Genomic DNA, 230,686 nt, shown 5'->3' on the forward strand with positions numbered 1-230,686 from the left:
CAGAAGCTCTAGAAGAAGTGGAAGTAGTTGCAGAAACAGAAGCTCTAGAAGAAGTGGAAGTAATTGCAGAAACAGAAGCTCTAGAAGAAGTGGAAGTAGTTGCGGAAACAGAAGAGCTAGAGGAAGCGGAACCTGTAGCACTTGAGGAAACGCAGCAAGAAATGTTGTTAAATGAACAAATTGAACAAAAGAATGAGTTCATACATGTTACTGAGGCTGATGAACAAATGAAAAAAGATGTTCAAAGCTTTGCAAATGTTTTAATTGCAGAAGAAGCACCAGTTGCAGAAGAACAACGAGCTGTAGAAGAAGCGTCAGTTGTAGAAGAACAACGAGCTGTAGAAGAAGCGCCAGTTGTAGAAGAAGCACCAGTTGCAGAAGAGCAACGAGTTGTAGAAGAAGCGCCAATTGTAGAAGAAGCACCGATTGCAGAAGAGCAACGAGTTATAGAGGAAACACCGGTCGCAGAAGAGCAACCAGTTGTACAAAAAGAAGAACCAAAACGTGAGAAAAAGCGTCATGTACCATTTAATGTTGTTATGTTGAAACAAGACAGAACGCGATTAATGGAAAGACATGCGGCTAGAGCAAATGCAATGCAATCTTCTATGAGTGAACGAGTAGAGAATAAGCCTGTACAACAAGTGGAAGAACAACCAGTGCAACAAGAAGTAGTGGAACCACAAGTGGAAGAAAAGCCAGTGCAGCAAGTAGTAGTAGAGCCACAAGTGGAAGAGAAACCAGTGCAGCAAGTAGTGGTAGAGCCACAAGTGGAAGAAAAGCCAATGCAGCAAGTAGTGGTAGAGCCACAAGTGGAAGAAAAGCCAGTGCAGCAAGTAGTGGTAGAGCCACAAGTGGAAGAGCCACAAGTGGAAGAGAGACCAATGCAGCAAGTAGTGGCAGAGCAAGTACAAAAGCCAATTTCAAGTACGGAAGTACAAGAGAAAGCATATGTTGTAAATCAAAGAGAGAACGATATACGAAATGTATTGCAAACACCACCGACATATGCAATTCCGCCATTAACATTGCTATCAATTCCACAGCAAGCAGCGTTAGATAATACGGAATGGTTGAATGAACAGAAAGAATTATTAGATACAACATTTAATAATTTCCACGTTGGTGCACATGTTATTAACGTATCGCAAGGTCCAGCGGTAACTCGTTTTGAAGTACAGCCAGACCCAGGTGTGAAAGTAAATAAAATTACAAATTTAAGTGATGATATTAAGTTGAGTTTGGCTGCGAAAGATATTCGTATTGAAGCGCCGATTCCGGGGAAGAGTGCGATTGGAATCGAAGTTCCAAATAAAGAAAGTAAGCCAGTATTCCTTCGTGAAATTTTAAGAAGTCCTGTGTTTACAAAGAGCGAATCACCGCTTACAGTTGCGCTAGGGCTTGATATTTCAGGCGATCCAATTGTAACGGATATTCGGAAAATGCCACACGGACTTATTGCGGGTGCAACAGGTTCTGGTAAAAGTGTGTGTATTAACGCAATTTTAACGAGCATTTTATATAAAGCGAAACCGCATGAAGTGAAGTTAATGTTAATTGATCCGAAGATGGTTGAGCTTGCACCATACAATTCTGTTCCACATCTTGTAGCACCTGTTATTACGGATGTAAAAGCTGCTACAGCTGCATTAAAGTGGGCAGTTGAAGAAATGGAGCGTCGTTATGAATTGTTTGCGCACGCGGGTGCTCGTGATTTAACTCGTTACAATACGATTGTAAGTGGGCGAGAAATTCCAGGAGAGACATTACCTTATATCGTTATTGTCATTGACGAGTTAGCCGATTTAATGATGGTAGCACCTGGTGATGTGGAGGAAGCGATTTGTCGTATTGCGCAAAAAGCACGTGCTTGTGGTATTCATTTATTAGTAGCAACGCAGCGTCCGTCTGTAGATGTTATTACAGGTTTAATTAAGTCAAACATTCCAACGCGTATTGCGTTTACTGTATCATCTCAAGTTGATTCGCGTACGATTATTGATATTGGGGGCGCGGAGAAATTACTTGGCCGTGGTGATATGCTATTTTTAGGAAACGGTACGTCTAAACCAGTTCGTGTACAAGGTGTATATGTATCGGATGATGAGATTGAGAAAACAGTTGATCATGTGAGAAAGCAAATGAAGCCGAATTACTTATTTAAGCAAGAGGATTTATTAGCGAAAACAGAACAAGCTGAGTCGGAAGACGAATTGTTCTTTGATGCATGTCAATTTGTTGTAGAACAAGGGGGAGCGTCCACATCTTCTGTACAGCGAAAATTCCGCATCGGTTATAATCGCGCGGCACGTCTCATTGAAGAGATGGAATCGCAAGGGATTATTTCTGAGGGAAGAGGAACGAAACCGAGAGATGTCCTTATTTCTGAGGATGAATTCGCTGCTATGCAGGAAACAAATGTATAGTAAACGGTTTTGCTGTATACTAATAGAAAATGTTGGATAGTAAAGTAGGGAGTAAAGCGACATGAAAGAAATTGAATTAAAATTAAAAGGTGAAATAAATAGACTAACAAATAGAACATTTAAATTTGACGAACGTGTTGGAGAAGGATGGTTCTCTGCCGTTTACTTTTTAAAGACTAGAGAAATCATTGAAGAATTTCGCCCGAGAAGTGTTGTGACGATGCAATTTTTCCAAAAGGAAAATGCAGTTCTTTGCGGAACAGATGAAGTGATTGCGTTGCTACAAACATTCGCCAAAAATCCTGAGGAACTTGAAATTAACTCTTTAAAAGATGGCGATAATATTAGTCCGTTTGAAACAGTGTTAACAATTCATGGTCCTTATGAAAATTTTGGTTTTTTAGAAGGTGTCATTGATGGAATTTTAGCACGTCGTACATCAGTTGCGACAAACGTATATAACGTTGTCCAAGCTGCACGTAGCGTAGATAAAGAAAAACCAGTTATTTTCATGGGAGATCGTGACGATCATTATACACAACAAGCTGGTGACGGTTATGCAGCATACATCGGAGGTATGAGCGCACAAGCGACGCATGCGATGAATGAATGGTGGGGCAAGAGTGGTATGGGGACAATGCCTCACGCATTAATTCAAATGTTTAATGGTGATGTTGTGGAAGCGGCAAAAGCATATCATAAGAAATTCCCAGAAGATGAATTAGTTGTATTAATTGATTACAACAATGATGTCATTACAGATGCACTTCGCGTAGCGCGTGAATTTGGATCAACATTAAAAGGTGTACGTGTAGATACGTCGCGCACGATGATTGATCAATACTTCATTCGCCACCCAGAAGTACTTGGAACATTCGATCCACGTGGTGTAAACCCATCGCTTGTATTCGCACTTCGTAAAGCACTTGATGAAGAAGGATTCCAGCATGTAGACATCGTTGTAACTGGTGGATTTGATGAGAAGCGTATTCGTGAATTTGAAGCTCAAAACGTACCTGTTGATATATACGGAGTAGGAAGTAGTTTATTAAAAATGAATATTGGCTTTACTGGTGATAACGTAGAATTAAATGGAAAACCAGAAGCGAAAGCTGGTCGTAAATATCGTCCAAACCCACGTTTAGAGCGTGTTCAATTAGAAAAAAGAGAAGATATGTAAAAGAGAGAAAAACTGATAGGTGATTGACCCTATCAGTTTTTCTGTTATCATAGTATAGCGGCTTCTTTTTTGCTATAATGGATTTGTTATGGACATAAAAAGAAGTACGTACGAGTTTATCCTGATAAGTGAAGGGAAAGAAAAACTTCACTACATCAAAAATGTATGATGATTACCAAAATAAGAAAAGATTCATATACTGTCTTATAGATAGGCCGTTGTATTAGTTCGAAATGTTGGAGGTTCTTTAAGATGACAGTTTACCATTTTGTAGGAATTAAAGGAACAGGAATGAGTTCATTAGCTCAAATTCTTCATGACATGAAGCATACTGTTCAAGGGTCTGATTATGAAAAGCGTTTCTTTACACAAACAGCGTTGGAAAAGCGTAATATCTCGATCCTTCCTTTTGATAAAAATAATGTAAAAGAAGGACAAGTGATTATTGCAGGAAATGCGTTTCCTGATACGCATGAAGAAATTGTAGCAGCAAAAGAATTAAACATCCCGGTACATCGTTACCATCACTTCTTAGGTGACCTTATGAACCAATACACAAGTGTTGCTGTAACTGGTGCACATGGAAAAACATCAACAACTGGTTTGTTAGCCCATGTAATGCAAGGTGCACACCCTACATCTTACCTTATTGGAGATGGAACAGGGCATGGGGTAGAAAATAGTAAGTATTTTGTATTTGAAGCTTGTGAGTATCGTCGTCATTTCTTGTCTTACAATCCAGACTATGCGATTATGACAAACATTGATTTTGATCATCCAGATTATTTCTCAGATATCAATGATGTATTCAATGCATTCCAAGAGATGGCATTGCAAGTGAAAAAGGGCATTATTGCATGTGGAGATGATGAAGAACTTCAAAAAATTCAAGCGAAAGTACCTGTTATTTTCTATGGATTTGGAGAAGATAATGATTTCCAAGCACGTAACATTCAAAAGAGAACAGATGGTACTATTTTCGATGTATTCGTTCGTAATACGTACTATGACACGTTCAAAATTACAGGATACGGCAATCATAGCGTATTAAATGCATTAGCAGTAATCGCGCTTTGCCATTATGAAAACGTTGATGTAGAAGCAGTTAAGCATCAGCTAACAACTTTTGAAGGCGTAAAACGTCGCTTTAATGAAAAGCCAATGGGAGAGCAAGTTATTATCGATGACTACGCACACCATCCGACAGAAATTAATGCAACGATTGAAGCAGCTCGTCAAAAACACCCAGAGCGTGAAGTTGTCGCTGTATTCCAGCCACATACATTCTCACGTACAGAAAAATTCTTAGATGAGTTCGCTGAAAGTCTAAGCAAAGCTGACCAAGTATACTTATGTGATATTTTCGGATCAGCACGCGAAAACAAAGGTGAATTAACAATCGAAGATCTGCAAAAGCGTATTGACGGTGCAGAACTAATTACAGATACAACAACGGATGTATTAAAGAAACACAAAAACGGCGTTCTAATTTTCATGGGCGCAGGAGACATCCAAAAATTCGAAGCAGCTTACGTAAAAGAAGTTCAAGTTGCAGAGAAATAATAGAAAAGACGCATAGCTTGGCTGTGCGTCTTTTTTTTGTTGTGTTCGATATATTTAAAAAGCATTGATAGGTTGGTATTGTTTATTCTTTTTGTAGAGTTGTTTTAACAAAACGATATAAATTGAACTAAAAAGTACATATCCAATTAAATAATAGAATGAAAACATATCGAATTGTTTTGTTATCATAATTCGAATTGCGAAAAAAGTAAACGGAAGAGCGATTAAAAGCCTTGAGCTAATGGAAATTATTGTTTTAAAGTATTTTAATAAGTCTGTATTCCAATGGTTTTCTCTACAGATAAACCAAATGTTACTTGCTATAAAAGCTAGTACAAATGGCAAATTAGCTGAAATGTTGATGAAGCCTAGTACAATAGGCACTGATAGAGCGCCAAGTGGACCGATAGATAGGCCGGAATAATATTTAATAAATGTATTTGTAGATTGCTGTGCATTTTGAATAACATCTGTATATTCTACTGCAATTTCCTGTGCTAATTCTTTTGGAGGAAGAAATTCTTCAATCACTTGTGAAGGGATGATTTCTAATGGTATCCCTTCGCTTTCTTTACTTAATGCATTTTCATATAAATCCGATTTGATCTCTAGCACATGTTGTTCTCTTGCTGACGCAGGTAAGTTCATTAAACCTTTATGAAGATCGTGTAAGAAAGAAGTAATGAGTTCATTTGAAAAGAATTGTTTTTTGTTCATTTTTTATCCTCTCCTTTAGCTAGTAACATTAGAGCATGATACACTGCATCATAATCATGTAAGCGACTATTTAAAATTTCTCTCCCTTCGTCTGTAATTCGATAGTATTTTCTTTTTGGGCCATCACCGGACTCTTCCCAATAGGAAACAGCCCAATTGTTTTTCGTGATTCGATTTAATATAGGGTAAATCGAACCGTTTGGGATATGAAACACAGGGATATCTTGTAATGCACTTGTAATTTCGTATCCGTACATAGGTTGTTTACGTATTAAAGATAAAATAGCGAGATCAAAAACACCTTTACGTAATTGAATTATAAAATTATCATTTTTTTCCATACTTTAACTATGTATGATTCATATCTAGATATCAATCATACATAGTAGTTGTTCGTATATAAAATTAAAAAAAGTGTGAATATTTAACATTTTCCATTTAGAAATGTTAGAATAATAAGAAAAAAGGGGTTAAAAAACATGTTCACACTTCGAGTAGACGACGAAATCGAATTACAGTTATTAGAGAAACATCATAAAGAGGAACTATATCAATTAATAGACCAAAACCGTAATCATTTACGAAGATGGCTTCCTTGGGTAGATGGAGTGAAATCTGCTGGTGCGTATGATGAAATTTGTCCGATGTGGTTAAAGAAGTTTGCAGAGGGAGACGGTTTTGAAAGTGGTATACGTTACAAAGGAAAGCTCGTTGGGATGGTAGGTATTCATCCAGTAAGTTGGGGGAAGAAAGCGGCAAGTCTCGGATATTATCTGGCAGAAGATGCTGGTGGGACAGGTATTATGACGCGTAGCGTGAAAGCTGTACTTCACTATGCATTTGAGAATTTAAAATTAAATAAAATAGAAATTAGATGCGGTGTTGAAAACGTGAAAAGCCGCGCTATTCCAGAGCGTTTAGGTTTTAAGTTAGATGGTATTTTAAGAGATGATGAATGGCTATACGATCATTTTCACGATATCGCTGTATATAGTTTACTAGCTTCAGAGTGGAAGGAGATCCGATGAACGAGAAGATACGCATTATTCCGTATGAAAGTACGTTTCAAGATGAAGTAGTAGATCTTATCGTTCATATTCAGCAAAAAGAGTACAATGTTCCTATTACGAAAGAAGAACAGCCCGACCTACTTGAAATAGAAACGTTCTATCAAAGGGATCATGGAAACTTTTGGATAGCAACTTATGATGATAAAGTAGTTGGAACAGTAGCTTTATTAGATATTGAGAATCAGCAAGTAGCGCTAAGAAAAATGTTCGTAAAAAAAGAATTTCGCGGAAAAGGGTGGGGCGCATCACATAAGTTGCTCCAAACAGCAATTTCGTGGGCTGAGAATAAAAAGCTGAAAGATATTTACTTAGGAACGACAGTGAAGTTTTTAGCAGCGCATCGCTTTTATGAAAAGAATGATTTCCAAAGTGTGAGTATAGATGAGCTGCCAAAAAGTTTTCCAGTGTTACAGGTAGATAAGAAATTCTATAGGTATATCGTTTAAGAAGGTCATTCAGAAATGGCCTTTTTTCATGACTAAAATGGAAAAAGTGGTATAATTTAGGTTAGGGGGTGTAGGTATGGACTTTCCGATTCAAAGAAGTAAGTCAGTAGTAATTTTCGTTTGTCTCACGTTAGTTTTTATGTTCGTATATCCACTTGTCATGATTATCTCAAATAAAGAGCAGTGGATGTCAGCGTTAATTGGAATGGGTTTATGCTTCCTTGTAAATGTGCCACTCGTTTGGGAAGTATTTATTAAAAAGCATAAAGTAGAAAATGGTGTATTAAAGTACGGCATTTTAAATGACGATATCGTATTGAAAGAGATAAGAATCATTCGTCAAGTTGGGAAATACCTTGAAATTACGACGAATGCATACAAAGTACATATGGTTACGATGCCGCAACATATGAATGAATTTTTGGCGCTTATCGAGAAAGATAACCCAAATGTGAAAATAGAAATGGTAGGTAAGAAATGAAATATGTAAAACCTTTATTCTGTTTAGAAATTTTGTTTGTGGTTGTTGGTTGCACTAGAGTATATATGAAATGGGATCTGCCTCTATATGTACCAATATTAATAGGTACTATTGCAGTGGCGCTTTTATATTATTTTCATTTTCAGCAAACAAAAAGCGAGAAAAGTAGTTCTATATAGTTAGGAGGATTAGAAATGAAAAAAGTCCTTACGTTATTTTTACTTCTGCTAACCGCATCCGTTCTTTTAATAGGATGTAGTACGAAGAAGGAAAAGGCAGATATGAACTTAGAAAAGGCACAAAAAGTTGAAATTGAATCACTTACGGATTCAAGTGAGAAAAAAGTAATTACTGATAAAGAAGAAATTGAAAAGCTGTTTGAAGTCATGAAAATGGATAAGTGGGAAATGCGGTCGGCTCCTTTAGATACTCCGCAAGGGAAAACATTTAAAATGTATCAAGAGGATACAAAAAAATTATCGGATTCGAGTAATGATAAAAAAGAGTTACATGAAATTGGTACTATGACAGTATATAAAGATGTCCCTTATGTCGAAGTTGAAATGAAAAATAAGAAAATGAGTTTTAAAGTGCCAGAAGATGTGGCGAAAGATTTATTACAATATTAATAAAAAAACGCTCGGAGAAAATTCCGAGCGTTTTTCATTATTTTAAGTTCTCTGGGTTTAAAGCTTCTAGTTCGGATACAACGAAGCGTCCGTCTTTACGGATCAGTACGTCGTCGAAGTAAATTTCGCCGCCGCCGTATTCAGGGCGCTGGATGCATACTAAATCCCAGTGGATGTTCGAGTTGTTGCCGTTCCATGCATCGTCGTAAGCTTGTCCAGGAGTGAAGTGGAAGCTACCATCGATTTTTTCATCGAATAGGATATCTCCCATTGGATGTAAGATGTATGGGTTTACGCCGATTGCGAACTCACCAACGTAGCGTGCGCCTTCGTCTGTATCGAAGATTTTGTTAATGCGCTCTGTATCGTTTGCAGTTGCTTCAACGATTTGGCCATTCTCAAACTTAAGTTGTACATTCTCAAATGTATAACCGTTGTAAGGAGATGGTGTATTGTAAGAAACTGTACCGTTAACAGAATCGCGAACTGGTGCAGAGTATACTTCACCATCTGGAATATTTAAATGACCTGAGCATTTAATAGCTGGAATGTCTTTAATAGAGAATGTTAAGTCAGTTCCAGGACCAGTTAAGCGAACTTTATCTGTTTTATTCATTAATGTAACAAGGCTATCCATCGCCTTATCCATTTTACCGTAGTCTAAGTTACAAACTTCGAAGTAGAAGTCTTCGAAAGCTTCTGTGCTCATTTTAGCAAGCTGCGCCATAGAAGCATTTGGGTAGCGAAGAACAACCCAGCGCGTTTTCGGAACGCGGATGTCTCTATGAACTTTTTTACCAACTGTTTGACCGTGAATTTGCATTCTTTCACTTGGCACGTCAGCTTGTTCGTTAATGTTATCGCCAGAGCGAAGACCGATATAAGCGTCCATATCTTTCATTATGCTTGCTTCATATGCAGCGATTTGTTCGAAATGTTCTTCAGTAGCACCCATTAATAAAGAGCGATCTACTTGATGATCTTTTAAAGAAACGAATGGGAAACCACCAGCTGCATATGCTTCTTTTACAAGTGCAGTTACAAGTTCTTTTTGTAAGCCAAAGTTTTCAATTAATACTTTTTCGCCTTTTTGTAAGCGAATAGAGTAGTTAATTAAATTGTATGCTAACTTTTCAATGCGTGGATCTTTCATATGTAAAGCCTCCCTACTAATTATGTATCCTCTCCTATTGTAACCTACTTAGTGGAATTTGTTGAATCATTTATGTTAAAGTTAACGAATAAGTATGAAAATTCTAATGAAAAGATAGGGATTAGAACGAAACGGAAAATGATTGTATAATAGGAGAAAGTATGAAAAAGATAAAGGAAGTGATGAAATGCAAGTTCTTTTATATGTAAGTGCGGCTATTATCGCGGTTGCTTTCGCTGTATTAGTTGTGTATGTATGCAGAACGTTGTTATCGGTTCAGAAGACGTTAGAAAACGTTGCAAGCACATTGGAAGGTTTGGAAAAGCAAATGCAAGGGATTAGCGTAGAGACGGAGCAATTATTACATAAAACAAATGCGTTAGCTGATGACATTCAACAGAAATCACAATCATTAAATAAAGTAGTATCGGGTGTAGATGGGATTGGAACGACAATCCATTCTTTAAATACGAAACTTCGTAATGTATCAGATTCTGTTACGGACGAAATTGAAAATAATGCAGATAAAGTAGCGCAAGTTGTACAGTGGAGTAGCGCAGCAATTGAAGTATACAATCATTATCGTGCGACAAGACAAGAGAAAAAGGTTGAAAAAGAAGAGCGTAAATTAGAGAGACTTGAGAAAAAAGCTGAAAAGAAAGAAAAGCGCTCTAGACTTCGTATGAGAGGTGAATCGTGATGAATATGACAAAAGTTGAAACAATTGAAGAGCTTGAAGTATTAGTAGAAAAAAACGAGCCTTATGTTCTTTTTAAACATAGTACGACATGCCCGATTAGTCATGGTGCATACACAGAATTTCAAGCGTATTGTAGTGAAGAAAGAGCGGTACCAGCGTATTACTTATACGTACAAGATGCGAGAGATGTTTCGAATCGTGTTGCAGAACAGTACAGCATTAAACATGAATCTCCGCAAGTGTTATACATAAAAGATGGGATGGTAGTATGGAATACGTCTCATTGGAACATTAAAAAAGACGCTTTAGAAGAGAATATTAAGTAAAAAGAAGCAAGCTAAAGGTGCTTGCTTCTTTTTTTTGTTTTTGTTGAAATATATTTAATGGTACACTGTTAATAGTTCAAATTAAATAACTAGATTGTTGAAAGTAGGTTTTAAGTAATGAAGAAAATGGCATTATCCTTCGCGGTCGTAAGTTTATTACTAGGAGCTTGTAGTAATAATACGATTAGTAAGAAGGATGAAGTTATACAGAAGGATACGAAAGAAAAAAGTATGATTCCGAGAACTGCTGTTTCTAAAGATTATTATAGAACTGTAATTCCTTTAAAGGAACAAAAGGTTATAAATACAGCTAATATAAAAACAAATTCTAAATTAGATTTAGCAGAGTATGAAAATGGTTTAATGAATATTGCAAAAGAGCAATTTGATACAGAAAATCATGTACTACAATTAAATCAATATATTCCGGAGAAGTTAGTTGATGAGTTAGTTGCAAAAGTAGAAGCACCCGTTTTGACAAATATTATAGAACAAGACTATTTCGGGAAGCAGCATTCAAATGAATTAAGTTTATCTGGTGTAGTGATTGGGTTAGCAATGTCTTCAAGTGTATCGAATGAAGAAGCAATGTCTAAAGGTGCTGAAGTTGCTAAGCAACTTACTGAGGCTATTAATAAAAATGACAAGTATAATAAATCTCCAATTACGTTTGCTATCTTTAAGCAAGAAAGTACAAGTTCTTTAAAAAATGGTACATATATTGCTAGTGCTACTGTTCAAAAGAATGATACGAACCTTGGAAATTGGAGCACGATCGATGAACAAGCGTTTTCATATCCTTCTGATGAATTTACAAAAGCACATGGAGAAGATAATACAAAAATAACTAACTTTGCTGATGCAATGAAAGGTTTTTCTACTGGAGATTTTATCCCAGTAAATGCTAAGGTTTCTTATAAGAAAAATCAAATGGATACATTAAATATGAATATTGTTATTAAATATAACGGTAAAACAGAATTAATGGCTCTTACCCAACTGGCTGCTCAAAGTATGTTAGAAAAACTACCTAAAGATGCAAAAGTACAATTGCAGATCAAGTCCGAGAGTAAAATCGAGGCAATTATTATAAAAGAGAAAAACAGCGATAAACCGTTTGTTTCCTTCTTATAAAAAAGACAGTGTTTACACTGTCTTTTTTATTGTAAGTGAAAAGGTGTGATGGGAAGGAGCGACGCGTAATACGCTTCCTATATCCGCTGCGCCGATTTTAAAGAAAGAAACACATTTACCTGTCGTTGCCGATGTAACGCATTCTACAGGGCGCCGTGCACCTCCAAATTCAGCGCATCAAATGACTACCATTGTCGGTTTCTGTCGGTAAGTCGATATATTAAAAAAATCGCTGATATAATTGGAGTTGTGATCGATATAATTGAAAAATCGCTCATATATTTCGAGTTGCAGTCAATATATTTGAAAATCGCCGATATAAATTTCATTTACTATCGTATTGCTTAAAATAAGGTTTCTACGTATTGAATATCTATATTTTTACAAAAAATGCCCTTTTTTTCATAAAAAATACGAAAATACGAGAAAAGAAGCGAATTTTTTCGAAACTTTTGCGGGAAAATATTGTATGAGCCTGCGTTTTTATCGTATCATTAGTAAAAGGAAGAACTCGGGACGATTGGTGGCATCTGCAAATAGAGTTGATGTCTTTTTTTCATTCAAGTAACCGATACATAAAAATAGATAACAAAAATAGAAGGAGTGTGCGATGAGATGAACGTAACAATCTATGATGTAGCGCGCGAAGCGAACGTTTCAATGGCTACCGTATCACGCGTTGTGAACGGTAACCCAAATGTAAAGCCTACAACAAGAAAGAAAGTATTAGAAGCAATTGATCGTTTAGGATACCGCCCAAATGCGGTAGCACGTGGACTAGCAAGTAAGAAGACAACTACAGTAGGTGTTATTATTCCTGATATCTCAAATACGTTTTATGCAGAACTTGCTCGTGGAATTGAAGATATCGCAACAATGTACAAATATAACATCATTTTAAGTAACTCTGACCAAAACAAAGAGAAAGAGTTCCATTTATTAAATACGATGCTTGGAAAACAAGTGGACGGAATTGTTTTCATGGGTGAAGATATTACAGATATTCACATTGAAGAATTCAAAAAGTCTCCAGTACCAATCGTATTAGCAGCGTCATTTGATGAGCAAAATGAAACGCCATCAGTAAATATTGATTATACACAAGCAGCTTACGACGCAATGAAGCATTTTATTGAGCAAGGACATAAGCGTATCGGTTTCGTCTCTGGTCCTTTCATTGATAAAGCGGGCAGCGCGAAGAAGTTACAAGGTTATAAAAAGGCTTTAGAAGAAGCAGGTATTTCATATGATGAAAATCTTATAATCGATGGAGATTACACATATGATTCAGGTATCGAAGCATTCGAAAAGCTTTGGAGCAGTGATGAAAAGCCAACAGCAATCTTCGTATCTTCTGACGAAATGGCACTAGGTGTAATCCATGCAGCACAAGACGCTGGATTAAACGTACCAACTGATGTAGAAGTACTTGGTTTCGATAATACACGCCTTGCATTAATGGTTCGTCCACAACTTTCAACAGTTGTACAACCAATGTATGATATCGGTGCAGTAGCAATGCGTCTATTAACAAAGTATATGAACAAAGAAAAAGTGGAAGATCACACTGTTATCTTACCTCACCGTATCCAATTTAGAGATTCAACGAAGTAAGTATAAAAAAGCTCACAGCATTCGCTGTGAGCTTTTATTCGTATTCAGGATAGTATGTTTTAACTACTGTATCTACCGTTTCATTTTTCTTAACGTGTAAAAATCTGGCGTACAATTCTTTTCCAGTTTCGAATGGTGTATCGTCTAATTCAAACACATGCAATACTTTTCGAAACGTCCACGTTACTTGCTCAACGTACATATTATCGTATGATTCTTCAGAGTGTATAGCTATCTTTTCACCTAATTCATGAGCTTCCTCTATACTGTTTGCTTTAACAAGAATAATACTTTCTTCAAAAAGTGTATCGTGATTTTCTTCATAATGCTCATCCATTTTCGTAGGATCAGGCTCACCAGAATGAACAGATTCAAACAATAATTTTACAGCGTACATATTATGCTGCATGTTTCACTCTATAAATAATACTTGCGACAAGCGAAGCAGGTATTGTAAATACGTTACTTTGATAGTGATAATGTATTTGGGATTCTTCATAAGACATGTTGTCGTATAGTTCGTTTTGTGACCTGTTCATTTTTTTCTGTTTTGTCTTGAGCATCTTAATATAGTTATACTGTATTGGGACGAGAATGATGAAATAGGCTAATACGATTAGTGAAATCCAAATCATTATGAACACTCCCTTGTAAAGAATAGTTGTATATGGTAATTATATCAATTTATATGAATGATATCCATTTTTATAGTGGTCAATTTCCTTTCCAAAATGCAAAAAGTTCTTCAGGACTTCGTAAATTATGTTCAAGACATGTTTGTGCAGTCCGTTTAAAACTTTGTATGAAATGTTCTAATCTAGAAGGATCATATTGTTTCACATTTCCAGCAATAATGGTTTCATCTTTGTCTAAGTTAAGTGATACTTTTAGTAAAGTTATATTTGTTTCTCGTTGTACAACTTCGATATAAAAAAACTTTTTGTCTAAGTCGATTGTAATATAATCGAATCGTTCTATTTGTTTAAAATATCCTACAATATCATCTCCCAATTGAAATCCTCCCGAGTACATGGTCTATTGGTGACTTCGTTGCAAAATGGTATTATTCCTTGTTATATGTCACATAAGTGCAAATTTAACTATTATAGGGCAATGTCATGTATAATAGAAAGAAAAGGCTTGTGAGGGGGGAAAAGAGATGATCGTTCTTTGGATAATTACGCTTTGTATGACTGCTATTTTTGCATATATGACGTTAAAACAAAATGGCTTAAAGCGATTTGTTCCAGGAAGTATTCTTGCAGGAATTGCCCTTATCACGTATGTAATTTCTATTTTTATTGAAAGTGTATCAGTGGACATGAGCACGAGTTTAATGTTCATGGGCATTACACTATTTGCAGGTAGTATTATGGTACTTATGGTTGCGGGTATTATTTTATTTATTCATATGAATTCGGAAACGTTATAGCATATAGAAAAGGCATGTCCCGAGGGGCATGCCTTTTTATCCGTTCAATTATGCTCTATCTTTAGAAGAGTTTTGTTGTTTTAATAAGTCGCGAATTTCGCCAAGAAGTTCTTCTTCTTTTGTTGGTTCTGGAATTTCTTCCTCTTTTTCTTCTTCTCTTTTAGAGGTTAGTTTGTTGAATACTTTAATAAACATAAAGATAGCAGCTGCAATAATTAAGAAATCAAAAATAGTTTGGATGAAGTTACCATACATAATAGATGATTTACCAAATGTAATTTTTAAATCTGTAAAGTTAACGCCACCTAATACCATACCAAGTAATGGTGTGATGATATCTTTTACTAAAGAACTAACGATTTTACCGAATGCAGCACCGATTACAACCCCGACAGCTAAATCGATTACATTTCCTTTGAATGCGAATTTTTTAAACTCGTTCCACATGTGTTAATCCCATCCTTTCCACGATTCATTATGAAATTTATAATTCCTATCAACATATTCTATAGAAATTTGCGCCAGAAATAAAGGGGAAATGGGAATGAAAGTAAATTCTGAAAAATGTATCCGTTTTACTTTTTGTTTACATCGTCAAGTAGAGATTGCAACAGCTGCTGCGTTTTTAATGCTTCTAATCCATCTACAACAGGCTTTGTATCACCGTATACACATTCAATAAAATGATGAACAGCATCTTCAAAACCACGCTGTTTCAACGTCGTATCCCATGATGGTGAACCGCTTTGCGAAACTGTATTATCCTGCTCAACTTCAAATGTGTTCATATTTTTTACGCGAATGATTTTCCCCTTCGTTACAAGTTCAATTTGTTCTAAATTTGTACCGGCATGGCGATGCATCGCGGTAGAAAGTAACAGTCCACTTGGCGTTGTATATGTATGATGTCCGTAAAGAAGTTCATTCTTTTCATTCGTTTGCATCATATTATGAACGACGTTAAGATCACCGTTAGCTAACCAGCGAGCAGTATCTACAATATGTAAGTAATCATCTAACATAGTAAAGTCGTACGTGTATGGCCCAACTTTATTTGTGCGGTGTTTTTCAATTCGAATCCATGAAATATCATGAGCTTGCTCTTTTGCAGCGACATACATAGGAACGAATCTGCGATTAAATCCGACCATTAACTTTCGATTATACTTTTCGCTCAACTCGACTAGTTTCTCAGCCTGTTCTACTGTAGCTGCTAGCGGCTTATCAACATAAACGTCGATTCCTTTTTTCAAAAGTTCAGAAACGATTTCATAATGTGTAGCAGTTGAACTATGAACGAAGATTGCATTACATTCCGAAGCTAACGTTTCAATAGAATGAAAGTCTTGCATGCGGTATTGTTGGCAAACTTGTTTCCTTTTCTCCGCGTTAGGTGTAAACGCCCCTACAAAATTCCAATCGATTTCTTTTGTAAGTGTTGGAAGATAGGCTTTTTGTGCAATACTTCCAAGTCCAATCATCCCAATTTTAGGTTTGTTCATGTTTATTCCCACCCTATTAATATTGATGTAACGGGTTAAATGTAGCATAGGGCGGGGGAGGAAGGCAAAAATTAGCTTTTTACTTATGTCCTTCTAACAAAATCTTCTCTATCTCTTTAAAGTTATGAGCGCGAGCATGCTCTAGCGGAGTAACACCATCGTTGTCTGGAATATTTACATCTGCATCGTGCTCAATAAGAAGCTGAATGACTTGTTGCTGTGTTTCGTTTCCGTTACTTAGTACGATGGCTTCCATTAAAGCGGTCCATCCGAGATTATTTACATGGTTAACATCAATAGTTGTTCGCGTAAGGAGTTCTTTAATAACATCAATATAGCCATGTTCTGAGGCGGGGATAAGAGCTGTTCCGCCGTAACGATTCGTAAGCGATGGATCTGCACCGGCATCAATCGTTAGTTTTAAAATATCCAAGTAACCTTCCGCACCGGCGTATAGAAAGGGATTGTTTTTTATATCATCCTGGATATTTACGTCAGCACCAGCTTCGATCAGCGCTTTTGCGGTTTTTATATCATTTTTGTATGTAGCAATCATAAGAGGGGTACGTCCTTTATTATCCGTTATATTTATGGCAGCCCCTTTTTTGAGTAACGATATAACAGTACTCGTTTCTTGTTTCTCAGTAGCTGCTAGTAGTGCTGTCGCCATGTTTGTCATCTCCTTTTTAACTTCTTGTTCTTGTGAGCATCCTTGCAAAAAAATTACGCAACAGATCATGCTTAATGTTTTTTTGAACATGGAATTTCAACCTCCTCATTTCAACTGTAAAAGAATAACATTAAATTTTTATAAACTGACGCTAAAATTACTATAAAATCGCTTGAGTATTTGAACATATATTTCTATGCTTATAAATAATAAGGTTTGATAAAGTGAAACTTTAATCAGTGGGGGTTTTGTTCATCCCCCACTGATTATTAGTTGAACCAATCGGGCTTTTATGGGCAGTTGATCCTCTACTTAACTTCTTTGCTTTCTCTGAATTTTGAGGTGGGGATCTTACTGCCCGTTAATGCGGGGTAAAGTGAGGATGTAAATGATGTCTATTAAAATAAGATTTTTATTCTCCTATATTGCTGTTATTCTCGTTTCCATCACGCTCATATTAGTCGCGGGATTTTTAATTGTTTTTTCCATAACAGGAGACTTGGAATCAGTGAAAAATTTCTATAAAAGTTCCTATATTCAAAAGCCGCTTACGCCAGAAGAAGAGAATGCGTATATTGAATTGAAATTAGCGGCAAAGAAAAATCAATCACAACTATTAGATGAATCGTTCGTTTCATCACTTGAAAAAGAAGGTGTGAAAATAGTTGTAAGAAAGGGAGAAACCATTTCTTATGCTACAAAAATATTTGAAAGTGTATCTTTAAAAGAAGCTCTTCCAAAATTTGAATCAGCAAATATTAATAGTCGTGGTACAACGGAATTAGGCGATACATTTTATCGATATGTAAAATTTGATTTTTATTTTCCTGGGGATGAAGAAGGGAGTATATTTGTATTAAAAAGGCAAAGTTCATTTGTCGATCTTATACAAAAGTTATTTCCGATTTTGTTCGTATCACTTTTACTGTTAGCCATTTTACTTATTGGATTATTAAGTTATCTCGTTTCAAGAAGTGTGATAAAACCAATCTTGGTATTGAAAGATGCGACTGAGAAAATTAAAGAAGGAAATTTAGATTTTCAAATAACAGTTACATCGCACGATGAAATCGGACAATTAAATCAAGGGTTTGAGGAAATGAGGAAGAGATTAAAAGATTCGATAGAGATGCAAACACAGTATGAAGAAAATCGAAAAGAGCTCATTTCAAACATATCTCATGATTTGAAAACACCGATTACATCTATTATTGGATATGTAGAAGGCATAAAAGACGGGATAGCAAATACACCAGAAAAAATGGATAAGTACTTAACGACTATTCATACGAAAGCAAGACATATGGATACACTGATTGACGAACTATTTTTATTTTCGAAGCTCGATTTGAATAGGGTTCCCTTTCAGTTTGAAACGGTTGAATTAAATATGTTTATGCAAGAATTAATAGAAGAGATGCAGATGGATTTAAGTAAGGAAGGTATAGAAATTAACTTACAATTACATGCATCACCACTATATGTAACGGCTGATTGCGAAAAGATAAATAGAGTGATATCAAATTTAATTCATAATAGTGTGAAATACATGGATAAAGAAGAGAAGAAAATTAGTGTAACAGTATTGAGTGATAATAATAAAGTGATTGTGAAAGTGATGGACAACGGATCAGGTATTGAATCGGATACACTTCCCTACATTTTTGAACGTTTTTATCGTGCAGAGCAATCGCGAAATTCTAGTACAGGTGGAAGTGGACTTGGCTTAGCGATCGCGAAGCAAATTGTTGAAGAGCATGGCGGGAATATTTGGGCGGAAAGCGAGCTTGGGAAAGGCACGAGCATTTTCTTCTCATTGAAAAAAGTACAGGAATGTGGTGAGTAGAATGAAGAGAATTTTACTAGTAGAAGATGAAATAAGTATTGCAGAATTACAGCGAGATTATTTAGAAATTAGTGATTTTCAAGTCGATGTAGAGCATTCAGGAGAAATAGGTCTACAAATGGCTCTTCAGGAAGACTATGACTTAATTATTTTAGATATTATGCTTCCGAAAATGAACGGATTTGAAATTTGTAAACAAATACGTGCTATAAAAGATATTCCGATTTTACTTGTTTCAGCAAAGAAGGAAGATATAGATAAAATCCGCGGACTCGGTTTAGGAGCGGATGATTATATAACGAAACCATTTAGTCCAAGTGAATTAGTTGCAAGGGTAAAAGCACATATTTCTCGTTATGAAAGATTATCAGGAAATGTAAGTAAGCAACGCGATATTTTATATATTCACGGAATTTCTATTGATCAGCGAGCGAGAAAAGTTTTTATAAACAATGAAGAAATCGCGTTCACAACGAAGGAATTTGATTTATTAACATTCTTTGTAACGCATCCAAACCAAGTATTAAATAAAGAACAGTTATTTGAACGTATTTGGGGACTAGACTCAGCTGGTGATTTAGCCACTGTCGTTGTTCACATTAGAAAGTTACGTGAAAAAATTGAAAGAGATCCTGCTCACCCGCAATATATTGAAACAGTATGGGGAGCTGGTTATCGCTTTAACGTGTAATGTACCTGCCGAGTAATTGGCAGGTTTTTTATGTTATTCGAACAAAAAGGGAATAATAGGTAATTTGTGTTAAAATATAAAGAGAGATAAAACATAGGAGAGCATGAGAGGGCGTGCTACATTTTGGGAGATACATTAAAAGATAATAAATCAAACAAGGCTTTAAAGATTGGAACCAATATCGTACTTATTTTATTAATTATTGGTGCAATACAAATGTTTTATGATGAAGATTCTACGAATGATCATTTCGGTGGGTTATTTATGATGGTCTTTTTTGGAATTAAAATAATTTCTAATTTTATGATGAGTATAAAAGAAGGAGATAAAAAGGCAGTATTACTTGATGTAGGTTTAATGATTTTTTTGTTCTTCTTTTTGTTGTTTCTAGTGTGAAATATTTCTTTTGAAAAGTAAGCTCATAGTCATATAGAGACTTTGAGCTTTTTGTCATTGTATAGATTTTCTTAATAATAACGGTACTGGCGTAATGATTTATAAAATGTTTGAGTAGTAGAAGTAAACTGAGCAGATTCTTCTAAAAAAGGATAGTGGTTACTCTCCTCAAATATCACAAAGATAGAATTATGTATGCCATCATGCATCTCAATAGAATACTGAATTGGGCACTGTACATCATGTCTTCCGCATATAATAAGTGTCTTTGTTTGGATGGAAGGTAAATGCTCTCTTACATCAAATGAAGGATATTCATTGGCGAAAGCATTCATCCGGCTAGCGGACATTGTTTTTTGGATTGGTTTATTAAAGTAAGAGTTATAGTTTTCGGGTTTATACAATGATAATTTTGATCTCTTAGTAGATAATTCTTTTCTCTCTTTATTTGTAAGGTGAGGGCTTTTTAAGTTTTCGATGAGTTGTTGCATATAATGAAACTGTGGATGTACTGGGTGATAAATGCAAAATGGTGTTTCGGTATAGTTACTTGCTGCAGCTCCGGCCAAGGCTAATGATTGTAAGGAATTTGGATATGTAATTGCATATAAAAGTCCAAGCATACCACCTGTTGAATGGCCAGCGAAGTGCCATGTTGGAAGTTGTAGAGCTTCTCGTATTGCTTCTAAGTCGTGAACTGTTTCAATCATACTTAATTCTTTTTCTGAATTGGCTTTTGCTGAGTTACCAGCGTTTCGTAAATTAATGAGGAATACACGATGCGTAGCAGTGAAAACATCCGCAAAGTAATCACCAGTTTCATTAAATTGTGAATAGTGATGTGTAATACAAAGTGGTTCGCCATTTCCTTTTGTAAAGAGTTCAAATGTGCCACGTTTTGTGGGGAGCATTTGTTGCTTCCACATAATATCACGACCTTTTCTCATAAAAATTGGATCAGTTAATGATTAAATAAAATATATCAGCGATTATCAAAATATATCGACTTACCGACAGAAACCGACAACAAATAAAAGGAGGCTATTAAAAAACGAGCCTCCTTTTCGTTTAGTACAAAGATTTTGTCATATTATTCCGAATAATTTCAAGAGATTTCGTTACAGTTAATGCATTCTTTTCTTCAATTTCTGGTTTACGGGGGATCGGTTTATACATGTTGTCTGGATCTTCCCATGTGAGGGGAAGTTCTGTTTCAGCTTGTCCTTTCCAAGCGTCAATCCATTCTGGAGGGAGATAACCTGAGATGTTTTGGATGTTGTTCATTTCGAGCCAAATGAGTGCCCAAGCTCTTGGGACGACGCGCCAGTGGTCGTAGCCACCGCCGCCGACAGCAATCCAGCGACCTTCGCAATATTCGTTAGCGATTTCGCGAGCGAGCTTCGGTATTTCACGATAAATATTCATCGTTGCGCAAAGGTGTGTAAGTGGGTCGTAATAATGTGCGTCAGCGCCATTTTGCGTTAAAATAATATCTGGTTTAAAGTAGGCGGCAACTTCTTTTACGACGGTTCGATAGGAATCTAAAAACGATTCGTCTTCTGTAAAAGCATCGAGTGGAACGTTAAAAGAATAACTATAGCCATTACCTTGTCCGCGTTCATTTACAGCGCCAGTTCCAGGGAATAAATAACGCCCAGTTTCATGTAGTGAAATGGTGCATACGTTAGGATCGTCGTAAAAAGACCACTGTACACCATCACCGTGATGAGCATCTGTATCAATATATAAAACACGTAAACCATATTTCTTCTGAATATATTTCATTGCGATGGAACTATCGTTATAAATACAAAAGCCAGATGCCTTGCCACGGAAGCCGTGATGTAAGCCACCGCCTAAATTAAGCGCGTGTTTTACTTTCCCGGAAAGAACAGCATCGACAGCAGTTAACGTACCGCCAACGAGTAATGCACTTGCTTCGTGCATATTTGGAAACATCGGTGTATCTTCTGTTCCAAGCCCATATGTCATCGCAATTGATGTTTCTAACCTACCTTCTCCAGCACGTTTGACCGCATTTATGTATTCCTCTGTATGAACGTAGGCAATCTCTTCATCTGTAGCCATCCGTGGTGAGATAATTTGGGAGGGAGAGATAAAACCGCCCTTTTGTAATAAATCATACGTAAGTGTGACGCGCAGTTGGTTAAAAGGATGATCAGGGCTAAACGAATAGCCCCGAAAGTCATCCGAATAAATAAACGCGCTACTCATGCTTGCATCCCCATAATATTTGGCCATAAGACGCGGTATCCTTCTGCTTCAAGTGCATCAATCACTTTTAGAGGATTCATCGTTTGAATGCGGAAAACGAGTACTTTATCATTCTCATCTTTTGCTGGATAGACGAGAACACTTACGATATTTATTTGTAAATCACTAAAAATAGCAACTACTTTTCCGAGAATACCAGGTTCGTTTTTTACTTGAATTTCAATTTGTGAACTCGGTTGATGTGCTCCTGTTAATTTCACTAACGTGTGCAGTACTGTAGATTCAGAAATGATGCCAATTAACTTTCCAGCCTTTGTAACAGGAAGGCAGCCAATTTTATTTTCAAAAAATAAAGTAGCAATTTCCTCAACGAAATCGAGAGGATGACAAGTCATAACAGGATGTTTCATAATGAGTTCGAGCGGTTGCTTCAGCATATCGAGTGAAACTTGTTCATCTAAAATAGACGGACTTGCATCTCTTACATCCCGATCAGAAATAATGCCTACAACGTGATTATTTTGATCGACAATTGGAATGTGCCGAATGCCTTTTGTACGTATTGTTCGGATTGCTGTTTCAATTGTATCGTTTGGATGTAGTGTCACTACATTTTGATTCATAATTTCTTCTACAATCATTCCAGTTGCCCCCTTTATTAGTACATAAAACGATTGTGAAAACGTAGACGATCAAACGCTTGAATAGAATCCGTATCAATGCGTTTTCCGATGCGAACCATTAAACAGTTGGCAGGATGTGAACAAATTTCAGGATCATCTGTAGCCATCCATTGTAAACCACCGGCATTCATCATCTTTTCCATTACTTTTCGGTATTCCCAAACATTTAAGCCTGTTTGTTTTAAATCCCAGTGCCAATAATATTCGGTCGTCAATATAATGTAATCTTCCATATGGTCGTCCATCATTGAAACTTCTAATAAGTTTTTTCCGACAGAGCACCCGCGAAAGGCTGGGACAACTTCGATTGCCCCGAGTTCAATTAAGTTTTCAATCTTTCCTTCTGACCATCGCTCGAGCGGATCAGGATATAAGTATGTAACATATCCAACGATCGTTTGGTCATGTCTAGCAATAATGAGACGAGCTTCTGGTAATTTAGAAATTTCGACAATTGCTTTATATTGCTGCTCGGCAGGACGAAACGCAACTAAATCTGGATGGAATTCATACATTTCAAGATTATGTGTAGAGACAGGACCTTCAATAATTAAAGTTCCTTTCGCCGTTTTTAAATTTCTAGCATTATATATTTTTTTATGGATCAATGTATTGCTCACCACCTTGAGGGTTTGTGAATCTATTAATATCGTACTTTATAATATATGCGATGTGAATCGAATTTTGTCATTAAAAATTTGTCTAAAAATCAACAAATATACTGAAAATTTTAAATAATATCATTATAATAGATAATAGAATACATAGGAGGGGGATGTAAAGTATGAAAGTAGAAACGCTTCCTGTCATTAAAGGAGAAAATAATTTGCCGAATTATGATGAGGCATACGCGAATTTTAACTGGGAAGAGGTTAATAAAAATTTTACTTGGAATGAGACAGGCCGAGTAAATATGGCGTATGAAGCAATTGATAAGCATGCGAAATCCGATCGTAAAAATAAAGTAGCCCTTTATTATCAAGATGGATCGCGAAAAGAGAAATATACATTTAAGGAAATGAAGGATTTTTCTAATAAAGCAGGAAATGTCCTGAAAAATTATGGCGATGTTGAAAAAGGCGATCGCGTTTTTATTTTTATGCCGCGTTCTCCAGAATTATATTTTGCACTTCTTGGTGCAGTGAAATTAGGAGCAATTGTTGGACCGCTATTTGAAGCATTTATGGAAGGTGCAGTTCGCGATCGTTTAGAAGATAGCGAAGCAAAGGTGTTAATTACAACGCCTGAATTGTTAGAGCGCATACCATTAAATGATTTACCAGCTTTAAAAACAGTCTTTCTTGTTGGAGACAATGCAGAAGAGGGCGGTAAACTGGTAGCGTTCAATCCTTTATTTGAACAAGCTTCAAAAGAATTACATATCGAATGGTTAGGCCGTGAAGATGGTTTAATCCTTCATTACACATCTGGCTCTACTGGTAAGCCAAAAGGTGTCCTTCATGCACAAAACGCAATGGTTCAGCATTATCAAACAGCGAAATGGGTATTAGATTTAAAAGAAGATGATGTATATTGGTGTACAGCTGACCCAGGCTGGGTAACGGGAACGGCTTACGGTATTTTCGCACCGTGGTTAGTCGGAGCATCAAATGTTATTTTAGGTGGCCGCTTTAGTCCAGAAGCGTGGTATGAAGCACTGCAAGATTACGGTGTAACAGTTTGGTATAGTGCACCGACAGCGTTCCGTATGTTAATGGGAGCTGGACAAGACGCAATTAAAAAATATGATTTATCACAAGTTCGTCACGTATTAAGTGTTGGTGAACCGTTAAATCCAGAAGTAATTCGCTGGGGTATGAACGCATTTGGACTTCGTATTCATGATACATGGTGGATGACAGAAACAGGTGGACAAGTTATTTGTAACTACCCTTGTATGGAAATCCGTCCAGGTTCAATGGGGAAACCAATTCCAGGCGTGAAAGCAGCGATTGTTGATAATGAAGGAAATGAAGTGCCTCCATACACAATGGGTAACTTAGCAATCGGTAAAGGGTGGCCAGCAATGATGCGCGGAATCTGGAATAACAAGCAAAAATATGAGTCTTACTTTATGCCAGGAGATTGGTACGTATCAGGTGACTCTGCATACATGGACGAAGATGGATACTTCTGGTTCCAAGGACGTATTGATGATGTAATTATGACATCAGGTGAGCGAGTTGGTCCGTTTGAAGTAGAAAGCAAATTAATTGAGCACGCTGCTGTTGCGGAAGCTGGTGTAATTGGTATTCCGGATCCAGTGCGCGGCGAAATCATTAAAGCATTTATTGCGCTTCGTGCAGGGTACGAGCAATCAGAAGAATTAAAAGAAGAAATTCGTCAATTTGTAAAGAAAGGCCTAGCAGCTCATGCAGCGCCAAGACAAATTGAATTTAGAGACAAATTACCGAAAACGAGAAGTGGTAAAATTATGCGCCGCGTATTAAAAGCGTGGGAACTGAATTTACCAACAGGCGATTTATCAACGATGGAAGATTAAGAGAGGAAGGTCTGAACGAGAAACGTTCAGACCTTTTTTTATGGTATTATAAACTCCTATGTATAAGTTAAAGGGGGCAGTAAAGTGAAAACAGAAAAAGAAAAGATGATATTAGGAGAAATGTACATACCAGCTGATCCAGTTTTAGTACAAGAGAGGGAGCAGGCTCGTATATTAACGAGAAAATTAAATGAAACACCAGAAGTACAATTAAAAGAGCGTAGCGAAATCGTAAAAGAACTATTCGGAACGACTGGAGATAACATTCATCTTGAATCTTCTTTCAGATGTGATTATGGCTATAACATTCACGTTGGCGAAAATTTTTACGCGAACTTTGACTGTACAATTTTGGACGTATGCCCAGTAACAATTGGAGTGAATTGTATGTTAGCTCCAGGTGTTCACATTTATACAGCAACGCACCCGCTTGATCCAGTAGAACGCATAAGCGGATCAGAATACGGAAAACCAGTTACAATTGGCGATAACGTATGGATTGGCGGAAGAGCAATTATTAATCCAGGTGTAACAATTGGACACAACGCGGTTATCGCATCTGGCGCCGTTGTAACGAAAGATGTGCCTGATAATGTAGTAGTTGGCGGGAATCCTGCAAAAATTATTAAAAAAATAAAATAATATTTGAACGCATTGCCTTCCTCGTCTGTATACATTTATGAAAGAATAGATGAGGGAGGCTTTTTATATGTCTAATAAGTTACTTCTTACTTTTGCTTTAATTGGAATTATCGTTGTATTTTCTTGTGGTCTGTTATTACCGATGCCAATTGGCTTTAAAGTTTCAATGATTACAGTTGGGATTATAATGATTGTTATTTTTTCAATCATTATTCCGTTGGATAAGAAGTATATTGTACGAAAAAATGGAAATAAAATTGATTTTACAAAAACAAAAATATATTTTCGTTGGAATGTATTTGATACAATTTCGGTCTGTCTTGCAGTGTATGCATGTATATGTGTGCTGGCGTTAAATATTTTCGTTTTTAGTGGATTTACGATTCAAAACCCATATGTTCAATTTTTTACGCATCAGTCACAAGCATGGGTCATTGTCGCAAGTGCATATTTAATTTCCCGTATTTCATTAACGTTAAAAGGAATAAAGGAGATCAAAAAAAATGGCGCAGATTGGGATTGAGGAGGAGCTCATGCTTGCGTACCAAAGTGGGGATAAGGAGGCTGGGGAAAAACTATATGTTTTAATTAAACCAGCGCTATATACATTTTTGTATCGCTTTAACCGAGATGAACAGTTAAGTATCGACCTTGTGCAAGATACATTTTTGACGTTAGAGCGTAAGAAACATATGTATGAACTTGAGAAAGGAAAAATAAAAACGTATTTATTTCAAATTGGTTATCGTCTTATGATTAATAAATTAAATAGAAGAAAAAAGTGGCGTACGCTTTTGCCATTTTTAGTGCCGATTCAGGAAAAAGAATTTTCTCACGAAGATCGGCTCACAGTAAGAGAAGCAATTTTGAAAGTTCCTGAAGAACAGCGAGCGGTCTTGATTCTTTCTTATTATCATGACATGCAGCAAAAAGAGATTGCGGAGATATTAAACATTCCGATTGGAACCGTGAAATCGAGACTCCATAACGGGATAAAGAAATTGAAACAATTGCTGGAGGTGGATGAAATTGAACGAAAATCCCTTTAAAAATGAATATAAATTACAGCAGCATTTAGATAGTGACCATATAGAAATACCGGATTTTCCAAAAACGGTAAGTCGCTTCGATCGATTAATCGGATTTCTTGGTTCTCCGGCGAAGGATCCTGTGGAGGCTACGATTGGAAATGATTTATCCGTTGTGTTTCATGTATCGTTATTAGTTGGGGTTCCAATTCTTTCTCTTATTACGATACTCTTTGCAACGTTGTAAAGGATTGGCAAGGAGAGAAATCCTACCTCTATTTGACACGCCTATATAAATGATGGTATAAAGAAAAGTATATGAATAATTGAGCGTGGAAAGGGAGAAGTAGTGATCATTTCCCTGTTTTAGAGAGCTGATGGTCGGTGAAAATCAGCACATAGATGATCGCGAATTACGCCCCTAGAGCATCTTTTTTCGATTGAATTGTATTCAAAAGGGAAAAGACGGTGCTAAGCCGTTATGTAAATAAGGTGGTAGGCTTTTTTTTGCCTGCAACTAGGGTGGTAACGCGATAATCAAAATCGTCCCTTATTTGAAGGGGCGATTTTTTTATGTTTTCAACCTTCACGCCAGTAATGAACTTAAAGGAGAGTATGTAGGATATGGGTATTTTACAAGATCTTGAATTTCGCGGTCTAATTAATCAGCAAACAGATGCTGAGGGACTTGAGCAATTATTAGAAAAAGAAAGCGTTAAATTATACTGTGGTTTCGACCCGACAGCGGATAGCTTACACATCGGTCATATGTTACCAGTATTAATGTTACGTCGTTTCCAATTAGCTGGTCACCAACCAATCGCACTTGTTGGCGGAGGTACTGGTATGATCGGTGACCCAAGTGGTAAAAAAGCAGAACGTACATTAAACACAAAAGATACAGTTGCTTACTACACAGAAAGCATTAAAAACCAACTTTCAAACTTCTTAGAGTTTGAAAATGTAGACAACCCAGCAACAATGGCTAACAACTATGACTGGCTTGGTAACTTAGATGTAATTACATTCTTACGCGATATCGGTAAAAACTTCGGTTTAAACTATATGTTAGCAAAAGATACAGTAGCATCTCGTTTAGAAACTGGTATTTCATTCACTGAGTTTAGTTACATGATTTTACAATCATACGACTTCTTAAACTTATACCAACAACATAACTGCCGTCTGCAAATTGGTGGTAGTGACCAATGGGGTAACATTACAGCTGGTCTTGAATTAATCCGTAAATCAGAAGAAGATGCGAAAGCATTCGGTTTAACAATTCCACTTGTTACAAAATCTGACGGTACGAAATTTGGTAAAACAGAAGGCGGCGCAATTTGGTTAGACCCAGAGAAAACAACTCCTTATGAGTTCTACCAATTCTGGATTAACACAGATGACCGCGACGTTGTTAAATACTTAAAATACTTCACATTCTTATCTCATGAAGAAATTATTGAGCTTGAGAAGCAAGTAGCTGAAGCGCCAGAAAAACGTGCAGCACAAAAAGCATTAGGTTCTGAAATGACAAAACTTGTTCACGGCGAAGAAGCGTTAGAGCAAGCAATCAAAATTTCAGCTGCACTATTCAGCGGTTCTGTAGCAGAACTTACTGCAAACGAAATCGAACAAGGCTTCAAAGACGTACCATCTGTAGAACGTACTGCAGAAGATACAGTATTAATCGACTTACTTGTAGAAAGCAAAATCTCTCCATCAAAACGTCAAGCACGTGAAGATGTAACGAACGGTGCAATCTACGTAAACGGTGAGCGTACACAAGCATTAGACTACGTTGTAACAGAAAACGACCGCATCGAAGGTAAATTCACAATCATTCGCCGCGGTAAAAAGAAATATTTCTTAATTCGTTACTAATCAGAAACGAATATAAAACAAATAGTACCCCGAATTGTAGGCTGAAAAGTCTATGATTCGGGGTTTTTTATGTATGGATTTAAATCGCCGGATCTTTTCTTTTAAATAGAATATAAAGAATTAATATGAGCATATAAAGTAAACTAATTAGCATAACGATAAATGCCGCGGGATAAAATTTTGCTGCATATATAAAGAAATCGATTTGATAAATATCTTGGTAACTTGAAACGGTGCCTTTAAAATAATTCGTAAACTTAGCGCTATATTTCCATTCATCAGGATAATCGATTAAATTACTCCCCTGATACCAACTCATAAGTGCTGAAGTAATAAACAGCATACATGCACTACCTAATTGAACCATTTGATTTATTGTCAAAATGAATCGACCTCCTATTTAATGGTTATTATAGCGTGCATTCATATTCCTGTAATCTTTTTGTTGTAATCTCCTTTTCGAGTTCATACGGAAATCACATGTAAGCGGTATGATAAATGTATAACAACTAGAAAGGAGTGGTAAAACAAAATGTCACTAGAAGCGCTCATTATTTTTTCTTTGCTAAATGCGGGTCAGCTTGCAGAGAATTCGAAGGTGGATGTACATAAAGAGCAGAAAGATGCTTATGTATACGTTCAAAAAGAGGAAAATAAATAATTTTAATATATATAAATAAAAGCTACTCGAAGTAACTGTTTTGGTGTCTTCGGTAGCTTTTTACATTATGAATAGATAGGAATCAATTCTCGCTTGAAATCTTCGTACATTTCAAAGGCAATTTTCATGATTTCTTTGAGTTCATCGTAACTGTGGAAGCATACTGCTGGCAATCTTTCAGAACCATTGGATAATACTTTTACAAACATATCCCATGAATTCCCAACTCTAACTTCACCATTATACCTTGCAGACCAAATGAACTCAACAAGCCCATATTTTAAGCTGATATTGAATCTGAAAGTATAGAAATCCTTGTTCTTTACTTCACCAACAATAAAAAAGTTTTCCTTTTTCATAAAACGAGCTTTATAGCCAAGAGACTCAAATACTTCAATTGCTTTTTCATTTTCATAGTTTTCAAATGTGTTTTCTCTATCTGGAAATTGTTTTGATAATGCTTTATATCTCTGAATAAAATCAATTTTCTCAAGTACCTCTTTAATTTCGGGTTCTAAATCATACGCCATCAATTATTCCTCCCTAAATCTAATATCAATATCATATTTTTCTTTTGCTAGCTTGATATATCCATCTATTTTTTTTGAATTTTTTATTAGATGTTGGAATCTCTAAAATATATCTTCCTTCTAGTAACTTTCCCTCCCTTTACAAGAAAATAATACCAATTTAAGGAAGGGATTGTAAATTGAATATTCTAATAATTCTACGGTTAAAGAGATACTAGTTCATTAAGTTTTTTTAATCTTATTCAGATGCTCGGGTGATGAAGAGGTTTTTAAGGTTGAATGTAAATAGAAAAAGGGAAGGTATAGAGAATGTACACATAAATACGTTGTAAAAATCATGTTAACAAAAAGAAAGTATAGCAAAGAAAAATGAGTTATGGGGTAGAATGTATTGTTTTTAAGTGTTAGAAGAAGGTACACTGGCTAAATTCAGAAATGATAATTCTAATGTTGTATTAGCATTGAAAAGAAATACTAACATTAGAACAAATAGGACAGTATAAAATGAATTAGATAATGAAGAAAGCCGCTCGTTTTTTCGGGGCGGCTTATTCTTTACATGTTTTAGTTTTCTTCTTCTTTGTAATTCAATGCAATCTCTACTATTTCTTCCGGTGTTAAATCCCTAAAATCCCAAAAGATTATATCACTTGGAGCGGGATGAGGTACACCGCTATTATTAAATTGGTTTACGTATTCATTAAGTTCTTCTTCAGGTAATTTAGGATTACAAATCTTTGTTACAAGTTCAATAAGTTCTTCTTTTGTCATTTTGAGTGTCATACTAACCATCCTTTCATAATCATTAACCTTTTTTACCGAAATGATATGAACGATCTAAAACATTTTGATGCATTTTAGGAGAAACAATTATTAAGTTATCGAGATTGTACACATCTCCACCCTGGTGAATTGGTTGTTTATGGTGCAAAATATATTGATTGTGCTGACCATACTTCTCAGATAATGGAGCGAATGGAGCTTTACCCTCTTTCATAAGGTTTATATTTCTTTGGTTAAATTCTGTCGCATAGTCTGAATCAGCAACTGTTTTCCAAAACTCTTTTCTAAAATCATCAAATGAGTTGAAATTTTTTCCAATTAGCTTATTTCGAATTTCTTGTGGAATAACACCAATTGAACCTTTATTATACATTAGTTTCTTTTGAGTCCCTAAACTTCGTTCAAGATTAAAACTTGAAGTTACTGTTCCTGGAGAATTTCTTTTTTGTGCACTTGAAATCGTAGTCTTTGCAAAATTATAGTAGGCTTGATTCAATTCGCTTTGAGGTATCTTGGTTATGATAGTTCCACCAGAGAAAGATAAGAAACATCTTTCTTAAAAGATTGTAAAATCTCAGATGCGTGCCTCATTTCTTTTATTAGTGTTACTCCTTTTGTTAATGTACTTGCTCCACTTGATGCTTTTACTCCTTTTATAACAAGTCCTGCTCTACCTAATCCCTTGTCGGTGATTAGACCAATACCTATTTGGGTTAATGCATAAGTAATCCATTGCGTACGGCTCTCTGCATCTCCATTTATCATATCTCGTTTCACGGTACTTGAAAATGTATGCCACATATTTTTCGCCGTTTCATCCAAATGTAAAATCGCATATGTAACATTAATAAAAGTTTCTATATCCATATTCCTTATATTCATATTACTTAAAGTTTCCATGGACTTGATTGTATCTTCAACAGCTTTCCCTGTTCCGATTACAGTACCATTCCATATCTTTTTTACTGTTTCGAACATTTTAACTACACTGTCTACCTTATCGCCCCACGCTTTTTTAATCGCAGATGTTTCTTCTAGCCTACCGCACATTTCTCCATCTTTAATTAAATAATCAGCTTTTCGTTTTTTTTCTTCTGTAATTGCTTGAATAGGACCCGTCCATTCCATATTCAACCCTTGTGTACTAAATGTACCACTGGCGGGACTAAAACCTTTTCCGCTTTGTACTTCCGCCAAACCTGTCGCAATGCTAGCGGCTAGTTGGAGTGCAGTATCATAATTATTACTAGAAGTATAATTAAATTCATATAGATGTTCTAATTTTTCTTGCAGTTTTTGCCTCATGACAGTAAAAAGATTTACCATAGCGTCCATACCTGGGATCGACATAGTTTGGTTGAGCGCTTCTGTACTTGCTATCATTCGATCGATTTCTCGAATTTGTTCTATTATCTCCTGTTCGATAACATCTGTAGAAGCTACCTGTGATTGAAAGTCTCTTGGAAAGGCATCATTTTGAAGGATTAATTCTTCGCATAAGTAAATGATTCCTTGTGCTAACGGACGAAAGGTTTGTAAGAAATATGCTTTTGCACTGCTATATGTTTGTCCTTGTAGAACAGTATCAATTGCAAAAGCATCAATCGACTGAATAGCTTGTTCCATACCTTGAATGGTAGCGGTACATACAGCATTCATACTTTGTGTTTGGGTATGTACTTCCCCTAGATACATATTTAAACTCAAAAATCTCCCCCTTTTAATAAGTAAATGATACCAATTTAAGGAGAGAACTGTAAATGTTACATTGCAATGAGTTTATTAGAGGTAGTAATATACCTCAAAGCGAACTTATCCATATTCAAAATGACAGGTGACATAAAAAAATAAACTCATATTTCTATAGCATATAATGTGAGTTTGAAAGTTGGAAATGAAAAATAGTAGGATTAAAAATAGTTTGAACTTTTATTAATCAGATAAAATTACAAGCTGGTTTTTGTGATATAAATGGGCATTTGTATTCATAAATTGTCTAACTTTTCCGCCTGTCATTCGATATGTACATACTGCGCATACAGCAATATGCTGTCCGGGGTTTATATCTTCTGGCGAAAGTGTTTCAGAATCGAAGTAAATAGAGGGTGAAGGAATTTGCTCTATACCATTACTACTAATTCCTTTTTTTCCCCAACGAAGGTTTATAGCGTATTTCCCTGACATTTCTATATATCGCACGCTGTCTACAATGCCTTCTATACAAATGGGATGTCTGTTTTCCCATTTTAGTTGTTTGACGTAATTGCACGATTGTATATAACGGTCAGGTTCATAATAAAAATCACTCCACTTTATTCTTTTTCCATGCATTTCAATTTCAATAATAGAGTGTAGTTCGGTTTGTTTTTCTAGAATATTCCGTAACTCAATTATCTTTTTCATGGCTGATAAGTATGAGTTTAAGCTCCCGCTAGAATGATAAGTTCTATCTTTTTTATTCAGTGCCTTGTTTTGATCATTCTTTGGCTTTGTAGTTTGATTTTTCAATTCTTCTAAAGGCTCATGGATCATATTTAAGCGAAATAAAAAAGTTTTATCCTCTACACTTTTTAAAATGTCATCATCGGAATCACGTGCGATAACTTTAATCTGACCGAGTGTATTGTATGAACAGAATTCCTCGTGGTTTATGCCGCCTTTTCGGTAAAAAAGCGCTGGAATTTCTACTTCATTTCTCATATGTCTTGTGCGATGCGCCACAGGTATTCTACAAACTCTACATTCTAATTCTTGTTTTAAATGCTTATTTACAGGTTCATCTATTTCTTGCGCTGAAACCTTTTCATTCAAAATTGTCGAGTAAGCTTCTTTCATTGTTACTGCCATTTTCCTCTCCTCCTAATAAAGAAAATTTACCACCATCATAAATTGTATTTATATAGGATATTTTACCATTATCAGCATTCGAAGTGGCTAAGTTTGGAATTTAATATTTGACGTATGAAAGAAATTTGGTATCTGAAGATAATCTGATTTTTATTACGTTATTTTGAAAAGAGGGGGGATTTAATTATAAGTAGATTCTTTTTGCGCTTTTTTTAGGGGGATTAATATAACTTCAAACAAATTCACCAATATTTTAAATAAAAGGGTGATTTAGATAAATATCATGAAAATTATCGTGATAATGCATAGTCCTTGTATATCGTAATAATCTTATGTAATAATGGTGATTTAGAGCATAAAGAGGGACCAAAGTGAATATAGCACTAATTATTACATCAATTCTTTCATTAGCTACATTAATTGTATCAATTTATAACGCTAGAACCTTAAATGAAAACAAAGAAAAAGATCGTAGGATAGCTGTAGAATTATCTGAGAAAAGAAGAATGCAAAATGATTTATTCGAACACATTACAAAAGTTCTTGATTTGGGTAGAAGGTGTAGTGTGGAAACTGATGAAAAAGAAAAGCAAAAAATAAAATTTGAATTGTTAAATCATAAAATATTTATTTGGATTAACTTAGATAGAAAAAATAAGTTTACAAAAGATTTAAGGATAAACTGTAATGAATATATTACCTGGTGGGCTTCTTTTTTAGAGTCATCGAATGATGAAGAAAAATCAAATTTCGAGAGAGCATCTTATAAAAATATGAAGTCAATATGGATTCTGATTGATAAATATATTGAAGAAGAAAATAAATTAATTGAAGAATTAATGTAGTCACATTCAATCGAGTGTGCTCTTTATTATGTATTAGATGTATATGCGATTGAACGTGGAAAGAACCGAACACATTAAATAATTAGCCAAGTAAAAAAGTGAACGCCTACGGAAAATATTCGTTCACTTTTTAATTTTTATAAATGTAGTTCATAATTTCCGTCAGTACTATTGGGCTTTCTAAATATTTCCTCGAAAGGATTAAGCTTTTTTGAGAAACCATTTTTTAATGCAAAGTGGTAACCTTCTTCAGTTATAACTTCTTGTAATACTAATCGTTCAAATCCTTTTTCTTTAGCGAATGTTTTAAACCATTCAAGAACAATACTTCCCTTACCTTGATTACTTGGTGTAATGTTTATAGCAGTAATCGCCAAGTATGGATCGGGGGAAAATTCGCTTCTAAGGTTAATGGTGACTTTAGATTTTTTAGAAGAAATATCTAAAGAATACTTAGAAAGACCTTCTATGAACATTATTTCATCTTGTACCAATTCGTCTAATAACATTTTTAATTTTTGAAAGTCTTGTACATGAAGAGGGATCTTGGTGAATTTTTCTTTCAAAACAATTAACTCCTTTTATCATCTGTTTTTTGCACTTATCCATTTCTATACACACGCCAGCCATTATATTTTTTGTCCCAAACTAGCCCCACTTAGCCCCAGGTGCATACTTTTTAATGCTTTATTTTGCATTATTAGTGACAAATAAAAAAAGCCCAGACCCCTTGATAAACAAGGTTTCTAAGGCTTTTAATAATACTCTTTGCAGAGTACCGAGATTAACGAGAGTAGAACTCTACGATTAATGCTTCGTTGATTTCAGCCGCTAACTCAGAACGCTCAGCGTGACGAGTGTAAGTAGCTTCTAATTTATCAGCATCGAAAGTTAAGTATTCTGGTACGAAGTTGTTAACTTCGATCGCTTCTTTAACAACAACAAGGCTGTTAGATTTTTCGCGAACGCTGATAGTTTGACCAGGTTTTACACGGTAAGATGGGATATCTACGCGAGATCCATCAACTGTGATGTGACCGTGGTTTACTAATTGGCGAGCTGCACGACGAGTGCGAGCTAAGCCCATACGGTAAACTAAGTTGTCAAGACGAGCTTCAAGAAGGATCATGAAGTTTTCGCCGTGCTTACCAGGCATTTTACCTGCTTGGTCAAATGTGCGACGGAATTGACGCTCAGTCATGCCGTACATGTGACGAAGTTTTTGTTTCTCTTGTAATTGTAAACCGTATTCTGAAAGTTTCTTACGTTGGTTAGGACCGTGAGGACCTGGTGCGTAAGGGCGTTTTTCTAATTCTTTTCCTGTGCCGCTTAGAGAGATTCCAAGACGACGAGACAGTTTCCATGCTGGACCTGTATAACGAGCCATAGTTGACTCCTCCTTTAAAAATGTTTTTATTTTCGTAAAATAAAAACAGACGTAATCGATATTTACGGGCATTTTGTTTTCATGTACCTTCGCTCCAGCAGCAGGGAGTTACGAGATACACCTCCGTAGAGGAACAAAATACAAACGATAAACTCACATTACAAGGCTGCCTTTTTATTTTACACAAACGCTATTATATCTTTTACCCAGAGTTTCGTCAAGTGATCCCCTTTTTGTTTTATGCATATAAATTTTGGAAATTAACAAGAAGGAATTTAAAACGATATAAAAGAAGAGATAGAAACACAAATAAAACGCTTACATAAAATGAAGTAAAACGTTCATCAAATTTTTGTTGATGAATATGCGGGATAAAAACATAAAAGGGGATGTTTTTATGAAAAAGAAGCATATGGAGACAGCGTTAATTCATCACGGGTATAAATCTGAAGAACATAAAGGAAGTTTAACACCACCGTTATTTCAAACATCTACATTTACATTTGAGACTGCGCAGCAAGGAGAGGCGAGTTTTGCGGGAGTGGATCCGTCTTATATTTACTCAAGACTTGGAAATCCAACTGTAAAATTATTTGAAGAACGTATGGCGGTGTTAGAAGGAGGAGAAGAAGCACTTGCTTTCGGATCCGGTATGGCAGCTATTTCAGCAACGTTAATTGGCTTTCTAAAAGCTGGAGATCATATTATTTGTTCAAATGGATTATACGGGTGCACGTACGGATTTTTAGAAGTATTAGAAGAGAAATTTATGATTACACATTCGTTTTGTGATATGGAGACAGAAGCTGATGTTGAAAATAAAATCCGTCCAAATACAAAGGTTATTTTCGTTGAAACACCGATTAATCCAACGATGAAATTAATCGATTTAAAACAAGTGATTCGGGTTGCGAAGCGAAATGGCTTACTTGTCGTTGTTGATAATACGTTTTGTTCACCTTATTTACAAAGACCGCTTGAGCTTGGTTGTGACGCAGTTGTTCATAGTGCGACAAAATATATTGGCGGTCATGGCGATGTTGTGGCGGGTGTAACGATTTGTAAAACGACAGCATTAGCTGAAAAAATTCGCCCGATGCGAAAAGATATCGGCGGTATTATGGCGCCGTTTGATGCATGGTTATTGTTACGCGGATTAAAGACATTAGCGGTAAGAATGGACCGCCATTGTGATAATGCCGAAAAAATTGTATCGTTCCTGAAAAATCATGATGCGGTAGAAGGTGTTTGGTATCCAGAAGGTGAGTTAGCATCTCGCCAAATGAAACGAGGCGGCGGTGTGATTTCTTTTTCAGTAAAAGGCGGAAAAGAAGAGACGCAAGCGTTTATCAATGACCTTCACTTTATTACAATTGCCGTAAGTTTAGGAGATACAGAAACGTTAATTCAGCATCCGGCAACGATGACGCACGCTGCGATTCCAGCTGAGTTAAGACAAGAAATGGGTATTTACGATAATTTAATACGTTTATCTGTCGGTTTAGAATCATGGGAAGATATCGTTTCTGATTTAGAGCAGGCACTAAAGAAAATATCTACTGTTAGTAATCAATAAAAAAGAGTGAGCTATCGGTTTCGTACGTGATGTACGCAATCGATAACTCACTCTTTTCTTTTTTAAATATGTTTTAGGAGTGTTTCCACAAACTTTTCTAAATAGCGCTGATCTACTTCATCAAAACGATTTTTTTCAGGGCTATCAATATCAAGTACACCAATGACAGTTCCTTCTTTCACGATCGGTACAACGATTTCTGAATTCGAAGCACTGTCGCAAGCGATATGTCCTGGGAATTGGTGAACGTCTGCTACAAGCTGCGTTGTTTTCGTTTCAGCTGCAACGCCGCAAACGCCTCGTCCAAATGGAATGCGCACGCAAGCAGGCATTCCTTGGAAAGGTCCAAGAACAAGCTGATTTCCTTCTGTTACATAAAAGCCAACCCAATTCACACGATCTAAAAATTGATTTAATAATGCGGACGCATTTGATAAGTTTGCGACTACGTTTGGTTCGCCAGTTAATAATGCATCCAGTTGTTTAATTACTGTCTCGTATTGCTGCACACGAGAACCTGCATAACTTTCTTTTGTAAACATGGAAACAACTCCCTTTTTATCGAGATGTGTAAAATATTAGCAAAATACGATGTATTTCACATGACTTTGTCGATAGAAAATTAAAGGAATTTGTCTTAAAAGTCAAGAAATTTAAACTATAGCTGTTCAGTGAGAGGAAGTGAGCGCATGAAACAGACGAAACAAAAAGTAATTGATGCGGCAATATCGTTGTTTAACACGAAAGGTTATGATGGAACGTCGGTGCGAGAAATTGCAAAGCGAGCGGATGTGAATGTAGCGAATATTTCATATTATTTTGCTGGAAAGCAAGGTTTATTAGAACAGCTTATTACTGACTTTTTAGAAGGATATATTCATGTGATTGAAATGTCGTTCGAACAGAGAGAATATTTGTCGGCTAAAGATGTGATGGTGCAAATGGTGCGCGGGATTTTACGATATCAATTTGAAAATAGGGAACTGACACGTTTCTTCTACCGAGAGCTTTCACTTGATACGACATTAATTCGCGAAGTGATGACCATTTACTTTTCTAAAGAAAGATATTATATAGAGCAAATGATTAGACAGGGACAAATGAAGCAGGAATTTAAAAAGGTATCTTTTACAATGTTTATGACGCAATTAAAAGGCATGATGAATATGCCGTTTTTATATCCGCAATATATATCAGAAGTGCTGCATTCTTTTCCGTCTGAGACATTTTTCATAGAAATGTACACGAAAGAAATTGAACAATGGATGGAGCAAACATTATGTATAACGAATATGTACTACGAATTGCCAAGAGCTGTTCACATGTGAAAAATCCCCACCTATCGAACTGAGGTGGGGATTTTTGTGCTTTCTTTCCTTTGCCATACATTGTTGCATAATAGCGCGATAATTGTTAAGGAGGCTCCGGCAACTTCAACTTTGTCGACTGTATAACCTCGACAGATGGAACCGATAAGTGCAAGTACAGGAACTAAATTCATAAATAATATGCCGTTAATAGATGAAATATAGCGATTTCCTGTGTTCCAGCAAAATACAGCGATAACACCTGCAATAATTGACATATACAAGAGTTCAAAACGAACGCTCATAATTGTACGAAGTGACGGCATAGTAACGATGTTTGTGTAAGTGAAGAAAGTGACGATAACGATGAGTGAAATCGAGCCGAATAAACAAGTTAACGTCGTATACCTGAGTGGTGACCAAGATTGAAAACGAGCACCGCCGTTCGTATAAATGACCCAGCAAGTAACGCCGCATAGCATAAGTATATTTGTTGAGAGGTGACTGGCAGCTCCAAATAATAAGTGAATATTTCCTTTTGAAATGACAAGCATAACACCGAGCAATGCAACGAACATACAAAGGAATGTGTAGTTTTGTGGGCGTTTGTTTTTTGTTATCCACTGCAATAATAAAGCGATGAGCGGCATAAGAGACTGAATCATCGCAGCATGGATGGCTCCAGAAGGCCCAGCAAGTTGTTGGCCGTAAAAGATGAGAAAACCATATCCAGCGAAACCGACTGTTCCGTAAAAGAATAACGAAAATGTTCTTTTTTCTAAGCGGAGTGAAGTTTTTCCTTCAGTAATGAGTAGCAAAATAAGAAAAATTACAGCTGCGGATCCGTACCGGATAGTTGTGAAGAAGAACGGATCGATAAACTGCAGGGCATTTGCCATGACAGGAAACATAAATCCCCAAGCGGTTACGGCAAGTAGGCATAGGAAGGATCCGAGTAGCATTTGTTTTTTGTTCAAGAGTTTCATTCCCCTTTGTATTTCGTTATAGTAAGTTGATGAAATAAGTATAAAGAGTAATTGTTTATAGAAGGAAATATCGATTTTTTATGACAGTTATAACTTTTTGTTAGAGGTGTGTACGATGGATTTGGAGGCAGTAAGATCGTTTATTGAAGTAAAGAATACGCGAAGTTTATCAAAGGCGAGTAAGCTGTTACATATTTCTCAGCCGGCGCTTAGTAAGCAAATTCAAAGGTTAGAAGCGGATTTAGAGGTTACTTTACTCAAGCGTTCCGCGCAAGGAGTGGAGTTAACAGAGGCTGGAGAGTTATTTATAACAAGGATGTTACCGATTTTGGAACACATACATGAAGTGAAAGCCGAAATGAAGAATTTTCAAGAGAAGCGGAAAATTTCTATAGGCATATTGCCAAGTTTAGCAGCGCATTATATATCAAAATGTAAAGATGTATTAGGTGATGGATTCGAAGTAGAATGGAAAATTGAGCATACGAAAGTACTAATGGGACTCTTTAAAGAACGGAAGATTGAAGCGATGTTCGTCGATTCAGTAGTAGAAGACGCTACGTGTATAAAAGAAATGCGAGAAGAAAAAATTGTTTGTGTAGTTTCAAGTGATCATCTTTATAAAGAGAAAATAGTAATCCGAATGGAAGATTTGCAAAATGAAAAGTTAATCGTATATCCAGAAATTTGTGATGTAAGGAAAATGATTACGAATATGTTTCAAGGGATAGGTGCGAAACCAATCATTGCATTTGAAACTTCTTATGCAGAACCGATGCTTGCAATGGTTGGAGCTGGACTTGGTATTACGTTACTTCCAGAAATGGCAATAGAGCAGGCGGTAAAGCAAGGGAATGTGTATGCGATTCCTATTGAACCACCACTTGTGCGCAAAATTTATTTCGTATCTCATATGAAAGAGAACCTGTTATTACAATCATTTGATGATGGAAGATAATCCAAACAGAAGATTGAGAAAGATTACAATTGCATTGAAAGAAACATGAAATTTTAAAAAAAACTAGGTCAAAAACAAGCCATTACATGGTATGATTAGTACATTGTTAGTTGTTAAATATAGGGGAATTCCCTTTTTATACATAATGCCTTCCATTTCATAAACGGAACGGACAAAAAAAGAGATATAACTAGGAGGCTTTTTTGCATGGATTCTATCCTGACGATCGTTATCATTGTAGTAAGCTCTATTCTAGTGCTGCTCATGATAGAGCTTGTGATAAGAAATCGTTCATATAAAGATATTGAAGCACTGGAGCAGTGGAAACAAGAGATAAAAGATAAACCTGTGGCAGATGAACTAAAACGGGTGAAAGATTTAAACATGACAGGTCAAACAGAAGAACTGTTTGGTAAATGGCGTGAAGAATGGGATGAGATTGTATCAACAACCCTTCCGAAAGCAGATAAAGATTTAGCGCAAGCGCGAAAATTCGCCTCGCAATTCTCCTTCCGAAAAGCAAAGCATGCGATGAATGAATCCATAAGTGGTTTAGATGACGCTGATAATCGTATTACAGACATTTTAAATGAATTACAGCAATTGTTAGAAAGCCATGAAAAAAATAGCTCGGAAATTGAAGGGTTACGTGATACATATCGTAGTATGAAGAAGAGTGTTCTTGCTCATAGACATATGTATGGAGCAGCAGAGCAGAAAATTGAAGAGATGCTAGACGCTGAATCTAATAAGTTTAAAAGCTTTGAAGAGGCAACAGATAATGGCGACTACTTAAAAGCGCGAGAAATTGTTATTAGTTTAGAAGAAGGTTTAGCAAACTTAGAAATCATTATTCACCAAATTCCAGATTTACTGGTAGAGTGTCAAGCGACGTTACCAGTTCAGCTGGAAGATTTATTACACGGACATAATGATATGGTAAGACAAGGTTATGTATTAGAGTATTTGGAAATCCCTAAAGAAGTTCGCGATATGACGACACAACTACACACATGTTTAATGGATATACAGGAGCTTCATATAACGGAAGCGGCTGAAAAAGTAGAAGACTTAAAAACGCGTTTAGATGGCTTCTATGATCAACTGGAACAAGAAGTGCATGCGAGACATTATGTGGAGCAAAAAACACTTTCTGTTTATGAAGACTTAGAAGAAATCCGCACTGAAACGCTTGAAACAAAAGCAGAAACACAACTTGTGAAACAAAGTTATCAGTTACAAGATAAGGACATTGAGTCTCAAAAAGTAATTGAAAAGCAAATGCACATTTTAACGAAACGTTTTGAAATGCTACAATTACGCGTTGCGGAACAAGATATTGCCTTCTCTATTATTCGTGAGGAACTAGAAGAGGTTTATGAGCAATGTGAAACGTTAAAAGTACTTCATGCAGAGTATAAAGAAATGCTGCAAACGATGCGTAAAGAGGAATTTGAAGCGCGTGAGAAGTTGCAAGAAATGCGAAATATCATTTTTGAAACGAAACGTTTTATGCAAAAGTCGAATTTGCCAGGTCTTCCAGAAAGCATTATGGAAGATTTAAAAAGAGGACAAATGGCAATGCAAGCTGTATATGAACAGTTAGAAGTGAAACCGTTAAATATGAACGCTGTAAATAGCAGTTTAGAAGAAGCGTACACAACTGTTAATGGTGTAGCTGAAATGACAGAAGAGTTAATTGGACAAGCGTATTTAGTTGAAAAATTAATTCAATACGGTAATCGTTATCGCAGTCACGATGAGAACCTTGCAGAGAGCTTAAATTATGCGGAGAAATTATTCCGTGAATATCAATACGATGCAGCTTTAGAACAAGCGGCTTCTGTACTAGAGCAGCTTGAACCCGGCGTTGTTCAAAAAATAGCTGAATATGTAGACAATGAACAAACCCTTTCATAAGGGTTTGTTTTTTTGTGTAATTTTGAGGGCGATGTTGCTATAATGAATAGCGGAATACAGTAAGGTTATTCATTTTAAGATAAAGTGAAACTGTAATCAGTAAGGGCATCTTCACTAATTATCGCCCTTCACAATCGGGATAAAATGGAACCTTTGAGTAGTCTTAGCGTAATTACACGTATTTGTGATATGATTATATGATGTGATAGCGCTGAAAGGGGAAGAACGATGATCTATTTTGATAATAGTGCGACGACGAAGCCATATCCAGAAGCCCTTCAATCGTACGTAACGGTTGCTGGAAAATATTTTGGAAACCCTTCTTCTATTCATTCGCTTGGGGGAGAGGCAGAGCGTCTATTAACACAATCAAGAACGATTGCAGCGCAGCTTCTTCACGTTAAACCTTCTGAGATTATTTTCACATCAGGTGGAACAGAAGGGAATAACCTTGCGATTAAAGGAATAGCGATGAGGAATCGTTCGCGCGGTAAACATATCATTACAACAAATATTGAACACGCGTCTGTGTTTGAAGCATATAAACAATTAGAAGATCTCGGTTTTGATGTAACATATTTACCGGTTAATGAGCATGGTGTTGTTTCGGTAGAGGATGTAAAACGAGCACTTCGTGAAGATACGATTCTTGTGTCAATTATTCACGTGAACAACGAGACTGGAGCAATTCAGCCTGTTGCTGAAATTGGAACGTTATTATCGAACTATCCGAAAATAAGATTCCATGTGGACCATGTACAAGGGATAGGAAAAGTACCGCTTGATTTATATGCTTCTCATATTGATCTTTGCTCAATATCTGGACATAAATTCCACAGTGTAAAAGGAACGGGTCTTCTTTATGTACGTGATGGCGTGAGGTTAGATCCGATTTTATCAGGCGGTCAACAAGAGCTTAAGTATCGCTCTGGTACAGAAAATTTACCTGGCATTGTAGCGATGGTGAAAGCACTTCGCATGACAATGGAACAAGTGAAAGAAAAGATAGCTCATTTGCACAATTTACAAACAGAGCTTGTCCGTTTCTTTAAAGAGATGGAAGATGTAACGATCAATACGTCGCTTGCATATGCAGCACCGCACATTTTAAATGTATCATTTGTTGGTTTAAAACCAGAAGTGGTCGTTCATGCTTTAGAAGAGCACGGTGTGTATGTATCGACGAAGTCTGCTTGTTCTTCAAAAGCAAATGAAGTGAGCAGAGTGTTAGTGTCAATGGGGGTACCGCATGCCGCTGCTGCAAGTGCTATTCGCATTAGTTTGGCACCAGAAAACACGATGGAAGAAGTAAAACAATTTGAAGGTATTGTGAAAGAGACGATGCCAAAATTACATGAAGTGATGAGGTAAAGGAATATGATGACATATGAATATATTTTAGTTCGTTATGGAGAGATGACGACTAAAGGTAAGAACCGCTCTAAATTTGTAAGCACATTAAAAGATAACGTAAAGTTTAAACTGAAAAAGTTCCCAAATATTAAAATCGATGCAACGCATGATCGTATGTACATCCAATTAAATGGCGAAGACCACGAAGCAATTTCTGAAAGATTGAAAGATGTATTTGGTATTCATAAATTTAATTTAGCGATGAAAGTACCATCAGAATTAGAAGATATTAAAAAAGGTGCATTAGCAGCTTTCTTACAAGTAAAAGGCGATGTGAAAACATTTAAAATTACAGTGCACCGTTCTGATAAGCGCTTCCCAATGAAGACGATGGAGTTACTTCCAGAAATCGGTGGGCACATTTTAGAAAATACAGAGGATATCACAGTAGATGTTCATAATCCAGATGTGAATGTACGTATAGAAATTCGCAGTGGTTACAGCTATATTATGTGTGGTGAGCATATGGGAGCTGGTGGTTTACCAGTTGGCGTTGGCGGAAAAGTAATGGTACTTCTTTCTGGTGGTATCGATAGCCCAGTAGCAACGTACTTAACGATGAAACGCGGCGTGTCTGTGGAAGCAGTTCATTTCCATAGCCCACCTTTCACAAGCGAGCGTGCAAAACAAAAAGTAATTGATTTAGCACAAGAGTTAACGAAGTATTGTAAACGTGTAACGCTTCACCTTGTTCCATTTACAGAAGTGCAAAAAACGATTAATAAAGAAATTCCATCTAGCTATTCAATGACAGTTATGCGCCGTATGATGATGCGTATTACAGAGCGTATCGCAGAGGAGCGTAATGCACTTGCAATCACGACTGGTGAAAGTCTTGGACAAGTAGCAAGCCAAACATTAGATAGTATGCATACAATTAACGAAGTAACAAACTATCCAGTTATTCGTCCACTTATTACGATGGATAAATTAGAAATTATTAAAATCGCTGAAGAAATCGGAACATATGATATTTCAATTCGTCCGTACGAAGATTGCTGTACAGTATTCACACCAGCAAGCCCAGCGACGAAGCCGAAGCGTGAAAAAGCAAATCGTTTTGAAGCGAAATACGATTTCACACCATTAATCGATGAAGCTGTAGCGAACAAAGAAACAATGGTATTACAAACGGTAGAAGTAGTGGCGGAAGAAGAAAAATTCGAAGAACTTTTCTAAAACCATAAATTACCATATCTAAAATATGTATGAAGTCATGTTGTTTATCACACTCTATACTCACAAGGAGGTGATACAACATGGCAAGCAACAATAAATTAGCAGTATCTGGTGCTCAAGCAGCATTAGATCAAATGAAATACGAAATCGCTCAAGAGTTTGGTGTTCAACTTGGAGCTGATGCAACATCTCGCGCTAACGGTTCTGTTGGTGGCGAAATTACGAAACGTCTAGTTTCACTAGCTGAGCAACAATTAGGCGGTTTCCAAAAATAATCCCATATATGATGGCTTAGAAAGAGCGGGTTCTCCCGCTCTTTCTTTTTGTTGTTTGCATCGTTATACATTCATTTCGACATAGACATAAAAAATTTGTCAAAAGAAGAGGGTTCAAAATTAACTGAAAATTCTTTATTATATAAGGGAGGCATAAAGAAAAGGGAGGATGTTTATGAAGAGAGAAGAATTGTTGGCGCCGCAGTCTTATAATTTAGTTTCTGAAATAGAGAAATATACAGGTGATAAAGAGAAGCTTGCTTTAATTTGGCAAGATGATAAAGGGAATAGACGAGAAGTTACATATGCTGAGTTAATGCAAGGTGCGAATAAAATTGGAAACGCTTTTATAAAGAGTGGGCTGCAGAAAGGGGACAAGCTCCTCATTATGATGCCACGTTTAATTGAAGCGTACATGACGTATATCGCTGCGATTAAAGCAGGATTTGTCGTAATTCCGAGTTCGGAAATGTTGCGCAAAAAGGATATCGAATATCGCATTGGGCACGGGGAAGTAAAAGCGATTGTAAGTTATGAGCCGTACATTGGGCAGTTTGATGATATAGAAGCGATGGAATCTCTTCAAAAATTCGTTCTGAGCGAGCAGTCAGTAGATGGATGGATTAATTTAAAAACAGCGTTAGAAACAGAAAGTGACCTGTTAGAAATGGCGAAGACAGATAAAGAAGATATGGTCTTTTTATCTTACACGTCAGGGACGACAGGAAATCCAAAAGGTGTTGTTCATACGCATGCGTGGGCGTACGCTCATTTACGTACGAGCGCTCCAAACTGGCTCGGAATTGAAGAGAATGATGTTGTATGGGCGACAGCTAGTCCAGGTTGGCAAAAGTGGATTTGGAGCCCGTTTGTAGCAACTCTCGGTTCAGGTGCAACAGGATTTGTATACCACGGTAAGTTTGAACCAAAAACGTATTTAAACTTATTAGGTGATAATAAGGTGAATGTGCTTTGTTGTACGCCGACTGAGTATAGATTAATGGCAAAGGTAGAAGACCTAAGTGAGTATAGTTTAGAAGCATTACATAGCGCTGTATCCGCAGGTGAGCCGTTAAATAGAGAAGTTATTGAAACGTTCCAAAAGCACTTTAATACTACAGTAAGAGACGGCTATGGGCAAACGGAAAACACATTGCTTGTTGGTGTAATGAAAGGAATGGATATTAGACCAGGATCAATGGGAAAACCAACGCCAGGCAACCACGTTGATATTGTAGATGAGGAAGGTATGCCAGTAAAGGTAGGAGAAGTGGGTGATATTGCAGTTCACATTGAAACACCAGCCCTCTTTAAACAATATTATAAAGACGATGAGCGCACAGCGATGCAATTCCGCGGTGATTATTATATTACCGGTGATAAAGCGAAGAAAGATGAAGACGGCTATTTCTGGTTTGAAGGGCGCGGTGATGATATTATTATTAGCTCTGGTTATACAATCGGACCGTTTGAAGTAGAAGATGCGCTCGTAAAACATCCTTACGTAAGAGAGTGCGCAGTTGTCGCAAGTCCTGATGAAATTCGCGGAAGTGTCGTGAAGGCATTTATCGTATTAAGAGAGAATATAGAAAAGAACGAAGAAACATTAATTCCAATACTCCAACAACACGTCAAAGAACTTACTGCACCATATAAATACCCTCGTAAAATTGAATTTGTAGATGAACTACCAAAAACGATTTCTGGAAAAATTCGCCGTATTGAACTTAGAAAACAAGAGATGGAGATTCCTTCAAAATAATTTTGAAAATAGTTGAATGAACTGTAAACCATATGATATTATAAAAACGAACGTAAGTTCTGTTTTATAAATTTAAAAAAGAGGTGTCCGTATGATTTTAGGTATTAATCCGTACTTAGTTTTAGATGGTAGTGGGCAAGAAGCTGTACAGTTTTATAAAGAGGCGTTAGATGCAAAAGTAGAAGTCATGCAAACTTTTGGTGACATGCCTGAAAATCCTGAATATCCAATTCCAGCTGAAGCAAAAGAGCGCGTTTTACATGCTACTTTAAAAGTTGGTAATACGGATCTTATGATTTCTGATACATTCCCAGGTCAAGGGCATGCAATCGGATCTCAAGTAACAATCGCAATTCAAATTAGTGATGCAGAAAAAGCGAAAGAAGTATTCGAAAAGTTACAAGAGGGTGGAGAAGTTATTATGCCACTTCAAGAAACGTTCTGGAGCCCAGCATACGGACAACTAAAAGATAAATTTAGCATTGAATGGCAAATCACAACGTCTACTACTGAGCAAAAGTAATTTTTAGAAAAGCACCATGTTTTGAAATGGTGCTTTTTTTTATACAATAAAAACAAAGGAGATGGGATATATGGGAGAAATTTGGTATGGCGGCACCATTTACACAATGCGAGAAGAGAATGAAAAAGTAGACGCTGTTTATGTTGAAAACGGTATGATCGTTGATGTCGGGAGTAAAGAAGAATTAGAAGACCGATATGCTACGGTTAAATTGCACGATTTAGAAGGGAAAACGATGATTCCAGGTCTCGTTGATAGTCATATGCATCTTATTGGGCATGGAGAGAGGTTACTCCGTCTAGATTTATCAAACTGCACATCTTATAGCGAAGTGCTGACTCTCGTGCGGAAGCGAGTGGAAGAAGCTCCAAAGGGCTCTTGGGTTATTGGAGAAGGATGGAATGAAAATAACTTTATAGATACGAAAGATGTTCATGTGAAAGATTTAGATGAAATCTCGAAAGAACACCCCATTTTATTAAAGCGTGTTTGTCGTCACGTGACATGGGTGAATTCATACATACTGCAAGAAGCGAACATAACAGAAGCGACGCAAGACCCGAAAGGCGGAAAAATTGGCCGTGATGTATCAAATAATTTAACAGGACTTTTATATGAACAAGGGCAAGAGTTAATTAAACATGTTCAGCCAGAAATTGATGAAGCTTATTTACAAAGCGCTTTGCAAACAGCGATTAAAGACTGCTGGCAATATGGTCTCGTTGGTGGGCATACGGAAGATTTAAATTATTACGGTGGCTTTAGAAAAACGCACAATGCGTTTTCTCATGTTATAAAGGAAATGCCATTTAAAGCACATTTACTCGTTCACCATGAAGTAGCACATGAACGAAAAGAATATGAAAATGAGCATTATATTGAATTTGGGGCGATGAAAATTTTTTCTGATGGCTCTTTTGGCGGAAGAACAGCTTTATTAAGTGAACCGTATGAAGATGCGCAGGAAACAAATGGAGTGGCGATCTTCTCACGCAAAGAGCTTGCGGAGTTAGTGAAAAAAGCACGAGATTTACATATGCCAGTAGCGATTCATACAATCGGTGATTTATCGCTTGAATATGTCATTGATGCACTTGAATTATATCCACCAGCAGAAGGATTACGTGACCGCATTATTCATTGTCAGCTCGCTCGTGAAGAATTAATTGAAAGAATGAAGAGTTTGCAAGCAATTATTGATATTCAGCCTGTCTTTGTTTCATCGGATTTTCCATCAGTCATTGAAAAACTAGGAGAGCATCGTCTTCGTTATGCGTACGCTTGGAAGACGTTACTGGAAGCGGGATTACACTGCAACGGTGGATCTGACGCGCCAATTGAACAAGTGAATCCATTTTTAGGTATATATAGCGCAGTTACACGCAGAAGTTTTATTGACGGTGTATGTTATATGCCGGAAGAAAGATTAACGGTATATGAGGCTGTCTCTTTATTTACGACAGGAAGTGCCTATGCAATCGGAAAAGAAGCGAAGCGAGGACAAATCGCAAAAGGATATGAAGCGGACTTTACTATATTAGATCGCAATATTTTTGAAATAGAGGCAGAAGAAATAAAAGAAGTACAAGCAGCGATGACCGTAATTGATGGACGGGTTGTCTATAAAAAAGTATGTGAAAATATATCAGAGATTATTGAAATATATCGACCGTGACTCGAAATATATCAGCGATTATTAAAAATATCGACTTACCGACAAAAAATAACAAGAATAGTGGCCGGTAGCGAGAGAAATAAAAACCGCCGAATTATGGAATCCCATAATTCGGCGGTTATTTTCATGCTATAAAAATGTTCTCTGTACTTTTTCCCAGAAGGAATTGTTTTTTAATTTAACAGTTTTAATTTGTTTATCGCTTAAACGAACAACGGCTTTTTCCACTTGTTTAATGCTAAGTGCTTCGTTATCCATTCCGATAACAGGATAATCATTTCCGTCTGGTTTAAGTGTTAAAGTTAACGTACGCTCGTGATTTAAAAGGAATGGTGATCCGAGTGTACGGTATGTGTTGTTATTTAAAGATGCTAGTTCGCTTACTTGGAAACATGGGATAAGTGGATCGACAACTGCACCATGTAATGATTTATTGTAAGCGGTACTTCCTGTAGGCGTGGAGATAACTAATCCATCACCTCTAAATGTTTCAAAATGTAAATTGTCGACGTGTACGTCTACAACAAATGTTTTAATGATACTAGAGCGTAATGTGAATTCATTTAAACAATGGAAAGATGTACCGTGATCTACATCTACTTTAATTGTTGGATATTTTCGCACTTCAATTTCGTTTTTTGTAATTTCTTGAAGGGCTGTATCAATGTGATCGATATGGAAATCGCAGTAGAAAGAAATTTCATCTTTCGTAGAAATACCTGCGTATAAGCAATCTTCTCTAAAACCAGTTTTACGAACGGCTTGTAAGAAAGTTCCATCATCTCCAACGCTGACGATAGCGTTTGCATTTTTTGGATGATCTAATATGGTAAATCCATTCTCCTCTAAAATACGATATATTGGTTTCATTTTTTCAACGAGTGTTATTTTGTCATCACCATAAAAGAAAAATAAATTGCGACGATCTGCCATTATGTATCCCTCCACTGCAGTTAAATTTTCTAGTCTTAGTGCTACATATCGTCAGAGCATGTTTCTGGATGATATGTTCAAATAGTATATTTCGATATAAATTGTCAAAATCCCTTTTTATTTTTAGAAAAATTTTTATATTCAATTTTATAAAAGTCTGTTTAATGATGAATAAACTTGTCGACAATGGGTATGGAGTGAAAGGATGGTACGAATGAAGTGGCTCGTAATTGGAATGATAATTCTTCTACTTTTTATTTTGCTAATACTATTATCGAAAATATCGCTTAAGGTGACGTTTTTATATTCAGAAATGGAAAAACAATGTTTATTTCAAGTGAAAATATGGATGATTCGATATACGTTTGATGTATTGGAAAGAATTGAAAAACAGCAGAAAAAGACAGGACAGAAAATCGAAAAAGCTGAAAAAGACGGTGGAATAGATAATAAAATTATGGCGCAACTTGATAGCATTGGAGAGCTGATAAAAAAGCTTCAAGACGTTCATACTATTGTTAAAGATTTTCTCAAACGAGTGAAAATCAATGGTTGGAAATGGCATACGCAAATTGGAGCAGGCGACGCAGCTAGTACTGGAATTGTCACTGGATATGCATGGGGGACAAAAGGAATGGCTGCTGGAGTTGTAGGACAATATATGCATATTGTCGACGTACCAGAATTTGAAATTACACCTGTTTTTCAAGGGAAGGGATTTGCATCAAGATGTGAGTTAACAGCATCTTTTCGTATATTCCGTACTGTAAAAACAGCGGTGAAATTACTCATGTTTATGAGAAAGCAAAGATCTGGTATGACAGAAAAATCTGTTCAAGCATAGGGGGGATATAGAATGGACCATCCAATTCAAGGTTTAATGACAACCGCAATGCAGCATTTAAAACAAATGACTGATGTAAATACAATTGTTGGTGACCCAATTAAAGCGGCAGATGGAAGTGTAATTCTTACCGTTTCGAAAGTCAGTTTTGGATTTGCTGCTGGTGGAAGTGAATTTGGTAAAGTAGAACATTCAGGCCGTCATCCATTTGGCGGGGGAAGTGGTGGAGGAGTTTCTATTAATCCTGTTGCCTTCCTTGTTATAAATGGAGAAGGTGTGAAAGTATTACACTTAGATAAGCAAACACACGTCATCGATAAAATAATTGAATTAGCGCCACAAGCTGTTGATAAAGTGAAAGAAATGATGGATAAACGAAAAGAAGATGATCCTGAATTTCAAATTTAACGAATAAAGAAGCTGATCAATGGATTGGCTTCTTTAATTTTTTTGTAAATAAAGCGATTTTATTTGCATTATCGATAGGGACAAACTATCATTTACATTGTACATATTTTGTTTAAATAAGGGAGGATTTTCAAGTGGCAAACGTAACTTTTAAAGGTAATCCAATGACTTTAGTTGGAACAGAAGTTAAAGTTGGCGATCAAGCGCCAAACTTCCAAGTATTAGCAAACGACTTATCTCCAGTAAGTTTAGAGACATACAAAGGTGAAGTAAAATTAATTAGTGTTGTACCTTCAATCGACACAGGTGTGTGTGATGCACAAACACGTCGTTTTAACCAAGATGCAGCAGGTATTGAAAACGCGAAAGTATTAACAATTAGCGCTGACTTACCATTCGCTCAAAAACGCTGGTGTGCAGCAAACGGTTTAGAAAATGTTGTAACACTTTCTGACCACCGCGACCTTTCATTCGGTGAAGCTTACGGCTTAGTAATGAAAGAGCTTCGTTTACTTGCTCGTGCAGTATTCGTAGTAGATAGCAACGACAAAGTAGTTTACGCAGAATACGTAAGCGAAGGTACAAGCCATCCAAACTATGAAGCAGCATTAGAAGCAGCTAAATCGGCAAAATAATGTGAAGGAAATGACCTCTTATAAAGAGGTCGTTTTTTCTCATATATTGCTGCGTAATGGTACCAATATATGAGAAAAAGCGTTATATCATATATAACTTAAGGGGAGCTCTTTGCTGGAGGTCGCTTTTTCTTTTTGGAAAAAATCACTTTGTGGTATGATATAAGTTATGTGTAAAAGAGAGAAGGAGGAATGTACGTGAGTCAGACAGTGGAAACATTATTTTCTATTTTTGATTCTTCTGCGGTAGTTTTACGTAAAGAATTAGATGTAACATATTTAGAGGCGCTTGTAGAAACAGGTGATAACTTGTTTGAGGGAGCGATTTCACAAGAGGAATTATCCGAATCAGCAATTGAAAGGCTGAATCGTGAATATAGTACGTTTAATGAAGAAACATATAAAGGTGAAGAAATTCGTAAAGCATTTCAGTTAGCCATCTTAAAAGGAATGAAAGAAGGCGTACAAGCGAATCATGAAATGACGCCTGATGCAGTTGGAATGTTCATGAGTTACTTATTCCATAAATTTATGCAAGGTCAAAACGAGATCACAGTTTTAGATCCTGCAATTGGAACAGGAAATTTAATGACTACAGTGTTTAATAGCGCCAAAGAAGGGCTAATAATGAGTGGATTTGGTGTAGAAGTGGATGAAGTGCTAATTAAACTTGCTTTAGTAAATGCAAATTTACAAAAGCATGCAATCGAATTCTTCCATCAAGATGGACTAGCACCACTTTATATCGATCCAGTTGATGCAGTCGTTTCAGACTTACCGATTGGTTACTATCCAAACGAAATCGGTGCAAGTGAATATAAATTAAAAGCAGATGAAGGAATGTCGTATGCCCATCACTTATTTATTGAGCAAAGTGTGAAACATACGAAAGAGGGCGGGTACTTATTCTTCTTAGTACCGAACTTCATTTTTGAAAGTGATCAGGCACCAAAATTACATGCATTTATTAAAGAAACATGCTTTATTCAAGGATTACTACAGCTTCCTGTTTCCATGTTTAAAAACGAGAAAAATGCAAAAAGTATATTTGTTCTCCAAAAGAAAGGCTCTAATGTAACAATGCCAAAACAGGCGTTATTAGTGGAGTTGCCTAAATTCTCTAACATGAAGGCGATGGAGAACATTATGGATCAATTAAATACTTGGTTTGCAACACATAAATAAAGTCGGGTATATGTAACAGGGTTAGTAATTCATGTAGTACAGTTTTATATAATATGTCATATTTTTAAATATATACTAGATTTAACTGAATTTTTTTGAAATCTGTAATATATATTTTTTCTTGGTGTTACAATTTTTTCACTTGAAATATATGTCGGACGATGTTTAAATTAAAATCGTGAGTATAAAATTTGCTAATGATGAAACGTTTTCATATTTAGTAAATTTGATTAGATAAAATCGAGCGGTTTGTGGAAACATCCACACAACTACCAAGAGAAAAAGGGGCGAAAGACTAGATGTCAAAAATCATCGCGATTAACGCAGGAAGCTCTTCCTTAAAATTCCAATTATTTGAAATGCCAAGTGAAACAGTATTAACAAAAGGTTTAGTAGAACGTATCGGTTTAGAAGATAGTATCTTCACTATTACTGTAGATGGCGAAAAACAAAAAGAAATTACAAACATTCCAGATCACGCAGTAGCAGTTAATATGCTTCTTAAAAAATTAACTGAAAACGGAATCGTTAAATCTCTAGATGAGATTGGCGGTATCGGTCACCGTGTTGTTCACGGCGGCGAAAAATTTGCTGACTCTGTTTTAATTACTGATGAAGTATTAGCTGATATCGAAGAATTAAGCGATTTAGCACCACTTCATAACCCAGCAAACCTTGTTGGTATTAAAGCATTCCAAGAAGTATTACCAAACGTACCAGCAGTAGCAGTATTCGATACAGCATTCCACCAAACAATGCCGGAATCTGCATTCCTATACAGCTTACCATATGAGTACTATGAAAAATTCGGCATCCGTAAATACGGTTTCCACGGAACTTCTCATAAATATGTAACGGAGCGTGCGGCTGAATTATTAGGTCGTCCAATTGAAAGCTTAAGCTTACTTTCTTGTCACTTAGGTAACGGTGCAAGTATCGCAGCAGTAGAAGGCGGTAAATCTATCGATACTTCTATGGGCTTCACTCCACTTGCTGGTGTAACAATGGGTACACGTTCTGGTAACCTTGACCCTGCGTTAATTCCATACATCATGGAAAAAACAGGCCAAACAGTAGAAGAAGTAGTTAACGTATTAAACAAGAAGAGTGGTATGTTAGGTCTTACTGGTTATTCTAGTGACCTACGTGACATCATTGCGAAAGAAGAAGAAGGCGATCACCGTGCGAAAGTAGCACTTGATGTATTCGTAAGCCGTATCCACAAATACATCGGTTCTTACACAGCTCGTATGAAAGGTGTAGACGCAATCATCTTTACAGCTGGTGTAGGTGAAAACAGTGCGATTATTCGTGAGCGCGTATTAGAAGGCCTTGAGTACATGGGCGTATACTTCGACGTAAAACGTAATAACGTATTCGGTGAAGAAGCATTCATCAGCTTCCCACACTCTCCAGTAAAAATTATCGTAATTCCAACTGACGAAGAAGTTATGATCGCTCGTGACGTACTACGTCTTGGAGATATTGGTTAATATACTATATGAAAAAAAGACGAGATCCTATAGGGTTTCGTCTTTTTTCTTTTGGATATATTTCAAGAGCCCATTTGGATATAGTGCTTTCTCTTTTTGAATGAATGCTGTCATGGGAATCCATTTTGCATATGATGCTGTTTGTTCATCTTGTATATTCAGTATTTCCATTTCATATAGTGACATATCTAATAAGTGTAAAGAATATAGCTGAATGATTTCATGACCAATTTCTCCATCAAGGTGAAAGATGTTTTCTAAGCAACCTAAATAATTGGTGATTTCCACTTCGGTATGAAGCTCTTCTTGAAATTCACGAATAACGGTATGTGCTGATTTTTCACCAAGTTCAATTGAACCACCAAGAGGTCGGTAATATGTTTCATCGCCTGTATGATATTCTTGTACGAGAAGGCGATCGTGATATATAGCAATGCCAAAAGCTTTTGCACGTGGATACATATATAATCACTCCTTATTTCTTCTGTATAAGGATGATTATAAGACAATGTGTAATAAAAAGTATCGTGTATTTAAGCCTGCGGTCTAATCGTGATTCCATCAAATAAGTCATTCCAAAATGCTTCATTGTACTGATATACATCCATAATAGGGCATTTTATAACGCAAATATTTTGCAATCGCCAATCTTCTTGGACAATAGTTGGTACATCTGCAGGAATGAGTAACAGGACAGAAAAATTATGTTTGACTATTTGAGATAAAATTTGTTCCAAGGAACGTGCTTCTTCGTATGTTCCTCCCGTTCGAATAAACAATGTGGATTCTGCCGTTTCGATTGTAGTTAGAAAACGATTAATTCGATGCTCATAGTTTAACTTAATTTCTGTATAAGAAGGCCAGGAAGTTGGTGTGTTTACATCTGTTTTAAAGTCGTGACAGGAGTCGATTTCATATAGGTTGTCACGGAGTCTTAATTTCGCATCATCATCCCAAAATGAGATGAAGGATAAGTTTTCGAACTGTAAAAAACGGTCAAATCGATTTTGTAATAATACATTCACTTTTTCTAATGAAGGGCTTAGCATAAAATCGATAACACCAAAAAATGGTGATAATCCGAATTGATATAAAGCCCAAGCAGGCCAGCAGTTTTGTCCTAAGCTGAATACTGCATTATATTCTTTTTTTATATTGGATAGATTCATGTGATTCATCTCATCCTTTTTGCTAATATTTTATGTCATTAAAAAATGGTATGTGAATAAAGATAGACAAGCATATTTGCAAAGAAGAAGCAGAAATATGTTACAATAGAAAAAAATCGAACGAGGTGGTTGTTACGATGCGATCGAAGCGAGAACAAGCCATTTTAGACAATATAAAAGAATGGGAATCGCAATTAGTTGAGCAAGAAGCGACTGACTTTCAAAAAATGTTTGATAAATGGGTACATACTACAATTGCGAAATTACCTGAGAAAAAACGAAAAGATTTCTTTACGAAAGCAGATGGATGGCTCTTTCATTTGCATGCATTGATTCAAAGTTCACAAACACAGTTAGATGCGCGTAATCGTATTTTAGGAACGTCGAGATTATTTGATGAATCGATTGAGCAACTAGAGGATTTGAAAGCATTATCTATTGATCAATTAACATACATAGCAGAGCAGCAAACAGCGAGACATCGCCTATATTCATTCGTACAAGGCGGAGCAACGGGTGCTGGAGGTTTATTATTATTAACGGCTGATTTTCCAGTTATGATTGCGTTAAATGTGAAGGCTGTCCAACTTATTGCCACATCATTTGGACATGATGTGAACAAGCCTTATGAAATGATGCTTGCGTTAAAGGTATTTCATGCGTCATTACTACCAGGAAGGCTTCAGCAATACGCATGGTACAATTTACTGCAAGAGCTAGAGCAAGAAGATTCGTTCTTCTACGAAGGAGACGAAGCGGTGTTACAACCAGCTTCTACTGAAGTTGTGTTAAAACAAATTTTGAAAACATTTTCGATTTATGCTCTTCGTCGTAAACTATTCCAAGGTATTCCGGTAATTGGAATGGCAATCGGGTCTACAGTGAATTATCGTTTAACAAGAAACGTTACTGAATTTGCAAATAGATTTTATCAAGTGCGCCACATAATCGAGAAGGAAAAAAGAGCGTAAAAAAAAAGCGAGAGGCCGAGGCCTTTCGCTTTTTTAATTTGTTGCATGCTTTTTGGACATTGGAATAGATACTGGTTGCTTTTCTGCTTTCTTCTCTGCTTTTGGATAATAAATTAAATCCAATGTTTTTGCCTGTACAGCAATTGAAAGAATAGTAAAAGCAATTTCTGTCCAATTTAAATAATATAATGAAAGCGCAAGAACAATCGCGTCAAAGACGAAGAAAATTTGCCCAATTGTAAAGCGAGTTCGTTTACTTAATACAATTGTTAAAATATCGTCTCCGCCGGTTGCACCGCCAAATCGCAATATAAAACCGAGTCCAATACCAGCTAACGCACCGCCAACTACTGCAGCTATAAATAAATTATTTGATAAATCGACCGTAAATGGAGAATAATTTTCCATAAGAGAATAAAATACTCCGAATGAAATCGAACCTAGGAATGAATAGCCAACCATTTTTTTACCTAAAAATGAAGCACATAGTAAAATAATTGGGATATCCATAATTACAGTTGAAATAGATGGTGAAATATCATAAAAATTTTGGATGAATAGTGCAATTCCTACAAAGCCACCTTCTGTTAAGTGGTTTTGGAAGTGAATGTGATATAGCGCTGCTGCTAAAATAAATGAACCGATTAAAACCATAAAAATTTCTTTAATAATTTGCCGACTTTGGATGTTCCTCATCGTTATTCCTTCTTTCCGTAGTTAGTAGTCCTTTTTGTGTTGTAAACTAACTACGAGCTCACATGTAGCTTTCAGTTAGTTTACGAAAAAACTAACTACGCTATATGTCGCTGAAGAAATAACGAATAATCCTCTCGTCCATCAATTCTCCCTACCTTCGTTTTAGTTTAAGTCTTAAAACGACTAAACAAAACGTGGAGTAGGATTCGTCATTTAGCAATCCTGCTCTTCTTTGTTTTGTTTAGTTAGTAACAATTAAGTCCTAAACAAAACGCTATGTGTAAGAAGAGTCTTTTTTTTGCCAAATTATCCTTCGGGCAATCATAATTTCCCCACTCTCGTATTTTTTTCGCTAGACTAAAGTATCTGAGCTAAAAAATACGCTACGTGTATGATTCGTCAATACGATGCCACATGCTCCTTCGAGCGATCATGATATCAAAATCCCTTCCTTCAAGATTTATACTATTATATCATACTTTTAAAAAATGTATGCGGATGGAAACCGACAATAAACGGAGGGAATCTACAAAAAATGTTATGTTTAAATATTTTTGTAGAAAAGCCTAATTTATTTCGGAGGATTGGCCAGTTTGTAACGGTTTGTCCAATAAGTAAGAAAAAAAGGGTTTTATTCAGTTGTATTCTTTTCATCATTTTTATCTTTAAAAAACGCATCCCAACTAATCACACTTAAAAAAGTTAAAGCGATAATAACGAAAGCTCGCATAGGTTTGAGACCTCCTTTTGTACATAGTATATGAATCATTCGATTCGGAATGTGTCATTTTTTTACAAGTCTTAATTATTATGAGAGTATATTAATATAGATAGATGAAGGGGAGAGTAAAGATATGCTAAAAGACATGTTCAAAAGAAAAGAATTAATATGCGTTTCATGCCAGAAAAAAATTCAATATGAGGAAGAGCTTGTTGCTTTTGTAAAGTTGCCGAAAGAAAGAAGTATATTAGTTGGTCCATTTGATGTATGTTTGGCGAAAACAGCACAAGAGATATATTGTAAATCGTGTTACGACAAAAAAGCATGACCCAAAGTAATTTAGGGGCATGCTTTTTTCATTGGTGTGCTTTCCCCTCAGAAACATTTTGAGTGAGTCGATACCAAAGCCAAAGGTCATTAATGATGGAAGCGAGATCGGCGATTTCTGAATTAAGTTTGCAAGAAATTTCGAAGTCTTCTTCGTGATTTAAATGATGTTGTTTTGTATTAATATAGTGCTCAAGTTCTTTTATACGATCAGGGATTCTCCCGCGAACTTGTTCCCATTTTAATAAAATCGCATGTTGTATTTTTTCGGGGATATCTTCCCAATCTTCTTGTAAATGCGGAATTTCAATTCCTAGATGTTCATCGTATAAGAAATACTTTTCCATAAGTTCACCCCCGTTTTCCTGCTTATATTGTACAGAAAAACAGAAAGAAGTTCGACGAAATTGTTTGAAAAAATTTGAAAATGACTCTTGATACATTTTATAAAAGGTGTTAAAGTGTGTATTATTATAAAAGAAAATGAATATTTATTCTTTAGGGGGATGCAAAATGGAGAAGAAAAAAGTTGTATTAGCATATTCCGGAGGTCTTGATACTTCCGTTGCAATTAAATGGTTACAAGAGAAGAATTATGATATTATCGCGCTTTGTTTAGACTTAGGGGAAGGTAAAGACTTAGCATTTGTAAAAGAAAAGGCACTTTCAGTAGGTGCAATTAAATCATATATGATTGATGTTCAAGAAGAATTTGCAAATGAATATGCATTGATGGCGATGCAAGCGCACACCTTATACGAAGGGAAATACCCTCTCGTTTCTGCTTTATCACGCCCGCTTATCGCGAAAAAATTAGTAGAGATTGCAGAACAAGAAGGAGCGACTGCAGTTGCGCATGGATGTACAGGGAAAGGGAATGATCAAGTTCGTTTTGAAGTTTCTATTCAAGCATTAAATCCTTACTTAGAAGTGATTGCGCCTGTACGTGAATGGAAATGGTCACGTGAAGAAGAAATTGCCTATGCAAAAGAAAACAATGTACCAATTCCGATTAATTTAGATAGCCCGTTTTCAATCGATCAAAATTTATGGGGACGCAGTAACGAATGTGGCATTTTAGAAGATCCATGGGCAGCGCCGCCAGAAGATGCATATGAGATGACATTAGCTTTAGAAGATACACCGAATAAACCAGAGTTTGTAGAAATCGGTTTTGAAGCAGGCGTACCGACGACTTTAAATGGTACTGCATATTCACTTTCAGAATTAATTAAAACGTTAAATGCACTTGCTGGAAAGCATGGGGTTGGACGTATCGATCACGTAGAAAATCGTCTTGTTGGTATTAAATCGCGTGAAGTGTACGAATGTCCAGCTGCAATGACGTTAATCACAGCACATAAAGAGCTGGAAGATCTAACGCACGTAAAAGAAGTAGCGCATTTTAAACCGGTGATTGAGCAGAAAATAACAGAACTTATTTATAACGGTTTATGGTTCTCTCCTTTAAAACAAGCACTTCATGCTTTCTTACAAGAAACGCAAAAGAATGTAACAGGTACAGTGCGTGTGAAATTATTTAAAGGCCATGCGATTGTAGAAGGACGTAAATCTGAGTACTCTTTATATGATGAGAAACTAGCAACATATACTGCCCAGGACGAATTTAACCATGATGCAGCAGTTGGATTCATTTCATTATTCGGTTTACCGACGAAAGTATACAGCCAAGTGAATCAAAAGAAGGTGGAAGCGTGAGCAAACTTTGGGGCGGACGTTTTACAGAAGAAGCGGAAGCATGGGTTGAAGAGTTCGGAGCATCCATCTCCTTCGATCAACAATTAGTAAATCAAGATATAAACGGAAGTATTGCGCACGTAACGATGCTAGCAAAGCAAGGCATCGTTACGAAAGAAGAAGCAGGGAAAATAAAGGTAGGGCTTCAGTATTTATTAAAAGAAGCAAAAGAGAATAAGCTTCAGTTCTCAGTAGAAGCAGAAGATATTCACTTAAACATTGAAAAAATGTTAATTGAACAAATTGGAGAAGTCGGAGGGAAACTTCATACAGGCCGAAGTCGTAATGATCAAGTAGCGACTGATATGCATTTATATTTAAAAGAAAAAGTAGAACATATTATTAAAGCTACAAAACAATTGCAAACGGTTCTTGTTCATCAAGCAGAAAATAATATTGAAACCATTATGCCTGGTTATACGCATTTGCAACGCGCCCAACCAATTTCATTTGCACATCATATTCTCGCTTACTTTTGGATGTTAGAGCGTGATGTGAATCGCTATGAAGACTCATTAAAGCGCATTAACATTTCGCCATTAGGAGCAGGAGCGTTAGCTGGTACAACATTCCCGATTGATAGAGAATATAGTGCGGAGCTTCTTGGGTTTAATGGAATCTATGAAAATAGTTTAGACGCAGTAAGCGATCGTGATTTCATACTGGAGTTCCTAAGTAACTCATCTATGCTTATGATGCACTTATCACGCTTTTGCGAAGAACTTATTTTATGGAGTAGCCAAGAGTTTCAATTTATTGAAATGAGCGATCAATACGCAACGGGAAGCAGCATTATGCCGCAAAAGAAAAATCCAGATATGGCGGAACTTATTCGTGGTAAAACAGGCAGAGTGTACGGTAATTTATTTAGTTTACTTACAGTCATGAAAGGATTACCGCTCGCTTACAATAAAGACTTACAAGAAGATAAAGAAGGAATGTTTGATACAGTAAAAACAGTAGAAGGGTGCCTTCATATTATGGCAGGTATGCTAGAAACGATGACTGTCAACAAAGAAAAGATGGGGCAAGCTGTAACCAAAGATTTCTCAAACGCAACAGAAATTGCTGACTACTTAGCAAGTAAAGGACTGCCATTCCGTCAAGCTCATGAAATTGTTGGGAAGCTAGTGCTACACTGCACACAAAAAGGAATTTATTTAGTAGATGTACCACTTGCAACGTATAAAGAAATGAGTTCGTTATTTGAAGAAGATTTGTATGAAGTTCTTTCACCGTATGCAGCTGTGAAACGTCGTAACAGTGCTGGCGGGACAGGATTTGAGCAAATTGAAAAAGCTTTGGAGAAGGCGAAGGGATTAGCCATAGAGTTCGTTGGAATTAAGTGATGCATAGTATAGAAGGTAAGGTGCTTTTTTTGAAAGTGCCTTACCTTTTGTATTTAGATTTTTACAGGAGTATTTATCATTTCATAATTATTTTTCATAATCATAAAATGATGTTTTTCATGTATCGCTAATAGTTGAATAGATTGGATCAGGTTAGGATAGTGAGCAATCGGATCTAAAAATACGATATGTCCTGCAATATTTTCTTCTATATTTTGAACTAGCTTTTTTATGTCATCTGTTTCACTTGCAAGTAATTCTTCTAATTCAGTTACATTCATAGATTGATAGATTTTTTTTGAAGGGATTAAAATCCGAGGTGCTTTCATTCCTTTGCCGTGCTTTTCTTTATATTCGGCATAAATGTCGTGTATGTCAGTTGCAAATGGGGCATTTCTTCGTAGTTTTGCATAAGGGATAAGAGTGAAAGAGAATTTAATCGCGACTTTTAGCATCTTTGTAATTAAATATAAATGATAAAAATGCTCCCCAATAGACCATTTTCCATTCTTCGGGCGATACCATAGTTGTTCTTGTGATAGTGAATGGAGCTGAGGAAGGAACTTGTTTCTTTGTACATGTAATGTATGAAAATGTTTTGAGATATTTTCAGATTTCATATTTTCGTATCCTTCCACACTTTTTCCTAATTATAACATTTTTCGTATGGATGTAAGTAAGCCTAGAGCAATCTGCTCTAGGCTTACAATGTATCGATTAATCGTACTTATGTCGATCTTCCGTAATTCGAATATACTCAATATCCATCAAATCTCGCAGCAATGCACCATTACTTAGTTCCACGCCATGTTTCTCTTTAAAATGAGTACGAATCATATCTAACATTTCGAGTTCTTTCCCATTCACGTCTAAAATAATACGCTCAGAATCATTCATATAGCATCCTCCTTTTTTAACATATATATTTTGTCCGTCTATTTCTAAAAAATGTATGTTAACCTAAAGTTAGGAAATAAGAAAGGAATGGAAAATGAGACGTATTTATTATATAGGGATAATTTTGTACACGCTAATTGTATTACACGTTGCATTCCCAAATATCTTTTCATTTGAGGATGTAGAAACAGTACACGTTGGGATATTTATCTTTATTCTATTTATAGTAGATTGCTTTATTTCGATATGGCTTTCGAAAAGAAAACATGTACAAAATAAAAAAGAAATGGAACGGAAAAAGAGAAAACGTTCATTTTGGATGACGACGTACTGTTTGTCTTTAGTGCTTATTGCTGTCTTTTTTAGTGAACATATTCCATTAGAAAGATTAGATATTGGATTTGGAGCGTTCGTATTTGCATACTATTTTTTCATGCACTTTCTTCCTTATATGAAAGAAAAGCGAGGAGAAGAGGAAGATCAGCTTGTAGAAGAAGCGAGAGAACAAGAACATAAGAGAATAGAAGAAGGTATACAGAAACTCGGAGAACAAAAATGGTATTTAAAATCTAAAATCATATATGTTCTTTGCTTCATTACGCCGCCAATCGGTTATTTGTATGTTTTCTTTCTTCGTAAAAAAATGACAGAGGATGCAAGGCAATCTTATTTAACGGTAGCTACGATCATGATGGTATTGTGGTCTTTGAAGTTCTTACCGCCATATGTGCTGGCAGTAGCTGTTGTAGTGGTTGTTTGTCTTGTATTTATAGTGAAGTATGTGAAGTGAAGAAAAACAAGAGCCTGTATTATTAAGCTAATATATAGATTAAAGTAAGAAATGTTATACTATGATTTGATTGTTCAGTAATAATAGGAGGGATAATAATGATTCAATCCATAGTTCATATCGCATTAGTAGTAAAAGACTACGATGAGGCAATAGAGTTCTATACAAAGAAACTAAATTTCACATTAGTCCAAGATATATATCAGCCAGAACAAAACAAAAGATGGGTAGTGGTATCTCCTCCTGGTTCAGTCGGCACCACAATATTACTGGCTAGAGCATCTAAACCTGAGCAAGACTCCTTTATCGGTAACCAGTCAGGCGGCAGAGTTTTTCTTTTCTTAAATACTGACGATTTTTGGAGAGATTATAATGAAATGATTTCAAGAGGAATAGAATTTGTGAGAGAGCCGAAAGAGCAAGAATATGGAATAGTTGCAGTATTCAAGGATTTGTACGGGAATTTATGGGATTTATTACAACTAAAAGACGACCATCCAATTACTCAAAGAATTAAGTAGAATACAGTTTAAACTTGATTAGAAAATCAATTAAAAAATGATGATTTTAAAATCCATGTAAGAGTGGAGAAAAACAGAGAAGATTTATTTTTATGAGTAACATTAAACATCTTTATTCTTTTTACACAGTCGTGAAAAAAAGGAGTGGATTACCCACTCCTTTTTTATCGTTGTTTAACAACATGTATTTATTGTTCATTCAAGCCTAAAGCTTCATTTCCCTTATCCACCAGTAAAACATGTGGACTTGGTGTTTTATTTATGAATTAAAGATCACCTTGCTCCTCATCACCACGAACAACAAGGACATCGCATTTCGCATAGCGAATAATATGTTCAGAGACGCTACCAATTAGGAAACGCTCAACAGCATTTAAACCAGTTGCACCACACATAATTAAATCTACTTTATGGTTTGGAGCGATTTCTTTTGAAATTTTAGATTTAGGATTACCGAATTCTAATACAGCTTCAATTTTTTCAAGGCCAGCTTCAAGCGCAGTTTTTTTGTAGTCTTCTAATAAGTCTTCTGCAAATAGATTTGCACGTTCAGCAATTGCGCGGCTATAAGCTTCTACTGCTGAATATGCTTTTACATCAACGATATGAGCAATTGTTAATGTTGCATTGTTACGTTTTGCGACTTGAATTGCTTTTTTAAAGGCTCTTTCTGCTTCTTTAGAACCGTCCACCGCGATTAAAATATTTGTATATGTATTATTCATAGTAAATTCCTCCCAATCATTTTTATTACTGTTTACAACTTTATTATAAAACAAATTTTGGTAATGTGCTTACCGAAAACGTTACAGAATTTTGAAAACTTTGCTTTAATTCATTTTAGTTGTAATTGGAGCGAGAACTTGTTACATATGAAGTATAGCAATTAAAAAGGAGGCATGTTTGTGAGACACGCGCTCATTACAGCCGGTACGAAAGGTTTAGGAAAGCAAGTAACAGAAAAGTTATTGGCTAAAGGATATTCAGTAACAGTAACGTATCATAGCGATATAGTGGCTATGGAAAAGATGAAAGAAACATATAAAAATATGGAAGAGCGTCTACAATTCGTGCAAGCGGATGTCACGAAAAAGGAAGATTTACATAAAATAGTAGAAGAAGCGATGAGTCGTTTTGGTAAAATTGACTTTTTAATTAATAATGCTGGTCCATATGTATTTGAAAGAAAAAAGTTAGTTGATTACGAAGAAGACGAATGGAATGAAATGATTCAGGGAAATTTAACAGCGGTATTTCATTTGTTGAAACTTGTCGTTCCAGTTATGAGAAAACAGAAATTTGGCCGTATTATTAATTACGGATTCCAAGGGGCAGATAGCGCACCGGGATGGATTTATCGTTCAGCATTTGCAGCAGCGAAAGTAGGACTTGTTTCATTAACGAAAACAGTTGCTTACGAAGAAGCAGAATATGGTATTACTGCAAACATGGTATGTCCTGGTGATATTATTGGTGAAATGAAAGAAGCGACAATTCAAGAAGCACGTCAGTTGAAAGAACGTAACACACCAATTGGTAGATCCGGAACAGGTGAAGATATCGCAAGAACGATTTCGTTTTTATGTGAGGAAGATTCCGATATGATTACCGGTACAATAATTGAAGTGACTGGTGCAGTCGATGTTATCCATAGACATCGATAGAATAAAATAAAATGAAGTTTCGAATAATTGGACAGTTTATCCATTGTGCTGAGAGTTGCGGATAATACTGTCCTTTCATGTAAGATTAAATCTATCGGAAAACTTGTATTATTTTTTGTCAAATATTGAGATATTATGTTAAAATATAAGAGCGTAGAAAGCGCTTTAAAAAATGATTCAGGGGTCATTTCATAACTCAAGGGGGAACTAATAATGCGTATCGGTATTCCAACAGAAATTAAAAACAATGAAAACCGCGTGGCAATGACGCCAGCGGGAGCAGTACATTTAGTACAAAATGGTCATGAAGTTTTTGTTCAAAAAGGAGCAGGTTTAGGATCTGGCTTTACAGATGAAGAATACGTACAAGCTGGTGCAAAACTTGTTGAAACTGCTGAAGAAGCATGGAATCAAGATATGGTTATGAAGGTAAAAGAGCCAGTTGCAAGTGAATACGGCTATTTCCGCGAAGGTTTAATTTTATTCACATACTTACACTTAGCTCCAGAACCAGAATTAACGAAAGCATTAATTGATAACAAAGTTGCATCAATTGCATACGAAACAGTACAATTAGAAAATCGTTCTTTACCATTACTTGCACCTATGAGTGAAGTAGCTGGTCGTATGTCTGCACAAATCGGTGCACAATTCCTTGAGAAAAACAAAGGTGGTAAAGGTATTTTACTTGCAGGCGTTCCAGGGGTAAAACGCGGCAAAGTAACAATTATCGGCGGTGGTCAAGCTGGTACAAATGCAGCGAAGATTGCAGTAGGTTTAGGTGCAGATGTAACAATCATCGACTTAAGTGCAGAACGTCTTCGTCAATTAGATGACATTTTCGGTAATCAAGTAAAAACGTTAATGTCTAATCCATACAACATTGCAGAAGCTGTAAAAGAATCTGACCTTGTTATTGGTGCAGTATTAATTCCAGGTGCAAAAGCGCCAAAACTTGTAACAGAAGAAATGATTCAATCAATGGAACCAGGTTCTGTCGTTGTAGACATCGCGATTGACCAAGGTGGTATTTTCGAAACAACTGACCGTATTACAACTCATGACAACCCAACTTACGAAAAACACGGCGTTGTTCATTATGCAGTTGCGAATATGCCAGGCGCGGTGCCACGTACATCAACTCTTGCATTAACAAACGTAACAGTACCATATGCAGTACAAATTGCGAACAAAGGCTACAAAGACGCATGCTTAGGTAACACTGCATTACTAAAAGGTATTAACACATTAGATGGTTATGTAACATTCGAAGCAGTTGCAGAAGCTCACGGCTTACAATACGCTGATGCGAAAGAGCTACTTGAAAAAGCTCCTGCTTTATCATAATAGAAATACATGTAAGCCCCTCCTTTTGTAAGGAGGGGCTTTTTATTTGAGTTAATTGTCTAGTTTCTTTACGATTCTCAATCCGAACATCATTGTAAAGAAAAGAATGCCGAACAAGTAATATAAGGCATACTCAACTCGTATCATCGAATTTTTGTCAGTGATATATAAAATAAATAGTATCGCAGAGCCGACTAAATGAGAGAGACCGAAAATTTGTGCCATAAGTTTTAAACTCATCTTCTCGATTCTTTCATCCATCTCAGGTAATGGATATTTTTCGGGAGCGTTCTTTTTTTTCTTAAAGAATAATCGTTTCACTACGAATAGTATTAAGGATAAGAGTATGTAGACGCCAGCGAATAGAAGGACAGAACTAATCTTTTCTTCATCATTACTATTGAAATAAAGAAAAGTTGAACCTAACAACAAAATGGTAAGATGCGAAATGAACTCTTGATTAAAAGTATTTTTCATTCGTTTTCCTCCCCAGTTTTATCTAATTGAAATAAATCTTCTACTTTACAGTTGAAAAACTCACATAATTTCAATGCTAATTCTAAACTTGGGTTGTATTTGTTTTTTTCGATAGCGATGAGGGATTGTCTAGTGATTTGAACAGAGGAAGCTAATTGTTCTTGGGTGATGTCTCTAACGACGCGGAATTGTTTCACCTTATTTTTAATCAAATATACAAAGTCTCCTTTTTGTAAATTTGTTACATTTATTATATCCATTTTTAGGTAATAAGTAAATAAAACTATACAAAAAGTAAACAAAACTTTACGTGAAATATAGCTTGTTATGATATTGTTTTTTGTGATAATTTGGAATTAAATGAAAAACGGAAGTCGAAAGAGGGGAATTGGATGGGAAGAACTATGGAAACAGTAAATCTATTAGAGTTAACAAAAGACATTCAAGATCAACATAAAAACTTCATCGTTTCAAATATAAATAGTCATTGTTTACGAATCGCTGTATTTACTGGTGAATATGATTGGCACTATCATTCTAATTCGGATGAATTATTTATTGTGTTAGAGGGAGAATTACTTATTGATTTTGAAGATGGAGAAACAGCGGTTTTAAAGCCAAATGATTCTATCTTAATTCCAGCGTGCACAATCCATAGAACGAGAGCATTAAAGAGAACAGTAAATCTTTGTTTTGAAAATATAGAGGCTGATACGATTAAAGTGGAGCGGTTATGAAAAAATTATCTGTAGCCGAGTATAGAAAAATCATTCCGATTTTAGAAAGTCATACAAGAACGACGACGTTTGCTTATGCGGTATGTGACCAAATGATAGATGGTGAGATTTTTGCCAACGAGAAGTTAACAGCAGGACTAATTCGTACAGCGAACGGTATCTATTATTTATTTGGTGATACGGATGATCAAAATTATAACGAAGATTTATTTGCGTATTTAAAAATGGCTATTGAAAAAACAGAGAAGAGATTTACACTCTTCACTTCAAGTGAAGAGTGGGAAATGATGATTGAAGTGCGTTTTAGTAATGCACTTCGGAACATGCCTCGAATGAAGTTCCAACGAGAAATTTCTGAAGAGAGAAAACGAGATTCAAACAAAAATACATATGAAGTGAAGCGTATTGATAAAAGTGGTATAGAACGAAGCAGTGAATTTACAGAGGAGTATTACAAAGAATATTGGGGATCAAAAGAAACATTTTTGAACGGTGGATTTGGATTTTGTATAGAACAAGATGGGATAATTGTAGCTGAATGTGTTTCGATATTTAACGGAAATGGATTTGCTGAAATTGATATTGTGACGCATCAAGCATACCAAGGGAAAGGATTAGCCCAAGCTGTTGCAACACGGTTTATTGAACATTGCACAAAAAATGATATTACACCGTGCTGGGATTGTTATGTAGACAATATTCCTTCGCAACGATTAGCTAGTAAATTAAGTTTTAATCATCCAATAGAATATAGTTTGTTTGTACGTAAGAAAACGGGGGAATAAAAATGAATGTAGAGTTAACGAGATTTAAAGTGAAACAAGGTAAAGGTCATCGTGTAGATGAATGGATGCAGCTTCTTAATGACAATATGAAAGAAGTACTTTTGACACTAAACGACGAAAAGATGTACGTTGAGACAATTTTCCGGGAAATAAGAGGTGGAGAAGAGTACTTATATTGGTATTCTGTGCAAGGAGAAGGCGGGGCTCTTGTCGAAAATTCTCATCATGAAATTGATAAAAAGCACTTAGCATTTTGGTATGAATGTATTGATGAAGAAGTACAGTCTGTTGATATGAAAACAGAAGTCGTTATGATTCAAGATGTTGTGAAGGAAGCGATGAAATAATAGATTGGTATTTTATAACCGTAAAATGGTCATCTTTTTGGTTGGAATATATATTATTGGAGATGCTGTAGGATGATAATTAGTAATAAATATATCACTCTCGATGAAATAGAAATAATAAGAGAATCCTTAAATAAATTGCATGAATATCATAATGATAAATCAAAACATTTTTCTGGTGATTATCCAAGAATGACATTTGAGGAACGTATTGAAAATTATAAACAGAATTCAAAGTATGGAGAATATAGAATTGAATTATTAGTTGAGGCGGAAACAGATGATATATTAGGGTTTTGTATAGCGTATAGTAAAAGCGTAAGCGGAAAGATTGAAGTTTTATTCGTTGATGAAAAATACCGAAGAAACGGATTTGGTTTGAAATTAATGAATAGTGCAGTGGAATGGTTTAAAGAGAAGAAGATAGATGAAATTGAATTAACGGTAGTGTACGGAAATGAAGCTGTATCGTTTTATGAAAAACTGGGGTTTTATCCTCGTTCAATTATTATGGCAACTAAGTCATAACGATAGTATGGGGAGAGATGAGTGAGAGTTTTTGTTTCAAAAAATGATTCATATGTTACTAAAGTATATGTGTAGAGCGCATCAAAATAGATGTGCTTTTTATTTTGAAAAAAATTTAAAAGAAAAATTTTATTTAAGTATCTTTAAGTGAAAATAAAGGGGGATTTCAAGAGTATTTTAGGACAAACTATAATGAAATAAAAAATACCGAACCAAAAGACCTACCAATATACGGTGTAGTTGTAACAGGCAAAACAGAGGATTTACAAAGTTTACAAGGAGCACCATATATTAAGGCAGCTGTTAGAGGTGTAACAGTTGAGAAATATTGATTACAAACGATTAATGTGAATAATCAGAAAATTTATGTTATAATATGGGAAAAGGAGGTTCATATGAGGCAAATACATGGAGCAATTTATATTTACATAACAATGTTTTTCGTGGCGATATCCTATGGATTAGGGCACGTGTATTCGCATCCTATACTAACTTTTTTAAGCGGAGCATGTATGGCGTTTGCGCTTCTTGTCCACCTTTTCTCAGTTTGGATCGTGAAATTTCAATTAAATATTAGTGAAATAGAAGAAGGCACTTTTTGAGTAGCCTTCTTTTTTTAATAATATTTTGGAAGCTCTTGGAGCAATTTTTCAATTTCGCATTCGGTTTCTTTACATATAGACAGTGTACGTAGTCTGAAAAATAAGCTACGTAAGAAAGATTTTATATTTCCGTATAGGTACTCGTACGATTTAATATGTAATGTTTGTTTTTGGGCGGGTAATTGAGCTACCAGGTCATGAAGGGCTAATATGAGTACTTCTTCCTTTAGACCATTTTGCAGCATTGCGACAATAGGATAAACGAGACGCTCATCTTCTTCGTATTTGTAATAGATGGAATGGACACAAACTTTGTTTAATAAAGTTTGTAGTATCTCTTCGTAATATAAAGCTTCCAGTTTAGGACTATTCACAAGCGCCTCGAATGTATCGGAAGCATGAGCGATACTATGTGCCCAACCGTGGTCTTGCACATATCCACGGAAATCATGTTCATTGTTCATATATAGAATTAATTGATCTTTTACAGCTAAAATATCATGCTGTGATAAGAAATTATGATTTGTATCAGCATCAATAATGAGCGCAATTAATAATGTTGTAAATGCACGGGTAAATACAGCATCTTCGTCATTTGAATGAATCTTATACAATAAATATTTGTCACTGATGCTTTCTAATAATAGTTTCTGTAAGTGTGTGTGTGAAATATAGTCCTTCTTGATTAGGTGATAAAAAGTAGAGTAGATAATTTTATCCCTTAAATAGCTATCAGTATCCCCAATATGCTCAAGCATACTGGAACTTAAAGAATCGATATTGAGGGCATCATTGATTATGTAATTATTATTACGAATTTCTTCTAACTGTTGTTGTAACATATAAACCTCCTATTTTAGAAAATTCTGTATTTTTATAATATAATAAGAGGAAGAAATAGACAATAAATAAGTGCTTTTGAATGGAGGGCCATTTATGAAGAGAGCATTATTCTTTTTCATTTGTATTTTCTTATTAGGAAGCTGCTCGATTTCGTATGTTACTTTTTCTAGTGAGAGCAAGAGTTGGACGGGGCAATATAAAGGATATATTAAGGATGATAGTGAAGATGGAGTGTTTACGTTTCAGTATAAGGGCGGAGATGGGAATACAGAATTTAAAAATTTGGAGATTGCTATTAATGAAACCCTTAGTACAATGACACAAACGTCAGAAAGTCATAGAGGAGCAAGGGTTGAAATGAAGTCTTCTTGTGTAAGTTGCGCACCCCCATCTAAAGATGAACCGATAGAGATTGTGATTAAATGGGATGATAAGTATGAGGAGAAGATGGTTTTAAAGCGGAAATAGCATAGAGTAAGGGGATAAAAATGAATAGGCATATAAAATTTTCTATGTTTATGTTTTTAGGTGCATTTCTAGTCATATTATCAGCGTGTACTACAAAACAAGTAGAGCAAGTAGCAGTAAAAAAAGTACCTGAAGAAGGGTATATCATAGTAAGAAATGACACGGTATTTTTTGTCGGTGATAAAACGTTTAATACAAAAGTAGAGTTGCGGCATTATATAGAACAACAAATGAAGAAAGAACATCCATCAGATATAGTGTTGAGCTTTAAGGATAAAGACGCATATAATCAATTAAAAACAGGGTATAAAGTAAAAATATGGTCTTCTCAAATGCTTGAAAGCTATCCAGCAAAAATGATTGTAGAGAAATTTGAAATAGTAGAGAAATAGAAAAAGGCAGCAATCACGCTGCCTTTTTTCTTATTTCACAAATTGTAATTCTTTCGGGAATTTCGTTAAAATTTCTGATCCATCTTTTGTGATGTAAATATCATCTTCAATACGAACGCCACCTACGTTTGGTACGTAAATACCTGGCTCGATTGTGAAGACCATACCTTCTCTTAATGGTGACTCGTTACCAGCTTTTACATCTGGATATTCGTGTACGCTAATTCCAAGTCCGTGACCAAGGCGGTGCGGGAAGAAGTCGCCGTAACCTGCATCTGCAATAACAGAACGAGCAGCGTTGTCGATTGCGCCAAGTGTAACACCTGGTTTACATGCTTCAACTGCTTGTAATTGTCCAGCAAGTACAGTGTTGTAAATGCGAGTTTGTTCTTCAGAAAGTTCGCCGAATGCTACTGTACGTGTAATGTCAGAGCAATAACCTTCAATGATTACGCCTAAATCAAATAGTACGAAATCGCCGCGTTTCATTTTGTTTGCACCTGGAATACCGTGTGGAAGAGCAGAGTTTGCACCTGCTAATACCATCGTATCAAATGACATTTTATGTATGCCCTTTGTTTTTAATTCGTGTTCGATAATTGCTAATACTTCTAGCTCGCTACGATTTTCTTTAATTGCATTTACACCAACTTCAACAGCGTAGTCCGCCATTTTAGCTGCTTCGCGTAAAATAGAAAGTTCTTTTTCATCTTTAATTAAGCGAAGTTCACGAACTTTTTCCTCAGCTGATTTGAAAGCTGCATTTGGGAATAACTTTGTTAATTCTTCGTAGCGCTCTACGTTTAAATGTTCTTTTTCAATTGCAACTGCATTTGCATTGATGCCGCGGTCTTTAATTGCTTTTGCAATCATATCCCATGGTCTGTCAGTATCAGTAAATCCGATAATTTCATGTGCCCAGCCAGCGTTACGCGCTTGACCTTCTTCCATTTTAGGGCAAATTAAAATAGGTTCTTTTTCTTGGAATACAAACATACCAAGAAGTCTTTCGTGTGGTTCGCAGTGGAAGTTTGTCATGTAGAAAACGTTTGGTGTAGAAGTTAAGAACGCAGCTTCTACGTTTTTTTCTTTTAGCCATTGCATTAAATTTTCTAATCTAGCATTCATCGATTGGCACCCCCGAGATATTTAATTACAAATATAACTTTACATCGGAAGAAAGCGTTATGACAAGTAAATAGATGTTAGAAAAGACAGGGAATTGAAAAATCATGTAGAATAAAAAATGAGAATGTGAATAGGGGAGGAATGTAGTAATGAAAGTATCTTATCACGGGCATTCAGTTGTAAAGATTGAAACGAATGGAAAAGTGATTTTAATTGATCCATTTTTAACTGGAAATCCGACAACGGATTTAAAGGCTGAAGATGTCAAAGTAGATGCAATTCTTTTATCGCATGGACATGGTGATCATGTTGGAGATACAGTAGAGCTTGCGAAGAAAAATAATGCAGTTGTTGTGGCACCATTTGAACTAGCGACATTTTTAAGTTGGCAAGGTGTAAATACACATCCGATGCATATTGGTGGTTCGCATGAATTTGACTTCGGAAAAGTGAAGTTTACACAAGCATTCCACGGTTCTAGTTATATTGATGAAGAAAATAAGACGATTACATATACAGGTATGCCAGCGGGTATTTTATTTACAGCAGAAGAGAAAACTGTATACCATGCGGGAGATACCGCTCTATTCTCTGATATGAAATTAATAGGGGAACTGAATAACATTGATATAGCGTTTTTACCAATTGGTGATAATTTCACAATGGGACCAGAAGATGCTGTTTTAGCAGCGAAATGGACTCAGGCGAAAATTGTTGTACCGATGCATTACAATACGTTCCCAGTAATTGAACAAGACCCATATCAATTTGTAGAAAAGCTACACAATTGTACAGGAAAAGTATTAGAAGCTGGAGAAAGTATTACACTATAGAAAAGAAACCCTTCATTTGAAAAGACAAGTGAAGGGTTTTTTACGTGTGTAGGACAGCTTTTAAAGGTTGTACTTGTTTTGATGATTTTTTTCTTTTTGGAAGTGGCTGTTCAGGTGTTTCATTCAATTCCATTGCAACTTTTTTTCCGTCTACGAAAGCTAAAAATACAGCACCTACAACTTCTAATAATTTTTTCATCATATATCCGCTCCTTTGTTTCATTTCTTGTCTTCATTGTATATGGAAGCGGCTGGACAAACTATCGAACGAGATGACAATACCATTACATTGTTGTAATAGAAGAAGTAGTGTAATGTAAGGCGTATTTTGTTATAAAAAAAATAGTACAGATATATAAAGAGAGAGTGTAACAGTTTTGAAAATATAGTATACTGAAAATACAACACATGAAGAATTTAGGGAAAAGAAAGTATGGTGAAACCATTTGGCTACCAAGCATAACCAAATTTTAGAACATATTAATGGCCTGCCAGTAGGGCATAAAATTTCTGTAAGGCAAATTGCGAAAGATTTGAGTGTAAGTGAAGGGACAGCTTACCGTGCAATTAAAGATGCAGAAAATAAAGGATATGTTAGTACGATTGAACGTGTCGGAACAATTCGAATTGAACAAAAGAAGAAAGAGAATATTGAAAAGCTGACATATGCAGAAGTCGTTAACATTGTCGATGGTCAAGTACTTGGGGGCAGAGAAGGACTACATAAAACGTTAAATAAATTCGTAATCGGGGCAATGAAGTTAGAAGCGATGATGCGCTATACAGAAGCAGGAAACTTACTTATTATTGGTAACCGTACGAATGCACATCAATTAGCGTTGGAAGCCGGAGCTGCGGTGTTAATTACGGGCGGATTTGATACGGAAGATCATGTGAAGAAATTAGCAGATGAATTAAAACTACCGATTATTTCAAGTAGTTACGATACATTTACAGTTGCGACGTTAATTAACCGCGCAATTTACGATCAGCTTATTAAGAAAGAAATTGTACTTGTTGAAGATATTTTAACGCCGATTGAAGAAACGTTATATTTAAAGCCAAATGATACGGTACAGCAATGGCATGCGTATAATGAAGAGACGATGCACGGAAGATATCCGATTATTGATGAAAATAAAAAGGTTCTAGGTATCGTAACTTCAAAAGATATGATCGGTGTAGCGAAAGAAACACCGATTGATAAAGTGATGACAAAACATCCGATTACAGTGAATGGTAAAATGTCTGTCGCAGCTGCGGCGCGTATGATGGTGTGGGAAGGTATTGAGTTACTTCCTGTTGTTGATGAAGGAAATAAACTGCAAGGTATTATTAGCCGTCAAGATGTACTTCAGGCATTGCAAATGATTCAGCGTCAACCACAAGTTGGGGAAACAATCGATGATATTGTAACGAATCAATTCATGACGCCGAAAGAAGCGAAGAATGAGCATTTATATCAATTTTCAGTGACGCCGCAAATGACGAATTCGATCGGAACGTTATCTTACGGTGTATTCGCAACGATTGTGACGGAAGCAACGAATCGTGTTATTCGTGCGCAAAAGAAGAGCGATTTAATTGTTGAGAACTTAACAATTTATTTCGTAAAACCAGTTCAAATTGACAATGTTGTATCAGTTCATCCGAAAGTATTAGAAATTGGACGTAAATTTGGTAAGGTGGATGTAGAAGTACATCATGAAGGTAATGTTGTCGGGAAAGCATTACTTATGGTGCAGTTGATCGATAAATAAAAAGATGGAGCAGACCGCTTTGGTTTGTTCCATTTTTTTTAGAACGCTATATTAGAGAATTTTAAAATTTAGTTATCAAATGAATCTATTATGTTTTGAATTGCAAAAGAGAAAGTTAAATCACGTTCTGTTTCATATTTATAAGTAGGGCACGCAATCATTTGAATATGCTTGAACAATAATTGTGGAGGTGTCGAATGGGAGTAATATTTTTCTTTTTAGGTTTAGTATTTGTAATTACTGTTCATGTGATAACTCATAGAATAATGGATTCAAATAAAAAGAAATTGTATGTAATAAGTTTGATTTTCGCTATTATTTGTTCCTTTATCCCTACAACTGGAGAAAATAATAGCGATTTTCTTTACTTCGGTATACCAGCAGAAAATTTCATTTATTATGGCGGATGGGAAATTTCGTTTAATCCACTAGCCTTTTTCTTTAACTTTATTTTGTTTTATTGGATTTTGAAGCTATTACTTAAGCTCGGGGAGGGTTTTGGTAGAGAAGTGAAAAAATAGCAGGATATGTTGGAGATTTTAGCTAATCTATCTCCAGTTAGAGAATTGGTTATTAGTCGATAGAAAAGTTTGCGTTACTATATGAACTAGGGGGAGAAGGATGGATTTTCACACTAAAAAGCAGTTATGTAAGCAATATAATTTAAATAGTCTTACGAAAGTTTCATTGTTGCATGGGGGAGAAAATCAAACATATATATTCGAATCGGACAAAAATAAATTTGTAGTGAGGCAGTATAGAGAAGGACGTTATACATGCGAGCAAATAGAGGCTGAAATACATTGGTTAATAGCGATACAAAAGCAAATGTTAGTACCAGAAGTAGTTGTAAATAAAAATGGCGATTGGATCACACCTGTTATGAAAGATGAGGGAAGTATCCAATATTTTGTTATCTTTAGCTTTATAAACGGAAGTGAAATTGTAGAACCAAAGGCTAAAGACTATGAAAAGCTTGGATCATTAATGCGAATGTTTCATGAAAAAACAAATGAAGTGTTCAAAAGAGTACCGCAAACTTGGAGAGGTTATGAAAGGTCTATATATAGCGAGCAAAAGACAATTCTCGAGCCTTTACAACGATTACTAAATACTTCATTTCTATCCCATGCGGATAAGCATAAGTGCATGATAACTGCAGAAAGAATACAAGAGCTCACAAATTCAACTCAATTAGGAGAAAAACAATTTGTTCATGGTGATATGCATTTTGGCAATGTTCTTGTAGACAAAGAGGATTGGTATTTACTCGATTTTGATGAATGTGGATTTGGGTATAAAGAGTTTGATATTGGTGTTCCAAGATTGCATTTAATTGCTTCGGGACAGTTAGAAGAAGTATGGGGGGACTTCATGGTGGGATATGGAGAAAATATTTCGGAAGCAGCCATTCGACTTGGGACCGCTTCAAGAATCTTTTATATGGCTGGGAAAATACCATTAAGGCTTGATATTGAGCCGATTAGAAAAGATCCTGGCGCTTTTATTCGCCGATATATTCAGTATGTCGAAGAAGAATTATGCGGAGGGACAATTGTTTAATAAAAAAACAGAATATTAATTCATTTAGATTCTAGCCTATGTTATAATTGAATTGTAAGAAAATGGATTTCTGGAAGGTGGTATGCATTATGTCATCAACAGTACTCTTTTTTGGTAGTATCGCACTATTTTACTTCCTTGTGATGATACCGATTCAATATTTATACTTACAAGGTTTACATGAAAAAAAGAAAAAAACAGGATTATCTCAGCGAGAGCTATATGAAAAAATGTCTTTTGGGGAAGAACAATTACATCTTCATGTGCAAGGCAATCCATTCAATATCCCTTCTGCGTTTGTCGCATACATGATTTTAAAAGTTAGAGGACGTAAAAAAGCATCACAATATTGATGCTTTTTTACGTTGCTTCATAAGAGTCAGCTTCTTCAACTGCTAATGGTAAGAAATGTTTATATTGGCGAAATCCATTAAATACACTTGCACTACCAAATAGAATAAATAAAACACCAACGATAATACGAGCGGTTGAAAGTTCTAAAAAGAATTGGTTTATCCCGAAGAATAGGACGAATGAACCGAGTGCCATTGCAGATTTTCCAGAGAGCCAACCTTTCTCCATTGGGCGGTTTGTACGAAAGTATTTTGTTTTGTAGAAGAGGTACAACATAAATGAAACGATAATACAGAAGACTAATATTGGCATAATGCACACTCCCATCGTTTTGTGAAAAATAATAGTGGAGAAAAGAGAAATATCTAAACTTTCTAACTTTTATTATAAAGCAATTGTTCGCATGTATGAAATACTTTCCGTTATAATGAAGGATAAAGTGAAACTTTAATTAGTGTGAGAATGTTTCCACGCGCTAATGATTAGCCCGCACAAATTGGGCTTTTACTGCACGTTAATGCGGAATAAAGTGAAGAAGTTGAATAAAAAGGAGATTATACATATGCATGAGCAAATTTTAGGAGCAATTAAAGAGTTTGATACGATTATTATTCATCGTCACGTACGTCCAGATCCAGATGCACTAGGTTCACAGGGCGGTCTTAGTACAATCCTACAAGAATCGTTTCCAGAGAAAAATATTTATACGGTTGGGTATAATGAACCGTCACTAGCATACTTACGAGTAATGGATGATATTGAAGATAGTGTATATGAAAATGCACTGGTTATCGTTTGTGATACTGCGAACCAAGAGCGTGTTGACGATCAACGCTATACAAAAGGGAAGATGTTAATCAAAATTGATCATCACCCAAATGAAGATCCGTACGGAGATATTACGTGGGTCGATACGACAGCAAGTTCTACAAGTGAAATGATTTATGAGCTTTACAGTTATGGAAAAGATAAAGGGTTACAGATAACAAAAGAAGCAGCTCGTCTTATTTTAGCGGGTATTGTTGGGGATACAGGTCGTTTCTTATTCCCGAATACAACAGCGAAAACACTTCGTTATGTAAGTGAGCTTGTTGATATGGATGTGAAATTCACAGATTTATACAATGAAATGTATAAGACGAAAGAAAAGATTGCTCGTTTAAACGGCTATATTTTACAAAACTTTACGATGGTAGAAGAAGGAGCAGCTTACATTAAATTAACGAAAGAAGTATTAGAAAAGTTTGATGTACTTCCTTCTGAGGCATCCGGTGTTGTTGGAGCACTTGGTAATATTGATGGATTAAAGTCGTGGGTTCTATTTTTAGAGGAAGACGATGTGATTCGTGTTCGTCTTCGTTCAAAAGGACCAGTAATAAATAAATTAGCAATGCAATATAATGGTGGAGGGCATCCGATGGCTTCTGGTGCAAAAGCATCTTCTTGGGAAGAAGCGGATCGTCTGTTTGCGGATTTACGTGAGATTTGTAAATAAGAGATTATATATTAAAACGAAAAGAAGGAGTGGCGCTAAAGCCCTCCTTCTTTATTTTTCTTTCTCTATAGCAATGCTAATTTCAAGCACGGTATCAAAAGATATTGTATCGACTTTAAAGCGGTATAGACGATCGTAATGTTTATACGTTTTATTTTCGATTGCTTTTTTGAGTAGGTCTTTATTTTTTGCGATACTTTGTATGTTTTTCGTTAAAAGATGCTGGAGGTCATTATGAATAGAAGTGGTCATATTTTCGAGTGTAAGATTGTCTAAATCGTATTTTTCTCGATTGATTATTTTTATTTTAATCTCTTGAATAGTTAAGAGTCGTTTATTTTCTGTATTCAATTTTTCTTGATCTTCGAGAAGGACGTGGAGCTTTGCTTCTTGTTTTTCTATAATTTCTCGTTGCTCTGCTATTTTACTAGCTTGTTCTTCTTGAAAAACACCGTATATGTACAAAAAAATAAACCAGCTCAACACGCCTCCAACAGCAGCACCAGCTAAAACTAAATACCATTTTTTTGCTGTATTGGCACTTGGTACTCTCATACATGTTCCTGCGTTAGCCATTTAATAATAGTAAGGCCTGTTTGCATACCACCCGTTGCGAAAAAAATAAGGAGAATTTGTTTTACGATATCTTTCATATCTCCGCCAAAGAAACTTCTTTCAAAGCTATAAAAAGTATCAAATGTTCCGCCAATTGCTGCAACGAGTGCCCAAATCTTTAAATTTTGGGCGAATTGATTAATGTAAGTTAGAGTTGGTTTTCCGATAAGAAATGCACCAAAGCCGCCAATTAATGAACCACCGAGTATAACCCCAAAGGCAATAAAATAACTAATAATAAGCAGAGAGAAAAAAGTGTGTTCTCTTACATCCATCGTCATTCCCCTTTCTTCTTCATATATATGGACAAAGTATAAGAAGTATGTTTTGATTTCCGCTTTCCTCATCACCTATAATAAAAGTAGTCAAATTGGTAAAGAGAGGGTACAACAGTGAAGTTTGTGCATTTACAATGTCAAACCGTTTTTAGTTTGTTAAAAAGTGCTTGTAAAATTGATGAGCTTGTAATCAGGGCGAAAGAACTTGGTTTTTCATCACTCGCTATTACGGATGAAAATGTTATGTATGGCGTTATTCCGTTTTATAAAGCATGTAAGAAACATGGTATACAGCCTATTATCGGCTTAACAGCTTCTATTTTTAGTGAAGAAGACGAAAAATCTTATCCGCTTGTTTTACTTGCTGAAAATGAAATAGGCTATCAAAATTTATTAAAGATTTCTAGTAGCATTATGACGAAGTCAAAAGAAGGTATTCCGAAAAAGTGGCTTGCCCATTATGCGAAAGGATTAATTGCTATTTCACCAGGTAAAGATGGGGAAATTGAACAATTATTATTAGAAGATAAAGAGAGTGAAGCTGAAGAAGTAGCTCGCATGTACCAAAATATGTTCGGCAATTTTTATATGAGTTTGCAGCATCATGCGATTCAAGATGAACTGCTTCTGCAAGAGACATTACCTGCATTTATGAGTAGGATAAATGTTCCAGTTGTTGCAACAAACGATGTACGCTACATCAATCAAAGTGACGCACTTGTTCATGAGTGCTTATTATCTGTTGAAAGTGGATCGAAAATGACGGATCCAGATAGGCCGAGGCTGAAAACAGATCAATATTATTTAAAATCATCAGATGAAATGGAAGCACTATTTTCTCACGTAGAAGAGGCGATTAACAATACAGTAGAAATTGCAGAACGTTGCAGAGTAGAAATACCGTTTCATGTAAATCAATTACCGAAATTTCCTGTTCCAGCTAACGAGACGAATGATATGTATTTACGCCGCGTTTGTGAAGAAGGGTTGCAGAAACGTTATGGTACGCCGAAAGAAGTACATATCCAGCGTTTAAATCATGAATTAAACGTTATTTCTAGTATGGGGTTTAGTGATTATTTCCTCATCGTATGGGATTTTATGAAGTATGCGCATGAAAATCATATTTTAACAGGACCAGGACGTGGATCGGCAGCTGGTTCACTCGTTTCTTACGTATTAGAAATTACAGATATTGATCCAATTGAATACGATTTATTATTTGAAAGATTTTTAAACCCTGAACGTGTGACGCTTCCAGATATTGATATCGATTTTCCAGATATAAGACGTGATGAGATGATTCGATATGTGAAAGATAAATATGGTCAACTTCGTGTTGCACAAATTGTAACGTTCGGGACGCTTGCAGCGAAGGCGGCAATTAGAGACATTGCGCGTGTAATGGGGGTTCCGCCGCGAGATATTGACATATTCTCAAAACTTATCCCATCAAAGCTTGGTATAACGTTAAAGGATGCATATGAGGAATCGCAATCACTCCGTGAGTTTATACAAGGGAATCTGTTACATGAGCGTGTGTTTGAAATTGCAAAACGTGTAGAAGGCTTACCACGTCATACGTCTATTCATGCAGCTGGCGTTATTATGAGCCAAGAGCCGTTAACAGGAAGTGTTGCAATTCAAGAAGGGCATAACGATGTGTATGTTACGCAATATCCAGCTGATGCATTAGAAGAACTTGGTTTGTTAAAGATGGACTTTTTAGGATTACGTAATTTAACGTTACTTGAAAATATTATAAAGTTTATCGTGAAAAAAACGGGGACACAAATTGATATAAGAAATTTACCACTTCAAGATGAAAAGACGTTCCAATTGTTAGGTAGAGGGGATACAACAGGTGTATTCCAGCTTGAATCAGGTGGTATGCGAAATGTGCTTCGCGGGTTAAAACCGAATGAATTTGAAGATATCGTCGCTGTTAACTCGTTATATAGACCTGGACCGATGGAACAAATTCCGACCTTTATTGAATCAAAGCATGGAAAAAGAAAAATTGAATATTTACATCCGGACTTAAAGCCAATTTTAGAAAGAACGTACGGTGTAATTGTGTACCAAGAACAAATTATGCAAATTGCGTCGAAATTAGCAGGATTCTCGCTCGGAGAAGCAGATTTATTACGCCGTGCAGTGAGTAAAAAAAATCGTGATATTTTAGATCAGGAACGTAAGCATTTTGTACAAGGTTGTTTACAAAATGGTTATGACGAGACATCCGCAGAGAAAATTTACGATTTAATTGTAAGATTTGCGAATTACGGTTTTAACCGAAGTCACGCTGTAGCCTACAGTATGATTGGATATCAGCTTGCTTACTTAAAAGCGAATTATACGCTGGAATTTATGACAGCATTATTATCAAGTGCAATTGGAAATGAAGATAAGATTGTGCAGTATATACGAGAAACGAAGCGGAAAGGTTTTCACGTTTTGCCACCGTCTCTTCAGAGAAGTGGTTACAATTTCCAAATAGAAGGTAATGCGATACGTTACAGCTTACTTTCCATTCGAAACATCGGAATGGCTACAGTGACAGCATTACTCGAAGAACGTGAGAAAAAAATGTTTGAAGATTTATTTGAATTTTGTCTTCGTATGCCATCAAAGTTTGTAACAGAGCGAAATTTAGAGGCGTTCGTCTGGTCTGGGTGTTTTGATGATTTTGGTGTTTCGAGAACGAATTTATGGAAAAGCCTTAAAGGAGCGTTAGAGTACGCAAATCTTGCACGTGATTTAGGGGATGCTGTTCCAAAATCAAAATACGTACAAGGAGAAGAGCTCTCTTTTATTGAACAGTTAAATAAAGAGAAGGAAGCACTAGGTTTTTATTTATCAAGCTATCCGACAGCGCAGTATGTGAAGTTAGCGAAAGAATTAGAAATTCCCTCTCTCGCTCAGGCAATGCGACATAAGAAAAAAGTACAAAGGGCTATCGTGTATATAACAAGCGTGAGAGTGATTCGCACGAAAAAGTTGCAAAAGATGGCGTTTATTACATTTTGTGATCAAAATGATGAAATGGAAGCGGTTCTCTTCCCAGAAACGTATATACATTTCTCAGATAAGTTACAAGAAGGAGCAATTGTTTTAGTTGACGGCATGATTGAGCTAAGAAATCATAAGTTACAATGGATTGTAAATGGACTCTATCCATTAGAAGAAATGGATGTGTATGAAGAAAAGAAAGATGCATCTGTTTACGTGAAATTGCCGTCTCAGTATGAGAAAAAGCTTTTAAATCAGGTTACTAAAATGTTGTTTGATTATTCAGGTTTTGCGAAAGTACTAATTTATTATGAAAAGGAACATAAAATGGTACAATTATCTCGAAGTTTATCGATTCATCCAAGTGAAGAATGTTTAGGAGCACTTCGTGAAATTGTCGGGGAAGAAAATGTAGTTGTGAAAATATAATGGACAATTTCCCTACACTTCGATTATTATAGTAGTAGTGTTCGTGGTCAGACCACTTGGAGAAATTGATATCAGCTAGAATAATTTGAGGAGAGTGGATAGTTTGTCAACACTTCGTGAAGAAGCACTTCACATGCATAAAGTGCATCAAGGAAAATTAGAAACTGTATCAAAAGTAAAAGTAGAAAATGCAAAAGATTTAAGTCTTGCATATTCTCCAGGGGTTGCAGAACCTTGTAAAGAAATTTATGACGATAAAAGTAAGGTATATGAATATACGATGAAGGGAAATATGGTAGCAGTTGTGACAGATGGCACGGCTGTACTTGGTCTTGGTAACATTGGACCTGAAGCATCTCTTCCAGTAATGGAAGGTAAAGCTGTATTATTCAAGAGCTTTGCTGGTGTAGATGCATTCCCAATCGCCTTAAATACAAACGATGTAGACAAAATTGTTGAAACTGTAAAATTAATGGAGCCAACTTTTGGCGGCGTTAACTTAGAGGATATCGCAGCACCAAACTGCTTCATTATTGAAGAACGTTTGAAAAAAGAAACAAATATTCCTATCTTCCATGATGATCAACACGGAACAGCTATCGTAACAGTAGCAGGTCTTGTGAACGCGCTAAAATTAGTTGGAAAGAAAATGTCTGACATTAAAGTTGTCGCAAATGGCGCAGGTGCAGCAGGTATTGCAATTATTAAACTTTTATATCGCTATGGTGTACGCGACATTATTATGTGTGACCGTAAAGGTGCGATCTACGAGGGTCGTCCTACAGGTATGAATCCTGTGAAGGATGAAGTTGCAAAATATACAAATAAGAATCGTATCGAAGGTTCTTTAGCTGATGTTGTACAAGGTGCGGACGTATTCATTGGTGTATCTGCAGAAGGTGCATTAACAGAAGAGATGGTTCGTACAATGAATGACAATGCAATTATTTTTGCAATGGCGAATCCAGTTCCAGAAATTATGCCAGAATTGGCAAAAGCAGCGGGCGCAGCTGTTGTTGGGACGGGTCGTTCTGACTTCGCAAACCAAGTAAATAATGTACTAGCGTTCCCTGGTATTTTCCGTGGTGCACTTGACGTACATGCGACACAGATTAACGAAGAAATGAAGATGGCAGCTGTACAGGCTATTGCTGAGCTTGTAGCAGAAGATGAGTTGAATGCAGACTATATCATTCCGGCACCGTTTGACGCGCGTGTAGCGCCTCAAGTGGCGGCTTACGTTGCGAAAGCTGCAATGGAGACAGGAGTAGCTCGCCGTCAAGTAGACCCAAATGAGATTGCTGAGAAAACAAAACAATTAGCGCTGATTGGTAAAGAATAAGCGAGGAATTTCCATTGACATCATCAAATACAAAAGTATATCTCGAAATTGTAAAAAAAATCCGTTCCATTATGGAAGAAGATGGATTGGTGGCGGGGGATCGTTTGCCGTCTGAGCGTGAGTTAAGTTCACGTTTAAACGTAGGGCGTTCCTCTGTAAGAGAAGCATTGCGTGCTTTAGAACTGGTAGGATTGATTGAAACGAGGCGTGGTGAAGGGACGTTTATTCGAAACTTTTACGATAACGGTCTTGTACAATTGATTGCGCCGTTCTTGCTGCAAGATGAGAAAACAATTCGTGATTTATTACAAACAAAACGATTACTTGAGAAAGATATGATTCGAATTGTATGTAATTTACCGAAAGAAACGTTTTCTAAAGTGCTAAGAAAATTACATCAAGTGCTTGAAGAAAATGAAAACTCAATTCCGATGCTTCATCAAACGTTCTTTAAAACACTTATTGAACAAGTGGATAATTATTTATTATATCGCATTTGGATGATCGTAAATGATTACGTATCAACTCTTTCTTGTAAAGTTTCAGGAGATTCTATCAATATGTATAGAAAGCTTTATGCTACTTTGGAAGAAAAACAAGAAAATGATGCACTAAAAATTTACGATGAATTAGTAGAGAATATACAGTTTCACTCGTAATGTATAAAATTTGTCGAAATGACCATGACACGTTATGACAAACATTCTATCGCGTAGCGGTTAAAGTTAAACGTAAAGAGTGAGGTTATTAGACAGATTGAGAAGATAAGGCTAACATCAAACTTTGGTGTTAGCCCAATTTTCTTCTTGCGCTAACCTTAGCTCTCAACGAAGGGGGTCAAATTGTGCTAAGAGATTTATTCGTGAAAAAGAAAAAGTACGCTGCAATACCTTCAGAACAAGTACGAAAAGATGTACCGGATGGCGTTATGACAAAATGTCCGAAATGTAAAAAAATCATGTATACGAAAGAGGTTCTAAAAAATTTAAAAGTATGTGTGAATTGTGGATATCATCATCCTATGAATGCATGGGAACGTCTTGATAGTATATTGGACGAAGGGTCATTCCGTGAGTATGACAAAGAAATGGTTTCATTAAATCCACTCGAGTTTCCAGGATACGAAGAGAAACTAGAGAGCGATCGTAAGAAGACTGAATTGAACGAAGCGGTTGTAACTGGTGAAGGAACAATTGATGACATGCTTGTTGTTGTTGCAGTAATGGATTCTCGTTTTCGAATGGGCAGCATGGGCTCTGTTGTAGGAGAGAAAATTGCCCGTGCAGTTGAAAAAGCATACGACTTACAAGTTCCATTTATTATCTTTACTGCGTCGGGTGGTGCCCGTATGCAAGAAGGGATATTAAGTTTAATGCAAATGGCAAAAACAAGCGTAGCTTTGAAAAAGCATAGTAATGCAGGAGGGTTATTTATTTCTGTTATGACTCACCCAACGACGGGCGGGGTTTCAGCAAGTTTCGCTTCACTTGGTGATTACAATCTTGCAGAGCCAGGTGCACTTATCGGATTTGCTGGTAGACGTGTAATTGAACAAACAGTGCGTGAGAAACTACCGGAAGATTTCCAAACGGCAGAATTTTTATTAGAGCACGGTCAATTAGATGCGGTGGTGCATCGTGATGATATGAGAGAATCGCTCCGTAAGATTTTAGAAGTTCATCAAGGAGGGGAAATGGCTGTATGGCAGAGCTAGAATTTGAAAAACCAGTTGTTGAGCTAAGAAATAAGATTCGTGAACTGAAAGACTATACGAAAAACAGCCAGATGGACTTCAGTGAGGAGATTCGTATTTTGGAAGACAAGTTAGAAAAATTAGAGGAAGATATATACGGCAATATGAAAGTATGGGACCGTGTTCAAATTGCTCGTCATGCAGAACGACCGACAACGCTCGATTATATTGAGCACTTATTTACTAATTTTTTTGAATGTCATGGAGATCGTCTATTTGGCGACGATGCAGCGATTGTCGGCGGCATTGCGAAATATAAGGGGATGCCAGTAACTGTAATTGGACATCAACGCGGAAAAGATACGAAAGAAAATATTCGTCGTAATTTTGGGATGCCTCATCCAGAAGGATATCGAAAAGCACTGCGTCTAATGAAACAAGCGGAAAAGTTTAATCGTCCTATTATTTGTTTCATCGATACGAAGGGAGCTTATCCTGGTAAAGCAGCTGAAGAACGTGGACAAAGTGAGGCAATTGCCCGCAATTTATTTGAAATGGCGGGTTTAACTGTACCTGTTATTTGTATTGTTATCGGTGAAGGCGGTAGTGGTGGTGCGTTAGGTCTTGGAGTAGGAGATTACATTCATATGCTAGAAAATTCCACGTATTCTGTTATTACACCAGAGGGTGCGGCGGCAATTCTTTGGAAAGACGCTGGTAAAGCAAAAGAAGCTGCAGAAGCGATGAAAATTACAGCATTAGATTTGAAAGAATTAGGTGTAATTGACGAAATCATTCCAGAAGCAAAAGGCGGAGCGCATCGTAATATTTTAAAACAATCAGAAAATATAGATTTAATGCTTAAGAAAACTTTTGAACAATTAAGCGGAATTTCAAAAGATGAATTAATCGAAAAACGTTATGAAAAATATATGAAAATTGGGCAAGTTTCGTTTTCAAACGCTTCCATTGGGATAAAATAATAAAAGCGTGCGTTCCTCTTCGCGAATGCACGTTTTTATTATGAAAAGACACATCTTCTCCATTGTGTTTTTATATTTTTTCGTGTTATTTTATTATAAGGCAAATAATCTTTATGAGGTGAGTACAAATGAAACGTATTGGTGTATTAACAAGTGGTGGAGATTCACCTGGTATGAATGCTGCCATTCGTGCAGTTGTTCGTAAAGCGATTTTCCATGATATTGAAGTATATGGTATTTACCATGGATACGCTGGTTTAATTTCTGGTCATATTGAAAAATTAGAACTTGGTTCTGTTGGCGATATTATCCACCGTGGTGGTACAAAATTATATACAGCAAGATGTCCTGAGTTTAAAGATCCAGAAGTACGACTAAAAGGTATCGAGCAATTAAAGAAACACGGTATCGAAGGACTTGTTGTTATTGGTGGAGATGGTTCTTACCAAGGTGCTAAAAAATTAACTGAACAAGGATTCCCATGTGTTGGTGTACCAGGTACAATCGACAATGATATTCCTGGAACAGACTTCACAATTGGTTTCGATACAGCTTTAAATACTGTTATTGATGCAATTGATAAAATTCGTGACACAGCTACATCTCATGAACGTACATATGTTATCGAAGTAATGGGACGTCATGCTGGAGATATCGCATTATGGGCTGGTTTAGCTGATGGTGCTGAAACAATTTTAATTCCAGAAGAAGAGTATGACATGGAAGATGTTATTGCTCGTCTGAAGCGCGGTAGTGAACGTGGTAAAAAACACAGTATTATCATTGTAGCTGAAGGTGTTGGAAGTGCAATTGACATCGGTAAGCATATTGAAGAAGCAACAAACTTTGATACTCGTGTAACTGTATTAGGTCACGTACAACGTGGTGGATCACCAAGTGCACAAGACCGTGTATTAGCAAGTCGTCTTGGCGCAAGAGCAGTTGAATTGTTAATTGCTGGTAGAGGTGGACGTTGTGTAGGTATTCAAGATAATAAACTTGTTGATCATGATATTATCGAAGCGTTAGCTCAAAAGCATACAATCGATAAAGATATGTATCAATTATCTAAAGAATTATCCATCTAATCGGCTTAATGTCGGATATTTGGGAACGGTTTCATAATTTTCGGAGGTGCAATATGCGTAAAACTAAAATTGTATGTACTATAGGTCCTGCTAGTGAAAGTATTGAGAAATTAGAACAATTAATCGAAGCGGGTATGAACGTTGCTCGTTTAAACTTCTCTCATGGTAGCCATGAAGAGCACGGCGCTCGTATTAAAAACATTCGTGAAGCTTCAAAGAAAACTGGTAAAACAGTTGGTATCTTACTTGATACAAAAGGTCCAGAAATCCGTACTCACGACTTCGTAGACGGACAAGCTGAGCTTGTAACAGGTGCAGAAGTAGTTCTTTCTACTGAGCAAGTATTAGGTACTGCAGAGAAGTTCTCTGTATCTTATGCTGGTCTTTATGACGATGTAGACCCAGGTTCTCGTATTCTAATCGATGACGGTCTTATCGAACTAGAAGTAATCGAAAAAGCTGACGGAAACATCCGTACAAAAGTTTTAAACAGCGGAACTGTAAAAAATAAAAAAGGTGTTAACGTACCAAACGTAAGCATTAAGCTTCCTGGTATCACTGAAAAAGACGTAAAAGATATCGTTTTCGGTATCGAGCAAAAAGTTGATTTCATCGCAGCTTCATTCGTACGTAAAGCATCTGACGTATTAGAGATCCGTGAATTATTAGAAGGGCATAACGCTCAATACATTCAAATCGTACCAAAAATCGAAAACCAAGAGGGTATCGATAACATCGATTCAATCTTAGAAGTTTCTGACGGTTTAATGGTAGCTCGTGGTGATATGGGTGTAGAAATTCCACCAGAAGAAGTACCATTAGTACAAAAACGTCTAATCAAAAAATGTAACGTGTTAGGTAAACCGGTTATTACTGCGACACAAATGTTAGATTCTATGCAACGTAACCCACGTCCAACTCGCGCGGAAGCAAGTGACGTAGCTAACGCAATCTTCGATGGTACAGATGCAATCATGCTTTCAGGTGAAACAGCTGCTGGTCAATACCCAGTAGAAGCAGTAACAATGATGGCTAACATTGCAGTACGTGTTGAAAAATCATTACAATATGAAGATATGTTCAAAAAACGTATTAAAGAGTTCACTCCAACAATTACAGATGCAATTAGCCAATCTGTTGCGCATACAGCACTTGCTCTTGATGTAGCTGCAATCGTAGCTCCAACAGAAAGTGGACATACTGCAAAAATGATCTCTAAATACCGTCCAAAATCTCCAATCGTAGCTGTAACATCTGACGAGCAAGTAGGACGTCGTCTTGCACTTGTTTGGGGTGTACAAGCATTTATGGCTGGAAAACGTGCAGCGTCTACTGACGAAATGTTAGATACTGCAATTCAAACAGGTATGGATGCAGGTCTAATTGGACTTGGAGACACTGTAGTAATCACTGCTGGTGTACCGGTTGCTGAAACTGGTACAACAAACTTAATGAAAATCCATGTTGTTGGTGAAGAAGTTGCGAAAGGACAAGGAATCGGTCGCAAAGCTGCAAAAGGTAAAGTAGTTGTAGCGAAAACAGCTGCTGAAGCTGTAGCGAACGTAAACGAAGGTGATATCCTTGTTACAACAAGTACTGATAAAGATATGATTCCTGCAATCGAAAAAGCTGCTGCTCTAGTTGTAGAAGAAGGCGGTCTAACAAGCCACGCGGCTGTTGTAGGTGTATCAATTGGTATTCCTGTTATCGTTGGTGTAAACGGCGTAACAGCAACTTTAAAAAATGGCCAAGAAGTAACAGTTGATGCAGCACGCGGAATTGTTTATAATGGACATGCGGAAGTGCTATAAGTAATACGGAGAGAAGGATCGGAGTCCTTCTCTTTTTTTTTACACAAAAATGAGGCGGAACTGGCTTGAGACGTCTGAAATTGCTTTTATAAGCTGTTTATTATGAAGTTTGATATTGGAATGTATTAGACTTTTATATGGTGTATATGGGCGTTGTAAGGGCGTTTAAAGTGATGGTATGTGAAAGGAGTGTAGAACTATGAAGTGGTTACTATTCTTGTTTATTTTAATACCGGCGATTGAGATTACGGTCTTAATTGGATCGAGTCATGTAATAGGTTTATGGTCTACGTTCGCTATGATTGTATTTACGGGTGTTGTAGGTGTCTATTTGGCGAAAAGGCAAGGATTTAAAGTGCTGGGAGAGATTCAATCTAAGTTGAATAGAGGGGAAATGCCAGGAGCGGCAGTGCTAGATGGTATTTTTATCTTTGTAGGAGGTATTCTTTTGGTACTTCCCGGATATGTAACGGATATAATAGGGTTTATCTTTGTTCTCCCTATGACGAGGGCTTTGTTGAAGCCATTTGTTATGAAGTGGATGGAATGGAAGTTTAGAAAGAATTCTACTATTATTGTGCAGAAATAGTGCTTAGATTATAGCGATCTAAGCACTATTTTTTTTGCCCGCAAAAGGATGGGGATGGATGAAGCTCTGTTAATTAAAGTTTGGTGAGTGTGAAGGGGTTAAGTGGAAATCAGACTGCCTATACAAGTCCGATTATTGAAAGTTAATAATCGGTGGTGGACAAAATTCTTACTAATCGTAGTTTTACTTTATTATATATTTGCTGTGTATTTTTCGATTGGATATTGATTGGAGGGGGAGGTAGTTCTTACTGAGTGTGCTGTAAGAAAATTTTTGTGAACGCAAGCTTGTTTTTGTATATAAACGGATTCGATTAGTGTGGAAAAGTTAGATACGAGCAGAGAAATTGTTAGTTTAAGCCTCATTCTGTGCTATTTTGTATATTTATTCATTTACATAAAAAGTAATAAATGTAAGTAATAATTATAAAAACAAAAGAATAAATATGTAAAAAGACCTCGAGATATGCGTTTTTTATACAAAAAACAAGAGAATGATCCTTTTTGGGTGCAATTCTCTTGTTGGATGTAATGAGTATGAAAAATAAGTACAAGGAATAATCAGTGGGAAATTCCCACTGATTACATGTAAGTTTTTTGTTGTATATGAATTAGAAACTATTATTTTGAAGGTGAGCCTTTAATATATTTCCACAAATCATGGAATACACGAGCTTTGTGCAATGTATTAAGTAGTACTAAGGTGACTGGACCGATGATTAATCCTAAAAAGCCAAAAAGCTTAAAGCCGACAAATAGAGCGATCAGTGTTGCTAATGGATCGAGGCCGATATTAGATGAAAGTACTTTAGGCTCCATAATTTGTCTTTGGACAATCACGACGATGTATAAGATGAGAAGACCGATGGCGAAAGCAGTGTCGCCAGTGAAAAATACGTATATAACCCAAGGAACGAAGACGGCGCCTGTTCCTAGGTACGGGAGTAAATCTACAACCCCTGTAATAATCGCGATAGTAATGGCGTATGGTACACGTAATATTAACAGTCCGATTAGTACAATAACAGTTGTCATAGATACGAGTGTAAGTTGCGCTTTAACAAAACCAAATAAAGCTTTTCTTAAATCGACAAAAATAGTTTTTCCATAGCCATGAACACGATTGGGCAAAAATTTTCTTACTTTCTGAGCAAGACGGTGCCAATCGTAACTAATGAAGAAAGTGGCTAATAAAACGAATACAAGAACAGTTAAAGTTGTTGGTAATGCACTAATGAAATTTGTTAACCCGCTTATAATAGCAGTTAAAAGTTCTTTCATTTGTGTCGTTGCTTCGGTTCCTAAGTTTTGAATGTTTTGTGTAATCGTATAGCGCTGTGGTTCCCCAAGATGATTAAATTTAGAAATTAAATCATCATAGAGAGGCATAATATGATTAAGTGCAAATTGCTCTGCGAATTTAACGATATCCGGAAACTTTACTGTAACAAGTTGAAGTAAGTATGTTGTGGCCGATATTGCTTCTGTTACAAGGTATGTAACGAGCCCGACGATAGCTCCGAATACGAGAATTAAGCTAACGAGCACGGCTAGTGCGCGAGGAAATTGTAGTTTTTGATTAAGGAAATTGACGACGGGATTAATCAAATAAGCAAATGCGAAAGCGATAATAAAAGGGTAGATAAGTCCTGACATATATAGTAATGCATAGAACCCGGCTACCGTTGCTACAATGACAAATATGAGTCGCAATATCATATATAGTAAGTTTCGGTTCAAAGATGTATACCTCCCATTCCAATTTGGATTATCCTAATTCGTTCAACTTATAACGAGTGTGCCGCCACTGATTAAAGTTTCACTTTACCCCGCATTAACGGGCAGTAAATCTCCTACCCAAAGTGCGGCTGGATCAAAGGAGTTAGATGGAGATAAACTGCCCGTAAAAGCCCGATTGGTTCAACTAATAATCAGTGAAAAATGCCCCACTGATTAAAGTTTCACTTTATGTTATAGTGGAATGATGGATTTTTCCTGCTTTTTCAGTATATGAGTGACCGGAAAAGCTTGGTGTTGATGCTTCTACTATATGGTAAAAACTTCATTTTCTCTTCTTTTTATTTTACCTGTTTCTTATTAGAAAAGAAAGGAGAGACGACCGTTTTTAAAAATGTATACATGCTTAAATTTTTGATGATGAAAGTCTCAGTTTGTCATTTTAAAATATGTAAAAAATGAAGTGATTATTGTGGAATATACATCGATATAGCATGTATAACGATAGGTTTAAAGGTATTTTTGTTTGGAAATGAGTTCATTATTTTCAGAAAGGAAGTGCAAACATGATTAGTCAGTCAACGTTATTTTTATTCATACTACTTATTATAGGACTTATTGCGAAAAACCAATCGCTTACTGTAGCTATTGGTGTGTTATTTTTATTGAAATTTACGTTTCTAGGAGATAAAGTCTTTCCTTATCTACAAACGAAAGGGATTAACCTTGGTGTTACGGTTATTACAATAGCAGTACTCGTACCGATTGCGACGGGGGAAATAGGTTTTAAACAACTTGGAGAAGCAGCGAAATCGTATTATGCATGGATTGCTTTAGCTTCAGGTGTAGCGGTTGCTTTGCTAGCGAAAGGCGGCGTACAATTATTGACGACGGATCCTCATATTACAACTGCGCTCGTTTTCGGGACAATTATAGCGGTTGCTTTATTTAATGGAGTTGCTGTAGGTCCATTAATTGGGGCTGGAATTGCCTATGCAGTTATGAGTATTATACAGATGTTTAAATAAGAAATTTTATAGTAATATAAAATTTTTGAATTCTTTCTGTTCACAAAAGTCAGATAATTGTTTATAATAGGATTAGAAACTTTGAAAAGTTACATAACAGCAGAGACTTTACACCAGATAAAATAAAAACAACATAAAACAATTTTATAATGATATTGTTTTATGTTGTTTTTATCATAAAACTCTTCGGAATTATTTTTCCTCACTAACTTGTTGTTTTGAGCGTGAGGATTCGGGGAGACATTCACGCTCATGCTTTCCATGTAGACAATGGACATAAGAGGGGAACATCGCAACAAATTTGCATGATCGTGCATTTTGCTTGCCTAAAGAGTGAACGGGCGTTCATAATTCAAAAGGGGAGCAAATAGATATAAGGAGCAAGGTTGGGAGAATTTTCAGGAAAAGGAGAGAATGTCATGACTGTTATTCGAGGTTTAGAAGGGGTAGTAGCAACAACATCATCTGTGAGCTCTATTATTGATGATACATTAACTTATGTTGGGTATAATATTGATGATTTAGCTGAGAATGCTACATTTGAAGAAGTAGTGTACTTATTATGGCATCGCAAGCTTCCTAATGAACAAGAACTAGCGAAATTTAAAGAAACTGTATCGGAATACTATAAAGTTCCAGGTGAGATTTTAACATATTTGAAACAAGTAGATTTAAAAATCGCACATCCGATGTCTGTTTTACGAACTGCAATTTCCATGCTATCATTATACGATGAGAGCGCTGAAAATATGGATGAAAACTCCAATTATTTGAAAGCGGTTAAATTGCAGGCTCAAGTGGGAACTTTAGTTGCTGCTTATGCAAGAATTCGTAAAGGTTTAGATGTTGTTGAGCCTAGAAACGATTTATCATTAGCTGCAAACTTCTTGTACATGTTAAATGATCGCGAGCCAAATGAAGTTGAAATTGAAGCTTTTGATAAGGCGCTTGTACTTCACGCAGATCATGAGTTAAACGCTTCTACATTTACTGCACGCGTTTGTGTAGCTACACTTTCAGATGTATATTCTGGTATTACAGCAGCAATCGGTGCGTTAAAAGGTCCTCTTCACGGCGGGGCAAATGAAAATGTAATGAAGATGTTAACTGAAATTGGCGAAGAAGAAAATGTAGAATCATATATTCATAATGCTCTTCAAAATAAAGTGAAAATCATGGGCTTTGGCCACCGTGTATATGAGCAGGGTGATCCGCGTGCAAAACATTTACGCGAAATGTCTAAGAGATTATGCGTGCTTTTAGGAGAAGACAAATGGTATAATATGTCTATCAAAATTGAAGACATTGTAACAAAAGAAAAAGGTCTTCCACCAAATGTTGATTTCTATTCAGCTTCTGTATACCATTGCTTAGGAATTGACCATGACTTATTTACACCTATTTTTGCAATTAGCCGTATGTCAGGCTGGTTAGCTCATATTCTAGAACAATATGAAAACAACCGTTTAATCCGTCCGCGTGCTGATTATAATGGACCAACACATCAAGTGTACGTTCCAATTGCACAACGATAAGCGAAAAACACTATTTTGATAGTGAAAATACGCTTTCAAAAGTCTGATTTTTTCGGGAAGACGTAATGATTAGAATATTTTAATTTGAATAACGGTTTGAACTGAGGGGTTATTCCCTCAGTTTCATACATATGAAATTTCAAACATGGGGGTTATCACATTGACGACAGGTGAAAAAATTACTGTAACTAATGGTGTTATGAATGTACCAAACAATCCGATTATTCCATTTATCGAAGGAGATGGAATTGGTCCTGATATTTGGGCAGCTGCATCTCGTGTACTAGAAGCAGCAGTTGAAAAAGCTTATGATGGTGAGAAGAAAATCGTTTGGAAAGAAGTGCTTGCAGGGGAAAAAGCATTCAACCAAACAGGTGAGTGGTTACCAGAAGAAACTTTAAATTTAATCCGTGAATATTTAATCGCGATTAAAGGTCCACTTACAACTCCAGTTGGCGGTGGTATTCGTTCTCTAAACGTAGCACTTCGTCAAGAATTAGATTTATATGTATGTCTACGTCCAGTGCGTTATTTTGATGGTGTTCCATCACCTGTAAAACGTCCGGAAGATACTGATATGGTTATTTTCCGTGAGAATACAGAAGACATTTATGCTGGAATTGAATATGCACAAGGATCTCCAGAAGCAGAAAAAGTTCTTGCTTTCTTAAAAGAAGCAATGGGTGTTAATAAAATCCGCTTCCCAGAAACTTCTGGTATTGGTATTAAACCAATCTCAGAAGAAGGGACAAAGCGTCTTGTTCGTGCTGCAATTCAATATGCAATTAACGAAAAACGTTCTTCTGTTACATTAGTTCATAAAGGAAACATTATGAAATTTACAGAAGGTGCTTTCAAAAACTGGGGTTACGAAGTAGCGGAACAAGAATTCGGCGACAAAGTATTTACTTGGGCTGAATATGACCGTATCGTTGAGAAAGATGGTAAAGATGCAGCGAATAAAGCGATGGCAGACGCTGAAGTGGCTGGAAAAATCATCGTAAAAGATTCTATTGCAGACATCTTCTTACAACAAATTTTAACTCGTCCACGTGAGTTCGATGTTGTTGCAACAATGAACTTAAACGGAGACTACATCTCTGATGCACTTGCTGCACAAGTAGGTGGAATTGGTATTGCACCAGGTGCAAACATTAACTATGTGACTGGACATGCTATCTTTGAAGCTACACACGGTACAGCTCCAAAATATGCAGGTTTAGATAAAGTAAACCCATCTTCAGTTCTTCTTTCTGGTGTATTATTATTAGAGCACCTAGGATGGAACGAAGCTGCGAAATTAGTAACTGCTTCAGTTGAGAACACAATTGCTTCAAAAGTAGTAACTTATGATTTCGCACGCTTAATGGAAGGTGCAACAGAAGTGAAATGTTCTGAGTTCGCTAATGAACTTATTAAAAACATGGATGTAGCGATAATCAAAAACGCATAATTAAAGCGGGGGGTAAATTATGACAATCAAACGCAAGAAAGTCTCAGTCATCGGTGCAGGATTTACAGGAGCAACAACAGCATTCTTATTAGCACAAAAAGAACTTGCAGATGTTGTATTAGTGGACATTCCACAACTGGAAAATCCAACAAAAGGGAAAGCGTTAGATATGTTAGAAGCGAGCCCAGTACAAGGTTTTGATGCTAACATTATTGGAACATCTGATTACGCAGATACTGCTGATTCTGACGTTGTCGTTATTACAGCAGGTATTGCGCGTAAGCCTGGTATGAGCCGTGATGACTTAGTAGCAACAAACTCTAAAATTATGAAAAGTATTACGCGCGACATTGCAAAACATTCACCAAATGCGATTATTGTTGTATTAACAAATCCAGTTGATGCAATGACATATTCTGTATTTAAAGAAGCAGGATTCCCGAAAGAGCGTGTTATCGGTCAATCGGGCGTATTAGATACAGCTCGTTTCCGTACATTCATCGCGCAAGAATTAAACTTTTCTGTGAAAGATATTACAGGATTTGTTCTTGGTGGACACGGTGACGATATGGTACCTCTTGTACGTTATTCTTATGCAGGTGGCATTCCGTTAGAGACGTTAATTCCGAAAGAGCGTTTAGAAGCAATCGTAGAACGTACCCGTAAAGGTGGCGGCGAGATTGTAGGCTTATTAGGAAACGGTAGTGCATATTACGCACCAGCAGCTTCTTTAGTTGAAATGACAGAAGCAATCTTAAAAGATCAACGCCGTGTATTACCGGCTATTGCGTACCTTGAAGGTGAATACGGTTATAGTGACCTTTACTTAGGGGTACCAGTAATTCTAGGTGGTAACGGAATTGAAAAAATTATTGAATTAGAACTTCTTGCAGATGAAAAAGAAGCGTTAGATCGCTCTGTAGAATCTGTACGTAATGTTATGAAAGTTCTTGTTTAATAATTAAATATAAGCGGAAAAAGATTCGGGGCCCCGAATCTTTTTCTACTATTTATTGAAATGTTTTTTTGAAATAACATGAAAACGCTATCATTTGGTGTATCCTATAATGAAACTATAGAATTATACTATACATTGCCCTCATCATAGTAAATTTCGGATAAGGTATCCCTTTTAGTAGGATAATAAGGTGAAAAAATCGGAGGGGGTTGTAACATGTTAAAGAAAAAAGTTCAAATTGGTCGTAAAATGGATGAAATTACAGTAGGAGAGAAACTATCTATCACTGAAAAAATTGAGGATAAAGATTTGTTATTGTATTTAGGGTTAACGAATGATGCCAATCCATTATATATTCAGCATGATTACGCATCCCAAACTCCGTATGAAAAGCCGATTGTACCAAGCATTATGCTAACTGGAATGATTACAACGGCAGTTACGAAATATTTACCAGGTCCAGGTAGTCATATTACTAGGAAGGACCTTACGTTCGTGAAGCATGTTCACCATTATGAAACGTTACAAATCCACTTTGAAGTTGTGGCTGTTTCTGAGGAGGAGCATACAATTGATATGCTTGTATCTGCTCATGATGAAAAAGGAGAAACGGTTGTAAAAGGTTCTTTAACAGTAACGCCGCCTTTTAAATCAGTTTCTATTATGGAAAAAGCATTAGATAATTTTTAAAAAGTAAAAATATGAATAGCGCTAGCATACCTTTCTATAAGGGGGCTAGCGCTATTTTTAGTTGAAGAATCCCTCTTTAAACCCTTCAGCAAATTCTGAACAACCTGTTGTAATCGTATCCCAGCTCGGTACATTAAAAGTAAGGAAACATGTTGCTAATAAAGTTAAAATAGGTAGTAATATCCGCATAATAGCCTCCGAATTTCATTTATTTGTATATTTAAATTAATAATATATTTATTGGTGATTGAAGTCAATGAAAGGGGTGGTTTTTTAAGATGAAGTGGAAGCGAGAAGACATTATTTTTGAAACGATAAGAGAATCTGAAGTGTGGGCAGATTCAATCGCGAATGAAATGTACGGGAGAGTATTTGATGGATATGAAACACCAGATTATAAAATAGCGTATGCTCTTTCGTTTTTCCTAGCGCAAAATCAAAATTTTACAGTTCATACGGAAGTGAGCTTTAAAAAAGAGAGAGCAATCTATAAAGTTTGGCAAAATCCTGTGTAGCTGAAGGTGAGCTGTAATTACTTCTATTTTCCGCAGTTTGATACAAATGAGCTCCATGTATAGACAATTATATTGAGAGGGACCTTGTTTTCTAGTATGATGAGAATAACGGGGAAAATACTAGGATGAAGAAGGTTTCAAGTCTATAACTTGGAGGAAAAGAATGAACAATCGTATTTTAGTAGTTGATGATGAGGAATTTATCTTAACTTTAATTGAATTTAATCTACAACAAGCTGGGTTTGAAGTGATAACAGCGATGGATGGAGAAATGGCGCTTCAAAAAGCGACAACAGAACGCCCAGATTTAATTATATTAGATTTAATGCTTCCGAAAATGGATGGTATGGAAGTGTGTAAAGAATTACGATTGCAGCGCGTTATGACGCCGATTTTAATGTTAACAGCAAAAGATGATGAATTTGATAAGGTGCTAGGTCTTGAACTTGGGGCAGATGATTATATGACGAAGCCGTTTAGCCCAAGGGAAGTTGTTGCGCGTGTGAAGGCAATTTTACGCCGCACGAAACTACAACAAGAAGAACAAGTTAAAGAAGCTTCAGATGAAGAGAGTATCACAATTGCTGAACTTAAAATTTTGCCGGAATTTTATGAGGCTTATTTCCAAGGAAGAAAGCTTGAATTAACACCAAAAGAATTTGAACTACTTGTTTATCTTGCGAAAAATAAAAGTCGCGTGTTGACACGTGATCAATTATTAAGTGCTGTATGGAACTATGATTTTGCTGGTGATACACGAATTGTTGACGTTCATATTAGCCATTTGCGCGATAAAATTGAACAAAATACGAAAAAACCGACGTACATTAAAACGATACGTGGTTTAGGATATAAATTAGAGGAGCCAAAAGGGGATGAATAAATTTCGTTCCAGGCTTCTTTTTACATTTGTTTCTCTTATTGTTTTTATTTTAGTTGGACTAGGTTTATTACTGGAAACCGTGTTTGAAAACTACTATATAGATCATGCCAAAGAGAGAATGGTAAAAGAGACAGAGTATGTTGCAGTATTAGCAGAAGAACAAGGTTTTGATGATGTTTTAAAAAATCCATATGTATTTGAAAAGTTAGAAGAAAAAATACAGGCTTCTATTGCATTTGTAGATGAAAAAAAGAAAGTTCTATATAGCGGCGGAGAACAGTCTGCATTTAGCCAAGGGATAATTAAAGAACTTACTTCTGAAACAACGAAACAAAGAAATAAAGTCATTACGAAAGAAACAGATCAGAATAATGAATTTTACCATGCGGTGTTCGTTCAAGATGTGGCAGGGAAACAAGGGTACATTTTGGTGAAAAGTACAATTGAGCCTTTGAAATCTGTTCATCAAAAAACGTGGGGATTATTAATTATCGGATTTGTTATCGCTTGTCTCGTAGTCGTATTTTTAGGTATGAAAATTACAGGGCAATACATTAGGCCGATTGAATCCGTTACGAAAGTTGCTATCGAATTAGCGAAGGGAAATTATAAAGCACGCGCTTATGAAAGTCATTCAGATGAGACGGGAATGCTGAGTAAAGCGATTAATATTTTAGCCCGTAATTTACAAGAGATGACACTTGAGCAAGAAATGCAACAAGATCGTCTGCATACGTTAATTGAAAATATGGGAAGCGGAATGATTTTAATTGATAGCCGCGGTTATATAAATCTTGTAAACCGTTCTTATAAGGAGACTTTCCACGTAACAGATGAAGAATATTTAGATCGTTTATATTATGAGTCGTTTCATCATACAGAAATTATAGAGCTCGTGGAAGAAATCTTTATGACAGAAGTGAAAGTGCGTAAACAAATGTTATTGCCGCTTGGAATTGAGCGAAAGCATTTCGAAGTATATGGAGCACCGATTATCGGGACGAACCATGAATGGAAAGGGATTGTCCTTGTATTCCATGACATTACTGAGCTAAAGAAATTAGAACAAATGAGGAAAGACTTTTTAGCGAATGTTTCTCATGAACTAAAGACACCGATTACTTCTATTAAAGGTTTTTCAGAAACGCTCTTGGACGGAGCGATGGATAATAAAAAATTCTGCGAACATTTCTTGCACATTATTTTAAAAGAAAGCGAACGCATGCAAGGGTTAATTGAAGATTTATTAGATTTATCAAAGATTGAGCAACAAGGATTTAAATTGAGTATGGGGACCGTTGATATGAAGGGACTTCTTGAAGACATTCATATGGTGCTTGATAACAAAGCAGGAGAAAAAGAAATTTCTTTACAAGTAAATGCGCTAAAAGGAGTCTCGGTCATTGGAGATCCAAGTCGTTTGAAGCAAATCTTTATTAATTTAATGAATAACGCAATCGTATATACGCCGGCTGGAGGCGTTGTTTCTGTAGAATTAGCAGAAGATAAATATAATGCTTATATAAAAGTATCGGATACGGGAATTGGTATTAGTAAAGATGAAATTCCGCGTATTTTTGAACGCTTTTACCGAGTGGATAAAGCGAGAAGTAGAAATACTGGTGGTACAGGCCTTGGATTGTCGATTGTAAAGCATTTAGTTGAGGCACATCACGGTACGATTACAGTGGATAGTGAAGTTGGGGAAGGGACAACATTTACAGTTGTTTTACCAAAATCAGCAACTGAAAAATAGGATGAAGGATGTTTACAATATATTAACAATGGCTTAATTAAATATTAATAAAGGTCTGTTAATATAATACATGAAAACCCCTTCATCCAAGGAGTAATTTTGGACGAGAATAGTTATGCTGTTCTCGTCACTTCCCTTTTATGTTAGTAAACGTTTGTATATATGATAGAAAATAGCCGTTATTTTTCTTCTCTCTATTAGTCATGTTAATATAGAGAGAGGAAAGGAACGGTTTTTTTTCTGTGAAAAAAATCATTTCAAATTTGTATGGGGAGGTTTCTGGTTTGGAAAAAAAGGTCGTATTAGTAGATGGTAATAATATCGCGTATCGTGCTTTCTTTGCACTACCGCTTTTAAATAACGACAAAGGTATACATACGAACGCAATTTACGGTTTTACAATGATGTTAATGAGAATATTAGAGGAAGAAAAACCAACGCATATGTTAGTAGCGTTTGATGCGGGTAAAACGACATTCCGTCATAAAACGTATAGTGAGTATAAAGGAGGACGTCAAAAGACTCCACCTGAATTATCAGAGCAATTCCCGTTTATTCGTGAGATGCTTGATGCATTCAACGTACCGCGTTATGAATTAGAAAATTATGAAGCGGATGACATTATGGGGACGTTAGCGAAAGAAGCGAGTGAACAAGGGTTTCATGTAAAAGTTATTTCAGGAGATAAAGACTTACTGCAACTTGTTTCAGACAATACACTCGTATGTATTCCTCGCAAAGGGATTACAGAAGTGGATGAATATACGAAAGAAGCTTTATTTGAGAAATATAGCTTATCACCAAAGCAAATTATCGATATGAAAGGTTTAATGGGAGACCAGTCAGATAATATTCCAGGTGTACCAGGAGTTGGTGAAAAAACTGCGATTAAATTGTTAACACAGTTTGAAACGGTCGAGGCAGTGTATGAAAATATCGATCAAGTAAGCGGGAAGAAATTAAAAGAAAAGTTAGAAGCAAATAAAGACCAAGCTCTTATGAGTAAAGACCTTGCAACTATTATTACAGATGCGCCGATTACAGTGCACGTGGATGATATGGAGTATAAAGGGTATGAAGCAAGTGATGTCATTCCAATGTTCGAGAATTTAGGATTTACATCGCTTTTAAATAAATTAGGTGTTACGCCAGAAGAAACGGCTCCAGCTGAATTAGATGATATTACATTTGATATTGTGGAAGAAGTTACAGAAGAAATGCTAGGGCAAGATAGTGCGCTTATTGTTGAAGTACAAGAAGATAACTATCATAAAGCGGACATTCAAGGTTTTGGTATTCAAAATGAAAATGGCTGTTACTTTATTCAGACAGACATTGCTCTTAAGTCAGACGCCTTTAAAGAGTGGCTTGCAGATGGCGAAATGAGAAAGCATACATTTGATGCGAAGCGTGCGATCGTTGCACTTAAATGGAATGGGATAGATATGCAAGGGATTGACTTTGATCTATTAATCGCTGCTTATTTACTTGACCCAGCTGATACGGATAAAGATTTCCGTACTGTAGCGAAAATGAAAGAAACGCATGCTGTGAAATCCGATGAAGAAGTTTATGGAAAAGGTGCGAAGCGTGCTGTTCCAGAGCTAGAAATAGTAGCGGAGCATGTAGCTCGTAAAGTGCACGTATTATATGATGTAAAGCAAACGTTCGTAGAAGAGTTACAAAAGAATGAGCAATATGAACTGTTTACAGATTTAGAATTACCACTTGCGCGTGTATTAGCTGATATGGAAGTAAAAGGTGTAAAAGTTGATACAGAGCGTCTTCGTAATATGGGAGAAGAACTTGCAGGTAGATTAAAGGAAATGGAACAGGAAATTTATAAGCTTGCGGGAACAGAATTTAATATTAATTCACCGAAGCAGCTTGGTGTTATTCTGTTTGAGAACTTAAACTTACCAGTTATTAAAAAGACGAAAACAGGTTATTCTACGTCAGCTGATGTACTAGAAAAGCTTATGGATCGCCATGAAATCATTCCAAACATTTTACATTATCGTCAATTAGGGAAACTAAATTCAACTTATATTGAAGGTTTATTAAAAGTTGTACATGAAGATTCGTCTAAAATCCATACTCGTTTCAATCAAGTATTAACGCAAACAGGTCGATTAAGTTCAACGGATCCGAACTTGCAAAATATCCCGATTCGATTAGAAGAAGGAAGAAAGATTCGTCAGGCATTTGTTCCATCAGTAGAAGGATGGATTATGTACGCGGCAGATTATTCACAAATTGAACTTCGCGTATTAGCTCATATTGCAAATGATAAAGGGCTAGTTGACGCGTTCCAACATGACATGGATATTCATACGAAAACAGCTATGGATGTATTTGGCGTTGAAAAAGATGAAGTAACTTCAAATATGAGACGACAAGCGAAAGCTGTTAACTTCGGAATTGTGTATGGTATTAGTGACTACGGTCTTTCACAAAACTTAGGAATTACAAGAAAAGCAGCAGCGGAATTTATTGAAAAGTATTTAGAAAGCTTCCCTGGTGTACAAGATTACATGAGTGACATCGTAAAAGATGCGAAACAAAAAGGGTATGTGGCTACATTATTAAATCGCCGCCGTTATATTCCGGAAATTACGAGTCGTAATTTCAATTTACGTAGCTTTGCTGAGCGTACAGCTATGAATACACCAATTCAAGGTACTGCAGCAGATATTATTAAAAAAGCGATGATTATTATGGCAGATCGTTTAGAAGAAGAAGGATTACAAGCTCGTCTTCTTCTGCAAGTACACGATGAATTGATATTTGAAGCACCACAAGAGGAAATTGAAAAATTAGAGAAGCTTGTACCAGAAGTAATGGAGCATGCAATTGAACTCGCAGTTCCGCTGAAAGTTGATTATTCTTACGGTCCAACTTGGTACGACGCAAAATAAGGAAGTGATGAAATGCCTGAATTACCAGAGGTTGAAAACGTCAGACGGACACTTGAAAATCTTGTGACAGGAAAAACAATTGAAGATGTCATTGTTACTTATCCGAAAATAGTAAAACGACCGGATGATGCAGAAATTTTTAAAGAAATGCTAAGAGGCGAAAAGATTGAAAATATAAAGCGAAGAGGGAAGTTTTTGCTTTTATATGTAACGAATTATGTTATTGTTTCACATTTGCGTATGGAAGGTAAGTTTTTACTGCATCAAGAGGGTGAACCGATTGATAAGCATACCCACGTCCGTTTCTTATTTACAGATGGAACTGAATTACATTATAAAGATGTGAGAAAGTTTGGTACGATGCATCTCTTTAAGAAAGGTGAAGAGTTGAATCAAATGCCTCTTGCTGACTTAGGTCCGGAGCCGTTTGATGCTGAATTGACACCGCAGTATTTACAAGAAAGATTGCAAAAGACCAATCGTAAAATAAAAGTTGTATTATTAGACCAGCGTCTTTTAGTAGGGCTTGGAAATATATATGTAGATGAAGTTTTATTCCGTTCTCAAATTCATCCGGAACGAGAAGCGTCGTCTTTAACAGCAGAAGAAATTGAACGAATTTACGAGGCGACTGTTACAACGTTAGGCGAAGCAGTGAAGCGTGGCGGAAGTACAATTCGAACGTATATCAACTCGCAAGGGCAAATTGGTTCGTTCCAAGAACTTCTAAATGTATACGGAAAAAAAGGAGAACCGTGTGTAACTTGCGGTACGATATTAGAAAAAACAGTTGTTGGCGGAAGAGGAACGCATTACTGCCCAATTTGTCAGCCGAGAATATAGAAAAGAGATAACATCGGATAGGCATTTGTCATATACATACAGCAGAGCTATGTATAAGGGAGGCGCTTACCGATGTACCTTTATTTATCTCTTATTTTATTAGCTTTTACATTAAGCTTAGATAGCTGTAGTGTAGGGCTAACATATGGTTTAAGAAGCGTAAGAATTCCACTAAGATCAATTATAATTATCGGAATGTGTTCAGCGGCTGTTATGCTTGCTTCAATGGGAATTGGGCATATGATCGCGAAAGTATTTTCACCTGTTATCGCAACGCGTATCGGTGGGCTTGTTCTTATTGGAATAGGAATTTGGGTATTATACCAATTTTTTCGAAGTGAGAAGAAAGAAGAACCGAAGCAAGAGGAGAAGGTATGGAAATTAGAAATTGCTTCGCTCGGGCTAGTGATTCAAATTTTACGGAAACCGACTGTTGCAGATTTTGATAAATCAGGCACCATTTCTGCAGGAGAAGCGTTACTTCTTGGTATCGCTCTTTCTATAGATTCGTTCGGTGCTGGAATTGGTGCATCTTTGTTAGGGTATGCACCTGCTATGATGGCGATATTAGTTGCAGTGATGAGTTCTTTGTTTTTATTTATTGGAATGAAACTTGGAACGGTTTTATCAAATATGAAATGGTTACAAAAATTTACATTCCTGCCTGGGGTATTACTCATTATTATTGGAATTTGGAAAATGTAAGTACGGGCGTGGAACTTTAGTTTCGCGCCTTTTATTATGAGGAGGGGAGGATGGTAAGTATATATTTATAGATAAAAAACCATTGTCAGGGTAAAGTAGCCTCATGGGGTGAAAAATCTTAAATTATATTCAATAATTGGTGATTTTGTAAAAGAGGTAGGACAGAGTAAACTAGTTGCCATCTTCAAGGAGAAGGAGCAAATATAGCTAAGAAGATGGTTAAGGAGTTGTTGGAAAGTGATGCTTGCGAAGAAAGTGAGAATCAAGCCAAATAAAGAACAAGAATTGCAACTTTGGAAATCTGTTGGCACGGCAAGATGGGCTTATAATTGGACACTGGCGAAGCAAGAGGAGAATTATAAGAATGGCGGAAAGTTCATATCAGACTGTTTTTTAAGGAAAGAATTAACTGTATTGAAGCAGACTGAAGAATATGCCTGGTTGTATGATGTTTCGAATAATATAGCCAAACAAGCAATCAAAGATGCTTGTGAAGCATATAAACGATTTTTTAAGGGGCTGGCTGATAAACCACGATTCAAAAGCAGAAGGAAATCAAAACCCTCTTTCTACAACGATAACATCAAGTTAAAAGTAAAAGAAAAACAAGTTTTGATTGAGAAAGTTGGTTGGGTAAAAATATCCGAAAAGTTACCTGAAGAGGTGAAGTACTCTAATCCACGCGTTAGCTTTTATGGTAAGTATTGGTATTTGTCTGTCAGTATCGAACAGGAGTTTACAAAAGAGAAGTTAACGGCTGTTTCGTTAGGAATAGATGTTGGAATCAAAGAATTAGCATATTGTTCTGATGGTCAGAAAAAGAAAAATATCAACAAAACAAAGGTGGTAAGAAAGGCAGAGAAACGCCTTCGTAGGTTGCAACGTCAAGTTTCTCGTAAATATGAAATGAACAGGGAGGGAAACCGTTTTGTCAAAACAAGCAACATTATAAAAATCGAACAAGAGATACGACAACTACATAGAAGGTTATCAAATATCAGAAAGAATCATCTTCATCAGTCAACGAGCGAAATTGTGAAAACCAAGCCATTTCGTATTGTGATGGAGACGTTGCATATGAAAGGTCTGATGAAGAATAGACACCTAGCTAAAGCGATTGCGAAGCAGTGTTTATATGAGTTCAAAAGACAAATTCAATACAAGTGTGAAAAATATGGTATTGAATTTGTAGAAGCTGATACATGGTATCCTTCTTCAAAAATGTGTTCCAATTGTGGAAGCATCAACAAAGAACTAAAACTTTCTGACCGTGTATACAAATGCACTTGTGGTCACGAAATGGATAGGGATTTAAATGCGGCTATCAATTTGTCACGGTATGAATTAGCCAGTTAATATCTAAAAAAGTTACGGCTAATATGTAGGATTCGTTGTATCCGAATTTACGCCCTCGGAGTGTTAGGTCAAACGAAAGTAGCTTTCTGCAAAATCGGACACGTAGAACAGGGAAATAAACAAAATTTATAGATTTTTATAAGTTTATGGCAACGGATTATGATGACAGTAGTAATTGGATTAACAGGAGGCATTGCAAGCGGGAAAAGTACGGTATCAGACATGTTTCGTGAACTGAGTATACCAGTTATTGATGCGGATATTATTGCAAGGGAAGTTGTAGAGCGAGGAAAACCAGCATATAACAAAATAGTAGAAGTGTTTGGAACGGAAGTATTACAAGAAGATGGAGAATTGGATCGACCGAAATTAGGAAGTGTCGTTTTCTATAATGAAGAAAAACGATTGCAGTTAAATAAAATTGTTCACCCTGCAGTGCGTGAGGAAATGAATAGGCAAAAGGAAAAGTACATAAAGGAAGGTATGCAAGCGGTTGTGTTAGATATACCTCTCTTATTTGAAAGTAAATTAACAAGTCTCGTTGACCGCGTTTTAGTTGTAGCAGTTAAGCCACATACGCAATTAGAACGTTTAATGAAACGAAATAATTTTTCAGAAGAAGAAGCAACAGTTCGTATTCAATCTCAAATGCCGTTAGAAGAAAAAGTGAAGAATGCAGATGAAGTGATAAATAATGATGGCACAATTATGGGAACGAAAACACAATTACAGGTGATTTTAAAGAATTGGAACATTATTGACTAAAAAATTGTGAAATTAATGAAAATGCTTAGTGACATATCTCCTTTTTGTGTTATACTATTATTGGGATTGGAGATAAATAGTATAACGCATTCAAGGGGGATAACATATTATGACTCGTGTGGCAATTAATGGATTTGGACGTATTGGGAGAATGGTATTTCGTCAGGCAATAAAAGAAAGCGCATTCGAAATTGTAGCAATCAATGCAAGCTATCCATCTGAAACGTTAGCACATTTAATTAAATATGATACAGTTCACGGCAAGTTTGACGGAACAGTAGAAGCATTTGAAGATCACTTATTAGTTGATGGAAAAATGATTCGCCTTTTAAACAACCGCGATCCAAAGGAATTGCCTTGGACAGATCTAGGTGTTGAAGTTGTAATTGAAGCAACTGGTAAATTTAATTCAAAAGAAAAAGCAATTCTTCATGTTGAAGCTGGAGCGAAAAAAGTTATTTTAACAGCGCCTGGTAAAAATGAAGATGTAACAATTGTAGTTGGTGTGAACGAAGACCAATTAGATATCACAAAACATACTGTTATTTCAAATGCATCTTGCACAACAAACTGTTTAGCGCCTGTTGTTAAGGTGTTAGATGAGCAATTTGGAATTGAAAACGGTTTAATGACAACTGTTCATGCTTATACAAATGACCAAAAAAATATTGATAACCCACATAAAGATTTAAGAAGAGCACGTGCTTGCGGACAATCAATCATTCCGACAACGACAGGTGCGGCGAAAGCGCTTGCAAAAGTTCTTCCGCACTTAAACGGAAAACTTCATGGTATGGCACTTCGTGTACCAACGCCAAACGTGTCTCTTGTTGACTTAGTAGTAGATGTAAAACGTGATGTGACAGTTGAAGCTATTAACGATGCGTTTAAAACTGTTGCAAACGGTGCGTTAAAAGGCATTGTAGAATTCAGCGAAGAGCCTTTAGTATCTATTGACTTTAATACAAATACACACTCAGCTATTATTGATGGTTTATCTACAATGGTAATGGGTGATCGTAAAGTGAAAGTACTTGCTTGGTATGATAACGAGTGGGGCTACTCTCGTCGTGTTGTAGATCTTGTAACGTTAGTTGTTGACGAATTAGCGAAACAAAAAAATGTGCAACATATTTAAGTGAATAAGGGAGAGGGCAAGTGAATATTTGCTCTCTTTTTTTTATTTTTTTCTGAAAAGGGAAAAAATTATATAAGTATATTTTTGAAAGTGGACATACCACGAAACGTTGTGATTACTGTATTTGTGAATCGTTTATTTTTTTTAGGGAAAAGTAAAGAGGAAAATATGACAGAAAATCGAAAAAACTGTTGTTGCAAAATGAAAATAAACAAAGTATACTAACACTCGTAAACTTAAGAGCTGAGGTACGTAGTCACTACTTAAAGGGTTAGGACCTCTCTGGACTAACTTTCCCCCGTGGTAGTGGAGCAAGCCAAATTGCAAATTAGTTTTCAATTCGAACAGTTAGAATAAATTTACAAGGGGGAACTGTAGAATGGATACTATGGATACGATGGGTCGTCACGTAATCGCTGAACTTTGGGATTGCGATTTCGACAAGCTTAATGACATGCCGTATATTGAACAATTATTTGTGGATGCAGCACTGAGAGCTGGTGCTGAAGTGCGTGAGGTTGCTTTCCATAAATTTGCACCACAAGGTGTAAGTGGAGTAGTAATTATCTCGGAATCACATTTAACAATTCATAGCTTTCCGGAGCACGGTTACGCAAGTATTGATGTTTATACTTGTGGGGATCGTATTGATCCAAATGTTGCTGCAGAATATATTGCAGAAGGTTTAAACGCAAAAACGCGTGAGAGCATCGAGCTTCCTCGAGGCACTGGTAGCTTCGAAATTAAGCAGAGAGAAACAAAAGCTCTTTAAAAAAGAACATAATTGATTTAAAATGTAAAGAGGTGTATAATGCACCTCTTTTTTAGTTTATAAAAAAGGAAAAATATAACGTACTCGTTAGTTAATAAATTAAGCTCTTATGAATAAGTTAGCACCCCATCTACCATCTTATTTTTGAAAACGAGATGATAAAATAATGTGCTTAAACTTAAAGTGGTAAGAGAGTTAGAATGAGTTATATAATATTGTATATATATTGTCAGATGAAGTAAGTAGAGAAAAAATAAAGAGTATAGTGTAAAGGAGTGAATATATTGCGTTGTCCATCCTGTTCTCATAATGGTACAAGAGTGTTAGATTCGCGTCCGGTAGACGAGGGGCGCTCTATTCGAAGAAGGAGAGAGTGTGAAAGTTGTTTAAGTCGCTTTACGACATTTGAAAGAGTAGAAGAGTCACCTCTTATCGTTGTAAAAAAAGAAGGCACACGAGAAGAGTTTAATAAAGAAAAGATTTTGCGCGGCTTGATTAAAGCGTGCGAAAAAAGACCAGTATCTTTAAGACAATTAGAAGAAGTAACTCAAAGTGTGGAACGTGAACTTCGTAATTTAGGTATATCAGAAGTGAAAAGTGATATGATTGGTGAAATTGTTATGGAAGAACTGCGTGATATTGATGATGTTGCTTACGTGCGTTTTGCTTCTGTATATCGCCAATTTAAAGATTTAAATGTATTTATTGAAGAATTAAAAGATATACTGCAAAAAGAAAGAGAGTAGAAGTTGTATTTTATTCTCTTTACATACCGTAAGTAATGAGATAAGAGAGCTAAAAGCGAAAGCTAATAGCTCTTTTTCGCTAAGAAATTATATAATGAAGATAGAATGAATGAAGTAGAGGATAGATTGGATGAGAGAAAGGACAAGCAAGAATGGAAAAACAGTCATGGATGGAGCTATTGCCAATTGATCGTTATAAAGTAAGTGCGAAAGGGTTACTGCATAATTACGACCGAAAAGTGTTAACGATGTTGTATCAGCCATTAATAGGTAGTAGAGCTTTTAGCTTATATATGACGCTATGGGGGGAGCTTGAGCAAGATCGTGTGTTTGGAAAAGAGAATACACATCATTCCCTTATGGTGACCATGCAAATGCAGCTTCCCGAAATATATGAGGAACGAGTAAAGTTAGAGGCAATTGGGCTTTTGAAGGTATATATTAAGAAAGAAAAAGATATTCGAATGTTCATATACGAATTGCAACCACCTTTATCTCCGAAGCAGTTTTTTGATGATATTGTGTTAAGCATCTTTTTATACAATCGATTGAGTCGGACAAAATATAATCAAGTAAAGCAATATTTCTTAGAAGAAGAATTTGATTTTGCTTCTTATGAAAATGTTACGCGTTCTTTCAATGATGTGTTTGGTTCGTTTAATCCAGGACAGCTTGAGCATGCGCAAGAAGATCTTCGTATTCCAAAAACGACAGCCATGCCAAGTAACGAGAAGGGAGATGCTCCGAAAGTTTGGAATGATTTCTTTGATTTCTCCTTATTTGTAGATGGCTTGTCCGCTCTTGTCCCTAAAAAGGCAATTACAGATCAAGTGCGAGAGTGTGTCATTACACTTGCTTACGTGTACGATGTAGATGTGTTATCGATGCAAAATATCGTTCTTGGTACGGTGACAGAGATGCAGACAATTGATATCGAAAGGCTTAGAAAAGGAGCGCGTGATTGGTATCAGTTCGAAAACGGTCAAGCGTTACCTGTATTAAGTGAAAGGGTACAGCCTCACGCTGCACGTATGATGAAAGGGAAAGAGCCTTCTACGCAAGAAGAGATGTTAATCAAACAGTTAGAGGAAATCTCACCAAAACAACTATTGAAAGAAATCTCTGGTGGTGCAGAGGCGACAAAGGCTGACTTACAAATAGTTGAAGATGTAATGATCAATCAAAAATTAACGCCAGGTGTTGTGAATGTACTTATTTATTACGTTATGCTACGCTCAGATATGAAACTTGCGAAAACGTATGTGGAGAAAATTGCTGGGCATTGGGCACGTAAAAAGGTCGGTACAGTAGCTGAAGCAATGGCGTTAGCGAAAGAAGAAAATCGTCAATATCAAGAATGGGCTGAGACGAAGAAAAAAGGTCGTACGTCGAAGAAAACAGTGCGAACAGAAATGGTACCAGATTGGCTGAAAGAAGAGCCGAAAGAACAAGAGAAAGAAACAGAAACAGTGAAGAAAGATATAAGTAAGAAAAAAGATGCGAGTACGTTAGACGATGAACGAAAACGACTAGAAGAAGTGTTAAAAAAATATAAGCGTGATTAATAGAAGAGAATGAACGCTCTTTGAGGTGAGAAAATGGAGCATATTCAAAATTCATTTGCAAAGTTAATGGAAAATAAAAATTTTAAAAATAGATATGAAGTATTAAAGGCGGAAGTAATGGCACATCCGCGTGTGAAAGAATTTATAGACGAACATCAAGGTGAAGTAACAACTTCTATGATTGAGCGCAGCCTTGTGAAGTTATACGAATATATTGGGCAAAGTGTAGGTTGCGCGGATTGTCCGGATCTAGGTTCGTGTAAAAACATGCTGCAAGGATATGAGCCAAAGCTTGTTATCCAAGGGAAGATGATTGATATTCAATACGATCGTTGCGTTAGAAAAGTAGCGTATGACGAGAGAAAGAAATATGAAAAACTCGTTCAAAGTGTATATATGCCAACTGACATTTTACAGGCAACGATGGAAAACTTAGATCCTTCAGATTTAGATGCGCGTATTGATGCAATTGGTGCTGCCAATGAATTTTTAAGTACATATGAACCTGGTAAAAAAGTACAAGGTTTGTATTTGTACGGTAAATTTGGTGTAGGGAAAACGTATTTGTTAGGAGCAATGGCGAATGAGCTTGCTCAAAAGAAAATAAGTTCGATGCTCGTATACTTCCCTGAATTTCTACGTGAAATTAAAAGTTCGATTCAAGATAATTCGATTGGGGAAAAGATTGATGCGGTGAAACGCGTACAAGTTTTAATGCTAGATGATATCGGAGCAGAAGCGATGTCAAGCTTTGTGCGTGACGATGTACTTGGCGCAATTTTGCAATTCCGTATGTTAGAAAACTTACCGACGTTCTTTACGTCTAACTTTGATTTCAAGGAATTGGAACATCATTTAACGTATACACAACGTGGTGAAGCAGAACAAATGAAAGCAGCGCGTATTATGGAACGAATTAAATATTTAGCGAAGCCAATTCCAATTGGCGGGAAAAACCGACGTCATAAGTAAAGAGTAAGCTGAAAAGCTTGCTCTTTTTTTGTTTTGAACACTTTTCAGACTAGGTGAATTGTAAAACGAAAAGGTCTTATGGAAAATTCATTGTAGCTTGTATCATTTTTTTCTCCCTCCCTTAATATATATAAAATTAGCAAGCCATATCGAGTGGATTTTCTAACGATAGGAAATGTAATTCTACTAAGAGTGAACTTCACGCGGGACGGACTCTTATAGGATTTGTAACGTATAGATACAATCCTTTAGAGCAGGGATAAAAGGGGGGACAAAAGTGATTGAAATTTGCTTCGAAGAAAAAAATGATGCTATGCATGTATATAGACAACTATTGAAAAGAGCGGAACTGTTATATAAGGAAACGAGTGTATATTTACAGGAACAAAAGGTGGTGATTCACATACCAGTATGTGAATCGAATTATATTGAAAAGATTTTATTGCCAGTAATGGTATATTTCATTGTGAATGTAAAGCAAAATGAGTGGATTTATACAATCTTAAAAGAAAAGTTTTTTTATGAAGAAGAGGAAGAGTGTCATCAAATATTGCATATGGCACAAGAAATTTTAAAAGGAAGAAGAAAAGGGATTGCTCGTGAATTAACACGCCATACATTTGAATCATATATTAAATCCTCTTTAAATAACTGGCTTTGTGATCCGCTTTCGTTCTCGTTTTCATCATATGTTCGTTTTCGCCTTCGTACATATAGGGAAATGGTAACTAAGCTTGCTGAAGTGTCGATTGATGAGTATAAGTTGGAACAAGAATATCAAATGTTTATTGAGACGCTAAGGCAACAAGTGCGCAGCAGAAAATCACGTTTGTCCTGTGTGCATCTTATTTTTGATGAAAGTTTTATTTTCTATGATGATAAAGGTAGACGTTTAAAACAGGAGAAATTAGTCCAATATATAGACGAGGAATTATTACAGCAAAAGGATGTATATATTGATACGAAAGTAATTGCACCACTTCTTTCTATTTCGCCGAAAAAAATTTATTTATATACGAAAGAACAAGACCATAATATGATTATTACTTTGCGAAATGTATTTCAAGAACGGGTCCAATTACATGGATTACATGAGTTTGAGCGCAATGTGAAAAATTTAAAAAATAAAGGTAACGCCCTTGATTTTCTAAGTTTTTGAGCATATAATTACCTACATAAATGAAATATATTGAAATGTCATGATGAGGACATGAGTAGTTTTCTACGATTTTCAGAGAGGGAAGCCTTAGGGTGTGAGCTTCCTAGTACGAGATTATTACTTACCACCTCTAAACTTTAGCAGTGAACGGTTTTTTCTAGTAATTGCTAACGGACAACACCGTTATGTTGAACTTGAGCAATTAACAATAAGGTTAATTGGAACAAGGGTGGAACCACGAATTCAACACTCGTCCCTTTTTACGGGATGAGTGTTTTTTATTTTGAAAAAAAGAGGAGTGACCAGTGATGGCAGATGTAGTTAAAATTACTTTCCCTGATGGAGCTGTGAAGGAGTTTCCAAAAGGCGTAACAACTGAAGAAATCGCAGCTTCTATTAGCCCAGGCTTAAAGAAAAAAGCTGTGGCTGGAAAATTAAACGATGAGATGATCGATCTTGTTACACCAATCGAAGAAGATGGTGCAGTTTCTATTATTACATTAGATTCTGAAGATGGCTTATACATTTTACGCCATTCAACAGCCCACCTTTTAGCACAAGCGTTAAAACGTTTATATAAAGATGCTAAGCTTGAGCTTGGCATTGGTCCAGTAATCGAAAATGGCTTCTACTACGATATTGATATGGAAGAAGCAATTACAGTTGAAGACTTCAAGAAAATCGAAAAAGAAATGCAAAAAATTGTGAACGAGAACTTAGAAATCGTTCGTCATGAAGTACCACGTGCAGAAGCACTTCGTCGCTTTGAAGAAATCGGCGATGAGTTAAAATTAGATTTAATTAACGATCTTCCAGAAGATGCAGTTATTTCAATCTATGAGCAAGGCGAATTCTTCGACCTTTGCCGTGGTGTTCACCTTCCATCTACAGGGAAAATTAAAGTATTTAAATTATTAAGCGTTGCGGGTGCTTACTGGCGCGGTGATAGCAATAATAAAATGCTACAACGTATTTACGGTACTGCATTCGTTAAGAAAGCAGAATTAGATGAGCACTTACGTATGCTTGAAGAAGCGAAAGAGCGCGATCACCGTAAATTAGGTAAAGAATTAAAACTATTTACTAATAGCCAAAAAGTAGGACAAGGTTTACCACTTTGGTTACCAAAAGGTGCAACAATCCGCCGCATTATTGAGCGTTACATCGTTGATAAAGAAGCAAGCTTAGGCTATGATCACGTATACACTCCAGTACTAGGAAGCAGAGAGCTTTATGAAACTTCTGGTCACTGGAATCACTACCGTGATGGTATGTTCCCATCAATGGAAATGGATAATGAAGAGTTAGTTCTTCGTCCAATGAACTGCCCTCACCACATGATGGTTTATAAAAATGATATTCACAGCTACCGTGAATTACCAATCCGTATTGCGGAACTTGGAACAATGCACCGCTATGAAATGTCAGGTGCGTTATCTGGATTACAACGTGTACGCGGAATGACTTTAAACGATGCGCACATTTTCGTTCGCCCAGATCAAATTAAAGAAGAGTTAAAACGTGTTGTAAACTTAACGCTAGAAGTGTACAAAGATTTCGGTTTGGAGAACTATTCATTCCGTCTATCTTATCGTGACCCAGCTGATACTAAAAAGTACTATGCTGATGACGAGATGTGGGAAAAAGCACAAGGTATGTTAAAAGAAGCTATGGATGAAATGGGTCTTGATTACTATGAAGCTGAAGGTGAAGCGGCATTCTACGGTCCAAAACTTGACGTTCAAGTTCGTACTGCTCTTGGAAAAGACGAAACACTTTCAACTGTACAATTAGACTTCTTACTTCCAGAACGATTTGAATTAGCTTACGTTGGTGAAGACGGTAAACAACATCGTCCAGTTGTAATTCACCGTGGTGTTGTATCAACTATGGAACGTTTCGTAGCCTTCTTAATTGAAGAATACAAAGGTGCATTCCCAACTTGGTTAGCTCCAGTTCAAGCACAAGTAATTCCAGTTTCTCCGCAAGTACATTTAGACTATGCGAAGAAAGTACAAGACGAATTACGTCGTGCTGGTATCCGTGTTGAATTAGATACTCGTGAAGAGAAGATCGGTTACAAAATCCGTGAAGCGCAAATGCAAAAAATTCCGTACATGCTTGTAGTAGGTGACAATGAAGTGACTGAAAACGGCGTAAACGTACGTAAATATGGTGAACAAAAATCAGAAACAATTGCACTAGATGCTTTTGTTGATATGATTAAAGTAGAAGGAAAACGATAAGACAGAGCCGCGGTATACCGCGGCTTTTATATGTATTATAAAAGAGAAAAACTAGAAAAAATAACCAAACCATACTTATCATAAAAAAGTATTGCAAGTATGTTAGTTGTTTGTTACAATATTTCTTGTTGTTAGTAAAACACATCGCGTCTTCTTGACAGACGTCATGTCCTATGATAAACTCATCAAGGATAATAGAATATTGTTTTGTGGAACAAGTAGAAGCACCCGCTTCTCACCTGATGGACGCATTCGCAGTTTACAGGTAAATGTATTTCTTACTTAAGAATTTACAAGTGTGGGTGTCGTATGCCCGCACTTTTTTTGTCGGGTTCTATGACTACAAAATATGTTCTGAGAAAACCTTGGAGGTGGCTTACTATTAGCAAGGATATGATGATTAACGAGCAAATTCGTGCACGTGAAGTACGTTTAGTTGGTGCAAATGGCGATCAACTTGGAATCAAGTCTCGTAATGACGCTTTAGACTTAGCTGCAAATCTTAATCTTGATTTAGTATTAGTTGCTCCAAATGCGAAACCGCCAGTATGCCGCATTATGGACTACGGTAAATTCCGCTTTGAGCAACAGAAGAAAGAAAAAGAACAGCGCAAAAATCAAAAAGTAATTAGCATGAAAGAAGTTCGTTTAAGTCCAACAATTGATGAACACGACTTTAACACAAAACTTCGTAATGCTATCAAGTTTTTAGAGAAAGGCGACAAGGTTAAAGCGTCAATTCGCTTTAAAGGACGTGCCATTACTCATAAAGAAATCGGTCAACGTGTTTTAGATCGCTTCTCAGAAGCTTGTGCTGAAGTTAGTACAATTGAATCTAAGCCTAAAATGGAAGGACGTAGTATGTTCTTAGTTTTAGCACCGAAAAACGATAAGTAATAGATAGAGGAGGAAATACCTATGCCTAAACAAAAAACTCATCGCGGCTCTGCAAAGCGTTTCAAAAAGACTGGATCAGGTAAACTGAAACGTTCTCACGCTTACACAAGCCATTTATTCGCTAACAAATCTACAAAAGCTAAACGTAAACTACGTAAAGCTGGTGTAGTAAGCGCTGGTGACTTCAAACGCATTCGTCAAATGCTTGACAACTTAAAATAAGTTCGGCTGATATATAGAACAATTAGGAGGTAATATTATGCCAAGAGTAAAAGGTGGTACAGTTACTCGTCAACGTCGTAAAAAAGTTATAAAATTAGCAAAAGGTTACTACGGTTCTAAGAGTACATTATTCAAGGTTGCTAACCAACAGGTTATGAAATCTCTAATGTATGCATTCCGTGACCGTCGTCAAAAGAAACGTGACTTCCGTAAATTATGGATTACACGTATCAACGCAGCAGCTCGTATGAATGGTCTTTCTTACAGCCGCTTAATGCACGGTCTTAAAAATGCTGGCATCGAAGTTAACCGCAAGATGCTTGCTGACTTAGCTGTTCATGACGAAAAAGCTTTCGCTGAATTAGCAACAGTTGCAAAAAACAACATTAACTAATTAATTAGTTGAAACCTTAGAAGATTTTTCTTCTAAGGTTTTTTGTTTGTATGTAAAGAGAAATTCTAAATGATATGACAAAAACAATATAAAAGCTATAGCAATATAGAAGAATATACATATGAAGCCAGGAGAATCCTCCTGGCTTTTTTCAATTATACTCCTTTGGAAAGAAGAGTATCTTTCCTACCTGAAACGACACTGCTATAATGGAAAGATGATATGGAACTTTCATCAGATAAAATAAAATTTTTATCAGTGGGCAATCCCTGAATAATTATTAGTTATCACCAATCAGAGTGTACAATCTAAAAGTGATGATTGAAACGTATTTGTAAATTAAGGACAAGCTATTTTGTAAAGAGGTAAATGGCTGACTTATTAATAAGAAACGAAAAATAATAATGAACTTTGAGATGAAACAACATTGTTGCGTAAAATGCGATGTTGGAGGAGGACAATAGAATGGACTTACTACAACTATTTAAATTACAAAAAGAATTAGATGACCGTATTGCGAAAGAGCATGACTTACAACCGAAAAAGTTGTTAAAAGAAAAAATGTTAGCTCTTCTTGTAGAAATTGGAGAACTTGCAAATGAAACACGTTGCTTTAAATATTGGAGCAACAAACCAGCATCAGAACGTGAAGTAATATTAGAAGAATACGTAGATGGTTTGCATTTTATTTTATCAATCGGAATTGATTTAGGTATTGATAAAAACTTCCTATTCTATAAATGTGCACAAACGAATAAAACACAAGTAGAAATTTTCTTAGACACATATGCGAAGGTAATTCGTTTTACAGATCAACCATCTATTACGAACTATATTGAATTATTTACAAGCTATCTTCGACTTGGACAAGCGCTTGAGTTTGAGCAAGAAGAGATTGAAAAGGCGTATTTAGACAAAAATGAAGTAAATCATCAGCGTCAAACACAAGGATACTAATTTAATTTTTGAATATTTCAATTTCCTTTTGTATAATGAAGTGACTGAAGAAAAAGGAGGGTGTTGGCAATGACAAAATTAGACGCGACATTGACAATGCTAAAAGAATTAACAGATGCACGTGGTATCGCGGGTAACGAACGTGAACCACGTGAAGTAATGAAGAAATACATTGAGCCGTTTGCGGACGAACTTTCTACTGATAATTTAGGAAGTTTAGTTGCGAAAAAAGTAGGGGAAGAAAATGGCCCGAAAATTATGGTTGCTGGTCATTTAGATGAAGTTGGCTTTATGATTACGCAAATTGATGACAAAGGCTTCCTTCGTTTCCAAACAGTTGGTGGCTGGTGGTCACAAGTTATGCTTGCGCAGCGTGTGACAATTGTAACGCGTAAAGGAGATATAACAGGTGTAATTGGTTCAAAACCACCGCACATCTTACCTCCAGAAGCGCGTAAAAAGCCAGTCGAAATTAAAGACATGTTCATCGATATTGGTGCTTCTAGCCAAGAAGAAGCGATGGAGTGGGGCGTACGACCAGGAGATCAAGTTGTACCTTACTTTGAATTCCAAGTGATGAAGAATGAAAAAATGTTACTTGCAAAAGCATGGGATAACCGAATTGGCTGTGCAATTGCAATTGACGTATTAAAACAGTTAAAAGATGAAAAGCATCCAAACGTTGTATATGGCGTAGGGACTGTACAAGAAGAAGTCGGTCTTCGTGGTGCGAAAACATCTGCAAACTATATTAAACCAGATATCGCATTCGCAGTAGATGTTGGTATCGCTGGTGACACACCTGGTGTAACAGCAAAAGAAGCACAAAGTAAAATGGGTGATGGACCACAAATCATTTTATATGATGCTTCTGTAATTGGACATACAGGGTTACGTGACTTTGTAGTTGATGTTGCTGATGAATTACAAATTCCGTACCAATATGATTCAGTAGCGGGCGGAGGAACGGATGCAGGCGCAATTCACATTGCTGTAAATGGTATTCCGTCTATGGCAATTACGATTGCAACGCGCTACATTCATTCTCATGCGGCAATGTTACACCGTGATGACTATGAAAATGCAGTGAAGTTAATTGTAGAAGTTATTAAACGTCTTGATAAAGAGGCTGTACATAACATTACATTTAATTAATAGAAAAAGCGAAGGAGGTTCTCCTTCGCTTTTTTATGTTTTAAAAAGGTCTTTCTAATCCAGCTGCAGTATGAGCACCTAAAATAATTAAACGAGTTAATTGCATGGCCATAAAATGTGGGGTATAAATCATCCCTCTTTTTAACCATGACATAATCATCCCGATATGAGCTCCTGTCACATAACTAATTAAAATATCACGAGGAACCATAAGGTCTTTATCATCTGGCTGTGAAATAGATAGGCTTAATGTTAAATGAGTTTGTATTGTTTTCATCATTTTATAAGAGTAGTTTCCGGCAGCTTTATCACCGAGCATAACGTTATAGAAGTTCACATTTTCTGCGATATGTTCGAACAAAGCCAAAAATGTCGGATGTGGTGAATCAAATGTAAGTTGAAACTCTTCTTTATTTCTATTTTTGGGTTTAATAACTTCTGCTAATTTCTCTAACATTTCTTCGATGCTTTTGTCTAATAGGTCATATTTATCATGGTAATGGCTATAAAACGTAGCGCGATTTACAGGAGCACGTTCTGCGATATGTTGAACAGTTACATCGTCAAATCCCTTTTCGCCTACTAAAGCGACAAAAGCATCCTGTATGAGTTGTCTCGTCCGCTTTACACGTGGATCATTTGTATTTTTAATAGACATTTTTACTTCTCCTCGTTTAATTTTCTATACTTAAACAACATATTGATATTATATTGTTGTTTAAGCAACATTTCATACGTAAATTGTCGGTTGTAGATTCGAAATAATTATTTATAATTATAAACGATAGTCCTTCAGAAATCAGCACCGCTCGCAGGTAGATAAATTTCGATTTACACCGCAGATGGTGTGATTTTTTTGTTTAAAAGTTAATATAATTAACAATTAAACAATCTAAACAATAAGGACGTAAATAGTTTAGAAAAAAATTATATGCGATATAAGGAGAGGAATGCAATGAATCAGTTTCGAAGAATGGTAATTATCAACATTATCACATTAATTGTACTAGTTGGTGGCGGTATTGGCGGTTACTACTATTACAACCAAACGGAAAATTACTTAAAAACAGACAATGCAAAAATTGATGGAAAGGTAATTCCGATTGCTTCACCAGTAGCTGGTAAATTAACGGACTGGAAAGCTGAAGTAGGTAAGAACTACAATGAGAACGACAAATTAGGTGCTGTTACTGTAGCAGCAGCAAATGGGGAACAAACAGTAGATGTAACAATTCCGCAAAATGCAACAGTTGTACAATCAAACGCAACGACAAATGCTTTCGTTGGAGCGGGTAGCCCAATTGCTTATGCATTTGATATGAACAATTTATGGGTAACAGCAAATATTGAAGAAACAGTGATTGACGATGTTCAAAAAGGTCAAACAGTAGATGTGTATGTAGATGCATATCCAGATACAACGTTAACAGGTAAAGTAGAACAAGTTGGATTAACAACAGCAAATACATTTTCAATGTTACCATCAAGTAACGCGACAGCGAACTATACAAAAGTAAAGCAAGTTGTGCCAGTTAAAGTTTCTTTAGACCATAGTAAATCAGTAAATATTGTTCCTGGAATGAATGTGTCAGTTCGTATTCATAAGTAAGGGGGAGATGAGATGTCCTCAATTGCAATTGTAGGATATGCACTATTTTGTATAATCGTCTTCTTCCTTGTAAATCGTCTTTTACGAAAGAAAAAAACGAACGTGGGAGAAGAACAAGTCCCAGCCGTAAGTAAAATAGAAGTAAGTAAGTTAGAAGTAGAAGAGCAAGAAAAAGAACCAAAGCAAGAAGTAGAAATTTCTAATGTAGTTGAATTAGAAACAGGCAAGCAAGAAGAAGTAAAACAAGAAAAAGAAATGCCGAAAAAACAAAAGTCTATGCCTATAGAGAATGTAAATGTAAAAGCAGTTGTAACAGTATTAATTCTCGGTATGTTCGTTTCTATTTTAAACCAAACAATCATTAACGTTGCATTGCCTCCGTTAATGAATGAATTTAACGTATCAACTTCAACAGCACAATGGTTAATTACAGGATTTATGCTTGTAAATGGTATTTTAGTACCGATTAGTGCCTTTTTAGTTTCACGATTTACGTATCGTAAATTATTTGTAGCAGCAATGTTATTCTTTACAGTAGGATCGATCATTTGTGCTACATCAGGAAACTTCACAATGATGATGACAGGTCGTATTATTCAAGCGGTCGGTGCAGGTATTTTAATGCCGGTTGGTATGAATATCTTTATGACATTATTCCCGCCTCATAAGCGCGGAGCAGCGATGGGATTACTAGGCGTTGCAATGATTTTAGCACCAGCTATCGGACCAACTGTAACGGGCTGGGTTATTGAAAACTATAGCTGGAACTTAATGTTCTACGGAATGTTTGTAATAGGTTTAATTATTACGTTCCTATCTTTAAAATTCTTTACACTAGCTCAGCCAGTGTCTAATACGAAATTAGATGTATTTGGTGTGATTAGTTCAAGTATTGGATTAGGTAGCTTACTATATGGATTTAGTGAAGCTGGAAATAATAGTTGGACTAGTGCCGAAGTTGTTATTTCACTTATTATCGGTGTAATTGGTTTAGCGTTATTTATTTGGAGAGAGTTAACGACAGACAATAAAATGCTGGATTTACAAGTGTTTAAATATCCAGTATTTACTTTTACTTTAGTAATTAACGCAATCGTTACGATGGCATTATTCGGAGGTATGTTATTACTTCCAGTATATCTGCAAAACATTCGCGGCTTTACGCCGATTGAATCAGGTTTATTATTACTACCAGGATCATTAATTATGGGTATCATGGGACCTATTGCAGGTAAACTATTTGATAAATATGGTATTCGTCCGTTAGCGATTGTTGGATTAGCCATTACAACGTTTGCGACATATGAATTCACAACGTTATCGATGGATACACCGTATAGCGTTATTATGACGGATTATATTATACGTTCAATTGGTATGTCATTCATTATGATGCCAATTATGACAGCTGGTATGAATGCACTGCCGATGAAATTAATTTCTCACGGTACAGCAACGCAAAATACGTCAAGACAAGTAGCTGGTTCAATTGGAACAGCGATATTAATTACACTTATGACGCAACAAACGACTGCTCACGTAGCGGATTACGGCAACATGTTAACGACGTCAAATCCAATTTTAGTTGATAAAGTACACGGTATGGGCCAAAGTTTAGCAGCGATTGCTGGATCGGCTCAAGCAGGAGATGCGATGAGCACGCAGCTATTATTTGGACAAATTTCGAAGTTATCTGCAATTAACGGTATTAACGATGCCTTCTTAATTGCAACGATACTCGCAGGTATTGCTTGGGTATTATCGTTCTTCTTACCATCAGGCAATAAACCAAATAGAAAAGCAGGGAATTAATTTCCCTGCTTTTTGTCTTTTTAAAGAGTTAAATATAAAAAATGATAACCAGTTACGGAGCATAGACCTGTTATAAACAAAATTGTTCCCATAGCACGAATACTGGATATTTGTCTTCCGCTTATAATAGCTAATAGTCCGGCTAAAGAGAAAAAACTCCAATATAAAGTTCCTGAAATAGGAACCATCCCCTCTAAATCTATTCCAGAACCTATACAAATGATAGGAACAACGATAAGAGATATGCTGATTAAACCAGCTATAATAGTGAGTGATTTAAGACATTTAATACCAGCAATAATTAAAAAAATGCCAACGATGAATTGGCATAACATCAAAGTAAGGGCTACAATCATCCAAGTTAATATTCCAAACACTTCTGTATTACCTCCGATTTATTGGTTTCTAAAAAATATTATATAGAGTATGAATCACCTACAGGCATGAGTAACCAGAAGATAATCTCTAATATTCCAGCGATAAAAATAATGAATCTCATATTACGTATACTTTTAATTTTGTCTTGGACTCCACTCACATGTCCCAAAAAACAAATGGAAGTTCTATAACAATGCAATGGTATTATTCAGTATGTGTAATAACATTGCTGGAATAATGGAATTTGTTTTTTTACATAAAATAGCCATAAATAGACCTAGTATGAACATACTAAACATCACACCAGTTGAGTACATATGACCTATTCCGAAGAGAAAGCTAGACCCAAGTGCTGCAATCCAAAAAGGGAAGCGCTGTTGTAGGAAGTGAAGAATAATGCCACGGAATATAAGTTCTTCAAAAATAGGTACAAATATAGCGGTACCTAGTAGCAATACTAGTTTGTATTGTTTTAACATTTCTAGGTTTAAAGTGGATGACTGCTCTTTTACCGCATCAGGGAAAAGATTACTAATTATAAATATATCATTAACAATATATAGTCCGTAAAAAAGAATGATATAGATGTATGTGCTTACTTTTTTTAATGCTGTAAAGTTTAGCGTTGGGACAATTAAATTTCTTAATGGTTTATATGCATAAATTAAAATTAATAAAATGCACAATACAAATAAATGCCTCCCAAAAGTAGTAAGTGATTTTGCTAAAGCAATTTGTTTTGGATCGGTTAAACCTTCTGTATAAATAACGGTAGGAAGGCCTATAAAGAGATCGGCTAGAAATCCTGTTCCCCAAATCGCGAAAACAAGCGAAAATAGAAACTGTGAGAGTGACATAGGATGCTTTTGTGGGTAAGTTAGTTGCGTGGCTTGTATAATAGTGAATCACCTATCCTTTTGTATTTAATAATTATATATAAAGATTATAGAATGTTTATAAAAAAAAGTCATCATTGCAGTAAAAATGATATTTTGAAGCTAATATTTACAGACCGTAATAATTTTACATTGATGTTCTGTGCAAACGGAAGACTTTTAAGTTGTTATAAAAGAGTAAGAAGAGGTATCGTGATGATACCTCTTTTTAACTCAAGAATGCTAACATATTATTCATAATATGAAATAACATAGCTGGAATAATGGATTTTGTTTTTTTACATAAAATGGCCATTAATAATCCTGTGAAGAAAGTAATTATCATTACTCCGAGTGAGTATGTATGAGCGATACCAAAGAAGAGACTGGTTAAAACTGCTGCAATCCAAAATGGAAAGCGCTCTGAGAAGAAGCGAAGTATAAAACCACGGAAAATAAGCTCTTCAAAAATTGGTGTAAGTATTGCGAAGCTGAGAAGTAATAATATTTGATACTGCTTAAAGACGTCTAAGCTTAGTGCGGAAGATTGCTGCTTTGTTGCGTCTTGGAACACATAATGTAACAAGATGTAATTGAGTATGATGTTTATAACGAAGAAAAGAAGAAAGTATACGTATGTACGCCATTCTTTAAGTACTTTAAAGTTAAATGATTTTAGTAGTAATTTTTTTGCGGGTTCGAATTTAAAAATGAAGAATAACAACACGGCTAGTTGTAATACGATACTTGCAGTGTTTACGATAGATTCATATAAGGCAATTTGTTTTTTATCTGTAAGACCTGCTGTATAAATTGTTAATGGCATTGCGAGGAACACAGTAATAAGTCCGGTTCCGAAAAAAGCGAATAAAACGGAGCTAATAAATTGTCCCCATGACATGGAGTATTTCTGTTCATTAGAAAGTTGTGTAGCGGGTTGCATGTATAAAATCACCTCTTTATATTTGTATATTTAATTATATAGTATTTTGTTTTTATATGTAATATTTAAATATTACATATAAAGGTGTATTTTCCATAAAATAATAAAAGAGGTATCACTCTGTAGTGATGCCTCTTTCTCATTGATAACTATGTTCTGCCTTATTGTTCGATTTTGATTGCTCTATTTGTAATTCACGTTCTACCAATCGGTCTAACTGCTGAATAGCTTTAAGTGCTTTTTCATAAGAAATCGTTCTATAATGGTGCGCTCCGCCCGGTTCTTCATCTGCTTCGTCTGCCCATTTAATAATGTTTTGAAGAGATGTCCTTTCAATTTCTTGCTGTACTAAGAAAGAATCTGTATGAAGAAGAATCGCGATAGAAATTTCTTTTGCTAGTTTCGGATGTTCTCCTAATCTAATAAGCAATTTATGAGCTCTTTCTGCTCCTTTAATTGCATGTATATCATTCTTTTTATACAAGTCATAGTCCCATTCTCCCTCACTGTACCATGTATGATGTCCGATATCATGAAGGAAACCAGCTTTTGTTGCAGCATCGACTGAGGTATGATGCTTTTTCGCTAAGTGAAACGCATGGTAAGCGACAGCAATCGCGTGGACCATTCCAGAACGGTTTACATATTTTTGTGTAATGTGATGTTTAAAAACTTGTTCAAGCGTAATACGTTGCATAAAACATTCACTCCTTTTATCTAATGGTGTATATGAAGAAAAATCGATCGGTTTAAATGTATTTTGAACATTGTACTCCATCGGGGTAGCGTTAGTAAAGTAGAAATGTTTAGGAGAAGAAAAAATTTTTTTCGTAAAAAAAATCACCTTGGCTTATGCGAAGGTGATTTTCAAATTGCTTATTTTTTTAATCCTTGCTCTAACGTTTCTAACATTTCATGCTTTTCATTTTCATCAGCGTTTTTCCAAATGACTTCGAATAAAACACCAAGACCTGGAAGCATTTTTTCTTCACCGCTTTGAATTGCATCGACAATTGTTTCTTGTAATTGGTCTTGTGAATTTCCAGATACATTTGCTAATACAGCACCGCGTAAATTAAAACTCATTGCTTTCACCTCTTCTTCAGAATTGAAACTGACGTTAGTTTTTGTTCTTTTTTATGTAAATATGTATGAAAAATAGGCTATAATGATAAGACAAGAAGAGAGGGAAATACATATTATGAAAAACATTGATTCAATACAAAACCCGCGTGTGAAGCAGTGGAAAAAGCTGCAGACGAAAAAAGAGCGCGATAAAAAAGGTTTATTTTTTGTAGAAGGATTCCACTTAGTTGAGGAAGCTTTAAAAGCAGGAGTTGTAACAGAACTTATCGTTTCTGATCAGACAGATCTTCCGAAAGATTGGACAGTTAATGATGTGGAAATGTATATCGTACCTGAAGCAATCGTAAAAGTACTTCGTGAAACAGAAACGACGCAAGGTGTATTTGCTGTTTGTGAGAAACACGAGAGTGAAGTAGCTCTTGCAGATGGAAAATTTCTGTTATTAGATGGTCTTCAAGACCCAGGCAACTTAGGGACAATTATTCGTACAGCTGATGCAGCTGGTATTCATGCCGTTGTGCTTGGAGAAGGATGCGTTGATGCATATAATAGTAAAGTGCTTCGCTCTACACAAGGTTCTATTTTTCATTTACCAGTTGTAAAAGGTAACTTAGAAGAATGGGTAGACAAGCTAAAAGAACAACACGTTCCTGTATATGGAACAGCTCTTGAAAATGGAGTTCCGTATGGTGAAGTAACACCGGTCGGTAGTTTTGCATTAATTGTAGGAAATGAAGGAAGCGGCGTAAGCCAAGAAATTCTTGCGAAAACGGATCAAAACTTGTATATTCCGATTTACGGCGGGGCAGAATCATTAAATGTTGCGGTTGCAGCAGGGATTTTAACGTATTATTTGCAAAGCCCAGTTGCGAACAAATAAAAAACTTCTTATAATAAGTTGAAGTATATTATATTAAAAGTTAAATAACGAAAAACGTTGATAGAGAAGAGTAACTTACAAAATCGCCATATAGGGAGAGAATGCCTTAGACTGAAAGCATTCTTATGGTAGACGGAAGTGAATTCACCTCTGGAGTTGACGCCAGGACCATATATATGTAAAGGCGTTCCGGTCAGAATTGATCGTTATAACTAATGAGTGGGCAGACTTGTTCTGTCAATTTAGGGTGGTACCGCGAATTTACCTCGTCCCTTTTTGGGAGCGAGGTTTTTTTATTTTTAAAATTAGGAGGGTTCCAAAATGGAAGCACGTTTAAAAGAGCTAAAGCAAAAAGCGTTAGAGCTTATTGAAGAAGCGAAAGAGCTAAAAGGCTTAAACGACGTACGCGTAGCGTATTTAGGTAAAAAAGGTCCAATTACAGAAGTATTACGCGGCATGGGAAAATTATCAGCAGAAGAGCGTCCACGTATGGGAGCATTAGTAAATGAAGTACGTGAGGCGATTCAAACGCGTCTAGAAGACAAAATTGGTAACTTAGAAAAAGCAGTAATTGAAGCGAAATTAGCTACTGAAACAATTGATGTTACACTGCCAGGTCGTCCTGTTGAAACAGGTTGTCACCATCCGTTAACAGCTGTTGTTGAGCAAATTGAAGATGTATTTATCGGTATGGGTTATGAAGTAGCTGAAGGAACAGAAGTAGAAAAAGACTACTACAACTTCGAAGCATTAAACTTACCGAAAGATCACCCAGCGCGTGATATGCAAGATACATTCTACATTACAGAAGAAACGTTATTACGTACACATACATCTTCTGTGCAAGCACGTACGATGGAAAATAATAAAGAAAAAGGCCCAATCAAAATTATTTGTCCTGGTAAAGTATATCGCCGCGATGACGATGATGCGACGCATTCACACCAGTTCATGCAAATTGAAGGTCTTGTAATCGATAAAAACATTCGCATGAGTGATTTAAAAGGTACACTACAAGTATTCGTGAAAAAGATGTTCGGTGAAGATCGTGAAATCCGCCTTCGTCCAAGTTTCTTCCCATTCACAGAGCCATCTGTAGAGATGGATATTTCTTGTATGATGTGTCACGGCAAAGGTTGCGGCACTTGTAAAGGAACTGGCTGGATCGAGATTTTAGGCGCAGGTATGGTTCACCCGAACGTACTTGAAATGGCTGGTTATGATTCAAAAGAATATCAAGGTTTCGCATTCGGTATGGGCGCAGAGCGTATCGCAATGTTGAAATACGGCGTAGATGACATTCGTCATTTCTATACAAATGATGTACGTTTCTTACAACAATTCAAACGAGCGTAAGGGAAGGAGAGGATAAGTATGTTCGTATCATATCGTTGGTTACAAGAGTATGTAGATATTAAAGATGTAACAGCACAAGAACTAGCAGACAAAATCACGAAAAGTGGTATTGAAGTAGAAGGTGTTGAAGTATTAAATAAAGGTGTAAAAGGTGTTGTAGTTGGTCACGTATTAGAATGTGAAAAACATCCAGAAGCTGATAAATTAAGCAAATGCTTAATCGATATCGGTGAAGAAGAACCAGTTCAAATTATTTGTGGAGCTGCTAACATTGCAAAAGGTTTAAAAGTACCAGTTGCAAAAGTTGGCGCTGTACTTCCTGGTAATTTCAAAATCAAAAAAGCAAAACTACGTGGTGAAGCTTCTCACGGTATGGTTTGTGCTCTTCAAGAGCTTGGCATTGATGGAAAGTTAGTTTCAAAAGAATATGCAGATGGTATCTTCATCTTCCCAAGTGACGCTGAAGTTGGTGCAGATGCACTTGAAATTTTAAACTTACATGATGAAGTACTTGAGCTTGGTTTAACACCAAACCGTGCAGATTGCTTAAATATGTTAGGTGTTGCATATGAAGTAGCTGCTATTTACGGCCGTGAAGTAAAACTTCCAGCTATTGACTTACAAGAAACAGCAGAAAAAACTTCTGATTACATTTCTGTAAGTGTAGAAGCGAAAGAAGAAAATCCATTATACATTGCAAAAATGGTTAAAAACGTAAAGATTGGTCCATCACCAATTTGGATGCAAACTCGCCTTATGGCAGCTGGCATTCGTCCAATTAGCAACGTAGTTGATATTACAAACTACATTTTAATGGAATACGGTCAACCGTTACATGCATTCGATTACGATAAATTAGGTTCAAAAGAAATCGTTGTTCGTCTTGCAAAAGAGGGCGAAAAAATTGAAACGTTAGATGATCAAGAACGTACATTACAAAGCCACCACCTTGTAATTACAAACGGCACAAAAGCTTTAGCTGTTGCTGGTGTAATGGGTGGAGCGGATTCTGAAGTTACAAATGAGACAGTAAACGTTTTAATTGAATCTGCATACTTTGCAGGTCAAACAGTGCGCCGTACATCAAAAGACTTAGGTCTTCGCAGTGAATCAAGTGCACGTTTCGAAAAAGGAATTGATCCAACACGTACATTTGAAGCAATTCAACACGCAGCTGCTTTAATGGCGAAATACGCTGGCGGAGAAGCACTTGAAGGTGTAGTAGAAGCTGATAACTTACAAGTACAAGAGCGTACAGTATCTGTTACTGCTGAAAAAGTAAATCGTGTATTAGGTACAGATATTTCTGCAAGTGAAATGGGTACAATGTTCACAAACTTGAAATTCCCATTCACAGAAGTAGAAGGAACATTCCATGTGAATGTACCAGCACGTCGTCCTGATATTACAATTTCAGAAGACTTAGTAGAAGAAGTGGGGCGCCTATACGGTTATGACCACATTCCAGTTACATTACCTTCTGGAACAATGACTCGTGGTAAATTAACATCAGCACAAACGAAACGTCGTAAAGTACGTCGCTTCTTAGAAGGTGCTGGTTTATATGAAGCAATCACGTATTCATTAACAAGCGCTGACAAAGCGAAACAATATATGGTTGAGCCAAACGAAAAGTCGCCTGTAAATCTTGCACTTCCAATGAGTGAAGAGCGCAGCCAACTTCGTTTAAGCTTAGTGCCACAATTGTTAGAAGCAGTTTCATACAACGTTGCACGTAAAAACGATAGCGTTGCTTTATACGAAGTAGGTTCTATCTTCTTACCAACAGAAGCAGGAGAACTTCCGAAAGAAGAACAACATCTTGCAGGTGTTATGACAGGTCTTGCTCTTCACCATGCATGGCAAGGTGAGAAAAAAGTAGTAGACTTCTTCGTTGTGAAAGGTGTACTAGAAGGATTATTCGATGTACTTGGCGTTTCAAACCAAATCACTTATGCACCAGCAAAACGTGAAGGTATGCACCCAGGTCGTACAGCTGATATCGTATTAGATGGCGAAGTAATTGGTTTCATCGGTCAATTGCACCCTGAAGCAGAAAAACAATTAGATGTGAAAAACACATTCGTATTCGAACTATCTCTTGTAAAAGTATTCGGTGCAGACGCAGAAGAAACTTACTACGCAGCAATTCCACGTTTCCCATCTATGACACGTGATATGGCTGTTGTCGTAACAAAAGAAACAAAAGCTGGCGAAATGAAGCAAGTCATTGCTGAAGCTGGTGGAGAACTTCTGAAAGACGTAGCGCTATTCGACTTATACGAAGGTGAAAAAATGGAAGAAGGCAAGAAATCACTTGCATTCTCTATGACCTACTTCGATGCAGAACGTACGTTAACAGACGAAGAAGTAACAGAAGCACATAACCGTGTATTAACAACGGTAGAAGAGAAATTTGGTGCGGAGTTACGTAAGTAATAAAGGATTGCCGGATTAAGTCCGGCAATTTTTTTTATGGCACGATTGTCGGAAAATGTCGGTAAGTCGATATATTATAAAAATCGCCGATATATTTGGAGTTACGGTCGATAGATTGCGAAAATCGCTGATATATTTTTTGGTATCTTGCATCTTTCTCTCGAATGTAGTACATTAATTTTAGTTTAACAAAACGAAAGACGATGATAAGGAAAAGTAGTATATACTATAATCCAAAGCGAGTCAGGGGCGGTGAGAGCCTGATGAGGCGGTATATGTGAAGAACACCTTGGAGTTGCTAACCGAAATTGAATCTTGTATTCAAGAGTAGACTTAGACGGGAATCCGGCCTGTTACAAACCGGGAAGTATGTATTACATACGAGTTAAAGTTGGTCTTTATGACAAATTGGGTGGTACCGCGAAGTTTAACCTTTCGTCCCTTTATGGATGAAAGGTTTTTTTGTATTTAAATATATGTGCAAAGGAGAATTTCACTATGGAAAACACATTAGTAAAAAGTCTGTATAGAGATACAGATAAATACGCAGGTCAAACAGTACAAGTATCAGGGTGGATTCGTAACTTACGTGATTCAAAAGCATTTGGTTTCATCGAATTAAACGACGGTAGCTTCTTCAAAAGCGTTCAAATCGTTTTCGATACAGAGTTAGAAAACTTCAAAGAAATTGCAAAACTTCCACTTAGCTCTTCAGTTAAAGTAGAAGGTAAAGTAATTGCAACGCCTGGAGCGAAGCAACCATTTGAAATTAAAGCAGAAAAAATTGATATCGAGGGCTTATCAGATTCTGATTACCCACTTCAAAAGAAACGTCACACGTTTGAATACTTACGTACAATTGCTCACTTACGTCCAAGAACAAATGCATTCTCTGCAACGTTCCGTGTACGTTCTGTCGCAGCATTTGCGATTCACCAGTTCTTCCAAGAGCGTGGATTCGTACATGTTCACACACCAATCATCACTGGTAGTGATACAGAAGGTGCAGGCGAAATGTTCCGCGTAACAACGCAAGATTTAAACAACGTACCAAAAGGTGAAGACGGACAAGTTGATGAATCAAAAGACTTCTTCGGAAAAGAAACAAACTTAACAGTAAGTGGACAGCTAAACGCTGAAGCTTATGCATTAGCATTCCGTGACGTATACACATTCGGACCTACATTCCGTGCAGAAAACTCAAACACAACTCGCCACGCTGCTGAGTTCTGGATGGTTGAGCCGGAGATTGCATTCGCTGAATTAGGCGATGTAATGGATCTTACAGAAGATATGCTGAAATATGCAATGAAATACGTACTAGAACATGCACCAGAAGAAATGGAATTCTTCAACAGCTTCGTTGATAAAACAGTTCTAGAGCGCATGAACAACGTAATCAACTCTGACTTCGGTCGTATCACATATACAGAAGCAATTAAAGTGCTTCAAGAGTCAGGTGCTGACTTCAAATATCCAGTAGAATGGGGTATTGACTTACAAACAGAGCACGAAAGATACTTATCAGAAGAAATTTTCAAACGCCCTGTATTCGTAACTGACTATCCAAAAGACATTAAAGCGTTCTACATGCGTATGAATGAAGATGGAAAAACAGTAGCTGCTACTGACCTTCTAGTTCCTGGCATCGGCGAATTAATCGGCGGAAGTCAACGTGAAGAAAGAATGGACGTTTTAGTAGACAGAATTAAAGAATTAGGTATGAACGAAGAGGACTACTGGTGGTACTTAGAACTTAGAAAATACGGCGGTACAAAACACGCTGGATTCGGTCTAGGTTTCGAGCGCTTCCTAATGTACATCACTGGCATGGCTAACATCCGTGACGTAATTCCATTCCCAAGAACTCCAGGTTCTTCTGAGTTCTAAAATATGAAAAAAGCGAGAGGATTTCCTCTCGCTTTTTTGTTTGCATAGTTTATGACCCTGTAGCAAAAAGTAACGCGAAGGGGTGAATATAAATGAGTAAAAAGGTGAAAAAAGATCATTCAAGGTCAAGCCTTGGTTCTCCAGAAGTAGAAGGACAAGGAACGACGACACATGAAACAGGGTCTCATAAAGTATCTTCATCAAATAAGAAGCAGAAACGAAGCTAACATAAAAAGGAGAGTCTTGGCGGCTCTCCTTTTTATATGTATTACATCTTATTATCATTAATCTCTTTTGTAATGCTATCTACATCTTTGTCTAATCGATCTAAATAGAAAAACCATAGTAAGCTCATGAACACGTAATAGATGGCCATCACACCAAGATTATCAGATATATTTTCGAATATGGATTTAGTAGTGAAAAAAGCTCCCCAAATGGTAGAAATAGTGAGGTAAGAAAGTGGGCCCACGAGGTGTACGAAAACATATAATAACTTTTTAACTTTTACAGCGTTCATATGAATTCCCTCCTTATGTAAACAATCTTTTTCTTCTAATCATAAACTCAATTTCCTCACAGAAGAGTTGTAGTTTTGCTGGATTATGTATTAACAAGCGAGCATCGTGTTTCCCATTAAAGCGGGATAAATCTTCGAATCCGAAAGTTTAATAAGAAAGATCGGCCGTAGCGCTCTATTAAATCGTTGAACTCTCGTTGCTCACTTAGTAGCTGAATGTTTTCTCTAATTTCAAACTGTCTTTCGTGTGGATCACCTAGTAAGATATTTAGAATCATTTGTAGAAGTAGCAATGGGAATCCTCCCTTTTAATTTGAATAATCTGTATATTTATATTGTAACAAAGTTACAAGGACAATAGTAGAGTGAAACAAAAAACAGGAGTTTGTAGTCTCCTGTTTTTGTCGATACTATTTTAATAAGCGAAACGCCTTCTCCCTATTAGCGAAATGCATTTTCACAAACTCAGGTAAGCGTTCTTTACCAAGCTTTTGAATTAATTTAGCAGCAGCGATATCAACTTGTTTACCGGCACCTTTTGGAAGTGGCATGCCAGCTTTTTTACTTAGTTCGTCAAACTGTTTTACGAATGAGTAACGAGCTAAAATAGAAGCAGCGGCTACTGCTAAATGGACGCTTTCTCCTTTTGTCGCGAAGTAAACATTTTCACGCTGTACCTGCTTTTGTTTTGCTAAATATTTGTAGTATGTATCAGGTTGTGTGAATTGGTCGATTAAGACGCCTTCAGGTTTTGTAGGTGCAATTTTAGTTAATAAGTTTGTAATAGCTTTATTATGTAGTAAAGCTTTTAATTTACCTTGGTTGTTTCCTTTATCAAATAGCTCGTTATATTTTTCATTATGAAGGACAAGAGAGCTATAAGGAACAACGTGTAGAAGTTGTTTCGCAATGGCAGTAATTTGATCGTCATTTAAGTTTTTAGAGTCTTTTACACCAAGTTCTTTTAGTAGTGGAATTTGCTTTGCATCCACATATACAGCAACTACTGTCATCGGTCCGAAGAAATCACCAGTACCAACTTCATCTGACCCTACGATAGACATTGTGCTGATGGAAGCAGGCGGTGCATAACGGTGTGAATCGACAGATTTTTTTACAGCTGTTTTCGGTGTTTGAGAGACAGTTTGCCAACGAGAAGCTTCTGCTTCAGCGCGGCCTCCTTGGAACATTACTTTTCCAGATTTATACGCTGTAATTGTGCAAGATGGCACCTTTGCCATGAAGATTCCGCCTTGTGGAATTTTCGGGCTAAGAGCTTGTTTATATTGTTGTTTCATGTCTTCAATTACTGTAGAATTTGTTTGAATTACGATAGAATTTGACATAATGGTCACCCCTTTTTTTATATTGTTATTTTTATCATATCGGATTGTTCTTTCTGTTTCCATATTATGAAGGTTCATGGTATGATAAACTTTAGGATTCTGTACGTGATTGGAGGCCGGTGAGTTGTCACAACAAAAGGGAAAGAAAAGTCGAATTAATGTAGAAATCTATGGTCAACAATATTCAGTTGTTGGCGATGAAAGTACAAGTCATATCCGCATGGTAGCAGCGATTGTGGATGATAAAATGCGCGAACTCAATGCCAAGAATCCTTCGCTTGACACGAGTAGACTAGCGGTATTGACGGCGGTAAACGTCATACACGATTACATAAAATTAAAAGAAGAACATGAGAAATTGAAAGAAAGTATGACAAAAAAAGGAATGGAATAACATGATTGATATTATTATCATTTTACTGCTTGTTATGGGATTTTTCCTCGGCTTACGCAGAGGGTTTATTCTGCAACTTGTAAAGTTAACAAGCTTTATTATCGCATACCTTGTTGCATACTGGTACTGTAAAGATTTAGCGCCAGCACTTGCGAAATTTATTCCGTATCCATTTGATAAAAACGTATCTGTTCCAGAATGGATTGATGCAAATAATATTGAAACAGTATTTTATCAAGCACTTGCGTTTATCATATTGTTTATTATTACAAAAATTGCACTTTCATTACTTGGTAATTTGTTAAATATGTTTGCAGAAATACCGGTTTTAAAGCAAGTTAATGCGTTTGCGGGGGCAATCCTCGGATTTTTAGAAGTATATATTATTTTGTTTGTTTTAATTATCGTTGGAAACATTCTTCCAATTGAACAAATACAAACACCACTACAAAAATCATCAATTAGCAAAATAATTGTAGACGATACACCGATTCTTTCTGAAAAGGTGAAGGAACTATGGCAGACAGGTAGCAAAGTATAACTTCTCTTTTTTCGGAAAGAGGAGTTTTTTTCTATGAAAGAAAGGCGGGGCAATGATGAAGGTAAATAAAAAACAAGTTATTAAATTATTAGAGACAATCGGCCTGTTTATGGAACTAAAGGGCGCGAATCCATTTAAAATATCTGCATTTCGTAAAGCGGCAGCAGCGTTAGAAAGTGACGATCGTAGTCTTTCTGAGATTGAAGATTTCACGAAGATTCCGGGCATTGGAAAAGGAACAGCAGCAGTTATTCAAGAATATATAGAATCGGGAACATCTGAAGTATTACAAGAGCTTGAGAAAGAAGTGCCAAGTAGCTTATTACCGTTATTAAAATTACCAGGCCTTGGTGGTAAAAAGGTAGCTAAGTTATATAAAGAACTTGGTGTTGTTGATATGGAATCGCTAAAAGCGGTTTGTGAGGAAAATAAAGTACAAGCTTTAGCAGGTTTCGGTAAGAAGACAGAAGAGAAAATATTAGAAGCGATCGATCAAGTAGGATCTCGTCCAGAGCGTTTACCAATCGCAATGGTATTGCCTATTGCCGGGGAAATAGAGGAGAAATTGTCGAATGTTGCTGAAGTAATTCGTTTCTCTCGCGCTGGTAGTTTGCGCCGTGTTCGTGAAACAGTGAAAGATTTAGACTTTATCATTGCAACGACAGAACCAGCTGCAGTACGTGAGCATTTACTGCAATTTGATAATATGATTGAAGTAATCGCGAGCGGGGATACGAAAGTTTCTGTTCGTCTTCAATACGAATATGATATTTCAATCGATTTCCGTTTAGTAAAACCAGAAGAATTTATTACAACTCTTCACCATTTCACAGGATCAAAAGACCATAACGTAAAAATGCGTCAAATCGCGAAAGATAGAGGCGAGAAAATTAGTGAGTACGGTGTAGAAAACTTAGAAACAGGTGAAGTGAGAACATTTGAAACAGAAGAGGAGTTCTTCGCTCATTTCGGTCTTCCATTTATCCCGCCAGAAGTGCGTGAAGATGGAAAAGAAATTGAATTAATTAAAGAGTATCCAAACTTAATTCAATTCTCTGATATACAAGGTGATTTACATATGCATACAACATGGAGTGATGGTGCTTTTTCAATTGAGGAAATGGTACAGGCATGTCGTGCTCGTGGTTATAAATTTATGGCAATTACCGACCACTCTCAATACTTAAAAGTAGCGAATGGTTTAACGAAAGAGCGCCTTCGTGAACAAGCGAAAGAAATTGAACGCATGAACGAAAAGTATCCAGACATTACAATTTTACGCGGAATTGAAATGGATATTTTACCGGATGCCTCGCTTGATTTTGATGATGAAGTATTAGCAGAATTAGATTATGTAATTGGAGCGATTCACTCTAGCTTCTCACAAGACCGTGAAACGATTATGAAACGTCTTCGCGCTGCGCTAGAGAATAAACATGTCACAATGATTGCCCATCCGACAGGACGTCTTCTTGGGCGTCGTGAGGGTTATGATGTAGATACAGATTTATTAATCGAACTCGCAAAAGAGACAAATACAGTTTTAGAATTAAATGCGAATCCAAACCGTCTAGATTTAAGCGCGAAATTATTAAAACAAGCACAAGATGCTGGTGTAAAAGTAGCGATTAATACGGATGCTCATACACTTGAAATGTTAGAAGATATGGAAACAGGTGTAGCAGCAGCACGTAAAGGTTGGATTCAAAAAGATAACGTGATTAACACGTGGGATATTGAACGTTTATTAGACTATATTAAACGTAATAAGTAACACAAGGGGGACCTGCAACATGTTAGAAAGAACGTTGCGTGTATTAGAATACAATAAAGTAAAAGAACAATTACTTGAACATACAGCCTCTTCACTTGGTCGTGACAAAGTGAAGAATTTAGTGCCAAGCACTGATTTTGAAGAAATTGTAGAAATGCAAGATACAACGGATGAAGCAGCGAAAGTCATTCGTTTAAAAGGTAGTGCACCATTAGGTGGTATTACAGATATTCGCTCAAATGTGAAGCGTGCAAAGATTGGAAGTATGTTAAGCCCGAATGAACTACTTGATATTGCCAATACGATGTATGGTAGTCGCAATATGAAACGTTTCATTGAAGATATGGTTGATAATGGTGTTGAGCTTCCCATTTTAGAAACTCATGTTGCTCAAATTGTATCTTTATATGATTTAGAAAAGAAAATTACAAATTGTATCGGTGATGGCGGTGAAGTAGTCGATAGCGCAAGTGATAAACTGCGTGGTATTCGTACTCAAATTCGTACTGCGGAGAGCCGTATTCGTGAAAAGTTAGAAAACATGACGCGTTCTTCAAACGCGCAAAAAATGCTGTCTGACTCGATTGTAACGATTCGTAACGAACGTTACGTAATCCCGGTAAAACAAGAATACCGCGGCGTATATGGCGGTATTGTGCACGATCAATCAGCTTCTGGGCAAACGTTATTTATTGAACCACAAGTCATTGTAGAATTAAATAACGCACTTCAAGAAGCACGTGTGAAAGAAAAACAAGAAATTGAACGCATTTTATTGATGTTAACAGAAGAAGTGGCAGTAGAAGCCGATATCGTTTTATCAAACGTAGAAGTAGTTGCAAATCTTGATTTCATCTTTGCGAAAGCTTTCTATGCGAAGCGTATTAAAGCAACGAAACCAATCGTAAATAACGAGCGTTATATGGATTTAAGACAAGCACGTCATCCGCTTATCGATCCAGAAATTATCGTGCCAAATAATATTATGCTCGGTAAAGATTTCACGACAATTGTTATTACAGGACCGAATACAGGTGGTAAAACAGTTACGTTGAAAACAGTTGGTATTTGTGTATTAATGGCGCAGTCTGGTCTTCACATTCCAGTAATGGATGAGTCAGAGATTTGTGTATTCAAAAATATCTTTGCTGATATCGGTGATGAGCAATCGATTGAACAAAGTTTAAGTACGTTCTCCTCACATATGGTGAACATTGTTGATATTTTAGAAAAAGCTGATTTTGAAAGCTTAGTTTTATTCGATGAATTAGGTGCTGGAACAGACCCGCAAGAAGGGGCTGCACTAGCAATTTCAATTTTAGATGAAGTATGTAATCGTGGTGCTCGCGTTGTTGCTACAACGCATTACCCAGAATTAAAAGCATACGGATATAATCGTGAGCAAGTTATTAATGCGAGCGTTGAGTTCGACGTGAATACATTAAGCCCAACGTATAAATTATTAATCGGTGTACCAGGGCGTAGTAATGCCTTTGAAATTTCGAAACGTCTTGGATTATCTGATCGCGTGATTGATCAAGCTCGTAACCACATTAGTACAGATACAAACAAAATTGAAAATATGATTGCGAAGTTAGAAGAAAGTCAAAAGAATGCAGAACGTGACTGGAACGAAGCAGAAGCACTTCGTAAGCAATCTGAAAAACTGCATCGCGAATTACAGCGTCAAATTATTGAATTTAATGATGAGCGCGATGAAAAATTATTAAAAGTGCAAAAAGAAGGGGAAGAAAAAGTCGAAGCTGCAAAGAAAGAAGCAGAAGGAATTATTCAAGAACTTCGTCAATTGCGTAAAGCACAGCTTATAAACGTGAAAGACCATGAGCTTATTGAAGCAAAGAGCCGTCTAGAAGGTGCGGCGCCAGAGCTTGTGAAGAAACAAAAAGTAAACGTGAAAAACACAGCGCCAAAACAACAATTACGCGCAGGTGATGAAGTAAAAGTGTTAACGTTCGGTCAAAAAGGTCAATTGCTTGAAAAAGTAAGTGATACAGAGTGGAACGTACAAATTGGTATTCTGAAGATGAAAGTGAAAGAATCCAATATGGAATACATTAATACACCGAAGCAAACTGAGAAAAAAGCAGTCGCAAGTGTGAAGGGTAGAGATTATCACGTTTCGTTAGAGCTTGATCTTCGTGGTGAACGTTATGAAGATGCAATGATGCGCGTTGAAAAATATTTAGACGATGCACAGCTTGCAAGCTATCCTCGTGTATCAATCATTCACGGTAAAGGAACAGGAGCACTTCGCCAAGGTGTACAAGATTACTTGAAGAAGCATCGCGGTGTGAAAAACTACCGCTACGGTGACATGGGCGAGGGAGGCCTAGGCGTAACAGTTGTCGAATTAAAATAGCAAACAACCAAACAAAGGGGAAACCATTATATGTTTATGGACAAACTTGCAAAAGTATTGTTAGCTTGTTGCGGAATATTTTTGGTGATTGGGGTTATTTATTTAGTTGTTTTTGCGAAGTAAACGAGCGTCAATCGTGGCATAATTATATTGTCATAGATTGACGCTTTTAATATATATGAAAAGGAATATGCTATGAAAATCAACCAATACATAAGCGAAGCAAAATCCTGCTCAAGACGCGAAACAGACCGCCTTATTAAAGCTGGATGCGTAACTATTAACGGTGAAATATGTACGCACGGTGCACTTGTGAGCGATGGTGATGTTGTAACGATTGATGGACAGGTTATTGCAAAAGAAGAGAAAGAAAAGGTGTATATCGCCTTTCATAAACCAGTTGGTATTACTTGCACAGCAGCTGATCATATTGAAGATAACATTATTGATTATATCAATTATCCAGAGAGAATCTTTCCAGTTGGACGATTAGATAAAGCATCGGAAGGACTTATTTTATTAACGAATGATGGCGCGATTGCGAATCAAATTTTACACGGAGATCATGAGCATGAGAAAGAATATGTTGTTACTGTTGATAAGCCGTTTACAGATTGGTTTATTGATGAGATGTCTAGCGGTGTAAAGATTAAAGATGGCATGACGAAGCCATGTAAAGTGACGAGAGTGGATCAGTCTACATTCCGTATCGTTTTAACGCAAGGGATGAACAGACAAATTCGTAGAATGAGCCGTGCTTTCGGGTTTACTGTGACAAAACTAAAGCGAGAACGCATTATGAATATAGAGCTAAATGATCTTGAAGTAGGAAAGTGGCGAGACATTACAGCTGAAGAATTAGAATTATTAATAGGACAGCTATAGGGAGGAAAAATTTTCTCCCTATATTTTTTTGTCAGAAAAAATAAAACTATTGATTTTTTAAAAAATAGCCCATATAATAAAAAACAACAAGTTTCGACAAGATATTTTATAAAAGTAATGATGAGGACATGAGTTGTTTTCTACGATTCTCAGAGAGGGAAGCCTTAGGCTGTGAGCTTCCTAATACGAAAAGACAATCTTACCACCTCTAAACTTCAAGAGTGAACTGCATGCATGATGCATTGTAATTCTTGGCGGATAAAACCGTTATCAATTTACACGAGCTATAAAATGAGCTTATTTCGTTATAAATTCATTTTATTAGAATAAGGGTGGAACCACGATTTCAACACTCGTCCCTTTGTTAGGGACGGGTGTTTTTTGCGTTCTTTTACGGGGAAGTATGCTTGAAAGAGGATATGTGACGGATTTTAATTCAGAATATTTTGTTAATATAAAAATATTTAGGAGGTTAGTAGAAATGAAATCATCTTTAAAGTTTTCTGAGATGTTTGCAATAAGTTTAATGTTATTTGCACTATTTTTTGGTGCAGGTAATATGATTTTCCCACCAGCGTTAGGACAAGGTGCTGGAACAGATGTGTGGATTGCGTTGTTTGGTTTTATCGTAACAGGCGTTGGATTGCCTTTATTAGGAGTAATTGTTATAGCTCTAAAGGGAGATATAAATGAGTTAGCAGGGCGTGTACATCCTATATTTGCACTTGTTTTTATCACTGCAATTTATTTATGTTTAGGCGTATTCGTAAGTGTGCCGCGTACAGGAACTGTTGCTTATGAAATGAGTGTTGCACCGTTTTTACCAAGTGAGATAGCTGGTCAATCGTATCCACTTGTTATCTTTACATTTATTTTCTTTGCAGTAACTTTCTATTTAGCTTTAAACCCATCGAAATTAGTGGGCCGCATCGGTAAAGTGTTAACTCCAATTTTATTAGCTGTTATTGCAATTATCGTAGTAAAAGCACTTATTACACCAATTGGAGAATTTGGTGCACCGACAGAAGCATATAGTGCTCCGCTCTTTAAAGGTTTTATTGATGGATATTTAACTTTAGATGGACTTGCAGCACTTGTTTTCGGAAATGTTGTTATTAATGCTTTAAAAGCAAAAGGTGTTACAAATAAGAACAGCATTGCAAAAGTAACAATCTTTGCAGGATTTATTGCAGCACTAGGTTTGCTACTTGTTTATTTAGCACTTGCTTATCTGGGAGCTTCTAGTGTGTCTCTTGGAATGGGAGCAAACGGAGGTATTATTTTAACAAACGTTGTAAATCATTTATTTGGTAGTTACGGAACTTTATTATTAGGAATTGCAATTTCAGCAGCATGTTTAACAACTTCTGTAGGTATTGTTGCTGCTTGTGGAGAATATTTCTCTTCTTTATTACCGAAGCTTTCTTATCAAAAAGTTATTTTCATTTTCTGTGTGTTAGCATTTATGGTAGCAAATCTTGGCTTAACTCAGTTGAACGCATTAGCATTACCGATTCTAATTGCAATTTATCCAATTGGTATCGTGCTGATCGTATTATCACTCGTTGAAAATTACGTTCGCCTTCCATTAGCGATGTATGTAGGCGGTATTATAGGAGCGTTCGCAATTAGCTTCTTTGATGGATTGCACAATGCGAATCTGCAAATTGCAGCATTAGCACCTATTTTAGATAAGATTCCATTATATAGTGTAGGCATTGGTTGGTTAGTTCCAGGCATAATCGGTATAGGATTTGGTTATATAGTTTCTAAGTTTCAAAAGCAGGAAATTGCTGTAGAAAAATAGAGTAAAGAGGCTTTCTATGAAAGAAAGCCTCTTTTTTTGTAGAAAAAGCCGCATATAGAGAGATTTAGATATTTAAAATTTTATACGTAATATAGTTGACAAAAAATTTATGAGTAGGCTAAGATTGACTTAGTTGTGGAAATATTGGAAGGAAAGTGAGGAGTGAAAGGTATAAAGTTTTCTATAACGATATCATTTTTGTAAATAGAGGTGATAGAGTAGGAAAATGGATAGTTTTATTTTTTTTGAGATTCATTGAGAATGATAATCAACAAAAAAAGATAGGGACTTATGTTAAAATGTGAATCGCTCTTTATACGGAATAGAGAGGGATATTATTTTTAACATCAAGTGAGAATGATAATCAATAATATCTACAGTACATAAATAAATTACAATTACATAATGGTAGAGGATTATTATTTTTTTCTTATAAATTGAGAATAATTATCATTTTCAAAAAAGTATGGATGAAAGATAAACAAGGAGGAAGTAAGCCAAATGAGAAAGATTTCTGTATTACCCGCTTTTATTATAACGTTCGTATGTATGCTAGCTTTTCTTGTCATGCCATATGGGAAAGTTTCAGCACAACTAGCTGACGGTACTTATGATATTAACTATGTCATTCAAAAAGCGGAAAATGATTCAGCTTCAATGGCAAATGATTATTTTGAAAAACCAGCTAAGTTAGTTGTAAAAAATGGTGAGATGAGAGTACAAATTCCGATGAATCATAGTGCTTGGATTACAGAATTTAAAGCACCTGAGAACGGAAATTTTATTGATGCAAAAGTTGTTAGTAAAGATGAATCAGCAGATAAAAGAACTGTAGAGTTTAAAATAGACGATTTATCTAAACCAGCAGCTGCAAAAATTCACGTTGTTGTACCAAACGTAAATTATGACCATAACTACACAATTCGCTTTGCGTTTGATGCAAATGTAAAAGCGGTAGGTGGAGAAAATAAAACAACTGCTGCAACAAAGAATAATGATCAAACAAAAACAGAGACAAAAGTAAAGGAAGAAGTGAAGAAAGAAGAGAGTAAAGAAGCAAATAAAGAGGCGAATAAAGGAACAAATGAAAGTGGAAAAGCTGAAAAAACAGATAATCCAAAAACAGGTGATGAAGCACGCATCGGATTATTTGCAGCGTTAATTCTTATTTCAGGTATCTTCTTAATTCGTAAAGTGAAGTTAAATAAATAAATCTTTTGAAGGGCGATGAATATATGTTTAAACAATTTAAAATGATTATTGCCGTATTTGCTGTTTTATTTACGTTTCTAGCAACACTAGGTTTACAAGATGCAAAGGCTGCAACAAAATTGGCTGATGGAAAATATAATATTGCTTTTACTGTATGGAAAGGCGATAAAGATGAATCTTCTAGAATGAATAGTTATTTTGAAAGTCCGGCAACATTAACAGTTAAAGATGGAAAACAATATGTTTCATTCAAAGTGAAAGATAGTACTTCTATTAAAAGTTTACAAGTAGAAAAAAATGGTCAATTCGTAGAAGCTACTGTGTTAAGTGAAAATACAAAAGAGAATACTAGAGTTGTAGAATTTGAAGTTGCTGACTTGTCAAAAAAACTAAATGGCAAGGTGAAAATTAATATCCCAATTATTAATTATAATGCTTCATATGATATTCGTTTTGTATTTGATGGGAACAGTATTAAATAATTAAAAAATTTTCAAAAGGGAGAGTCGTTCCATTGAACAGGTATGTAAAAATTATTGTTGCTATGTTTTTAATGGTATTTACATTCGTATCAACATTACAACCACTTGCAGTTCAAGCAGCTACCCAGTTGGCTGACGGTGAATATTCAATTGGGTTCAAAGTTCTTAAGGACACATCAGATGAAGAATCTATGATGAATCAATACTCTGTAAGTCCAGGAACTTTAAAAGTGAAGGATGGGAAGAAGAAGGTATCCTTTACGTTAGAACATAGTTCATGGATTACAAAGTTTGAAACAGAAAAAGCAGGTCAGTTTGTTGCGACAAATGTAATTAGTGAAGATAAAGAAAAAGATACAAGAGTAGTAGAATTTGAAGTGGACGATGTAGAGAAGGTATTAAATGCGAAAGTAAAAGTAGACATAGACTTTTTAAATTATCATCATGACTATGATGTGCGCATTGCATTTGATCAAAATAGCATTACACCAATTCATGTAGAACAACCGAATGAAAAAGAGGACCCAGCTAATAAGCCAGATCCAAATGAAAAACCAGATCCAAGTCAGAAGCCCGACCAAAAGCCTGACCCAGATCAACAACCAAATTCTAACACAATTAAAGATGGAGAGTACAGCATTCCATTTAAAGTGTTAAAAGATCAAACAGATGAAGAATCTAAGATGAATACTTACATGGTAAATCCAGGAGTATTAAAAGTAGAGAACGGTAAGAAAAAAGCGCTTGTAACATTAACAAGTAGCTCATTAATTAAAAATTTCCAAACGGAAAAAGATGGCGCATTTGCTGATGCAAAAGTAGTGAGTGAAGATAAAGAAAAAGATACAAGAGTAGTAGAATTTGAAGTGAATGATGTATCTAAAAAGCTAAATGCAAAAGTGTTTATTGAAATGGCATCAAGAAATTACAAACAAACACATGAGGTACAGCTTTTATTTAACCAAGAAAAACTTGAGCCAATTAAGAATGAAGAGAAACAACCGGATGAAGATAAAAAGCCGGAAGTAGAAAAACCAAATGTTGAAACAATTACAGATGGAGAGTACAGCATTCCATTTAAAGTGTTAAAAGATAAGACAGATGAAGAATCTAGAATGAAAGACAAGGTAATAAGTCCAGCAGTATTAAAAGTAGAAAACGGTAAGAAAAAAGCGACTGTAACATTAACAGATAACGCATCAATTAAAAATTTCCAAACAGAAAAAGATGGTTCATTTGTTGATGCAAAAGTAGTAAGTGAAGATAAAGAGAAAAATACAAGAGTAGTAGAATTTGAAGTAGACAGTTTATCTAAAAAGTTAAATACAAAAGTATTTATTGAAGTGGCATCACAAAATTATAAACAAACGCATGAATTACAACTTCAATTTAATCAAGAAAAACTTGAGCCAATTAAGGACGAAGAAAAGCAACCAGACGGTGATAAAAAGCCAGAAGTAGAAAAGCCAGATGGAAACAAGAATCCAGATGCTGAAACAATTAAAGACGGCGAATACAGCATCAATTTCAAAGCTTTAAAAGATCAAACAGAAGAAATTTCAATGATGAACACGTATACGAAGAGTCCGGGCGTGTTAAAGGTGAAAGATGGTAAAAAATATGTATCATTCACATTAACGAATAGTGCATGGATTACAAAGTTTGAATTTGAGAAAAATGGTTCGTTCGTTGATGCGAGTGTATTAAGTGAAGATAAAAAAGCTGATACACGCGTAGTGGAAGTAGAAGTAGATGATGTATCTAAAAAGTTAAATGCAAAAGTAAAAGTAGATATCGATTCAATGAATTATCATCATTTCTATGACATTCAATTTGCATTTGATAAAGGTAGCATTAAACCGTTAGACAACCAAGGCGGAAATGACAATCAAGGTGGAAACAATAACCAAGGCGGAAACAATAACCAAGGCGGAAACAATAACCAAGGCGGAAACAATAACCAAGGCGGAAACGATAACCAAGGCGGAAACGATAACCAAGGCGGAAACAATAACCAAGGTGGAAACGATAACCAAGGCGGAAACAATAACCAAGGTGGAAACGATAACCAAGGCGGGAACAATAACCAAGGTGGAAACAATAACCAAGATAATAACACAATCATTGATCCAAAAGCTCTTAAAGATGGTGAATACAGTATTGGTTTTAAAGTTTTAAAAGATAAAACAGAAGAAATTTCAATGATGAACACATATACAAAGAGTCCAGCTGTACTAAAAGTGAAAGATGGTAAGAAGTATGTATCATTTACATTAACGAACAGTACATGGATTACAAAATTTGAGTTTGAAAAGAATGGTTCTTTTGTTAACGCAAAAGTGTTAAGTGAGAATAAAGAGCAAAATACAAGAGTAGTAGAGTTAGAAGTAGATGATTTATCGAAAAAATTAAATGCAAAAGTAAAAGTAGATATTGATGCGATGAATTATCACCATTTCTACGATGTTCAATTTGTATTTGATCAAGATAGTATTAAAGTTTTAGGTAACCAAGGCGGAAACGGTAACCAAGGCGGAAACGGTAACCAAGGCGGAAACGGTAACCAAGGCGGAAACGGTAACCAAGGCGGAAATAATCAACCAAAAGTAATAGTTGATCCGAAAAATTTAGTGGATGGTCAATATGACATTCCATTTAAAGTGTTAAAAGATAAAACAAATGAGCTTTCAAAGATGCATGACTATACTGTACATCCAGCAAAATTAATCGTTAAAGATGGTAAAAAATACATTGAGATGACGTTGAAAAATAGTGCATGGATTACAAAATTCCAAACGGAAAATAACAGTCTTTTTGCTGACGCGAAAGTAGTAAGCGAAGATAAAAATGCAAATACGAGAGTAGTGCAATTTGAAGTAAGTGATTTATTTGCAAAATTAAATGCAAAAGTAAAAGTTGATATCAACGAAATGAACTACCATCATTTCTACGATGTCCAAATTCAATTTGATACAAATAACATTGGTGCGTTAGGAACGATTAAAGAGGATCCAAAAAAAGATCCGAACAATCCAGTGATTACACCGAAATTAGATAATGTAAAAAAAGTAGATAATCCTGACTTTAACCGAAATGCAGATGATAAGAAGAAAAAAGAAGATCAAAAAAATGATTCAAAAAAAGAGAAAAACTCAAAAACAGCAGATACAGCACAACTAGGTTTATACATGGTGCTACTACTTGGATCACTTGTTTTACTCGTTCGTAAATATAGAGCAGGTAGATTGTAATTTTTGAAGTCTTGATGCATGCTCGCATGCATCAAGACTTGTTTCATATTGTTTGGAAAGGAGTGGTGATTGAGAGTGAAGAAAATTGCAAGTGTACTAATGGCTATCATTTTATTAGTGAGTATAGCTGGATGCTCGGCACCCAAAAAAGAAGTAGCAAAACAGGTAAAAAGTGAAAGTAAAGAGAGAATTGTTGCAACGACAGTTGCTGTTACTGAAATTATGGATGCGTTAGAAGTAGATTTAATTGGTGTTCCAACCAGTACGAAAGATTTACCAAAGAGATATAAAGGTTTACCTGAAGTCGGGAATCCGATGAGTCCTGATATGGAAAAGGTAAAATCATTAAAGCCGTCAGAAGTATTATCCGTGACAACACTTGAATATGAATTAAAGCCAGTTTTTGATGGCGTGGGCACGAAAGCAAACTTTTTAGACTTAACAAGCTTGAAAAATATGCAAAATTCCATTAGCGATTTAGGTAAGCAATATGGACGCGAAAAGCAGGCTGAAGCAGTTGTAACGAAGTTAGATAACAAGGTTGCAGAGATTAAAAAAGCAGTAAAAGGAAAGAAAGAACCGACAGTACTTATTTTATTAGGTGTGCCGGGGAGTTATTTAGTGGCAACAGAGCATTCTTATATTGGAGATTTAGTGAAACAATTAGGTGGTAAAAATATTGTGCAAGGTGAACAAGTAGAATATTTAGCTTCTAATACAGAGTATTTAAAGAAAGCTGATCCAGATATTATTTTACGAGCAGCTCATGGCATGCCTGATGAAGTTGTAAAAATGTTTGATAAAGAATTTAAAACAAATGACATTTGGAAGCACTTCGCTGCGGTTAAAAATAACCGTGTTTACGATTTAGAAGAGCGCTTATTTGGAACGACAGGAAATTTAGCAGCAATTGAAGCGTTAGATGAATTGAAAAAAATGATGTATCCGTGATGCATTTTAATATAAAGGAAGAGTGGAATGAATAAAAAAACTTGGAGTTTCCTCATTGTTACTGCATTGCTTATTGTTATGACATCATTGTCAGCGATGAAAGGGAGTTTAGAAATAGGGATAGTGGACCTTGTACAAGGGATATTTACAGGGGCCAATGAAGATGTTGAAGTAATTAAAGATTTACGTTTCCCGCGCATTATTATTGCACTATTTACTGGAGCAGCTCTTGCTGTTTCAGGTGTGCTCTTCCAAGCTGTCATGAAAAATCCACTTGCTGACGCTGGTGTAATCGGGATATCTTCTGGAGCAAGTTTTATGACACTTGTTATTATTACGTTATTCCCGCAATTCTTTTTCTGGACACCAGTATTCGCCTTTTTAGGTGGTGCGTTCGCATGTTATCTCGTTTATGCATTTTCGTGGAAGTCAGGGTTAAGTCCGCTTCGTATTATTTTAGTTGGTATAGCTATTAATGCAATGTTCACTGGATTAAATGAATCGTTCATTACGATTTGTGGATATTTCATTAAGAGTATTAAGCAAACGACGACTTCTAACATAGCGATGAAGACGTGGGGCGATGTAGAAATAATGGTTACGTATGGAACAATTGGTCTTATTCTTTCTCTATTTGTAGGAGCTTGGTGTAATTTATTATCGTTACAAGATAAGACTGCGAAAAACTTAGGTTTGCATGTGACGAGAGTTCGTCTTATTATCTCTGCTATTGCGGTACTTTTAGCGGCAGTATCAACAGCGATTGCAGGAGTTATTGCTTTCGTAGGATTACTTGTTCCGCACATTTCAAGACAATTAGTCGGTTCAGATCATAAAGTATTAATTCCATTTTCTGCTCTTGCAGGAGCGTTATTAATTTTGACGGCGGATACGATTGGAAGGTTAATCGTGCCACCTAACGAAATTCCAGCGGCGACGATTATGGCGGTTATTGGTGGCCCATTCTTAATATTCTTGCTTAGAAAGAGTGATAAAGTTCATGGAAATTAAAAATGTAACCTTTTCGTATGATAATGTAACGGATCGATTAAAATCGGTTAGTAGTGAAATAGAACTTGGTAAAATTACAACAATTATTGGTCCAAACGGTTGTGGGAAATCGACATTACTTGGCGTGATGTCAAGAAATCACGATCCTCGTAGCGGAGAGGTAATACTGGATGGAAAGGCGATTAGTCAATATAAACCGAAAGAGTTTGCTAGAAAGTTAGCCGTTGTCCACCAGCAAAATGAAGCGCCGGCAGATATGACGGTGGAGAAATTAACAAGTTTTGGTCGTATGCCTCATAAAAATATCTTTTCCTCGCAAACTGATGAAGATAGAGAAGCAATCGAAAGGGCTTTAGCATGTACGAATTTGTTAAGTAAACGTGATAAAGAGATTCATGCTTTATCTGGTGGAGAAAGACAACGTGTTTGGATTGCTATGACGTTAGCTCAGAAAACACCAATGCTCTTTTTAGATGAACCGACAACCTATTTAGATATTTATTATCAACTTGAAATATTAGAGTTAGTAAAAGAGTTAAATGAAGTACATGGATTGACGATCGTTATGGTATTACACGATATTAATCAGGCGATTCGCTATAGTGATCATATCATCGTTATGAAAGACGGCGAGATTGTTACGAAAGGTAAGCCGAATGATGTTGTGACAGAAAGTATGATAAAAACGATATACGGTGTAGATGTCGTTGTAAAGCAAGACGAAGATACAGGATTGTATATGGTCCCAATGGGTATTTAAATATGTGAACAATCCGTTTTGAGGTGATAATTTGAGTAGTAAAAAAGAACGGAAGAAGAATTCTTTTTTTCAACGAATACTTACAGTTGTTTTTTTAGGTACCTTTTTCTATTCAGTATATGAATTAGGTGATATTTTCATGGATTACTATGAAAATCGTAAAGTAATGGCCGAAGCACAAAACATTTATGAAAAAAGTCCGATGGAAGAGCAATCACAAGACGGGGAAGTACGTAAACAGTTCAAAGCTCTGCAGCAAATTAACCAAGAAATAGTTGGATGGGTTACGATGGACGATACACAAATTAATTATCCAATCGTTCAAGCGAAAGACAATGATTACTATTTATTTCGTAATTATAAAGGTGAAGATATGAGAGCAGGAAGCATTTTTATGGACTATCGTAATGATGTGAAATCTCAAAATCGAAATACTATTTTATATGGTCACCGTATGAAAGACGGTTCTATGTTTGGAAGTTTAAAGAAAATGTTAGATGAAGATTTCTTCATGTCGCATCGTAAATTATATTACGATACATTATTTGAAGGATATGATCTTGAAGTGTTCTCGGTGTATACAACAACAACTGATTTTTATTACATTGAAACGGATTTTAGCAGTGATATGGAATACACATCATTTTTGGAGAAAATTCAAGGGAAATCGCTGTACAAAACGGATACAAAATTGACAGCAAGTGATCAAATCGTAACACTTTCGACGTGCGACTATGTACTCGACCCGGAAGCAGGAAGGTTAGTCGTGCATGCGAAACTAGTAAAAAGACAGTAAATAAAAAAGTATAGAGTATGAGAAGTGGTAACGCTTCTCATACTCTATACTTTAAAAAAGAACTATGTTTACTGTGCTGCAGCCATTGGCATACGTACAACTTCAACATTGTAGTAAGTGATTTTATTATCAAGAATATAATCTGGCATCCCGCCTTGATGTGAGTGAGCATCTTTAAATGCTGAGCTCTTCGTCCAACCTTGGAAATCTTCTTTTGCATTCCAGCGTGTGCTAATTGTTACTTCATCATAATCAACTGTATTTTGCGTTAGAAGAACTTCTAATCCTAAAAAGCCTGGCATTGTTTCGACTTGACCTACTTTATTAAAACGATCAATTAATTTATGTCCATTTCCCTTTGTAATTTTAGCTGTATTTGTAACAATAATCATGTTTTATTCCTCCTATAAATGTATCCTTTATTTTCGAGAACTCATATACATTAAATGATAATGAAAATCATTATCAATGTCAATGGTAATTTAAAATTATGATAATATTTTTTTGTGGAAGTACGGTTTCCTCCTGTTGAATGTGTTGACCATGTATTTAACTTGATTATATATTATGTAAATAGAATTAATTGAAAATATGTAGAAGTAGAGAATGTTTATACTTTGCTGTCGCAATACTATAAACAAGGAGGATATTATGGTCGAATCACTTTTACTTAGTATCGTTATTATTATTACGTTAGGTATTGCTTCACAATGGACCGCATGGCGCTTCCAGCTCCCTGCTATTGTTGTTATGGCGGTTGCTGGATTATTAATTGGTCCAGTTTTCGGTATTATTAATCCAAAAGAGGTGCTTGGAGATGTTTTTAGTCCGCTCGTATCACTCTCTGTTGCGATTATATTGTTTGAGGGTAGTTTAAGTTTAGATATACGTGAGCTGAGGGGACTATCAAAACCAGTATTTCGTATCGTTACGTTAGGTGCGTTTATTGCGTGGATTGCTGGCTCACTTGCAGCTCATTACGTCGCTGGATTAGATTGGGCGGTTGCATTTATTATTGGAGGCCTCTTTATTGTGACAGGCCCAACGGTGATTATTCCGTTGTTACGCCAAGCAAGATTAAAGCCAAGAACAGCTGCAATTTTAAAATGGGAAGGAATTATTGTTGATCCATTTGGAGCTTTGCTTGCTGTATTTGCCTTTCAAATTGTAAATTTTTTAACGAAAGAAAATGTACAATTACATACGTTACTGTATTTCTTTGCTGGTTCATTATTCGCAATGGTGCTTGGATATGCTTTTAGTATTTTTATGAGCTATATGATTTTAAAAGGGAAAGTGCCAGAATATTTAAAGGCACCGATTTTGCTCGTTACGGTATTGTTATGCTTCGGCATTGCGGATGAAGTGATGCATGAAACAGGTATGCTAGCTGTAACAGTAATGGGGATTACGCTTGCACGGATGAAGAAATATATTTCCTCTATCGGTGATATTCGTCATTTTAACGAAAATATTTCAGTGCTACTAACGTCGACCGTTTTTATTATATTAACAGCATCGCTCCCAAGGACGACTATTATGGAGATTTTCAGCTGGCCTATTATAAGCTTTGTACTTATGATGCTATTTGTTGTACGACCTTTATCGATTTGGGTATCGACAATTGGTACAGAGTTAACAAAATCAGAACGGGCGCTAGTTGGCTGGATTGCGCCGCGTGGTATTGTTGCATTAACTGTCTCTAGTTATTTTGCGACGGAGTTATTACAAGAAGGCTATAAAGATGCTTCTATATTAACGGCACTTACATTTGCACTTGTTATTACGACAGTTTGTGCTCATGGATTCTCTATCGGATTTTTAGCGAAGAAATTAGGATTGGCGAATACAGAGCCACCAGGAATCTTGATTTCAGGAGCGAGTACATTCTCATCTGCCTTTGCATCACACTGTAAAGAGATGGGGATTCCAACCTTGATCGTAGATGTATCAGAAGAACATTTACAATGTGCAAAAGTGAAAGGGGTTAAGACCTATAATGGTCAAATTCTCTCAGAACAGTTACAATTTGAAGTAGACATGAATCAGTATGAATATTTAATTGCAGTAACTGATACAGATTCTTATAACGTCTTAGTCGCAAATACGTATGTTCCGCAGTTCGGACATCATAATACATTCTTACTCCCAATTCATGATGTGGGGAAAATTGAGCAAGAGCGTATTTCTCTTTCGAAAAAAGCGCATTTACTGTTTGGTCAAAATGAAATTTACGAAGAGTTAAATCGGAAAATTGAAGATGGGTATAACTTTAAAACGATACAAGTTACAGAAGAAGAAAAGATAAACAAGGAAGTAAGGGATTCGAAAGATATACTTTTATTTATTCGTCATAGTGACGGTAGTCTCACTTTTTCAACATTGTATAAATATATAACCGTCATGCCAGGAGATGAGCTAGTTGTACTAGCAAAGCAATAATATGGTATAGTGAAACGAGGCTGTTTTTTAGCCTCTTTTTTATATGCTTCCTACTAATAGAAAGCATTCAAATGGAAAGGAAGACATTACATGCGATCTGAAGTAACTATAAAAATAAAACCGAAATTTATAAAAGAAATTAAAAGTGGATACCCGCTTATTTTAAAAGATGCAATTCAAAATTTAAATGATGTCCGAGAAGAAGGAACTATTATTAAAGTAGTAGATGAAAAGAACCAATTCATCGGAAAAGGCTATTATGGAAAGCAAAATAAAGGATACGGTTGGATTTTAACGAGAAAAGAGAAAGAGCAAATTAATCAGGATTTCTTTGAAAGTAAAATCAAATCTGCTTTACATAAACGAAAACATTTTTATAAGTCAAATGATACGACGGCATTCCGTGTCCTAAATGGTGAGGGAGACGGTCTTGGCGGTTTAATTATCGATTATTATGATGGTTATTACGTAGTAAGTTGGTATAGTGAAGGGATTTATACTTTCAGAGATGAGATTATAGCAGCTCTTCAAAAAGTAGCAAACTTTAAAGGGATTTATGAGAAAAAACGTTTTGATACGAAAGGGAAATACATTGAAGGCGATGATTTCGTAGCAGGAGAGCGCGGTGAGTTCCCACTTATCGTAAAAGAAAATGGTGTGAACTTTGCGGTGTATTTAAACGACGGAGCGATGGTTGGTGTATTTTTAGATCAGCGTAACGTTCGAAAACAAATTCGTGATAAATATGCGACAGGGAGAACAGTGTTGAATATGTTCTCTTATACAGGTGCTTTCTCTGTATTTGCAGCGCTTGGCGGAGCGAGCAAAACGACGAGTGTCGACCTTGCAAATCGTAGTTTAAGCAAAACGATTGAGCAGTTTAGTGTAAATGAAGTTGATTATGAAGCGCAAGATATTATTGTAGAAGATGTCTTTCTTTACTTCAAATATGCAGCGAAGAAAAAGATGAAATTTGATATGGTTGTACTTGATCCTCCAAGCTTTGCACGATCAAAAAAATATACATTTAGTGCAGCGAAAGATTATAAAAACTTATTAAAAGAAACAATTGCGATTACAGAAAATAACGGGATTATCGTTGCTTCTACAAACTGTAGCGCATTTGATATGAAAAAGTTTAAAGGATTTATCGATACGGCATTTAAAGAAATGAATGGCAAATATAAAATATTAGAAGAACATTCTTTACCAGAAGATTTTCGTACCATTGATCAATTCAAAGAAGGAGACTATTTAAAAGTAGTTTTCATCGAGAAAATTAAAGGATAATAAAGAAAAAGGAGCTCGGGTTTACTTGAGCTCCTTTTCTTATTGAACGATATTTTGTACTCTACCGACTTGCCCGTCCTGCAATCGTACTTTAATGCCATGTGGATGAGAAGGAGAGTTTGTTAAAATATCTTTTACAATTCCACGTGTTAATTTACCCGTGCGTTGATCTTGTTTTAATACAATATCAACTTCAAGACCGGGTGCGATATTAGACCGTTTTTGTCCGTTCATTTATACACCTGTACGTCTACGTTGGTTGTTTGTTTTCTTCGTTTGTTGGTTTTGTAATTTTTTCGTTGCTTGGCTTTGATTTGTATTATTTGAACCATTTCCATTTCCTTGCTTTTTCTTTGCAAGTTGTTCACGCATTAAATCAGCTAAGCTTACTTTTTTGTTTTCTGACATGATAAGTCTCCTTTATATAAAGTTAATTATGAACAATAGTAGTGAATTTCATCATATCATTGTTAAGGAAGGAAGGGAAGTTGGTTTGAAAATTCATATAATTCTTCACAGTGTTCATTCGTTACGATACAATTAAAATGTTAATGTTTGTAAAAAAGGGGATAGACATATGTCACATCATATTTTATTAGTTGAAGATGATATTTCAATTCAAGAGATGGTGGAAAAGTATTTAATAAAAGAAGGCTTTCAAGTAACAATTGCGTCTGATGGAGAAGAGGGCGTGAACACATATTTAAAAGGTTCATTTGATTTAATTATCCTCGACATTATGATGCCAAAGCTAGATGGCTTAGAGGTTGTGCGAATCATTCGAGAAAAAAGTGCTGTTCCGATTTTAATGATGTCGGCAAAAGATACAGATGTTGATAAAGCTGTTGGATTAGGACTTGGAGCGGATGATTACATTTGTAAGCCGTTTTCTATGATTGAATTAGCTGCACGTGTAAAGGCAGGTATTCGGAGATCTACGAAATATTCGGCTACAGAAGAAACAGAAAAGATGATTCAAATTGGTGATTTAGCAATTGATCCAATTAATTTTACAGTTGAAAAAAACGGAAAGCCACTCAAACTTACTTTAAAAGAATTTGAGATTTTAAAGCTGTTCGTAAAGAATCAAAATCGTGTATTTACGAAAGCGCAAATATATACGTTAGTTTGGAACGAAGAGTATTACGGAGATGATAACGTTATTAATGTTCATATGAGGAGATTGCGTGAGAAAATCGAAAGTGATCCATCTAATCCAGAATATATTAAAACGTTATGGGGCATCGGCTATAAGTTGGAAGTGATGTAATATGGTCAATTTGTTAATAGGTATTATTTTTATATTGTTATGTGTCATTTACATACAATATAAAATGAGAAAAAATAGTAGTAAAAATTTACGATACACATATGAAAAGTTAGAAAGTATTGTAAATGGACAAACAGGCGAGAAGTTACTCGTTATGACAGATGATCTAGAATTGCAAAAATTATTAGTGGCAATTAATCAATTATTAGATGCAAAACAGAAAACGAATGCAGATCATGCAAAAGTAGAAATTTCGATGAGAAAAATGCTTTCAAATATTTCACATGATTTAAAGACGCCACTAACAGTTATTCTTGGATATACAGAAATGTTAAATAAGGATAAAACGATGAATAAAGAAGAACAGCAAATATTACTTGAAAAGGTGCATGTGAAAACACTAGAAGTAATGGAACTGATTCATAAGTTTTTTGATTTAGCAAAACTAGAATCTGGTGACAAGGCAATCGAGATGACAAAAGTAAATATGAATGAAGTTTGTCGTGAGAAGATTTTATCTTTTTATGATTTAGTGACGGCGAAAGGGTTTCAAGTTCATATTGATATACCAGAAAGAAATATATATGCACTTGGAAATATAGAAGTATTAGGTAGAGTATTGAATAATTTAATATCAAATGCAATTACATATGGAGACGATGGAAAGACACTTGGTGTGACGTTAAGAGATGATGGAACGAGTGTGTATATAGATGTATGGGATACAGGAAAAGGAATTGATGAATCTCATATTGATAAAGTGTTTGAGCGTATGTACACACTTGAAGATTCCAGAAATAGATTGTACCAAGGAAGCGGTTTAGGGTTAACGATTACGAAAAGACTTGTGGAAGCGATGGATGGAAAAATACATCTTTCTAGTAAGCCGTATGAAAAAACGATTTTTACAGTCGTATTAAAAAAGATGCTGTTTTAGCTTGTAGAGAAGTAGATTCTACAAGCTTTTTTTCAGCGTAAGGAATTTGTAAGGAACGGGTAAGAAAAAAGAGATTTCCGTTGTCTATTATAGAAGTATAAGGTAGTGCGAAAGGAGACAGTGACATGACATATATATTAAAAACGAATCAGTTAACGAAAGTGTTTAAAGGGAAAGAAGTTATTTCTAGCGTTAACATGCATGTGAAAAAAGGAGAGATTTACGGTTTCTTAGGACCGAATGGTGCAGGTAAAACAACGATTATGAAAATGATCACAAATTTAATAAAACCGACGAGCGGTGATATTGAAATTTTTGGTGAAAAGTTAACGGATACATCTTATGAATTGTTAAAGCGCATGGGGACAATTATCGAATATCCAATCTTTTATGATAAATTAACGGCGAAGGAAAACCTAGAATTACATTGTGAATATATGGGTTATTACGATAAAAACGCAATTGATCATGCTTTACATTTAGTAAAACTGCACGGTATAGATGATAAAAAAGTAAAAGATTTTTCATTAGGGATGAAGCAACGACTTGGTATTGCAAGGGCGATTATGACGAAGCCAGAATTACTCATTTTAGATGAGCCAATTAACGGTTTAGATCCAATTGGTATTAAAGAATTAAGAGAATTATTTAAAATGCTCTGCAAAGAATATGGTATTACGTTATTAGTCTCTAGTCATATTTTAGGCGAGATGGAACTAATGGCAGATACAATCGGTATGATTCAAAATGGAAAACTAATAAAAGAAGTTTCAATGAAGAGTATTAACGGAAAACAAACAGAGTACATTGAAATTACTGTTCCTGATGTGAAGCGTGCAGCTTATATTTTAGAAGATAAACTCGGTATAAAAAATTACAAAATAATGAGTGGAAACATGATTCGTGTGTATGAATTGAAGGCGACGCAGCAAGCTATTTCAAAAGCGCTTATTATGAACGATGTAGAAATTGAAAGTATTAATAAAAAACATAGTTCCTTAGAAGAATATTTCTTAAATGTAATGGATGGAGAGGGCATTCATGCTTAATGGATTGTTAGTGAATCTAGTAAGTGGATTGATTGTAATGTTCATAAGTGGGATTTTATATTATAGAAAACCAGAGCGGAAATGGGCGTTAATTTTACTAGTGATAGGGATATTAAGCGTAAGTACAGCTGGAATTAGAATGTTAGTAGCGTAGAGATAATTATATAAGGGATGGAGGCGTGGCTTATATGTTTAAATTAATGAAACTTGAATGGAAGAAACATCAATTATCTAGTTACTGTAAAGGGGTAGCCATTTGTATTATAGCAATCTTCGTTGTAGTAAACCTTATGGGGTTGGGAGTGAAAGACGAGGTAGATGGGCTATTCTCTAACTTCACGCAACAAATGGTTTTAATAAACACTTTTATTAGGATAACATTTATTATTTTTAGTTCGGTCATTTTATCACGTTTAGTAATTGATGAGTATAAGAACAAAACGATACAACTTTTGTTTATGTATCCACTGCAAAGGAAAATGTTAATGAGGGCGAAATTAACAATTGTTTTTTGTTTTTGTTTTGTAAGCACCATTATGGCTACTTTCATTATTAGTTTGCTTGTGTATTTTGTGAGTCCAATGATGGGAATGATTGAAACACCTGCTACGATAGGCGAAATAATAGCTATCGTTCCAGCTACTTTTATAAGTGCATTTATGATATCTGGTATAAGTTTAATTCCTTTATTTTTTGGGATGAGAAAGAAATCGACACCGACAACAATTACTTCTGCAGTAATAATTGGGATGCTAATTAGTAGTAATTTTGGTTCTGGAAACGGTCAAGTAAGTATGTTTAATTTTATAGCTATCCCAATAGTGCTCTGTTTATTAGGGATTTTCATTAGTTATCTATCGTATCGTAAAATCGACAAGATTGATGTTGCGTAAAATAAGCTTAAAACAACAACGAACAGGGGTATGAATGGTGAAAAAAATAATAGTAATTGCAATTTTATTTTTGACAATTGCTAGTGTGATTTTTGGTTTTAAGGTATTTCAGGGGAAAGATTTTAAGAAAGAAAAGTCTTTTGAGATAAATCATATAAAAGAGATAGAAGTGGACAATGAAAACTGGGATGTTGAATTTAAAAGTACAGATGCTAACAAAATAGTAATTTCGGCTCAAGGTAAACGAGTAGATAAAGAGGTAGATCCTGTCGGAATAGAACATGAAGGAAATAAAGTTGTGATTAAGCAAAAACAAAAGGTGAACCAATTTTTTAATGGTTTTACGTTTCGGAAGAAAAATAGTATATCTATAGCTATTCCGAAGAAAGAAATAGATAAAATTGTATTAAATAATAAATCGGGTGATGTGAACATAAACGATATAGTAGTAAAAAGTATCGTGACAAAAGGAAAGTCGGGAGATGAAATGATTGTAGGACTATCGGCAGGTAAGGGGGAGTTCACATCCGAAAGTGGAGATTTAATGTTAAAAGATAGTTCATTACAAGAAGTAAATATAACTTCTACTACCGGCGATAATTATGTAAAAAATATAAAAAATGAAAATATGAACATCACTTCAACATCCGGTGAAGTATTACTGAAAGATATGAAAGAAGGAAAATTGTTATTTGTAGAAACAAAATCAGGAGATATTGGCGTACGGTATAAAGGTGTTCCGACATCTTTAAAACTTATGGCTAAAAGTAATTCGTCTGACGTAATGGTGAATGTAAATGGACTTAAGAAAGATAAAAATACAGAAAAAATAAAAGCGGGAACCGTTGGTGATGCAAAAAATGAAGTGAAGATTTTAAGTAAAACAGGAGCGATTTATATCGATTAAAATGTAAATGAAAGGAGGACTATCATGCTACGTCTTATGAAGCTAGAATTGAAAAAGTTTAAGCTTGGATGGTATGTAAGGGGAGCGATTATTGCAAATATCGCTATACTGGCATTAATGATCCTTACGAGCGTCGTTGCTCAAGTAGAAGGTGATCCGGAAATAAGGGATCCGCAGATGATTTTGTTAACGGCTAGTACATTAGTAAGAGCAACGTTTATTATTTTTGGTAGTGTGTTAATTGCAAGGTTAATAATTAGTGAATATAAAAACAAAACAATACTACTTATGTTTTCTTATCCTATTGATCGGAGGAAAATGATGAGTAGTAAGTTAGCTATTACAGCGATAGTAACATTTATAACAGTTATTTTATCTAACATTTTAGTTGTGGGGATTTTCTTTGGGATAGATAGCTATTTTTCGATTCTTCCTAATTCATTTACAGTAGATCAATTGACGCAAGAAGGAATAAAACTGGTTCCTTTAGCCGTTGCCACTGCGGGAATAAGTTTAATCCCATTATATTTCGGAATGCGTAAGCGTTCAGTGCCAGCTACAATTGTTTCGTCACTTATCGTTGTATCAATTACAATGAATACCAACCCAGCGTTTTCTACAGCAACTTTTCTTCCCCTTCAACTAGCACTTGCAGTAATTGGAGTTGTGATTGCATATTACGGAATTAAAAATATAGAGAAGGAAGATGTAACTGTATGACAAGGATAAGAAAAAGAGTTGGCGTTACACCAACTCTTTTTTTGTATATGTATGCTTCGTTACTACTCTGTAAATTTGGAGTGTTTGCTTAAATACGCTTGCACCCCTGGGGAAATGTTAAAGTTATTAGGACTTTTATATTCGATAGTAAACTCTCCATCTCTACTTGTTTCAAAGGAGATTGCATAGCTATTCATTTTAGCATCGTAAGAAGTATTTTTGACTTCCGCATCTAGATCAAAGTATTTTGTAATATATTCTTTTGATGCCGTAACTGCTGTTTGTTTTTCCCAAGGGGTACCATAATTTGTGAAGTAAAGAGATATACTAATAACTCCGATAATAGAAGTTAGTAAAATAGTTCCCATAACTATTTTTTTATTTTTTGTATTCAATTTGGTTACTCCTCTTCATAATATGTATACATTTTAACCTATCTTTTCCATAAAACAACCATTTAATAAAAAATAGTTTCACATGAAACAAGTTACAGAAAAAGACAAGGTTTTATAGTCAATAGGAGAACGTTGTTCTCCTTATTCAACAATCGGGCCAGATTGTTGAATAACAGTCTTTTAAGAAATGTTATCTAACGACGCTTGTGCAAAAATAATATTGTTGTTTAATTTACAATAAAGTCATTTGTAAAATAATATTAGTTGTTTAAAAATCCTTATTCCACGAACGGAGCAGGTTAGTGGAAGCAATAGTAATTAGGTTTGACTGGGAAAATTGTCGATGATATTAAAAAAGACACCGAAGTGTCTTATGTTTTTCAAATTAAGCATACCGATAAATTAAAATTTAATTACTTAACATTATGCTTATCTTGGGAGCGAGGTATTTTATCGGTGAGTGTATACAAACCATGTAATGCTTGCTGTTAATAATATTGACGAAATCAAAGCTGTAAGAACACTATATGTTTGCCACATAAGTATTGTTGACCAATCGAAAGCACAGCACAGTATACCTAGGGCAATCGTAGCAGTCAGGAAAATAACTGTTACGGTTATTCTCTTTTTTGTCATTGGCTGCCGCTCATTCGCTCTCCTTCTGCGTAATCCTAAGAGAAATAGCAAAACGGCCAATAGGCAAAGAATAATTGTGATAGACGACAAAATGATATCCAAAAGCTGTGTGCCGCTTATTTCATATGACTGAGTTAGATTGCCGTCTAATATATCTTTAACTTTTAGTACCATGTTTATATTGGTATTTGTGCCGTTGCTCAGCAAGGAGACGGCTGTTCGTTCATTTAGCAGTATGACTACTTCGGTTCTGAAATTTGGATTGCCCCCAGTGTGTTCTATAATCGTTTGGTCGGCGTTTACCGACCAGCCTGCCGCATAATACATATCGTTGACAGCCGAAACAGACATATCACCCCTATGTGATTTTTCGATAACCGTGTGAAATATTTCGGGTATGTCCTGCACAATACCCATCTGTATGCCCATCCAACGCGCCATATCTTTTGTATTAGAAATGATGTAGCCTGCGGGTTTATTCCCAGCATAATCCGGAGCTTTAAATGGAGTTGTCATAAAAAAGGAAGAACGGTAGCCCTGTGCCAGCTGTCCAGTGGCTTGAGCAGCTTCTTTATAAACATACGTTTGGTGAAGACCTAACGGCTGAAATACCTGTTCCTTCATAAAGTCTTCATAGCTTTGTCGCGACACAATCTCAATAACCAAACCCAATACGTCATAATTAACGGTTCCATAGTTATACTGTTCACCGGGAGGGAACGCCAATTCAGCATCCACGAGCATTTCTACAGTCCTTTGCAACATATCTGGTGTATTGCCTTGTGGAATATTTTGAAGATGCCTAATATTTGTTAGACCACTGGTATGGTGAAGAAAGTTATTTAGTGTAAGACTTTGCATATCAACAGGTTTCCCTTGATACTTTAACGTAAACCAAGGTAAATATTTTTGGACAGGATCAGTCATTGAAAGCAGCCCTTGCTCTTCCAATAGCATAATACCCATACCGGTAAAAGCTTTACTGACCGAGGCTAACTCATAGAGTGTATTTTCACTTGCAGACAACCCCTTTTCACGGTCTGCATACCCTGAAGAAAAGTAGAACACTTCATCATCAGCAAGTATTGAGATTGACATTCCCGGCACACCTGATATACGACAGGCATCATCTAGCAACGCTTGTATTGCCGCAGATTTCGAATCAGACAACGCATAACTTTGTGTTGCGAATCCTGAGAATAATATAAATATCGTTAATACAAAAACAATAATCTTTTTCATAAACTCTCCTTTTCGAAAAATTATAATAGAATAATATAAATAACCTACTTTTACAACTACTAAACTAAATTTTAATTTATCTTTCTATTCACCTATATAATATCAAGTAATTGGGAAGAGTTACACTTAACGAACAGATGCGTTAGTTCAATAAAAAAAACGATATTCAACAATCGGGCGCGATTGTTGAATAAGAAAGGAGATTACATATTAGTCATATAAAATATGTAATCTCCTTTAATTTATTTATCTTTTTTAAATTTAGGTCTTGATAACATTTTTCCCTTGTCTTTTTCTGCTGTTACATTTTAGGAGCTTCCATTCCAACTGCAGCAATGTTCAAATTTACACTAACGATAAAGATTTGAATAATCGCTGAGTCGAGAGCTGAAATAACGATTCCTATTAAAGAAAGGGCTGTTGGGCTAAATCCTAATTTTCATGAAAAGAAAAGAAAATTCCAACTGTAAGTAGTCCTCCAATGAATGCACCAATTGGATTGAAGTTTATATGTATATGCAGAATGGAGAAAAAGAATTTCATTTGAGCAAGAAGGCGAAAGTACAAGCAAAAAGAGAGCGAATCGCATGTAATAATTACTAGAATGTATGGAATGAATCTGTGTTTATCCCCACTAGGTAAAGTGTTTTTTGTTATTTAGATAGGTGTTCTAACTCGGTGATTGTACTTAAAAGATTGAATGTAAAGGACGTGATCAGCATGTCTTCATGGAGCAATAATATAAATGGATATTGTGGGTGTAATAATCAAAATGGTGTACATGTTGATTCATGCTGTTTTAGTTGTGATGGGACAGTTCCTAAGCTGGGCCCAACAGGTCCAACAGGTCCAACAGGAGCGACGGGAGTAACGGGTCCAACAGGTCCAACAGGAGCGACAGGAGTAACGGGAGCAACAGGTCCAACGGGTCCAACAGGAGCGACAGGAATAACAGGGTCAACAGGAGCGACGGGAATAACGGGCCCAACAGGTGCAACGGGAGCAACGGGTTCAACAGGTGCAACGGGAATAACCGGTCCGACGGGAGCAACGGGAATAACCGGTCCAACAGGAGCGACAGGAATAACAGGGTCAACAGGTGCAACGGGAGCGACGGGAATAACGGGCCCAACAGGTCCAACAGGAGCGACGGGAGTAACGGGAGCAACCGGTCCAACAGGAGTAACGGGAGCAACCGGTCCAACAGGAGCGACGGGAATAACGGGCCCAACAGGTGCAACGGGAGCAACGGGAATAACAGGTGCAACGGGAGCGACGGGAGCAACCGGTCCAACAGGTCCAACGGGAATAACAGGTCCAACAGGAGTAACGGGAATAACAGGTCCAACAGGAGCGACGGGAGTAACGGGTCCAACAGGTCCAACAGGAGCGACAGGAGTAACGGGAGCAACCGGTCCAACAGGTGCAACGGGAATAACCGGTCTAACAGGTCCAACCGGTCCAACAGGAGCGACGGGAATAACGGGTTCAACAGGAGCAACAGGAGCAACGGGAGCGACGGGTCCAACGGGAATAACAGGTGTAACGGGAGCGACGGGAATAACCGGTCCAACAGGAGCGACAGGAATAACAGGGTCAACAGGAGCAACGGGAGCGACGGGAGTAACAGGAGCAACGGGAGCGACGGGAATAACAGGCCCAACAGGAGCAACGGGAGCGACGGGAATAACGGGAGCAACCGGTCCAACAGGAGCGACGGGAGTAACGGGTTCAACGGGTCCAACAGGAGCGACGGGAATAACAGGCCCAACAGGAGTAACGGGTTCAACAGGAGCAACGGGTCCAACGGGAGTAACAGGTACGAGTATCACGGCGACGTATGCATTTGCAAATAATACGTCGGGAACAGCGATATCGGTACTTCTTGGTGGAACGAATGTCCCGCTTCCAAATAATCAAAACATCGGTCCAGGAATTACTGTTTCTGGTGGAAACACAGTATTTACGGTTGCAAATGCTGGGAATTATTACATTTCATATACGATTAATATAACGGCTTCATTATTAGTCAGTTCACGGATTACAATTAATGGATCACCACTTGCTGGGACGATCAATGCTCCTGCGTTAGCAACTACATCATTTAGCGCAACAATCATTACAACTCTTGCAGCAGGAGATGCTATTAGTTTGCAACTATTTGGTTTGTTAGCTGTTGCCACATTATCAACAACTACACCAGGAGCTGTGTTAACGATAATAAGATTAAGTTAAATAATGACTCTCTTATTCTTTTATAGATTAGGAGAGTTTATACATATAATAAGAAGTTAATGGAGTGAAGCATAGTTATATAAAAGTCAGAATATTATGATTGTAACGTTATGGTGACTATAATATAATGAAAATAACCATCATGAATGAACATTCATTTATTTTTTATGTATTTGAAGGGGGAATGAAGGTGGAAAAACCATGGTTGAAAAGTTATCCAGAAGAAATTCCAAGTACGATTTCTTATGAAATTCAGCCGCTTCATGGATATGTGGAACAGGTGGCTTCTCGCTATCCAGAAAAGAAAGCGCTTCACTTTTTAGGGAAGGATATTACATTTTCAGACTTCCACGATAAGGTGAAGAAGTTTGCGAATTATCTTCAAAAGCTCGGTGTGGAAAAGGGTGATCGAGTTGCTATTATGTTGCCGAATTGTCCGCAATCCGTAATTGGTTATTATGGTACATTACTTGCGGGAGGTATCGTAGTACAAACAAATCCACTATATACAGAAAGAGAATTAGAATACCAGCTTCATGACTCGGGAGCAAAAGTAATTCTTTGTCTCGATTTAGTGTTTCCAAGAGTAACGAATGTTCAATCTGCTACAAAAATTGAACATATTATCGTAACTCGGATTGCGGATTTTTTACCCTTCCCTAAAAATTTACTTTATCCATTTGTACAAAAAAAGCAGGCAAATCTTGTCGTGAATGTGTCGGAAAGCGAAACGATTCATCTATGGAAATCAGTAGAACGAGAAAGTAATGTTAATGTTGAAGTTCCTTGTGATCCTGCAAATGATCTAGCTCTTTTGCAGTATACAGGGGGAACAACGGGATTTCCAAAAGGGGTTATGTTGACGCATAAAAACCTTGTTTCGAACACTTTGATGGGAGCTCATTGGCTATATAATTGTAAAGAAGGAGAAGAAGTAATTCTTGGTGTCCTTCCGTTCTTTCATGTGTATGGGATGACAGCTGTAATGAATTTAAGTATTATGCAAGGATATAAAATGGTGCTGATTCCGAAGTTTGATATGAAAATGGTTTTTGAAGCAATAAAAAAACATAAAGTCACACTATTTCCAGGGGCACCAACCATTTATATTGCTCTATTAAATAGTCCCCTCTTAAAAGAATATGATATTTCTTCTATCGAGGCTTGTATTAGTGGATCTGCCCCGCTTCCTGTAGAAGTACAGGAAGAATTTGAGAGAGTTACAGGTGGAAAATTGGTAGAAGGTTATGGATTAACCGAGTCGTCCCCAGTTACACATGGGAATTTTTTGTGGGAAAAACGCGTGCCAGGAAGTATTGGTGTGCCGTGGCCAGACACAGAGGCAAACATTATGTCACTTGAAACTGGAGAGGCTTTACCACCGGGTGAAATTGGTGAAATTGTTGTAAAGGGTCCTCAAATTATGAAAGGGTATTGGAATAAGCCAGAAGAAACAGCAGCTGTATTACAAGACGGATGGCTCCATACAGGGGATGTTGGTTACATGGATGAAGATGGATTTTTCTATGTGAAAGACCGTAAGAAAGATATGATTGTTGCGAGTGGATTTAATGTGTATCCTCGTGAAGTAGAAGAAGTATTATATGAGCATGAAAAAGTGCAAGAAGTAGTGACGATTGGAATTCCCGATCCGTACCGAGGAGAAACAGTTAAAGCATTTGTTGTGTTAAAAGAAGGTATGGAGTGTTCTGAGGAAGAATTAAACCAGTTTGCGCGTAAATATTTAGCGGCTTATAAAGTGCCGAAAGTATATGAGTTTAGAGATGAACTGCCGAAAACGACAGTCGGAAAAATTTTACGTCGTGTCCTAATAGATGAAGAGAAAAGAAAGAATGAGGATGAGCAAACGGGCTAAGGCCCTTTCTTTTTGAAAAAATAGGATTGACACTTTTCTAAATAGTCAGTATTATAAGAATATGAATGACTATTCATTCAGTCATCTTCTTGAAGGGGACAGTAAAGTGAGGAAAAATAGACCAAAATACAATCAAATTATTGATGCGGCAGTCATTGTGATTGCGGAAAATGGGTACCACCAAGCGCAAGTTTCTAAAATAGCAAAGCAAGCTGGGGTAGCTGATGGCACGATTTACTTATATTTTAAAAATAAAGAAGATATATTAATATCCTTATTCCAAGAGAAGATGGGAGAATTTGTCGAAACAATTCGTCAAAAAACAGCAGGAATTGAAAGCGCTGTATCGAAATTGTTCATGTTGGTAGAAACGCACTTCTTGCTGTTGTCACAAAATGATCCTCTTGCTATCGTTACGCAATTAGAGCTAAGACAGTCCAATCAAGACTTACGCCTGAAAATAAATGAAGTATTAAAAGGCTACTTACAAGTTATGGATGAGATTTTAGAGACTGGTATAAAGCAAGGTGAATTCCAAGCGGATTTAAATGTTCGCGTGGCAAGACAAATGATCTTTGGAACAGTAGATGAAGTAGTGACCAATTGGGTAATGAGCGATCATAAGTATGATCTGGTCGCACTTTCAAAAACGGTACATGGGCTACTTATTGCAGCTTGTGGCTATCGTCAATAATGGGAGGGATCATGTTGAAATTCCTATCTGTAAGAGTTGAAGATCATATCGCGGTGGCGACGTTAAATCATGCGCCGGCTAACGCGATGTCTTCACAAGTTATGCATGACGTTACTGAATTAATTGATCAAGTGGAGAAAGATGATAACATTCGTGTTGTTGTAATTCACGGTGAAGGGCGCTTCTTCTCGGCGGGAGCAGATATTAAAGAATTTACATCTGTTACTGAAGCGAAGCAAGCGACTGAATTAGCACAGCTTGGACAAGTTACGTTTGAGCGTGTTGAAAAATGTTCAAAACCAGTTATCGCGGCAATTCATGGAGCGGCACTTGGCGGCGGCCTTGAGTTTGCTATGTCTTGCCATATGCGCTTTGCAACTGAAAGTGCAAAACTTGGTTTACCTGAATTAACACTTGGCTTAATTCCTGGATTTGCAGGTACACAGCGATTACCACGTTATGTTGGGAAAGCGAAAGCTTGTGAAATGATGTTAACAAGTACACCGATTACTGGTGCAGAAGCATTAAAATGGGGACTGGTTAATGGAGTTTTTGCTGAAGAAACATTTTTAGATGATACGCTTAAAGTTGCAAAACAGATTGCTGGAAAAAGCCCAGCGACGACTCGTGCTGTACTAGAGTTATTGCAAACGACGAAATCGTCTCATTATTATGAAGGTGTACAACGCGAAGCTCAAATCTTTGGTGAAGTATTTACGGGTGAAGATGGAAGAGAAGGTGTAGCAGCGTTTTTAGAAAAGCGTAAACCTTCATTTAGTGGCAGGTAGTTCAATTGTTTTTTTAATATAAATTAACAGAAAATTAAAATTGATAGAATCTTTCTGAAAAACAAGGGGGTAAATGGAATGAACATCTACGTACTCATGAAACGAACATTTGATACAGAAGAAAAAATCGTAATTAAAAACGGTGCAATTTACGATGGCGAAGCGGAATTCATCATCAACCCTTACGACGAATATGCGATTGAAGAAGCAATTCAAGTAAGAGACGCACAAGGTGGAGAAGTTACTGTTGTAACAGTCGGTGGCGAAGATAGTGAGAAAGAACTTCGTACGGCATTAGCGATGGGCTGCGATAAAGCGGTATTAATTAATATTGAAGATGATGTGGAAAATGGTGACCAGTTCACGACAGCAAAAGTACTTGCTGAATATTTAAAAGATAAAGATGCAGATTTAATTTTAGGCGGGAACGTTGCAATTGATGGTGCATCTGGACAAGTTGGTCCACGCGTAGCAGAAGCGTTAAATATTCCATACGTAACGACAATTACAAAACTTGAAATTGACGGTACGAACGTGAAGATTGAGCGTGATGTTGAAGGTGATACGGAAGTGATTGAAACTTCTTTACCAGTTTTAGTAACAGCACAACAAGGTTTAAATGAACCGCGTTATCCATCGCTTCCAGGTATTATGAAAGCGAAGAAAAAGCCACTAGAAGAAGTAGAATTAGATGATTTAGATTTAGAAGAAGATGATGTGGAAGCAAAGACGAAAACAATTGAAATCTATTTGCCTCCTAAGAAAGATGCAGGAAAAGTGTTACAAGGCGAGCTGCAAGATCAAGTAAAAGAACTTGTATCGTTGCTCCATACAGAAGCGAAAGTAATCTAATAAAATACGAAATTATATATGCAGGAGGGAAAATCTATGGCTCGTAAAGTATTGGTAATGGGTGAAGTTCGTGATGGATCGCTACGTAACGTTTCGTTTGAAGCGGTAGCGGCAGCAAAAACAATTGCAGAAGGCGGTGAGGTAGTAGGTCTTCTAGTTGGAGACAGCGTTGCCTCTTTTGCAAATGAATTGATTCATTACGGTGCAGATCGCGTTGTGACAGTTGAAAATGATAAATTAAAATCATATACATCTGATGGGTATGCACAAGCATTTTTAGCTGTATATGCTGAAGAAAATCCAGAGGGTATTGTATTTGGACATACAGCACTTGGTAAAGATTTATCACCAAAATTAGCAGCGAAGCTTGAAGCTGGTCTAGTTTCTGACGTAACTGCTTTAGAAGTTGAAGGTGGAAATGTTATCTTTACTCGTCCAATTTACTCTGGTAAAGCGTTTGAGAAGAAGATTGTAACAGACGGTATCTTATTTGCGACAGTGCGTCCAAATAACATTGCAACGCTTGAAAAAGATGAGTCTCGCAGTGGTGACGTATCTTCTATTACAGTAGATGTGAAAGACCTACGTACAATTATTCAAGATGTCGTCCGTAAGACGGCAGAAGGTGTTGACCTCTCTGAAGCAAAAGTTATTATCGCTGGCGGACGCGGTGTGAAGAGTGAAGAAGGATTCAAGCCATTAAAAGAGTTAGCTGACGTATTGGGCGGCGCTGTTGGAGCATCTCGTGGTGCTTGTGACGCTGAGTATTGCGATTACTCATTACAAATTGGTCAAACTGGTAAAGTTGTTACGCCAGACTTATACATTGCATGTGGTATTTCTGGTGCGATTCAGCATTTAGCTGGTATGTCTAACTCAAAAATAATCGTTGCGATTAATAAAGACCCAGAAGCAAGTATCTTCAAAGTAGCTGACTATGGTATTGTTGGCGATTTATTTGAAGTCTTACCTCTTTTAACAGAAGAGTTTAAAAAGTTAAAAGTACATTCATGATTTGAGTACCCTTGAGTTCCAAGTGAAGTACCCCTATATATAGAAAAAGGTGAGAGATCCCCTGTCTCTCATCTTTTTAGTATGTAATCCGTATTTTTATATAGTATAAAGGAACAATTTTTTGTTACAATACATAACGATACATATTATTCGCCACGTATATAAGTTAATGATATACTCTTGGTAGAATATACTTGAAGGAGGAAATAAAATGGCAATTGTAAACGCAAATGACCAAAGCTTCGCAGCTGAAACTAGCGAAGGTGTTGTATTATTAGATTTCTGGGCACCTTGGTGTGGACCTTGTAAAATGATCGCTCCTGTATTAGAGGAAATTGATGCAGAACTAGGCGAAAAAGTAAAAGTAGTAAAAGTAGACGTGGATGAAAACCAAGAAACTGCTCGTCAATTCGAAGTAATGAGTATTCCAGCTCTATTCGTATTAAAAGACGGTAAAGTAGTTGATCAAGCGTTAGGTTACAAACCGAAAGAAGCGTTAGTAGAATTAGTTTCTAAACACTTCTAAAATAAAGGGCTACCAGTTGGTAGCTTTTTTTATTTTCCTTTTTTACACCTTTCCGTTACAATGAAAGAACGTATGTTGGGTGTTTTGGCATAGTATGTTTTCATGTGAAAATAAAAATGCTAAGCATGTAGAAATGGAGGGTAACGAGTGCACGAACATTTAAAAGAGAAGCTGGCTATTTTACCAGATCAACCTGGTTGTTATTTAATGAAAGATAAGCAAGGAACGGTTATATATGTCGGAAAGGCAAAAGTGCTTAAAAATCGTGTGCGCTCGTACTTTACTGGTTCGCATGATGGGAAAACACTTCGGCTTGTAGGAGAAATTGTAGATTTTGAATATATTGTAACTTCCTCAAATCTAGAGGCTCTCATTTTAGAGTTAAACTTAATAAAAAAACATGATCCAAAATATAATATTCAATTAAAAGATGATAAAACATATCCTTTTATTAAAATTACAGCTGAGAAACAGCCGCGATTACTTATTACGCGAAATGTAAAAAAGGATAAGGGAAAGTATTTTGGCCCTTATCCAAATGCACAATCAGCTCATGAAACGAAAAAACTGCTAGATCGTATGTATCCGCTTCGTAAGTGCTCAAATATGCCCGATAAAGTTTGTTTATATTATCATATGGGTCAATGTTTAGCGCCTTGTGTGAAAGAAGTGACGGAAGAACAAAACAAAGAAATTGTAGATGAGATTATTAAGTTTCTAAATGGTGGACATAAAGAAGTTCGTTCAGAATTAGAAACAAAGATGTACGAAGCTTCAGAGAAACTAGAATTTGAACGTGCAAAAGAGTTACGTGATCAAATTGCTCATATCGATGCAATTATGGAAAAACAAAAGATGATTATGAGTGATTTAGTGGATCGTGATGTGTTTGGATATGCAGTTGATAAAGGATGGATGTGTGTTCAAGTTTTCTTCGTTCGAAAAGGAAAGCTAATTGAACGTGATGTTTCTATGTTTCCAATTTACGATGAACCAGAAGAAGGATTTTTAACGTTTATCGGTCAATTTTATGAGAACAGCAGTCATTTTAAGCCGAAGGAAATTGTCGTTCCAGGAAGTATAGACTCAGAGTTAGTAGAGCGCTTTTTAGAAGTGGAAGCGACACAGCCGAAACGTGGTAAGAAAAAAGATCTTGTAGAATTAGCAAATAAAAATGCGAAGATTGCTCTTGAAGAGAAATTCTACTTAATTGAACGTGATGAAGAGCGAACGATTAAAGCGGTAGATCATTTAGGGAAGCAACTTGGGATTGAAACACCTTATCGTATTGAGGCGTTTGATAACTCAAATATTCAAGGGACAAATCCTGTTTCTGCAATGATTGCTTTTATTGATGGGAAACCAGCTAAGAAAGAATACAGGAAATATAAAATTAAAACGGTTCAAGGACCGGATGATTATGAGTCTATGAGAGAAGTTGTGAGACGCCGTTATACAAGGGCACTGAAAGAGAGTTTGCCTTTACCAGATTTAATCATTATTGATGGTGGAAAAGGCCATCTGGCAGCTGTAAGTGATGTTCTAGAAAATGAGCTCGGTTTATATATTCCGATGGCAGGTCTTGTAAAAGATGACAAACATAAAACCTCCCATTTAATTATTGGGGACCCACCTGAACCTGTGATGCTTGAGCGAAATAGCCAAGAATTTTATTTATTGCAGCGCATTCAAGATGAAGTGCATCGATTTGCGATTACATTTCATCGCCAATTACACGGAAAATCTGTTATTCAATCAGCACTGGATGATATTCCAGGAATCGGTGATAAACGGAAAAAGGTATTGTTAAAACATTTTGGTTCATTAAAGAAGATGAAAGAAGCTTCTTTAGCTGAATTTGTCGAGGCAGGTATGCCGAAAAATGTCGCAGAGACGATTTATACTTATTTAGCGGATAAGAAGACGTTGTAGTTTACAACGTCTTCTGTTTTTTGGTATAATTTCTGAAGATTTAAAATAAACCTAACTGAATGAAAATACAAAAAAGTCAACTAAACTTATATGTCTAGTTGACCGTGGGTAATGCTACACTTCAATGAGATCTTTTATATCCCATTTCACAAGAAATGTAATAGAGTCTGAACGTTTTTTCTTTTCTTCATAGGACTCTGCAACGACATTTCGTTGCTTTTGAATTTGTTCAGCGATGAATCCAGCTTCTAATTGATAAGAAGAATGTCTGTTTTGTTTTTGACGTTCAGCGATGAGTGTGCCTTTAAGTTGGAACTGCATTTCACGACGCTTATGTTCAATAATGCTTAAAGTGCCCCAGCCAGCTTTTTCAAAGAACTGAATGACTTCTTCAATTGTTTCTAGTGGATATTTTCTTGCAAGGTTTCTACCAGACCAGTATAAAATACCATCTAAATCGTTACCGATTAAATCAGGTAGTAATTCTTCACGTAGCAATTCATAAGCGAAGGCGTTCAATGAAACATCTTCTAAAGATGTTGTATCGATTGTATTTTTACTCACAATATTCCCCTCTTTCTATAGGGATTATTATATAACATTTTTCATTTATAAAAACAGATTTTTCTTTAGGGAAATCTGAATATATAAGAAGGGAAAAAGAATTGGCAAATTATATGCAAATTATGTATACGTTTTCTTGACGCTTCGACAAAAATAGGGGTAAAATGAACTTGTTATCAAATTATGCTGAAATATTTCGAATAATTTTTTCAGTTTTTCTTATGCCAATAGTGAAAAAACATTATTGTTGTAAATTAATCTGAAAACAGCAGTCAAACATTCAAGGGGGTAATGGGGACATGAAAGGCCGCGAGTATACGTTTCGTAAGTGGCACTCATTAATGGGGGTCATCCCGGTTGGTGTCTTTTTGACGCAACATCTAATTGTAAACAACTTTGCAACAAGAGGAGCAGAGGCTTTTAACAAAGCTGCAGGCTTTATGGAGCTCCTTCCATTCCGGTATGCGCTAGAAATTTTCATCATCTTTTTACCGATACTGTACCATGCTATATATGGCTTATATATTGCATTTACAGCTAAGAACAATGCGGTTTCTTACGGTTATTTCCGTAACTGGATGTTCGTCTTTCAACGAATTTCAGGTATCGTTACGCTGATTTTCATTTCTTGGCATGTCTGGGAAACTCGTATTCAAGCAATGTTAGGTAAAGAGGTAAACTATGATATGATGGCAGATATTTTAAACAATCCAGCTATGTTTGCATTCTACTTAGTCGGTGTTGTTTCAACGATTTTCCACTTTGCAAATGGACTATGGACATTCTGCATAAGCTGGGGAATTACAGTATCTCCACGTTCACAAAGAATCTCTACTTATGTAACATTAGCTATTTTCTTAGGTCTATCTTATGTAGGTGTGAGTGCATTATTAGCGTTCATCGATCCACAGCTAGCAAACCAGTAAGGAGTGGGAGAGCATGAAAGGGAAACTTATAGTAGTCGGCGGTGGCTTGGCCGGCTTAATGGCAACGATTAAAGCGGCAGAAGCAGGAGTAAATGTTGAACTATTTTCTTTAGTACCAGTAAAACGTTCACATTCTGTATGTGCCCAAGGTGGAATTAACGGTGCCGTAAATACGAAAGGTGAAGGGGATTCTCCATGGATCCACTTTGACGATACAATTTATGGTGGGGACTTCTTAGCGAACCAACCGCCAGTTAAAGCAATGTGTGAAGCAGCACCTGGTATCATTCATTTAATGGACCGTATGGGTGTTATGTTCAACCGTACGGAAGAAGGACTTCTTGATTTCCGTCGTTTTGGTGGAACACAACATCACCGTACAGCATTTGCTGGTGCAACAACTGGACAGCAATTACTATACGCATTAGATGAGCAAGTACGTCGTCACGAAGTAGCAGGACTTGTAACGAAATACGAAGGTTGGGATTTCTTACGAGCTGTTGTGGATGACGAAGGTGTGTGCCGCGGAATCGTTGCACAAGACTTACAAACAATGGAGATTAAAAGTTTCCAAGCTGATGCCGTGATTATGGCAACAGGGGGCCCTGGTATCATCTTTGGAAAATCAACTAACTCTATTATTAATACAGGTACAGCAGCTTCTGCTGTATATCAACAAGGCGCATATTATGCAAACGGCGAGTTCATTCAAATTCATCCAACGGCAATTCCTGGAGACGATAAATTACGTCTTATGAGTGAATCTGCACGTGGTGAAGGTGGCCGTGTTTGGACATATAAAGATGGTAAACCATGGTACTTCCTAGAAGAAAAATATCCGGCTTACGGAAACCTTGTACCTCGTGATATTGCAACGCGTGAAATCTTTGACGTTTGCGTAGAGCAAAAACTAGGTATTAACGGTGAAAACATGGTGTACTTAGATCTTTCTCATAAAGATCCGAAAGAACTAGATATTAAACTTGGTGGAATTATTGAAATCTATGAGAAGTTTACAGGTGATGATCCTCGTAAACTACCAATGAAAATCTTCCCAGCAGTTCACTATTCAATGGGCGGACTATGGGTTGATTATAAGCAGATGACAAGTATTCCAGGTTTATTTGCAGCAGGTGAGTGTGATTATTCTATGCACGGTGGTAACCGCCTTGGTGCAAACTCACTATTATCAGCAATTTACGGTGGTATGGTAGCAGGACCGAACGCGATTGAGTATATGAAAGGTCTTTCTAAATCATCTGATGCTGTTTCATCTACTGTATATGAGCAAAATGAATTAATCGAAACAGAGAAATTTAACAATATTTTAACGCTTGATGGTAACGAAAATGCATATGTTCTTCATAAAGAGCTTGGAGAATGGATGACAGATAACGTTACAGTAGTTCGTGAAAATAAAAAGCTACTAGAAACTGATGCGAAAATTGAAGAGTTAATGGCACGTTACAAACGCATTAACATTAACGATACAGCGAGATGGAGTAACCAAGGTGCTTCATTTACACGCCAACTTGCAAATATGTTTGAGTTAGCACGTGTTATTACAATTGGCGCATATAACCGTAATGAAAGCCGCGGAGCACATTACAAACCAGAATTCCCAAATCGTGATGATGCAAACTTCTTAAAAACTACGATGGCGAAATTTGAGGGAGAAGGAAAAGCACCAGCATTCCATTACGAAGAAGTGGATGTTTCATTAATTAAACCACGTAAACGTGACTATTCCTCAAAACATGATGTAGCTGCTAAGGGTGAAGAGAAGGGGGATAAGCAACATGTCTGAGAAAACAATCCGCCTCATCATTACGAGACAAGATGGACCAGATGCACAAGAGTTTGACCAAGAGTTTGAAATTCCATATCGTCCAAATATGAACATTATTTCGGCACTGATGGAAATTCGTCGTAATCCTGTTGATTCAAAAGGAAACCAGACGACTCCGATTGCATGGGATATGAACTGTTTAGAGGAAGTATGTGGCGCATGTTCGATGGTGATTAACGGAAAACCACGTCAATCATGTACAGCTCTTATTGACCAGTTAGAACAACCAATTCGCTTAAAGCCGATGAAGACATTCCCAGTTGTACGTGACTTACAAGTGGACCGTAGTCGCATGTTTAACGCTCTAAAACGTGTTAAAGCTTGGATTCCAATTGATGGTACGTATGACTTAGGGCCAGGGCCAAGAATGCCTGAGAAGAAACGTCAATGGGCTTATGAGCTTTCAAAATGCATGACATGTGGTGTTTGCTTAGAATCATGTCCAAACGTAAATAGTAAATCTGACTTTATTGGACCAGCACCGTTATCACAAGCTCGTTTATTCAACTCACATCCAACGGGTGAAATGCATAAAGCAGATCGCTTACGTGCAATTATGGGAGATGGAGGACTTGCAAACTGTGGTAACTCTCAAAACTGTGTGCAATCATGTCCAAAGGGTATTCCATTAACAACTTCAATTGCGGCATTAAACCGCGATACAACAATTCAATCGTTCAAAGATTTCTTTGGTAGCGACAATAACTATTAATAAATATTGCCTCTTCATGTTGAAGAGGCAATATTTATAACTTTATTTTTCTGTTTATTCTGTTTATTTTAAGGCGAAAAGGAGAGGGAACAATGAAGAGAATTTCTTATATTGAAGACTTTGAGCAATGGGAAAGTGGTTTTTCATTTTATAATCCTGTAAAAGTTCGTTTTGGTGAAGTAGATATGTTTGGACATGTAAATAATGTCGTTGCCTTTACTTATTTTGAAGAAGCACGTATCGCATTGTTTAAAGAACTTGGATTTATGCAAGAATGGACGCATGCATCATCAGAAACAATGATCGTTGTTGCAGATTTACAATGCAATTTTATTAAGCAAATATATTTTGATGAACAGTTGAAAGTATATGTAAAAGCGGGTTCGGTTGGGAATTCTTCTTTAGATTTGCATTATATGGTGAAGAATGCAGCAGGAGAAGTTTGTTTAGTTGGTCGTGGAATGATGGTTCAAGCATCGAAAAAAACGGGAAGAGGCGAACCATGGCCTGAAGAGTGGAAGAAAAAATTACTACAATGATAGAGTGAAAGAAAAATAAGAGAGCAATTTGCTCTCTTATTTTTTGTCTTCCATCGCTTCTTCTAATGTTAAATGATGTTTATATATGTATGTAGCGTATGGATTGCCAACGTAGCGCAAATGCCACGGTTCGTATGCATATTCTGTTGTTTCTGTTTTATCTTCTAAATAACGAATGACAAAGCCAAATTCATGGGCATGTTTTGCAACCCATTTTCCTTCGGCTGTCTCTCCGAAAATAGGCTCTAATTGGAATTTAGCAGATTTTGAACTAATATCCATTGCTAAACCAGTTTGATGTTCACTTGTACCAGGAATGGCACTTACTGAATCAGCTTCAGCTTTTCCTTGACGTCTAACGTATGTATCATGTAATGATTTTTGGCGTTTGTAGGAACGATAACCAGATACAGCTGTAAGTTCGAGTCCTTCTTTCTTTGCCGCTTCAAACATATTTTCAAGCGCATCTGCAGCATCTTTACGCAGCAATGTTTTTTCTTTATCTTTTGGACTAGTAAATGGTACGTTCGGTCTTGTTAAGTCTTCAGGTGTGTATCCGTCTGGTAGTTTTCGGTGTTTATTAACTAAGACAAGATTAGACTCTGGATTTGTTACAACGGAAAAATCATTGTCTAGCTTCTTTGCATTATGATCAGCTTTTGGAAAAGCAGGAATCTCTTCTTTTTGGTGATTACTATGCTGTTGACTTTCGACAGCTTTCGCCCCATTTTGTAGTGGTGATTTAGAACCAAAGTAAGCGAAAGAAGTGATACCGATTACAATAGTAGCGGCAGAAATAATGATTATTTTTTTCATGATGCCTTGTAATCACAGTCCTTTCTTCATAAAATATGTATTGTTTTTATTATAAGTCTAGTTTGTTGAAAAAGAAATATAAGAGTCGTAACGTAATAGAAATGCAAAGAAAATGTCAGAAAATGTGTGAAATTGTAGTATTTTTTCATTTAATTCATTTCTTATCTTTCATGAAATGAATTTTTTATGTAATATATATACATAAGAAGATGTAGCGATTATCGAGAATAAAGAACTTCTTGTATAGACTAGGAGTGAATGGGAATGGATTTTGCAACAATTATTGGACTTATTTTAGGATTTGTAGCGGTAGTAGTAGGGATGGTCGTCAAGGGCGCTGACGTAAATGCCTTATTGAATCCTGCCGCAGCATTAATTATTTTTATCGGTACATTTGCTGCAGTATGTATAGCATTTCCGATGAATCAACTAAAAAGGGTTCCAAAATTATTTAAAGTTCTTTTTGGTTCAAATAAAAAGGATTTAAGTTATGAACAGTTGCTAGAATTATTTGTTCATTGGACATCAGAAAGTAGAAAATACGGTATTTTGTCTTTAGAGCAACAATTAGACAAAATTCAAGATGAATTTCTTTTGCGTGGTATGAAATTTGTGATTGATGGCGTATCCGCAGAAGATTTAGAGCAGATTTTAGAAGCTGAATTAGAAGCAATTGAAGAAAGGCATGCAAAAGGAGCGGCAATTTTTTCTCAAGCTGGTACATATGCACCGACATTAGGGGTTTTAGGTGCTGTTATTGGTCTTGTAGCTGCACTTGGTAATTTAACTGACATTGAAAAGTTAGGTCACGCTATTTCGGGTGCGTTTATTGCAACGATTTTTGGTATTTTTTCAGGCTATGTATTATGGCATCCATTTGCAAATAAATTAAAGCAAAAATCTGCAGCTGAGTTAGAGAAAAAACGTTTAATTATTGATTGTTTATTAATGTTACAAGAAGGTACATATCCGTTTATTATGAAGAACCGCATTTTAGGTGCACTTTCTGCAACCGAGCGTAAAAAGCTTGAAAAAGGGGCAGAAAAAAATGCGGAGTAAAAAAAATAGAAGAAGTAAGAAGAAAAAGCATGATGAACATATCGATGAAACTTGGTTAATCCCTTATTCTGATATGTTAACGTTGTTATTTGCATTGTTCATCGTTTTATTTGCGATGAGTAGTATAGATGCTGCGAAGTTTAAACAGATGGCTGTTGCTTTTCGAAGTGAACTAGCTGGTGGGACAGGTAACAAAGAATTTTTAAGTGATCAAAAGCCAAATGATGAGAAAGAATTATCAGCCGGTAGCCTTGAGACAGAACAAGCAAAAAAACAAGAAGAAGCTAGAGAAAAAGAAAAAAAAGAGATGGATGAATTGAAAGCATTACAAAAAAAGATTGATCAATATATTAATGAGAAACAATTATCCTCTTCTTTTCAAACTAAATTAACTGAAAAGGGATTAATGGTGACAATATTAGAGAATATACTGTTTGATTCGGGGAAAGCAGATGTGAAATTAGAATCTTTAGGGATTGCACAAGAGATGTCTACTTTACTTGTTTCAGCGTCACCTCGTGAAATTACAGTGTCCGGTCATACGGATACTGTCCCTATTGCCAATGCGCAGTTTGCATCGAATTGGGAATTAAGTACGCAGCGGGCAGTTAATTTTATGCAAGTATTACTCCAAAATAAAGAATTACAACCAGAAAAATTTAGTGCGATTGGTTACGGAGAATACCGTTCAATTGCTCCAAATGATACACAAGAAGGAAAGGCAAAGAATAGACGTGTGGAAGTGTTTATCTTGCCTTTAACAGAGAAAACAAAATAAAAGAGGATGGCATTCGCCATCCTCTTTATTTTGCATCAAATGATTTTAAATTGTCGCGACGGATTTTATCTTTTTCCGTATCTGATTTTTTGAAATCATAATCATATAAAGCACCTTCCCAATCACCATACATTGGATTCGGGAAAATGATGAATTTTTCACCAAATTGTGCTTTTGAATCTGAGACTGCTTGATTTCGATCCTTTACAGACTTTCCATCAAAACCAGTGAAATCAGATAAGTTATCACCGAAGAATAAGACGATATCATGCGTTTGAGAAACGAGTTCGCGGCGCTTTTCTTTTCCTTTTTCTTTCGGATCTTGTAGTAATATATGTTCTTTCGTTGCTTGAGGAGCACCTACACGTTCAAGATTTTTAATTGTTGCATCTAGTTGGTTCGTTTTACGGTTTGAGATGTAGTAAATATCTACACCTTTAGATTCTGTATATTTTAAGAAATCAATTGCACCTGGAAGGGCTTCCGCTTCAGCCTTATTAATCCAGTCATCCCATTTATACGGATAGCCTTTTCCTGTCTTTACGCTCATTGCTTGATGAGGACTGTTGTCTAAAACCGTTTCATCTAAATCAAGTACGATAGCAGGTTTTTTCTCTGTCCCTTTTGCAAGAACTGCATCAAGTTTTAATTGACCGATGTTGTATCCTTGGTAGTAAAGTGCTTTCGTTTCACCAGCTGTTTGATACCATAAATCAGCCATTAATTGCTGGTCTGTTAATTTTGCTTTTTCTTCTTTTGCCACTGTTTTCTCTGGTGTTCCTGAACATGCTACAAGTGATGTAGATAGAACCGCTACAGATAATAAAGTGGTAATGCCCCTCTTCATCTTCATATGTATCCTCCTTGATGTTAGAAAATCATTTTATATTATATATTAAAATATAATATTTTTATATGAACATTTGCATATTGTCTTTTGTATATATAGTAGTATGTCCTATATTAGAAAGATGGGAAAAATGATGGGAATCATTTTGACAAGTTTAATTGTCGAAATGACAATTATAATTGACAAATGAAATGATATTATTTACAATTTTAACTAAATAGAACAAATGATGGATTAAGACGATGTTACATACTAAGAGGATGAAGTGTAGTGCTATATTTTATCCGGAATAAACATAGTCTTTGAAAGAGAGTATGAATAATACTAAAGGGGAGGCTTTATACTTTGAGTTTACAAATTCAAAACTTAACGAAACTATTTGGGGAATCAAAAGCAGTGAACGGCTTGCAAATTTCGTTGCCAAAAGGTGAAGTGCTAGGATTACTTGGACGAAATGGTGCAGGGAAAACAACGACAATCAAAATGCTTCTCGGATTATTAACGCCTAATGAAGGCTCTATTACATGGGATGGAAAATCATTTGGAACTAGTGGGGTAACGATTGGATATTTACCAGAAGAAAGAGGTTTATATACGAAAAGTAGAGTAATAGACCAGTTGCGATATTTTGGTAGATTAGAAGGCATGACGAAAAAAGAAGTAGATCTTGCTATTGATCACTGGTTAGAGCGTTTAGCGATACCGGAATATAAATTTAAAACGGCAGGAGAGCTTTCAAAAGGGAACCAGCAAAAAATCCAATTAATTGCTGCTCTTCTTCATAATCCTGAACTTCTCATTTTAGATGAACCATTTAGCGGACTTGATCCAGTTAATGCTGGGATGTTAGCTAGCATTATTGAAGAACAAGTACAGAGCGGAAAGACGATTATTTTATCTAGTCATCGTATGGAACAAGTAGAGGCTTTTTGCCAACATGTATGTATTCTGAAAAAAGGCGAAGCAGTCGTAAAAGGCCAGTTAAGTGATATTAAAAAAGAATACGGTTTCCGCAATTTAACGATTGAAGATACAGAAGAGAATGAGAAGGGATTAGAATCTATTCATGTATCGTATGAAAAACAACAAGGCCTTCTTTATGTGCAAGTACACGATGATGCAGAAGCTCTAAAGATTTTACAACAGTTGCAAGAACAAGGTGTTACCTTACGACAATTTAAAATGTTAGAGCCGACGTTAAACGAAATCTTTGTAGAGAGGGCGAAATAACGATGCGTAAATTTTCTCACGTATTTTCATTTTATTTTAGAGAAGCATTTTTATCTAAAAAATCATTAATTACGAGTGCGATTTTATTTTTAGTTGTGTTTGGGCTTTTCGCATTTAATCATTTCACTGCTGATAATGATAAAGGAAAAGATAAAATTGCTGTAGTAACTGAAAGTGATACGTATAAAGTGCAAGAAAGTGATGTAACAAAGTTACTTCCGTCTGCTAAAGTAACTGTAGAAAATAAGGATAAGTTTAATGAGCTACGTAAGCAAGTAGAAGATGGCGATTTAGATGGTTTATTCCATATTACAGAAAAGAATGGTATTCCAGAAGTGACGTATATGTATAGTGGTTTTCCGAGCCAATCAATGGCTACACTTATGGCGAGTTATTTAAAGGAACAGTATACGGCGGTAATGATTGAAAAGAATAATGTATCTGCCGAAGTAGCAAAACAGTTACAGATGGAAATTCCGTTAAAGCAAGAGGCGGTAAAAGATCATGCATCTTCCTTTGGCATTGGCTATGTATTCTCGTTTGCTTTATATATGTTTATTATTGTGTTTGGAACTGCAATTGGGACGACGATAGCATCTGAAAAGTCGTCTCGTGTTATGGAGTTAATGCTTCCGAAAGTAAAACCATTAACAATGCTACATGCTAAAATTTTAGCAATTGTTTCTAGTGCTTTACTATTACTTATTACTGCTTCATTCGGTTTTCTTGTACCATATTTATTAGGTTGGGTAGACTTAGAAAATGCATCTTTAGTGGGACTTGCACTAGACTTTTCTAAATTGGATGCTGTAGTAATTAGTATGTTCGTTGTATATTTTGTTACGGGCTACTTACTATATGCAATGTTATATGCAGCGGTTGGTGCTGTTGTATCAAAAATTGAGGATGTACAATCTCTTTCGTTCCCAATTACAATGTTAGGTATAGCAGCATTTTTCATTAGTATTAAATCACTATTTGATCCTAATAGTACATTAGCTGTAGTTAGTTCATATATTCCATTCTTTACACCTATGGTTACATTTTCAAGGCTTGTAGCGGGTGAAGCAGGAACTGTAGAGATTATTGTGACTTTAGTCATTTTATTGGTGACTATTGCTATCGTCAATATACTTGCAAGCCGCATTTACGTAAACGGTGTAATGAATTACTCAGACAAAGTGAAATTTAAAGATTTAGCAAAATTTATAAAGCGTCAATAATGAGAGAAAAGTATGATTTCCTATTGAAATCATGCTTTTTCTTTATGTATAAATTAAAAATAGTATATAATAATAAGAGTCGTCTTTTAATAGAATGAATACAAAGGAGGGTGTGCAGATGGGGATTAGTAGTCGTTTTACAGTAGGTGTTCATATGCTGACATTACTTGCGATAGATCGAAACTCTCGCTGTACCTCTGAATGGATTGCCGGTAGTGTGAATACAAATCCAGTTGTGATTCGTCGCATTACAGGAATGTTGAAGAGAGCAGGACTTGTTGATGTACAAGCTGGTAAAGGTGGTACGACACTTGCTCGTGATTTAGAAGAAATTACATTACTTGATGTATATAAAGCAGTGGAAGTTGTAGAAGAAGGACAACTATTTTCCTTCCATGAGAATCCCAACATTGAATGTCCAGTAGGAGCTAATATTCAATCAGTATTAGAAATTATTTTAATGCAAGCGCAAGAAGCAATGGAAAACGTACTTGCAAATGTAACGGTAGATCAATTAGTTACAAATTTAAAGTCTAAAATGAAAGAGTAAAAAAGCGAGCATCCTCATAATGAGGGCTCGCCTTTTTTTATTCAGAAATATTGAAAATTCTATTTTTCAGTATTTAAAATGAATTTACCAACAATAGCTGCTACGATACCACCAAGAATTGGTGCAACGATGAATACCCATAGTTGAGAAAGTGCTTCTCCGCCAGCGAATAAAGCTGGTGCGATACTACGAGCTGGGTTAACAGAAGTTCCAGTTAACGGAATACCTAATAAGTGAACTAACACTAATGTGAAACCAATTACTAATCCAGCTAAAGAAGAGCTTCCTTTTTTACCTGTTACAGCAACGATCACTAATACGAATACGAAAGTTAAAATAAATTCAACTAGAAATGCTCCAGATAAACCAAGAGTTCCAAAACCATTTTGTCCTAAATTATCTAAAGGTGTTTTAGCAGATTTTAAAATTGTTACTAACGTTGCAGTTCCTAATAAACCACCTAAAATTTGAGCTAATACATAATAACAAAGTTCCATAGCGTTCATTCTTTTGTTGATGAACATAGCTACTGATACTGCTGGGTTAATGTGACATCCAGAAATTGTTCCGATGCTATATGCCATAGCTACAATAGATAGACCGAAAGCCATAGCGATTCCCAATGTTCCAATTCCTTCAATTCCGCCGCCAATGACAGCTACTCCAGTTCCGAATAATACAAGTACAAATGTACCAATAAATTCAGCGATTGCTTTTTTTAACATAATTTACCTCCTATTATTGCGCATGAAACGTATTATAACATAGGTTTTAGTATAAGCAGCTAATGAAATACTATTCTGATAAGGCGAAATAGGGGGACAATAAAAAAAGAGTATGGTTCTTTGTTAGAGAACCATACTCTTTTTTATGCTGTTTTTTTCTGCTTAACGATTGGAACAGATCGATTTAAAATGCTATTTGCAACCATTCCTAACATAATAATAATCATTCCAAGTAGGGAAAGACCACCAGGGAATGAACCATTCAAGAAAACAATTTCGCCAAGCACGGTAAAGACCATCGTTCCAGCTTGCGTTGCTTCAACAGCTCCAAGTAGAGCGAGGTTATCTTTTGCTAAGTCAGTAGCAAAGAAAAATGTCATCGTTGCAATTACGCCAGAACATAATGCTAATAAAAATCCTTGTAACATTTGGCTGGATGTTGGAATACCAGTAGTAGAAAATCCGTATATACCAAGTAAAATTGTTATAGGTAGACTGCCTATTGCCATTCCTAATACACGTTGGAACGTATCAAGACGTCCGCCAACAAGTTCCATCATTTTGCGGTTGCCGAATGGATATAAGAAGGCTGCTACTACGACAGGTAAAAAACCTGAAATGAACTGAGTCATTGTAATATGACCTGCTGCAGTCGCTTGCATACAAATTACACCAAGTAAAATAAATAATGCGACATATAAACTACGAAGTGGAATTTTTCCGCGTATAAGTTTTGTGCCTGATTTCGTTTCTATTTTAACGAAGAATAATGGTGATAAAAGTAGCCCTGCTAATATAGTAACTTGCCAAGTTCCAGCAACGAGCCAAGCTGGAGAAAAGACAGCTGCGAAACTTAATAAAGAATAGAAACCAATACCAGCAACGGACCCCCATCCGATCCACACTAATGGATGTTTCTTTAATTCTTCCCATAAACCCCCTAAGTTTTTGCGAAATAAAACGATAAGGAATAAAATAGGGAGAGCAAATAAAAAACGGAAGGAAGCTGTCCAGGCCCAGCTTGTTCCAGATACATTCATCGCTCGATTAATAATAAAGGTTGCGGAAAAAAAGGCTGATGATAAAAGACCTAATAAAATTGCGCGCATGAAGTATAGCACTCCTTTCGGAATTCGATGATTATGTATAGTATAATATACTTAAAAATAATAAAAGTAAACTATTTTATACTTTAAGGTGGTTTTATAGATGAAAGAACATGAAGATATGCAAACGAAAGAAGTCATTCAGCAAGTAGGTCAGCTGTTAAGACAGATTCGAAATGAACAAAAATTAAGTTTAGAAGAATTAGCCCAAAAAACAGGGGTTAGTAAATTAACATTAGGAAAGATTGAAAGAGGCGAAACGAATCCGACGTTAGCTGTCATTTGGAAAATAACGAAAGGGTTATCGATTCCTTTATCGAGATTGATGGTTGTTGGAGAACCTGTAGCTGTGGCGCGCTGCGGAGAAGGATTTGCAGTAGATGTAGGACAAGCATGGCATTTAGAAACGATGTTCCGCTATACGAAAGAAACGGGGATGGAAATGCACCGTGCTTGTTTAAGATCGAATAGTATATATGAACCAGAAGCTCATCATGAAGGTGCTATTGAGCTTGTAACAGTAATGAAAGGGAAAGTATCGATTCAAGTAGAAAGTGATGTATACGAATTAAATGAGTTTGACTCTATTCAATTTGAAGCGAATAAAAAACATAGTTATAGAAATGAAGAAGATGAAGTAGCAGTATTACATTTAACGATGAAATATTCTTCATGAAAAAATCCCCTATAGAAAAATCTATAGGGGATTTTTTATACGCTATGCTCAAATATATGAAAGAATGTTATTAGTAAGAGCGTGGCATAAGTAATAAACAAATAAAATAAACTAAAAACCCCGTCCCAAAACATAAAATAGCAATGACCCAAAGTATGCGAATGAGAGTAGAGCTAATATCAAAATATTCCCCTAAACCACCGCATATACCAAATAGCATTTTATCAGTTTCGGATTTACATAATCTTTTTGACATCTTCCAATCCACTCCTTTTTATCCCGCTATTTGCCGGGCAGTAAGACCTCCATCTCAAAATTCAACGAAAGAAAAGAAGTTAGGTGGAGATCAACTGCTCGTAAAAGCCCGATTAGTGAGGGCTGATGATCAGTGGGGGATCAACAAAACCCCCACTGATCAAAGTTTCACTTTATAGCAAGCTATATACTTCTATTCTATATGGAAATTTATGAGAAGACTATGAGGTTGTATGACATTTTTTTTAGGAAACAGTCATATTAATTGTCTTAATTTTCAGTTGATATTAAAATTATAGTAAGAGATATGAGGTGACTTTTAATAAAGGGTGGGGGAATAGAGATGACAGTATATTGGTTGACTAATGTAACGCTTGAATCAGGATATACATATGAAGAGGGGAGAATTTCCCAAACAGAAACAGAGTTATGTAGTTTACTCATTGAAGATGGACGAATTAAAAGAATGATAGCAGGGGCTGTTCAAGAGGAAGGGGTACTCGTTCTTGATGCCAATCGTTTATTGATTTTGCCCGCTTTCGAAGAAATGCATATTCATATTGATAAGACGTATTATAGTGGCCCTTGGAAAGCTTGTATGCCAGCAAAGAATATTTTTACACGTTTTCATGAAGAAGAAAAAATTCTGCCGAAGCAATTAGCAACTGCTCAAGATAGAGCGGAAAATATGCTAGCGTTATTGCTTCGAAATGGTGCAACGAATATTAGAACGCATTGTAATGTTGATCCGATTATTGGACTTGGTAATTTGGAGGCGACGTTAGCCGCGTTGGAAACATATAAAAATCAGGTTTCTGGTAGAATCGTTGCTTTTCCGCAACATGGATTATTGCGCAGTAATTCTGTACAACTTGTGAAAGATGCGATGCGTATGGGGGCGCATCTAGTCGGCGGAGTGGATCCAGCTACAGTGGATAATGATATTGAAAAATCATTACATACAATTATGGATATCGCAGTAGAATTTAATGCGTGTGTTGATATTCATCTGCACGATGCAAATAATCTTGGAACGTTTACAATGAAGAGATTGGCAAGTCTAACAGAAGAAGCGGGATGGCAAGGTCGCGTCACAATTAGCCATGCGCTTGGACTTGGTGGTGTTGCGGATAAAGAAGCTGAAGAAGTGGCAGAAAGACTAGCAGCTTTAAACATTGATATTACTTCAACGGTGCCAATTGGGAAACAAGTAATCCCGATTCCGTTATTAGATAAAAAAGGTGTGAAAGTTTCATTAGGAAATGATAGTATTACAGATCATTGGTCACCGTTTGGAACAGGTGATATGCTGCAAAAGGCAAATCGATTAGCAGAGCGTTTCGGATGGAGTGACGAAAGGTCTTTAGGAAAAGCCCTTCGCTTTATTACGGGAGGAAAAGAAACGTTAAACAATGAAGGGAAGCGAGCATGGCCGAATGTAGGAGATGAAGCGAGTTTTGTTTTGACGAATGCAACATGTACTGCTGAAGCGGTAGCGCGTCAAACAGAGAAGTGTTTAGTCGTGCATAAAGGAAATATTGTTGTTGGAAGTTTAAATGAGGTGGAATTAAATAATCTTGTGTAAAAGAATCGTTTGAATGTTTTGAGGAGGGTTCTAATTGTGAGTGTAGAACTCTTCTTTTTTATGCTTACAATATATTTTTTATAAGGAAGTTAGAAGGGATGAAGAATTTGGACAATCAACATAACCAAAATCATATTATGGGAACTTTGCAATGGTTTATATTTTTATTAGCGAATTCAATCGCACTACCAATTGTCGTTGGCGGATTATTTCATCTTACGACGGAAGAAATATTTTATTTAATGCAGCGTACATTTTTTGTAGTTGGTATATCTTCTTTTTTACAAGGGTGGCTTGGACATAGACTACCAATTGCGGATGGACCAGCTGGATCTTGGGTTGGCGTATTTACCGTGCTTGCTTACGCAACTGTCGGGCAAGATCAATTACATAGTACGTTGCAAATTTTAGAATTAGGAATGATAATTTCCGGTGTTATTTTAATAGGATTAGGAGTAACTGGCTTTATCGGACGTATTTTATTTTTATTTACGCCGCTTGTGACAGGGACGTTTTTACTTTTATTATGTTTACAATTAAGTGGTGTATTTCTAAAAGGAATGCTAGGAATTACAGCTACCGTTGCTCAAATCGATGGATTTACAGCGATAATTGCGTTTAGCATATTTCTGTTCGTTATTATACTATCTAATTTTGGAAAAGGTTTTGTCAAAAGTTATGCGGTTTTAATAGGATTAATTAGTGGGTGGATTCTTTTTCTTATTGCAGGAAAAGTGACGATTCCATCTCAAGTAACTCATTTTGTGCAACTTCCACATATATTTGCTTGGGGACTTCCAAAGTGGAATACAGGTATGGCTGTATCAAGTTTCGTTATGGTATGTATTTTAGTTTCAAATACAGTGGCAGCTATTATAGCGATCAATCAAGCTACCATTCAAAAAGGGACTATTGAACAGAAGCAGTTGAAGGATGGTACGTGGGTTGGAGGGATTTCGCATATCATTTCTTCTGTATTTTCAACTGTAGGTGTCGTGCCGTTACCAGCAACGGCAGGATTTATACGTTTAACGAAACAAAAATATATACGATCGTTCTTACTCGCATGTATGTTACTAGTCGTAATGTCGCTGTTCCCGATTATTATTCGTTACTTAGCATCGTTACCATCTGCTGTCGCATCTGCGGTTTTAATGGCTTCGTTCGTACAGCTAATTGGAATTGGATTTCATAATATAAAACAAGTGCCAATGAATGAAAGGAATGTAACGGTTTTAGGAGTTGCTGTTTTATTTGGAAGCGGTGTTATGTTTTTGCCGTCTGGAGCACTCCAATCCTTGCCGTCAGTGATGCAATATATATTCGGAAATGGTTTGTTCGTAGGCACAGTTGTTAGCATATTACTAGAACAAATATGGCGTACTGAAAAGTGAGTGGATACAAAGAGTGTCTGCACTGTATAAAAGTCTAAAATAACATGTGAAATAAAGCCCATTTTCATTCACCACCCGCACATTTCGTTCATACAATATCTTGACTAAATAAACACCCAACTTACACATACACGGCTCTGGCTTAAGCAAGGAGGGTTATACCAGTTGAAGGAAAAAGCGTATCAATCTAAACCGTTACTCACAAAGAGAGAGAGAGAAGTATTTGAATTACTGGTTCAAGATAAAACAACGAAGGAAATTGCAGGTGAACTTTTTATCAGTGAAAAAACAGTACGCAACCACATCTCAAACGCAATGCAAAAGCTAGGGGTTAAAGGACGTTCACAAGCAGTTGTTGAGCTTCTGCGCATGGGAGAGCTCGAACTATAAAAAGAAGGCCGACTTTTATATGAAGAGTCGGCTATTTTTCTGCCTGTTTCATGTTCTATATGAATGATAAGAATGTTTCATATATAAATAGGTAGTAAGGAGGGGATATGTTGAAAAGGATATTGTTAGTTTCAACAAGCGCTCATGATATGAATGGACACCCGACTGGTTTGTGGCTGGAAGAGCTCGCAGCTCCTTATAATGTATTTAAAAAGGCTAAGTTTGATGTTGATATTGTGTCGATAAAGGGCGGTAAAGTACCTATTGATAGAGTGTCTATTCCAAATGGCATACCTCGTGAATTTAAGTATGTCGCTTCTTTATTGCAAAATACGAAGCGGATCTCAAATGTTCATTTTTCGAATTATGATGCAGTTTTATTTGGTGGTGGGCACGGGGCGATTGTAGATTTTCCGGGTAATCCATATGTTGCAAATTTGATTGAGAACATGTACAACAATAACAGAATTGTAGCGGCTGTTTGTCACGGAGTAAGTTCTTTAGTCGGTGTGAAAAATAAGGACGGCTCGTTTTTTGTTGCCGGTAAGCGTATAACAGGTTATACAAATGATGAGGAAAAAGCTGTGCATTTAGAAAAGCGGGTGCCATTTTTATTAGAAAGTAAATTAAAAGAAGAAGGAGCTTTGTTTTATGTTGCTCCAAATTTCACACCGCATGTAGTAGTAGATGGGCGGTTAATTACAGGGCAAAACCCACAGTCTAGTATGGAAATAGGGAAAGCTATAAGAAGAGCTGTAAATAAATTATAGAAAAAATGCTCGCTACTAATAAAGGTAGCGGGCATTTTTTCTATAGTGCAAATGAAAAATACCTTAAACTAAAAAGATGTATTGAGTATAATGACTTCATTTATAATTAATCGTGAATTTGCTATACTATGTTGTATGGACAAAAGGGGAGGCTCTTTTAATGAGAAAAGTTGCGTGTGCAAACACTTATATTAATAAAATAAAGCCCGTTATTAGAAAAACGAGTTTTAGCCAATTGAAAATAGATGAAATTGCGAAGTATATGGATATTAGTAAAGCTACTTTATATAAACGTTTTTCTTCAAAAGATGAGATTATTGAAGCTGTGGTAGAAGATTTTATGAACTACCTTCTTGAAGGGGATGCGGATAATCAAGATGAAAGTATGTCTTTTGCAGAACGTTTCCAAAAGACGTTTATCCATTCTTTAAAATGTGTGACCTATATTTCTGATGTCTTTTTACAAGATTTGAAAGAGGCATATCCGCACTTATCTGATCGGTTAGTTGCTGCACAACAAAATCGTAATCATAATTTGCAAATGTTTTTTGAAGCGGGTATGGAACAAGGATACTTTAATAAAATGAACGCACAATTATTTATGGTTCAAGATGATGTGATGTTAAGACGTATTATAGATCATTCTTTTTGTATTCAGTACGATATTACGTTAAAGAAAGCGATACTTGATTTTTATCAACTAAAGAAGTATCAACTTTTTAAACCAGAGTATATAGAAGCGATTGATGATTCAGAAATTGAAAAAGAAGTTATTGCTATTTTGCAAATGATTTCGTGAAAAAGCAGATTTTCCTATAGTAATGGAAAATCTGCTTTTTTATTACATGTTATTTTTTTGCGTGTTGTAATACTAATTCAGCTACTGGACCACCTGAAGCTGGGTTTTGGCCAGTGATAACCCGATTATCTTCTACAGCAAAAGCTTCCCAAGGTTGCGCAGCTTTTTCGTAAAGTCCTCCATTTTTAATGAGTTCATCTTCTGTTAAAAATGGAACAAATTGATCCAATTCAACTAGCTTTTCTTCTTCATTTGAGAATCCTGTTACTTTTTTACCACTAATTAAACGTTCCCCATTACTTAATGTAATATGAAATAAACCAGCAGCTCCGTGACAAACAGAGGAAACAATTCCGCCATTTTCATAAATGTTGCGGCTGATTATTTGAAGTTCTTTATTTTCTGGGAAGTCCCAAATCACACCATGACCGCCTGCGTAATAAATCACAGCGTAGTCTGCTGGATTCACTTCACTCGGTTTCATTGTAGAACCGAGACGATTCATAAATTCTTTCTTTTGATACCATTCCCAATCGATGCTCTCCGCCATTGCTAAACTGTGCGGATCAATCGGTGTATAACCACCTTGTGAACTGACATAATCTACTTCGTAACCAGCTTCTTCTACTTTTTTAACGAAATGAACAGCTTCACCAAGCCAAAGCCCAGTAGCTCTATTTAAATTTGGATATTTTTCTACGCTCGTTAATACAACTAACATTTTTTTCTTCATCATAATCCTCCTGTAATGTTTCTTCTATATAAAAGTTCATTATTTTATTAAGTTAGAAATTGCAAATTTGAATAACCATGCCAGTCCTCCTTATATCGGATTCGAAATTAGTGTATAACAATTTTTGGACAAAGTAAACTAAAAACACTAAATTAGTTTACTTTGTATACTTTTCGTTGACAAACTGTAATGCTGAAACTATGATAGTTCCATGAATATCGAACAACGTACATGTTTCGTTTCGAATTCAGTTTGTCGCGCGATAAATTTATACATTTGATGAGGTTGTTTAGTGGTGATAGAGGAGCTAAACAAATTTATTTTTTATTTACAGTTACTACAATCAGGAGAGGTGTTACACATGGGGAAAGATATAAGCAGCCATTCAAAATGGTTTGTTTTCACATTATGTTTTATCGTTTTATTAGGACCGATGAATGCGGTTTTATTTAATGTAGCTTTAGAGGATATGGCTCATGATTTATCCATTAGTCAATCGAAAGTAAGTTGGGTTGTAGTAGGTTATTCCTTAGTTGTTGGTATTGGTTCGATGATATATGGGAAGCTGGCTGATCGTTATAGTGTGAAAAAACTGTTAATTATTTCAATTATCATATTTGTAGTGGGCTCTATTATTGGATTTATGAATCAATCTTATGCAATTACCATTCTTGCAAGATTAGTGCAGGCGAGTGGGGGCGCGGCGTTTATTGCGCTTAGTATGATTGCGGTGGCAAAATTAGTTGTTCCTGCTAAGAAGCCTGGTGCATTAGCGATGATTAGTTCTTCTATTGCATTAGCGATAGGTATTGGTCCTTTAGTTGGCGGGGCTATTACAAATACATTAGGGTGGCCATATTTATTTTTATTTATGGTTATTTCAGTAGTTGGGATTTTCTTGCTTATAAAATTTATGCCAGAAGAAGCGCAGCATACGGATGAAGCGTTTCATTTTGATTACATTGGAGCGGCGTTATTATTTGCATTCATTACGACTGTTCTATTAGGTATCAATATTAATAGTTGGCTATTTGTGTTATCGATAATTTTCTTGTTTTTATTCACGGTTCGTATGAAGAATGCGGAGCATCCATTTATTGATATTGAGTTATTTTCGAACAAACCATTTCTTCGTTTAATAGCGGTCGGCTTTATAATTAATGTGGCGTTATGTGCTAGTCTATTATTATTGCCATTACTGTTAGGAAGAGTGCATGGATTGTCGCCATTCGTTATTGGAATTGCATTGTTTGTTGCATCACTCTTTGGTATTGTATCTAGTTTTATTACGGGAAAGATTGTCCCTTCGTTTGGAAATGTGAATATGATTTATGTAGCGTCTGTAGTTATGATCGTTGGCTTTTTAATTTTAGGGCTTATTCCGAACGGGAACTTAATCATTATTTTAGTGGCGGTTATTTTAACATTTATGAGTTATTCAGCTATTCAAGTATCATTAAACACATTTATACCGAAAACATTACATCCAGCTAAAGTTGGAGTCGGTCTTGGCTTATATAATTTAATTAACTTTTTCGGTATGGCATTTGGACCAGCTGTAGCGAGCAAGGTTATGGAATCTACAAATAGTTATCGTTTGAATTTTATTTTAATCGTTATGTTAATTTCTGCTCATTTCTTCTTATTAATAGGAATGTCTTCTTTCCAAAAAAAGATGGAGCAATAAAGTGAAACTTTAATTAGTGGGGCACCCCCACTAATTATTAGCCCACACCAATCGGGCTTTTATGGGCAGCCTGATACCCCACCTAATTTCTTTGCTTTCGCTGGATTTTGAGGTGGGGGTCTTACTGCCCGGCAAATAGCTGAGGAAATGCGTATTTTATATAGAAGAAACCGACTTTCATATAGAAGGTCGGTTATTTTTCTGTCTTGCAAATTATGAAAAAAAGGAGCAAAATAAAAAAGGTCCTAGTCTATACAGGTACTAATGAAAATTTTCATACAGAAGCAGTTTAAGTGAGCGAACTTAAAGTGTGTAAAATATAATGATAAAATAAGATGATGAATGAGAAAACGGGTGATGAAGTTGAATAGAGCAATCGGTGTTATCGATTCAGGAGTTGGCGGTTTAACAGTAGCGAAGGAATTAATTCGTCAGTTGCCGAAAGAGCGCATTATATATTTAGGGGATACAGCACGTTGCCCTTATGGTCCACGTTCTCGAGAAGAGGTGCGTCAATTTACGTGGGAAATGACAGAGCATTTACTAGATTTAAATATCAAAATGTTAGTTATTGCGTGTAATACAGCAACTGCGGTTGTATTAGAAGAGATGCAGAAACAATTACCAATTCCAGTGGTAGGAGTTATTCACCCAGGATCACGTACAGCTTTAAAAGTGACAAACACGTATCATGTTGGAATTATTGGAACGATTGGAACGGTGAAAAGTGGTGCATACGAAGAAGCGTTAAAGTCTATTAATAACCGTGTTATGGTAGAAAGTTTAGCGTGTCCGCCTTTCGTTGAGCTTGTAGAGAGTGGCAATTTTGAAAGTGAAATGGCATATGAAGTTGTAAGAGAAACATTGCAACCGCTGAAAAATACTGATATTGATACACTTATTTTAGGTTGTACACATTATCCAATTTTAGGTCCTGTTATTAAAAAAGTAATGGGAGATAAAGTGCAACTAATTAGTTCAGGTGATGAAACAGCGCGTGAAGTGAGTACAATTTTATACCATAGTAAAATGTTGAATGAGGGAGAGGAACAAAGTGATCATCTCTTCTTAACAACAGGAAAAATAGGCCTATTTAAAGAAATTGCATCAAAATGGTTTGGTCAACCGATTGAAAATGTGAAACATATTTATTTAGAAAAAGAATAATAGTAGAATTCATATAAGTGAGCTCCTGAGAAATCAGGAGTTTTTTGTTTATCCCACTGATTAAAGTTTCACTTTATAAGAAGCACAGCTAGTTCTAAAACATGAAACAGCTCGTATACATAATAGTACAAACTTAGATTTTAGGGGGGAATGGCATGCCTAAATCCACTTTTAAATGGGTTGTTGGTGCTACTGTGAGCGCTGTTTTACTAACAGGGTGTGGCTTTATAAATCAGGAGAAAGCAACGGAACAAATTGATCCGCCAAAACAAGTTACGTATACAGAGGGTGGAAAAAAAGAAGTAGCTAAGAAAGATAAGCAAGGACAAACGGTGAATAGAGAACTATACCTTGTTGATAAAAATGGCTATGTTGTACCGCAAACGTTAGCTGTACCTACTTCGAAAGCAAACGAGGTTATGCAGCAAACGTTAGAGTACCTTGTGAAAGATGGACCGGTAACGAATTTATTACCAAATGGGTTCCGTGCAGTAATTCCAGCGAATACATCGATGACCTTAGATTTGAAAAAAGATGGGACGGCAGTCATTGATTTCTCTAAAGAAATGAAAAACTATGCAAAAGAAGAAGAGCGTCAAATTGTTGAGTCAATAGCGTGGACGTTGACGCAATTTAAAGAAGTAAAACAAGTGCAGTTCCAAATAAATGGTGAGAAATTGGCGAAGATGCCTGTTGGTGGTACACCGCTTGGGGAAGGGGTGAGCCGTGCTAATGGTATCAACTTCGATGATGAACAAGTAGCGGATGTAACAAATACAAAACCGGTTACACTTTATTTTATGGCACAAAATAATAATAAACAGCAATACTACGTACCAGTAACACGCCGCGTTGTAGAAGGAAAAGAAAATGATTATGCAGCAATTATAGATGAACTTGTAAAAGGACCGATTCATCAGTCGCTTCTGAATGATTTTAATCCAGGAGTTAAACTGATTACAAATCCGAAATTACAAGATGGAAATCTTACATTAAACTTTAATGAAAATATATTTATAAACCCAGATAAAAATATGGTTTCAAATTACGTATTGAAGTCGTTAGTTTTATCTTTAACAGAAAAGAAAGGCGTGAAAAGAGTTTCTATTGAAGTGAATGGTAAAGCGAATCTTATAGATGAAAAGGGCGGAAAGTTAATAAAACCTGTAGATCGTCCAGAAAACGTGAATACAGGTAGTTTTTAATCGTCAATAATTTGATATACTTAATTAAGTAAGAAAGGGGAATTGCTTTTTGGGTTCTCCTTCTTTTATTGTATACATATCATACATTTAAATTTGGCTATACTAACAAGTAGTTATGAGGAGGTTATTTTTATGCGAGTAGATGGTAGAGAGAAAACAGAATTACGCCATATACATATTCATACGAATTATTTGAAACATCCAGAGGGATCAGTATTAATTGAGGTTGGGGATACAAAGGTAATTTGCTCAGCGACAATTGAAGAGCGTGTCCCACCGTTTATGCGTGGAGAAGGAAAAGGCTGGGTAACAGCTGAATATGCGATGATTCCACGTGCAACAGAACAACGTACAATTAGGGAGTCAAGTAAAGGGAAAGTAACAGGACGTACAATGGAAATCCAGCGTTTAATTGGACGAGCATTACGTGCGGTAGTTGACTTAGAAGCGCTTGGTGAGAGAACGGTTTGGATTGATTGTGACGTTATTCAAGCGGATGGTGGAACGAGAACTGCTTCTATTACAGGTGCATATGTAGCGATGGTATTAGCGTTTGAGAAGTTATTACAAGCAGAAAAAGTATCTAAAATTCCAGTAAAAGATTATTTAGCAGCAACGTCAGTAGGGATTGTTGAAGAGCAAGGTGTTGTTTTAGATTTAAACTATGTAGAAGATTCTAAAGCAGATGTTGATATGAACGTAATTATGACTGGAAAAGGCCAGTTTGTTGAAGTGCAAGGAACTGGAGAAGAAGCGACGTTTAGCAGAGCACAGTTAAATGAATTACTGGATGCTGCGGAACAAGGTATTTTCCAACTGATTGACATGCAAAAAGAAGCGTTAGGTGACATCGTATCTCATATAGAGTAGAGGTGGAAAGTATGAAACAAGTTGTTGTAGCGACAAAAAACATGGGGAAAGTACGTGAATTTGCTGAGTTATTTGAGCGATTTGATTTAGAGGTAAAATCATTACACGATTTTCCTCATATTGAAGAAGTCGAAGAAACTGGTGAAACATTTGAAGAAAATGCGATCTTAAAAGCGGATAGTCTGAGTAGACAGCTGAATGCAATCGTAATTGCGGATGATTCAGGTCTTATTGTAGATGCTTTGAATGGAAAACCAGGTGTGTATTCAGCTCGTTTTGCTGGAGAGCCGAAAGATGATCAAGCGAATATTGATAAAGTTTTACAAGAATTAAATGACGTAGCGTTTGAAAAGCGTAAAGCTCGTTTCTACTGTGCACTAGCAGTGGCTTTCCCTGAAGGTGATAAAAAGCCTGTCATTGTAAACGGGACGTGCGAAGGGTATATTTTAGAACAGCGCCGCGGGGGAAACGGCTTTGGATATGATCCGATTTTTTATGTGGAAGAATATAAAAAAGCGATGGCGGAACTAAGTTCAGATGAGAAGAATGCCATTAGTCACCGCGGACGTGCTCTTCGTAAGTTAGAAGAAAAAATCCCTGAATGGTTTTTAGGAGAATAAGGGAGAGAGATTGATGAAAGCTTTAATCGTAAGCGATAGTCATAGCTCTGTGAAGGAATTACAGCAGTTAAAAGAGAAATATGAAGGGAAAGTAGATATCATGATTCATTGCGGTGATTCAGAGCTAACGCCTGCTCATGAAGAGCTGCAAGGTTTCCATGTCGTAAAAGGAAACTGTGATTATGCTAACTTTCAAGACGAAATTGTAACTGATGTAGATGGCATTCGTTTCGTAGTTGTGCACGGACATCGTCATAACGTGAAAATGACATTACAAACATTAGCGTACCATGCAGAAGAGGTAGGGGCGCAAGTCGCATGCTTCGGACACTCTCACGTATTAGGTGCGGAATTAATAGAAGGCGTATTATTTATTAATCCAGGTAGTATTTTATTACCACGTCAGCGTGTAGAAAAGACATTTGCTTTATTAGAAATGGATGAAAATCAAATGGAAGTTCGTTTTGAAACATTAGACGGACAGCTAGTTGAACAAGCAGTTTTTAAAAGAGGATAAGAAAAATTATCCTCTTTTAAAAAAGGTGTTGACTTTATGTATGGTTATACATATAATAAATATTGTCGATAGGGCAACAGCGCTAACGAAGAAAAATAAAATAACATATGCGGGTGTAGTTTAGTGGTAAAACAAGAGCCTTCCAAGCTCTGGTCGAGAGTTCGATTCTCTTCACCCGCTCCATGTCCCAGTAGCTCAGCCGGATAGAGCATACGCCTTCTAAGCGTACGGTCGGGAGTTCGAATCTCTCCTGGGACGCTAACAAAACCTTGTTATCTTTTGATGACAAGGTTTTTTGTTTGTCTAAAAATTGATGTATGTGCAAGAGGTGCGAAAATACTATAAATGAGATATATGAATTCAATGCATACTTAGTAAGCGTTTATGAAGATACAAACAAAATGCATCGGCAAGAAATCGCATCGGTTAGCGTAACTGGCGTCGGCTCATTCACATTTGAAGAAAATAACGTTTCTAGTACGATTGAGCAGCCGTTATCGAAACTTATCCCCGACAGTGTGTTACAATTAATCGAAGCGGAAAGCGAGGATCTCCAATTGACTGGACGTGTGATTGGACAGTTTAAGAGGGTTGTATAAAAAGGGAGATGGCGCAAAGATGGCGAAATCAAAAGAGAATAATTTAACAGAGAAATTGGCAGAAGGTAAACGAAAATATGGTGACGGCAACTTTACAATACAGAACATCGGTGATGAAACTGATCCGAATTGGACTGTCGTAAAAAATGTGAGGAAGGGATCGGCAGGCATTCGCGAAGAGGAAGATATATTAAGACTGCGATCAAAATATATAAAATAGTACGGAAATGGGCGGGTCGGGAGTTGGAATCTCTCCTGGGATGCTAAGAAAACCTTGTTATCTTTTGATAACAAGGTTTTTTGTTTAGTTATTAATAAATTTTTCAAAGACAAAACCATAATCTTTCACATTATATTGTTTCTTCGTATCAACGAGCCAGTTAAAAGCAATCTCGTTCATTTCTTTAAATTGGTCTGCTAAATTTACTTGTGCGTTTGAAATACGGCTGAAAGCGTTAGATGCCATATCTAAACTTTTATGTGCATACTGCAATGTAATACCGTTGTCGTATGAAATTTCCTCGATTTTAAGTAAAGCTTTATATAAATCTTTTAATTCTTCAATATGTTTTTTATGAACATCAATTGAATAATGCTCATCGCCCATTTGAAACTTAATTTCTACATCTAAATCAATCGTTCCCGCAGTTTCGAGTGCTACGTTTTTAATTGGATATTTACTATAGCTATAGCGGCGAAGTGTACGCTTTTTACTTGTCGCACTTGTACCGTCTAGGTGGATTAATCCTTTGTTTGTGAAGCAGTATTCATCTGACTTTGATTTAATTAGAAAATAAATTTTTTCTCCATCTTCATGCATCACGTAATCATCAGCATCAACTTTATCATAATCTTTCGGTGTAATGACAGAACCTACATCGCTTAGTCCTAATACATCTGCAGCCATTTTTTTAAACATATATAATCCCCCTTGTAAATTAAATTATTAATTATTCAAAAATATTTTAACATGATTTTAATCCGGTGTTTTCCTGTAATACGAAAATATTTGAAGGTAAGTTAAGAAGATTAAAGAATATTATTTTAAAAATATGTAAAAAGGTGCTGAGGGAAAGTGCACCATCATACAAAAATAAAAGGAGATTTAGCGGTTTTAAAGGCTCAAGTGGATTTGTATGAAAAGGGATATATGATTTTAACGCCACAAACGGAACATTCTCCGTTTGATCTTGCAGTGTATAAAGATGGAATGTTTAAGAGGGTACAAGTGAAATATAGAGAATTGAACTCGAGAGGGATTCTTGAAGTTAGATTCCAATCTAGTTATTCTACGGCAAGCGGAGTCGCTACAAAAGAAGTGAATAAATAAGAAATAGATGTGTATTGCGTATATTGTCTTCAAACGGATTCTTGTTATTATTTCAGTCCAAAATTATTTAGTAAATCTATTAGTTTAACAATAGATTCTCCAAAAAATAAACAAGAGAAAAACGTTAATTTTGCAAGTGAGTATAGAGAAATTCCGTGAAAACCTCTCAAGTGATATGAGGTGTTTTTCTATCCTCTTTGAAATCTTACAACTCTGTAAGGTAACTGTAAGGTAGTTCGATGGTAACAACTTGCTAATCCTCTATAATGAAGGTAACAACGATAAAACGAGGAGGAAGAAATAATGAAAGGATTAATCGTAACGGGTTTAACAGTTGCTTTTGGATTTGTGGCGTATGAGAAATTAATGTATGTAGTTGATGTTGTAAAACATTTAATCGCTTAGCAAAAAACAGCCATGAGAGGGAAAGGGAATGAGTGAATGAATGGAATGGTTATTTGGAATTATAGGTACTTGTAGTGTAGTGTTATTGTTCTTTGTCCCGAGTGGTATACTTAGTTTGACAACGAGTATGTTCTTCTTAAGTTTGTTTGCTTGTACGATGCTTATTATTATGTTTTTAATGAAGCGAAGTAAACCAATCTTCTATTTTAGCATGATTGTTATGGCAATCATTGTTCTCCAAATTATTACCCTTGTTATATACCCCACTATTATAAAAGCTTTCCATTAATGATGAATCCTCTGCTTTAATTGCTGAGGGTTTTTGTTTGCGCATTTTTAATTTTTAGTAAGGGTTTGTTTATATTGAAATATAAAAATTAAATATTTTCATATTTCAAACAAAGGGTTTTGGGATGTTGTGTTCTCATTACTCATTTGATATATTTACTTTAAAGATAATTAAAATCTAGAAAAAGAGGCGGACGTATGGATAAAAAAGAAAATACGGTCGTATTGTTTCCGCAGCTATCAGAGCGATATATTGATGAAGGTTTTTTAGCACTGAAAGAGCGGAGATTCGAAGATGCATTGCGCTGCTTTGAAATATTACGTCAGTATAATGCAGAAACGGAACAAACAGAACTAGCTTCGGTTATTTGTTTGTTAGAATTAAAACATATGGAAGAAGCGAAAGACAAATGTGAACAGTTGCTTGAAATGGGAGCTGTATTATTTGGTGATATTCTTGAAACATATGTGACGATTTTAGTTCAAACAAATGATTATGAAGGCGTTATTGAAACCGTCGAAAAAGTTTTGCAAACGAAAGATATAATGCCTGAGCAAAAGGAAAAATTAGCGCAGCTCGCTTTATTTGCAGAAGGTATGTTAAATGAAGTAGATACGTCACTAGTCGATTCGAATTTTGAGTTGGATGAGTTTACTAATGAAATGTTTGGAGAAAACTTTGGGCAAAAGCTAAGAGCGATTCAGCAACTTTCGTTAAAAGACTTGGATCTTGCATTACCTATTTTAAAGAAATTTTTAATAGATGAAAAACAGCACCCTTATTTGAAAACTTCTATTTTGTATAAAATGATAGAAAATCAAATAGAAGAAGAGATAGAGGTAGAAAAGTTTGGGAATACGATCAAGGTAATTCCGGCATTTACGGGTCATAATGAGGAGCAATCCGATAACATTATACATACATTATCAAGCCGATTAGAGCAAAATTATCCCGATATATTTGATGCGATGGTTACATATTGGAAAGAATTGCGAATTAGCATTTTCCCATTCGCTCTATTAATGGATAAAGTGGAAATTTGGGCTGCTGTTTTAGAGAGAATTGGAAGAAAGCGTTTCGGATTGACTATTAATGAAGAAGAGCTTATGACAGCGTATAATATTGAATTAGAAGAGTTTCATATTGCCTATCAATGGTTATTACGTATTGAAAGAGAAGGGTATTTGCCCGTATAATTATGAAAAAGAATCGTTCGGTTCTTGAAACGAGCATATTCTATGTTATAATGTAAGGGTTGCAAAAGGCAGAAATCTGCCTGTTTGTAAGAGAAGAGAAGTGTAATTCTCTTACTTAATATGTTTCATATTATTCTCGAACAAAATATACCGTAGTTGTCTTTTAGGCAATTAGTAGATTGGAACATTATATCTGAAAGCTATTGCTAGAGGATTATTTGTACTTTTGTTATTTCAAAAAAGAGATAATGAAGATTTTAATCTATAGAGGTATGTGCATACATTATTATAGTTGGAGGGAAAGAATAAATGGCTGCAAAATGGGAAAAATTAGAAGGTAACGTAGGCGTTTTAACAATCGAAGTTGATGCTAAAGAAGTAAACAACTCTATCGACGCTGCGTTCAAAAAAGTAGTACAAACAATCAACGTACCAGGTTTCCGTAAAGGAAAAATGCCTCGTCCGTTATTCGAACAACGCTTTGGTATCGAATCTTTATATCAAGATGCTATAGATATCATCTTACCAAAAGCATACGGTGAAGCGATTGATGAAGCTGGTATCTTCCCAGTTGATCATCCTGAAATCAACATCGAGAAGTTCGAAAAAAATGCTAACCTTATCTTCACTGCAAAAGTTACAGTGAAACCTGAAGTTAAATTAGGTGAGTACAAAGGTTTAGCAGTAGAAAAAGTTGAAACAACTGTAACTGACGAAGATGTAGAGAACGAATTAAAATCTTTACAAGAGCGTCAAGCTGAACTAGTTGTTAAAGAAGAAGGAACTGTTGAAAACGGTGATACAGCTGTAATCGACTTCGAAGGTTTCGTTGATGGCGAAGCATTTGAAGGCGGAAAAGGCGAAAACTACTCTCTTGCAATCGGTTCTGGTACATTCATCCCAGGTTTCGAAGAGCAAGTAATTGGTCTTAAATCTGGTGATTCTAAAGAAGTTGAAGTATCATTCCCAGAAGAGTACCACGCTGCTGAATTAGCTGGCAAACCAGCTACATTCAAAGTAACAATTCACGAAATCAAAACAAAAGAACTTCCTGAGTTAAACGACGAGTTCGCTAAAGAAGCAGACGAAGCTGTTGCAACTCTTGATGAATTAAAAACAAAACTTCGTACAAACTTAGAAGAAGGCAAAAAGCACGAAGCTGAGCACAAAGTACGTGACGAAGTAGTAGAATTAGCTGCTGCTAACGCTGAAATCGAAATTCCAGAAGCTATGATCGACACTGAGTTAGATCGTATGGTTCGTGAATTCGAGCAACGTTTAAGCCAACAAGGTATGAACCTTGAGCTTTACTACCAATTCACAGGTACTGACGCTGACAAGTTAAAAGAGCAAATGAAAGAAGACGCTCAAAAACGCGTAAGAATCAACCTTGTTCTTGAAGCTATCATTGAAGCTGAAAACATCGAAGTTACTGAAGAAGAAGTAACTACAGAAGTTGAAAAAATGGCTGAAATGTACGGTATGCCAGTAGACGCTATCAAGCAAGCTCTTGGAAGTGTAGACGCTTTAGCTGAAGATCTTAAAGTGCGTAAAGCTGTAGATTTCTTAGTAGAAAACGCTGCATAATAAAATAACAAGGCACGATTTTAATCGTGCCTTGTTTTATAAATATAGAAATATATTTATAAAACTTTTCGATGAAGAAGGAAAACTTCCTTTGTAGGTCGAATATACATATTTCAAAAGTTTTAAAATTTTTTTATTTGTACATAACTAGTCATATTATTTGTATTTCTCGCCACGTAGTGACATAATATGTATTTACATACGATACATTTATCGTGTACATACGAAGGCAAGAGGTTAGCACTTTGTAAGGGGTGTGAAAATATGTTTAAATTTAATGATGAAAAAGGTCAATTAAAATGTTCTTTCTGTGGTAAAACACAAACGCAAGTTCGAAAGTTAGTTGCAGGTCCAGGTGTTTACATTTGTGACGAGTGTATCGAACTTTGTACTGAAATTGTACAAGAGGAGCTTGCGAAGGACGAAGAAGTAGAATTCAAAGATGTACCGAAACCGGTAGAAATTCGTGAAATCTTAGATGAGTATGTCATCGGACAAGATAACGCGAAAAAAGCACTAGCGGTAGCGGTATATAACCATTACAAACGCATTAATTCTAACAGCAAAATTGATGATGTAGAATTAGCGAAGAGTAATATTTCACTTATTGGGCCAACTGGTAGTGGTAAAACATTATTGGCACAAACATTAGCGCGTATTTTAAATGTTCCATTTGCGATCGCGGACGCAACATCTTTAACAGAAGCTGGATACGTAGGGGAAGATGTAGAAAACATCTTACTAAAATTAATCCAAGCAGCTGATTATGATGTAGAAAAAGCGGAAAAAGGAATCATTTATATTGATGAGATTGATAAAGTGGCACGTAAGTCCGAAAATCCATCAATTACACGTGATGTATCTGGTGAAGGTGTACAGCAGGCACTTCTGAAAATTTTAGAAGGTACTGTGGCAAGCGTTCCACCTCAAGGTGGTCGTAAGCATCCGCACCAAGAGTTCATTCAAATTGATACAACGAACATCTTATTCATCTGTGGTGGAGCGTTTGATGGCATCGAGCCGATTATTAAGCGCCGTCTTGGTGAAAAAGTAATTGGATTTGGTTCTGAGAAGAAAAATGCTGATGTAAATGAGAAGCATGTTTTATCTCACGTATTACCAGAGGACCTTTTACGATTTGGTTTAATTCCAGAGTTTATCGGTCGTCTTCCAGTTATTGCGAACTTAGAGCCGCTTGATGAAGATGCTCTTGTTGATATTTTAACGAAACCGAAAAATGCACTTGTTAAGCAATTCCAAAAACTATTGGAGCTTGACGATGTTGAGTTAGAGTTTGAAGAAGGTGCACTAATTGAAATTGCGAAAAAAGCAATTGAACGTAAAACAGGTGCTCGTGGACTTCGTTCTATTATTGAAGGCTTGATGCTTGATGTAATGTTCGAACTGCCATCTCGCAAAGATATTGAGAAGTGTATTCTTACGAAAGAAACAGTAGCTGATAATGAACCACCAAAATTGGTGTTACAAGACGGTACTGTACTTGATACAAAAACATCTGCATAGTGTGAAGGAGAAACAGCAATTTTTATAATTGCTGTTTTTCTTTATGTTTAGCTATGTTCCTCCGCGGAAATACTAAGTGATAAAACATTGCGGGAGGAAATAAATTATGAGCTGGACAAATATATTTTTACTTGTTCAACTTGTTTTTGGTGTAATTGTCGGATTGTATTTTTGGCATTTACTTCGAAATCAGCGAACACAAAAAGTTTCAATTGATCGGGAATCGAAAAAAGAATTAGAGCAGCTTCGTAAAATGCGTGAGATTTCTTTAACAGAGCCGCTTGCGGAAAAGGTACGCCCTACATCCTTTTTAGATATTGTAGGGCAAGAGGACGGAATTAGGTCGTTAAAAGCGGCTCTTTGTGGTCCGAATCCGCAACATGTAATTATATATGGTCCGCCAGGTGTCGGGAAGACAGCGGCAGCACGTCTTGTATTGGAAGAAGCGAAACGAAATCCGAAATCTCCATTTCGTACGAATGCAACATTTATCGAACTTGATGCGACAACAGCAAGGTTTGATGAACGTGGTATTGCAGACCCATTAATTGGCTCAGTCCATGATCCGATTTATCAAGGGGCAGGTGCAATGGGACAAGCGGGTATCCCGCAGCCAAAAAAAGGGGCTGTAACAGATGCGCATGGTGGTATTTTATTCATTGATGAGATTGGTGAATTACATCCAATTCAAATGAACAAAATGTTAAAGGTGTTAGAAGATCGGAAAGTATTTTTGGAAAGTGCGTACTATAGTGAAGAAAATTCGATGATTCCAACGTATATACATGATATTTTTCAAAAAGGTTTGCCAGCAGATTTTCGCTTAGTTGGGGCGACGACACGTTCGCCAGAGGAGATTCCTCCTGCTATTCGGTCACGCTGTTTAGAAGTGTTTTTCCGTGAGTTAGATACAGAAGAGATTCAAAAAGTAGCGAAGAATGCAGCTGATAAAGTGGAAATGCAAGTAGGTGAGAACGGTATTGAAATGATCGGAATGTATGCAAGAAATGGTCGAGAAGCGATTAACCTTGTACAAATTTCTGCTGGTATGGCAATAAATGAAGAACGTCCTTTCATTAAAGATGAAGATATAGAGTGGGTTGTTCACTCTAGTCAACTTACACCGAAATATGAAAAACGTATTTATCCTATTCCAAGAATCGGTCTTGTAAATGGACTTGCTGTATACGGACCAAATACAGGCGCATTATTAGAAATTGAAGTAACAGCAATCAAGGCGAAAGATAAAGGATCGGTAAATGTTACCGGAATTGTTGAAGAGGAAAGTATTGGTAGTCAAACGAAATCCATTCGCCGTAAAAGTATGGCAAAAGGTTCTGTAGATAATGTATTAACAGTACTTCGTTCTTTAGATGTGTTGCCAGAAGGGTACGATATACATATTAATTTTCCAGGTGGTATCCCAATTGATGGGCCTTCCGCAGGTATTGCTATGGCAACGGGTGTATATTCAGCAGTGCATCGTACATATGTGAATAATGAAGTAGCGATGACTGGTGAGATAAGTATACACGGGGAAGTGAAACCGATTGGTGGTGTGTACGCAAAAATCAAAGCTGCGAAAAAAGCAGGTGCGAAGAAAGTCATCATTCCTGCTGAAAACATGCAACCGTTTTTGTACACAATAAAAGGAATTGAAATCATTCCTGTTCGTAAGTTAAAAGAAGTATTTGAGCTAACATTTATGCAGGAAAATATGCATCGAGAGCTAGATATACATACTAGTGTAGATGAAACAGATGCACAATCAATGTAAGAATGAACGATAATAAAATTTGCCAGACTTCGTTTAAGTTTGTATGCTTAAGCGGAGTCTTTTTTCCTTTTTAAAAGGGAGAAAAAACGTGGGATTTACAATTGCGGAAAATCTCTGCAATTGCATCTAGATGTATTGTAATATAAAATAGTTGAACAGGAGTTTAATTTATTATGGAGGTGCTATGTCTAGTATGAATACGAATGAAAGAATCGTACCCCTCCTACCATTAAGAGGCGTTCTCGTATATCCAACGATGGTTCTGCATCTTGATGTAGGACGTGATAAATCGATACAAGCACTAGAGCAGGCGGCAATGGATGAAAATATCATCTTTTTAGCGATGCAAAAAGAAATGAATATCGATGATCCGAAAGAAGATGACATATATAGTGTAGGTACAGTGGCGAAAGTGAAGCAAATGTTAAAATTGCCGAACGGAACGCTTCGTGTCCTTGTAGAAGGTTTACATAGAGCTGAAGTAGTAGAGTTTATCGAAGAAGAAAATGTAGTGCAAGTTTCTATCAAAACGGTAACGGAAGAAGTGGAAGATGATCTAGAAGAGAAAGCTCTTATGCGTACATTACTCGAGCATTTCGAACAATATATTAAAGTTTCGAAAAAAGTTTCAAATGAAACATTTGCAACGGTAGCTGATGTAGAAGAGCCAGGAAGATTAGCTGATTTAATTGCTTCTCACTTGCCGATTAAAACGAAGCAGAAACAAGAAATCTTAGAGATTGTATCTGTGAAGGAACGATTACATACACTTATTTCAATTATTCAAGATGAACAAGAGTTACTTAGTTTAGAAAAGAAAATTGGACAAAAAGTGAAACGTTCAATGGAGCGCACGCAAAAAGAATACTTCTTACGTGAGCAAATGAAGGCGATTCAAACTGAACTTGGCGATAAAGAAGGTAAGGGCGGGGAAGTTGAAGAACTTCGTGAGAAAATTGAACAGTCAGGAATGCCTGAAGAAACAATGAAGGCTGCACTGAAAGAATTAGACCGTTATGAAAAGTTACCAGCAAGTTCTGCGGAGAGCGGTGTTATTCGCAATTATATGGATTGGTTATTAGCTCTTCCGTGGACAGAAGCGACAGAAGATATGATTGATCTTGCTCATTCGGAAGAGATTTTAAACAAAGATCATTACGGTCTTGAGAAAGTGAAAGAGCGCGTACTTGAATATTTAGCTGTACAGAAGTTAACGAATTCATTAAAAGGACCTATCCTTTGCTTAGTAGGACCTCCTGGGGTCGGGAAAACTTCGTTAGCGCGTTCGATTGCAACATCATTAAATCGTAATTTTGTCCGTGTATCCCTTGGTGGTGTACGTGATGAATCGGAAATCCGTGGTCACCGTCGTACGTACGTTGGAGCGATGCCAGGACGCATTATTCAAGGTATGAAAAAGGCGAAAACAGTTAATCCAGTCTTTTTATTAGATGAGATTGATAAAATGTCTAACGACTTCCGTGGAGATCCATCAGCGGCATTACTTGAAGTGTTAGACCCAGAACAAAACCATAACTTCAGTGATCATTACATTGAAGAACCGTATGATCTATCGAAAGTTATGTTTGTAGCAACTGCGAATACACTTTCAAGTGTTCCAGGTCCGCTGCTTGACCGTATGGAAATTATTTCGATTGCTGGCTATACAGAACTTGAAAAAGTTCACATTGCCCGTGAACATTTATTGCCGAAACAATTAAAAGAGCATGGCTTACGAAAAGGTAATTTACAAGTACGTGATGAAGCACTTCTTGAAATTATTCGTTATTATACACGTGAGGCTGGTGTTCGTACGCTAGAGCGTCAAATCGCAAAAGTTTGTCGTAAAGCAGCAAAAATTATCGTTACAGCAGAACGCAAGCGTATTGTAGTAACAGAGAAAAACATTGTTGATTTACTTGGTAAGCACATATTCCGTTATGGGCAAGCCGAAAAAACAGACCAAGTTGGTATGGCGACAGGGTTAGCGTATACAGCAGCAGGCGGTGATACACTTGCGATTGAAGTGTCTGTAGCGCTTGGTAAAGGGAAATTAATTTTAACAGGTAAACTTGGGGATGTTATGAAAGAATCCGCACAAGCAGCGTTTAGCTATATTCGTTCTCGTGCAGAAGAGCTTCAGATTGATCCGAATTTCCATGAGAAAAATGATATTCATATTCATGTTCCAGAAGGAGCAGTTCCAAAAGATGGACCATCAGCAGGTATTACGATGGCAACGGCACTTATTTCTGCACTAACAGGTATTCCTGTAAGTAAAGAAGTGGGGATGACAGGTGAAATTACACTTCGTGGTCGTGTATTACCAATTGGTGGTTTAAAAGAAAAAACATTAAGTGCTCACCGCGCAGGCTTAACAAAAATTATTTTGCCAGCAGAAAACGAGAAAGATTTAGATGATATTCCAGAAAGCGTAAAAGAAAACCTTACGTTTGTGCTTGCATCTCATTTAGATGAAGTATTGGAGCACGCATTAGTAGGAGTGAAACAATGAAAGTAACAAAAGCAGATATTGTAATTAGTGCTGTTAAACCAGAACAATATCCAGACAGTGATTTACCAGAAATTGCATTAGCAGGTCGTTCAAATGTCGGGAAGTCTTCCTTTATTAATAAAATTTTAAATCGTAAAAAGTTAGTACGTATTTCTTCTAAACCAGGGAAAACGCAAACGTTGAACTTTTTCTTAATCAATGAGATGATGCATTTTGTTGACGTTCCAGGTTATGGCTATGCGAAAGTATCTAAAACAGAGCGCGCAGCATGGGGCAAGATGATTGAGACTTACTTTACAACACGTGAGCAATTAGACGCAGCTGTATTAGTAGTTGATTTACGTCACCAACCAACAAATGATGACGTGATGATGTATGATTTCTTAAAGCATTATGAAATCCCAACAATTATTATTGCGACGAAAGCCGATAAAATTCCGAAAGGGAAATGGCAAAAGCATTTAAAAGTTGTAAAAGAAACGCTTGCTGTTGAAATTGGCGATGAAATCGTTCTATTCTCTTCTGAAACAGGACTTGGAAAAGAAGAAGCGTGGAAGGCAATTCATAGAATGACAAAAACAAAAAACGCGTGACGAATGTCGCGCGTTTTTTTTATTTACTAAATTCTTTTATCTTACGTTTAACGTAACCTCAATATTACCTCTTGTTGCTTTCGAATAAGGACATACACCGTGAGCAGCTTCTACAAGTTCTTGTGCTTCAGCGTGAGAAACGCCAGCAACGTGTACGTCAAGTACAGCAGATAGGCCAAAACCACCATCTGTATCTTTTCCGATAGAAACGTGAGCAGTTACTTCTGTACTTTCTACTTTCACGCGTTTTGTACGAATGACAAGTTGTAATGCACTATCAAAACAAGCGGCATAACCAGCAGCAAATAGTTGTTCTGGATTTGTTGCCTCTCCGCCTGCACCACCTAGTGCTTTCGGCATTTTTACATCAAGATTTAATATGCCATCATCTGAAACTACTTTTCCGTTTCTTCCACCTGTAGCAGTTACTGAAGCAGTATATAATTTATCCATGTTTATTCCCCTTTTCTATCATTTATTGTTTTCATTGTTTCAATTAGTTTATTTAATTGAATTAATAAAGAACGATATTCTTGTTCTGTAATTCCTAAATTTGTTGCCATTGTTGTCGGCAATGAACAAGCCTTTTCTTTTAAATCTTTACCTTGTTCTGTTAATTCAATACAAACTTTGCGCTCATCTTCTTTGGAACGAACGCGTTTTACAAGTTTTAATGATTCCATTCGTTTTAACATAGGTGTTAACGTACCGGAATCTAAAAATAGACGTTCTCCAATTTCTTTTACTGTTAGTCCATCTTGCTCCCATAGTACGAGTAAAGTAATGTACTGGGGATACGTAATACCCATCTTTTCTAAATATGGTCGATAAAAGCGGGTCACTTCTTTAGAACAGGCGTAAATAGAAAAACAAAGTTGGTTATCTAGATGTAAAGAATTCTTTGTCATACATAACTCCCTTCTTATTAAGTTGTGCACAATTTAATTTCGTAAAACCAATATAACGAAAAAGAAATACAATGTCAAATACATTGTATTGAGAAAGTTTGTGCTACAATTTGGAACAATCATACATATTTTCCTTCATGATGAAAGAAGATAGGAAAGATGATGTTATAATTCATATGGAATAGTTTCCATCACTTGATTATGAGGGCTTTTTTTGGTAACGTACAAATAGAGTTATTAATTTATAATCATTATAAAGTAGAAAGTCTTTATTAGTTTTACTGAATCTCCTTTATTACATACGGAGAATAAATAAAAAATAATCGGTTGTTCACACGATTGTCAGATTCATAAGAGGAAAGTTGTATTATGATAGTAGATAAAGTGATAAAACGGGTGAAGGGGGACATGCTGCGTGCATATTCTTGTTGTTAGTGTAAATTATCGAACAGCCCCTGTAGAATTTCGTGAGAAACTCACATTTCAGGCAGCAGAGTTAGAGCAAGCAATGACTACATTACAAAATCAAAAGAGCGTGTTAGAGAATGTCATTGTATCAACTTGTAATCGCACTGAGATTTATGCTGTTGTCGATCAATTACACACGGGACGGTATTATATTAAGAAGTTTTTAGCTGATTGGTTTCAGCTTGAAATAGAAGAAGTCGCGCCATATTTAACTATTTTTGAACAAGATGGTGCAATAGATCATTTATTCCGCGTGACGTGCGGTTTAGATTCTATGGTAGTTGGAGAAACACAGATTTTAGGCCAAATAAAAGATAGCTTTTTAGAAGCGCAACAAGTAAAAGCGACAGGCACAATTTTTAATGAGTTGTTTAAGCAGGTGGTTACGTTAGCGAAACGTGCGCACTCAGAAACGACGATTGGTGAAAGCGCGATGTCTGTTAGCTATGCTGCTGTTGAGCTCGGAAAGAAAATATTTGGTGAGTTAACAGATTGTCATGTGCTTATTCTTGGTGCTGGTAAGATGGGTGAACTGGCACTGCAAAACTTATATGGAAGCGGTGCTCGAAAAGTAACAGTCATGAATAGGACGTTTACGAAAGCGGAAGTAATGGCTGAGAAATATATGGGACATGCAAAGCCTTTAAGTGAATTACAATGTGCATTATTAGAAGCAGATATTTTAATTAGTTCAACTGGTGCATCTGAGTATGTCATTACGAAAGAGATGATGACAAAGGTAGAGAAAATGCGCTCTGGTCGTCCTTTATTTATGGTTGATATTGCAGTGCCACGTGATATTGATCCAGCGATTGATGAGCTAGAAGGTTCTTTCTTATATGACATTGATGATTTGCAAGGAGTAGTGGAAGCAAATCGTGCTGAGCGTTTGAAAGAAGCGGAGAAAATTCAATTTATGATTGAAGAGGAAATTGTTTTATTTAAAACATGGTTAAGTACACTTGGTGTTGTTCCGTTAATAGCAGCTCTTCGTGATAAGGCACTTGCTATCCAAAGTGAAACGATGGAAAGCTTGGAACGAAAAATACCGAATCTTAGTGATCGTGAGAGAAAAGTAATTAGTAAGCATACGAAAAGTATTATTAATCAATTATTAAAAGACCCAATTTTAGTAGCGAAAGAAATAGCTGCTGAAGAGGGAGCAGACGAAAAATTAGCGTTATTTGCAAAGATTTTCGACTTAGAAACGGAAGATGTAGAGAGTTGTGCGGAAGAAGTAGAACATAAAAGAGCGTGGACACCATCCGTTCCATCTTTATAATTTGGAAGGATGATCGGATGAGTTTTTTAAATAACAGTATTATTTATCATATTGCAATTATTTTATATGCTTGCAGCATTAGTTTATATTTTATAGATTATTTCCAAAGTAACCGAAAGGCGAACCGATTTGCTTTTTGGTTACTTTCGATTGTATGGGTTCTGCAGTCTATCTTTATGTTACTTCGGGCTACAGATTCAGAAACGAACCCTATATTAACTTTATTATCAGGGATTTATTTTTATGTTTGGCTATTGATTACGATGTCGTTAGTCATTAATCGATTTATGAGAATTGACTTTCTAGTCTTTTTTACAAATGTTGTCGCATTTGGCGTAAGCGCTTTTTCTATTTTTACACCGCTCGGAAAGATGTCGCCGGTACTGGCAGAGCAATTAGTTTCAGAACTTGTATATGTACATGTCGGTATGGCTATTATTTCTTATGCAACTTTTACTGTATCGTTCATTTTTTCTATTATGTATTTATTGCAATATCGCCTATTAAAAAAGAAGAAATGGAATGCGAGATTAAGAAGGTTAGGGAATTTACCGAAACTAGAATCGATGTCTTACGGATTAAATTTATTTTCTGTTCCATTTTTCTTATTAGCTATTTTATTAGGATGCATATGGGGATATACGAAATTGGACAATTTCCATTGGTATGATACGAAAGTGATCGGATCTTTTGTCGTTCTATTTGTATATTGTGCTGGCCTATATTTACGAGTGGCAGATGTGTTGCAAGGGAAGAAAATCGTCCAGTGGAACATCGGAGCATTTCTCGTAATGCTAATCAATATTTTTCTATTAAGCAGTTTATCCAACTTCCACTTTTGGTATTTATAATGAGGAGAGAGAATTATGCGCAAAATTATTGTAGGGTCACGAAAGAGTAAATTAGCATTAACGCAAACAAACTGGTTTATTGATCAGTTAAAAGCACTAGGTTTACCATATGAATTTGAAGTGAAAGAAATCGTCACAAAAGGTGATGTTATTTTAGATGTTACTCTTTCAAAAGTAGGCGGAAAAGGCTTGTTTGTGAAAGAGATTGAACATGCGTTACTTACGAAAGAAATCGATATGGCTGTACATAGTATGAAAGATATGCCGGCCGTACTTCCAGAAGGATTAATGATTGGTTGTACACCGAAGCGTGTTGACCCTCGTGATGCTTTTATCTCAAAAAGCGGAGCATCGTTTAAAGAGTTAGCAGAAGGTGCTATTTTAGGTACGAGTAGTTTAAGACGCAGTGCACAATTATTAGCTGCGAGACCAGATTTACAAGTGAAGTGGATTCGTGGAAATATCGATACACGTTTACGTAAATTACAAGAAGAAGATTACGATGCAATTATTTTAGCAACAGCTGGATTACAAAGAATGGGCTGGGATAATGAAGTTATTACAGAACATTTAGATGAAACGTTATGCGTACCCGCTGTAGGGCAAGGTGCATTAGCGATTGAGTGCCGTGAGGATGATAAGGACCTACTACAGTTGTTAGCGCATATGAATGATGCAGTAACAGAAAGAACAGTGGCAGCAGAACGAGTATTTCTTCATAAACTCGAAGGGGGATGCCAAGTTCCGATCGCTGGATATGCTACTCTTACAGAAAACGATGCAATCGAATTAACGGCTCTTGTCGGTTCTATGGACGGTTCTGTTTTATTGAAAGAGACAGTAGTAGGCATGAATCCAAGAGAAGTAGGACTAGAGGCTGCGGACCGTTTAATTAAACAAGGCGCAAAAGAACTCATCCTTGCTGCAAATAAGGGGCAACAATAAATATGAACGCTCTCGCTGGCAAAACGGTATTAATTACACGTGCCCAGCATCAAGCAAAACAAATGAGTGTAGCGGTGAAAGAAAAGAGCGGAATTCCATTGGAAATTCCGCTTTTGCGTATGGAAGGTATGTCTCATAGGCGAATTCAACATATAGCAGGTCAGCTGCATTCGTATGACTGGGTTATTTTTACGAGTAAAAATGGGGTAGCTTTTTTTCTAGATAGTTTGAGAAAGAAGCTACCCGCAAAGACTAAAATTGCTGCAGTAGGCGTGAAAACAAGGTTGGAGTTAGAAAAGCGGGGCTATGAAGTGGACTTCGTTCCAACTTCATTTGTTGCAGAAGTATTTGCAGAAGAGTTTGTAAAAAGACTAAGTGGAAACGAGTGCATTTTATTTCCGAAAGGGAATTTAGGAAGAGATGTAATTCCAGTTGCACTTCGCGAAATGGGTGTTTCTCTAGATGAGCTAATCGTATATAGTACGAAAGAGAATGTAGAGAGAAGGCAAGAACTTATAGTAGCGTTGAAGTTAGGGAAAGTAGACATTATTACATTTACGAGCCCTTCAACTGTTACTAGTTTTGTTCGTTTACTCGAGGGTACAAACTGGAGAGAATGGACAAAAAAATGTACAATTGCTTGTATAGGGCCTATTACGGAAAAAGAGGCAAGCCTTTATTTTCCGCATATTATTATGCCGAAAGAGTACACGGTAGAAGCATTACTACACTGCATTTGTGAATCTATAAAGTGAAACTTTAATTAGTAGGGTCTTACTGCCCGCAAATAGCGGGATAAAATAAAAGAATGGGGATAGAAATCTATGAACTCTTTACAATTTAATCGTCATCGTCGCTTAAGACAAAGCGGTAATATGCGTGCGCTTGTGCGTGAAACGTTTTTACATACGGAAGATTTTATTTACCCTATTTTTGTATTAGAAGGAGAAAACGTTCGTAATGAAGTGCCTTCTATGCCAGGCGTATATCAAATGTCTTTAGATTTATTGCAAGCTGAAATGCAAGAGGTTGTTGATTTAGGTATTCGTTCTGTTATTGTATTTGGTTTACCTGCTGAAAAAGATGAAGTTGGATCATCAGCATATTGTGATCATGGAATTGTGCAACGTGCAATTAAGCAAATTAAAGGTGAATTCCCAGAGCTAGTAGTAGTTGCAGATACATGTTTATGTCAATTCACAAGCCATGGTCATTGCGGTGTAATTGAAGATGGTATTATTTTAAATGATGAGTCTCTTGCAGTTCTTGCGAAAACAGCTGTAAGTCAAGCGAAAGCAGGAGCAGACATTATTGCGCCATCAAACATGATGGACGGATTCGTAACCGCAATCCGCCATGCATTAGATGAAAATGGCTTTTCTCACGTACCAGTAATGTCGTACGCTGTGAAATATTCATCAGCATTTTACGGGCCATTCCGTGATGCGGCGCACGGTGCCCCGCAATTTGGTGATCGTAAAACATATCAAATGGATCCAGCGAACCGTATGGAAGCATTCCGTGAAGCTGAATCAGATGTAATGGAAGGGGCAGATTTCTTAATTGTGAAGCCAGCACTTTCTTACTTAGATATCGTTCGTGATGTGAAAAATAACTTTAATTTACCAGTCGTTGCTTATAACGTAAGTGGTGAATATTCGATGATTAAAGCGGCAGCACAAAATGGTTGGATTAATGAAAAAGAAGTTGTACTTGAAAAATTAATTAGCATGAAACGTGCAGGAGCAGATTTAATTATTACGTATCATGCAAAAGATGCAGCAAGATGGTTACAAGAAGGAGGCGCTAAATAATGAAAAAGTTTGATAAGTCGATTGCGGCGTTTGAAGAGGCACAAGATTTAATGCCTGGTGGCGTAAATAGCCCAGTTCGTGCCTTTAAGTCTGTTGGTATGAATCCGTTGTTTATGGAGCGTGGAAAAGGCTCTAAAGTATATGATATCGATGGAAATGAATACATCGATTACGTATTATCATGGGGTCCTTTAATTCATGGTCATGCGAATGATCGTGTTGTTGAAGCTCTAAAATCTGTTGCTGAAAGAGGAACAAGCTTCGGTGCTCCAACGGAAATTGAGAATAAATTAGCGAAACTTGTTATTGAGCGCGTACCATCAATTGAGATTGTACGTATGGTTAACTCCGGAACAGAAGCGACAATGAGTGCGCTACGTTTAGCTCGTGGTTATACAGGACGTAATAAAATTTTGAAATTTATCGGTTGTTACCACGGTCATGGTGATTCGTTATTAATTAAAGCGGGTTCTGGTGTGGCGACGCTAGGTTTACCAGATAGCCCTGGTGTACCAGAAGGTGTAGCGAAAAATACGATTACCGTAGCGTATAACGATTTAGACAGTGTGAAATACGCTTTCGAACAATTCGGTGATGATATTGCTTGTATAATTGTAGAACCAGTAGCAGGAAATATGGGTGTTGTTCCTCCGCAACCAGGATTTTTAGAAGGTCTTCGTGAAGTAACAGAGCAAAATGGTGCATTGCTTATTTTTGATGAAGTCATGACAGGATTCCGAGTTGCTTATAATTGTGGACAAGGCTATTATGGTGTAACACCTGATTTAACTTGTTTAGGTAAAGTAATCGGTGGTGGCTTACCAGTAGGAGCATACGGTGGTAAAGCAGAAATTATGCGCCAAGTTGCACCGAGCGGACCGATTTACCAAGCGGGTACTTTATCAGGTAACCCACTTGCAATGGCAGCAGGTTATGAAACGTTAGTACAGTTAACGCCAGAATCATATGTAGAATTTGAGCGTAAAGCTGAAATGTTAGAAGCTGGCTTACGTAAAGCGGCTGAAAAACATGGCATTCCGCACTATATTAACCGTGCGGGTTCGATGATTGGTATCTTCTTTACAGATGAGCCAGTTATTAATTACGACGCAGCAAAATCTTCAAACTTAGAATTCTTTGCGGCTTATTATCGTGAAATGGTAGAACAAGGTGTATTCTTGCCACCATCTCAATTCGAAGGTCTATTCTTATCTACAGCACATAGTGATGCAGATATTGAAGCGACGATTGCAGCGGCGGAAATTGCAATGTCAAAATTAAAAGCTTAATTGAATAAAGAAAATCGCTCTCCATAAGGGGAGCGATTTTTTTTATTCATAAAGTCAGCTTTCCATACATAAATCTGTAATGACATATAGTTTGGGAGGGGGAAAAGAAGTGGCAACAGATCATTCATTACGTTTTTCATTAAAAGAATCTGTTTGGTTCCAAAAAGGACAGGAAGTCGAAGAACTTTTGTCAATTTCGTTAGATCCAGACGTTGAGATAGAAGAGCTTGATCATGAAGTTATCGTGAGAGGGCAATTAGATTTAACGGGAGAGTATGTTGCACGGCAAGATGATTCAGCTTATTCATTAAGAGATCTATCACCAGCAAAGTCAATTGATTATGTAGAAACAAGGGAAGATGGGGTTAATGAACTTGTTCATTCCTTTCCGCTTGAAATATCAATTCCAAGAAATCGAGTGAAAGTAATTGAAGAACTATATGTATCCATTGAGGAATTTGATTATGAATTAAAGGAAAATGGTTGCTTACAGTTATTAGCGGATATATCTATTACAGGTTTATGTGATGAAGAAAGAATCGAGGATGAAGAGGAAGAAACGGCGCATGCTGAGTTAGAGGCTTATTCCGCACAAGAAGATGAAAATAGACCTGCCCACGTAGAAGAACCAGTCTATAAGGAATCAGATGAGTGGGAAGATTACGCATTTGAACCGTTTCAACTAGAGGAAAGAAAAGAGCAGGAAGTAGAGGAAGAGGAAATAGAAGAACATGAATTTGTGGAGCGTGAAGAGGAGAAAGAATCAACGCCACAATTTGAATTGTTCGGAAGAAAAGATTTCAAGAAAGAAAAAGCGAAAAAACAAGAAGAGCAAGAAGAAGAAACGTATTCACAGCGAGATGAAAATGCACTTTATTTAACGAAATTATTTACGAAGGAACCGGAAGAAGAATTTACAAAGTTAAGAATGTATTTCGTGCAAGAAGGGGATACAATCGAATCTGTTGCAGACCGTTATGAAACATCTGTACAAAACTTATACCGTGTCAATCAAACAGAAGATATATATTTAACTGCGGGACAAATTATTTATATTCCCGTTTCAAGGGCAAAAGTGAAATAAGTGAGTGTTTTCACTCGCTTATTTTCCTAAAGGCTATGTTTTGAATAGAAAGGGTTATTCGTATGGATATGGAATTACGAAATCGCTATGAACCCATTGTAAGGCAATATAGATTGGATACGCAGCATATGGAAGAGCACGGAAGCGTAACGAAAATTTATACGAATCAAGGTCCATATGCGCTCAAGAAAATAGAAAGCAGAAAGTTAGAGCGGAATAGCTTTCTGCACCATATTCAATATTTGAAGGAGAACGGTTTTTCAAATTATGTACCTATATACCATGCGACGGATGGAAATTATATTTTAAGTGACGGGACGTATAATTATTATTTAATGCCTTGGTTAGAACGTGCGGAAGGCAACGGCGAGGATAATGATCAATACCATAAAATGTTTCAAACTCTCGGAACGTTGCATCAAAAAACGGTGAAAGAAGAAACGTATACAGAAGAAGATTTAGAAAAACATTATACAAATATATCCGATCGCTGGGAGAATGATGGTGAGATGCTAGAAGAGTTTCTCGTAGAATCTGAAGCGAAGTGGTATATGTCTCCATTTGAATTGCAATATTGTACGTACTATCATCATGTAATGAGGGCGCGTGAGTTTGCAACGAAGCAATTAACTGAGTGGAACGATGCGATGAAGGAAAAAGAAAAAACACGTATTACTTTTGTGCATGGTAACGTATCGCTTAATCATTTCTTATTTGATTATGAACGGAATGGCTATTTTATTAGTTTAGAAAAATCAAAGTTTGCAACGCCTGTGCAAGATATAGTAGGGTTTTATTCTCGGTCTTTAAATACGTATCCAATTGCGCGAAGTGATCGGTTTGAATGGTATCAAATGTATCAAAAAAATTTCCCTTTTACGAAAGAAGAGCAACTACTCATGTTTGCGTATATGACGTATCCATCGCAATTTATTCGGCAAATCCAGTCTTATAAGAAAAGAAGAGAGAGTCGCAATGAGGAAAATGAACTTCTCGGAGTAAAGAGCTTACAACAATCGCATTGGCTCGTAAGCAATATAGAATATTTCCTCTCGCAGTTACAAGCTGCCCAGCAAGGGAACGGATAAAGTGAAACTTTAATCAGTGGAGGGTCTTACTGCCCGCAAATAGCGGGATAAAGAAGATAAGTAGAGGATGCTACTTATCTTCTTTTTTTGCCCGAAAAGCCGTGGTATTAAATTTATCTTGACGAATAGGGTTTCGTTTTTTACACTATTGTATATAATAATTAACAATCATATAAATGCCTTGAAGGGGAAGAGTATAACAAGAAACGTCTTCAGAGAGGAGAATCATTAGCTGGGAGATTCTCTAGATAGTTATGTTAGAAGGTAGCCCTGGAGCATCTTTTCTGAACGGAACAGTTCTCATTAGGAAAAGACGGATTTGTCCGTTATCAAATTAAGAGTATAAGCAAATTCCTGAATTTGTTTGTAAATAAAGGTGGTACCGCGATGTCCCTCGTCCTTTTTGGATGAGGGGCATTTTTTATTTTAAGGAGGGAAAATAATGTCAAACACGGAAAAGAATTTACCAACTAAATATGATCATATGTCCGTTGAAGAAGGCCTTTATCAATGGTGGCTTGAAGGCAAATATTTCGAAGCAACAGGAGATGAGAAGAAACAACCATACACAATTGTAATTCCACCTCCGAACGTAACTGGTAAGTTACACTTAGGTCATGCTTGGGATACAACTCTTCAAGATATTTTAACTCGTACGAAGCGTATGCAAGGTTACGATGTATTATGGCTTCCAGGAATGGACCATGCGGGTATCGCAACACAAGCGAAAGTAGAAGGAAAACTTCGTGAAGAAGGTATTTCACGTTACGATCTTGGCCGTGAGAAATTCCTTGAAAAAGCTTGGGAATGGAAAGAGGAATACGCGTCTCACATTCGTCAACAATGGGGGAAAGTTGGTTTAGGACTAGACTATTCTCGTGAACGTTTCACATTAGACGAAGGTTTATCTGATGCGGTTAATAAAGTATTCGTTCAATTATACGAAAAAGGCTTAATTTACCGCGGTGAATATATTATCAACTGGGACCCAGCAACACGCACGGCTCTTTCTGATATTGAAGTAATTCATAAAGAAGTTCAAGGTGCATTCTACCATATGAACTATCCGTTAACAGACGGTTCAGGTCACATTCGTCTTGCTACTACTCGTCCAGAAACGATGCTTGGTGATACAGCGGTAGCGGTTCATCCAGAAGATGATCGTTACAAACATTTAATCGGAAAAACAGTTACACTTCCAATCGTAGGCCGTGAGATTCCGATTATTGCTGATGAGTACGTAGAAAAAGATTTCGGAACAGGCGTTGTAAAAATTACACCAGCTCATGACCCGAATGACTTTGAAGTAGGTAACCGTCATGACTTACCACGCATCTTAGTAATGAATGAAGATGGATCGATGAACGAAAAAGCTGGTAAATATAACGGTATGGATCGTTTCGAATGCCGTAAAGCGTTAGTGAAAGACTTACAAGAGGCTGGCGTATTAGTAGAAATCGAGCCTCATATGCATTCAGTGGGTCATAGTGAGCGTAGCGGTGCAGTAGTTGAGCCTTACTTATCAACACAATGGTTCGTAAAAATGGCTCCACTTGCAGAAAAAGCAGTAGCACTTCAACAAAAAGAAGAAGAAAAAGTAACGTTCGTACCAGAGCGTTTTGAAAACACATACTTACGCTGGATGGAAAATATTCATGACTGGTGTATTTCTCGTCAATTATGGTGGGGACACCGCATCCCAGCTTGGTATCATAAAGAAACTGGTGAAGTATACGTAGGTACAGAAGCACCAGCAGATATTGAAAACTGGAATCAAGATAATGACGTACTTGATACATGGTTCAGTTCAGCGTTATGGCCGTTCTCAACACTTGGCTGGCCGAATGAAGATGCAGCAGACTTTAAAAAGTTCTATTCAACAGATGCTTTAGTAACTGGTTATGACATCATCTTCTTCTGGGTATCTCGTATGATTTTCCAAGGTTTAGAGTTTACAGGCGAGCGTCCATTTAAAGATGTATTGATTCACGGTTTAGTTCGTGATGAGCAAGGACGTAAAATGAGTAAATCTCTTGGTAACGGTATTGATCCGATGGATGTTATCGAGAAGTACGGTGCAGATGCAATGCGCTATTTCTTATCAACAGGAAGCGCACCAGGTCAAGATCTACGTTTCAGTATGGAAAAAGTAGAGTCTACTTGGAACTTCATTAATAAAATTTGGAACGCATCACGTTTCGTATTAATGAACATGGATGACATGAAGTATGAAGAAATCGATTTAACTGGTGAAAAATCAGTTGCGGATAAGTGGATTTTAACTCGCTTAAACGAAACAATCGAAAGTGTAACGCGTAACATGGATAAATATGAGTTCGGTGAAGCTGGTCGTTCATTATACAACTTCATTTGGGACGATTTCTGTGACTGGTACATTGAGATGGCGAAACTGCCACTATACGGTGAAGATGAAGCAGCTAAGAAAACAACTCGTTCTATTTTAGCTTACGTATTAGATCAAACAATGCGTCTATTACACCCATTCATGCCATTCGTAACAGAGAAGATTTGGCAACATTTACCGCATGAAGGCGAATCTATTACGGTAGCAGCATGGCCAACAGTTCGCGAAGATTTACAAGATACAGAAGCTGCGGCAGAAATGCACCTTCTAGTTGATATCATTCGCTCTGTTCGTAACATCCGTGCAGAAGTTAATACGCCAATGAGCAAAAAAGTCCAAATGCAAATTAAAGCAAAAGATGAGGCTATACTTGCTCAACTTACAAAAAACAGCTCTTACATTGAGCGTTTCTGTAACCCAAGCGAATTAATAATTCAAACGGATTTACAAGCACCAGAAAAAGCAATGACTGCAATCGTATCAGGTGCAGAGTTATTCTTACCATTAGCTGATCTTATCAATCTTGATGAAGAGAGAGCACGTCTTGAGAAAGAATTTGAGAAGTTCGACAAAGAAGTAGAACGTGTACAGAAGAAACTTTCAAACCAAGGTTTCGTAGCGAAAGCTCCTGCAGCAGTTATTGAAGGAGAGCGTGCGAAAGAGCAAGACTATCTAGAAAAACGTGAAGCAGTTCGCCAACGTCTAGCAGATCTTGAAAAGTAAAATATTTTTTAGAGGCTCACTATATTGGTGAGTCTCTTTTCTTTGCGTATAATAGGAGTATGAAGGTTGTCTTTTGAAAGGGGAAAGCATACGTGATACATACATACGAAGAAGCGATAGGGTGGATTCATAGCCGATTGAAGTTTGGTATTAAACCAGGATTGGAAAGAATGAGATGGATGCTAGAAGAGCTCGGAAATCCGGAGCGGCACATAAAATGTGTTCATCTTGCTGGTACAAATGGAAAAGGTTCAACGTTAACATATATGCGCTACATGTTAGAAAATGCAAAATATAAGGTAGGAACATTTACCTCTCCATATATTGAAACATTTAACGAGCGTATTAGTGTGAACGGGACACCAATTGCAAATGAAGAGATTACTGAACTTGTAAAGATGGTAAAGCCAGTCGTTGAAAAACTAGATGGGACGGATTTAGGGGAAGCGACTGAGTTTGAAATTATTACTGTTATGGCAATTTGTTATTTCGGTAAAGTTAATTTCTGTGATGTTGTTTTATTTGAAACAGGGCTTGGAGGGCGCTTTGATTCTACGAATGTTATTCATCCTGTTCTCACGATTATTACAAATATTGGCCACGATCATATGCATATTTTAGGGAATACACTAGGAGAAATTGCATATGAAAAGGCGGGGATTATTAAGTCTGGTGTCCCGGTTATTACTGGTGTGAAAGATGAGGAAGCATTGCAAGTCATTCAAAAGGTTGCAAAGGAAAATCATGCAAACTTATACGAGATGGGCAAGCATTTTACAGCGTTACATAAACAGTCTAGTGAAGATGGAGAACAGTTCGATTTCACTTGTCCTTTCGCCTCTTTTGAAGATGTGCGAATCTCCATGAAAGGCAGTCATCAAGTAGGAAACGCAGCACTTGCACTGATGGCAGTTATGTATGTAAAAACATACGTATCATTTTTAATTGAGGAAGAAGAAATGAGAACTGGATTACAGGAAGCTTATTGGATTGGGCGCTTTGAAAAACTGCAAAGTAATCCAGATATCATTATAGATGGTGCTCATAACCCAGAAGGTATTGAAAGCCTTGTGAAAACGGTAGAATCACATTACAAAGATAAAAATGTAATAGTTTTATTTACTGCCCTTGGTGATAAGCAATTGCATAATATGGTAGGTCAATTAGAAACCATCGCCGATGAAATTATTTTTACAACATTCGCCTTTGATCGTGCTATTTCTGCTGATAAGCTAGCATCGTATGCAAAGAAAGAGTCAAAACTAGTTTTTGAAAATTGGAAAGAGGCAATTGATACAAAGGTTGAAGTGATTGGAGAAAATGATGTTTTTATCATAACAGGTTCTCTTTATTTCATTTCGGAAGTTCGAAAATATATTCGCGAGAAAAACTAGATAGTCTTTGCTATCTAGTTTTTTTGTTCTACAAATGAAGTCAAATGCATACATATAAGATAAATATATAGGGTTATTTGGCGAATTCCTCTGACAAATATCTCGTTTTTTTGTGAAAGGAATATGATATGATGCGGACAACGATAAGAGGTGAGGTGTGAGTGTATGGACAAGCAATCACGAACGATCTCAGTGAAAGTGAATGGAACAGAAGCGAAGTATGAGGAGAAGAAGAAAGATGAATTTGAATGGATGGTAGTAGAAAGTGAAAGACCGAAAAACGTTGTTCCGTTTCAAAAAGCGAAATTAGTGTCTACGGAAAAAAAACGAAAGAAGTGGAGCAATACGTTAATTGCAATCGTTGCAACTGCGATTGTTATTGGTACGGCGTTTGGGATGGGAATGCTACAGTTACTTAAAGGGCAAGGAGCGACGGGAGGAAGTGAAGTAACAGCTTCGAAGCAGATGCAAAATGAAGAATCAAAGGTGGGTGGAACGTCAGAACAAACACCGGCATCAAAAGAGGAAAAACAAAAAGCACAGACAGGAACGTCATTAGATCCAATGAAATTATTTTTTGTTCAAGGGGGGATTTATTCTTCCGAAGAAAAGGGACAGGCCGCTCTTGAAGAGTGGAAAGGTAATGGAGGCGTTGCAGCTTTAAAACCGAGCGGCGATAAGTATGCATTAGTTGTTGGTATTGCTAGTGATGAACAAGGCATAAACCAATTAATGACACAGTATAAAAATGATAATGTCTCAGTATTGAAAAAGAACTGGGATATAACAGATAAAGCGCTACTGAAAGATGATAAAGAAGTTGGGGCGTTTTTAACAAAAGTACAGCTATTATATACTCATTTAGCAAAATATGCTTCTAGCGTACAAGCTAGTGGAAAAAGTAATGCAAAAGATATAGGTGCGATTGAAAAAGAGTGGAAAGTAATTGAAAAAGAAGGGAAAAGTATGAAGCAGGAAGAAGCAAAGAAATTGTATATGTATACGTCAGTAGCTGTGCAAACAGTGAAGGATGGAAAAGGTGATAAGGAATCTTTGGCGAAATTAAATCAAGTTATTATTGATGGTATACTTTCATATGAAAAAATTGTTTCACAAAAGGTGAAATAATAGGATAATGAAATGACGAAGGAAGAAGTATAGGTACTTCTTTCTTTTCTTTTGAATTTAGAGCAAAGTGCTTTCTCTATGGCAGGAATATAATCGTATTTTAGTAAAAAAGGAATATTTTGTTTAGAAAAAATAATATTTCTTTCATTTGTGGACAAACTATTCCTTTGATACGATTGATGTAAATTATTCTGCTTCATGTGAGAAAGGAAGGAGAAAATATGAGAAAAATTATTTTAGCATCAGGGTCACCTCGCAGGAAGGAACTGCTTGAGTTAGCGGATGTACCATTTGAAATCATTGTAAGTGAAGTAGAAGAAACGATTGGTGCGTACTCATCACCTTCGGATATCGTTATGTCCCTTGCCCTGCAAAAAGCATCTGCAGTAGCAGAAAATAACAGTGATCATATTGTGTTAGGTGCAGACACAATTGTTACATATGAATCGCATATTCTTGGAAAGCCTTCTAATGAGGCTGAGGCGAAAGAAATGTTGCAATTATTATCAGGGAAAACACATGAAGTGTATACTGGGGTTGCAATTATAACAAAAGACAAAACAGTCACTTTTTACGAGCGTACAGAAGTTACGTTTTGGGAATTAACAGAAGAGGAAATTGACGCATACGTTGCATCAAAAGAGCCTCTTGATAAAGCGGGAAGTTATGGAATTCAAGGTAAAGGATCTATTTTTGTTCAAAATATTCAAGGGGACTATTATAGTGTAGTCGGTTTACCGATTTCACGTCTTGTTCGGGAATTAAAACAATTTAATATTGATGTAACCCATGCGTAAAATTGCATGGGATTTTCTTTGAGAGAACAAGTAAAAGGGGTGGAGAAATGAACGGTATTCGTGATGTTGTCAAAGAAGAACAGCCACGGGAGCGTTTATTGTTAGAAGGAGCTGGAAGTTTATCGAATAGGGAGCTTCTTGCAGTGTTACTCAGAACAGGTTCTAAAGAAGAAACAGTTTTAAAGTTATCAGATAAAATCTTACATCACTTTGATGGTTTACGTATGTTGAAAGATGCAACGTTAGAAGAGCTTGTCAGTATACATGGCGTCGGGATTGCAAAGGCAGCCCAGCTTATAGCTGCTTTTGAACTCGGTAGAAGAATGGTACGGTTAGAATATCAAAATAGATACAGCATTCGAAGCCCAGAAGATTGTGCAAGATATATGATGGAAGAAATGCGCTTCCTGCAGCAGGAGCATTTTGTATGTTTATATTTGAACACAAAGAATCAAGTTATACATAGGCAAACGATTTTTATTGGAAGTTTAAATACGTCGATTGTACACCCGCGAGAAGTTTTTAAAGAAGCATTTCGCCGTGCGGCAGCCTCTATCATATGTCTCCATAATCATCCCTCAGGAGATCCCACGCCGAGCCGAGAAGATATTGAAGTAACGAAACGCTTAGTAGAATGCGGGCGAATTATCGGAATTGAAGTGCTTGACCATATTATAATAGGTGACCATAAATTCGTGAGTTTAAAGGAAAAAGGTCATATTTAAGACTATGCTTTTTACTTATTTTGTTTTATAATGTGATTTATGAGTTTTTTGTAGAAATTTATCTACAAAAAGGATAAAGATATAAAAAACGTACTGTTTTTATAATATAAAGTAAGAAAAAATGAGTCCGTGAAAACAAGAAAGGAAGATAAATAATATGTTTGGATTTGGTGGCTTTACTCGCGATCTTGGAATAGATTTAGGAACTGCGAACACGCTTGTATATGTAAAAGGAAAAGGTGTAGTATTACGTGAACCTTCAGTAGTAGCGTTACAAACTGATACGAAACAAATCGTTGCTGTAGGTAGCGATGCAAAACAAATGATTGGTCGTACACCAGGAAACGTTGTGGCACTTCGCCCGATGAAAGACGGTGTAATTGCTGATTACGAAACGACAGCAACAATGATGAAATACTACATTCAACAAGCTCAAAAATCAAATGGATTCTTTTCACGTAAACCATACGTAATGGTATGTGTACCGTCTGGTATTACAGCTGTAGAAAGACGTGCAGTAATCGATGCGACTCGTCAAGCGGGCGCTCGTGACGCTTATCCAATTGAAGAACCATTTGCAGCAGCAATTGGTGCGAACTTACCTGTTTGGGAACCAACTGGTAGCATGGTTGTTGATATCGGTGGCGGTACAACAGAAGTTGCAATCATTTCTTTAGGTGGTATTGTAACAAGTCAATCAGTTCGTGTTGCTGGTGATGATATGGACGATTCAATCATTCAGTACATTAAGAAAAGCTACAACTTAATGATTGGTGAAAGAACAGCTGAAGCATTAAAATTAGAAATCGGTTCTGCAGGCGAGCCAGAAGGTATCGAGCCTATGGAAATTCGCGGTCGTGATTTAGTAAGTGGTTTACCAAAAACAGTACTAATTCAGCCAGAAGAAATTGCAGATGCATTAAAAGATACAGTAGATGCAATTGTAGAATCTGTTAAAAATACGTTAGAGAAAACTCCACCTGAATTAGCGGCAGACATTATGGACCGTGGTATCGTATTAACAGGTGGCGGAGCATTACTACGTAACTTAGATAAAGTGATTAGTGAAGAAACAAATATGCCAGTTCTTGTTGCAGAAGACCCATTAGATTGCGTAGCAATTGGAACGGGTAAAGCATTAGACAATATCGATCTTTTCAAAACTGCTGCTCGATAATATTGCAAAATAAAAATCAATGAAATTAAGAGGGTGTGAACGTGCCACAGTTTTTCTTAAACAAAAGATTAATTGTTTTGTTAGTTAGTATTATTCTTCTCGTGGCATTGATTGGAATCTCATTGAAAGAACGGAACAGTTTAACATGGCCAGAGCAGTTTGTTAAAGACACTGTCGGTGTTGTAGAACGTGTATTCCAAAAGCCAGCGAAATACGTAGCTGGATTCTTCGAAAATGTAGAGGATGTAAAGCGCACGTATGAAGAGAATAAAGAATTAAAAGCAAAATTAGATAATTATGCAGGTCTATCAGGGAAAGTAAAACAATTAGAAGATGATAACAAGAAGTTACAAGAGTTAACGGGTAAAAAAGAGTTGAATAGCCAATATACTGAAATTCCAGCCACTGTTGTTTCTCGTAATCCAGATAAATGGTACGATTTAATCGGAATTGATAAAGGAGCACAGCAAGGGATTAAAAAAGATATGGCTGTAGTAACTTCACAAGGTTTAGTTGGACGAGTGAAAAGTGTATCTCAGTTTACATCATCAGTAGAGTTGCTAAGTTCTATGAGCCGAACAAATCGTGTTTCTGCTATCGTACAAGGTGATGAGAAAATCTTTGGATTGATTGAAGGTTATGATAAAGAAAAGCACTTACTTCTTTTCACAAAGATTGGCTCCGATGCTCAGGTAGCGAAAGATCAACTAGTTGTAACATCTGGACTTGGCGATATTTTCCCGAGAGGTCTTGTAATTGGAACAATTGTTGATGTTCAGCCGGATCCATACGGTTTAACAAAAACAGCTTATGTAAAGCCAGCCGCTGATTTGAATGACGTAGAGCATATTATGGTTGCTAAACGTGAAACGCCTTCAGCGCCATTAGAATAGGAGGGGGAGAAGAGATGATGAAGATTTTAAAAAGAGCAGCTCTTCCTCTTTTGCTCCTTTTTGTTTTTTTATTTGAAAATATGTTTGCTACTATTGTTCCAACAGAGGTTTTTTGGAAAGACAGTATAGCAGCACCTCATTTCTTTATAATTGTGTTATGTTTTGTTACTGTGTACTATAGTCCGGTCCAAGGGATTTATTACGGACTCTTATTTGGTTTCTTATTTGATACCGTATACACAGAACTTGTCGGTATATATATTTTTGCATATCCGATTTTAGCTTATTTAGTTTATAGTGTGATGAAGGTACTACAATTGAATTTATTTATTGTTGCTTCTATCGTACTAGGCAGCATTGTAGCACTAGAGTATTATGTGTATGGATTTTTAACTTTGTTAGGACGTACTCATATGTCGGCGTATGTCTTTTTCACAGATCGTCTCCTGTCTACTTTATTGCTAAATGCA

The 230,686-nt window shown here is 36.4% G+C and carries 238 protein-coding genes, 2 tRNA genes, 6 pseudogenes and 7 other annotated features (1 of these 253 cut by a window edge); of the genes and pseudogenes, 181 read left to right on the top strand and 65 right to left on the bottom strand.

Translation table 11 applies throughout. The features are described from left to right. The 3 genes from KVT31_RS00005 to murC all read left to right on the top strand — a co-directional run. Positions 1 to 2,426, top strand: a 2,426-nt coding sequence (locus KVT31_RS00005) for a DNA translocase FtsK (protein ID WP_254637113.1), incomplete at its 5' end; no start/stop codon positions are given. Between the two features lie 61 nt (positions 2,427 to 2,487). Then, positions 2,488 to 3,606 carry a nicotinate phosphoribosyltransferase gene (locus tag KVT31_RS00010; protein WP_088098033.1) on the top strand — a complete coding sequence of 373 codons (1,119 nt, stop codon included), beginning with the start codon at positions 2,488 to 2,490 and terminating at the stop codon, positions 3,604 to 3,606. A 252-nt stretch (positions 3,607 to 3,858) separates the two neighbouring features. Further along, positions 3,859 to 5,169, top strand: coding sequence for a UDP-N-acetylmuramate--L-alanine ligase (gene murC / locus KVT31_RS00015; protein WP_000219461.1), 1,311 nt, complete (start codon positions 3,859 to 3,861; stop codon positions 5,167 to 5,169). A 54-nt stretch (positions 5,170 to 5,223) separates the two neighbouring features. Here murC and KVT31_RS00020 read toward each other — a convergent pair whose 3' ends face one another. Next, entirely contained in the window at positions 5,224 to 5,886 is a 663-nt protein-coding gene (locus tag KVT31_RS00020) for an HAAS signaling domain-containing protein (protein ID WP_088098032.1), read from the bottom strand. Continuing rightward, a complete protein-coding gene (locus tag KVT31_RS00025; protein ID WP_088098031.1) occupies positions 5,883 to 6,227 on the bottom strand; it encodes a PadR family transcriptional regulator in 345 nt (114 codons plus the stop codon). The genes KVT31_RS00020 and KVT31_RS00025 overlap by 4 nt, the downstream gene beginning before the upstream one ends. Positions 6,228 to 6,365: 138 nt before the next feature. Here KVT31_RS00025 and KVT31_RS00030 point away from each other — a divergent pair, with 138 nt between their 5' ends. The 5 genes from KVT31_RS00030 (at position 6,366) to KVT31_RS00050 (ending at position 8,512) form a co-directional block, all read left to right on the top strand. After that, a complete protein-coding gene (locus tag KVT31_RS00030) occupies positions 6,366 to 6,914 on the top strand; it encodes a GNAT family N-acetyltransferase (RefSeq protein ID WP_088098030.1) in 549 nt (182 codons plus the stop codon). Continuing rightward, on the top strand, positions 6,911 to 7,402 hold the full coding sequence (locus KVT31_RS00035; protein ID WP_088098029.1) for a GNAT family N-acetyltransferase: 492 nt from the start codon (positions 6,911 to 6,913) through the stop codon (positions 7,400 to 7,402). The genes KVT31_RS00030 and KVT31_RS00035 overlap by 4 nt, the downstream gene beginning before the upstream one ends. Positions 7,403 to 7,478: 76 nt before the next feature. After that, positions 7,479 to 7,883: a PH domain-containing protein gene (locus KVT31_RS00040; protein ID WP_088098028.1), complete on the top strand. Its 405-nt coding sequence runs from the start codon at positions 7,479 to 7,481 to the stop codon at positions 7,881 to 7,883. Beyond that, entirely contained in the window at positions 7,880 to 8,062 is a 183-nt protein-coding gene (locus KVT31_RS00045) for a hypothetical protein (protein ID WP_088098027.1), read from the top strand. The genes KVT31_RS00040 and KVT31_RS00045 overlap by 4 nt, the downstream gene beginning before the upstream one ends. 15 nt (positions 8,063 to 8,077) lie before the next feature. Beyond that, positions 8,078 to 8,512 carry a hypothetical protein gene (locus KVT31_RS00050; protein ID WP_088098026.1) on the top strand — a complete coding sequence of 145 codons (435 nt, stop codon included), beginning with the start codon at positions 8,078 to 8,080 and terminating at the stop codon, positions 8,510 to 8,512. A 37-nt stretch (positions 8,513 to 8,549) separates the two neighbouring features. Here the strand turns inward: KVT31_RS00050 and KVT31_RS00055 are convergent, their stop codons facing one another. Continuing rightward, positions 8,550 to 9,665 (bottom strand): aminopeptidase, encoded by a 1,116-nt coding sequence (locus KVT31_RS00055; protein ID WP_088098025.1) that lies wholly within the window; start codon positions 9,663 to 9,665, stop codon positions 8,550 to 8,552. 187 nt (positions 9,666 to 9,852) lie between these two features. Here KVT31_RS00055 and KVT31_RS00060 point away from each other — a divergent pair, with 187 nt between their 5' ends. The 5 genes and pseudogenes from KVT31_RS00060 to ccpA all read left to right on the top strand — a co-directional run bounded on the left by KVT31_RS00060 (position 9,853) and on the right by ccpA (position 13,439). Then, on the top strand, positions 9,853 to 10,365 hold the full coding sequence (locus KVT31_RS00060; RefSeq protein ID WP_001197725.1) for a DUF948 domain-containing protein: 513 nt from the start codon (positions 9,853 to 9,855) through the stop codon (positions 10,363 to 10,365). Continuing rightward, positions 10,365 to 10,691 (top strand): bacillithiol system redox-active protein YtxJ, encoded by a 327-nt coding sequence (gene ytxJ / locus KVT31_RS00065; protein WP_001057490.1) that lies wholly within the window; start codon positions 10,365 to 10,367, stop codon positions 10,689 to 10,691. Before KVT31_RS00060 ends, ytxJ begins: the two co-directional genes overlap by 1 nt. Positions 10,692 to 10,808: 117 nt before the next feature. Continuing rightward, positions 10,809 to 11,825 (top strand): CamS family sex pheromone protein, encoded by a 1,017-nt coding sequence (locus KVT31_RS00070; protein WP_088098024.1) that lies wholly within the window; start codon positions 10,809 to 10,811, stop codon positions 11,823 to 11,825. A gap of 49 nt (positions 11,826 to 11,874) precedes the next feature. Then, positions 11,875 to 11,982: pseudogene (locus tag KVT31_RS00075) on the top strand (bifunctional 3-deoxy-7-phosphoheptulonate synthase/chorismate mutase); the annotation flags it as partial. Between the two features lie 458 nt (positions 11,983 to 12,440). After that, a complete protein-coding gene (ccpA, locus tag KVT31_RS00080) occupies positions 12,441 to 13,439 on the top strand; it encodes a catabolite control protein A (RefSeq protein ID WP_001103291.1) in 999 nt (332 codons plus the stop codon). 34 nt (positions 13,440 to 13,473) lie between these two features. Here ccpA and KVT31_RS00085 read toward each other — a convergent pair whose 3' ends face one another. The 3 genes from KVT31_RS00085 to dhp61 form a co-directional block, all read right to left on the bottom strand. Next, complete coding sequence (locus KVT31_RS00085; RefSeq protein WP_140392580.1) at positions 13,474 to 13,836, bottom strand: DUF4288 domain-containing protein; 363 nt, start codon at positions 13,834 to 13,836, stop codon at positions 13,474 to 13,476. A 1-nt stretch (position 13,837) separates the two neighbouring features. Then, entirely contained in the window at positions 13,838 to 14,074 is a 237-nt protein-coding gene (locus KVT31_RS00090) for a DUF3949 domain-containing protein (RefSeq protein ID WP_088098022.1), read from the bottom strand. Positions 14,075 to 14,153: 79 nt separating this feature from the next. Further along, positions 14,154 to 14,450: a protein Dhp61 gene (dhp61, locus tag KVT31_RS00095; RefSeq protein WP_140392567.1), complete on the bottom strand. Its 297-nt coding sequence runs from the start codon at positions 14,448 to 14,450 to the stop codon at positions 14,154 to 14,156. Between the two features lie 148 nt (positions 14,451 to 14,598). Between dhp61 and KVT31_RS00100 the strand changes: the two genes are divergently transcribed. Continuing rightward, positions 14,599 to 14,871, top strand: coding sequence for a DUF3917 domain-containing protein (locus tag KVT31_RS00100; RefSeq protein ID WP_000636592.1), 273 nt, complete (start codon positions 14,599 to 14,601; stop codon positions 14,869 to 14,871). A 48-nt stretch (positions 14,872 to 14,919) separates the two neighbouring features. Here KVT31_RS00100 and mscL read toward each other — a convergent pair whose 3' ends face one another. From mscL to KVT31_RS00115, 3 genes are all read right to left on the bottom strand, one after another. Then, entirely contained in the window at positions 14,920 to 15,318 is a 399-nt protein-coding gene (gene mscL / locus KVT31_RS00105; RefSeq protein ID WP_088098020.1) for a large-conductance mechanosensitive channel protein MscL, read from the bottom strand. A gap of 128 nt (positions 15,319 to 15,446) precedes the next feature. After that, entirely contained in the window at positions 15,447 to 16,373 is a 927-nt protein-coding gene (locus KVT31_RS00110) for a Gfo/Idh/MocA family protein (protein ID WP_088098019.1), read from the bottom strand. A 79-nt stretch (positions 16,374 to 16,452) separates the two neighbouring features. Beyond that, a complete protein-coding gene (locus KVT31_RS00115) occupies positions 16,453 to 17,133 on the bottom strand; it encodes an ankyrin repeat domain-containing protein (RefSeq protein ID WP_088098018.1) in 681 nt (226 codons plus the stop codon). Positions 17,134 to 17,434: 301 nt separating this feature from the next. Here KVT31_RS00115 and KVT31_RS00120 point away from each other — a divergent pair, with 301 nt between their 5' ends. The 3 genes from KVT31_RS00120 to KVT31_RS00130 all read left to right on the top strand — a co-directional run bounded on the left by KVT31_RS00120 (position 17,435) and on the right by KVT31_RS00130 (position 19,976). Further along, positions 17,435 to 18,889, top strand: coding sequence for a sensor histidine kinase (locus KVT31_RS00120; RefSeq protein ID WP_088098017.1), 1,455 nt, complete (start codon positions 17,435 to 17,437; stop codon positions 18,887 to 18,889). Position 18,890: 1 nt separating this feature from the next. Further along, positions 18,891 to 19,580, top strand: a complete 690-nt coding sequence (locus KVT31_RS00125; protein ID WP_088098016.1) for a response regulator transcription factor — start codon at positions 18,891 to 18,893, stop codon at positions 19,578 to 19,580. A gap of 123 nt (positions 19,581 to 19,703) precedes the next feature. After that, positions 19,704 to 19,976 (top strand): hypothetical protein, encoded by a 273-nt coding sequence (locus KVT31_RS00130; RefSeq protein WP_088098015.1) that lies wholly within the window; start codon positions 19,704 to 19,706, stop codon positions 19,974 to 19,976. A 71-nt stretch (positions 19,977 to 20,047) separates the two neighbouring features. On the opposite strand, the gene KVT31_RS00135 is transcribed toward KVT31_RS00130, so the two are convergent. The 4 genes from KVT31_RS00135 to acuA all read right to left on the bottom strand — a co-directional run bounded on the left by KVT31_RS00135 (position 20,048) and on the right by acuA (position 23,502). Beyond that, positions 20,048 to 20,923: an alpha/beta fold hydrolase gene (locus tag KVT31_RS00135; RefSeq protein ID WP_140392566.1), complete on the bottom strand. Its 876-nt coding sequence runs from the start codon at positions 20,921 to 20,923 to the stop codon at positions 20,048 to 20,050. A 121-nt stretch (positions 20,924 to 21,044) separates the two neighbouring features. Then, positions 21,045 to 22,211, bottom strand: coding sequence for an acetoin utilization protein AcuC (acuC, locus tag KVT31_RS00140; protein ID WP_088098013.1), 1,167 nt, complete (start codon positions 22,209 to 22,211; stop codon positions 21,045 to 21,047). Next, positions 22,208 to 22,852: an acetoin utilization AcuB family protein gene (locus KVT31_RS00145; protein WP_088098012.1), complete on the bottom strand. Its 645-nt coding sequence runs from the start codon at positions 22,850 to 22,852 to the stop codon at positions 22,208 to 22,210. Before KVT31_RS00145 ends, acuC begins: the two co-directional genes overlap by 4 nt. 17 nt (positions 22,853 to 22,869) lie before the next feature. Further along, a complete protein-coding gene (gene acuA, locus KVT31_RS00150) occupies positions 22,870 to 23,502 on the bottom strand; it encodes an acetoin utilization protein acetyltransferase AcuA (RefSeq protein ID WP_088098011.1) in 633 nt (210 codons plus the stop codon). 176 nt (positions 23,503 to 23,678) lie between these two features. Between acuA and acsA the strand changes: the two genes are divergently transcribed. The 6 genes from acsA (at position 23,679) to tyrS (ending at position 28,948) form a co-directional block, all read left to right on the top strand. After that, positions 23,679 to 25,397: an acetate--CoA ligase gene (acsA, locus tag KVT31_RS00155; protein ID WP_088098010.1), complete on the top strand. Its 1,719-nt coding sequence runs from the start codon at positions 23,679 to 23,681 to the stop codon at positions 25,395 to 25,397. Between the two features lie 105 nt (positions 25,398 to 25,502). Further along, positions 25,503 to 26,039 (top strand): sugar O-acetyltransferase, encoded by a 537-nt coding sequence (locus KVT31_RS00160; RefSeq protein WP_088098201.1) that lies wholly within the window; start codon positions 25,503 to 25,505, stop codon positions 26,037 to 26,039. A 67-nt stretch (positions 26,040 to 26,106) separates the two neighbouring features. Further along, the gene (locus tag KVT31_RS00165; protein WP_000066445.1) at positions 26,107 to 26,562 is read left to right on the top strand and encodes a hypothetical protein; all 456 of its coding nucleotides are present in this window, start codon (positions 26,107 to 26,109) and stop codon (positions 26,560 to 26,562) included. Then, a complete protein-coding gene (locus KVT31_RS00170) occupies positions 26,543 to 27,088 on the top strand; it encodes an RNA polymerase sigma factor (protein ID WP_088098009.1) in 546 nt (181 codons plus the stop codon). Before KVT31_RS00165 ends, KVT31_RS00170 begins: the two co-directional genes overlap by 20 nt. Continuing rightward, on the top strand, positions 27,069 to 27,314 hold the full coding sequence (locus KVT31_RS00175; protein ID WP_088098008.1) for a hypothetical protein: 246 nt from the start codon (positions 27,069 to 27,071) through the stop codon (positions 27,312 to 27,314). Before KVT31_RS00170 ends, KVT31_RS00175 begins: the two co-directional genes overlap by 20 nt. Before the next feature lie 77 nt (positions 27,315 to 27,391). Beyond that, positions 27,392 to 27,621, top strand: a binding site (T-box leader). A gap of 70 nt (positions 27,622 to 27,691) precedes the next feature. Continuing rightward, positions 27,692 to 28,948 carry a tyrosine--tRNA ligase gene (gene tyrS / locus KVT31_RS00180; protein ID WP_088098007.1) on the top strand — a complete coding sequence of 419 codons (1,257 nt, stop codon included), beginning with the start codon at positions 27,692 to 27,694 and terminating at the stop codon, positions 28,946 to 28,948. Positions 28,949 to 29,027: 79 nt separating this feature from the next. On the opposite strand, the gene KVT31_RS00185 is transcribed toward tyrS, so the two are convergent. Beyond that, a complete protein-coding gene (locus KVT31_RS00185) occupies positions 29,028 to 29,330 on the bottom strand; it encodes a YjdJ family protein (protein WP_088098006.1) in 303 nt (100 codons plus the stop codon). A 150-nt stretch (positions 29,331 to 29,480) separates the two neighbouring features. On the opposite strand from KVT31_RS00185, the gene KVT31_RS00190 reads away from it, so the two are divergent. Next, a complete protein-coding gene (locus KVT31_RS00190; protein WP_000050944.1) occupies positions 29,481 to 29,609 on the top strand; it encodes a hypothetical protein in 129 nt (42 codons plus the stop codon). Positions 29,610 to 29,674: 65 nt separating this feature from the next. On the opposite strand, the gene KVT31_RS00195 is transcribed toward KVT31_RS00190, so the two are convergent. The 4 genes and pseudogenes from KVT31_RS00195 to KVT31_RS00210 all read right to left on the bottom strand — a co-directional run bounded on the left by KVT31_RS00195 (position 29,675) and on the right by KVT31_RS00210 (position 33,769). Further along, the gene (locus KVT31_RS00195) at positions 29,675 to 30,139 is read right to left on the bottom strand and encodes a hypothetical protein (RefSeq protein ID WP_087875812.1); all 465 of its coding nucleotides are present in this window, start codon (positions 30,137 to 30,139) and stop codon (positions 29,675 to 29,677) included. 564 nt (positions 30,140 to 30,703) lie between these two features. Continuing rightward, the gene (locus KVT31_RS00200) at positions 30,704 to 30,922 is read right to left on the bottom strand and encodes a bacteriocin immunity protein (protein ID WP_000172895.1); all 219 of its coding nucleotides are present in this window, start codon (positions 30,920 to 30,922) and stop codon (positions 30,704 to 30,706) included. A gap of 22 nt (positions 30,923 to 30,944) precedes the next feature. Further along, positions 30,945 to 32,629 (bottom strand): annotated as a pseudogene (locus tag KVT31_RS30550) (T7SS effector LXG polymorphic toxin). A 225-nt stretch (positions 32,630 to 32,854) separates the two neighbouring features. Next, a complete protein-coding gene (locus tag KVT31_RS00210) occupies positions 32,855 to 33,769 on the bottom strand; it encodes a hypothetical protein (protein ID WP_088098005.1) in 915 nt (304 codons plus the stop codon). A gap of 371 nt (positions 33,770 to 34,140) precedes the next feature. On the opposite strand from KVT31_RS00210, the gene KVT31_RS00215 reads away from it, so the two are divergent. After that, a complete protein-coding gene (locus tag KVT31_RS00215; protein ID WP_088098004.1) occupies positions 34,141 to 34,614 on the top strand; it encodes a hypothetical protein in 474 nt (157 codons plus the stop codon). Between the two features lie 137 nt (positions 34,615 to 34,751). Here the strand turns inward: KVT31_RS00215 and KVT31_RS00220 are convergent, their stop codons facing one another. Together KVT31_RS00220 and rpsD are read right to left on the bottom strand one after the other, a co-directional pair. Next, a complete protein-coding gene (locus tag KVT31_RS00220; protein WP_088098003.1) occupies positions 34,752 to 35,180 on the bottom strand; it encodes an N-acetyltransferase in 429 nt (142 codons plus the stop codon). A gap of 218 nt (positions 35,181 to 35,398) precedes the next feature. Further along, positions 35,399 to 36,001 carry a 30S ribosomal protein S4 gene (gene rpsD, locus KVT31_RS00225; protein WP_000135322.1) on the bottom strand — a complete coding sequence of 201 codons (603 nt, stop codon included), beginning with the start codon at positions 35,999 to 36,001 and terminating at the stop codon, positions 35,399 to 35,401. Positions 36,002 to 36,398: 397 nt separating this feature from the next. On the opposite strand from rpsD, the gene megL reads away from it, so the two are divergent. Further along, the gene (megL, locus tag KVT31_RS00230; RefSeq protein ID WP_088098002.1) at positions 36,399 to 37,577 is read left to right on the top strand and encodes a methionine gamma-lyase; all 1,179 of its coding nucleotides are present in this window, start codon (positions 36,399 to 36,401) and stop codon (positions 37,575 to 37,577) included. Between the two features lie 62 nt (positions 37,578 to 37,639). Here the strand turns inward: megL and KVT31_RS00235 are convergent, their stop codons facing one another. Continuing rightward, a complete protein-coding gene (locus KVT31_RS00235) occupies positions 37,640 to 38,119 on the bottom strand; it encodes a GAF domain-containing protein (RefSeq protein ID WP_088098001.1) in 480 nt (159 codons plus the stop codon). A gap of 147 nt (positions 38,120 to 38,266) precedes the next feature. Here KVT31_RS00235 and refZ point away from each other — a divergent pair, with 147 nt between their 5' ends. Then, complete coding sequence (gene refZ, locus KVT31_RS00240) at positions 38,267 to 38,905, top strand: forespore capture DNA-binding protein RefZ (protein WP_000814939.1); 639 nt, start codon at positions 38,267 to 38,269, stop codon at positions 38,903 to 38,905. An 11-nt stretch (positions 38,906 to 38,916) separates the two neighbouring features. Here refZ and KVT31_RS00245 read toward each other — a convergent pair whose 3' ends face one another. After that, complete coding sequence (locus tag KVT31_RS00245) at positions 38,917 to 39,861, bottom strand: DMT family transporter (RefSeq protein ID WP_088098000.1); 945 nt, start codon at positions 39,859 to 39,861, stop codon at positions 38,917 to 38,919. Positions 39,862 to 39,985: 124 nt separating this feature from the next. Here KVT31_RS00245 and KVT31_RS00250 point away from each other — a divergent pair, with 124 nt between their 5' ends. The 8 genes from KVT31_RS00250 (at position 39,986) to KVT31_RS00285 (ending at position 49,575) form a co-directional block, all read left to right on the top strand. Continuing rightward, the gene (locus tag KVT31_RS00250) at positions 39,986 to 40,828 is read left to right on the top strand and encodes a LysR family transcriptional regulator (RefSeq protein ID WP_088097999.1); all 843 of its coding nucleotides are present in this window, start codon (positions 39,986 to 39,988) and stop codon (positions 40,826 to 40,828) included. A 207-nt stretch (positions 40,829 to 41,035) separates the two neighbouring features. After that, the gene (gene ezrA / locus KVT31_RS00255; RefSeq protein ID WP_088097998.1) at positions 41,036 to 42,748 is read left to right on the top strand and encodes a septation ring formation regulator EzrA; all 1,713 of its coding nucleotides are present in this window, start codon (positions 41,036 to 41,038) and stop codon (positions 42,746 to 42,748) included. Positions 42,749 to 42,976: 228 nt separating this feature from the next. Further along, complete coding sequence (locus KVT31_RS00260) at positions 42,977 to 44,119, top strand: cysteine desulfurase family protein (RefSeq protein ID WP_063260703.1); 1,143 nt, start codon at positions 42,977 to 42,979, stop codon at positions 44,117 to 44,119. Between the two features lie 6 nt (positions 44,120 to 44,125). Beyond that, positions 44,126 to 45,340, top strand: a complete 1,215-nt coding sequence (thiI, locus tag KVT31_RS00265) for a tRNA uracil 4-sulfurtransferase ThiI (RefSeq protein WP_000989277.1) — start codon at positions 44,126 to 44,128, stop codon at positions 45,338 to 45,340. 80 nt (positions 45,341 to 45,420) lie between these two features. Then, the gene (locus KVT31_RS00270; RefSeq protein ID WP_000157912.1) at positions 45,421 to 45,615 is read left to right on the top strand and encodes an alpha/beta-type small acid-soluble spore protein; all 195 of its coding nucleotides are present in this window, start codon (positions 45,421 to 45,423) and stop codon (positions 45,613 to 45,615) included. Positions 45,616 to 45,790: 175 nt separating this feature from the next. Next, positions 45,791 to 47,377 (top strand): acyl-CoA synthetase MbcS, encoded by a 1,587-nt coding sequence (gene mbcS, locus KVT31_RS00275; RefSeq protein ID WP_088097997.1) that lies wholly within the window; start codon positions 45,791 to 45,793, stop codon positions 47,375 to 47,377. Positions 47,378 to 47,468: 91 nt separating this feature from the next. After that, positions 47,469 to 47,900: a VOC family protein gene (locus KVT31_RS00280; RefSeq protein WP_088097996.1), complete on the top strand. Its 432-nt coding sequence runs from the start codon at positions 47,469 to 47,471 to the stop codon at positions 47,898 to 47,900. 70 nt (positions 47,901 to 47,970) lie between these two features. After that, positions 47,971 to 49,575 carry an amidohydrolase gene (locus tag KVT31_RS00285; RefSeq protein ID WP_088097995.1) on the top strand — a complete coding sequence of 535 codons (1,605 nt, stop codon included), beginning with the start codon at positions 47,971 to 47,973 and terminating at the stop codon, positions 49,573 to 49,575. Positions 49,576 to 49,704: 129 nt separating this feature from the next. Here KVT31_RS00285 and KVT31_RS00290 read toward each other — a convergent pair whose 3' ends face one another. After that, a complete protein-coding gene (locus KVT31_RS00290) occupies positions 49,705 to 50,508 on the bottom strand; it encodes an NAD kinase (protein WP_088097994.1) in 804 nt (267 codons plus the stop codon). A 205-nt stretch (positions 50,509 to 50,713) separates the two neighbouring features. On the opposite strand from KVT31_RS00290, the gene KVT31_RS00295 reads away from it, so the two are divergent. The 5 genes from KVT31_RS00295 (at position 50,714) to ackA (ending at position 55,073) form a co-directional block, all read left to right on the top strand. Further along, positions 50,714 to 51,352, top strand: a complete 639-nt coding sequence (locus tag KVT31_RS00295; RefSeq protein ID WP_002123030.1) for a DUF2953 domain-containing protein — start codon at positions 50,714 to 50,716, stop codon at positions 51,350 to 51,352. 12 nt (positions 51,353 to 51,364) lie between these two features. Next, positions 51,365 to 51,760, top strand: coding sequence for a GerW family sporulation protein (gene ytfJ / locus KVT31_RS00300; protein ID WP_000350005.1), 396 nt, complete (start codon positions 51,365 to 51,367; stop codon positions 51,758 to 51,760). A 134-nt stretch (positions 51,761 to 51,894) separates the two neighbouring features. Then, on the top strand, positions 51,895 to 52,395 hold the full coding sequence (gene tpx, locus KVT31_RS00305) for a thiol peroxidase (RefSeq protein ID WP_000024525.1): 501 nt from the start codon (positions 51,895 to 51,897) through the stop codon (positions 52,393 to 52,395). A gap of 198 nt (positions 52,396 to 52,593) precedes the next feature. Continuing rightward, the gene (locus KVT31_RS00310; RefSeq protein WP_140392565.1) at positions 52,594 to 53,580 is read left to right on the top strand and encodes a class I SAM-dependent methyltransferase; all 987 of its coding nucleotides are present in this window, start codon (positions 52,594 to 52,596) and stop codon (positions 53,578 to 53,580) included. A gap of 299 nt (positions 53,581 to 53,879) precedes the next feature. Beyond that, complete coding sequence (gene ackA / locus KVT31_RS00315; RefSeq protein WP_088097992.1) at positions 53,880 to 55,073, top strand: acetate kinase; 1,194 nt, start codon at positions 53,880 to 53,882, stop codon at positions 55,071 to 55,073. A 27-nt stretch (positions 55,074 to 55,100) separates the two neighbouring features. On the opposite strand, the gene KVT31_RS00320 is transcribed toward ackA, so the two are convergent. Together KVT31_RS00320 and KVT31_RS00325 are read right to left on the bottom strand one after the other, a co-directional pair. Further along, a complete protein-coding gene (locus KVT31_RS00320; protein WP_088097991.1) occupies positions 55,101 to 55,535 on the bottom strand; it encodes an NUDIX hydrolase in 435 nt (144 codons plus the stop codon). Between the two features lie 71 nt (positions 55,536 to 55,606). Beyond that, positions 55,607 to 56,242, bottom strand: coding sequence for a DUF1796 family putative cysteine peptidase (locus KVT31_RS00325; RefSeq protein ID WP_088097990.1), 636 nt, complete (start codon positions 56,240 to 56,242; stop codon positions 55,607 to 55,609). 137 nt (positions 56,243 to 56,379) lie between these two features. Between KVT31_RS00325 and KVT31_RS00330 the strand changes: the two genes are divergently transcribed. Next, positions 56,380 to 57,213: an EcsC family protein gene (locus KVT31_RS00330; protein WP_088097989.1), complete on the top strand. Its 834-nt coding sequence runs from the start codon at positions 56,380 to 56,382 to the stop codon at positions 57,211 to 57,213. 33 nt (positions 57,214 to 57,246) lie between these two features. On the opposite strand, the gene KVT31_RS00335 is transcribed toward KVT31_RS00330, so the two are convergent. Beyond that, positions 57,247 to 57,909 carry a YitT family protein gene (locus KVT31_RS00335; protein WP_048544413.1) on the bottom strand — a complete coding sequence of 221 codons (663 nt, stop codon included), beginning with the start codon at positions 57,907 to 57,909 and terminating at the stop codon, positions 57,247 to 57,249. A gap of 854 nt (positions 57,910 to 58,763) precedes the next feature. Between KVT31_RS00335 and KVT31_RS00340 the strand changes: the two genes are divergently transcribed. Continuing rightward, complete coding sequence (locus KVT31_RS00340) at positions 58,764 to 58,958, top strand: hypothetical protein (RefSeq protein ID WP_000910278.1); 195 nt, start codon at positions 58,764 to 58,766, stop codon at positions 58,956 to 58,958. 28 nt (positions 58,959 to 58,986) lie between these two features. Here KVT31_RS00340 and KVT31_RS00345 read toward each other — a convergent pair whose 3' ends face one another. Further along, on the bottom strand, positions 58,987 to 59,304 hold the full coding sequence (locus KVT31_RS00345; protein WP_088098200.1) for a radical SAM protein: 318 nt from the start codon (positions 59,302 to 59,304) through the stop codon (positions 58,987 to 58,989). Positions 59,305 to 59,470: 166 nt separating this feature from the next. On the opposite strand from KVT31_RS00345, the gene KVT31_RS00350 reads away from it, so the two are divergent. Together KVT31_RS00350 and argH are read left to right on the top strand one after the other, a co-directional pair. Then, positions 59,471 to 60,676, top strand: a complete 1,206-nt coding sequence (locus KVT31_RS00350) for an argininosuccinate synthase (protein WP_061679881.1) — start codon at positions 59,471 to 59,473, stop codon at positions 60,674 to 60,676. Continuing rightward, the gene (argH, locus tag KVT31_RS00355) at positions 60,673 to 62,064 is read left to right on the top strand and encodes an argininosuccinate lyase (protein WP_088097987.1); all 1,392 of its coding nucleotides are present in this window, start codon (positions 60,673 to 60,675) and stop codon (positions 62,062 to 62,064) included. Before KVT31_RS00350 ends, argH begins: the two co-directional genes overlap by 4 nt. A 53-nt stretch (positions 62,065 to 62,117) precedes the next feature. Here the strand turns inward: argH and KVT31_RS00360 are convergent, their stop codons facing one another. Together KVT31_RS00360 and KVT31_RS00365 are read right to left on the bottom strand one after the other, a co-directional pair. Then, a complete protein-coding gene (locus KVT31_RS00360; RefSeq protein WP_088097986.1) occupies positions 62,118 to 62,684 on the bottom strand; it encodes a DinB family protein in 567 nt (188 codons plus the stop codon). A 97-nt stretch (positions 62,685 to 62,781) separates the two neighbouring features. Next, positions 62,782 to 62,961: a ProA domain protein gene (locus KVT31_RS00365; RefSeq protein WP_088097985.1), complete on the bottom strand. Its 180-nt coding sequence runs from the start codon at positions 62,959 to 62,961 to the stop codon at positions 62,782 to 62,784. Between the two features lie 94 nt (positions 62,962 to 63,055). Between KVT31_RS00365 and KVT31_RS00370 the strand changes: the two genes are divergently transcribed. Both KVT31_RS00370 and KVT31_RS00375 read left to right on the top strand, forming a co-directional pair. Next, positions 63,056 to 63,751 carry a hypothetical protein gene (locus KVT31_RS00370; RefSeq protein WP_088097984.1) on the top strand — a complete coding sequence of 232 codons (696 nt, stop codon included), beginning with the start codon at positions 63,056 to 63,058 and terminating at the stop codon, positions 63,749 to 63,751. Between the two features lie 98 nt (positions 63,752 to 63,849). Continuing rightward, positions 63,850 to 64,272: a VOC family protein gene (locus tag KVT31_RS00375; protein WP_088097983.1), complete on the top strand. Its 423-nt coding sequence runs from the start codon at positions 63,850 to 63,852 to the stop codon at positions 64,270 to 64,272. Positions 64,273 to 64,538: 266 nt separating this feature from the next. Here KVT31_RS00375 and KVT31_RS00380 read toward each other — a convergent pair whose 3' ends face one another. After that, positions 64,539 to 64,997 carry a universal stress protein gene (locus KVT31_RS00380; protein ID WP_088097982.1) on the bottom strand — a complete coding sequence of 153 codons (459 nt, stop codon included), beginning with the start codon at positions 64,995 to 64,997 and terminating at the stop codon, positions 64,539 to 64,541. A gap of 174 nt (positions 64,998 to 65,171) precedes the next feature. Between KVT31_RS00380 and KVT31_RS00385 the strand changes: the two genes are divergently transcribed. Then, a complete protein-coding gene (locus KVT31_RS00385; RefSeq protein ID WP_088097981.1) occupies positions 65,172 to 65,936 on the top strand; it encodes an SDR family oxidoreductase in 765 nt (254 codons plus the stop codon). Positions 65,937 to 66,149: 213 nt separating this feature from the next. After that, complete coding sequence (gene ald, locus KVT31_RS00390; protein WP_088097980.1) at positions 66,150 to 67,283, top strand: alanine dehydrogenase; 1,134 nt, start codon at positions 66,150 to 66,152, stop codon at positions 67,281 to 67,283. A gap of 51 nt (positions 67,284 to 67,334) precedes the next feature. Here ald and KVT31_RS00395 read toward each other — a convergent pair whose 3' ends face one another. Both KVT31_RS00395 and KVT31_RS00400 read right to left on the bottom strand, forming a co-directional pair. Further along, a complete protein-coding gene (locus KVT31_RS00395; RefSeq protein WP_088097979.1) occupies positions 67,335 to 67,760 on the bottom strand; it encodes a hypothetical protein in 426 nt (141 codons plus the stop codon). Next, positions 67,757 to 68,020, bottom strand: a complete 264-nt coding sequence (locus KVT31_RS00400) for a helix-turn-helix transcriptional regulator (RefSeq protein ID WP_063260731.1) — start codon at positions 68,018 to 68,020, stop codon at positions 67,757 to 67,759. The genes KVT31_RS00395 and KVT31_RS00400 overlap by 4 nt, the downstream gene beginning before the upstream one ends. A gap of 144 nt (positions 68,021 to 68,164) precedes the next feature. Here KVT31_RS00400 and KVT31_RS00405 point away from each other — a divergent pair, with 144 nt between their 5' ends. The 6 genes and pseudogenes from KVT31_RS00405 to KVT31_RS00430 all read left to right on the top strand — a co-directional run bounded on the left by KVT31_RS00405 (position 68,165) and on the right by KVT31_RS00430 (position 70,759). After that, positions 68,165 to 68,497: a cupin domain-containing protein gene (locus KVT31_RS00405; RefSeq protein ID WP_088098199.1), complete on the top strand. Its 333-nt coding sequence runs from the start codon at positions 68,165 to 68,167 to the stop codon at positions 68,495 to 68,497. Further along, entirely contained in the window at positions 68,494 to 69,282 is a 789-nt protein-coding gene (locus tag KVT31_RS00410) for a GNAT family N-acetyltransferase (protein WP_088097977.1), read from the top strand. Before KVT31_RS00405 ends, KVT31_RS00410 begins: the two co-directional genes overlap by 4 nt. Before the next feature lie 2 nt (positions 69,283 to 69,284). Further along, complete coding sequence (locus KVT31_RS00415; protein WP_088097976.1) at positions 69,285 to 69,629, top strand: DUF6176 family protein; 345 nt, start codon at positions 69,285 to 69,287, stop codon at positions 69,627 to 69,629. A 72-nt stretch (positions 69,630 to 69,701) separates the two neighbouring features. Next, a complete protein-coding gene (locus tag KVT31_RS00420) occupies positions 69,702 to 70,157 on the top strand; it encodes a GNAT family N-acetyltransferase (protein WP_088097975.1) in 456 nt (151 codons plus the stop codon). Between the two features lie 173 nt (positions 70,158 to 70,330). Beyond that, positions 70,331 to 70,489 (top strand): annotated as a pseudogene (locus KVT31_RS00425) (anti sigma factor C-terminal domain-containing protein); the annotation flags it as partial. A gap of 63 nt (positions 70,490 to 70,552) precedes the next feature. Next, positions 70,553 to 70,759, top strand: a complete 207-nt coding sequence (locus KVT31_RS00430) for a hypothetical protein (protein ID WP_001248905.1) — start codon at positions 70,553 to 70,555, stop codon at positions 70,757 to 70,759. A 14-nt stretch (positions 70,760 to 70,773) separates the two neighbouring features. Here KVT31_RS00430 and KVT31_RS00435 read toward each other — a convergent pair whose 3' ends face one another. Continuing rightward, positions 70,774 to 71,601, bottom strand: a complete 828-nt coding sequence (locus KVT31_RS00435; protein ID WP_088097974.1) for a DUF2785 domain-containing protein — start codon at positions 71,599 to 71,601, stop codon at positions 70,774 to 70,776. A 94-nt stretch (positions 71,602 to 71,695) separates the two neighbouring features. Here KVT31_RS00435 and KVT31_RS00440 point away from each other — a divergent pair, with 94 nt between their 5' ends. Together KVT31_RS00440 and KVT31_RS00445 are read left to right on the top strand one after the other, a co-directional pair. Then, on the top strand, positions 71,696 to 72,070 hold the full coding sequence (locus tag KVT31_RS00440) for a hypothetical protein (RefSeq protein ID WP_088097973.1): 375 nt from the start codon (positions 71,696 to 71,698) through the stop codon (positions 72,068 to 72,070). Positions 72,071 to 72,090: 20 nt separating this feature from the next. Continuing rightward, positions 72,091 to 72,462, top strand: coding sequence for a DUF3221 domain-containing protein (locus tag KVT31_RS00445; protein ID WP_088097972.1), 372 nt, complete (start codon positions 72,091 to 72,093; stop codon positions 72,460 to 72,462). 30 nt (positions 72,463 to 72,492) lie between these two features. Here KVT31_RS00445 and pepQ read toward each other — a convergent pair whose 3' ends face one another. Continuing rightward, complete coding sequence (pepQ, locus tag KVT31_RS00450) at positions 72,493 to 73,590, bottom strand: Xaa-Pro dipeptidase (RefSeq protein WP_088097971.1); 1,098 nt, start codon at positions 73,588 to 73,590, stop codon at positions 72,493 to 72,495. A gap of 149 nt (positions 73,591 to 73,739) precedes the next feature. Here pepQ and KVT31_RS00455 point away from each other — a divergent pair, with 149 nt between their 5' ends. Continuing rightward, complete coding sequence (locus KVT31_RS00455) at positions 73,740 to 74,423, top strand: metal-dependent hydrolase (RefSeq protein ID WP_088097970.1); 684 nt, start codon at positions 73,740 to 73,742, stop codon at positions 74,421 to 74,423. Between the two features lie 40 nt (positions 74,424 to 74,463). Here the strand turns inward: KVT31_RS00455 and KVT31_RS00460 are convergent, their stop codons facing one another. Further along, a complete protein-coding gene (locus KVT31_RS00460) occupies positions 74,464 to 74,625 on the bottom strand; it encodes a hypothetical protein (protein WP_060486545.1) in 162 nt (53 codons plus the stop codon). 244 nt (positions 74,626 to 74,869) lie between these two features. Here KVT31_RS00460 and KVT31_RS00465 point away from each other — a divergent pair, with 244 nt between their 5' ends. From KVT31_RS00465 to KVT31_RS00480, 4 genes are all read left to right on the top strand, one after another. Continuing rightward, positions 74,870 to 76,183 (top strand): CBS domain-containing protein, encoded by a 1,314-nt coding sequence (locus tag KVT31_RS00465; RefSeq protein WP_088097969.1) that lies wholly within the window; start codon positions 74,870 to 74,872, stop codon positions 76,181 to 76,183. A 197-nt stretch (positions 76,184 to 76,380) separates the two neighbouring features. Next, positions 76,381 to 76,704 carry a hypothetical protein gene (locus KVT31_RS00470; RefSeq protein WP_088097968.1) on the top strand — a complete coding sequence of 108 codons (324 nt, stop codon included), beginning with the start codon at positions 76,381 to 76,383 and terminating at the stop codon, positions 76,702 to 76,704. Positions 76,705 to 76,804: 100 nt separating this feature from the next. After that, positions 76,805 to 77,746 carry a phosphotransferase enzyme family protein gene (locus KVT31_RS00475; protein ID WP_088097967.1) on the top strand — a complete coding sequence of 314 codons (942 nt, stop codon included), beginning with the start codon at positions 76,805 to 76,807 and terminating at the stop codon, positions 77,744 to 77,746. Positions 77,747 to 77,835: 89 nt separating this feature from the next. Next, a complete protein-coding gene (locus KVT31_RS00480) occupies positions 77,836 to 78,099 on the top strand; it encodes a DUF3949 domain-containing protein (RefSeq protein ID WP_140392564.1) in 264 nt (87 codons plus the stop codon). A 7-nt stretch (positions 78,100 to 78,106) separates the two neighbouring features. Here KVT31_RS00480 and KVT31_RS00485 read toward each other — a convergent pair whose 3' ends face one another. Beyond that, positions 78,107 to 78,412 (bottom strand): YtpI family protein, encoded by a 306-nt coding sequence (locus KVT31_RS00485; RefSeq protein WP_088097965.1) that lies wholly within the window; start codon positions 78,410 to 78,412, stop codon positions 78,107 to 78,109. Positions 78,413 to 78,662: 250 nt separating this feature from the next. Here KVT31_RS00485 and KVT31_RS00490 point away from each other — a divergent pair, with 250 nt between their 5' ends. Continuing rightward, positions 78,663 to 79,595, top strand: coding sequence for a DHH family phosphoesterase (locus KVT31_RS00490; RefSeq protein WP_088097963.1), 933 nt, complete (start codon positions 78,663 to 78,665; stop codon positions 79,593 to 79,595). Positions 79,596 to 79,646: 51 nt separating this feature from the next. On the opposite strand, the gene ytrI is transcribed toward KVT31_RS00490, so the two are convergent. Both ytrI and ytrH read right to left on the bottom strand, forming a co-directional pair. After that, positions 79,647 to 80,150 carry a sporulation membrane protein YtrI gene (gene ytrI / locus KVT31_RS00495; protein WP_088028354.1) on the bottom strand — a complete coding sequence of 168 codons (504 nt, stop codon included), beginning with the start codon at positions 80,148 to 80,150 and terminating at the stop codon, positions 79,647 to 79,649. After that, positions 80,147 to 80,560, bottom strand: a complete 414-nt coding sequence (gene ytrH / locus KVT31_RS00500) for a sporulation membrane protein YtrH (RefSeq protein ID WP_116329186.1) — start codon at positions 80,558 to 80,560, stop codon at positions 80,147 to 80,149. Before ytrH ends, ytrI begins: the two co-directional genes overlap by 4 nt. A 42-nt stretch (positions 80,561 to 80,602) precedes the next feature. On the opposite strand from ytrH, the gene dnaE reads away from it, so the two are divergent. The 8 genes from dnaE to KVT31_RS00540 all read left to right on the top strand — a co-directional run bounded on the left by dnaE (position 80,603) and on the right by KVT31_RS00540 (position 91,435). Next, the gene (gene dnaE / locus KVT31_RS00505; RefSeq protein ID WP_088097962.1) at positions 80,603 to 83,929 is read left to right on the top strand and encodes a DNA polymerase III subunit alpha; all 3,327 of its coding nucleotides are present in this window, start codon (positions 80,603 to 80,605) and stop codon (positions 83,927 to 83,929) included. A gap of 133 nt (positions 83,930 to 84,062) precedes the next feature. After that, entirely contained in the window at positions 84,063 to 85,271 is a 1,209-nt protein-coding gene (gene ystJ, locus KVT31_RS00510) for an NADP-dependent malic enzyme (protein ID WP_163096237.1), read from the top strand. A 14-nt stretch (positions 85,272 to 85,285) separates the two neighbouring features. Further along, on the top strand, positions 85,286 to 85,930 hold the full coding sequence (locus tag KVT31_RS00515; protein WP_088097960.1) for a FadR/GntR family transcriptional regulator: 645 nt from the start codon (positions 85,286 to 85,288) through the stop codon (positions 85,928 to 85,930). A gap of 185 nt (positions 85,931 to 86,115) precedes the next feature. Continuing rightward, a complete protein-coding gene (accD, locus tag KVT31_RS00520; RefSeq protein WP_000942872.1) occupies positions 86,116 to 86,985 on the top strand; it encodes an acetyl-CoA carboxylase, carboxyltransferase subunit beta in 870 nt (289 codons plus the stop codon). Next, on the top strand, positions 86,973 to 87,947 hold the full coding sequence (accA, locus tag KVT31_RS00525) for an acetyl-CoA carboxylase carboxyl transferase subunit alpha (protein WP_000818786.1): 975 nt from the start codon (positions 86,973 to 86,975) through the stop codon (positions 87,945 to 87,947). Before accD ends, accA begins: the two co-directional genes overlap by 13 nt. 128 nt (positions 87,948 to 88,075) lie before the next feature. Then, the gene (pfkA, locus tag KVT31_RS00530; RefSeq protein ID WP_000821162.1) at positions 88,076 to 89,035 is read left to right on the top strand and encodes a 6-phosphofructokinase; all 960 of its coding nucleotides are present in this window, start codon (positions 88,076 to 88,078) and stop codon (positions 89,033 to 89,035) included. A gap of 53 nt (positions 89,036 to 89,088) precedes the next feature. Beyond that, complete coding sequence (gene pyk / locus KVT31_RS00535; protein WP_088097959.1) at positions 89,089 to 90,846, top strand: pyruvate kinase; 1,758 nt, start codon at positions 89,089 to 89,091, stop codon at positions 90,844 to 90,846. A gap of 199 nt (positions 90,847 to 91,045) precedes the next feature. Next, a complete protein-coding gene (locus KVT31_RS00540) occupies positions 91,046 to 91,435 on the top strand; it encodes an FxsA family protein (protein WP_088097958.1) in 390 nt (129 codons plus the stop codon). A 620-nt stretch (positions 91,436 to 92,055) separates the two neighbouring features. Here the strand turns inward: KVT31_RS00540 and ytvI are convergent. Continuing rightward, on the bottom strand, positions 92,056 to 93,174 hold the full coding sequence (ytvI, locus tag KVT31_RS00545) for a sporulation integral membrane protein YtvI (RefSeq protein WP_001081381.1): 1,119 nt from the start codon (positions 93,172 to 93,174) through the stop codon (positions 92,056 to 92,058). Between the two features lie 563 nt (positions 93,175 to 93,737). Here ytvI and KVT31_RS00550 point away from each other — a divergent pair. From KVT31_RS00550 to KVT31_RS00570, 5 genes are all read left to right on the top strand, one after another. Further along, the gene (locus KVT31_RS00550; RefSeq protein ID WP_000625507.1) at positions 93,738 to 94,199 is read left to right on the top strand and encodes a DUF441 domain-containing protein; all 462 of its coding nucleotides are present in this window, start codon (positions 93,738 to 93,740) and stop codon (positions 94,197 to 94,199) included. 386 nt (positions 94,200 to 94,585) lie between these two features. Further along, entirely contained in the window at positions 94,586 to 95,734 is a 1,149-nt protein-coding gene (gene citZ, locus KVT31_RS00555) for a citrate synthase (protein WP_140392563.1), read from the top strand. A 160-nt stretch (positions 95,735 to 95,894) separates the two neighbouring features. Beyond that, positions 95,895 to 97,187: an NADP-dependent isocitrate dehydrogenase gene (gene icd, locus KVT31_RS00560; protein ID WP_137036652.1), complete on the top strand. Its 1,293-nt coding sequence runs from the start codon at positions 95,895 to 95,897 to the stop codon at positions 97,185 to 97,187. 19 nt (positions 97,188 to 97,206) lie between these two features. Continuing rightward, entirely contained in the window at positions 97,207 to 98,145 is a 939-nt protein-coding gene (gene mdh / locus KVT31_RS00565) for a malate dehydrogenase (RefSeq protein ID WP_000153226.1), read from the top strand. A gap of 216 nt (positions 98,146 to 98,361) precedes the next feature. Further along, entirely contained in the window at positions 98,362 to 98,835 is a 474-nt protein-coding gene (locus KVT31_RS00570) for a MaoC family dehydratase (RefSeq protein ID WP_000914180.1), read from the top strand. Positions 98,836 to 98,892: 57 nt separating this feature from the next. On the opposite strand, the gene KVT31_RS30555 is transcribed toward KVT31_RS00570, so the two are convergent. Then, the gene (locus KVT31_RS30555) at positions 98,893 to 99,024 is read right to left on the bottom strand and encodes a hypothetical protein (protein ID WP_088097954.1); all 132 of its coding nucleotides are present in this window, start codon (positions 99,022 to 99,024) and stop codon (positions 98,893 to 98,895) included. 89 nt (positions 99,025 to 99,113) lie between these two features. On the opposite strand from KVT31_RS30555, the gene KVT31_RS00575 reads away from it, so the two are divergent. The 20 genes from KVT31_RS00575 (at position 99,114) to KVT31_RS00670 (ending at position 120,799) form a co-directional block, all read left to right on the top strand. Further along, the gene (locus tag KVT31_RS00575) at positions 99,114 to 99,350 is read left to right on the top strand and encodes a hypothetical protein (RefSeq protein WP_088097953.1); all 237 of its coding nucleotides are present in this window, start codon (positions 99,114 to 99,116) and stop codon (positions 99,348 to 99,350) included. 163 nt (positions 99,351 to 99,513) lie between these two features. Then, a complete protein-coding gene (phoP, locus tag KVT31_RS00580) occupies positions 99,514 to 100,233 on the top strand; it encodes a two-component system response regulator PhoP (protein WP_001065222.1) in 720 nt (239 codons plus the stop codon). After that, the gene (gene phoR / locus KVT31_RS00585; RefSeq protein ID WP_088097952.1) at positions 100,226 to 101,989 is read left to right on the top strand and encodes a sensory box histidine kinase PhoR; all 1,764 of its coding nucleotides are present in this window, start codon (positions 100,226 to 100,228) and stop codon (positions 101,987 to 101,989) included. The genes phoP and phoR overlap by 8 nt, the downstream gene beginning before the upstream one ends. A 284-nt stretch (positions 101,990 to 102,273) precedes the next feature. Then, positions 102,274 to 104,907 (top strand): DNA polymerase I, encoded by a 2,634-nt coding sequence (polA, locus tag KVT31_RS00590; protein ID WP_140392562.1) that lies wholly within the window; start codon positions 102,274 to 102,276, stop codon positions 104,905 to 104,907. Positions 104,908 to 104,919: 12 nt separating this feature from the next. Next, positions 104,920 to 105,750 (top strand): DNA-formamidopyrimidine glycosylase, encoded by an 831-nt coding sequence (gene mutM, locus KVT31_RS00595; RefSeq protein WP_061677047.1) that lies wholly within the window; start codon positions 104,920 to 104,922, stop codon positions 105,748 to 105,750. 72 nt (positions 105,751 to 105,822) lie between these two features. Continuing rightward, the gene (gene ytaF, locus KVT31_RS00600) at positions 105,823 to 106,455 is read left to right on the top strand and encodes a sporulation membrane protein YtaF (RefSeq protein ID WP_088097950.1); all 633 of its coding nucleotides are present in this window, start codon (positions 105,823 to 105,825) and stop codon (positions 106,453 to 106,455) included. A gap of 240 nt (positions 106,456 to 106,695) precedes the next feature. Continuing rightward, the gene (locus KVT31_RS00605) at positions 106,696 to 107,811 is read left to right on the top strand and encodes an RNA-guided endonuclease InsQ/TnpB family protein (RefSeq protein WP_088098198.1); all 1,116 of its coding nucleotides are present in this window, start codon (positions 106,696 to 106,698) and stop codon (positions 107,809 to 107,811) included. A 162-nt stretch (positions 107,812 to 107,973) separates the two neighbouring features. Then, positions 107,974 to 108,576, top strand: coding sequence for a dephospho-CoA kinase (coaE, locus tag KVT31_RS00610; RefSeq protein ID WP_088097949.1), 603 nt, complete (start codon positions 107,974 to 107,976; stop codon positions 108,574 to 108,576). 109 nt (positions 108,577 to 108,685) lie between these two features. Then, positions 108,686 to 109,714: a glyceraldehyde-3-phosphate dehydrogenase gene (locus KVT31_RS00615; protein ID WP_000198973.1), complete on the top strand. Its 1,029-nt coding sequence runs from the start codon at positions 108,686 to 108,688 to the stop codon at positions 109,712 to 109,714. A gap of 388 nt (positions 109,715 to 110,102) precedes the next feature. Beyond that, positions 110,103 to 110,486, top strand: coding sequence for an adenosylmethionine decarboxylase (gene speD, locus KVT31_RS00620; RefSeq protein WP_002003660.1), 384 nt, complete (start codon positions 110,103 to 110,105; stop codon positions 110,484 to 110,486). A gap of 284 nt (positions 110,487 to 110,770) precedes the next feature. After that, positions 110,771 to 111,232 (top strand): transcriptional regulator NrdR, encoded by a 462-nt coding sequence (gene nrdR / locus KVT31_RS00625; protein ID WP_001203687.1) that lies wholly within the window; start codon positions 110,771 to 110,773, stop codon positions 111,230 to 111,232. 152 nt (positions 111,233 to 111,384) lie between these two features. Beyond that, positions 111,385 to 112,797: a replication initiation and membrane attachment family protein gene (locus tag KVT31_RS00630; RefSeq protein ID WP_088097948.1), complete on the top strand. Its 1,413-nt coding sequence runs from the start codon at positions 111,385 to 111,387 to the stop codon at positions 112,795 to 112,797. 33 nt (positions 112,798 to 112,830) lie between these two features. After that, positions 112,831 to 113,769 (top strand): primosomal protein DnaI, encoded by a 939-nt coding sequence (gene dnaI / locus KVT31_RS00635; RefSeq protein WP_000400114.1) that lies wholly within the window; start codon positions 112,831 to 112,833, stop codon positions 113,767 to 113,769. Positions 113,770 to 114,046: 277 nt separating this feature from the next. Next, positions 114,047 to 114,928, top strand: a complete 882-nt coding sequence (gene ytxC / locus KVT31_RS00640) for a putative sporulation protein YtxC (protein ID WP_088097947.1) — start codon at positions 114,047 to 114,049, stop codon at positions 114,926 to 114,928. Between the two features lie 31 nt (positions 114,929 to 114,959). Further along, positions 114,960 to 115,189: a binding site (T-box leader), on the top strand. A 47-nt stretch (positions 115,190 to 115,236) separates the two neighbouring features. Beyond that, a complete protein-coding gene (gene thrS / locus KVT31_RS00645) occupies positions 115,237 to 117,174 on the top strand; it encodes a threonine--tRNA ligase (protein WP_000786073.1) in 1,938 nt (645 codons plus the stop codon). A gap of 210 nt (positions 117,175 to 117,384) precedes the next feature. After that, positions 117,385 to 117,505: a sequence feature (ribosomal protein L20 leader region), on the top strand. Between the two features lie 62 nt (positions 117,506 to 117,567). Further along, complete coding sequence (infC, locus tag KVT31_RS00650; protein WP_000973214.1) at positions 117,568 to 118,071, top strand: translation initiation factor IF-3; 504 nt, start codon at positions 117,568 to 117,570, stop codon at positions 118,069 to 118,071. A gap of 21 nt (positions 118,072 to 118,092) precedes the next feature. Then, complete coding sequence (gene rpmI / locus KVT31_RS00655) at positions 118,093 to 118,293, top strand: 50S ribosomal protein L35 (RefSeq protein ID WP_001125946.1); 201 nt, start codon at positions 118,093 to 118,095, stop codon at positions 118,291 to 118,293. 37 nt (positions 118,294 to 118,330) lie between these two features. Beyond that, the gene (gene rplT, locus KVT31_RS00660; protein WP_001138364.1) at positions 118,331 to 118,687 is read left to right on the top strand and encodes a 50S ribosomal protein L20; all 357 of its coding nucleotides are present in this window, start codon (positions 118,331 to 118,333) and stop codon (positions 118,685 to 118,687) included. 465 nt (positions 118,688 to 119,152) lie between these two features. Continuing rightward, entirely contained in the window at positions 119,153 to 119,644 is a 492-nt protein-coding gene (locus KVT31_RS00665) for a dUTP diphosphatase (RefSeq protein ID WP_000365050.1), read from the top strand. A gap of 69 nt (positions 119,645 to 119,713) precedes the next feature. Beyond that, positions 119,714 to 120,799, top strand: a complete 1,086-nt coding sequence (locus tag KVT31_RS00670) for a M42 family metallopeptidase (RefSeq protein ID WP_088097946.1) — start codon at positions 119,714 to 119,716, stop codon at positions 120,797 to 120,799. A gap of 40 nt (positions 120,800 to 120,839) precedes the next feature. On the opposite strand, the gene KVT31_RS00675 is transcribed toward KVT31_RS00670, so the two are convergent. Continuing rightward, a complete protein-coding gene (locus KVT31_RS00675; protein ID WP_088097945.1) occupies positions 120,840 to 121,457 on the bottom strand; it encodes a TetR/AcrR family transcriptional regulator in 618 nt (205 codons plus the stop codon). A 297-nt stretch (positions 121,458 to 121,754) separates the two neighbouring features. On the opposite strand from KVT31_RS00675, the gene KVT31_RS00680 reads away from it, so the two are divergent. Next, a complete protein-coding gene (locus KVT31_RS00680; RefSeq protein WP_088097944.1) occupies positions 121,755 to 122,408 on the top strand; it encodes an HlyD family secretion protein in 654 nt (217 codons plus the stop codon). Between the two features lie 12 nt (positions 122,409 to 122,420). After that, positions 122,421 to 124,220, top strand: coding sequence for a DHA2 family efflux MFS transporter permease subunit (locus KVT31_RS00685; protein ID WP_088097943.1), 1,800 nt, complete (start codon positions 122,421 to 122,423; stop codon positions 124,218 to 124,220). A gap of 20 nt (positions 124,221 to 124,240) precedes the next feature. Here KVT31_RS00685 and KVT31_RS00690 read toward each other — a convergent pair whose 3' ends face one another. From KVT31_RS00690 to sspI, 6 genes and pseudogenes are all read right to left on the bottom strand, one after another. Next, positions 124,241 to 124,597 (bottom strand): ammonia permease, encoded by a 357-nt coding sequence (locus tag KVT31_RS00690; protein ID WP_088097942.1) that lies wholly within the window; start codon positions 124,595 to 124,597, stop codon positions 124,241 to 124,243. Between the two features lie 38 nt (positions 124,598 to 124,635). After that, positions 124,636 to 124,767 (bottom strand): annotated as a pseudogene (locus KVT31_RS00695) (DNA-binding protein); the annotation flags it as partial. Positions 124,768 to 124,783: 16 nt separating this feature from the next. Continuing rightward, a complete protein-coding gene (locus KVT31_RS00700; protein WP_088097941.1) occupies positions 124,784 to 125,455 on the bottom strand; it encodes a CPBP family intramembrane glutamic endopeptidase in 672 nt (223 codons plus the stop codon). 247 nt (positions 125,456 to 125,702) lie between these two features. Further along, positions 125,703 to 126,416: a CPBP family intramembrane glutamic endopeptidase gene (locus KVT31_RS00705; protein ID WP_088097940.1), complete on the bottom strand. Its 714-nt coding sequence runs from the start codon at positions 126,414 to 126,416 to the stop codon at positions 125,703 to 125,705. Between the two features lie 139 nt (positions 126,417 to 126,555). Further along, positions 126,556 to 127,113 (bottom strand): HD domain-containing protein, encoded by a 558-nt coding sequence (locus tag KVT31_RS00710; protein ID WP_088097939.1) that lies wholly within the window; start codon positions 127,111 to 127,113, stop codon positions 126,556 to 126,558. 179 nt (positions 127,114 to 127,292) lie between these two features. Further along, complete coding sequence (gene sspI, locus KVT31_RS00715; RefSeq protein ID WP_000009509.1) at positions 127,293 to 127,502, bottom strand: small acid-soluble spore protein SspI; 210 nt, start codon at positions 127,500 to 127,502, stop codon at positions 127,293 to 127,295. Between the two features lie 82 nt (positions 127,503 to 127,584). Between sspI and KVT31_RS00720 the strand changes: the two genes are divergently transcribed. The 5 genes from KVT31_RS00720 to KVT31_RS00740 all read left to right on the top strand — a co-directional run bounded on the left by KVT31_RS00720 (position 127,585) and on the right by KVT31_RS00740 (position 134,294). Continuing rightward, entirely contained in the window at positions 127,585 to 128,382 is a 798-nt protein-coding gene (locus KVT31_RS00720) for a TrmH family RNA methyltransferase (protein WP_140392561.1), read from the top strand. 48 nt (positions 128,383 to 128,430) lie between these two features. Further along, positions 128,431 to 128,659: a binding site (T-box leader), on the top strand. Positions 128,660 to 128,703: 44 nt separating this feature from the next. Then, positions 128,704 to 129,738: a phenylalanine--tRNA ligase subunit alpha gene (gene pheS, locus KVT31_RS00725; protein ID WP_000388220.1), complete on the top strand. Its 1,035-nt coding sequence runs from the start codon at positions 128,704 to 128,706 to the stop codon at positions 129,736 to 129,738. Positions 129,739 to 129,756: 18 nt separating this feature from the next. Continuing rightward, positions 129,757 to 132,177 carry a phenylalanine--tRNA ligase subunit beta gene (gene pheT, locus KVT31_RS00730; protein ID WP_088097937.1) on the top strand — a complete coding sequence of 807 codons (2,421 nt, stop codon included), beginning with the start codon at positions 129,757 to 129,759 and terminating at the stop codon, positions 132,175 to 132,177. A gap of 194 nt (positions 132,178 to 132,371) precedes the next feature. Next, positions 132,372 to 132,623 (top strand) — a binding site (T-box leader). 52 nt (positions 132,624 to 132,675) lie between these two features. Next, positions 132,676 to 134,067 carry an asparagine--tRNA ligase gene (asnS, locus tag KVT31_RS00735; RefSeq protein WP_000432171.1) on the top strand — a complete coding sequence of 464 codons (1,392 nt, stop codon included), beginning with the start codon at positions 132,676 to 132,678 and terminating at the stop codon, positions 134,065 to 134,067. Positions 134,068 to 134,159: 92 nt separating this feature from the next. Beyond that, on the top strand, positions 134,160 to 134,294 hold the full coding sequence (locus tag KVT31_RS00740) for a YuzL family protein (protein WP_000039594.1): 135 nt from the start codon (positions 134,160 to 134,162) through the stop codon (positions 134,292 to 134,294). 41 nt (positions 134,295 to 134,335) lie between these two features. On the opposite strand, the gene KVT31_RS00745 is transcribed toward KVT31_RS00740, so the two are convergent. The 3 genes and pseudogenes from KVT31_RS00745 to rnhC all read right to left on the bottom strand — a co-directional run bounded on the left by KVT31_RS00745 (position 134,336) and on the right by rnhC (position 135,933). Then, complete coding sequence (locus KVT31_RS00745; RefSeq protein WP_088097936.1) at positions 134,336 to 134,587, bottom strand: hypothetical protein; 252 nt, start codon at positions 134,585 to 134,587, stop codon at positions 134,336 to 134,338. Positions 134,588 to 134,600: 13 nt separating this feature from the next. Beyond that, positions 134,601 to 134,880 (bottom strand): annotated as a pseudogene (locus KVT31_RS00750) (hypothetical protein). Positions 134,881 to 134,997: 117 nt separating this feature from the next. Beyond that, positions 134,998 to 135,933, bottom strand: coding sequence for a ribonuclease HIII (gene rnhC, locus KVT31_RS00755; protein WP_088097935.1), 936 nt, complete (start codon positions 135,931 to 135,933; stop codon positions 134,998 to 135,000). Between the two features lie 124 nt (positions 135,934 to 136,057). Here rnhC and zapA point away from each other — a divergent pair, with 124 nt between their 5' ends. The 13 genes from zapA (at position 136,058) to srtB (ending at position 152,177) form a co-directional block, all read left to right on the top strand. Beyond that, positions 136,058 to 136,327, top strand: a complete 270-nt coding sequence (gene zapA, locus KVT31_RS00760) for a cell division protein ZapA (RefSeq protein ID WP_000082701.1) — start codon at positions 136,058 to 136,060, stop codon at positions 136,325 to 136,327. Position 136,328: 1 nt separating this feature from the next. Then, positions 136,329 to 136,868, top strand: a complete 540-nt coding sequence (locus KVT31_RS00765) for a CvpA family protein (protein ID WP_000565410.1) — start codon at positions 136,329 to 136,331, stop codon at positions 136,866 to 136,868. A gap of 55 nt (positions 136,869 to 136,923) precedes the next feature. Continuing rightward, positions 136,924 to 138,642, top strand: a complete 1,719-nt coding sequence (gene polX / locus KVT31_RS00770; protein ID WP_088097934.1) for a DNA polymerase/3'-5' exonuclease PolX — start codon at positions 136,924 to 136,926, stop codon at positions 138,640 to 138,642. A 19-nt stretch (positions 138,643 to 138,661) separates the two neighbouring features. Then, the gene (locus tag KVT31_RS00775; protein WP_088097933.1) at positions 138,662 to 141,022 is read left to right on the top strand and encodes an endonuclease MutS2; all 2,361 of its coding nucleotides are present in this window, start codon (positions 138,662 to 138,664) and stop codon (positions 141,020 to 141,022) included. A gap of 195 nt (positions 141,023 to 141,217) precedes the next feature. Continuing rightward, positions 141,218 to 141,907 carry a 23S rRNA pseudouridine(2604) synthase RluF gene (locus KVT31_RS00780; protein ID WP_088097932.1) on the top strand — a complete coding sequence of 230 codons (690 nt, stop codon included), beginning with the start codon at positions 141,218 to 141,220 and terminating at the stop codon, positions 141,905 to 141,907. Between the two features lie 108 nt (positions 141,908 to 142,015). Further along, positions 142,016 to 142,271: a binding site (T-box leader), on the top strand. Between the two features lie 117 nt (positions 142,272 to 142,388). After that, positions 142,389 to 143,714, top strand: coding sequence for a branched-chain amino acid transport system II carrier protein BrnQ6 (gene brnQ6 / locus KVT31_RS00785; RefSeq protein ID WP_088097931.1), 1,326 nt, complete (start codon positions 142,389 to 142,391; stop codon positions 143,712 to 143,714). Positions 143,715 to 144,215: 501 nt separating this feature from the next. Continuing rightward, a complete protein-coding gene (isdC, locus tag KVT31_RS00790; RefSeq protein WP_088097930.1) occupies positions 144,216 to 144,926 on the top strand; it encodes a heme uptake protein IsdC in 711 nt (236 codons plus the stop codon). A gap of 23 nt (positions 144,927 to 144,949) precedes the next feature. Beyond that, positions 144,950 to 145,408 carry an NEAT domain-containing protein gene (locus tag KVT31_RS00795; protein ID WP_088097929.1) on the top strand — a complete coding sequence of 153 codons (459 nt, stop codon included), beginning with the start codon at positions 144,950 to 144,952 and terminating at the stop codon, positions 145,406 to 145,408. Positions 145,409 to 145,440: 32 nt separating this feature from the next. Next, positions 145,441 to 148,659 carry an NEAT domain-containing protein gene (locus KVT31_RS00800; protein ID WP_088097928.1) on the top strand — a complete coding sequence of 1,073 codons (3,219 nt, stop codon included), beginning with the start codon at positions 145,441 to 145,443 and terminating at the stop codon, positions 148,657 to 148,659. 69 nt (positions 148,660 to 148,728) lie between these two features. Next, positions 148,729 to 149,610, top strand: a complete 882-nt coding sequence (gene isdE / locus KVT31_RS00805; protein WP_140392560.1) for a heme ABC transporter substrate-binding protein IsdE — start codon at positions 148,729 to 148,731, stop codon at positions 149,608 to 149,610. A gap of 27 nt (positions 149,611 to 149,637) precedes the next feature. Then, positions 149,638 to 150,621 carry a FecCD family ABC transporter permease gene (locus KVT31_RS00810; RefSeq protein ID WP_088097926.1) on the top strand — a complete coding sequence of 328 codons (984 nt, stop codon included), beginning with the start codon at positions 149,638 to 149,640 and terminating at the stop codon, positions 150,619 to 150,621. Then, positions 150,611 to 151,381, top strand: a complete 771-nt coding sequence (locus KVT31_RS00815; protein WP_088097925.1) for an ABC transporter ATP-binding protein — start codon at positions 150,611 to 150,613, stop codon at positions 151,379 to 151,381. Before KVT31_RS00810 ends, KVT31_RS00815 begins: the two co-directional genes overlap by 11 nt. Before the next feature lie 31 nt (positions 151,382 to 151,412). Next, entirely contained in the window at positions 151,413 to 152,177 is a 765-nt protein-coding gene (srtB, locus tag KVT31_RS00820) for a class B sortase (RefSeq protein ID WP_088097924.1), read from the top strand. A gap of 68 nt (positions 152,178 to 152,245) precedes the next feature. Here the strand turns inward: srtB and isdG are convergent, their stop codons facing one another. Then, positions 152,246 to 152,569 (bottom strand): heme oxygenase, encoded by a 324-nt coding sequence (gene isdG / locus KVT31_RS00825; protein ID WP_087968424.1) that lies wholly within the window; start codon positions 152,567 to 152,569, stop codon positions 152,246 to 152,248. 259 nt (positions 152,570 to 152,828) lie between these two features. Here isdG and KVT31_RS00830 point away from each other — a divergent pair, with 259 nt between their 5' ends. Together KVT31_RS00830 and KVT31_RS00835 are read left to right on the top strand one after the other, a co-directional pair. Further along, positions 152,829 to 154,619 (top strand): cation:proton antiporter, encoded by a 1,791-nt coding sequence (locus KVT31_RS00830; RefSeq protein WP_088097923.1) that lies wholly within the window; start codon positions 152,829 to 152,831, stop codon positions 154,617 to 154,619. A 90-nt stretch (positions 154,620 to 154,709) separates the two neighbouring features. After that, the gene (locus KVT31_RS00835) at positions 154,710 to 155,909 is read left to right on the top strand and encodes a class I SAM-dependent rRNA methyltransferase (RefSeq protein WP_088097922.1); all 1,200 of its coding nucleotides are present in this window, start codon (positions 154,710 to 154,712) and stop codon (positions 155,907 to 155,909) included. A gap of 39 nt (positions 155,910 to 155,948) precedes the next feature. On the opposite strand, the gene KVT31_RS00840 is transcribed toward KVT31_RS00835, so the two are convergent. Both KVT31_RS00840 and KVT31_RS00845 read right to left on the bottom strand, forming a co-directional pair. Further along, positions 155,949 to 156,143: a YwbE family protein gene (locus KVT31_RS00840; protein WP_001014310.1), complete on the bottom strand. Its 195-nt coding sequence runs from the start codon at positions 156,141 to 156,143 to the stop codon at positions 155,949 to 155,951. Beyond that, positions 156,144 to 156,317, bottom strand: coding sequence for a hypothetical protein (locus KVT31_RS00845; RefSeq protein WP_001293584.1), 174 nt, complete (start codon positions 156,315 to 156,317; stop codon positions 156,144 to 156,146). A 169-nt stretch (positions 156,318 to 156,486) separates the two neighbouring features. On the opposite strand from KVT31_RS00845, the gene KVT31_RS00850 reads away from it, so the two are divergent. From KVT31_RS00850 to KVT31_RS00880, 7 genes are all read left to right on the top strand, one after another. Further along, positions 156,487 to 157,179 carry a response regulator transcription factor gene (locus tag KVT31_RS00850; protein ID WP_088097921.1) on the top strand — a complete coding sequence of 231 codons (693 nt, stop codon included), beginning with the start codon at positions 156,487 to 156,489 and terminating at the stop codon, positions 157,177 to 157,179. Position 157,180: 1 nt separating this feature from the next. Next, positions 157,181 to 158,116, top strand: coding sequence for a HAMP domain-containing histidine kinase (locus KVT31_RS00855; RefSeq protein ID WP_088097920.1), 936 nt, complete (start codon positions 157,181 to 157,183; stop codon positions 158,114 to 158,116). Positions 158,117 to 158,241: 125 nt separating this feature from the next. Continuing rightward, positions 158,242 to 159,165: an ABC transporter ATP-binding protein gene (locus KVT31_RS00860; protein ID WP_088097919.1), complete on the top strand. Its 924-nt coding sequence runs from the start codon at positions 158,242 to 158,244 to the stop codon at positions 159,163 to 159,165. Further along, complete coding sequence (locus tag KVT31_RS00865) at positions 159,158 to 159,319, top strand: hypothetical protein (RefSeq protein WP_170930153.1); 162 nt, start codon at positions 159,158 to 159,160, stop codon at positions 159,317 to 159,319. Before KVT31_RS00860 ends, KVT31_RS00865 begins: the two co-directional genes overlap by 8 nt. Before the next feature lie 34 nt (positions 159,320 to 159,353). After that, positions 159,354 to 160,058: an ABC transporter permease gene (locus KVT31_RS00870; protein WP_088097917.1), complete on the top strand. Its 705-nt coding sequence runs from the start codon at positions 159,354 to 159,356 to the stop codon at positions 160,056 to 160,058. Between the two features lie 34 nt (positions 160,059 to 160,092). Then, positions 160,093 to 160,965 (top strand): DUF4097 family beta strand repeat-containing protein, encoded by an 873-nt coding sequence (locus tag KVT31_RS00875; RefSeq protein WP_140392559.1) that lies wholly within the window; start codon positions 160,093 to 160,095, stop codon positions 160,963 to 160,965. Positions 160,966 to 160,989: 24 nt separating this feature from the next. Next, a complete protein-coding gene (locus KVT31_RS00880) occupies positions 160,990 to 161,685 on the top strand; it encodes an ABC transporter permease (protein WP_088097916.1) in 696 nt (231 codons plus the stop codon). A 62-nt stretch (positions 161,686 to 161,747) separates the two neighbouring features. On the opposite strand, the gene KVT31_RS00885 is transcribed toward KVT31_RS00880, so the two are convergent. Both KVT31_RS00885 and KVT31_RS00890 read right to left on the bottom strand, forming a co-directional pair. Beyond that, positions 161,748 to 162,080 (bottom strand): YfjL-like protein, encoded by a 333-nt coding sequence (locus KVT31_RS00885; protein WP_088097915.1) that lies wholly within the window; start codon positions 162,078 to 162,080, stop codon positions 161,748 to 161,750. Positions 162,081 to 162,530: 450 nt separating this feature from the next. Beyond that, positions 162,531 to 163,958, bottom strand: a complete 1,428-nt coding sequence (locus KVT31_RS00890; RefSeq protein ID WP_088097914.1) for a serine hydrolase domain-containing protein — start codon at positions 163,956 to 163,958, stop codon at positions 162,531 to 162,533. A 720-nt stretch (positions 163,959 to 164,678) separates the two neighbouring features. On the opposite strand from KVT31_RS00890, the gene KVT31_RS00900 reads away from it, so the two are divergent. The 8 genes from KVT31_RS00900 to uvrC all read left to right on the top strand — a co-directional run bounded on the left by KVT31_RS00900 (position 164,679) and on the right by uvrC (position 173,875). Further along, a complete protein-coding gene (locus KVT31_RS00900) occupies positions 164,679 to 166,193 on the top strand; it encodes a BclA C-terminal domain-containing protein (RefSeq protein WP_140392558.1) in 1,515 nt (504 codons plus the stop codon). A 190-nt stretch (positions 166,194 to 166,383) separates the two neighbouring features. Further along, positions 166,384 to 168,069 (top strand): long-chain-fatty-acid--CoA ligase, encoded by a 1,686-nt coding sequence (locus KVT31_RS00905; RefSeq protein WP_140392557.1) that lies wholly within the window; start codon positions 166,384 to 166,386, stop codon positions 168,067 to 168,069. 106 nt (positions 168,070 to 168,175) lie between these two features. Next, positions 168,176 to 168,763 (top strand): fatty acid metabolism transcriptional regulator FadR, encoded by a 588-nt coding sequence (locus tag KVT31_RS00910; RefSeq protein WP_080468722.1) that lies wholly within the window; start codon positions 168,176 to 168,178, stop codon positions 168,761 to 168,763. Between the two features lie 11 nt (positions 168,764 to 168,774). After that, positions 168,775 to 169,551: an enoyl-CoA hydratase gene (locus tag KVT31_RS00915; RefSeq protein ID WP_000911294.1), complete on the top strand. Its 777-nt coding sequence runs from the start codon at positions 168,775 to 168,777 to the stop codon at positions 169,549 to 169,551. 78 nt (positions 169,552 to 169,629) lie between these two features. Next, the gene (gene etfB, locus KVT31_RS00920; protein WP_001029031.1) at positions 169,630 to 170,403 is read left to right on the top strand and encodes an electron transfer flavoprotein subunit beta; all 774 of its coding nucleotides are present in this window, start codon (positions 169,630 to 169,632) and stop codon (positions 170,401 to 170,403) included. Between the two features lie 36 nt (positions 170,404 to 170,439). Further along, positions 170,440 to 171,417: an electron transfer flavoprotein subunit alpha gene (gene etfA / locus KVT31_RS00925; RefSeq protein ID WP_016086063.1), complete on the top strand. Its 978-nt coding sequence runs from the start codon at positions 170,440 to 170,442 to the stop codon at positions 171,415 to 171,417. 211 nt (positions 171,418 to 171,628) lie between these two features. Next, entirely contained in the window at positions 171,629 to 171,943 is a 315-nt protein-coding gene (gene trxA, locus KVT31_RS00930) for a thioredoxin (RefSeq protein WP_001018943.1), read from the top strand. 147 nt (positions 171,944 to 172,090) lie between these two features. Next, positions 172,091 to 173,875, top strand: coding sequence for an excinuclease ABC subunit C (gene uvrC / locus KVT31_RS00935; protein WP_088097913.1), 1,785 nt, complete (start codon positions 172,091 to 172,093; stop codon positions 173,873 to 173,875). 114 nt (positions 173,876 to 173,989) lie between these two features. On the opposite strand, the gene KVT31_RS00940 is transcribed toward uvrC, so the two are convergent. Next, complete coding sequence (locus tag KVT31_RS00940) at positions 173,990 to 174,439, bottom strand: YslB family protein (RefSeq protein ID WP_000042225.1); 450 nt, start codon at positions 174,437 to 174,439, stop codon at positions 173,990 to 173,992. A 299-nt stretch (positions 174,440 to 174,738) separates the two neighbouring features. Between KVT31_RS00940 and sdhC the strand changes: the two genes are divergently transcribed. The 4 genes from sdhC (at position 174,739) to KVT31_RS00960 (ending at position 178,465) form a co-directional block, all read left to right on the top strand. Then, positions 174,739 to 175,365: a succinate dehydrogenase cytochrome B558 gene (sdhC, locus tag KVT31_RS00945; RefSeq protein WP_000678354.1), complete on the top strand. Its 627-nt coding sequence runs from the start codon at positions 174,739 to 174,741 to the stop codon at positions 175,363 to 175,365. 13 nt (positions 175,366 to 175,378) lie between these two features. Beyond that, positions 175,379 to 177,172, top strand: coding sequence for a succinate dehydrogenase flavoprotein subunit (sdhA, locus tag KVT31_RS00950; protein ID WP_061677094.1), 1,794 nt, complete (start codon positions 175,379 to 175,381; stop codon positions 177,170 to 177,172). After that, positions 177,165 to 177,926, top strand: coding sequence for a succinate dehydrogenase iron-sulfur subunit (sdhB, locus tag KVT31_RS00955; protein ID WP_001291830.1), 762 nt, complete (start codon positions 177,165 to 177,167; stop codon positions 177,924 to 177,926). The genes sdhA and sdhB overlap by 8 nt, the downstream gene beginning before the upstream one ends. Positions 177,927 to 178,018: 92 nt before the next feature. Beyond that, on the top strand, positions 178,019 to 178,465 hold the full coding sequence (locus KVT31_RS00960; RefSeq protein WP_000822734.1) for an acyl-CoA thioesterase: 447 nt from the start codon (positions 178,019 to 178,021) through the stop codon (positions 178,463 to 178,465). A gap of 36 nt (positions 178,466 to 178,501) precedes the next feature. Here the strand turns inward: KVT31_RS00960 and KVT31_RS00965 are convergent, their stop codons facing one another. Beyond that, positions 178,502 to 179,281: a M15 family metallopeptidase gene (locus tag KVT31_RS00965; protein ID WP_088097912.1), complete on the bottom strand. Its 780-nt coding sequence runs from the start codon at positions 179,279 to 179,281 to the stop codon at positions 178,502 to 178,504. Positions 179,282 to 179,545: 264 nt separating this feature from the next. Between KVT31_RS00965 and motA the strand changes: the two genes are divergently transcribed. Both motA and motB read left to right on the top strand, forming a co-directional pair. Next, positions 179,546 to 180,340 (top strand): flagellar motor stator protein MotA, encoded by a 795-nt coding sequence (motA, locus tag KVT31_RS00970; RefSeq protein ID WP_076540523.1) that lies wholly within the window; start codon positions 179,546 to 179,548, stop codon positions 180,338 to 180,340. After that, a complete protein-coding gene (gene motB, locus KVT31_RS00975; RefSeq protein WP_088097911.1) occupies positions 180,330 to 181,118 on the top strand; it encodes a flagellar motor protein MotB in 789 nt (262 codons plus the stop codon). Before motA ends, motB begins: the two co-directional genes overlap by 11 nt. 25 nt (positions 181,119 to 181,143) lie before the next feature. Here motB and KVT31_RS00980 read toward each other — a convergent pair whose 3' ends face one another. Continuing rightward, positions 181,144 to 181,971, bottom strand: coding sequence for a 5'-nucleotidase, lipoprotein e(P4) family (locus KVT31_RS00980; RefSeq protein ID WP_088097910.1), 828 nt, complete (start codon positions 181,969 to 181,971; stop codon positions 181,144 to 181,146). Between the two features lie 342 nt (positions 181,972 to 182,313). Between KVT31_RS00980 and KVT31_RS00985 the strand changes: the two genes are divergently transcribed. The 3 genes from KVT31_RS00985 to KVT31_RS00995 all read left to right on the top strand — a co-directional run bounded on the left by KVT31_RS00985 (position 182,314) and on the right by KVT31_RS00995 (position 184,971). After that, positions 182,314 to 183,198 (top strand): ABC transporter ATP-binding protein, encoded by an 885-nt coding sequence (locus KVT31_RS00985; protein ID WP_088097909.1) that lies wholly within the window; start codon positions 182,314 to 182,316, stop codon positions 183,196 to 183,198. Between the two features lie 2 nt (positions 183,199 to 183,200). Then, positions 183,201 to 184,421, top strand: coding sequence for an ABC transporter permease (locus KVT31_RS00990; protein WP_088097908.1), 1,221 nt, complete (start codon positions 183,201 to 183,203; stop codon positions 184,419 to 184,421). A gap of 118 nt (positions 184,422 to 184,539) precedes the next feature. After that, positions 184,540 to 184,971, top strand: coding sequence for an Rrf2 family transcriptional regulator (locus KVT31_RS00995; protein ID WP_000512998.1), 432 nt, complete (start codon positions 184,540 to 184,542; stop codon positions 184,969 to 184,971). 59 nt (positions 184,972 to 185,030) lie between these two features. Here the strand turns inward: KVT31_RS00995 and KVT31_RS01000 are convergent, their stop codons facing one another. Further along, a complete protein-coding gene (locus tag KVT31_RS01000; protein WP_060632441.1) occupies positions 185,031 to 185,696 on the bottom strand; it encodes an MIP/aquaporin family protein in 666 nt (221 codons plus the stop codon). A 143-nt stretch (positions 185,697 to 185,839) separates the two neighbouring features. Next, positions 185,840 to 186,805 (bottom strand): DMT family transporter, encoded by a 966-nt coding sequence (locus KVT31_RS01005; RefSeq protein ID WP_088097907.1) that lies wholly within the window; start codon positions 186,803 to 186,805, stop codon positions 185,840 to 185,842. A gap of 100 nt (positions 186,806 to 186,905) precedes the next feature. Here KVT31_RS01005 and KVT31_RS01010 point away from each other — a divergent pair, with 100 nt between their 5' ends. Next, a complete protein-coding gene (locus KVT31_RS01010) occupies positions 186,906 to 187,478 on the top strand; it encodes a helix-turn-helix domain-containing protein (protein ID WP_000658052.1) in 573 nt (190 codons plus the stop codon). 70 nt (positions 187,479 to 187,548) lie between these two features. On the opposite strand, the gene KVT31_RS01015 is transcribed toward KVT31_RS01010, so the two are convergent. Next, positions 187,549 to 187,734: a PspC domain-containing protein gene (locus tag KVT31_RS01015; protein ID WP_000044335.1), complete on the bottom strand. Its 186-nt coding sequence runs from the start codon at positions 187,732 to 187,734 to the stop codon at positions 187,549 to 187,551. Positions 187,735 to 188,076: 342 nt separating this feature from the next. Between KVT31_RS01015 and KVT31_RS01020 the strand changes: the two genes are divergently transcribed. The 5 genes from KVT31_RS01020 to KVT31_RS01040 all read left to right on the top strand — a co-directional run bounded on the left by KVT31_RS01020 (position 188,077) and on the right by KVT31_RS01040 (position 192,671). Continuing rightward, a complete protein-coding gene (locus KVT31_RS01020; protein ID WP_088097906.1) occupies positions 188,077 to 189,318 on the top strand; it encodes an amidohydrolase family protein in 1,242 nt (413 codons plus the stop codon). A 98-nt stretch (positions 189,319 to 189,416) separates the two neighbouring features. Beyond that, positions 189,417 to 190,712 (top strand): purine/pyrimidine permease, encoded by a 1,296-nt coding sequence (locus tag KVT31_RS01025; protein ID WP_088097905.1) that lies wholly within the window; start codon positions 189,417 to 189,419, stop codon positions 190,710 to 190,712. Positions 190,713 to 190,877: 165 nt separating this feature from the next. After that, positions 190,878 to 191,102 carry a spore germination transcription factor GerE gene (gene gerE / locus KVT31_RS01030; protein ID WP_000659484.1) on the top strand — a complete coding sequence of 75 codons (225 nt, stop codon included), beginning with the start codon at positions 190,878 to 190,880 and terminating at the stop codon, positions 191,100 to 191,102. A gap of 107 nt (positions 191,103 to 191,209) precedes the next feature. Next, the gene (locus KVT31_RS01035) at positions 191,210 to 191,872 is read left to right on the top strand and encodes a type 1 glutamine amidotransferase domain-containing protein (RefSeq protein WP_088097904.1); all 663 of its coding nucleotides are present in this window, start codon (positions 191,210 to 191,212) and stop codon (positions 191,870 to 191,872) included. A 160-nt stretch (positions 191,873 to 192,032) separates the two neighbouring features. Then, positions 192,033 to 192,671, top strand: coding sequence for a TetR/AcrR family transcriptional regulator (locus KVT31_RS01040; protein WP_001233026.1), 639 nt, complete (start codon positions 192,033 to 192,035; stop codon positions 192,669 to 192,671). Positions 192,672 to 192,720: 49 nt separating this feature from the next. Here KVT31_RS01040 and KVT31_RS01045 read toward each other — a convergent pair whose 3' ends face one another. Further along, on the bottom strand, positions 192,721 to 193,404 hold the full coding sequence (locus tag KVT31_RS01045; RefSeq protein WP_088097902.1) for a type 1 glutamine amidotransferase domain-containing protein: 684 nt from the start codon (positions 193,402 to 193,404) through the stop codon (positions 192,721 to 192,723). Positions 193,405 to 193,765: 361 nt separating this feature from the next. Between KVT31_RS01045 and KVT31_RS01050 the strand changes: the two genes are divergently transcribed. From KVT31_RS01050 to KVT31_RS01095, 10 genes are all read left to right on the top strand, one after another. Continuing rightward, a complete protein-coding gene (locus KVT31_RS01050; protein ID WP_088097901.1) occupies positions 193,766 to 195,091 on the top strand; it encodes an MFS transporter in 1,326 nt (441 codons plus the stop codon). Positions 195,092 to 195,448: 357 nt separating this feature from the next. Then, positions 195,449 to 196,258 carry a glutamate racemase gene (gene racE / locus KVT31_RS01055; protein ID WP_000774001.1) on the top strand — a complete coding sequence of 270 codons (810 nt, stop codon included), beginning with the start codon at positions 195,449 to 195,451 and terminating at the stop codon, positions 196,256 to 196,258. A 155-nt stretch (positions 196,259 to 196,413) separates the two neighbouring features. Then, positions 196,414 to 197,463, top strand: coding sequence for a spore germination protein GerM (gene gerM / locus KVT31_RS01060; protein WP_088097900.1), 1,050 nt, complete (start codon positions 196,414 to 196,416; stop codon positions 197,461 to 197,463). A gap of 132 nt (positions 197,464 to 197,595) precedes the next feature. Next, positions 197,596 to 198,333: a ribonuclease PH gene (gene rph, locus KVT31_RS01065; RefSeq protein WP_016118680.1), complete on the top strand. Its 738-nt coding sequence runs from the start codon at positions 197,596 to 197,598 to the stop codon at positions 198,331 to 198,333. A gap of 11 nt (positions 198,334 to 198,344) precedes the next feature. Continuing rightward, on the top strand, positions 198,345 to 198,953 hold the full coding sequence (locus KVT31_RS01070) for an XTP/dITP diphosphatase (protein WP_140392556.1): 609 nt from the start codon (positions 198,345 to 198,347) through the stop codon (positions 198,951 to 198,953). A 13-nt stretch (positions 198,954 to 198,966) separates the two neighbouring features. Continuing rightward, positions 198,967 to 199,470, top strand: coding sequence for a metallophosphoesterase (locus tag KVT31_RS01075; protein ID WP_088097898.1), 504 nt, complete (start codon positions 198,967 to 198,969; stop codon positions 199,468 to 199,470). Positions 199,471 to 199,579: 109 nt separating this feature from the next. Continuing rightward, a tRNA-Gly gene (locus tag KVT31_RS01080) sits at positions 199,580 to 199,653 on the top strand. A gap of 1 nt (position 199,654) precedes the next feature. Then, a tRNA-Arg gene (locus KVT31_RS01085) sits at positions 199,655 to 199,728 on the top strand. Between the two features lie 143 nt (positions 199,729 to 199,871). After that, on the top strand, positions 199,872 to 200,069 hold the full coding sequence (locus KVT31_RS01090) for a hypothetical protein (protein WP_088097897.1): 198 nt from the start codon (positions 199,872 to 199,874) through the stop codon (positions 200,067 to 200,069). A 19-nt stretch (positions 200,070 to 200,088) separates the two neighbouring features. After that, a complete protein-coding gene (locus tag KVT31_RS01095; RefSeq protein WP_088098194.1) occupies positions 200,089 to 200,289 on the top strand; it encodes a cytoplasmic protein in 201 nt (66 codons plus the stop codon). A gap of 84 nt (positions 200,290 to 200,373) precedes the next feature. Here KVT31_RS01095 and KVT31_RS01100 read toward each other — a convergent pair whose 3' ends face one another. Beyond that, entirely contained in the window at positions 200,374 to 200,988 is a 615-nt protein-coding gene (locus KVT31_RS01100) for a PH domain-containing protein (protein ID WP_088097896.1), read from the bottom strand. 156 nt (positions 200,989 to 201,144) lie between these two features. Between KVT31_RS01100 and KVT31_RS01105 the strand changes: the two are divergent. The 8 genes and pseudogenes from KVT31_RS01105 (at position 201,145) to ysxC (ending at position 211,285) form a co-directional block, all read left to right on the top strand. After that, a pseudogene (locus tag KVT31_RS01105) lies at positions 201,145 to 201,558 on the top strand (group I intron-associated PD-(D/E)XK endonuclease). A gap of 286 nt (positions 201,559 to 201,844) precedes the next feature. Next, on the top strand, positions 201,845 to 202,093 hold the full coding sequence (locus KVT31_RS01110) for a hypothetical protein (RefSeq protein WP_088097895.1): 249 nt from the start codon (positions 201,845 to 201,847) through the stop codon (positions 202,091 to 202,093). Positions 202,094 to 202,290: 197 nt separating this feature from the next. Next, complete coding sequence (locus KVT31_RS01115; RefSeq protein ID WP_088097894.1) at positions 202,291 to 203,289, top strand: hypothetical protein; 999 nt, start codon at positions 202,291 to 202,293, stop codon at positions 203,287 to 203,289. A gap of 309 nt (positions 203,290 to 203,598) precedes the next feature. Next, positions 203,599 to 204,876 carry a trigger factor gene (gene tig, locus KVT31_RS01120; RefSeq protein WP_088097893.1) on the top strand — a complete coding sequence of 426 codons (1,278 nt, stop codon included), beginning with the start codon at positions 203,599 to 203,601 and terminating at the stop codon, positions 204,874 to 204,876. 264 nt (positions 204,877 to 205,140) lie between these two features. After that, a complete protein-coding gene (gene clpX, locus KVT31_RS01125) occupies positions 205,141 to 206,400 on the top strand; it encodes an ATP-dependent protease ATP-binding subunit ClpX (protein WP_000472286.1) in 1,260 nt (419 codons plus the stop codon). A gap of 106 nt (positions 206,401 to 206,506) precedes the next feature. Beyond that, entirely contained in the window at positions 206,507 to 208,177 is a 1,671-nt protein-coding gene (gene lonB, locus KVT31_RS01130) for an ATP-dependent protease LonB (RefSeq protein WP_140392555.1), read from the top strand. 184 nt (positions 208,178 to 208,361) lie between these two features. After that, positions 208,362 to 210,692: an endopeptidase La gene (gene lon / locus KVT31_RS01135; RefSeq protein WP_217613508.1), complete on the top strand. Its 2,331-nt coding sequence runs from the start codon at positions 208,362 to 208,364 to the stop codon at positions 210,690 to 210,692. Next, positions 210,689 to 211,285, top strand: coding sequence for a ribosome biogenesis GTP-binding protein YsxC (gene ysxC, locus KVT31_RS01140; RefSeq protein ID WP_000869124.1), 597 nt, complete (start codon positions 210,689 to 210,691; stop codon positions 211,283 to 211,285). The genes lon and ysxC overlap by 4 nt, the downstream gene beginning before the upstream one ends. Before the next feature lie 36 nt (positions 211,286 to 211,321). Here ysxC and KVT31_RS01145 read toward each other — a convergent pair whose 3' ends face one another. Then, on the bottom strand, positions 211,322 to 211,738 hold the full coding sequence (locus KVT31_RS01145) for an organic hydroperoxide resistance protein (RefSeq protein WP_000359777.1): 417 nt from the start codon (positions 211,736 to 211,738) through the stop codon (positions 211,322 to 211,324). A 2-nt stretch (positions 211,739 to 211,740) separates the two neighbouring features. Continuing rightward, positions 211,741 to 212,193, bottom strand: coding sequence for a MarR family winged helix-turn-helix transcriptional regulator (locus KVT31_RS01150; protein WP_088097890.1), 453 nt, complete (start codon positions 212,191 to 212,193; stop codon positions 211,741 to 211,743). A gap of 415 nt (positions 212,194 to 212,608) precedes the next feature. Between KVT31_RS01150 and hemA the strand changes: the two genes are divergently transcribed. The 16 genes from hemA to mreD all read left to right on the top strand — a co-directional run. Next, complete coding sequence (gene hemA / locus KVT31_RS01155; RefSeq protein ID WP_088097889.1) at positions 212,609 to 213,943, top strand: glutamyl-tRNA reductase; 1,335 nt, start codon at positions 212,609 to 212,611, stop codon at positions 213,941 to 213,943. 17 nt (positions 213,944 to 213,960) lie between these two features. Continuing rightward, positions 213,961 to 214,794: a cytochrome c biogenesis protein gene (locus KVT31_RS01160; protein WP_000008998.1), complete on the top strand. Its 834-nt coding sequence runs from the start codon at positions 213,961 to 213,963 to the stop codon at positions 214,792 to 214,794. A gap of 15 nt (positions 214,795 to 214,809) precedes the next feature. Continuing rightward, positions 214,810 to 215,739: a hydroxymethylbilane synthase gene (hemC, locus tag KVT31_RS01165; protein ID WP_088097888.1), complete on the top strand. Its 930-nt coding sequence runs from the start codon at positions 214,810 to 214,812 to the stop codon at positions 215,737 to 215,739. A 2-nt stretch (positions 215,740 to 215,741) separates the two neighbouring features. Next, positions 215,742 to 216,494, top strand: a complete 753-nt coding sequence (hemD, locus tag KVT31_RS01170; RefSeq protein WP_088097887.1) for a uroporphyrinogen-III synthase — start codon at positions 215,742 to 215,744, stop codon at positions 216,492 to 216,494. A gap of 69 nt (positions 216,495 to 216,563) precedes the next feature. Next, on the top strand, positions 216,564 to 217,553 hold the full coding sequence (gene hemB, locus KVT31_RS01175) for a porphobilinogen synthase (protein ID WP_088097886.1): 990 nt from the start codon (positions 216,564 to 216,566) through the stop codon (positions 217,551 to 217,553). Further along, entirely contained in the window at positions 217,553 to 218,842 is a 1,290-nt protein-coding gene (gene hemL / locus KVT31_RS01180; protein WP_088097885.1) for a glutamate-1-semialdehyde 2,1-aminomutase, read from the top strand. The genes hemB and hemL overlap by 1 nt, the downstream gene beginning before the upstream one ends. A gap of 109 nt (positions 218,843 to 218,951) precedes the next feature. Continuing rightward, positions 218,952 to 219,926 (top strand): stage VI sporulation protein D, encoded by a 975-nt coding sequence (gene spoVID / locus KVT31_RS01185; RefSeq protein ID WP_088097884.1) that lies wholly within the window; start codon positions 218,952 to 218,954, stop codon positions 219,924 to 219,926. Between the two features lie 62 nt (positions 219,927 to 219,988). After that, positions 219,989 to 221,014, top strand: a complete 1,026-nt coding sequence (gene ysxE, locus KVT31_RS01190; RefSeq protein WP_088097883.1) for a spore coat protein YsxE — start codon at positions 219,989 to 219,991, stop codon at positions 221,012 to 221,014. A 172-nt stretch (positions 221,015 to 221,186) separates the two neighbouring features. Beyond that, positions 221,187 to 221,419 (top strand) — a binding site (T-box leader). A 37-nt stretch (positions 221,420 to 221,456) separates the two neighbouring features. Further along, positions 221,457 to 224,102: a valine--tRNA ligase gene (locus tag KVT31_RS01195; protein WP_088097882.1), complete on the top strand. Its 2,646-nt coding sequence runs from the start codon at positions 221,457 to 221,459 to the stop codon at positions 224,100 to 224,102. Between the two features lie 92 nt (positions 224,103 to 224,194). Next, entirely contained in the window at positions 224,195 to 225,496 is a 1,302-nt protein-coding gene (locus KVT31_RS01200; protein ID WP_217613509.1) for a bifunctional folylpolyglutamate synthase/dihydrofolate synthase, read from the top strand. 165 nt (positions 225,497 to 225,661) lie between these two features. After that, on the top strand, positions 225,662 to 226,624 hold the full coding sequence (locus KVT31_RS01205; RefSeq protein ID WP_088097880.1) for a stage II sporulation protein B: 963 nt from the start codon (positions 225,662 to 225,664) through the stop codon (positions 226,622 to 226,624). A gap of 221 nt (positions 226,625 to 226,845) precedes the next feature. Beyond that, positions 226,846 to 227,421, top strand: a complete 576-nt coding sequence (locus tag KVT31_RS01210; RefSeq protein WP_088097879.1) for a Maf family protein — start codon at positions 226,846 to 226,848, stop codon at positions 227,419 to 227,421. A gap of 47 nt (positions 227,422 to 227,468) precedes the next feature. Continuing rightward, positions 227,469 to 228,146: a DNA repair protein RadC gene (gene radC, locus KVT31_RS01215; RefSeq protein WP_016135385.1), complete on the top strand. Its 678-nt coding sequence runs from the start codon at positions 227,469 to 227,471 to the stop codon at positions 228,144 to 228,146. 157 nt (positions 228,147 to 228,303) lie between these two features. Continuing rightward, positions 228,304 to 229,323, top strand: coding sequence for a cell shape-determining protein MreB (gene mreB / locus KVT31_RS01220; RefSeq protein ID WP_000466737.1), 1,020 nt, complete (start codon positions 228,304 to 228,306; stop codon positions 229,321 to 229,323). Positions 229,324 to 229,364: 41 nt separating this feature from the next. Then, positions 229,365 to 230,216, top strand: coding sequence for a rod shape-determining protein MreC (gene mreC / locus KVT31_RS01225; RefSeq protein WP_088097878.1), 852 nt, complete (start codon positions 229,365 to 229,367; stop codon positions 230,214 to 230,216). 14 nt (positions 230,217 to 230,230) lie between these two features. Further along, positions 230,231 to 230,686, top strand: partial view of a rod shape-determining protein MreD gene (gene mreD, locus KVT31_RS01230; protein ID WP_088097877.1) — the 5' portion only. It continues 90 nt past the right edge of the window; 456 of the gene's 546 nt are visible here — the first part of the coding sequence; its start codon is at positions 230,231 to 230,233; its stop codon lies off the right edge, out of view.

The sequence above is a fragment of the Bacillus sp. GbtcB14 genome (genome assembly GCF_019091205.1).
GTDB classification, from domain to species: Bacteria; Bacillota; Bacilli; order Bacillales; family Bacillaceae_G; genus Bacillus_A; species Bacillus_A cereus_AG.

Excerpts from the sequence above, each read along its gene's own strand:
- KVT31_RS00010 (WP_088098033.1), top strand. The coding sequence starts at position 2,488 with ATGAAAGAAATTGAATTAAAATTAAAAGGTGAAATAAATAGACTAACA.
- murC (WP_000219461.1), top strand. The coding sequence starts at position 3,859 with ATGACAGTTTACCATTTTGTAGGAATTAAAGGAACAGGAATGAGTTCA.
- KVT31_RS00020 (WP_088098032.1), bottom strand. The coding sequence starts at position 5,886 with ATGAACAAAAAACAATTCTTTTCAAATGAACTCATTACTTCTTTCTTA.
- KVT31_RS00025 (WP_088098031.1), bottom strand. The coding sequence starts at position 6,227 with ATGGAAAAAAATGATAATTTTATAATTCAATTACGTAAAGGTGTTTTT.
- KVT31_RS00030 (WP_088098030.1), top strand. The coding sequence starts at position 6,366 with ATGTTCACACTTCGAGTAGACGACGAAATCGAATTACAGTTATTAGAG.
- KVT31_RS00035 (WP_088098029.1), top strand. The coding sequence starts at position 6,911 with ATGAACGAGAAGATACGCATTATTCCGTATGAAAGTACGTTTCAAGAT.
- KVT31_RS00040 (WP_088098028.1), top strand. The coding sequence starts at position 7,479 with ATGGACTTTCCGATTCAAAGAAGTAAGTCAGTAGTAATTTTCGTTTGT.
- KVT31_RS00045 (WP_088098027.1), top strand. The coding sequence starts at position 7,880 with ATGAAATATGTAAAACCTTTATTCTGTTTAGAAATTTTGTTTGTGGTT.
- KVT31_RS00050 (WP_088098026.1), top strand. The coding sequence starts at position 8,078 with ATGAAAAAAGTCCTTACGTTATTTTTACTTCTGCTAACCGCATCCGTT.
- KVT31_RS00055 (WP_088098025.1), bottom strand. The coding sequence starts at position 9,665 with ATGAAAGATCCACGCATTGAAAAGTTAGCATACAATTTAATTAACTAC.
- KVT31_RS00060 (WP_001197725.1), top strand. The coding sequence starts at position 9,853 with ATGCAAGTTCTTTTATATGTAAGTGCGGCTATTATCGCGGTTGCTTTC.
- ytxJ (WP_001057490.1), top strand. The coding sequence starts at position 10,365 with ATGAATATGACAAAAGTTGAAACAATTGAAGAGCTTGAAGTATTAGTA.
- KVT31_RS00070 (WP_088098024.1), top strand. The coding sequence starts at position 10,809 with ATGAAGAAAATGGCATTATCCTTCGCGGTCGTAAGTTTATTACTAGGA.
- ccpA (WP_001103291.1), top strand. The coding sequence starts at position 12,441 with ATGAACGTAACAATCTATGATGTAGCGCGCGAAGCGAACGTTTCAATG.
- KVT31_RS00085 (WP_140392580.1), bottom strand. The coding sequence starts at position 13,836 with ATGTACGCTGTAAAATTATTGTTTGAATCTGTTCATTCTGGTGAGCCT.
- KVT31_RS00090 (WP_088098022.1), bottom strand. The coding sequence starts at position 14,074 with ATGATTTGGATTTCACTAATCGTATTAGCCTATTTCATCATTCTCGTC.
- KVT31_RS00100 (WP_000636592.1), top strand. The coding sequence starts at position 14,599 with ATGATCGTTCTTTGGATAATTACGCTTTGTATGACTGCTATTTTTGCA.
- mscL (WP_088098020.1), bottom strand. The coding sequence starts at position 15,318 with ATGTGGAACGAGTTTAAAAAATTCGCATTCAAAGGAAATGTAATCGAT.
- KVT31_RS00110 (WP_088098019.1), bottom strand. The coding sequence starts at position 16,373 with ATGAACAAACCTAAAATTGGGATGATTGGACTTGGAAGTATTGCACAA.
- KVT31_RS00115 (WP_088098018.1), bottom strand. The coding sequence starts at position 17,133 with ATGTTCAAAAAAACATTAAGCATGATCTGTTGCGTAATTTTTTTGCAA.
- KVT31_RS00120 (WP_088098017.1), top strand. The coding sequence starts at position 17,435 with ATGTCTATTAAAATAAGATTTTTATTCTCCTATATTGCTGTTATTCTC.
- KVT31_RS00125 (WP_088098016.1), top strand. The coding sequence starts at position 18,891 with ATGAAGAGAATTTTACTAGTAGAAGATGAAATAAGTATTGCAGAATTA.
- KVT31_RS00135 (WP_140392566.1), bottom strand. The coding sequence starts at position 20,923 with ATGAGAAAAGGTCGTGATATTATGTGGAAGCAACAAATGCTCCCCACA.
- acuC (WP_088098013.1), bottom strand. The coding sequence starts at position 22,211 with ATGAGTAGCGCGTTTATTTATTCGGATGACTTTCGGGGCTATTCGTTT.
- KVT31_RS00145 (WP_088098012.1), bottom strand. The coding sequence starts at position 22,852 with ATGATTGTAGAAGAAATTATGAATCAAAATGTAGTGACACTACATCCA.
- acsA (WP_088098010.1), top strand. The coding sequence starts at position 23,679 with ATGAAAGTAGAAACGCTTCCTGTCATTAAAGGAGAAAATAATTTGCCG.
- KVT31_RS00160 (WP_088098201.1), top strand. The coding sequence starts at position 25,503 with ATGATATTAGGAGAAATGTACATACCAGCTGATCCAGTTTTAGTACAA.
- KVT31_RS00165 (WP_000066445.1), top strand. The coding sequence starts at position 26,107 with ATGTCTAATAAGTTACTTCTTACTTTTGCTTTAATTGGAATTATCGTT.
- KVT31_RS00170 (WP_088098009.1), top strand. The coding sequence starts at position 26,543 with ATGGCGCAGATTGGGATTGAGGAGGAGCTCATGCTTGCGTACCAAAGT.
- tyrS (WP_088098007.1), top strand. The coding sequence starts at position 27,692 with ATGGGTATTTTACAAGATCTTGAATTTCGCGGTCTAATTAATCAGCAA.
- KVT31_RS00190 (WP_000050944.1), top strand. The coding sequence starts at position 29,481 with ATGTCACTAGAAGCGCTCATTATTTTTTCTTTGCTAAATGCGGGTCAG.
- KVT31_RS00195 (WP_087875812.1), bottom strand. The coding sequence starts at position 30,139 with ATGGCGTATGATTTAGAACCCGAAATTAAAGAGGTACTTGAGAAAATT.
- KVT31_RS00200 (WP_000172895.1), bottom strand. The coding sequence starts at position 30,922 with ATGACACTCAAAATGACAAAAGAAGAACTTATTGAACTTGTAACAAAG.
- KVT31_RS00210 (WP_088098005.1), bottom strand. The coding sequence starts at position 33,769 with ATGGCAGTAACAATGAAAGAAGCTTACTCGACAATTTTGAATGAAAAG.
- rpsD (WP_000135322.1), bottom strand. The coding sequence starts at position 36,001 with ATGGCTCGTTATACAGGTCCAGCATGGAAACTGTCTCGTCGTCTTGGA.
- megL (WP_088098002.1), top strand. The coding sequence starts at position 36,399 with ATGAAAAAGAAGCATATGGAGACAGCGTTAATTCATCACGGGTATAAA.
- KVT31_RS00235 (WP_088098001.1), bottom strand. The coding sequence starts at position 38,119 with ATGTTTACAAAAGAAAGTTATGCAGGTTCTCGTGTGCAGCAATACGAG.
- refZ (WP_000814939.1), top strand. The coding sequence starts at position 38,267 with ATGAAACAGACGAAACAAAAAGTAATTGATGCGGCAATATCGTTGTTT.
- KVT31_RS00250 (WP_088097999.1), top strand. The coding sequence starts at position 39,986 with ATGGATTTGGAGGCAGTAAGATCGTTTATTGAAGTAAAGAATACGCGA.
- ezrA (WP_088097998.1), top strand. The coding sequence starts at position 41,036 with ATGGATTCTATCCTGACGATCGTTATCATTGTAGTAAGCTCTATTCTA.
- KVT31_RS00260 (WP_063260703.1), top strand. The coding sequence starts at position 42,977 with ATGATCTATTTTGATAATAGTGCGACGACGAAGCCATATCCAGAAGCC.
- thiI (WP_000989277.1), top strand. The coding sequence starts at position 44,126 with ATGATGACATATGAATATATTTTAGTTCGTTATGGAGAGATGACGACT.
- KVT31_RS00270 (WP_000157912.1), top strand. The coding sequence starts at position 45,421 with ATGGCAAGCAACAATAAATTAGCAGTATCTGGTGCTCAAGCAGCATTA.
- mbcS (WP_088097997.1), top strand. The coding sequence starts at position 45,791 with ATGAAGAGAGAAGAATTGTTGGCGCCGCAGTCTTATAATTTAGTTTCT.
- KVT31_RS00280 (WP_088097996.1), top strand. The coding sequence starts at position 47,469 with ATGATTTTAGGTATTAATCCGTACTTAGTTTTAGATGGTAGTGGGCAA.
- KVT31_RS00285 (WP_088097995.1), top strand. The coding sequence starts at position 47,971 with ATGGGAGAAATTTGGTATGGCGGCACCATTTACACAATGCGAGAAGAG.
- KVT31_RS00290 (WP_088097994.1), bottom strand. The coding sequence starts at position 50,508 with ATGGCAGATCGTCGCAATTTATTTTTCTTTTATGGTGATGACAAAATA.
- KVT31_RS00295 (WP_002123030.1), top strand. The coding sequence starts at position 50,714 with ATGGTACGAATGAAGTGGCTCGTAATTGGAATGATAATTCTTCTACTT.
- ytfJ (WP_000350005.1), top strand. The coding sequence starts at position 51,365 with ATGGACCATCCAATTCAAGGTTTAATGACAACCGCAATGCAGCATTTA.
- ackA (WP_088097992.1), top strand. The coding sequence starts at position 53,880 with ATGTCAAAAATCATCGCGATTAACGCAGGAAGCTCTTCCTTAAAATTC.
- KVT31_RS00320 (WP_088097991.1), bottom strand. The coding sequence starts at position 55,535 with ATGTATCCACGTGCAAAAGCTTTTGGCATTGCTATATATCACGATCGC.
- KVT31_RS00325 (WP_088097990.1), bottom strand. The coding sequence starts at position 56,242 with ATGAATCTATCCAATATAAAAAAAGAATATAATGCAGTATTCAGCTTA.
- KVT31_RS00330 (WP_088097989.1), top strand. The coding sequence starts at position 56,380 with ATGCGATCGAAGCGAGAACAAGCCATTTTAGACAATATAAAAGAATGG.
- KVT31_RS00335 (WP_048544413.1), bottom strand. The coding sequence starts at position 57,909 with ATGAGGAACATCCAAAGTCGGCAAATTATTAAAGAAATTTTTATGGTT.
- KVT31_RS00340 (WP_000910278.1), top strand. The coding sequence starts at position 58,764 with ATGCTAAAAGACATGTTCAAAAGAAAAGAATTAATATGCGTTTCATGC.
- KVT31_RS00345 (WP_088098200.1), bottom strand. The coding sequence starts at position 59,304 with ATGGAAAAGTATTTCTTATACGATGAACATCTAGGAATTGAAATTCCG.
- KVT31_RS00350 (WP_061679881.1), top strand. The coding sequence starts at position 59,471 with ATGGAGAAGAAAAAAGTTGTATTAGCATATTCCGGAGGTCTTGATACT.
- KVT31_RS00360 (WP_088097986.1), bottom strand. The coding sequence starts at position 62,684 with ATGAAATCTGAAAATATCTCAAAACATTTTCATACATTACATGTACAA.
- KVT31_RS00365 (WP_088097985.1), bottom strand. The coding sequence starts at position 62,961 with ATGAATGATTCTGAGCGTATTATTTTAGACGTGAATGGGAAAGAACTC.
- KVT31_RS00370 (WP_088097984.1), top strand. The coding sequence starts at position 63,056 with ATGAGACGTATTTATTATATAGGGATAATTTTGTACACGCTAATTGTA.
- KVT31_RS00375 (WP_088097983.1), top strand. The coding sequence starts at position 63,850 with ATGATTCAATCCATAGTTCATATCGCATTAGTAGTAAAAGACTACGAT.
- KVT31_RS00380 (WP_088097982.1), bottom strand. The coding sequence starts at position 64,997 with ATGAATAATACATATACAAATATTTTAATCGCGGTGGACGGTTCTAAA.
- KVT31_RS00385 (WP_088097981.1), top strand. The coding sequence starts at position 65,172 with ATGTTTGTGAGACACGCGCTCATTACAGCCGGTACGAAAGGTTTAGGA.
- ald (WP_088097980.1), top strand. The coding sequence starts at position 66,150 with ATGCGTATCGGTATTCCAACAGAAATTAAAAACAATGAAAACCGCGTG.
- KVT31_RS00395 (WP_088097979.1), bottom strand. The coding sequence starts at position 67,760 with ATGAAAAATACTTTTAATCAAGAGTTCATTTCGCATCTTACCATTTTG.
- KVT31_RS00400 (WP_063260731.1), bottom strand. The coding sequence starts at position 68,020 with ATGGATATAATAAATGTAACAAATTTACAAAAAGGAGACTTTGTATAT.
- KVT31_RS00405 (WP_088098199.1), top strand. The coding sequence starts at position 68,165 with ATGGAAACAGTAAATCTATTAGAGTTAACAAAAGACATTCAAGATCAA.
- KVT31_RS00410 (WP_088097977.1), top strand. The coding sequence starts at position 68,494 with ATGAAAAAATTATCTGTAGCCGAGTATAGAAAAATCATTCCGATTTTA.
- KVT31_RS00415 (WP_088097976.1), top strand. The coding sequence starts at position 69,285 with ATGAATGTAGAGTTAACGAGATTTAAAGTGAAACAAGGTAAAGGTCAT.
- KVT31_RS00420 (WP_088097975.1), top strand. The coding sequence starts at position 69,702 with ATGATAATTAGTAATAAATATATCACTCTCGATGAAATAGAAATAATA.
- KVT31_RS00430 (WP_001248905.1), top strand. The coding sequence starts at position 70,553 with ATGAGGCAAATACATGGAGCAATTTATATTTACATAACAATGTTTTTC.
- KVT31_RS00435 (WP_088097974.1), bottom strand. The coding sequence starts at position 71,601 with ATGTTACAACAACAGTTAGAAGAAATTCGTAATAATAATTACATAATC.
- KVT31_RS00440 (WP_088097973.1), top strand. The coding sequence starts at position 71,696 with ATGAAGAGAGCATTATTCTTTTTCATTTGTATTTTCTTATTAGGAAGC.
- KVT31_RS00445 (WP_088097972.1), top strand. The coding sequence starts at position 72,091 with ATGAATAGGCATATAAAATTTTCTATGTTTATGTTTTTAGGTGCATTT.
- pepQ (WP_088097971.1), bottom strand. The coding sequence starts at position 73,590 with ATGAATGCTAGATTAGAAAATTTAATGCAATGGCTAAAAGAAAAAAAC.
- KVT31_RS00455 (WP_088097970.1), top strand. The coding sequence starts at position 73,740 with ATGAAAGTATCTTATCACGGGCATTCAGTTGTAAAGATTGAAACGAAT.
- KVT31_RS00460 (WP_060486545.1), bottom strand. The coding sequence starts at position 74,625 with ATGATGAAAAAATTATTAGAAGTTGTAGGTGCTGTATTTTTAGCTTTC.
- KVT31_RS00470 (WP_088097968.1), top strand. The coding sequence starts at position 76,381 with ATGGGAGTAATATTTTTCTTTTTAGGTTTAGTATTTGTAATTACTGTT.
- KVT31_RS00475 (WP_088097967.1), top strand. The coding sequence starts at position 76,805 with ATGGATTTTCACACTAAAAAGCAGTTATGTAAGCAATATAATTTAAAT.
- KVT31_RS00480 (WP_140392564.1), top strand. The coding sequence starts at position 77,836 with ATGTCATCAACAGTACTCTTTTTTGGTAGTATCGCACTATTTTACTTC.
- KVT31_RS00485 (WP_088097965.1), bottom strand. The coding sequence starts at position 78,412 with ATGCCAATATTAGTCTTCTGTATTATCGTTTCATTTATGTTGTACCTC.
- KVT31_RS00490 (WP_088097963.1), top strand. The coding sequence starts at position 78,663 with ATGCATGAGCAAATTTTAGGAGCAATTAAAGAGTTTGATACGATTATT.
- ytrI (WP_088028354.1), bottom strand. The coding sequence starts at position 80,150 with ATGAGAGTACCAAGTGCCAATACAGCAAAAAAATGGTATTTAGTTTTA.
- ystJ (WP_163096237.1), top strand. The coding sequence starts at position 84,063 with ATGCATAAAGTGCATCAAGGAAAATTAGAAACTGTATCAAAAGTAAAA.
- accA (WP_000818786.1), top strand. The coding sequence starts at position 86,973 with ATGGCAGAGCTAGAATTTGAAAAACCAGTTGTTGAGCTAAGAAATAAG.
- pfkA (WP_000821162.1), top strand. The coding sequence starts at position 88,076 with ATGAAACGTATTGGTGTATTAACAAGTGGTGGAGATTCACCTGGTATG.
- pyk (WP_088097959.1), top strand. The coding sequence starts at position 89,089 with ATGCGTAAAACTAAAATTGTATGTACTATAGGTCCTGCTAGTGAAAGT.
- KVT31_RS00540 (WP_088097958.1), top strand. The coding sequence starts at position 91,046 with ATGAAGTGGTTACTATTCTTGTTTATTTTAATACCGGCGATTGAGATT.
- KVT31_RS00550 (WP_000625507.1), top strand. The coding sequence starts at position 93,738 with ATGATTAGTCAGTCAACGTTATTTTTATTCATACTACTTATTATAGGA.
- mdh (WP_000153226.1), top strand. The coding sequence starts at position 97,207 with ATGACAATCAAACGCAAGAAAGTCTCAGTCATCGGTGCAGGATTTACA.
- KVT31_RS00570 (WP_000914180.1), top strand. The coding sequence starts at position 98,362 with ATGTTAAAGAAAAAAGTTCAAATTGGTCGTAAAATGGATGAAATTACA.
- KVT31_RS30555 (WP_088097954.1), bottom strand. The coding sequence starts at position 99,024 with ATGCGGATATTACTACCTATTTTAACTTTATTAGCAACATGTTTCCTT.
- KVT31_RS00575 (WP_088097953.1), top strand. The coding sequence starts at position 99,114 with ATGAAGTGGAAGCGAGAAGACATTATTTTTGAAACGATAAGAGAATCT.
- phoP (WP_001065222.1), top strand. The coding sequence starts at position 99,514 with ATGAACAATCGTATTTTAGTAGTTGATGATGAGGAATTTATCTTAACT.
- phoR (WP_088097952.1), top strand. The coding sequence starts at position 100,226 with ATGAATAAATTTCGTTCCAGGCTTCTTTTTACATTTGTTTCTCTTATT.
- mutM (WP_061677047.1), top strand. The coding sequence starts at position 104,920 with ATGCCTGAATTACCAGAGGTTGAAAACGTCAGACGGACACTTGAAAAT.
- ytaF (WP_088097950.1), top strand. The coding sequence starts at position 105,823 with ATGTACCTTTATTTATCTCTTATTTTATTAGCTTTTACATTAAGCTTA.
- KVT31_RS00605 (WP_088098198.1), top strand. The coding sequence starts at position 106,696 with ATGCTTGCGAAGAAAGTGAGAATCAAGCCAAATAAAGAACAAGAATTG.
- coaE (WP_088097949.1), top strand. The coding sequence starts at position 107,974 with ATGACAGTAGTAATTGGATTAACAGGAGGCATTGCAAGCGGGAAAAGT.
- KVT31_RS00615 (WP_000198973.1), top strand. The coding sequence starts at position 108,686 with ATGACTCGTGTGGCAATTAATGGATTTGGACGTATTGGGAGAATGGTA.
- speD (WP_002003660.1), top strand. The coding sequence starts at position 110,103 with ATGGATACGATGGGTCGTCACGTAATCGCTGAACTTTGGGATTGCGAT.
- KVT31_RS00630 (WP_088097948.1), top strand. The coding sequence starts at position 111,385 with ATGGAAAAACAGTCATGGATGGAGCTATTGCCAATTGATCGTTATAAA.
- dnaI (WP_000400114.1), top strand. The coding sequence starts at position 112,831 with ATGGAGCATATTCAAAATTCATTTGCAAAGTTAATGGAAAATAAAAAT.
- thrS (WP_000786073.1), top strand. The coding sequence starts at position 115,237 with ATGGCAGATGTAGTTAAAATTACTTTCCCTGATGGAGCTGTGAAGGAG.
- infC (WP_000973214.1), top strand. The coding sequence starts at position 117,568 with ATGATGATTAACGAGCAAATTCGTGCACGTGAAGTACGTTTAGTTGGT.
- rpmI (WP_001125946.1), top strand. The coding sequence starts at position 118,093 with ATGCCTAAACAAAAAACTCATCGCGGCTCTGCAAAGCGTTTCAAAAAG.
- rplT (WP_001138364.1), top strand. The coding sequence starts at position 118,331 with ATGCCAAGAGTAAAAGGTGGTACAGTTACTCGTCAACGTCGTAAAAAA.
- KVT31_RS00665 (WP_000365050.1), top strand. The coding sequence starts at position 119,153 with ATGGACTTACTACAACTATTTAAATTACAAAAAGAATTAGATGACCGT.
- KVT31_RS00670 (WP_088097946.1), top strand. The coding sequence starts at position 119,714 with ATGACAAAATTAGACGCGACATTGACAATGCTAAAAGAATTAACAGAT.
- KVT31_RS00675 (WP_088097945.1), bottom strand. The coding sequence starts at position 121,457 with ATGTCTATTAAAAATACAAATGATCCACGTGTAAAGCGGACGAGACAA.
- KVT31_RS00680 (WP_088097944.1), top strand. The coding sequence starts at position 121,755 with ATGAATCAGTTTCGAAGAATGGTAATTATCAACATTATCACATTAATT.
- KVT31_RS00685 (WP_088097943.1), top strand. The coding sequence starts at position 122,421 with ATGTCCTCAATTGCAATTGTAGGATATGCACTATTTTGTATAATCGTC.
- KVT31_RS00700 (WP_088097941.1), bottom strand. The coding sequence starts at position 125,455 with ATGTCACTCTCACAGTTTCTATTTTCGCTTGTTTTCGCGATTTGGGGA.
- KVT31_RS00705 (WP_088097940.1), bottom strand. The coding sequence starts at position 126,416 with ATGCAACCCGCTACACAACTTTCTAATGAACAGAAATACTCCATGTCA.
- KVT31_RS00710 (WP_088097939.1), bottom strand. The coding sequence starts at position 127,113 with ATGCAACGTATTACGCTTGAACAAGTTTTTAAACATCACATTACACAA.
- sspI (WP_000009509.1), bottom strand. The coding sequence starts at position 127,502 with ATGAGTTTTAATTTACGCGGTGCTGTATTAGCAAATGTATCTGGAAAT.
- KVT31_RS00720 (WP_140392561.1), top strand. The coding sequence starts at position 127,585 with ATGATAAGACAAGAAGAGAGGGAAATACATATTATGAAAAACATTGAT.
- pheS (WP_000388220.1), top strand. The coding sequence starts at position 128,704 with ATGGAAGCACGTTTAAAAGAGCTAAAGCAAAAAGCGTTAGAGCTTATT.
- pheT (WP_088097937.1), top strand. The coding sequence starts at position 129,757 with ATGTTCGTATCATATCGTTGGTTACAAGAGTATGTAGATATTAAAGAT.
- asnS (WP_000432171.1), top strand. The coding sequence starts at position 132,676 with ATGGAAAACACATTAGTAAAAAGTCTGTATAGAGATACAGATAAATAC.
- KVT31_RS00740 (WP_000039594.1), top strand. The coding sequence starts at position 134,160 with ATGAGTAAAAAGGTGAAAAAAGATCATTCAAGGTCAAGCCTTGGTTCT.
- KVT31_RS00745 (WP_088097936.1), bottom strand. The coding sequence starts at position 134,587 with ATGAACGCTGTAAAAGTTAAAAAGTTATTATATGTTTTCGTACACCTC.
- rnhC (WP_088097935.1), bottom strand. The coding sequence starts at position 135,933 with ATGTCAAATTCTATCGTAATTCAAACAAATTCTACAGTAATTGAAGAC.
- KVT31_RS00765 (WP_000565410.1), top strand. The coding sequence starts at position 136,329 with ATGATTGATATTATTATCATTTTACTGCTTGTTATGGGATTTTTCCTC.
- polX (WP_088097934.1), top strand. The coding sequence starts at position 136,924 with ATGAAGGTAAATAAAAAACAAGTTATTAAATTATTAGAGACAATCGGC.
- KVT31_RS00775 (WP_088097933.1), top strand. The coding sequence starts at position 138,662 with ATGTTAGAAAGAACGTTGCGTGTATTAGAATACAATAAAGTAAAAGAA.
- KVT31_RS00780 (WP_088097932.1), top strand. The coding sequence starts at position 141,218 with ATGAAAATCAACCAATACATAAGCGAAGCAAAATCCTGCTCAAGACGC.
- brnQ6 (WP_088097931.1), top strand. The coding sequence starts at position 142,389 with ATGAAATCATCTTTAAAGTTTTCTGAGATGTTTGCAATAAGTTTAATG.
- isdC (WP_088097930.1), top strand. The coding sequence starts at position 144,216 with ATGAGAAAGATTTCTGTATTACCCGCTTTTATTATAACGTTCGTATGT.
- KVT31_RS00795 (WP_088097929.1), top strand. The coding sequence starts at position 144,950 with ATGTTTAAACAATTTAAAATGATTATTGCCGTATTTGCTGTTTTATTT.
- KVT31_RS00810 (WP_088097926.1), top strand. The coding sequence starts at position 149,638 with ATGAATAAAAAAACTTGGAGTTTCCTCATTGTTACTGCATTGCTTATT.
- KVT31_RS00815 (WP_088097925.1), top strand. The coding sequence starts at position 150,611 with ATGGAAATTAAAAATGTAACCTTTTCGTATGATAATGTAACGGATCGA.
- isdG (WP_087968424.1), bottom strand. The coding sequence starts at position 152,569 with ATGATTATTGTTACAAATACAGCTAAAATTACAAAGGGAAATGGACAT.
- KVT31_RS00830 (WP_088097923.1), top strand. The coding sequence starts at position 152,829 with ATGGTCGAATCACTTTTACTTAGTATCGTTATTATTATTACGTTAGGT.
- KVT31_RS00835 (WP_088097922.1), top strand. The coding sequence starts at position 154,710 with ATGCGATCTGAAGTAACTATAAAAATAAAACCGAAATTTATAAAAGAA.
- KVT31_RS00840 (WP_001014310.1), bottom strand. The coding sequence starts at position 156,143 with ATGAACGGACAAAAACGGTCTAATATCGCACCCGGTCTTGAAGTTGAT.
- KVT31_RS00845 (WP_001293584.1), bottom strand. The coding sequence starts at position 156,317 with ATGTCAGAAAACAAAAAAGTAAGCTTAGCTGATTTAATGCGTGAACAA.
- KVT31_RS00850 (WP_088097921.1), top strand. The coding sequence starts at position 156,487 with ATGTCACATCATATTTTATTAGTTGAAGATGATATTTCAATTCAAGAG.
- KVT31_RS00855 (WP_088097920.1), top strand. The coding sequence starts at position 157,181 with ATGGTCAATTTGTTAATAGGTATTATTTTTATATTGTTATGTGTCATT.
- KVT31_RS00860 (WP_088097919.1), top strand. The coding sequence starts at position 158,242 with ATGACATATATATTAAAAACGAATCAGTTAACGAAAGTGTTTAAAGGG.
- KVT31_RS00865 (WP_170930153.1), top strand. The coding sequence starts at position 159,158 with ATGCTTAATGGATTGTTAGTGAATCTAGTAAGTGGATTGATTGTAATG.
- KVT31_RS00870 (WP_088097917.1), top strand. The coding sequence starts at position 159,354 with ATGTTTAAATTAATGAAACTTGAATGGAAGAAACATCAATTATCTAGT.
- KVT31_RS00875 (WP_140392559.1), top strand. The coding sequence starts at position 160,093 with ATGGTGAAAAAAATAATAGTAATTGCAATTTTATTTTTGACAATTGCT.
- KVT31_RS00880 (WP_088097916.1), top strand. The coding sequence starts at position 160,990 with ATGCTACGTCTTATGAAGCTAGAATTGAAAAAGTTTAAGCTTGGATGG.
- KVT31_RS00890 (WP_088097914.1), bottom strand. The coding sequence starts at position 163,958 with ATGAAAAAGATTATTGTTTTTGTATTAACGATATTTATATTATTCTCA.
- KVT31_RS00900 (WP_140392558.1), top strand. The coding sequence starts at position 164,679 with ATGTCTTCATGGAGCAATAATATAAATGGATATTGTGGGTGTAATAAT.
- KVT31_RS00915 (WP_000911294.1), top strand. The coding sequence starts at position 168,775 with ATGTTGAAATTCCTATCTGTAAGAGTTGAAGATCATATCGCGGTGGCG.
- etfB (WP_001029031.1), top strand. The coding sequence starts at position 169,630 with ATGAACATCTACGTACTCATGAAACGAACATTTGATACAGAAGAAAAA.
- etfA (WP_016086063.1), top strand. The coding sequence starts at position 170,440 with ATGGCTCGTAAAGTATTGGTAATGGGTGAAGTTCGTGATGGATCGCTA.
- trxA (WP_001018943.1), top strand. The coding sequence starts at position 171,629 with ATGGCAATTGTAAACGCAAATGACCAAAGCTTCGCAGCTGAAACTAGC.
- sdhC (WP_000678354.1), top strand. The coding sequence starts at position 174,739 with ATGAAAGGCCGCGAGTATACGTTTCGTAAGTGGCACTCATTAATGGGG.
- sdhA (WP_061677094.1), top strand. The coding sequence starts at position 175,379 with ATGAAAGGGAAACTTATAGTAGTCGGCGGTGGCTTGGCCGGCTTAATG.
- sdhB (WP_001291830.1), top strand. The coding sequence starts at position 177,165 with ATGTCTGAGAAAACAATCCGCCTCATCATTACGAGACAAGATGGACCA.
- KVT31_RS00960 (WP_000822734.1), top strand. The coding sequence starts at position 178,019 with ATGAAGAGAATTTCTTATATTGAAGACTTTGAGCAATGGGAAAGTGGT.
- KVT31_RS00965 (WP_088097912.1), bottom strand. The coding sequence starts at position 179,281 with ATGAAAAAAATAATCATTATTTCTGCCGCTACTATTGTAATCGGTATC.
- motA (WP_076540523.1), top strand. The coding sequence starts at position 179,546 with ATGGATTTTGCAACAATTATTGGACTTATTTTAGGATTTGTAGCGGTA.
- motB (WP_088097911.1), top strand. The coding sequence starts at position 180,330 with ATGCGGAGTAAAAAAAATAGAAGAAGTAAGAAGAAAAAGCATGATGAA.
- KVT31_RS00980 (WP_088097910.1), bottom strand. The coding sequence starts at position 181,971 with ATGAAGATGAAGAGGGGCATTACCACTTTATTATCTGTAGCGGTTCTA.
- KVT31_RS00990 (WP_088097908.1), top strand. The coding sequence starts at position 183,201 with ATGCGTAAATTTTCTCACGTATTTTCATTTTATTTTAGAGAAGCATTT.
- KVT31_RS00995 (WP_000512998.1), top strand. The coding sequence starts at position 184,540 with ATGGGGATTAGTAGTCGTTTTACAGTAGGTGTTCATATGCTGACATTA.
- KVT31_RS01000 (WP_060632441.1), bottom strand. The coding sequence starts at position 185,696 with ATGTTAAAAAAAGCAATCGCTGAATTTATTGGTACATTTGTACTTGTA.
- KVT31_RS01005 (WP_088097907.1), bottom strand. The coding sequence starts at position 186,805 with ATGCGCGCAATTTTATTAGGTCTTTTATCATCAGCCTTTTTTTCCGCA.
- KVT31_RS01010 (WP_000658052.1), top strand. The coding sequence starts at position 186,906 with ATGAAAGAACATGAAGATATGCAAACGAAAGAAGTCATTCAGCAAGTA.
- KVT31_RS01015 (WP_000044335.1), bottom strand. The coding sequence starts at position 187,734 with ATGTCAAAAAGATTATGTAAATCCGAAACTGATAAAATGCTATTTGGT.
- KVT31_RS01020 (WP_088097906.1), top strand. The coding sequence starts at position 188,077 with ATGACAGTATATTGGTTGACTAATGTAACGCTTGAATCAGGATATACA.
- KVT31_RS01025 (WP_088097905.1), top strand. The coding sequence starts at position 189,417 with ATGAAGAATTTGGACAATCAACATAACCAAAATCATATTATGGGAACT.
- KVT31_RS01035 (WP_088097904.1), top strand. The coding sequence starts at position 191,210 with ATGTTGAAAAGGATATTGTTAGTTTCAACAAGCGCTCATGATATGAAT.
- KVT31_RS01040 (WP_001233026.1), top strand. The coding sequence starts at position 192,033 with ATGAGAAAAGTTGCGTGTGCAAACACTTATATTAATAAAATAAAGCCC.
- KVT31_RS01045 (WP_088097902.1), bottom strand. The coding sequence starts at position 193,404 with ATGAAGAAAAAAATGTTAGTTGTATTAACGAGCGTAGAAAAATATCCA.
- KVT31_RS01050 (WP_088097901.1), top strand. The coding sequence starts at position 193,766 with ATGGGGAAAGATATAAGCAGCCATTCAAAATGGTTTGTTTTCACATTA.
- racE (WP_000774001.1), top strand. The coding sequence starts at position 195,449 with ATGAAGTTGAATAGAGCAATCGGTGTTATCGATTCAGGAGTTGGCGGT.
- gerM (WP_088097900.1), top strand. The coding sequence starts at position 196,414 with ATGCCTAAATCCACTTTTAAATGGGTTGTTGGTGCTACTGTGAGCGCT.
- rph (WP_016118680.1), top strand. The coding sequence starts at position 197,596 with ATGCGAGTAGATGGTAGAGAGAAAACAGAATTACGCCATATACATATT.
- KVT31_RS01070 (WP_140392556.1), top strand. The coding sequence starts at position 198,345 with ATGAAACAAGTTGTTGTAGCGACAAAAAACATGGGGAAAGTACGTGAA.
- KVT31_RS01075 (WP_088097898.1), top strand. The coding sequence starts at position 198,967 with ATGAAAGCTTTAATCGTAAGCGATAGTCATAGCTCTGTGAAGGAATTA.
- KVT31_RS01090 (WP_088097897.1), top strand. The coding sequence starts at position 199,872 with ATGCATCGGCAAGAAATCGCATCGGTTAGCGTAACTGGCGTCGGCTCA.
- KVT31_RS01095 (WP_088098194.1), top strand. The coding sequence starts at position 200,089 with ATGGCGAAATCAAAAGAGAATAATTTAACAGAGAAATTGGCAGAAGGT.
- KVT31_RS01100 (WP_088097896.1), bottom strand. The coding sequence starts at position 200,988 with ATGTTTAAAAAAATGGCTGCAGATGTATTAGGACTAAGCGATGTAGGT.
- KVT31_RS01110 (WP_088097895.1), top strand. The coding sequence starts at position 201,845 with ATGGAATGGTTATTTGGAATTATAGGTACTTGTAGTGTAGTGTTATTG.
- KVT31_RS01115 (WP_088097894.1), top strand. The coding sequence starts at position 202,291 with ATGGATAAAAAAGAAAATACGGTCGTATTGTTTCCGCAGCTATCAGAG.
- tig (WP_088097893.1), top strand. The coding sequence starts at position 203,599 with ATGGCTGCAAAATGGGAAAAATTAGAAGGTAACGTAGGCGTTTTAACA.
- clpX (WP_000472286.1), top strand. The coding sequence starts at position 205,141 with ATGTTTAAATTTAATGATGAAAAAGGTCAATTAAAATGTTCTTTCTGT.
- lonB (WP_140392555.1), top strand. The coding sequence starts at position 206,507 with ATGAGCTGGACAAATATATTTTTACTTGTTCAACTTGTTTTTGGTGTA.
- lon (WP_217613508.1), top strand. The coding sequence starts at position 208,362 with ATGTCTAGTATGAATACGAATGAAAGAATCGTACCCCTCCTACCATTA.
- ysxC (WP_000869124.1), top strand. The coding sequence starts at position 210,689 with ATGAAAGTAACAAAAGCAGATATTGTAATTAGTGCTGTTAAACCAGAA.
- KVT31_RS01145 (WP_000359777.1), bottom strand. The coding sequence starts at position 211,738 with ATGGATAAATTATATACTGCTTCAGTAACTGCTACAGGTGGAAGAAAC.
- KVT31_RS01150 (WP_088097890.1), bottom strand. The coding sequence starts at position 212,193 with ATGACAAAGAATTCTTTACATCTAGATAACCAACTTTGTTTTTCTATT.
- KVT31_RS01160 (WP_000008998.1), top strand. The coding sequence starts at position 213,961 with ATGAGTTTTTTAAATAACAGTATTATTTATCATATTGCAATTATTTTA.
- hemC (WP_088097888.1), top strand. The coding sequence starts at position 214,810 with ATGCGCAAAATTATTGTAGGGTCACGAAAGAGTAAATTAGCATTAACG.
- hemD (WP_088097887.1), top strand. The coding sequence starts at position 215,742 with ATGAACGCTCTCGCTGGCAAAACGGTATTAATTACACGTGCCCAGCAT.
- hemB (WP_088097886.1), top strand. The coding sequence starts at position 216,564 with ATGAACTCTTTACAATTTAATCGTCATCGTCGCTTAAGACAAAGCGGT.
- hemL (WP_088097885.1), top strand. The coding sequence starts at position 217,553 with ATGAAAAAGTTTGATAAGTCGATTGCGGCGTTTGAAGAGGCACAAGAT.
- ysxE (WP_088097883.1), top strand. The coding sequence starts at position 219,989 with ATGGATATGGAATTACGAAATCGCTATGAACCCATTGTAAGGCAATAT.
- KVT31_RS01195 (WP_088097882.1), top strand. The coding sequence starts at position 221,457 with ATGTCAAACACGGAAAAGAATTTACCAACTAAATATGATCATATGTCC.
- KVT31_RS01205 (WP_088097880.1), top strand. The coding sequence starts at position 225,662 with ATGGACAAGCAATCACGAACGATCTCAGTGAAAGTGAATGGAACAGAA.
- KVT31_RS01210 (WP_088097879.1), top strand. The coding sequence starts at position 226,846 with ATGAGAAAAATTATTTTAGCATCAGGGTCACCTCGCAGGAAGGAACTG.
- radC (WP_016135385.1), top strand. The coding sequence starts at position 227,469 with ATGAACGGTATTCGTGATGTTGTCAAAGAAGAACAGCCACGGGAGCGT.
- mreB (WP_000466737.1), top strand. The coding sequence starts at position 228,304 with ATGTTTGGATTTGGTGGCTTTACTCGCGATCTTGGAATAGATTTAGGA.